This window comes from Kribbella endophytica (genome assembly GCF_054781295.1).
Genome location: NZ_BAAGUR010000003.1, coordinates 512,386 through 733,802 on the forward strand (window position 1 = coordinate 512,386; position 221,417 = coordinate 733,802).

At 69.0% G+C, this 221,417-nt stretch carries 226 protein-coding genes and 2 tRNA genes (1 of these 228 running past the window's edge); 96 read left to right on the plus strand and 132 right to left on the minus strand.

The genetic code is table 11. The annotated features are described in order from the left end of the window. Positions 1 to 205 precede the first annotated feature (205 nt). The 7 genes from ACYVIO_RS28655 (at position 206) to ACYVIO_RS28685 (ending at position 6,197) form a co-directional block, all read left to right on the plus strand. Positions 206 to 988, plus strand: a complete 783-nt coding sequence (locus tag ACYVIO_RS28655; protein WP_460654015.1) for a polysaccharide deacetylase family protein — start codon at positions 206 to 208, stop codon at positions 986 to 988. Between the two features lie 45 nt (positions 989 to 1,033). Next, positions 1,034 to 2,269 (plus strand): DNA recombination protein RmuC, encoded by a 1,236-nt coding sequence (locus ACYVIO_RS28660; RefSeq protein ID WP_460654016.1) that lies wholly within the window; start codon positions 1,034 to 1,036, stop codon positions 2,267 to 2,269. A gap of 266 nt (positions 2,270 to 2,535) precedes the next feature. Beyond that, positions 2,536 to 3,723: a glycoside hydrolase family 64 protein gene (locus ACYVIO_RS28665; protein ID WP_460654017.1), complete on the plus strand. Its 1,188-nt coding sequence runs from the start codon at positions 2,536 to 2,538 to the stop codon at positions 3,721 to 3,723. 274 nt (positions 3,724 to 3,997) lie between these two features. Further along, positions 3,998 to 4,303, plus strand: coding sequence for an ArsR/SmtB family transcription factor (locus ACYVIO_RS28670; protein WP_460654629.1), 306 nt, complete (start codon positions 3,998 to 4,000; stop codon positions 4,301 to 4,303). Next, positions 4,300 to 4,749, plus strand: a complete 450-nt coding sequence (locus ACYVIO_RS28675) for an SRPBCC domain-containing protein (RefSeq protein ID WP_460654018.1) — start codon at positions 4,300 to 4,302, stop codon at positions 4,747 to 4,749. Before ACYVIO_RS28670 ends, ACYVIO_RS28675 begins: the two co-directional genes overlap by 4 nt. An 88-nt stretch (positions 4,750 to 4,837) precedes the next feature. Continuing rightward, positions 4,838 to 5,383: a SigE family RNA polymerase sigma factor gene (locus ACYVIO_RS28680; RefSeq protein WP_460654019.1), complete on the plus strand. Its 546-nt coding sequence runs from the start codon at positions 4,838 to 4,840 to the stop codon at positions 5,381 to 5,383. After that, entirely contained in the window at positions 5,373 to 6,197 is an 825-nt protein-coding gene (locus ACYVIO_RS28685) for a hypothetical protein (protein WP_460654020.1), read from the plus strand. Before ACYVIO_RS28680 ends, ACYVIO_RS28685 begins: the two co-directional genes overlap by 11 nt. Here ACYVIO_RS28685 and ACYVIO_RS28690 read toward each other — a convergent pair whose 3' ends face one another. Together ACYVIO_RS28690 and ACYVIO_RS28695 are read right to left on the minus strand one after the other, a co-directional pair. Beyond that, positions 6,198 to 7,226 carry a 4-hydroxy-3-methylbut-2-enyl diphosphate reductase gene (locus ACYVIO_RS28690; protein ID WP_460654021.1) on the minus strand — a complete coding sequence of 343 codons (1,029 nt, stop codon included), beginning with the start codon at positions 7,224 to 7,226 and terminating at the stop codon, positions 6,198 to 6,200. 158 nt (positions 7,227 to 7,384) lie between these two features. Further along, positions 7,385 to 7,978 (minus strand): dihydrofolate reductase family protein, encoded by a 594-nt coding sequence (locus tag ACYVIO_RS28695; protein ID WP_460654022.1) that lies wholly within the window; start codon positions 7,976 to 7,978, stop codon positions 7,385 to 7,387. A gap of 64 nt (positions 7,979 to 8,042) precedes the next feature. Between ACYVIO_RS28695 and ACYVIO_RS28700 the strand changes: the two genes are divergently transcribed. Further along, a complete protein-coding gene (locus ACYVIO_RS28700; protein WP_460654023.1) occupies positions 8,043 to 8,588 on the plus strand; it encodes a TetR/AcrR family transcriptional regulator in 546 nt (181 codons plus the stop codon). On the opposite strand, the gene ACYVIO_RS28705 is transcribed toward ACYVIO_RS28700, so the two are convergent. Then, positions 8,568 to 9,044 (minus strand): HAD domain-containing protein, encoded by a 477-nt coding sequence (locus ACYVIO_RS28705; RefSeq protein WP_460654024.1) that lies wholly within the window; start codon positions 9,042 to 9,044, stop codon positions 8,568 to 8,570. The genes ACYVIO_RS28700 and ACYVIO_RS28705 overlap by 21 nt on opposite strands. A 77-nt stretch (positions 9,045 to 9,121) precedes the next feature. Between ACYVIO_RS28705 and xseA the strand changes: the two genes are divergently transcribed. The 3 genes from xseA to ACYVIO_RS28720 are packed head-to-tail and all read left to right on the plus strand — an operon-like array spanning position 9,122 to position 11,072. Next, complete coding sequence (gene xseA, locus ACYVIO_RS28710; RefSeq protein WP_460654025.1) at positions 9,122 to 10,345, plus strand: exodeoxyribonuclease VII large subunit; 1,224 nt, start codon at positions 9,122 to 9,124, stop codon at positions 10,343 to 10,345. Further along, the gene (locus ACYVIO_RS28715; RefSeq protein WP_460654026.1) at positions 10,342 to 10,572 is read left to right on the plus strand and encodes an exodeoxyribonuclease VII small subunit; all 231 of its coding nucleotides are present in this window, start codon (positions 10,342 to 10,344) and stop codon (positions 10,570 to 10,572) included. The genes xseA and ACYVIO_RS28715 overlap by 4 nt, the downstream gene beginning before the upstream one ends. Before the next feature lie 2 nt (positions 10,573 to 10,574). Further along, entirely contained in the window at positions 10,575 to 11,072 is a 498-nt protein-coding gene (locus ACYVIO_RS28720; protein WP_460654027.1) for a GNAT family N-acetyltransferase, read from the plus strand. On the opposite strand, the gene ACYVIO_RS28725 is transcribed toward ACYVIO_RS28720, so the two are convergent. Beyond that, positions 11,059 to 11,688 (minus strand): TetR/AcrR family transcriptional regulator, encoded by a 630-nt coding sequence (locus ACYVIO_RS28725; protein ID WP_460654028.1) that lies wholly within the window; start codon positions 11,686 to 11,688, stop codon positions 11,059 to 11,061. The two genes, ACYVIO_RS28720 and ACYVIO_RS28725, sit on opposite strands and share 14 nt — an antisense overlap. A gap of 42 nt (positions 11,689 to 11,730) precedes the next feature. Between ACYVIO_RS28725 and ACYVIO_RS28730 the strand changes: the two genes are divergently transcribed. Continuing rightward, positions 11,731 to 12,405, plus strand: a complete 675-nt coding sequence (locus tag ACYVIO_RS28730; protein WP_460654029.1) for a flavodoxin family protein — start codon at positions 11,731 to 11,733, stop codon at positions 12,403 to 12,405. After that, positions 12,405 to 12,725, plus strand: coding sequence for a DMT family transporter (locus ACYVIO_RS28735; protein ID WP_460654030.1), 321 nt, complete (start codon positions 12,405 to 12,407; stop codon positions 12,723 to 12,725). Before ACYVIO_RS28730 ends, ACYVIO_RS28735 begins: the two co-directional genes overlap by 1 nt. Before the next feature lie 252 nt (positions 12,726 to 12,977). On the opposite strand, the gene ACYVIO_RS28740 is transcribed toward ACYVIO_RS28735, so the two are convergent. From ACYVIO_RS28740 to ACYVIO_RS28750, 3 genes are all read right to left on the minus strand, one after another. Next, a complete protein-coding gene (locus ACYVIO_RS28740) occupies positions 12,978 to 13,187 on the minus strand; it encodes a hypothetical protein (RefSeq protein WP_460654031.1) in 210 nt (69 codons plus the stop codon). Between the two features lie 226 nt (positions 13,188 to 13,413). Then, positions 13,414 to 14,058: a nucleotidyltransferase family protein gene (locus ACYVIO_RS28745; RefSeq protein WP_460654032.1), complete on the minus strand. Its 645-nt coding sequence runs from the start codon at positions 14,056 to 14,058 to the stop codon at positions 13,414 to 13,416. A 153-nt stretch (positions 14,059 to 14,211) separates the two neighbouring features. Next, on the minus strand, positions 14,212 to 14,862 hold the full coding sequence (locus ACYVIO_RS28750; protein WP_460654033.1) for a DUF4245 domain-containing protein: 651 nt from the start codon (positions 14,860 to 14,862) through the stop codon (positions 14,212 to 14,214). Between the two features lie 68 nt (positions 14,863 to 14,930). Between ACYVIO_RS28750 and glpX the strand changes: the two genes are divergently transcribed. The 4 genes from glpX to ACYVIO_RS28770 all read left to right on the plus strand — a co-directional run bounded on the left by glpX (position 14,931) and on the right by ACYVIO_RS28770 (position 18,325). Continuing rightward, positions 14,931 to 15,965, plus strand: a complete 1,035-nt coding sequence (glpX, locus tag ACYVIO_RS28755) for a class II fructose-bisphosphatase (RefSeq protein WP_460654034.1) — start codon at positions 14,931 to 14,933, stop codon at positions 15,963 to 15,965. Then, positions 15,962 to 16,900 (plus strand): carbohydrate kinase family protein, encoded by a 939-nt coding sequence (locus tag ACYVIO_RS28760; protein WP_460654035.1) that lies wholly within the window; start codon positions 15,962 to 15,964, stop codon positions 16,898 to 16,900. The genes glpX and ACYVIO_RS28760 overlap by 4 nt, the downstream gene beginning before the upstream one ends. Positions 16,901 to 16,924: 24 nt before the next feature. Continuing rightward, positions 16,925 to 17,413, plus strand: a complete 489-nt coding sequence (locus ACYVIO_RS28765; protein WP_460654036.1) for a hypothetical protein — start codon at positions 16,925 to 16,927, stop codon at positions 17,411 to 17,413. Positions 17,414 to 17,512: 99 nt separating this feature from the next. Next, positions 17,513 to 18,325 (plus strand): ABC transporter ATP-binding protein, encoded by an 813-nt coding sequence (locus ACYVIO_RS28770; protein ID WP_460654037.1) that lies wholly within the window; start codon positions 17,513 to 17,515, stop codon positions 18,323 to 18,325. Here the strand turns inward: ACYVIO_RS28770 and ACYVIO_RS28775 are convergent. Continuing rightward, entirely contained in the window at positions 18,311 to 19,018 is a 708-nt protein-coding gene (locus ACYVIO_RS28775; protein ID WP_460654038.1) for a DUF1707 SHOCT-like domain-containing protein, read from the minus strand. The genes ACYVIO_RS28770 and ACYVIO_RS28775 overlap by 15 nt on opposite strands. Positions 19,019 to 19,175: 157 nt before the next feature. On the opposite strand from ACYVIO_RS28775, the gene ACYVIO_RS28780 reads away from it, so the two are divergent. From ACYVIO_RS28780 to ACYVIO_RS28790, 3 genes are all read left to right on the plus strand, one after another. After that, positions 19,176 to 20,840: a fumarate hydratase gene (locus tag ACYVIO_RS28780; RefSeq protein WP_460654039.1), complete on the plus strand. Its 1,665-nt coding sequence runs from the start codon at positions 19,176 to 19,178 to the stop codon at positions 20,838 to 20,840. Further along, complete coding sequence (locus ACYVIO_RS28785) at positions 20,837 to 21,373, plus strand: hypothetical protein (protein WP_460654040.1); 537 nt, start codon at positions 20,837 to 20,839, stop codon at positions 21,371 to 21,373. Before ACYVIO_RS28780 ends, ACYVIO_RS28785 begins: the two co-directional genes overlap by 4 nt. Before the next feature lie 177 nt (positions 21,374 to 21,550). Beyond that, positions 21,551 to 22,294, plus strand: a complete 744-nt coding sequence (locus ACYVIO_RS28790) for an alpha/beta hydrolase family protein (protein ID WP_460654041.1) — start codon at positions 21,551 to 21,553, stop codon at positions 22,292 to 22,294. Between the two features lie 54 nt (positions 22,295 to 22,348). Here ACYVIO_RS28790 and ACYVIO_RS28795 read toward each other — a convergent pair whose 3' ends face one another. Both ACYVIO_RS28795 and ACYVIO_RS28800 read right to left on the minus strand, forming a co-directional pair. Then, complete coding sequence (locus ACYVIO_RS28795) at positions 22,349 to 22,969, minus strand: DUF402 domain-containing protein (RefSeq protein WP_460654042.1); 621 nt, start codon at positions 22,967 to 22,969, stop codon at positions 22,349 to 22,351. Between the two features lie 59 nt (positions 22,970 to 23,028). Beyond that, positions 23,029 to 24,432 (minus strand): class II fumarate hydratase, encoded by a 1,404-nt coding sequence (locus ACYVIO_RS28800; protein WP_460654043.1) that lies wholly within the window; start codon positions 24,430 to 24,432, stop codon positions 23,029 to 23,031. Between the two features lie 99 nt (positions 24,433 to 24,531). On the opposite strand from ACYVIO_RS28800, the gene ACYVIO_RS28805 reads away from it, so the two are divergent. Next, positions 24,532 to 24,906 carry a DUF3224 domain-containing protein gene (locus ACYVIO_RS28805; protein ID WP_460654044.1) on the plus strand — a complete coding sequence of 125 codons (375 nt, stop codon included), beginning with the start codon at positions 24,532 to 24,534 and terminating at the stop codon, positions 24,904 to 24,906. On the opposite strand, the gene ACYVIO_RS28810 is transcribed toward ACYVIO_RS28805, so the two are convergent. The 3 genes from ACYVIO_RS28810 to ACYVIO_RS28820 all read right to left on the minus strand — a co-directional run bounded on the left by ACYVIO_RS28810 (position 24,894) and on the right by ACYVIO_RS28820 (position 27,777). Further along, the gene (locus ACYVIO_RS28810; RefSeq protein ID WP_460654045.1) at positions 24,894 to 25,541 is read right to left on the minus strand and encodes a spermidine synthase; all 648 of its coding nucleotides are present in this window, start codon (positions 25,539 to 25,541) and stop codon (positions 24,894 to 24,896) included. The two genes, ACYVIO_RS28805 and ACYVIO_RS28810, sit on opposite strands and share 13 nt — an antisense overlap. Before the next feature lie 7 nt (positions 25,542 to 25,548). Beyond that, entirely contained in the window at positions 25,549 to 26,247 is a 699-nt protein-coding gene (locus ACYVIO_RS28815) for an aggregation-promoting factor C-terminal-like domain-containing protein (RefSeq protein ID WP_460654046.1), read from the minus strand. A 195-nt stretch (positions 26,248 to 26,442) separates the two neighbouring features. Then, the gene (locus tag ACYVIO_RS28820) at positions 26,443 to 27,777 is read right to left on the minus strand and encodes a PhoH family protein (protein ID WP_460654047.1); all 1,335 of its coding nucleotides are present in this window, start codon (positions 27,775 to 27,777) and stop codon (positions 26,443 to 26,445) included. Between the two features lie 409 nt (positions 27,778 to 28,186). Between ACYVIO_RS28820 and ACYVIO_RS28825 the strand changes: the two genes are divergently transcribed. Next, on the plus strand, positions 28,187 to 29,257 hold the full coding sequence (locus ACYVIO_RS28825; RefSeq protein WP_460654048.1) for an NYN domain-containing protein: 1,071 nt from the start codon (positions 28,187 to 28,189) through the stop codon (positions 29,255 to 29,257). 3 nt (positions 29,258 to 29,260) lie between these two features. On the opposite strand, the gene ACYVIO_RS28830 is transcribed toward ACYVIO_RS28825, so the two are convergent. Beyond that, the gene (locus ACYVIO_RS28830; RefSeq protein WP_425834091.1) at positions 29,261 to 30,040 is read right to left on the minus strand and encodes an isoprenyl transferase; all 780 of its coding nucleotides are present in this window, start codon (positions 30,038 to 30,040) and stop codon (positions 29,261 to 29,263) included. Between the two features lie 297 nt (positions 30,041 to 30,337). On the opposite strand from ACYVIO_RS28830, the gene trhA reads away from it, so the two are divergent. After that, complete coding sequence (gene trhA, locus ACYVIO_RS28835; protein ID WP_460654049.1) at positions 30,338 to 31,054, plus strand: PAQR family membrane homeostasis protein TrhA; 717 nt, start codon at positions 30,338 to 30,340, stop codon at positions 31,052 to 31,054. A 6-nt stretch (positions 31,055 to 31,060) separates the two neighbouring features. On the opposite strand, the gene ACYVIO_RS28840 is transcribed toward trhA, so the two are convergent. Next, complete coding sequence (locus ACYVIO_RS28840; protein WP_460654050.1) at positions 31,061 to 31,516, minus strand: MarR family transcriptional regulator; 456 nt, start codon at positions 31,514 to 31,516, stop codon at positions 31,061 to 31,063. Positions 31,517 to 31,571: 55 nt separating this feature from the next. On the opposite strand from ACYVIO_RS28840, the gene ACYVIO_RS28845 reads away from it, so the two are divergent. Beyond that, positions 31,572 to 32,747 carry a phosphotransferase gene (locus tag ACYVIO_RS28845; RefSeq protein ID WP_460654051.1) on the plus strand — a complete coding sequence of 392 codons (1,176 nt, stop codon included), beginning with the start codon at positions 31,572 to 31,574 and terminating at the stop codon, positions 32,745 to 32,747. On the opposite strand, the gene ACYVIO_RS28850 is transcribed toward ACYVIO_RS28845, so the two are convergent. Continuing rightward, the gene (locus ACYVIO_RS28850) at positions 32,740 to 33,138 is read right to left on the minus strand and encodes a nitroreductase/quinone reductase family protein (protein ID WP_460654052.1); all 399 of its coding nucleotides are present in this window, start codon (positions 33,136 to 33,138) and stop codon (positions 32,740 to 32,742) included. The two genes, ACYVIO_RS28845 and ACYVIO_RS28850, sit on opposite strands and share 8 nt — an antisense overlap. Positions 33,139 to 33,254: 116 nt before the next feature. On the opposite strand from ACYVIO_RS28850, the gene ACYVIO_RS28855 reads away from it, so the two are divergent. Then, a complete protein-coding gene (locus ACYVIO_RS28855) occupies positions 33,255 to 33,749 on the plus strand; it encodes a hypothetical protein (RefSeq protein WP_460654053.1) in 495 nt (164 codons plus the stop codon). Here the strand turns inward: ACYVIO_RS28855 and ACYVIO_RS28860 are convergent. The 3 genes from ACYVIO_RS28860 to ACYVIO_RS28870 form a co-directional block, all read right to left on the minus strand. Next, positions 33,746 to 35,170, minus strand: coding sequence for a M20/M25/M40 family metallo-hydrolase (locus ACYVIO_RS28860; RefSeq protein WP_460654054.1), 1,425 nt, complete (start codon positions 35,168 to 35,170; stop codon positions 33,746 to 33,748). The two genes, ACYVIO_RS28855 and ACYVIO_RS28860, sit on opposite strands and share 4 nt — an antisense overlap. 106 nt (positions 35,171 to 35,276) lie before the next feature. Next, entirely contained in the window at positions 35,277 to 37,331 is a 2,055-nt protein-coding gene (locus tag ACYVIO_RS28865; RefSeq protein WP_460654055.1) for a M4 family metallopeptidase, read from the minus strand. 253 nt (positions 37,332 to 37,584) lie between these two features. After that, entirely contained in the window at positions 37,585 to 39,591 is a 2,007-nt protein-coding gene (locus ACYVIO_RS28870; RefSeq protein WP_460654056.1) for a thioredoxin domain-containing protein, read from the minus strand. Between the two features lie 142 nt (positions 39,592 to 39,733). On the opposite strand from ACYVIO_RS28870, the gene ACYVIO_RS28875 reads away from it, so the two are divergent. After that, positions 39,734 to 43,438, plus strand: coding sequence for a S8 family serine peptidase (locus ACYVIO_RS28875; RefSeq protein ID WP_460654057.1), 3,705 nt, complete (start codon positions 39,734 to 39,736; stop codon positions 43,436 to 43,438). 255 nt (positions 43,439 to 43,693) lie between these two features. Here the strand turns inward: ACYVIO_RS28875 and ACYVIO_RS28880 are convergent, their stop codons facing one another. Beyond that, positions 43,694 to 44,542 (minus strand): helix-turn-helix transcriptional regulator, encoded by an 849-nt coding sequence (locus tag ACYVIO_RS28880; RefSeq protein ID WP_460654058.1) that lies wholly within the window; start codon positions 44,540 to 44,542, stop codon positions 43,694 to 43,696. A gap of 178 nt (positions 44,543 to 44,720) precedes the next feature. Between ACYVIO_RS28880 and ACYVIO_RS28885 the strand changes: the two genes are divergently transcribed. Next, positions 44,721 to 45,716: an aldo/keto reductase gene (locus ACYVIO_RS28885; protein WP_460654059.1), complete on the plus strand. Its 996-nt coding sequence runs from the start codon at positions 44,721 to 44,723 to the stop codon at positions 45,714 to 45,716. A 189-nt stretch (positions 45,717 to 45,905) separates the two neighbouring features. Here ACYVIO_RS28885 and ACYVIO_RS28890 read toward each other — a convergent pair whose 3' ends face one another. From ACYVIO_RS28890 to mca, 3 genes are all read right to left on the minus strand, one after another. Continuing rightward, positions 45,906 to 46,934, minus strand: coding sequence for a CopD family protein (locus ACYVIO_RS28890; protein WP_460654060.1), 1,029 nt, complete (start codon positions 46,932 to 46,934; stop codon positions 45,906 to 45,908). A 188-nt stretch (positions 46,935 to 47,122) separates the two neighbouring features. Further along, positions 47,123 to 47,446, minus strand: a complete 324-nt coding sequence (locus ACYVIO_RS28895; protein ID WP_460654061.1) for a hypothetical protein — start codon at positions 47,444 to 47,446, stop codon at positions 47,123 to 47,125. 31 nt (positions 47,447 to 47,477) lie between these two features. Then, entirely contained in the window at positions 47,478 to 48,341 is an 864-nt protein-coding gene (mca, locus tag ACYVIO_RS28900; protein WP_460654062.1) for a mycothiol conjugate amidase Mca, read from the minus strand. Between the two features lie 35 nt (positions 48,342 to 48,376). Here mca and ACYVIO_RS28905 point away from each other — a divergent pair, with 35 nt between their 5' ends. Continuing rightward, the gene (locus tag ACYVIO_RS28905) at positions 48,377 to 48,796 is read left to right on the plus strand and encodes a DUF4307 domain-containing protein (RefSeq protein ID WP_460654063.1); all 420 of its coding nucleotides are present in this window, start codon (positions 48,377 to 48,379) and stop codon (positions 48,794 to 48,796) included. 378 nt (positions 48,797 to 49,174) lie between these two features. Next, positions 49,175 to 49,684 (plus strand): transcription elongation factor GreA, encoded by a 510-nt coding sequence (gene greA / locus ACYVIO_RS28910; RefSeq protein ID WP_460654064.1) that lies wholly within the window; start codon positions 49,175 to 49,177, stop codon positions 49,682 to 49,684. Positions 49,685 to 49,948: 264 nt separating this feature from the next. On the opposite strand, the gene ACYVIO_RS28915 is transcribed toward greA, so the two are convergent. Both ACYVIO_RS28915 and ACYVIO_RS28920 read right to left on the minus strand, forming a co-directional pair. Beyond that, positions 49,949 to 50,806, minus strand: a complete 858-nt coding sequence (locus ACYVIO_RS28915; protein ID WP_460654065.1) for an ABC transporter permease — start codon at positions 50,804 to 50,806, stop codon at positions 49,949 to 49,951. Positions 50,807 to 50,852: 46 nt separating this feature from the next. Further along, positions 50,853 to 51,869, minus strand: coding sequence for an ATP-binding cassette domain-containing protein (locus ACYVIO_RS28920; protein ID WP_460654066.1), 1,017 nt, complete (start codon positions 51,867 to 51,869; stop codon positions 50,853 to 50,855). 204 nt (positions 51,870 to 52,073) lie between these two features. Here ACYVIO_RS28920 and ACYVIO_RS28925 point away from each other — a divergent pair, with 204 nt between their 5' ends. Further along, positions 52,074 to 53,303, plus strand: coding sequence for an MFS transporter (locus ACYVIO_RS28925; RefSeq protein WP_460654067.1), 1,230 nt, complete (start codon positions 52,074 to 52,076; stop codon positions 53,301 to 53,303). Between the two features lie 34 nt (positions 53,304 to 53,337). Here the strand turns inward: ACYVIO_RS28925 and ACYVIO_RS28930 are convergent, their stop codons facing one another. Genes ACYVIO_RS28930 through ACYVIO_RS28940 form a run of 3 tightly spaced genes read right to left on the minus strand, consistent with a single transcriptional unit; the run spans position 53,338 to position 55,507 of the window. Then, positions 53,338 to 54,030: a hypothetical protein gene (locus ACYVIO_RS28930; protein WP_460654068.1), complete on the minus strand. Its 693-nt coding sequence runs from the start codon at positions 54,028 to 54,030 to the stop codon at positions 53,338 to 53,340. Next, complete coding sequence (locus tag ACYVIO_RS28935) at positions 54,027 to 54,797, minus strand: hypothetical protein (RefSeq protein WP_460654069.1); 771 nt, start codon at positions 54,795 to 54,797, stop codon at positions 54,027 to 54,029. The genes ACYVIO_RS28930 and ACYVIO_RS28935 overlap by 4 nt, the downstream gene beginning before the upstream one ends. Next, a complete protein-coding gene (locus ACYVIO_RS28940; protein WP_460654070.1) occupies positions 54,797 to 55,507 on the minus strand; it encodes an ABC transporter ATP-binding protein in 711 nt (236 codons plus the stop codon). Before ACYVIO_RS28940 ends, ACYVIO_RS28935 begins: the two co-directional genes overlap by 1 nt. Before the next feature lie 220 nt (positions 55,508 to 55,727). On the opposite strand from ACYVIO_RS28940, the gene ACYVIO_RS28945 reads away from it, so the two are divergent. Both ACYVIO_RS28945 and ACYVIO_RS28950 read left to right on the plus strand, forming a co-directional pair. After that, positions 55,728 to 56,780, plus strand: coding sequence for a sensor histidine kinase (locus ACYVIO_RS28945; RefSeq protein WP_460654071.1), 1,053 nt, complete (start codon positions 55,728 to 55,730; stop codon positions 56,778 to 56,780). 286 nt (positions 56,781 to 57,066) lie between these two features. Next, a complete protein-coding gene (locus tag ACYVIO_RS28950; protein ID WP_460654072.1) occupies positions 57,067 to 57,732 on the plus strand; it encodes a response regulator in 666 nt (221 codons plus the stop codon). Positions 57,733 to 57,806: 74 nt separating this feature from the next. Here the strand turns inward: ACYVIO_RS28950 and ACYVIO_RS28955 are convergent, their stop codons facing one another. Both ACYVIO_RS28955 and ACYVIO_RS28960 read right to left on the minus strand, forming a co-directional pair. Then, the gene (locus tag ACYVIO_RS28955) at positions 57,807 to 58,973 is read right to left on the minus strand and encodes a hypothetical protein (protein ID WP_460654073.1); all 1,167 of its coding nucleotides are present in this window, start codon (positions 58,971 to 58,973) and stop codon (positions 57,807 to 57,809) included. A gap of 201 nt (positions 58,974 to 59,174) precedes the next feature. Then, positions 59,175 to 60,671, minus strand: coding sequence for an MFS transporter (locus ACYVIO_RS28960; RefSeq protein ID WP_460654074.1), 1,497 nt, complete (start codon positions 60,669 to 60,671; stop codon positions 59,175 to 59,177). An 88-nt stretch (positions 60,672 to 60,759) separates the two neighbouring features. Here ACYVIO_RS28960 and ACYVIO_RS28965 point away from each other — a divergent pair, with 88 nt between their 5' ends. After that, positions 60,760 to 61,200, plus strand: coding sequence for a MarR family winged helix-turn-helix transcriptional regulator (locus tag ACYVIO_RS28965; RefSeq protein WP_460654075.1), 441 nt, complete (start codon positions 60,760 to 60,762; stop codon positions 61,198 to 61,200). Positions 61,201 to 61,365: 165 nt separating this feature from the next. Here the strand turns inward: ACYVIO_RS28965 and ACYVIO_RS28970 are convergent, their stop codons facing one another. The 7 genes from ACYVIO_RS28970 to ACYVIO_RS29000 form a co-directional block, all read right to left on the minus strand. Further along, entirely contained in the window at positions 61,366 to 62,172 is an 807-nt protein-coding gene (locus ACYVIO_RS28970) for a carbohydrate ABC transporter permease (RefSeq protein WP_460654076.1), read from the minus strand. After that, the gene (locus ACYVIO_RS28975) at positions 62,169 to 63,041 is read right to left on the minus strand and encodes a carbohydrate ABC transporter permease (RefSeq protein ID WP_460654077.1); all 873 of its coding nucleotides are present in this window, start codon (positions 63,039 to 63,041) and stop codon (positions 62,169 to 62,171) included. The genes ACYVIO_RS28970 and ACYVIO_RS28975 overlap by 4 nt, the downstream gene beginning before the upstream one ends. Continuing rightward, positions 63,038 to 64,375, minus strand: coding sequence for an extracellular solute-binding protein (locus tag ACYVIO_RS28980; RefSeq protein WP_460654078.1), 1,338 nt, complete (start codon positions 64,373 to 64,375; stop codon positions 63,038 to 63,040). The genes ACYVIO_RS28975 and ACYVIO_RS28980 overlap by 4 nt, the downstream gene beginning before the upstream one ends. Positions 64,376 to 64,385: 10 nt before the next feature. Then, positions 64,386 to 65,591, minus strand: a complete 1,206-nt coding sequence (ilvA, locus tag ACYVIO_RS28985; protein WP_460654079.1) for a threonine ammonia-lyase — start codon at positions 65,589 to 65,591, stop codon at positions 64,386 to 64,388. Between the two features lie 36 nt (positions 65,592 to 65,627). Beyond that, positions 65,628 to 66,272, minus strand: coding sequence for a TetR/AcrR family transcriptional regulator (locus ACYVIO_RS28990; RefSeq protein ID WP_460654080.1), 645 nt, complete (start codon positions 66,270 to 66,272; stop codon positions 65,628 to 65,630). Further along, complete coding sequence (locus ACYVIO_RS28995) at positions 66,272 to 68,482, minus strand: MMPL family transporter (protein ID WP_460654081.1); 2,211 nt, start codon at positions 68,480 to 68,482, stop codon at positions 66,272 to 66,274. Before ACYVIO_RS28995 ends, ACYVIO_RS28990 begins: the two co-directional genes overlap by 1 nt. Positions 68,483 to 68,585: 103 nt before the next feature. After that, positions 68,586 to 69,602 (minus strand): NAD-dependent epimerase/dehydratase family protein, encoded by a 1,017-nt coding sequence (locus tag ACYVIO_RS29000; protein ID WP_460654082.1) that lies wholly within the window; start codon positions 69,600 to 69,602, stop codon positions 68,586 to 68,588. 88 nt (positions 69,603 to 69,690) lie between these two features. On the opposite strand from ACYVIO_RS29000, the gene ACYVIO_RS29005 reads away from it, so the two are divergent. From ACYVIO_RS29005 to ACYVIO_RS29020, 4 genes are read left to right on the plus strand one after another with little or no spacing between them, the layout of a single operon-like run. Beyond that, complete coding sequence (locus ACYVIO_RS29005) at positions 69,691 to 70,245, plus strand: TetR/AcrR family transcriptional regulator (protein ID WP_460654083.1); 555 nt, start codon at positions 69,691 to 69,693, stop codon at positions 70,243 to 70,245. Positions 70,246 to 70,263: 18 nt separating this feature from the next. Further along, positions 70,264 to 70,812: a TetR/AcrR family transcriptional regulator gene (locus ACYVIO_RS29010; RefSeq protein WP_460654084.1), complete on the plus strand. Its 549-nt coding sequence runs from the start codon at positions 70,264 to 70,266 to the stop codon at positions 70,810 to 70,812. A gap of 42 nt (positions 70,813 to 70,854) precedes the next feature. Continuing rightward, positions 70,855 to 72,147 carry an aminoglycoside phosphotransferase family protein gene (locus tag ACYVIO_RS29015; protein ID WP_460654085.1) on the plus strand — a complete coding sequence of 431 codons (1,293 nt, stop codon included), beginning with the start codon at positions 70,855 to 70,857 and terminating at the stop codon, positions 72,145 to 72,147. Positions 72,148 to 72,157: 10 nt separating this feature from the next. Further along, the gene (locus ACYVIO_RS29020) at positions 72,158 to 73,102 is read left to right on the plus strand and encodes an aldo/keto reductase (protein ID WP_460654086.1); all 945 of its coding nucleotides are present in this window, start codon (positions 72,158 to 72,160) and stop codon (positions 73,100 to 73,102) included. 2 nt (positions 73,103 to 73,104) lie between these two features. Here the strand turns inward: ACYVIO_RS29020 and ACYVIO_RS29025 are convergent, their stop codons facing one another. Both ACYVIO_RS29025 and ACYVIO_RS29030 read right to left on the minus strand, forming a co-directional pair. Beyond that, positions 73,105 to 74,754, minus strand: a complete 1,650-nt coding sequence (locus ACYVIO_RS29025; protein ID WP_460654087.1) for a dihydroxyacetone kinase family protein — start codon at positions 74,752 to 74,754, stop codon at positions 73,105 to 73,107. Positions 74,755 to 74,993: 239 nt separating this feature from the next. Then, on the minus strand, positions 74,994 to 75,743 hold the full coding sequence (locus tag ACYVIO_RS29030; protein ID WP_460654088.1) for an IclR family transcriptional regulator: 750 nt from the start codon (positions 75,741 to 75,743) through the stop codon (positions 74,994 to 74,996). Between the two features lie 136 nt (positions 75,744 to 75,879). On the opposite strand from ACYVIO_RS29030, the gene ACYVIO_RS29035 reads away from it, so the two are divergent. From ACYVIO_RS29035 to ACYVIO_RS29045, 3 genes are read left to right on the plus strand one after another with little or no spacing between them, the layout of a single operon-like run. Beyond that, a complete protein-coding gene (locus ACYVIO_RS29035) occupies positions 75,880 to 76,623 on the plus strand; it encodes an MIP/aquaporin family protein (RefSeq protein ID WP_460654089.1) in 744 nt (247 codons plus the stop codon). Continuing rightward, positions 76,623 to 77,240: a dihydroxyacetone kinase subunit DhaL gene (gene dhaL / locus ACYVIO_RS29040; RefSeq protein WP_460654630.1), complete on the plus strand. Its 618-nt coding sequence runs from the start codon at positions 76,623 to 76,625 to the stop codon at positions 77,238 to 77,240. Before ACYVIO_RS29035 ends, dhaL begins: the two co-directional genes overlap by 1 nt. Positions 77,241 to 77,262: 22 nt before the next feature. Beyond that, positions 77,263 to 78,561 carry an aminoglycoside phosphotransferase family protein gene (locus ACYVIO_RS29045; protein WP_460654090.1) on the plus strand — a complete coding sequence of 433 codons (1,299 nt, stop codon included), beginning with the start codon at positions 77,263 to 77,265 and terminating at the stop codon, positions 78,559 to 78,561. Here the strand turns inward: ACYVIO_RS29045 and ACYVIO_RS29050 are convergent. Genes ACYVIO_RS29050 through ACYVIO_RS29060 form a run of 3 tightly spaced genes read right to left on the minus strand, consistent with a single transcriptional unit; the run spans position 78,554 to position 81,086 of the window. Continuing rightward, on the minus strand, positions 78,554 to 79,357 hold the full coding sequence (locus ACYVIO_RS29050; protein ID WP_460654091.1) for an ABC transporter permease: 804 nt from the start codon (positions 79,355 to 79,357) through the stop codon (positions 78,554 to 78,556). The two genes, ACYVIO_RS29045 and ACYVIO_RS29050, sit on opposite strands and share 8 nt — an antisense overlap. Continuing rightward, complete coding sequence (locus ACYVIO_RS29055; RefSeq protein WP_460654092.1) at positions 79,357 to 80,139, minus strand: ABC transporter permease; 783 nt, start codon at positions 80,137 to 80,139, stop codon at positions 79,357 to 79,359. Before ACYVIO_RS29055 ends, ACYVIO_RS29050 begins: the two co-directional genes overlap by 1 nt. Further along, a complete protein-coding gene (locus ACYVIO_RS29060) occupies positions 80,139 to 81,086 on the minus strand; it encodes an ABC transporter ATP-binding protein (RefSeq protein ID WP_460654093.1) in 948 nt (315 codons plus the stop codon). The genes ACYVIO_RS29055 and ACYVIO_RS29060 overlap by 1 nt, the downstream gene beginning before the upstream one ends. Positions 81,087 to 81,221: 135 nt before the next feature. Between ACYVIO_RS29060 and ACYVIO_RS29065 the strand changes: the two genes are divergently transcribed. After that, positions 81,222 to 81,824, plus strand: a complete 603-nt coding sequence (locus ACYVIO_RS29065; RefSeq protein ID WP_460654094.1) for a DUF642 domain-containing protein — start codon at positions 81,222 to 81,224, stop codon at positions 81,822 to 81,824. Positions 81,825 to 81,841: 17 nt separating this feature from the next. On the opposite strand, the gene ACYVIO_RS29070 is transcribed toward ACYVIO_RS29065, so the two are convergent. Continuing rightward, the gene (locus ACYVIO_RS29070; protein WP_460654095.1) at positions 81,842 to 82,600 is read right to left on the minus strand and encodes an SDR family oxidoreductase; all 759 of its coding nucleotides are present in this window, start codon (positions 82,598 to 82,600) and stop codon (positions 81,842 to 81,844) included. 118 nt (positions 82,601 to 82,718) lie between these two features. Here ACYVIO_RS29070 and ACYVIO_RS29075 point away from each other — a divergent pair, with 118 nt between their 5' ends. The 5 genes from ACYVIO_RS29075 (at position 82,719) to ACYVIO_RS29095 (ending at position 86,840) form a co-directional block, all read left to right on the plus strand. Next, the gene (locus ACYVIO_RS29075) at positions 82,719 to 83,249 is read left to right on the plus strand and encodes a MarR family winged helix-turn-helix transcriptional regulator (protein ID WP_460654096.1); all 531 of its coding nucleotides are present in this window, start codon (positions 82,719 to 82,721) and stop codon (positions 83,247 to 83,249) included. Beyond that, positions 83,246 to 84,856: an MDR family MFS transporter gene (locus tag ACYVIO_RS29080; RefSeq protein WP_460654097.1), complete on the plus strand. Its 1,611-nt coding sequence runs from the start codon at positions 83,246 to 83,248 to the stop codon at positions 84,854 to 84,856. The genes ACYVIO_RS29075 and ACYVIO_RS29080 overlap by 4 nt, the downstream gene beginning before the upstream one ends. A 172-nt stretch (positions 84,857 to 85,028) precedes the next feature. After that, positions 85,029 to 85,685, plus strand: a complete 657-nt coding sequence (locus ACYVIO_RS29085) for a nucleotidyl transferase AbiEii/AbiGii toxin family protein (RefSeq protein WP_460654098.1) — start codon at positions 85,029 to 85,031, stop codon at positions 85,683 to 85,685. Between the two features lie 25 nt (positions 85,686 to 85,710). Next, positions 85,711 to 86,067 carry a hypothetical protein gene (locus ACYVIO_RS29090; RefSeq protein ID WP_460654099.1) on the plus strand — a complete coding sequence of 119 codons (357 nt, stop codon included), beginning with the start codon at positions 85,711 to 85,713 and terminating at the stop codon, positions 86,065 to 86,067. Then, complete coding sequence (locus tag ACYVIO_RS29095; protein WP_460654100.1) at positions 86,067 to 86,840, plus strand: nucleotidyl transferase AbiEii/AbiGii toxin family protein; 774 nt, start codon at positions 86,067 to 86,069, stop codon at positions 86,838 to 86,840. Before ACYVIO_RS29090 ends, ACYVIO_RS29095 begins: the two co-directional genes overlap by 1 nt. A gap of 12 nt (positions 86,841 to 86,852) precedes the next feature. Here the strand turns inward: ACYVIO_RS29095 and ACYVIO_RS29100 are convergent, their stop codons facing one another. The 3 genes from ACYVIO_RS29100 to ACYVIO_RS29110 form a co-directional block, all read right to left on the minus strand. Beyond that, a complete protein-coding gene (locus ACYVIO_RS29100) occupies positions 86,853 to 88,130 on the minus strand; it encodes an AI-2E family transporter (RefSeq protein WP_460654101.1) in 1,278 nt (425 codons plus the stop codon). A gap of 27 nt (positions 88,131 to 88,157) precedes the next feature. After that, positions 88,158 to 89,540, minus strand: a complete 1,383-nt coding sequence (locus ACYVIO_RS29105) for a glutamate mutase L (RefSeq protein WP_460654102.1) — start codon at positions 89,538 to 89,540, stop codon at positions 88,158 to 88,160. Between the two features lie 721 nt (positions 89,541 to 90,261). Continuing rightward, on the minus strand, positions 90,262 to 91,416 hold the full coding sequence (locus tag ACYVIO_RS29110; RefSeq protein WP_460654103.1) for a cystathionine gamma-synthase: 1,155 nt from the start codon (positions 91,414 to 91,416) through the stop codon (positions 90,262 to 90,264). Positions 91,417 to 91,599: 183 nt separating this feature from the next. Here ACYVIO_RS29110 and ACYVIO_RS29115 point away from each other — a divergent pair, with 183 nt between their 5' ends. Both ACYVIO_RS29115 and ACYVIO_RS29120 read left to right on the plus strand, forming a co-directional pair. Beyond that, the gene (locus ACYVIO_RS29115) at positions 91,600 to 92,181 is read left to right on the plus strand and encodes a hypothetical protein (protein ID WP_460654104.1); all 582 of its coding nucleotides are present in this window, start codon (positions 91,600 to 91,602) and stop codon (positions 92,179 to 92,181) included. Positions 92,182 to 92,189: 8 nt separating this feature from the next. Further along, entirely contained in the window at positions 92,190 to 93,413 is a 1,224-nt protein-coding gene (locus tag ACYVIO_RS29120) for a hypothetical protein (RefSeq protein WP_460654105.1), read from the plus strand. A 99-nt stretch (positions 93,414 to 93,512) separates the two neighbouring features. Here the strand turns inward: ACYVIO_RS29120 and ACYVIO_RS29125 are convergent, their stop codons facing one another. Further along, positions 93,513 to 94,094 carry a TetR/AcrR family transcriptional regulator gene (locus ACYVIO_RS29125; RefSeq protein ID WP_460654106.1) on the minus strand — a complete coding sequence of 194 codons (582 nt, stop codon included), beginning with the start codon at positions 94,092 to 94,094 and terminating at the stop codon, positions 93,513 to 93,515. 90 nt (positions 94,095 to 94,184) lie between these two features. Here ACYVIO_RS29125 and ACYVIO_RS29130 point away from each other — a divergent pair, with 90 nt between their 5' ends. Together ACYVIO_RS29130 and ACYVIO_RS29135 are read left to right on the plus strand one after the other, a co-directional pair. Beyond that, a complete protein-coding gene (locus tag ACYVIO_RS29130) occupies positions 94,185 to 96,344 on the plus strand; it encodes an MMPL family transporter (RefSeq protein WP_460654107.1) in 2,160 nt (719 codons plus the stop codon). A gap of 126 nt (positions 96,345 to 96,470) precedes the next feature. Next, positions 96,471 to 97,559 carry an NAD(P)/FAD-dependent oxidoreductase gene (locus tag ACYVIO_RS29135; protein ID WP_460654108.1) on the plus strand — a complete coding sequence of 363 codons (1,089 nt, stop codon included), beginning with the start codon at positions 96,471 to 96,473 and terminating at the stop codon, positions 97,557 to 97,559. Between the two features lie 59 nt (positions 97,560 to 97,618). Here the strand turns inward: ACYVIO_RS29135 and yczE are convergent, their stop codons facing one another. Continuing rightward, on the minus strand, positions 97,619 to 98,296 hold the full coding sequence (yczE, locus tag ACYVIO_RS29140; protein WP_460654109.1) for a membrane protein YczE: 678 nt from the start codon (positions 98,294 to 98,296) through the stop codon (positions 97,619 to 97,621). Positions 98,297 to 98,358: 62 nt separating this feature from the next. Here yczE and yczR point away from each other — a divergent pair, with 62 nt between their 5' ends. Next, the gene (gene yczR, locus ACYVIO_RS29145) at positions 98,359 to 99,804 is read left to right on the plus strand and encodes a MocR-like transcription factor YczR (RefSeq protein WP_460654110.1); all 1,446 of its coding nucleotides are present in this window, start codon (positions 98,359 to 98,361) and stop codon (positions 99,802 to 99,804) included. An 87-nt stretch (positions 99,805 to 99,891) separates the two neighbouring features. After that, the gene (gene msrA / locus ACYVIO_RS29150) at positions 99,892 to 100,530 is read left to right on the plus strand and encodes a peptide-methionine (S)-S-oxide reductase MsrA (RefSeq protein WP_460654111.1); all 639 of its coding nucleotides are present in this window, start codon (positions 99,892 to 99,894) and stop codon (positions 100,528 to 100,530) included. Between the two features lie 50 nt (positions 100,531 to 100,580). Here msrA and ACYVIO_RS29155 read toward each other — a convergent pair whose 3' ends face one another. Beyond that, complete coding sequence (locus ACYVIO_RS29155; RefSeq protein WP_460654112.1) at positions 100,581 to 102,119, minus strand: amidase; 1,539 nt, start codon at positions 102,117 to 102,119, stop codon at positions 100,581 to 100,583. Positions 102,120 to 102,317: 198 nt separating this feature from the next. Here ACYVIO_RS29155 and ACYVIO_RS29160 point away from each other — a divergent pair, with 198 nt between their 5' ends. From ACYVIO_RS29160 to ACYVIO_RS29175, 4 genes are read left to right on the plus strand one after another with little or no spacing between them, the layout of a single operon-like run. Further along, positions 102,318 to 102,659 carry a YciI family protein gene (locus ACYVIO_RS29160; protein ID WP_460654113.1) on the plus strand — a complete coding sequence of 114 codons (342 nt, stop codon included), beginning with the start codon at positions 102,318 to 102,320 and terminating at the stop codon, positions 102,657 to 102,659. A 1-nt stretch (position 102,660) separates the two neighbouring features. Beyond that, complete coding sequence (locus ACYVIO_RS29165) at positions 102,661 to 103,017, plus strand: YciI family protein (protein ID WP_460654114.1); 357 nt, start codon at positions 102,661 to 102,663, stop codon at positions 103,015 to 103,017. Positions 103,018 to 103,075: 58 nt separating this feature from the next. Beyond that, positions 103,076 to 103,735, plus strand: coding sequence for an SMI1/KNR4 family protein (locus ACYVIO_RS29170; protein WP_460654115.1), 660 nt, complete (start codon positions 103,076 to 103,078; stop codon positions 103,733 to 103,735). A 36-nt stretch (positions 103,736 to 103,771) separates the two neighbouring features. After that, positions 103,772 to 104,089: a hypothetical protein gene (locus ACYVIO_RS29175; protein WP_460654116.1), complete on the plus strand. Its 318-nt coding sequence runs from the start codon at positions 103,772 to 103,774 to the stop codon at positions 104,087 to 104,089. Between the two features lie 141 nt (positions 104,090 to 104,230). Here the strand turns inward: ACYVIO_RS29175 and ACYVIO_RS29180 are convergent, their stop codons facing one another. Further along, on the minus strand, positions 104,231 to 104,758 hold the full coding sequence (locus ACYVIO_RS29180; RefSeq protein WP_460654117.1) for a DinB family protein: 528 nt from the start codon (positions 104,756 to 104,758) through the stop codon (positions 104,231 to 104,233). A 72-nt stretch (positions 104,759 to 104,830) separates the two neighbouring features. On the opposite strand from ACYVIO_RS29180, the gene ACYVIO_RS29185 reads away from it, so the two are divergent. The 3 genes from ACYVIO_RS29185 (at position 104,831) to ACYVIO_RS29195 (ending at position 107,229) form a co-directional block, all read left to right on the plus strand. After that, positions 104,831 to 105,406 carry a hypothetical protein gene (locus ACYVIO_RS29185; RefSeq protein WP_460654118.1) on the plus strand — a complete coding sequence of 192 codons (576 nt, stop codon included), beginning with the start codon at positions 104,831 to 104,833 and terminating at the stop codon, positions 105,404 to 105,406. Between the two features lie 89 nt (positions 105,407 to 105,495). Continuing rightward, the gene (locus ACYVIO_RS29190; RefSeq protein WP_460654119.1) at positions 105,496 to 106,911 is read left to right on the plus strand and encodes an alpha/beta hydrolase; all 1,416 of its coding nucleotides are present in this window, start codon (positions 105,496 to 105,498) and stop codon (positions 106,909 to 106,911) included. Between the two features lie 9 nt (positions 106,912 to 106,920). Continuing rightward, positions 106,921 to 107,229, plus strand: a complete 309-nt coding sequence (locus ACYVIO_RS29195) for a nucleoside triphosphate pyrophosphohydrolase (RefSeq protein ID WP_460654120.1) — start codon at positions 106,921 to 106,923, stop codon at positions 107,227 to 107,229. A gap of 3 nt (positions 107,230 to 107,232) precedes the next feature. Here ACYVIO_RS29195 and ACYVIO_RS29200 read toward each other — a convergent pair whose 3' ends face one another. Next, positions 107,233 to 107,757 carry a hypothetical protein gene (locus tag ACYVIO_RS29200; RefSeq protein ID WP_460654121.1) on the minus strand — a complete coding sequence of 175 codons (525 nt, stop codon included), beginning with the start codon at positions 107,755 to 107,757 and terminating at the stop codon, positions 107,233 to 107,235. 169 nt (positions 107,758 to 107,926) lie between these two features. Here ACYVIO_RS29200 and ACYVIO_RS29205 point away from each other — a divergent pair, with 169 nt between their 5' ends. From ACYVIO_RS29205 to ACYVIO_RS29215, 3 genes are all read left to right on the plus strand, one after another. After that, on the plus strand, positions 107,927 to 108,412 hold the full coding sequence (locus ACYVIO_RS29205; protein WP_460654122.1) for a DinB family protein: 486 nt from the start codon (positions 107,927 to 107,929) through the stop codon (positions 108,410 to 108,412). A gap of 301 nt (positions 108,413 to 108,713) precedes the next feature. Then, positions 108,714 to 109,136 carry a hypothetical protein gene (locus tag ACYVIO_RS29210; RefSeq protein ID WP_460654123.1) on the plus strand — a complete coding sequence of 141 codons (423 nt, stop codon included), beginning with the start codon at positions 108,714 to 108,716 and terminating at the stop codon, positions 109,134 to 109,136. A 340-nt stretch (positions 109,137 to 109,476) separates the two neighbouring features. After that, the gene (locus ACYVIO_RS29215) at positions 109,477 to 109,878 is read left to right on the plus strand and encodes a VOC family protein (RefSeq protein ID WP_460654124.1); all 402 of its coding nucleotides are present in this window, start codon (positions 109,477 to 109,479) and stop codon (positions 109,876 to 109,878) included. An 11-nt stretch (positions 109,879 to 109,889) separates the two neighbouring features. Here the strand turns inward: ACYVIO_RS29215 and ACYVIO_RS29220 are convergent, their stop codons facing one another. After that, positions 109,890 to 110,909 carry a GNAT family N-acetyltransferase gene (locus tag ACYVIO_RS29220; protein ID WP_460654125.1) on the minus strand — a complete coding sequence of 340 codons (1,020 nt, stop codon included), beginning with the start codon at positions 110,907 to 110,909 and terminating at the stop codon, positions 109,890 to 109,892. 44 nt (positions 110,910 to 110,953) lie between these two features. On the opposite strand from ACYVIO_RS29220, the gene ACYVIO_RS29225 reads away from it, so the two are divergent. Then, on the plus strand, positions 110,954 to 111,418 hold the full coding sequence (locus tag ACYVIO_RS29225; RefSeq protein ID WP_460654126.1) for an HIT family protein: 465 nt from the start codon (positions 110,954 to 110,956) through the stop codon (positions 111,416 to 111,418). Between the two features lie 7 nt (positions 111,419 to 111,425). Further along, complete coding sequence (locus ACYVIO_RS29230; RefSeq protein WP_460654127.1) at positions 111,426 to 111,992, plus strand: chloramphenicol phosphotransferase CPT family protein; 567 nt, start codon at positions 111,426 to 111,428, stop codon at positions 111,990 to 111,992. Here ACYVIO_RS29230 and ACYVIO_RS29235 read toward each other — a convergent pair. Together ACYVIO_RS29235 and ACYVIO_RS29240 are read right to left on the minus strand one after the other, a co-directional pair. After that, positions 111,982 to 112,875, minus strand: a complete 894-nt coding sequence (locus tag ACYVIO_RS29235; protein ID WP_460654128.1) for an aminoglycoside phosphotransferase family protein — start codon at positions 112,873 to 112,875, stop codon at positions 111,982 to 111,984. The genes ACYVIO_RS29230 and ACYVIO_RS29235 overlap by 11 nt on opposite strands. Positions 112,876 to 112,889: 14 nt before the next feature. Further along, positions 112,890 to 114,401: a phospholipase D family protein gene (locus ACYVIO_RS29240; protein WP_460654129.1), complete on the minus strand. Its 1,512-nt coding sequence runs from the start codon at positions 114,399 to 114,401 to the stop codon at positions 112,890 to 112,892. Positions 114,402 to 114,450: 49 nt separating this feature from the next. On the opposite strand from ACYVIO_RS29240, the gene ACYVIO_RS29245 reads away from it, so the two are divergent. Beyond that, positions 114,451 to 115,188: a hypothetical protein gene (locus tag ACYVIO_RS29245; RefSeq protein WP_460654130.1), complete on the plus strand. Its 738-nt coding sequence runs from the start codon at positions 114,451 to 114,453 to the stop codon at positions 115,186 to 115,188. 75 nt (positions 115,189 to 115,263) lie between these two features. Further along, a complete protein-coding gene (locus tag ACYVIO_RS29250; protein WP_460654131.1) occupies positions 115,264 to 116,256 on the plus strand; it encodes a glycoside hydrolase family protein in 993 nt (330 codons plus the stop codon). Here the strand turns inward: ACYVIO_RS29250 and ACYVIO_RS29255 are convergent. Then, positions 116,253 to 117,620: an FAD-binding oxidoreductase gene (locus ACYVIO_RS29255; protein ID WP_460654132.1), complete on the minus strand. Its 1,368-nt coding sequence runs from the start codon at positions 117,618 to 117,620 to the stop codon at positions 116,253 to 116,255. The genes ACYVIO_RS29250 and ACYVIO_RS29255 overlap by 4 nt on opposite strands. Positions 117,621 to 117,778: 158 nt before the next feature. On the opposite strand from ACYVIO_RS29255, the gene ACYVIO_RS29260 reads away from it, so the two are divergent. After that, complete coding sequence (locus ACYVIO_RS29260; protein ID WP_460654133.1) at positions 117,779 to 119,005, plus strand: lactate racemase domain-containing protein; 1,227 nt, start codon at positions 117,779 to 117,781, stop codon at positions 119,003 to 119,005. On the opposite strand, the gene ACYVIO_RS29265 is transcribed toward ACYVIO_RS29260, so the two are convergent. Then, positions 119,002 to 119,913: a GTP-binding protein LepA gene (locus tag ACYVIO_RS29265; RefSeq protein WP_460654134.1), complete on the minus strand. Its 912-nt coding sequence runs from the start codon at positions 119,911 to 119,913 to the stop codon at positions 119,002 to 119,004. The two genes, ACYVIO_RS29260 and ACYVIO_RS29265, sit on opposite strands and share 4 nt — an antisense overlap. Positions 119,914 to 120,165: 252 nt before the next feature. Here ACYVIO_RS29265 and ACYVIO_RS29270 point away from each other — a divergent pair, with 252 nt between their 5' ends. After that, positions 120,166 to 121,620, plus strand: coding sequence for a flavin-containing monooxygenase (locus ACYVIO_RS29270; protein ID WP_460654135.1), 1,455 nt, complete (start codon positions 120,166 to 120,168; stop codon positions 121,618 to 121,620). A 417-nt stretch (positions 121,621 to 122,037) separates the two neighbouring features. Here the strand turns inward: ACYVIO_RS29270 and ACYVIO_RS29275 are convergent, their stop codons facing one another. Beyond that, positions 122,038 to 123,411, minus strand: coding sequence for a cystathionine beta-synthase (locus ACYVIO_RS29275; protein ID WP_460654136.1), 1,374 nt, complete (start codon positions 123,409 to 123,411; stop codon positions 122,038 to 122,040). A gap of 78 nt (positions 123,412 to 123,489) precedes the next feature. On the opposite strand from ACYVIO_RS29275, the gene ACYVIO_RS29280 reads away from it, so the two are divergent. After that, complete coding sequence (locus ACYVIO_RS29280; protein ID WP_460654137.1) at positions 123,490 to 124,539, plus strand: SGNH/GDSL hydrolase family protein; 1,050 nt, start codon at positions 123,490 to 123,492, stop codon at positions 124,537 to 124,539. 225 nt (positions 124,540 to 124,764) lie between these two features. Beyond that, positions 124,765 to 124,995 carry a DUF4287 domain-containing protein gene (locus ACYVIO_RS29285; RefSeq protein ID WP_460654138.1) on the plus strand — a complete coding sequence of 77 codons (231 nt, stop codon included), beginning with the start codon at positions 124,765 to 124,767 and terminating at the stop codon, positions 124,993 to 124,995. Between the two features lie 105 nt (positions 124,996 to 125,100). Here ACYVIO_RS29285 and ACYVIO_RS29290 read toward each other — a convergent pair whose 3' ends face one another. The 8 genes from ACYVIO_RS29290 to ACYVIO_RS29325 all read right to left on the minus strand — a co-directional run bounded on the left by ACYVIO_RS29290 (position 125,101) and on the right by ACYVIO_RS29325 (position 130,221). Then, positions 125,101 to 125,484 carry an ester cyclase gene (locus ACYVIO_RS29290; protein WP_460654139.1) on the minus strand — a complete coding sequence of 128 codons (384 nt, stop codon included), beginning with the start codon at positions 125,482 to 125,484 and terminating at the stop codon, positions 125,101 to 125,103. A gap of 147 nt (positions 125,485 to 125,631) precedes the next feature. Beyond that, positions 125,632 to 126,474: a Bax inhibitor-1/YccA family protein gene (locus ACYVIO_RS29295; protein ID WP_460654140.1), complete on the minus strand. Its 843-nt coding sequence runs from the start codon at positions 126,472 to 126,474 to the stop codon at positions 125,632 to 125,634. 246 nt (positions 126,475 to 126,720) lie between these two features. After that, positions 126,721 to 127,485 carry a DUF4118 domain-containing protein gene (locus tag ACYVIO_RS29300; RefSeq protein WP_460654141.1) on the minus strand — a complete coding sequence of 255 codons (765 nt, stop codon included), beginning with the start codon at positions 127,483 to 127,485 and terminating at the stop codon, positions 126,721 to 126,723. Positions 127,486 to 127,581: 96 nt separating this feature from the next. Then, the gene (locus ACYVIO_RS29305) at positions 127,582 to 127,935 is read right to left on the minus strand and encodes a cupin domain-containing protein (RefSeq protein WP_460654142.1); all 354 of its coding nucleotides are present in this window, start codon (positions 127,933 to 127,935) and stop codon (positions 127,582 to 127,584) included. Positions 127,936 to 128,013: 78 nt separating this feature from the next. Continuing rightward, positions 128,014 to 128,793: an SDR family oxidoreductase gene (locus ACYVIO_RS29310; RefSeq protein WP_460654143.1), complete on the minus strand. Its 780-nt coding sequence runs from the start codon at positions 128,791 to 128,793 to the stop codon at positions 128,014 to 128,016. 73 nt (positions 128,794 to 128,866) lie between these two features. Beyond that, positions 128,867 to 129,427, minus strand: a complete 561-nt coding sequence (locus ACYVIO_RS29315; RefSeq protein WP_460654144.1) for a dienelactone hydrolase family protein — start codon at positions 129,425 to 129,427, stop codon at positions 128,867 to 128,869. A 61-nt stretch (positions 129,428 to 129,488) separates the two neighbouring features. Continuing rightward, entirely contained in the window at positions 129,489 to 129,956 is a 468-nt protein-coding gene (locus ACYVIO_RS29320; protein ID WP_460654145.1) for an AAA family ATPase, read from the minus strand. 4 nt (positions 129,957 to 129,960) lie between these two features. After that, positions 129,961 to 130,221, minus strand: coding sequence for a hypothetical protein (locus ACYVIO_RS29325; protein WP_460654146.1), 261 nt, complete (start codon positions 130,219 to 130,221; stop codon positions 129,961 to 129,963). Between the two features lie 63 nt (positions 130,222 to 130,284). Here ACYVIO_RS29325 and ACYVIO_RS29330 point away from each other — a divergent pair. Continuing rightward, positions 130,285 to 130,365 (plus strand) — tRNA-Leu (locus ACYVIO_RS29330). Positions 130,366 to 131,282: 917 nt separating this feature from the next. Here the strand turns inward: ACYVIO_RS29330 and ACYVIO_RS29335 are convergent. From ACYVIO_RS29335 to ACYVIO_RS29360, 6 genes are all read right to left on the minus strand, one after another. Beyond that, positions 131,283 to 132,476 (minus strand): GTP pyrophosphokinase, encoded by a 1,194-nt coding sequence (locus ACYVIO_RS29335; RefSeq protein WP_460654147.1) that lies wholly within the window; start codon positions 132,474 to 132,476, stop codon positions 131,283 to 131,285. Between the two features lie 1,675 nt (positions 132,477 to 134,151). After that, the gene (locus tag ACYVIO_RS29340; protein WP_460654148.1) at positions 134,152 to 134,622 is read right to left on the minus strand and encodes an SRPBCC family protein; all 471 of its coding nucleotides are present in this window, start codon (positions 134,620 to 134,622) and stop codon (positions 134,152 to 134,154) included. Between the two features lie 43 nt (positions 134,623 to 134,665). Further along, positions 134,666 to 135,427: a DinB family protein gene (locus ACYVIO_RS29345; protein WP_460654149.1), complete on the minus strand. Its 762-nt coding sequence runs from the start codon at positions 135,425 to 135,427 to the stop codon at positions 134,666 to 134,668. A gap of 159 nt (positions 135,428 to 135,586) precedes the next feature. Then, positions 135,587 to 135,868, minus strand: coding sequence for a PH domain-containing protein (locus tag ACYVIO_RS29350; protein WP_460654631.1), 282 nt, complete (start codon positions 135,866 to 135,868; stop codon positions 135,587 to 135,589). 56 nt (positions 135,869 to 135,924) lie between these two features. Continuing rightward, positions 135,925 to 136,488 carry a peptide deformylase gene (locus tag ACYVIO_RS29355; RefSeq protein WP_344180473.1) on the minus strand — a complete coding sequence of 188 codons (564 nt, stop codon included), beginning with the start codon at positions 136,486 to 136,488 and terminating at the stop codon, positions 135,925 to 135,927. After that, positions 136,485 to 136,991 (minus strand): glycine cleavage system transcriptional repressor, encoded by a 507-nt coding sequence (locus tag ACYVIO_RS29360; RefSeq protein WP_460654150.1) that lies wholly within the window; start codon positions 136,989 to 136,991, stop codon positions 136,485 to 136,487. The genes ACYVIO_RS29355 and ACYVIO_RS29360 overlap by 4 nt, the downstream gene beginning before the upstream one ends. A 207-nt stretch (positions 136,992 to 137,198) precedes the next feature. Between ACYVIO_RS29360 and ACYVIO_RS29365 the strand changes: the two genes are divergently transcribed. The 3 genes from ACYVIO_RS29365 to ACYVIO_RS29375 all read left to right on the plus strand — a co-directional run bounded on the left by ACYVIO_RS29365 (position 137,199) and on the right by ACYVIO_RS29375 (position 141,547). Continuing rightward, positions 137,199 to 138,326: a sensor histidine kinase gene (locus tag ACYVIO_RS29365; RefSeq protein WP_460654151.1), complete on the plus strand. Its 1,128-nt coding sequence runs from the start codon at positions 137,199 to 137,201 to the stop codon at positions 138,324 to 138,326. Between the two features lie 52 nt (positions 138,327 to 138,378). Beyond that, positions 138,379 to 139,044, plus strand: coding sequence for a response regulator (locus ACYVIO_RS29370; RefSeq protein WP_460654152.1), 666 nt, complete (start codon positions 138,379 to 138,381; stop codon positions 139,042 to 139,044). A 64-nt stretch (positions 139,045 to 139,108) separates the two neighbouring features. Continuing rightward, positions 139,109 to 141,547 carry a GH92 family glycosyl hydrolase gene (locus ACYVIO_RS29375; RefSeq protein WP_460654153.1) on the plus strand — a complete coding sequence of 813 codons (2,439 nt, stop codon included), beginning with the start codon at positions 139,109 to 139,111 and terminating at the stop codon, positions 141,545 to 141,547. On the opposite strand, the gene ACYVIO_RS29380 is transcribed toward ACYVIO_RS29375, so the two are convergent. From ACYVIO_RS29380 to ACYVIO_RS29395, 4 genes are all read right to left on the minus strand, one after another. Further along, on the minus strand, positions 141,544 to 142,851 hold the full coding sequence (locus ACYVIO_RS29380) for an NAD(P)/FAD-dependent oxidoreductase (protein ID WP_460654154.1): 1,308 nt from the start codon (positions 142,849 to 142,851) through the stop codon (positions 141,544 to 141,546). The two genes, ACYVIO_RS29375 and ACYVIO_RS29380, sit on opposite strands and share 4 nt — an antisense overlap. A gap of 188 nt (positions 142,852 to 143,039) precedes the next feature. Further along, positions 143,040 to 143,870 (minus strand): uracil-DNA glycosylase, encoded by an 831-nt coding sequence (locus tag ACYVIO_RS29385; protein WP_460654155.1) that lies wholly within the window; start codon positions 143,868 to 143,870, stop codon positions 143,040 to 143,042. An 18-nt stretch (positions 143,871 to 143,888) separates the two neighbouring features. Next, positions 143,889 to 144,440: a hypothetical protein gene (locus tag ACYVIO_RS29390; protein WP_460654156.1), complete on the minus strand. Its 552-nt coding sequence runs from the start codon at positions 144,438 to 144,440 to the stop codon at positions 143,889 to 143,891. 4 nt (positions 144,441 to 144,444) lie between these two features. Further along, on the minus strand, positions 144,445 to 145,878 hold the full coding sequence (locus tag ACYVIO_RS29395) for an MFS transporter (RefSeq protein WP_460654157.1): 1,434 nt from the start codon (positions 145,876 to 145,878) through the stop codon (positions 144,445 to 144,447). Positions 145,879 to 145,932: 54 nt separating this feature from the next. On the opposite strand from ACYVIO_RS29395, the gene ACYVIO_RS29400 reads away from it, so the two are divergent. Then, positions 145,933 to 146,502: a TetR/AcrR family transcriptional regulator gene (locus tag ACYVIO_RS29400; protein WP_460654158.1), complete on the plus strand. Its 570-nt coding sequence runs from the start codon at positions 145,933 to 145,935 to the stop codon at positions 146,500 to 146,502. A gap of 2 nt (positions 146,503 to 146,504) precedes the next feature. Here ACYVIO_RS29400 and ACYVIO_RS29405 read toward each other — a convergent pair whose 3' ends face one another. After that, positions 146,505 to 146,780: a DUF167 domain-containing protein gene (locus tag ACYVIO_RS29405; protein ID WP_460654159.1), complete on the minus strand. Its 276-nt coding sequence runs from the start codon at positions 146,778 to 146,780 to the stop codon at positions 146,505 to 146,507. A gap of 65 nt (positions 146,781 to 146,845) precedes the next feature. On the opposite strand from ACYVIO_RS29405, the gene ACYVIO_RS29410 reads away from it, so the two are divergent. Continuing rightward, positions 146,846 to 147,595, plus strand: a complete 750-nt coding sequence (locus ACYVIO_RS29410; RefSeq protein ID WP_460654160.1) for a class I SAM-dependent methyltransferase — start codon at positions 146,846 to 146,848, stop codon at positions 147,593 to 147,595. Here the strand turns inward: ACYVIO_RS29410 and ACYVIO_RS29415 are convergent. From ACYVIO_RS29415 to ACYVIO_RS29440, 6 genes are all read right to left on the minus strand, one after another. After that, positions 147,578 to 148,444, minus strand: coding sequence for an NAD(P)-dependent oxidoreductase (locus ACYVIO_RS29415; RefSeq protein WP_460654161.1), 867 nt, complete (start codon positions 148,442 to 148,444; stop codon positions 147,578 to 147,580). The genes ACYVIO_RS29410 and ACYVIO_RS29415 overlap by 18 nt on opposite strands. Continuing rightward, entirely contained in the window at positions 148,444 to 149,595 is a 1,152-nt protein-coding gene (locus ACYVIO_RS29420) for a Ppx/GppA phosphatase family protein (protein ID WP_460654162.1), read from the minus strand. The genes ACYVIO_RS29415 and ACYVIO_RS29420 overlap by 1 nt, the downstream gene beginning before the upstream one ends. Then, on the minus strand, positions 149,588 to 150,070 hold the full coding sequence (locus tag ACYVIO_RS29425) for a DUF501 domain-containing protein (RefSeq protein WP_460654163.1): 483 nt from the start codon (positions 150,068 to 150,070) through the stop codon (positions 149,588 to 149,590). Before ACYVIO_RS29425 ends, ACYVIO_RS29420 begins: the two co-directional genes overlap by 8 nt. Further along, the gene (locus ACYVIO_RS29430) at positions 150,067 to 150,675 is read right to left on the minus strand and encodes an FtsB family cell division protein (RefSeq protein WP_460654164.1); all 609 of its coding nucleotides are present in this window, start codon (positions 150,673 to 150,675) and stop codon (positions 150,067 to 150,069) included. The genes ACYVIO_RS29425 and ACYVIO_RS29430 overlap by 4 nt, the downstream gene beginning before the upstream one ends. 4 nt (positions 150,676 to 150,679) lie before the next feature. Continuing rightward, positions 150,680 to 151,960, minus strand: coding sequence for a phosphopyruvate hydratase (gene eno / locus ACYVIO_RS29435; RefSeq protein ID WP_425834300.1), 1,281 nt, complete (start codon positions 151,958 to 151,960; stop codon positions 150,680 to 150,682). A 468-nt stretch (positions 151,961 to 152,428) separates the two neighbouring features. Beyond that, positions 152,429 to 153,184, minus strand: coding sequence for a class I SAM-dependent methyltransferase (locus tag ACYVIO_RS29440; protein ID WP_460654165.1), 756 nt, complete (start codon positions 153,182 to 153,184; stop codon positions 152,429 to 152,431). Positions 153,185 to 153,315: 131 nt separating this feature from the next. On the opposite strand from ACYVIO_RS29440, the gene ACYVIO_RS29445 reads away from it, so the two are divergent. Then, positions 153,316 to 153,540 carry a hypothetical protein gene (locus ACYVIO_RS29445; protein ID WP_460654166.1) on the plus strand — a complete coding sequence of 75 codons (225 nt, stop codon included), beginning with the start codon at positions 153,316 to 153,318 and terminating at the stop codon, positions 153,538 to 153,540. A gap of 9 nt (positions 153,541 to 153,549) precedes the next feature. Here the strand turns inward: ACYVIO_RS29445 and ACYVIO_RS29450 are convergent, their stop codons facing one another. After that, positions 153,550 to 153,948 carry a VOC family protein gene (locus tag ACYVIO_RS29450; protein WP_460654167.1) on the minus strand — a complete coding sequence of 133 codons (399 nt, stop codon included), beginning with the start codon at positions 153,946 to 153,948 and terminating at the stop codon, positions 153,550 to 153,552. An 84-nt stretch (positions 153,949 to 154,032) separates the two neighbouring features. Between ACYVIO_RS29450 and ACYVIO_RS29455 the strand changes: the two genes are divergently transcribed. Next, entirely contained in the window at positions 154,033 to 154,467 is a 435-nt protein-coding gene (locus ACYVIO_RS29455) for a MarR family winged helix-turn-helix transcriptional regulator (protein ID WP_460654168.1), read from the plus strand. 42 nt (positions 154,468 to 154,509) lie between these two features. Further along, entirely contained in the window at positions 154,510 to 154,986 is a 477-nt protein-coding gene (locus ACYVIO_RS29460) for an NUDIX domain-containing protein (protein WP_460654169.1), read from the plus strand. Here the strand turns inward: ACYVIO_RS29460 and ACYVIO_RS29465 are convergent. Then, on the minus strand, positions 154,957 to 155,559 hold the full coding sequence (locus ACYVIO_RS29465) for a DUF642 domain-containing protein (RefSeq protein ID WP_460654170.1): 603 nt from the start codon (positions 155,557 to 155,559) through the stop codon (positions 154,957 to 154,959). The genes ACYVIO_RS29460 and ACYVIO_RS29465 overlap by 30 nt on opposite strands. Positions 155,560 to 155,847: 288 nt before the next feature. Between ACYVIO_RS29465 and ACYVIO_RS29470 the strand changes: the two genes are divergently transcribed. The 3 genes from ACYVIO_RS29470 (at position 155,848) to ACYVIO_RS29480 (ending at position 157,845) form a co-directional block, all read left to right on the plus strand. Next, the gene (locus ACYVIO_RS29470) at positions 155,848 to 156,981 is read left to right on the plus strand and encodes a phosphotransferase enzyme family protein (protein WP_460654171.1); all 1,134 of its coding nucleotides are present in this window, start codon (positions 155,848 to 155,850) and stop codon (positions 156,979 to 156,981) included. Positions 156,982 to 157,090: 109 nt separating this feature from the next. Further along, a complete protein-coding gene (locus ACYVIO_RS29475; RefSeq protein ID WP_460654172.1) occupies positions 157,091 to 157,552 on the plus strand; it encodes a hypothetical protein in 462 nt (153 codons plus the stop codon). After that, positions 157,549 to 157,845 carry a transcriptional regulator gene (locus tag ACYVIO_RS29480; RefSeq protein WP_460654173.1) on the plus strand — a complete coding sequence of 99 codons (297 nt, stop codon included), beginning with the start codon at positions 157,549 to 157,551 and terminating at the stop codon, positions 157,843 to 157,845. Before ACYVIO_RS29475 ends, ACYVIO_RS29480 begins: the two co-directional genes overlap by 4 nt. On the opposite strand, the gene ACYVIO_RS29485 is transcribed toward ACYVIO_RS29480, so the two are convergent. The 8 genes from ACYVIO_RS29485 to ACYVIO_RS29520 form a co-directional block, all read right to left on the minus strand. Next, positions 157,831 to 158,019, minus strand: a complete 189-nt coding sequence (locus tag ACYVIO_RS29485) for a hypothetical protein (RefSeq protein WP_460654174.1) — start codon at positions 158,017 to 158,019, stop codon at positions 157,831 to 157,833. The two genes, ACYVIO_RS29480 and ACYVIO_RS29485, sit on opposite strands and share 15 nt — an antisense overlap. Positions 158,020 to 158,031: 12 nt before the next feature. Continuing rightward, entirely contained in the window at positions 158,032 to 158,361 is a 330-nt protein-coding gene (locus ACYVIO_RS29490) for an ArsR/SmtB family transcription factor (protein ID WP_460654175.1), read from the minus strand. After that, positions 158,351 to 158,767, minus strand: coding sequence for an SRPBCC domain-containing protein (locus ACYVIO_RS29495; protein ID WP_460654176.1), 417 nt, complete (start codon positions 158,765 to 158,767; stop codon positions 158,351 to 158,353). Before ACYVIO_RS29495 ends, ACYVIO_RS29490 begins: the two co-directional genes overlap by 11 nt. 61 nt (positions 158,768 to 158,828) lie before the next feature. Beyond that, positions 158,829 to 159,806 (minus strand): nucleoside triphosphate pyrophosphohydrolase, encoded by a 978-nt coding sequence (locus ACYVIO_RS29500; protein WP_460654177.1) that lies wholly within the window; start codon positions 159,804 to 159,806, stop codon positions 158,829 to 158,831. A 2-nt stretch (positions 159,807 to 159,808) separates the two neighbouring features. Beyond that, entirely contained in the window at positions 159,809 to 160,444 is a 636-nt protein-coding gene (locus tag ACYVIO_RS29505; RefSeq protein ID WP_460654178.1) for a SurA N-terminal domain-containing protein, read from the minus strand. Between the two features lie 25 nt (positions 160,445 to 160,469). Then, entirely contained in the window at positions 160,470 to 164,108 is a 3,639-nt protein-coding gene (gene mfd, locus ACYVIO_RS29510) for a transcription-repair coupling factor (RefSeq protein WP_460654179.1), read from the minus strand. Then, the gene (pth, locus tag ACYVIO_RS29515) at positions 164,105 to 164,680 is read right to left on the minus strand and encodes an aminoacyl-tRNA hydrolase (protein WP_460654180.1); all 576 of its coding nucleotides are present in this window, start codon (positions 164,678 to 164,680) and stop codon (positions 164,105 to 164,107) included. Before pth ends, mfd begins: the two co-directional genes overlap by 4 nt. Before the next feature lie 45 nt (positions 164,681 to 164,725). Beyond that, positions 164,726 to 165,373 (minus strand): 50S ribosomal protein L25/general stress protein Ctc, encoded by a 648-nt coding sequence (locus ACYVIO_RS29520; RefSeq protein ID WP_460654181.1) that lies wholly within the window; start codon positions 165,371 to 165,373, stop codon positions 164,726 to 164,728. A gap of 283 nt (positions 165,374 to 165,656) precedes the next feature. On the opposite strand from ACYVIO_RS29520, the gene ACYVIO_RS29525 reads away from it, so the two are divergent. Beyond that, positions 165,657 to 166,523, plus strand: a complete 867-nt coding sequence (locus ACYVIO_RS29525) for a cobalamin-binding protein (RefSeq protein ID WP_460654182.1) — start codon at positions 165,657 to 165,659, stop codon at positions 166,521 to 166,523. Between the two features lie 10 nt (positions 166,524 to 166,533). Continuing rightward, entirely contained in the window at positions 166,534 to 167,163 is a 630-nt protein-coding gene (locus ACYVIO_RS29530) for a hypothetical protein (protein ID WP_460654183.1), read from the plus strand. On the opposite strand, the gene ACYVIO_RS29535 is transcribed toward ACYVIO_RS29530, so the two are convergent. From ACYVIO_RS29535 to ACYVIO_RS29545, 3 genes are all read right to left on the minus strand, one after another. Further along, positions 167,148 to 167,912 (minus strand): DUF1932 domain-containing protein, encoded by a 765-nt coding sequence (locus tag ACYVIO_RS29535; RefSeq protein ID WP_460654184.1) that lies wholly within the window; start codon positions 167,910 to 167,912, stop codon positions 167,148 to 167,150. The two genes, ACYVIO_RS29530 and ACYVIO_RS29535, sit on opposite strands and share 16 nt — an antisense overlap. 25 nt (positions 167,913 to 167,937) lie before the next feature. Further along, on the minus strand, positions 167,938 to 168,579 hold the full coding sequence (locus ACYVIO_RS29540; protein WP_460654185.1) for a response regulator transcription factor: 642 nt from the start codon (positions 168,577 to 168,579) through the stop codon (positions 167,938 to 167,940). 355 nt (positions 168,580 to 168,934) lie between these two features. Then, entirely contained in the window at positions 168,935 to 170,875 is a 1,941-nt protein-coding gene (locus ACYVIO_RS29545) for a histidine kinase (protein ID WP_460654186.1), read from the minus strand. Positions 170,876 to 171,017: 142 nt separating this feature from the next. On the opposite strand from ACYVIO_RS29545, the gene ACYVIO_RS29550 reads away from it, so the two are divergent. Next, positions 171,018 to 171,692 (plus strand): hypothetical protein, encoded by a 675-nt coding sequence (locus ACYVIO_RS29550; protein WP_460654187.1) that lies wholly within the window; start codon positions 171,018 to 171,020, stop codon positions 171,690 to 171,692. Positions 171,693 to 171,749: 57 nt separating this feature from the next. Here the strand turns inward: ACYVIO_RS29550 and ACYVIO_RS29555 are convergent, their stop codons facing one another. From ACYVIO_RS29555 to ACYVIO_RS29585, 7 genes are all read right to left on the minus strand, one after another. Continuing rightward, on the minus strand, positions 171,750 to 172,730 hold the full coding sequence (locus ACYVIO_RS29555; protein ID WP_460654188.1) for a ribose-phosphate diphosphokinase: 981 nt from the start codon (positions 172,728 to 172,730) through the stop codon (positions 171,750 to 171,752). Between the two features lie 16 nt (positions 172,731 to 172,746). Beyond that, entirely contained in the window at positions 172,747 to 174,249 is a 1,503-nt protein-coding gene (glmU, locus tag ACYVIO_RS29560; protein ID WP_460654189.1) for a bifunctional UDP-N-acetylglucosamine diphosphorylase/glucosamine-1-phosphate N-acetyltransferase GlmU, read from the minus strand. Positions 174,250 to 174,335: 86 nt separating this feature from the next. After that, the gene (locus ACYVIO_RS29565) at positions 174,336 to 175,643 is read right to left on the minus strand and encodes a hypothetical protein (RefSeq protein WP_460654190.1); all 1,308 of its coding nucleotides are present in this window, start codon (positions 175,641 to 175,643) and stop codon (positions 174,336 to 174,338) included. A 121-nt stretch (positions 175,644 to 175,764) separates the two neighbouring features. Next, on the minus strand, positions 175,765 to 176,442 hold the full coding sequence (locus ACYVIO_RS29570) for a response regulator (RefSeq protein ID WP_460654191.1): 678 nt from the start codon (positions 176,440 to 176,442) through the stop codon (positions 175,765 to 175,767). Between the two features lie 27 nt (positions 176,443 to 176,469). Then, positions 176,470 to 177,648, minus strand: coding sequence for a sensor histidine kinase (locus tag ACYVIO_RS29575; protein ID WP_460654192.1), 1,179 nt, complete (start codon positions 177,646 to 177,648; stop codon positions 176,470 to 176,472). A gap of 179 nt (positions 177,649 to 177,827) precedes the next feature. Continuing rightward, positions 177,828 to 178,469 (minus strand): TetR/AcrR family transcriptional regulator, encoded by a 642-nt coding sequence (locus tag ACYVIO_RS29580; RefSeq protein ID WP_460654193.1) that lies wholly within the window; start codon positions 178,467 to 178,469, stop codon positions 177,828 to 177,830. A 93-nt stretch (positions 178,470 to 178,562) separates the two neighbouring features. Beyond that, positions 178,563 to 179,606, minus strand: a complete 1,044-nt coding sequence (locus tag ACYVIO_RS29585; RefSeq protein WP_460654194.1) for an acyl-CoA desaturase — start codon at positions 179,604 to 179,606, stop codon at positions 178,563 to 178,565. A gap of 123 nt (positions 179,607 to 179,729) precedes the next feature. Here ACYVIO_RS29585 and ACYVIO_RS29590 point away from each other — a divergent pair. Next, positions 179,730 to 179,801, plus strand: a tRNA-Gln gene (locus ACYVIO_RS29590). A gap of 329 nt (positions 179,802 to 180,130) precedes the next feature. On the opposite strand, the gene ACYVIO_RS29595 is transcribed toward ACYVIO_RS29590, so the two are convergent. The 10 genes from ACYVIO_RS29595 to ACYVIO_RS29640 all read right to left on the minus strand — a co-directional run bounded on the left by ACYVIO_RS29595 (position 180,131) and on the right by ACYVIO_RS29640 (position 185,044). Next, positions 180,131 to 180,424 carry a hypothetical protein gene (locus ACYVIO_RS29595; RefSeq protein WP_460654195.1) on the minus strand — a complete coding sequence of 98 codons (294 nt, stop codon included), beginning with the start codon at positions 180,422 to 180,424 and terminating at the stop codon, positions 180,131 to 180,133. 256 nt (positions 180,425 to 180,680) lie between these two features. Beyond that, positions 180,681 to 181,046, minus strand: a complete 366-nt coding sequence (locus tag ACYVIO_RS29600) for a VOC family protein (protein WP_460654196.1) — start codon at positions 181,044 to 181,046, stop codon at positions 180,681 to 180,683. A 112-nt stretch (positions 181,047 to 181,158) separates the two neighbouring features. Beyond that, entirely contained in the window at positions 181,159 to 181,590 is a 432-nt protein-coding gene (locus tag ACYVIO_RS29605) for a hypothetical protein (RefSeq protein ID WP_460654197.1), read from the minus strand. Next, entirely contained in the window at positions 181,587 to 182,345 is a 759-nt protein-coding gene (locus tag ACYVIO_RS29610; protein ID WP_460654198.1) for an MBL fold metallo-hydrolase, read from the minus strand. The genes ACYVIO_RS29605 and ACYVIO_RS29610 overlap by 4 nt, the downstream gene beginning before the upstream one ends. A 39-nt stretch (positions 182,346 to 182,384) precedes the next feature. Beyond that, positions 182,385 to 182,753, minus strand: a complete 369-nt coding sequence (locus ACYVIO_RS29615) for a hypothetical protein (RefSeq protein WP_460654199.1) — start codon at positions 182,751 to 182,753, stop codon at positions 182,385 to 182,387. A gap of 104 nt (positions 182,754 to 182,857) precedes the next feature. Further along, on the minus strand, positions 182,858 to 183,307 hold the full coding sequence (locus tag ACYVIO_RS29620; RefSeq protein WP_460654200.1) for a DinB family protein: 450 nt from the start codon (positions 183,305 to 183,307) through the stop codon (positions 182,858 to 182,860). An 82-nt stretch (positions 183,308 to 183,389) separates the two neighbouring features. Continuing rightward, positions 183,390 to 183,713, minus strand: coding sequence for a nucleoside triphosphate pyrophosphohydrolase family protein (locus ACYVIO_RS29625; RefSeq protein WP_460654632.1), 324 nt, complete (start codon positions 183,711 to 183,713; stop codon positions 183,390 to 183,392). Between the two features lie 15 nt (positions 183,714 to 183,728). After that, on the minus strand, positions 183,729 to 184,196 hold the full coding sequence (locus ACYVIO_RS29630) for an NUDIX domain-containing protein (RefSeq protein WP_460654201.1): 468 nt from the start codon (positions 184,194 to 184,196) through the stop codon (positions 183,729 to 183,731). Positions 184,197 to 184,265: 69 nt separating this feature from the next. Continuing rightward, positions 184,266 to 184,613 carry a VOC family protein gene (locus tag ACYVIO_RS29635; RefSeq protein WP_460654202.1) on the minus strand — a complete coding sequence of 116 codons (348 nt, stop codon included), beginning with the start codon at positions 184,611 to 184,613 and terminating at the stop codon, positions 184,266 to 184,268. Positions 184,614 to 184,723: 110 nt separating this feature from the next. Continuing rightward, complete coding sequence (locus ACYVIO_RS29640) at positions 184,724 to 185,044, minus strand: hypothetical protein (protein WP_460654203.1); 321 nt, start codon at positions 185,042 to 185,044, stop codon at positions 184,724 to 184,726. Between the two features lie 47 nt (positions 185,045 to 185,091). Here ACYVIO_RS29640 and ACYVIO_RS29645 point away from each other — a divergent pair, with 47 nt between their 5' ends. The 4 genes from ACYVIO_RS29645 to ACYVIO_RS29660 all read left to right on the plus strand — a co-directional run bounded on the left by ACYVIO_RS29645 (position 185,092) and on the right by ACYVIO_RS29660 (position 189,393). Beyond that, a complete protein-coding gene (locus tag ACYVIO_RS29645) occupies positions 185,092 to 185,532 on the plus strand; it encodes a VOC family protein (RefSeq protein WP_460654204.1) in 441 nt (146 codons plus the stop codon). Further along, complete coding sequence (locus tag ACYVIO_RS29650; protein ID WP_460654205.1) at positions 185,533 to 186,009, plus strand: GNAT family N-acetyltransferase; 477 nt, start codon at positions 185,533 to 185,535, stop codon at positions 186,007 to 186,009. It begins immediately after the preceding gene. Positions 186,010 to 186,154: 145 nt separating this feature from the next. Further along, the gene (locus ACYVIO_RS29655; RefSeq protein ID WP_460654206.1) at positions 186,155 to 186,934 is read left to right on the plus strand and encodes an ABC transporter ATP-binding protein; all 780 of its coding nucleotides are present in this window, start codon (positions 186,155 to 186,157) and stop codon (positions 186,932 to 186,934) included. 2 nt (positions 186,935 to 186,936) lie between these two features. Further along, positions 186,937 to 189,393: an ABC transporter permease gene (locus ACYVIO_RS29660; protein ID WP_460654207.1), complete on the plus strand. Its 2,457-nt coding sequence runs from the start codon at positions 186,937 to 186,939 to the stop codon at positions 189,391 to 189,393. Between the two features lie 43 nt (positions 189,394 to 189,436). Here ACYVIO_RS29660 and ACYVIO_RS29665 read toward each other — a convergent pair whose 3' ends face one another. Both ACYVIO_RS29665 and ACYVIO_RS29670 read right to left on the minus strand, forming a co-directional pair. Further along, positions 189,437 to 189,784, minus strand: coding sequence for a VOC family protein (locus tag ACYVIO_RS29665; protein WP_460654208.1), 348 nt, complete (start codon positions 189,782 to 189,784; stop codon positions 189,437 to 189,439). Next, the gene (locus tag ACYVIO_RS29670) at positions 189,785 to 190,585 is read right to left on the minus strand and encodes a methyltransferase domain-containing protein (RefSeq protein WP_460654209.1); all 801 of its coding nucleotides are present in this window, start codon (positions 190,583 to 190,585) and stop codon (positions 189,785 to 189,787) included. Between the two features lie 94 nt (positions 190,586 to 190,679). Here ACYVIO_RS29670 and ACYVIO_RS29675 point away from each other — a divergent pair, with 94 nt between their 5' ends. Next, positions 190,680 to 191,177: a MarR family winged helix-turn-helix transcriptional regulator gene (locus ACYVIO_RS29675; RefSeq protein ID WP_460654210.1), complete on the plus strand. Its 498-nt coding sequence runs from the start codon at positions 190,680 to 190,682 to the stop codon at positions 191,175 to 191,177. Between the two features lie 460 nt (positions 191,178 to 191,637). Here the strand turns inward: ACYVIO_RS29675 and ACYVIO_RS29680 are convergent, their stop codons facing one another. Then, positions 191,638 to 193,467 (minus strand): ABC-F family ATP-binding cassette domain-containing protein, encoded by a 1,830-nt coding sequence (locus ACYVIO_RS29680; protein ID WP_460654211.1) that lies wholly within the window; start codon positions 193,465 to 193,467, stop codon positions 191,638 to 191,640. A 106-nt stretch (positions 193,468 to 193,573) separates the two neighbouring features. Continuing rightward, entirely contained in the window at positions 193,574 to 195,523 is a 1,950-nt protein-coding gene (locus ACYVIO_RS29685) for a GTP-binding protein (RefSeq protein WP_460654212.1), read from the minus strand. A gap of 259 nt (positions 195,524 to 195,782) precedes the next feature. On the opposite strand from ACYVIO_RS29685, the gene ACYVIO_RS29690 reads away from it, so the two are divergent. The 3 genes from ACYVIO_RS29690 to ACYVIO_RS29700 all read left to right on the plus strand — a co-directional run bounded on the left by ACYVIO_RS29690 (position 195,783) and on the right by ACYVIO_RS29700 (position 199,026). Continuing rightward, positions 195,783 to 197,105, plus strand: a complete 1,323-nt coding sequence (locus ACYVIO_RS29690) for a hypothetical protein (RefSeq protein WP_460654213.1) — start codon at positions 195,783 to 195,785, stop codon at positions 197,103 to 197,105. 170 nt (positions 197,106 to 197,275) lie between these two features. Continuing rightward, positions 197,276 to 198,649, plus strand: a complete 1,374-nt coding sequence (locus ACYVIO_RS29695; RefSeq protein WP_460654214.1) for a class I tRNA ligase family protein — start codon at positions 197,276 to 197,278, stop codon at positions 198,647 to 198,649. Further along, positions 198,646 to 199,026 carry a hypothetical protein gene (locus tag ACYVIO_RS29700; RefSeq protein WP_460654215.1) on the plus strand — a complete coding sequence of 127 codons (381 nt, stop codon included), beginning with the start codon at positions 198,646 to 198,648 and terminating at the stop codon, positions 199,024 to 199,026. The genes ACYVIO_RS29695 and ACYVIO_RS29700 overlap by 4 nt, the downstream gene beginning before the upstream one ends. Here ACYVIO_RS29700 and ACYVIO_RS29705 read toward each other — a convergent pair. From ACYVIO_RS29705 to ACYVIO_RS29760, 12 genes are all read right to left on the minus strand, one after another. Next, positions 199,014 to 200,444: an alkaline phosphatase PhoX gene (locus ACYVIO_RS29705; protein WP_460654216.1), complete on the minus strand. Its 1,431-nt coding sequence runs from the start codon at positions 200,442 to 200,444 to the stop codon at positions 199,014 to 199,016. The two genes, ACYVIO_RS29700 and ACYVIO_RS29705, sit on opposite strands and share 13 nt — an antisense overlap. A gap of 163 nt (positions 200,445 to 200,607) precedes the next feature. Beyond that, entirely contained in the window at positions 200,608 to 201,228 is a 621-nt protein-coding gene (locus ACYVIO_RS29710; RefSeq protein WP_460654217.1) for a nucleotidyltransferase family protein, read from the minus strand. Between the two features lie 53 nt (positions 201,229 to 201,281). Then, a complete protein-coding gene (locus tag ACYVIO_RS29715; RefSeq protein WP_460654218.1) occupies positions 201,282 to 202,217 on the minus strand; it encodes a 4-(cytidine 5'-diphospho)-2-C-methyl-D-erythritol kinase in 936 nt (311 codons plus the stop codon). A 50-nt stretch (positions 202,218 to 202,267) separates the two neighbouring features. Then, on the minus strand, positions 202,268 to 203,152 hold the full coding sequence (gene rsmA, locus ACYVIO_RS29720) for a 16S rRNA (adenine(1518)-N(6)/adenine(1519)-N(6))-dimethyltransferase RsmA (protein WP_460654219.1): 885 nt from the start codon (positions 203,150 to 203,152) through the stop codon (positions 202,268 to 202,270). A gap of 34 nt (positions 203,153 to 203,186) precedes the next feature. After that, positions 203,187 to 204,302, minus strand: a complete 1,116-nt coding sequence (locus ACYVIO_RS29725) for a ubiquitin-like domain-containing protein (RefSeq protein ID WP_460654220.1) — start codon at positions 204,300 to 204,302, stop codon at positions 203,187 to 203,189. 218 nt (positions 204,303 to 204,520) lie between these two features. Further along, positions 204,521 to 205,135 carry a nitroreductase family protein gene (locus tag ACYVIO_RS29730; protein ID WP_460654221.1) on the minus strand — a complete coding sequence of 205 codons (615 nt, stop codon included), beginning with the start codon at positions 205,133 to 205,135 and terminating at the stop codon, positions 204,521 to 204,523. Then, positions 205,135 to 206,046 (minus strand): TatD family hydrolase, encoded by a 912-nt coding sequence (locus tag ACYVIO_RS29735; RefSeq protein WP_460654222.1) that lies wholly within the window; start codon positions 206,044 to 206,046, stop codon positions 205,135 to 205,137. The genes ACYVIO_RS29730 and ACYVIO_RS29735 overlap by 1 nt, the downstream gene beginning before the upstream one ends. A gap of 14 nt (positions 206,047 to 206,060) precedes the next feature. Beyond that, the gene (locus ACYVIO_RS29740; RefSeq protein ID WP_460654223.1) at positions 206,061 to 208,301 is read right to left on the minus strand and encodes a hypothetical protein; all 2,241 of its coding nucleotides are present in this window, start codon (positions 208,299 to 208,301) and stop codon (positions 206,061 to 206,063) included. A gap of 85 nt (positions 208,302 to 208,386) precedes the next feature. Then, positions 208,387 to 210,630, minus strand: coding sequence for a hypothetical protein (locus ACYVIO_RS29745; protein ID WP_460654224.1), 2,244 nt, complete (start codon positions 210,628 to 210,630; stop codon positions 208,387 to 208,389). A gap of 80 nt (positions 210,631 to 210,710) precedes the next feature. Further along, positions 210,711 to 211,136: an SRPBCC domain-containing protein gene (locus ACYVIO_RS29750; protein WP_460654225.1), complete on the minus strand. Its 426-nt coding sequence runs from the start codon at positions 211,134 to 211,136 to the stop codon at positions 210,711 to 210,713. 64 nt (positions 211,137 to 211,200) lie between these two features. Then, a complete protein-coding gene (gene metG / locus ACYVIO_RS29755; RefSeq protein WP_460654226.1) occupies positions 211,201 to 212,946 on the minus strand; it encodes a methionine--tRNA ligase in 1,746 nt (581 codons plus the stop codon). A 62-nt stretch (positions 212,947 to 213,008) separates the two neighbouring features. Further along, a complete protein-coding gene (locus ACYVIO_RS29760; protein ID WP_460654227.1) occupies positions 213,009 to 213,914 on the minus strand; it encodes an NADP-dependent oxidoreductase in 906 nt (301 codons plus the stop codon). A gap of 155 nt (positions 213,915 to 214,069) precedes the next feature. Between ACYVIO_RS29760 and ACYVIO_RS29765 the strand changes: the two genes are divergently transcribed. After that, positions 214,070 to 215,383 carry a LuxR C-terminal-related transcriptional regulator gene (locus ACYVIO_RS29765; RefSeq protein ID WP_460654228.1) on the plus strand — a complete coding sequence of 438 codons (1,314 nt, stop codon included), beginning with the start codon at positions 214,070 to 214,072 and terminating at the stop codon, positions 215,381 to 215,383. A gap of 3 nt (positions 215,384 to 215,386) precedes the next feature. Here ACYVIO_RS29765 and metG (ACYVIO_RS29770) read toward each other — a convergent pair whose 3' ends face one another. Beyond that, a complete protein-coding gene (gene metG, locus ACYVIO_RS29770) occupies positions 215,387 to 216,964 on the minus strand; it encodes a methionine--tRNA ligase (RefSeq protein WP_460654229.1) in 1,578 nt (525 codons plus the stop codon). 32 nt (positions 216,965 to 216,996) lie between these two features. Beyond that, the gene (gene rsmI / locus ACYVIO_RS29775) at positions 216,997 to 217,851 is read right to left on the minus strand and encodes a 16S rRNA (cytidine(1402)-2'-O)-methyltransferase (RefSeq protein ID WP_460654230.1); all 855 of its coding nucleotides are present in this window, start codon (positions 217,849 to 217,851) and stop codon (positions 216,997 to 216,999) included. Between the two features lie 174 nt (positions 217,852 to 218,025). On the opposite strand from rsmI, the gene ACYVIO_RS29780 reads away from it, so the two are divergent. After that, positions 218,026 to 219,576, plus strand: a complete 1,551-nt coding sequence (locus ACYVIO_RS29780) for a dolichyl-phosphate-mannose--protein mannosyltransferase (protein ID WP_460654633.1) — start codon at positions 218,026 to 218,028, stop codon at positions 219,574 to 219,576. A gap of 17 nt (positions 219,577 to 219,593) precedes the next feature. Here ACYVIO_RS29780 and ACYVIO_RS29785 read toward each other — a convergent pair whose 3' ends face one another. After that, positions 219,594 to 220,253 (minus strand): DUF1707 SHOCT-like domain-containing protein, encoded by a 660-nt coding sequence (locus ACYVIO_RS29785; RefSeq protein WP_460654231.1) that lies wholly within the window; start codon positions 220,251 to 220,253, stop codon positions 219,594 to 219,596. Between the two features lie 212 nt (positions 220,254 to 220,465). Next, positions 220,466 to 221,417: the 3' portion of an MFS transporter gene (locus ACYVIO_RS29790; protein WP_460654232.1), read on the minus strand. 332 nt of this gene lie beyond the right edge of the window; only the last 952 of its 1,284 coding nucleotides appear in the window; its start codon lies beyond the right edge, outside the window; it ends in the stop codon at positions 220,466 to 220,468.

Genomic DNA, 221,417 nt, shown 5'->3' on the forward strand with positions numbered 1-221,417 from the left:
CCCGTTGATCTACCGGGCGCGGCCCCCGACCAGCAAGGGATTCGGGCAAGCGTGATCACACCGTTGTTGCCTGACGCAGAAGCGACCGAGATCTCCTTGCAACACGGGTTTGCCAACCAGGTCAAGGGCCGCCGCGTCTCCTTGTATGAAGGCTCCTGAGGGGGAGCGAACTGGGGACCATCCGCCTGATTTGCAAGGGAGCATCATGTCCCGAAAACTTGCTGCCGTCATCGGCACCGCCGCTGCCGCCGCACTCGTTCTCGGCGGGCTGTTCGCCGTCGCGCTGGGACGTTCCGCTCAGCCCAAGCCCACTTCCGCAGCGGGCAGTACGGCGGGTTCCGTGCCGCCGCCGTCGACGCCCACCACGACGCCGACGACCACTCCGTCGAAGACGCCGGACCACACGCCTGGCACGCCGGTCGCCGACCCGACCGCGGCGCTCGTCGCCGGTAACAAGAAGGTCATCTTCTTCAGCTTCGACGACGGCCCGGACCCGGTCTGGACGCCGAAGATCCTGCAGGTGCTGAAGAAGTACGGCGCTCACGCGACCTTCTTCCAGCTCGGCAAGAACCAGGCCCTGCACCCGGGACTGCGCGAGCAGATCCTTGCCGACGGCAACACCATCGGCAGCCACTCGATCACCCATCCGCAGCTGACCGCCATCTCGGCGGCGCAGCGGCACCACGAGATCTTCGACGGCCCGCAGTCCAAGTGCTTCCGGCCGCCGTACGGCGCTTCGAACCCGAAGGTGCGGGCCGACATCAAGGCCGCCGGGATGGCGCAGGTGCTCTGGGACGTCGACCCGCGGGACTGGGCCAAGCCGGGGACGAACGCGATCGCGCACAACATCATGACGCACGCGCACCGCCACAACATCGTCCTGATGCACGACGGCGGCGGCGAGCGCGCGCAGACCGTCGCGGCCCTGGACAAGGTCCTCCCGTTGCTCAAGGCCCAGGGCTACAGCTTCCCCGCGATGGACTGCTGACCCGCCTGACAGAAATTGTCGGAGGCCTGTGTCACTGTCTGTGGCATGACCGGTACGACGCTGTTGTTGGTGCTGCTGTTCCTCGTCATCGGGTTGTTGCTCGGGGCAGGTTTCGGCGTGCTCTGGTCGCGCGGGCGTGACGGCGCCGAGCTGGCGCGGATCACCGCCGAGCGCGACGCGGCCGAGGACCGGGTGGTCGAGCTGGTGCAGGAGCGGACGTCGGTCGGGCAGCAGATGTCCGGCCAGGCGGTCGTCAAGGAGGCGCTGGACCGGCTGCACGTCGAGCTCGGCCAACTGGAGAAGGGCCGCGCGGCCTGGCAGGCCCAGCTCCACCAGCAGGTCAACGAGGTCCGCATGAGCGGTGAGTCGCTACGACGGGAGACGGCGTCGCTGTCGACCGCATTGCGCAAGCCGCAGGTCCGCGGGCGCTGGGGCGAGCTGCACCTTCGCCGTACGGTCGAACTGGCCGGCATGGTCGCGCACTGCGACTTCACCGAGCAGACTTCGACCGTCACCGACGACGGGCTGCTGCGGCCGGACCTCGTGGTGAGACTTGCCGAGGGCAAGAATCTCGTCGTCGACTCGAAGGTCCCGCTGGCGGCGTTCCTGGAGGCGGCCGAGAGCGACGACGCCGACTTCCGCGAGGAGCGCCTCCGGGCGCACGCGCGACACCTGCGGACGCACGTCGACCAACTCTCCGCCAAGGCGTACTGGTCGCGCCTGCCGTCCACGCCCGAGTTCGTCATCCTGTTCGTGCCCGGTGAGTCGTTCCTGTCCGCCGCGCTGGACGTCGAGCCCAGCCTGCTGGAGTACGCCGCCGAGCGCCGCGTGATCCTCGCGACGCCGACCACGCTGATCGCGACCTTGCGCGCCGCGGCGTACGCGTGGAACCAGTCGGCGCTGACCGAGTCGGCCCAGCAGGTGTTCGAGCTCGGCCGTGAACTGTACGAGCGCCTCAGCACGATGGGCGATCACCTCAGCCGGGTCGGCCGCTCGCTCACCTCGGCGGTCGACGCGTACAACCGGACGGTCGGCTCGTTCGAGAGCCGGGTCTTCACGACCGCTCGCAAGCTCCGCGACCTGCACGTCACCGAGGCCGAGCTCGAGGCGATGGAGACCATCGAGGCGTCGGTTCGTCCGCTGGCCGCTCCTGAGCTCCTGGCCCTCGACGAGCCGGCGACTGATGACCCGACCCGCCGCTGGGTCCCCACACCGCCCGTCGACCGCACGCGTCGCGACACGCCTCCGCCGCTGCCAGGTTTCGACTCGCAAACCGGCTGAGTTCCGCACACACAGTGACGACCGACCAGCAGTCAGTGGCGATTTAACGAAACCTGTCTGCGGTTCGGCATTGACATCGTTGGAACGCTGTCCAACGATGAGAGCGCTCTCACCCCATCCGGTGGTCTACCGTCCCTCATCGGATGGGCCGGGAGCACCGGTGTTTTCACCGTGGTCGGGCGCGGCGGCGCCCTGGTAACGCAGCTGCCGTTCGGCCTGCCGGTGCTCCACCTTCTCTCGCACTGGGACAGACCTGAGGAGGAGTTGTGCGCATCAAATCGAAGCTGTTCGCAGTGCTCGCCGCCGCGGCCACCGTCGCGGCCGGGCTCACCGCCGTCATCTCGGCACCCGCCCAAGCGGTACCGGCGACCGTACCGCTGAAGATCACCAACAACTCGGGCCGCGGCGACGCGGTCTACATCTACAACCTCGGCACGAACCTCGCGACCGGCCAGCAGGGCTGGGCCGACGCGAACGGCACGTTCCACGCCTGGCCGGCCGGCGGCAACCCGCCGACCCCGGCCCCGGATGCGTCGATCCCCGGGCCGGGCAACGGCCAGTCGATCACGATCCAGATGCCGAAGTTCTCCGGCCGCGTCTACTTCTCGTACGGCCAGAAGCTGGTGTTCAAGCTGACCACCGGCGGCCTGGTCCAGCCCGCGGTGCAGAACCCGAGCGACCCGAACGCGAACATCCTGTTCAACTGGACCGAGTACACGCTGAACGACTCCGGCGTGTGGATCAACAGCACGCAGGTCGACATGTTCTCCGCGCCGTACGCCGTCGGCGTGCAGTCGTCGGCCGGCACGAAGACCACCGGGCATCTGAAGGCCGGCGGGTACAACGCGTTCTTCAACGCGCTGCGCGGCCAGTCCGGCGGATGGTCGAACCTGATCAAGACAGCGCCTGACGGTTCGGTACTGCGGGCACTCGCGCCGTCGTACGGCGTGGAGACCGGTGCGCTGCCGGGCTCGGTGATGGACGACTACGTGAACCGGGTCTGGTCGAAGTACACCAACGAGACGCTGACCGTCACGCCGTTCACCGACCAGCCGAACATCAAGTACTTCGGTCGGGTGTCCGGCAACACGATGAACTTCACCAACACCTCCGGCCAGGTCGTGACGTCGTTCCAGAAGCCGAACTCGACCAGCATCTTCGGCTGCGCCGGCCTGCTCGACGCCCCGAACGACCTCGTCCGCGGCCCGATCTCCCGCACCCTGTGCGCCGGCTTCAACCGCTCGACGCTGCTGATCAACCCGAACCAGCCGGACGCCAACAACGCGAACTTCTACCAGGACGGCGTCACCAACCACTACTCCCGCCTCGTCCACGCCCAAATGGCCGACGGCAAGGCCTACGGCTTCGCCTTCGACGACGTCGGCGCCCACGAGTCCCTCGTCCACGACGGCAACCCCACCCAGACGAGCATCACGCTCGACCCCTTCAACTAACCCCTCAGCAAGCGGCCCAGCCGCCCCCAACCGAAGCGCCGCCCCCGGCGCTTCCCCCTCCCCCCGGGTCCCCCGCAGCTGCCGCGGCGGGACCCGGGGTTCTTCCTGCCGACGCCCGATCAGTCCCCCGGCCGTCCGGCGACTAACAGAGCGCACCCACTCACCACTGGTCGCTTCCAGCGCGCCTGCGCTCGCCTGCCTCTTGACTCCTTGGTTGGTTAGTGGCAGCTTACGGTTCGTGGGGACTTACGGAGTATTGGATGCGGCTTCGCCGGTGTTGGATGCGTTGGGGGATCCGACTCGGCGGGTGATTTTGGAGACCTTGCGGCGGGGTGGGCCTAGTTCAGTGGGGGCGTTGGCGGGGCGGGTGCCGGTGAGTCGGCCGGCGATTTCGCAGCATTTGAAGGTGTTGAGGCGGGTCGGGCTGGTCGAGCACGAGGCTCGGGGGACGCGGAACATCTATCGGGTGGATCCGGCGGGGCTGGAGGCCGTGCGGCGGTGGATGGACCAGTTCTGGGACGAGGCGCTGGGGGCGTTTGCGGAGCATGTACGGCGCACTGAAGGTGAGGGGGAATCATGAGCATCGAGCAGGGGCTGGAACCGCTGGTGAAGACGGTGGTGGTGCCGACTGCGCCGGAGCGGGCGTTCAGGTTGTTCACGGAGGAGTTCGGCAAGTGGTGGCCGCTCGCTACGCACTCGGTGCGAGGGGACGAGGCGACCGACGTACGGCTCGAGGGTGCGGTCGGTGGGCAGATCGTCGAGTACGACGCCGGCGGGCCGGTGGGTTCGTGGGGCACGGTGTCCGACTGGGATCCGCCGCACACGGTCAGCTTCACCTGGCACCCGGGCAGCGACCCGAAGCAGGCCGGCCGCGTCACTGTCCGGTTCAGGGCAAAAGACAACGGAACCCTGGTTGAACTGACGCACACCGGGTGGGAACGGCGTCCGGACGGTGCTCAGGTTCGGGAGAACTACGACACCGGGTGGGACTTCGTGCTTCGCCACTTCCAGCAATTCCGGGGATGACTCAACCTTCTGCCCCACCTCGGCCATCACACTGCTGACAAGGTCGGCCCGACAGCCGGCATCGAGGCTGGGGGCAGGGGACAACGGGATGGATCCAGGGCTTGACGAGGAGTTCGCCGAGTTCGTGAACGGGCGGTTCACCGCGCTGCAGCGGTTCGGCTACCTGCTCACCGGTGAGTGGCACCTGGCCGAGGATCTGGTGCAGACCTCGCTGACCAAGGTGTGGTTCCATCGCAAGTCGCTGCGCAGCGGCAACGCCCTGGAGAGCTACACCCGGACGGTGATGGTGAACACCAGTACGCAGTGGTGGCGCCGCAAGTGGAAGGGCGAGACCCCGACCGAGACGCTGCCCGAACCGGCCGCGCCGTCGGAGTTCGGCACCATCGACGAGCGCGACCGGCTGCTCCGCGCCCTGGCTACGCTCCCCCGCCGGACTCGGGCGGCGCTGGCGCTGCGCTTCTTCGAGGACCTGCCCGACGCCGAGGTCGCGAAGATCATGGGTTGCTCGGTCGGCACGGTGAAGAGCACCGTGTCCCGCGGCCTGGCCAAGCTCCGCGAGCATCATTTGCTCGCCGAGTCCGATCCCCTGACCTCCGCCCCCCGCCCGACTGGAGGGCTGACCTATGACCGATGAACTGAAGGCCAAGTTCCAGGCCCTCGTCGAGGACGCCCCCGAACCGACCGGCCTGCCGAGCGACGTCGTCTTCGCGCGGATCAAGACCGTACGCCGTCGCCGCACGACCGGCCTGGTCGCCGGCCTGGCCACCGCGGCGGTCGCCACGATCGCCCTCGCCGCAGGCAACCTGACCGGCATCGACTCCGCTCCCCCGGTCACCGAAACCCCCAACGGCCCAACCCCGACCGCGATCGTCCCCTCGTCGACCCCGACCAGCACGCCGACGGGACCGAAGTCGTCCATCGCCGTCTCCGCCCAGACCCTCGAGCCGGGCAATCAGGAGACGGACGAGACAGAAGGGACCGACACTCCACCCCCGAACAAGCCGTCGTCCCCGAAGACCGAGGAGCCCGAAGCTCCAGCACCGGTGAAGATCAACCTGTCGCTCACCCCGAAAGTGCAGGGCCTGAAACTCACGGTGACCTACCGCTGGACGGGCTCGCTGTTGACGCCGATCGACAGGTTCTCCGGCAACACGGCGTCGACCGGCAGCAGCAGCCTCCCGGACAACTCATTCAACTGGGACTACGACTTCGGTGACGGTCGCTACGACCCGCCGACCGGCAAGCTCGGCGGTGGGCTGACCTGTGAGGGCGCGAACAAGCGCGTGTCAGGAACGTCGACCGGCCAGACCCAGACGCACACGTACCTCGGGCCTGGGACCTACACGTTCAGCTTCGTGATCACCTACTGCGGGCCGAACGGTGAAGTCCCGATCAAGAAGACCTTGAAGGTCAAGATCGCCGGGCCGACCGGCACGCCCTCGCCGTGATCAGGCGTGGTCGGACGTGCCCGTGGTGGACATGCCGGCGGCTTTGAGGTCGGTGCGGAGTTCTCGGGGGAGCGAGAAGACCAGGGTCTCCTCCGCGGTGCTGATCTCCTGGACCTCGCCGTAGCCTCGGGCGGCGAGCCAGTCGATCACGTCGCGGACGAGGATCTCCGGGACGCTCGCGCCGCTGGTGACGCCGACCGCGTCGACGCCTTCCAGCCAGGCCTCGTCGATCTCGTCGGCGTAGTCGACCAGGTACCCGGCCTTGGCGCCGTGCTCGACGGCGACCTCGACCAGGCGGACCGAGTTCGACGAGTTGCGGGAGCCGACGACGATCATCAGGTCGGCGTCCGGCGCGAGCTTCTTGACCGCGGCCTGGCGGTTCTGCGTCGCGTAGCAGATGTCGTCGCTCGGCGGGTCCTGCAGCTTCGGGAACCGCTCGCGCAGCCGGCGTACGGTCTCCATCGTCTCGTCGACCGACAGGGTGGTCTGGGACAGCCAGACGACCTTCTCCGGGTCGCGGACCTCGACGTTCGGGACGTCGCCCGGCCCGTCCACCAGGTGGATGTGCTCCGGCGCCTCGCCGCTGGTCCCGATGACCTCTTCGTGGCCCTCGTGACCGATCAGGAGGATGTCGTAGTCGGTCGCGGCGAACCGCTTCGCCTCGTGGTGCACCTTGGTGACCAGCGGGCAGGTCGCGTCGATCGTCTTGAGCTGCCGCGCGGCCGCCTCCTGGTGCACCACCGGGGCGACACCGTGCGCGGAGAAGATCACCGTCTCGCCCTCGGGCACCTCGTCGGTCTCGTCGACGAAGATCGCACCGCGCGCCTGCAGGGTCTGCACGACGTGCTTGTTGTGCACGATCTCCTTGCGCACGTAGACCGGCGGACCGTACAGATCGAGCGCCTTCTCGACCGCGACCACCGCCCGGTCCACGCCGGCGCAGTACCCCCGCGGCGCGGCGAGCAGCACCCGCTTGATCTTCACGGCTGTCGAACCACTGGTCTCAGGCTGGGCAGTCACATCCCCCATCGTACGGGGCGCGGCGCGACAGCCCAGACGGCCGTGGCGCAGCTCACCTCTCGCGTGCGAAGCAAGGGAGCCGCCCGCCCTGTCCGGGCGGCTCCCCCTAGGAGGTGCTTCACTCCCCCAAGGATGCGAGCCCGAAAATCGTTTGCGCAAAGGCATTTTCACTCCTTCCGGTAGGTCAGTACGGCCACGCCGCTCTCGTAGACATGGTGCCCGGCCAGGCGCAGCTTCCGGAGGGCGAATTCGTCGCTGTGGAAAAGCTTGATCCCGGCACCGATCACGACCGGGTTCACCTTCACCACCAGGCGGTCGATCTCCGGCCACAGCGTTTCGGCGAGCACACCTCCGCCGCACAACCAGATGCCCAGACCGTCCTGTTGCTTGAGTTCCCGGACCTTCTCCAACGGGTCGCCGGAGACGAAATTCACCGTAGGTACAGGGCTTTCGGCGATCGACCGCGAGAACACGTAGCTCCGCAGCCGCGGGTAAGGATCCGGCGCGCCGGTGTCCCGCCCGAGCTCCCACGTCCGTCGTCCCATCAGCACGGTGTCGAACACCCTGTTCTCCGCGTCGAGCCCGAGGAACTCCCGTACGGCGCCCGGCACGGTCTCCGGGTACGCCGCCAGCAGCGGCTCCGAGTGGTCCCCTTGCGACAGGAAAAACCCGCCCGGACTCACGTCGGTCGGGTCGCCGCCGGACGGATCCGCCACGAATCCGTCCAGCGTCGACGCAATGAAGTAGGTCAGTTCTCGCATCTTCAACTCCTAACCACTCTGTTCGTAGTACTCTAGTCATAGTGGTTCAAAGGAGACAACCGAGATGCGCAGCAACCCCGAACGCCGGACCGCCCTCGTCGACGCCGCGATCGAGGTCCTGGCCGCGGAAGGAGCCCGCGGCCTGACCTTCCGTGCGGTCGACACCGCGGCCGCCGTACCGAACGGCACGGCGTCCAACTACTTCGCCAACCGCGACGACCTGCTCACCCAGGCGGGCCTTCGCATCCACGATCGGCTCGGGCCCAACCCGGCTGACCTGGATCAGCCGCCGTCGGCCGAGTTCCTGACCTCGCTGCTTCAGTTGCTGCGCCATCGGCTGACCGCCGACCGGACCGGCTATCTGGCGCTGCTGGAGCTTCGCCTGGAATCCACGCGGCGGCCGGCTCTTCAGCAAGCCCTCACCGAGCGGGTGCGCGCGAACCTGGAGGAGAACATGGCGCTCCACGATGCGCACGGGCTTCCGGGCGATCCGCTGGTTCTGTACTGCGCGGTCGGTGGGCTGATGCTCGAGCAGTTGACGCTTCCTGGTGTGCTGCCCGAGAGCGCGCTGGAGGACGTCGTGCGGGGGCTACTCCGCCCACGCACGTAGTACGGCGAAGTCGTCGGCGGTCAGCCCGCGACTCGGGTCGACGCGGTGTACGAGCCCCTGTGGTTGCAGGTACGCCTGGTCGAACCTGTTCACCTCGTCATCTACCCAGGCGAACCGCCGATCGCCTACCCAGTCAGCGACGTGCCGGCTCTTCCAGGAGATCTGGTCTGTACGCCGACGCGGACCAGGCGGCCAGATGATCACCGGAAGCTCCGGCAGGCCGAGGCGTGGTGCGATCAGGCGGTTGGCGCCGTGCTCCCAGGAAGTTGCCCAGGCCAGCTCGTACGACGTGGCGAGCGCGTTCAGCTCGATGCCGTGCTGCTGACTGAGCAGCAACGTCCACGTCCTCTCGCCCTCGTGGATGTCGTGCAGCGCGTAGCCCTCCGGGATCGTCTTCGCGCGGTGCGGGTTGAGCGGGCCGTCGACGTCGAGCAGCAGGTAGGGGCGATCGCGCATCGATCAACGGTACGGCGTACAGGCTGCCTGTGGACGGGGTGCGTGGGATTGTCGGCGCTGGGCCGTAGGGTCTGGGGGTGGCATTGGAGACCTCGCCGGACGCGCCGGCTGCTGTGCGGACGATCGCGAACGGGATCGCCGGCTGGATCAACCAGCTCGGCGCCGTTTGGGTCGAAGGGCAGCTGACGGACGTCTCGATCGGGCGCGGGACGACGACCGTGTTCGGCACGTTGCGCGACACCGACGCCGACATCTCGCTGCGATTCACCTGTAATCGCAGGGTTTTCGAGGCCGTCGACCCGCCGGTCACCGATGGTTCGCGGGTGGTCGTCAACGCCAAGCCGAACTTCTTCGCCCGCCGCGGCACGCTCGCGCTGGCGGTCAGCGAGATCCGGCACGTCGGCATCGGTGAACTGCTCGCGCGGATCGAGCGCCTCAAGCAACTACTTGGCGCGGAAGGGTTGTTCGCCGCGCGTCGCAAGAAGCGGTTGCCGTTCCTGCCGCACACCATCGGCCTGATCTGCGGCCGCGACTCGGCCGCCGAACGCGACGTCCTGGAGAACGCGAAGCGCCGTTGGCCGGCGGTCGCGTTCCGGGTCGAGCATGCTTCGGTACAGGGCCCGGCAGCGGCCGGCGAGGTCATGACCGCGCTGCGCAAGCTCGATGCGGACGAGTCGGTCGAGGTGATCGTCATCGCCCGCGGTGGTGGGTCGCTGGAGGATCTGCTGCCGTTCTCCGACGAGGGTCTGATCCGTGCGGTCTCCCAGGCGAAGACGCCGGTGGTCAGCGCGATCGGGCATGAGCCGGATTCGCCGCTGCTCGATCTGGTCGCCGATCTGCGCGCATCGACGCCGACTGATGCGGCGAAGCGCATCGTTCCCGACGTACGGGAAGAGCTTGACGGCGTACGGCTGCTGCGTGATCGCGGGTTGCGTGCGATCACGAGCTGGATCGATCGCGAGGCGCATGCACTCGCGGCGATCCGGAGCCGGCCTGCGTTGGCGGCGCCTGCGACCGATCTGCAGCGGCGGTCGGAGGAGATTGCCGCGCTGGTCGATCGCAACCGGCGTACGCTGCTGCACCGCTTGGACCGGGCGAGTGACGATCTGGCGCATCGCTTGGCGAGCGTCCGTGCGCTGTCCCCGAAAGCGACGCTCGAGCGCGGGTACTCCGTGCTCCAGCTCGCCGACGGGACCGCGGTCCGCCAGCTCGACCAGGTCGTCGCGGGCGACACCCTGCATGCCCGCGTCACGGACGGGCGATTCGACGTCGAAGTAACTTCGAAGGAGACCAGCAAGTGAGCGACACCCGACCGGACATCTCCTACGAGCAGGCCCGCGAGGAACTGGTCGAGGTCGTCCGCAAACTCGAAGCCGGCGGTACGACGCTCGAGGAGTCCCTCGCGCTGTGGGAACGCGGCGAAGAACTCGCCACCACCTGCCACCAGTGGCTGGAAGGCGCCCGAACCCGCCTGGCCGAAGCACAGGCCGCTCACACGACAACGGACGAGAAGAAGAAGTCCGACTGAGAGTGCAGGTTCGTGCTGCAGGCGCAGGCGATCTGCTGGGTGCTGCGGAGGCTCGCGTCGCGAGTTGGCGGGGTGCGTTCACTGGGCTTGTGCCGCAGGGGTTTCTCGACGCGATGGACGCCGAGGCGATTGCCTTGGCATGGCGGGAGAGCCTTGCCGCTGGGCGTTCTCGCTTGTACGTCGCTGAGCTCGACGGCCGGATCGCCGGTTACGCGGGCGTCGGGCCCGAGCGGGATCCGTCGGCGCCTCGCACGACCGGCGAGCTCTACGCGCTCTTCGTGCATCCGGACGCATGGAGTGCCGGGGTCGGGCGGGCGCTGACCGGGGCGGCGGTTGACGATCTGCGGGCCCACGGGTGCGACCGCGTGAACCTGTGGGTACTCGAGGCCAACGTCCGAGCGCGCGCCTTCTACCAGCGGTACGGGTTTGTGGAGACCACGGATCGCACCTACTCATCGCTGGGTGACCTGCCGGAGCTTCGGCTCTTCATGGACGTCTGAAGAGCAGCTCCACCACCGACGTCAGACCAGCGCGCATGCGGTCGAGGTCGAATCCTCCGGTGCGTAGGGCCTGGTGCAGGTCCGCGGCCAGGGGAGCCAGTACGGCGTGGGCGGCGTACGCCGCATCCAGCTCCGGTCGTGCTTCCTCGACCAGCAGGACTACGTGGCGGTGCCACAGCCAGTACGAGCCGATGCGGTAGCGGGCGCCGTCCGAGGCGTTCTCGCTGTCGATGAACAGCTCCACGTGCCGATCGAGCAGCTCCAGATAGGCGTCGACGAAGGCGGTCAGTCGGTCGACCGCTGGCGCACCCGGACCTAGCGGCGGCGGTCCGGAGAGGATTCGCTCCTGCAGCTCGCGCTCTCGCTCGTCGAGGAGTGCGACGGCCAGGCCTGCGCGGTCGCCGAAGCGGCGGAAGACGGTCCCCTTGCCGACGCCGGCCTCGGCGGCGATCGCGTCGAGGGACACGTTCTTGACGCCGTGCTCGGCGAACAGGCGGTCGGCTGCCTCCAGCACCTTGAGCCGGTTGCGGCGAGCGTCGGCGCGTTCCGGGCGTGGTTCACCGAGGAGCGGAAGATCGCGTTGTGAAACGGACCGCGGTCCGCTACTGTCTTTCATAAGACGGACTGTAGTCCGATTAACCGCCTGGAGGTAGCACCCATGCCCGCAACTCCCCCTGCCCACCAGCCCGAGCAGGGCCCCACCGACCAGACCCGCCCCACCCAGCTCCAGCCCGACTGGTCCGGGACCGCACGGATCGCCATCGCGTACCACTCCGGCTACGGCCACACCGCTCGCCAGGCCGAGGCCGTCGCAGCCGGCGCCGACGCCGTCGAAGGTGCGACCGCCGACCTCGTCCCCCTCGACGAGCTGACCGACGACGTCTGGGCCCGCCTCGCAGCCGCGGACGCGATCATCTTCGGCGCACCCACCTACATGGGCAGCCCGAGCGCCGTCTTCAAGGCGTTCGCCGAGGCCAGTGCCGACGTCTGGGGCGACAACCTCGGCTGGCGCGACAAGATCGCCGCGGGGTTCACCAACTCCAAGGCGATGTCCGGCGACAAGCTCAACAGCCTGATCGACTTCGCCGTACTCGCCGCTCAGCACGGCATGATCTGGGTCGGCCTGGACATCTACCCGGGCTGGGCCGAGACGACCGCCAGCATCGAGGACCTCAACCGGCTCGGCAGCTGGCTCGGCGCGATGGCGCAGTCCGACGCGGATCTGTCCGCCGAGAAGGCGCCGCCGGAGACCGACCTGCGGACCGCCGCCGCACTGGGCAGCCGGGTCGCGTCCGTCACCCTTCGCCACCTGCGCGGCTCTCTGGCTGCGTGATGGCGTGGCTCATCCTGCTGGCCGCGGCCGCCTTCGAGATCGCCTTCGCGCTCAGCCTCAAACCCAGCGAAGGGTTCAGCCGTCTCTGGCCGACCCTCGCCGTCCTGGCCTTCGGCATCACGTCGGTGGTCCTGCTGGCCAAGACGCTCGACCGCCTCCCGGTCGGTACGGCGTACGCGGTGTGGACCGGCATCGGCTCGGTCGGCGTGGTGACGCTCGGCATCGTCTTGTTCCACGAGCCCCTCACGCCGACCCGCCTGGCCTGCATCGCGCTGATCGTCGCGGGCGTCCTCGGCCTGCGCCTGTCCGGCAGCCACTGAGCCCTATCGTGGCGGCGTGACGATCGAGGAACTGGAAGCGGAGGTCGGCCCGGACCTGTTTCGCCGAACGTGCGAACGCGCCTGGGCCACCGCCCTGACCACCGGCCGCGGGCGCCAGGACGACTGGCCGGCAGACGAGGCGGACGTCCCGCACACCATCGCCGACTACTTCTCCGGCGATCCGGCCTTCGGCTTCCAGGTCTACCGGAGGATGCCCTGCTACGGCGTCCTGATGTACGTCGGCTTCGAGCCTCACGACGACGCGTTCTGGGGCGAGATCGGCGCGCTGCTCGACGACCCCGACGACCGGCTGGCCGCACCCGTCCAGTACTGGCTCTGGTGCGGGCCGCTCGAGAAGGCGAAGGTCAGCGGGCCGTTGTTCGCGAGGCTGATCGCCAACGCGTCGGATCGGCGCGTACGGCGGCTGCTGGAGGTGTCGGGCCCGGTCTCCTGGTCGGACAAGGGCCCTCTCCTCCAGCGGCTGGCGGGCAACCCGAGCTGGCACCAGGCAGTCCTGGGAGCGCTCGAGGGCGCCGCGCACGACGTCTACGGCCAGGCCGACTCGCAGGAGGCGATGCGTCTGCTCCGCAAGCTCCCGGCCGACCGCACCGCCGGCCTCCAGGGCTCACCTGGAGTCGCTTCCCCCGAAGCAGCAGAAGGAGCCGAAGAAGAAGCAGGGCCGCCGGCGCTAGATGTTCGTCCGGGTGTGGCTCGGGCGGCGGGAACGGGTGGAGATGGGCGTGGGCGGCGCAGGCTCGGCCGGGTAGTGACCGACGAGCGACTGGTAGTCGTCCCAGGTGTCCACCGACAGCGGAACGTTGCCGAGGGCATCTACATCCGTGACCGGGTGCGGGCCGGTCTCGATCAGCGGCCACAGGTCCTGGTCGCTGCGCAGGGAGCGGAGCGAGCCGAAGGTCTCCCGGCCGAACCAGCACGGGTACCCGCGGCCGTCGTCGTACCGGGTGACGCCGATCGGCGTGGCGGCCTCGGCGACCAGGGACCAGACAGCGGCCGACGTCACGCCCGGCTGGTCGCCGCGCAGGACGACCAGGCCGTCGGTACGGCGATCGACCGCATCCAGGGCCGGGACGATGGACGAACTTCCGGTGTCGGCGTGAGGAGTGTCCACAACGCGGACGCCGTCCAGGTCGATGCGGTCGCGGATCTGGTCGGCCGCCGTACCGAGCGTCACCACGAGCTGGTCGAACCCGCAGTCCCGTGCGGTGTCGAGTGCGGCACCGAGCAGGGTCTCACCGCGGTAGGCCAGCAACTGCCGGGGAACCCCTAGTCGTGGCGATCCTTCGGCAGCCAGTACGAGTCCGGTGACGAACATGCGGCATCAACCCCCGACCTGGACCGTGAGGTTCACACCAGGCTCCTTCGCCGAATCCCGATCCCCGATCGAACCGCGAAGGTGAACACCCTGTCAACAGCTGCACAACTTCCAACCCTGCAAGGGTTTTCGTGCTCACCTGAGCACAGCGGGTCAGCGCAGCGTTGCAGCAAACGTTTCAAGCGCAGGGTATCCGGCGTTGCCGGTCACGATCGTGGTGACGCCGGAGCCGATCAGCACCAGGGCGTTCTCCTCCTTGCGGTCGAGCAGCGTCTTGCGCTGCCAGACCACGCCGCCGATCGTCGAGGTGCCGTCGTCCTCGGTCTTGCCGAGCTCGTCGCTCTGGTACCGCGGAGTGGTCTGGTTGGACTGCTCCAGGCCGACGTACTTCTTCTCGGTGGTGACCGTGCCGAGGTGCCAGGTGATCGGTCGCTGCTCCGGCGCGCGGAACTCGACGTTCGTCGCCGTCCAGCCGTCGGGCATCGGCGCGGGGCCACGGACCCAGGAGGCGACCTTGCGGGCGTCCTCCAGCTGCGCGGTGTACTCGACGGCGCGGACCTTCTCCTCCTTCGGCCGCCAGGTCACCGTCATCAGGAACGCGACGACGACGAACGTCGCCAGCAACGCCCAGAACATGTTGGTCAGCGTCCGGGCCTTGGCGCGGTTCTGCCGGTCCTGAGCCTTGAACGCGATCGCCTCGGCCCGTGCCCGGGCACGCTCCCGGTCGGCTGCGGACAGCTCCGGGGAAGCGTTCTCCTCCGCGTTCGTGTCAGGGTGCGTCGGCTCGTGACCTGTCGGGCTCATGGCACCAGTGTCTCGCGCGGCCGATCTCGCTCGATCACCCCCGTCGGGCGTTGGCTACGATCCGTGGCATGAGCGACCCCAGCACACCACCCGCCCATCTCGAGGTCGACGAGCACGCACCCGACCGGAACCTGGCTCTGGAGCTGGTCCGCGTCACCGAGGCCGCCGCGATGGCGGCCGGCCGGTGGGTCGGCCGGGGCGACAAGAACGGCGCCGACGGCGCCGCGGTGAACGCGATGCGCACCCTGATCGGCACCGTCGGGATGAACGGCGTCGTGGTGATCGGCGAGGGCGAGAAGGACAACGCCCCGATGCTCTACAACGGCGAGCAGGTCGGCGACGGGCACGGGCCCGAGTGCGACGTCGCGGTCGACCCGGTCGACGGCACGACGCTGGTCGCGAAGGGGATGGCCAACGGCATCGCCGTGATGGCGGTCTCGCCGCGCAACACCATGTACGACCCGTCCGCGGTCTTCTACATGGAGAAGCTGGTGGTCGGCCCGGAGGCCGCCGACCACGTCGACATCCGGCTCCCGGTCGCGGAGAACATCCGCCGGGTCGCCAAGGCGAAGGGCTCCAGGGTCGACGACGTCACCGTCGTACTGCTCGATCGTCCGCGGCACGAGGAGCTGGCCGCGGAGATCCGCGCCACCGGCGCCCGGATCAAGTTCATCAGCGACGGCGACGTGGCGGGCGCGGTCGAGGCGGCCCGGCCGGACACCGGTCTGGACATGCTGATCGGTATCGGCGGTACGCCGGAAGGCATCATCGCCGCCTGCGCGATGAAGTGCCTCGGCGGTCTGATCCAGGGCCGGCTCTGGCCGCGCGACGACGCCGAGCGGCAGAAGGCGCTCGACGCCGGGCACGATCTCGACCGCGTGCTGAGCACGGACGACCTGGTCGGCGGTGACGACTGCTTCTTCGTCGCCACCGGCATCACCGACGGCGAGCTGCTGCGCGGCGTCCGGTACGGCGGCTCGACCGCCCGCACGCACTCGCTGGTGATGCGCTCGCGCAGCGGCACGATCCGCAGCATCGAGAGCGTGCACCAGCTGGAGAAGCTGCGCGCCTACAGCGCCATCGACTTCGAGCACGCCCGGTGACGGCACCCGTCCTCGTCATCGGCGAGGCTCTTGTGGACATCGTCAGCAACGGGAAGCCCAAGAACGGCAAGAACGGGAGCAAGGCGACGCCGGGCGGTTCGCCCGCCAACGTCGCGGTCGGGCTTGCGCGGCTCGGGGTGTCGACCGAGTTGGTGACGCGGTTCGGGACCGACCCGTACGGCGATCAGCTCGGCGCGCATCTGTTCGGGAACGGCGTGCAGCTGGCGCCCGGGTCGGTCGACCCGGCTTTCCGGACCAGTACGGCGACCGCGACGCTCGACGCGGCGGGCGTCGCGAAGTACCAGTTCGACATCAGCTGGGAGCCGCCGGCGCTGAAGCTCAACCGGGGCTGCCCGGCCGTGCACACCGGCTCGATCGCGACCGTGCTGGAGCCGGGTGCGGACGCGATTCACCAGTTCCTGAGTGGGCTGGCGGACAAGCCCGTCACGGTCACCCTCGACCCGAACGCTCGCCCGACGATCACGCCCGACCCGGAGAGCACCTGGGCCTCCGTACGGGCCCTGGCCGCGCTGTCGGACCTGGTGAAGCTGAGCGACGAGGACTGCGAGTTCCTGCGGGCCGGGTCGACCCCGGACGAGATCGCTGCCGAGCTGCTGTCGGTGGACCGGACCAAGTGCGTGGTGATCACCCGCGGCGGCGACGGCGCGATCGGCGTCACCCGGACCGGGCGGGTCGAGGTGGCCGCGCCGGCGATCGAGGTGGTCGACACGGTCGGTGCCGGTGACTCCTTCATGTCCGCACTGATCGCTGGGCTGCAGGCGCGCGGTCTGCTCGGTGCGGCCCGGCTGGAAGGGCTGGACGAGGAGGCGCTGCACGCAGTCGTCGACTACGCGGTCAAGGCCGCTGCGATCACCTGCACGCGGCACGGCGCCGACCCGCCCACTGCTGCCGAGCACACGTCGTACTGGAGCTGACATGACGGCTGACCTGGGGACAGCATGAGTACGGCGAACGCCTGGTCGGCTGAGCTGGCGGCGTCCGGGCGGGTGATGTTCCCGCCCCGGCGCAACCGGCTGCTGGTCCGGCTGGCCCTGTTCGCCCTGCTGATGCTGAGCTCGCTCTGGTCGAACATCGACCACCTGCGCCACGACGATGTCTCCGGCACCCTCGGCATCCTCCGGGTCACCGCGCTGCTGGCCTTCGTGTACGGCGTGGGCCTGACCACCTGGCAGCTGGCGACCCGGCGGCCGGAGGTCACCGTGGACTCCCGCGGCGTCCAGCTGGGGCGCTCGGACCGAGGGCTGATCCCCTGGCACCAGATCAGCCGGATCGACGACCCGACCGGGATCCCCCTGCTCCGCACGGTCCAGATCCACGCGGCCGGCACCCGCTCCGGCGCCATCGGGATCCCGCAGGACAACGTCGAGGATCTCGCCGAGCTGTCCACCTGGCTCCGCGACGTCCACGCCGACAAGCTGACTCCCTGACGGCGACGGCGCTGTTGTCCCGCCGCCTCGCCGCGCGGTCGTCCCACCAGCTGAACCCCTCAGCTTGTCTGAGGAGTTGGGGTTGGTACGGTCGGAAGCGTGCCGACTGATCGCTTGCCGTTGCCCGTGCTCGATCTGCGTGACGTGACGCTGGTGAGAGACGGGAAAGCGTTGCTGCAGGACGTTTCGCTGACCGTGCGGGAAGGTGAGCGATGGGCGCTGCTCGGTGCGAACGGCGCGGGCAAGAGCACGCTGCTCAAGCTGGCGGGCGCGACGGCTCACCCGACGCGCGGGACCGTCGAGGTGCTCGGCCGGCGGCTCGGGACGGTGGACATCCGGGAGCTGCGCGAGTCGATCGGGCACGTGGACCCGCGGCACCCGTTGCGGTCGCCGCTGACGATCGAGCAGGTCGTGTTCACCGGCATCACCGGGACGATCGAGCTGATGCCTCGCTGGCAGCCGACCGCCGCGCAACAGCAGCGGGTGGCCGAACTCGTCGACCTGCTCGGCATCGCGGATCGCGCCCGCGATCCATGGACCACCTTGTCGCAGGGTGAGCGCGGCCGCGCGTTGATCGCCCGGGCGATGATCGCGGAGCCGCGACTGCTCCTGCTGGACGAGCCGTCGACCGGCCTGGACGTCGCTGCTCGCGAGCAACTGCTGGACACCATCGACGTCGTCCACGGTTCGCAGCCGACGCTGTCGTCGGTCCTGGTGACGCACCACCTGGAGGAGCTGCCGTCCTCGACCACTCACGCGGCCCTGCTCCGCGGCGGCCGCGTGCAGACCGCCGGCCGGGCGTCCGACGTACTGACGTCAGAGCTGGTGTCGGAGTGCTTCGACCACCCGATCCGGATTCACCGTACGGGCGACCGCTGGGCGGCACACTCAGGTCGGTTAGTGCAGGCGTAGCCGCTTGCTCAGGCGCGGGCCGCGCTTGACCTTGATCTCGCCGAGGATCGCGGTGCCGCGGATGTGGAAGGTCTTCGGGGGCGCGGTGCTCGGCTCGACGACGCCGCCGAAGCCGGCCTCCTGCTCGCTGACCGAGCCGAGGATCGGGTTGCTGTCGAGGTGCACGATCGCGTTCTGCGGGACGCGGATCTTCACGTCGGCCAGGATCGACTTCACCTCGATGTACATCACGTCGTGCGCCATCTGCGCCTCGGTGAAGTCGAGCGTGACGTCGCCGAGGACCGCGTTGACCTCCTGACGCTGCGGCGCGATCCAGGCGCCGGTCCGCTTCGAGTCCGACAGGAAGACGTTGATCACCGGCACGGTCTCACCGCTGTACTGCGGGGTGTACGACGGTTGCGCGGCGTACTGCGGTGTCGCGGACCGGGCCTGCGGCGGGACCAGGCCGTTCGGCAGGTCGGTGGTCAGCTGCACGAGCTCGCCGTACGTCTTCGCGCCGTACACGCCCTCGAGCCGGTCCTCCAGCTCCGTGTAGCTCAGGCGACCCTCACCGGCCGACTCGCGGAGCAGCTCGGCGACGTTCTCCCGCTCCAGGTCGGACACCCGGCGGCGCAACGCGAGCTCGTCCCCGGTCGGCTGCGCCGGCGCCGGCGCGTCCTGCGGGCGGTCCTGGGGTCCCTCTTGCTCTGCCACAGGAAAATCCTACGCGTGCGGCGGACCTTCCGCCGATGAGTTACCACCCCCAATCGACCCTGACCCCACCCCTGAGAGGTTGCCCCGCGGTGCGCGGCGCCGACGGCGGCTCTAGGCTTGGTGGGATCTCAGACCACCTGCCAGGAGGTACGCCCGCGTGTCCGCCGATTTCAGCTACTCCGACCTGCTCCCGCTCGGCCAGGACGACACGGAGTACCGGCTTCTCACCACCGACGGAGTCAGCACCTTCACCGCCGGTGACCGCACCTTCCTGCAGGTCGACCCGGCCGTGCTGCAGCAGCTCACCGCCGAGGCGATGCACGACATCTCGCACTACCTGCGCACCGCGCACCTCAGCCAGCTGCGCCGGATCATCGACGACCCTCAAGCGTCCGGCAACGACCGCTTCGTCGCGCTCGACCTGCTGAAGAACGCGAACATCTCGGCCGGCGGTGTGCTGCCGATGTGCCAGGACACCGGTACGGCGATCGTGATGGGCAAGAAGTCCGAGGGCGTGCTGACCGGCGCGGTCGACGAGGAGTGGATCAGCCGGGGCGTGTACGACGCCTACACCAAGCTCAACCTGCGGTACTCGCAGATGGCGCCGCTGACCATGTGGGACGAGAAGAACACCGGCTCGAACCTGCCCGCGCAGATCGAGCTGTACTCGACGCCCGGAACGACGGATCCGGCGTACAAGTTCCTGTTCATGGCCAAGGGCGGCGGCTCGGCGAACAAGTCGTTCCTGTTCCAGGAGACCAAGGCCGTGCTCAACCCGGCCGGGATGATGAAGTTCCTGGACGAGAAGATCCGTTCACTCGGTACGGCGGCCTGCCCGCCGTACCACCTGGCGATCGTCGTCGGCGGGACCTCGGCCGAGTACGCGCTGAAGACCGCGAAGTACGCCTCCGCGCACTACCTGGACGCGCTGCCGACGACCGGATCGCCGCTCGGGCACGGGTTCCGTGACGTCGAACTGGAGGAAGAGGTCTTCAAGCTGACCCAGGAGTTCGGGATCGGCGCGCAGTTCGGCGGCAAGTACTTCTGCCACGACGTCCGGGTGATCCGGCTGCCGCGGCACGGCGCGTCCTGCCCGGTCGCGATCGCGGTCTCCTGCTCGGCCGACCGGCAGGCCCTGGCCAAGATCACGCCGGAGGGCGTGTTCCTGGAGCAGCTCGAGCGGGATCCGGCGCGGTTCCTGCCCGACACCACCGACGAGCACCTGAACGACACCGCGGACGTCGTACGGATCGACCTGAACCGGCCGATGAGCGAGATCCGCGCCGAGCTGTCGAAGCTGCCGGTGAAGACGCGGCTGTCGCTGAACGGGCCGCTGGTGGTCGCGCGGGACATCGCGCACGCCAAGATCAAGGAGCGGCTGGACGCCGGGGAGCCGATGCCGCAGTACCTGCGCGACCACGCGGTCTACTACGCCGGGCCGGCCAAGACGCCGGAGGGCTACGCGTCGGGCTCGTTCGGGCCGACGACGGCGGGGCGGATGGACGCGTATGTCGACCAGTTCCAGGCGGCCGGCGGGTCGTTCGTGATGCTTGCCAAGGGCAACCGGTCGGCGAAGGTGACTGCTGCTTGTAAGGAGCACGGCGGCTTCTACCTCGGCTCGATCGGCGGGCCGGCGGCGCGGCTGGCGCAGGACTGCATCAAGTCCGTCGACGTGATCGAGTACGCCGAGCTCGGGATGGAAGCGGTCTGGAAGATCGAGGTCGAGGACTTCCCGGCCTTCGTCGTGGTCGACGACAAGGGCAACGACTTCTTCACCGAAACCGCCAAGCCGGTCCCGCTGACGGTGCGCCCCCGGAGTTGAGCCCGGGTCCGCAGCTCCAGGGCTCCGGGCCCCGGGCGCTCCTCCTCATCGGCGGGGGTGGCGCCGGCAAGACGTCCGTCGGGCAGGCGATCGGTGCGGCGATGACCGGCCGGTCGCAGCCGACGGCGGTCGTCGACCTCGACGCGCTGGCCCAGTTCGGCGGCGGCGCGCCGGCGCACGAGGAGTTGCGGCGACGCAACCTCGCCGCCGTCTGGGCGAACTACCGCAGCGTCGGCGCCCGGTACGTGGTCGTGTCGGGCATGGTCGAGACCACCGAGCAGCGCACGGCGTACGGCGAATGCCTGGCCGGCTGCGACGTCCAGGTGGTGCGGCTCGCGACTCCCCTGGCGATGGTCGAGCGCCGTACGGCGGGGACAGTGCGCGGCCCGGAGTGGGAGCTCGGCGCAGCCCTCGCCTCGCACGAGCGGATTGAGCGAGCAGGCTTGGAACACTTTGCCGTCGGCAACGATCGCCCCCTGGGCGAGGTGGCTCGGGAGGTCGTCGTACGGGCGGGCTGGATCGGCGAGGACTAAATCGGTGGCCGATGGAACTGAGCGTGGCTAGAGTCGCAGGTGACCGTTCGGATCGAGGAGGTGAGCCCTGTGAACGCTTTGCGCGTGGGTGCTCCCCGCTTCGTCACGGTCGGGCGATTGACGTAGGTCTCGCCGGGAGCGCCTGGAACCTGTAGGCACTCCCGAAAGGCACCACCCGTGAATTTCCAGTTCACCGCACAGACCTCGGCGGACGGCGTACTGACGCGCCCCTTCGCCCTGGGGGAGATCACCGGCGTCCTCTGGTCACCCGTCACCACTTCAGCCCCCACTCCCCTGATCCTGCTCGGCCACGGCGGCGGTCGGGACAGCAAGGCCGCGCCGATGGTCGGCCGCGCCCATCGCCTCGTGGCCGCGGGCTACTCCGTGGCCTGCATCGACGCACCGGGCCACGGCGGCCGGCCGCGGACCGCGACCGACGACCAGGAGATCGCCGCGATGCAGCAGGCGATGGCGACCGGCGAACCGGTCGGGCCGATCGTCGTCCGCTACAACCTCCACCTGGCCGACCGCGCCGTGCCCGAGTGGGTCGCGACGCTCGACGCCCTGCAGGAGCTGCCGGATCTGGCCGGCGTACCGGTCGGGTACTTCGGCCTCAACCTGGGCACCGCGATCGGCGTACCGCTGCTCGCTGCTGAGCCAAGGATCACCGCAGCGGTCCTCGGCATCTTCTGGTACGACGAGGCGCTGGCGAAGTTCGCCAGTCAGATCACCGTGCCGCTGGAGTTCCTGCTGCAGTGGGACGACGAGCACATCCCGCGTGCGTCGAGCCTCGCGTTGTTCGACGCGTTCGCCTCGCCGGAGAAGTCGCTGCATGCCAACGCGGGTGCGCACAAGGCGGTGCCGCGGTTCGAGTTCGAGAGCGCGGTCCGGTTCTTCGCGCGGCACCTACCGGTGGCGTAGGACGGTGGGCCAACTTGCCGAGGAACGTGTCCCCGCGCAAGTTGGCCTCACCAATCAGCCCAGGAGTTCCTCGGTGATGTGGGCGACCTCGTACCCGGTCGGAGCCTCGGGCAGGCGCCAGCTCGGCGGGGCGATCCACTCGTGCCAGTCGTCGGAGAACGGTGCCGTCCACGCCTCGATGTCCTCGACGGCGGCGTGGGCGTCTCTGGTGATGCGGTCGGCCTCGGCCGGCGTGTAGCGGCCGGCCTGGACTGCGCCCTCGAGTTCGTCCTCGTCCTTCCACTCGATCACGCGGTCGGGCGTGATCCACAGGTCGAGCACGTAGTCCGTCGTCGTCGTACGGCGAGCGTCCCGCCGGTGCTCGGCCTCCAGGTTCACGTACCACCCGCGGAACGAGCCGTCCTCGTTCCAGAAGTGCCACAGGGACCACGGCTTGCCGGTCGGCGCGACCTTGAGGATGCCTGTGCCGTGCCAGATGTCGAGCTTCAGCACCCGCGGCTCGGTGAACATCCCGGTCGGCCCCGCGTGCCGCAGCTCGCGCCCGTCGGTGAGCACGGGCTTGATCAACGGCGTCCCCGGCGCCAGCCACGCGACCAGTCCGTCGGCGTCGTCCTGCACCACCGTCATCGGCCGAACGTTCGGCAGCTCGGGATGCAGCCCGGCCCCTTGGTACACCCACTCGATGGTGGTCCCCGGCTCCCAGTACCTCTCAGGCTCCGGTACGGCGGCCGCCGTCACGGCTTGCCTGGTCTGGTCATCGACAGGACGTCCAGGGCGGCGTCGAGCTGGGCCTCGGTGAGGTCGCCGTTCTCGACGTGGCCGTTCTCGATCACGACCTCGCGGATCGTCTTGCCCTGCTTGAGCGCGCTCTTCGCGACCGCGGCGGCGTTCTCGTACCCGATGTAGCGGTTGAGCGGGGTGACGATCGACGGCGACGACTCGGCCAGGGCGCGGGCGTGCTCGACGTTCGCGGTGATGCCGTCGACGCAGCGGTCGGCCAGCAGGCGCGACGAGTTGGTCAGCAGCTCGATCGACTCCAGCAGGTTACGGGCGATCACCGGGAGCATCACGTTCAGCTCGAAGTTGCCGCCGGCACCGGCCACGGTGATCGTGGTGTCGTTGCCGATCACCTGCGCGGCGACCATCAGCGTCGCCTCGCAGATCACCGGGTTCACCTTGCCGGGCATGATGCTCGACCCGGGCTGCAGGTCCGGCAACGCGATCTCGCCGAGGCCGGCCCGCGGCCCGGAACCCATCCAGCGCAGGTCGTTGCAGATCTTGGTGAGGCTGACCGCGATCGTCTTGAGCTGGCCGGACAATTCGACCAGAGCATCCCGCGCACCCTGCGCCTCGAAGTGATCGGCGGCCTCACTCAGCTCCAGCCCAGTACGACGGTTGAGCTCGGTGATCACCTTCGCGGCGAAACCGGGCGGCGTGTTGATCCCCGTCCCGACCGCCGTACCGCCCAGCGGCAGCTCGGTGACGCGCGGAAGCGTCGCCCGCACCCGGTCGGCCCCGCGGCGGATCTGCGCGGCGTACCCGTCGAACTCCTGCCCGAGGGTCACCGGCGTCGCGTCCATCAAGTGCGTCCGCCCGGACTTCACCACCTCGGCGAACTCAACGCCCTTACGCCCAAGCGATGCGGCCAGGTGATCCAGCGCCGGCAGCAGATCCTGCACGACGCCCGCCGTCGCGGCGACGTGGATCGCCGACGGGAAGGTGTCGTTGCTCGACTGGCTCGCGTTCACGTGGTCGTTCGGGTGCACGTCGGCCTCGAGCGCCCGGGTCGCCAGCGTCGCGAGCACCTCGTTGACGTTCATGTTCGTCGACGTACCGGACCCGGTCTGGAAGACGTCGATCGGGAACTCCGCGTCGTACTCCCCCGTGCTGACCCGGTCGGCGGCCGCGACGATCCCCTCGGCCAGCTTCGCGTCCACCACGCCCAGCTCGGCGTTCACCACCGCGGCCGAGGCCTTGATCTGCGCCAGCGCGTGGACGAGCGCCGGCGCCAGCGGCCGGCCGGAGATCGGGAAGTTCTCCACCGCACGCTGGGTCTGCGCCCGCCACAACGCGTCCCGAGGCACCTTGACCTCGCCCATCGTGTCGTGCTCGATCCTGAATTCCGCGTTGTCACCCATACCTTGAGAGTACGTCGATCCGGCCTGTCGGCCGGAGCTGGTAGAACGTCTGTGGACAACGCCACATCCCCAACCCACGACGCGCACCGAGGAGTACCGATGCCGTTCACCCAGTCGTTCGAGATCACCAAGTGGGACCAGTCCACCTACGACGAGGCCGACGGGGTCGAGCTCGGCCGCGCCACGGTCGCGAAGTCCTTCGCCGACGGCGAACTGGTCGGCACCAGCTCGGCCGAGCTGCTGATGGCCGGTACGCCGGCCGGCCCCGCGGCGTACACCGCGGTCGAGCGCTTCACCGGCACGCTCGCCGGCCGCGAGGGCTCGTTCGTGATCGTGCACGGCGCGACCGCCGACGAGAACGCGTCCCGCGGCAAGATCGTCGCCGCGACCGGCGACCTCACCGGCCTGACCGGCACGGTCGTCTTCGAGCACGACGACAAGGGCCCGCGTTTGACCGTCGACTACGAGGGCTGAACCGTTCCCTGGTAGACGTAGTACGTCTCGTCCCGTCCCTGCAGCGCCACCGGGACGGGCGAGACGACGCACGCCCCGAAGACGTTGCCGATAGCCCCTTCCAGCGCGCTCGACGCGGACGAGGACCAGACCGTCAGCACGCCACCGGGCCGCAACTTCGACCGGCACACGCCGAGGAACCCGTCGGTGTAGATCGCCGCGTTCCCGTCGTACACGAGGAAGTCCGGCCCGTTGTCGACGTCCAGCAGGATCGCATCCACAGAATCCCGAAGCCCGGCGACCACGTCACGAACGTCGCCGACGGCAACCACCACCCGCGGATCGTCCAGCACCGAAGGCACCAGGCCCTCGCGCATCCACTCCACCAACGCCGGCTCGATCTCGGCCACGACGATCTCACGCACCGCCGACGAAGCCAGCAACGCCCGCACGGTGTAGCCCAGCCCCAGGCCGCCCACCAGCACCCGCGACGGCGAACCCACCAAGGCAACCTCGGCCAGCAACTCCTCGCTGGAGGTCTCCTGGTCGTCCATCACGAACACGCCGTTCACCCGCAGCTCCAGCGCACCATCAGCCCGCCGCCGCAGCACCAGTTCCCCACGCTCGCTCGCCGCGCGAGCCACCTCTGAAGTCACAGAGGTATCAGTACCAGTTCTTCGCTCTCGAGTGGGCCCAGGCCTCGCAGGGGGAGCCGTAGGCGTCCTCGATGTAGTCGAGGCCCCACTTGATCTGGGTGACCGGGTTGGTGCGCCAGTCGGAGCCGTACTCGGCCATCCGCTTGCCGGGCAGCGCCTGCGGGATGCCGTACGCGCTGGAGGTCGGGTTGTCCGCGGACACCTTCCAGCGGGACTCCTTGGTCCACAGCTTGTCGAGGCAGGAGAACTGGCTCTCCTTCCAGCCGTGGTTGTCGAGCAGGTTGAGCGCGATCTCCTTCGGCGTGCCCTCGAGCTCCTTGCGGGCGGCGTCGCGGCTGGCGCGCTCCTTGCGGGAGTCGTTGTTCGTCTTCTGGAGCGCCTCGTACCGGGCCAGGGCGGCGTTCTTGGCCTTGCGGCGCAGTGCGGCCTGGTCCTGCATGGTCTTGCGGGCGGTCTCGACGGCCTCGATCTGGTTGCGCAGCCGGGTCACCTCCGCGGCCTGCTCCTCGACGCTCTGCGGCTTGGCGGACGGCTTCTTGGCGTCGCGGCTCTTCTCACTGTTCAGCGCGGCGAGCTCGGCCCGCCCGGAGACCGGGTCGGAGGCCGCGCTGGTCTTGGGGGAGCTGAAGAGATCGATACTCGCGACGATCGAGACGACGGCGATCCCAGTGACCGCCAGGACCGCGACGGAGCGCTTCGCTTTCATCTGTCCTTCCGAGATACCCGACCCCCGTCGGCTGCAACAGGAACATACTCTGACCTAAACAGACCGTGATCACAAGCAGGTCACAAGACACGGTGCGGCCACATGGCGTGTGGCCGCACCGGGTATCGCAGAAGTTTTAAATTGGCTTTACAGAACTACCCCAGAACCACCGCCGTACGACGGCGCAAGCGCCCCTCAGAGCTGCACGTCCTCGAGCATCTCGGTCACCAGCGCGGCGATCGGCGAACGCTCCGACCGGGTCAGCGTGACGTGGGCGAACAGCGGGTGCCCCTTCAGCTTCTCGACCACCGCGACGACGCCGTCGTGCCGCCCGACCCGCAGGTTGTCGCGCTGCGCGACGTCGTGGGTGAGCACCACGCGGGAGTTCGCACCGATCCGGGACAGCACCGTGAGCAGCACGTTGCGCTCCAGCGACTGGGCCTCGTCGACGATCACGAACGCGTCGTGCAGCGAGCGCCCGCGGATGTGGGTCAGCGGCATCACCTCGAGCATGCCGCGGTCCATCACCTCGTCGATCACGTCCGGGCTGGTCAGCGCGCCCAGCGTGTCGTAGACGGCCTGCGCCCACGGCTGCATCTTCTCCGACTCCGAACCGGGCAGGTAGCCCAGCTCCTGGCCGCCGACCGCGAACAGCGGGCGGAAGACGACCACCTTCTTGTGCTGCCGCCGTTCCATCACCGCCTCCAGGCCGGCGCACAGTGCCAGCGCCGACTTGCCGGTGCCGGCCCGGCCACCGAGCGAGACGATGCCGACGTCGGGGTCGAGCAGGAGGTCGAGCGCGACTCGCTGCTCGGCGGACCGGCCGCGGAGGCCGAACGCTTCCCGGTCGCCGCGGACCAGCCGGACCCGCTTGTCGGGCATCACCCGGCCGAGCGCACTGCCGCGGTCCGACAGCAGCACCAGACCGGTGTGGGTCGGGAACTCACCGGCCTGCCGCAGTTCCAGTACGCCGTCCTCGTACAGGCTGTCGACGTCGGCCGTCTCGACCTCGAGCTCGCTCATACCGGTCCAGCCGGACTCCAGCGTGAGCTCCGCGCGGTACTCCTCGGCCACCAGGCCGCAGGCCGACGCCTTGACCCGCATCGGCAGGTCCTTCGAGACCAGCGTGACGTCGCGGCCCTCGGCCTTGTAGTTGCAGGCCACCGCGAGGATACGGCTGTCGTTGTCGCCGAGCCGGAAACCGGCCGGCAGGCCCTCAGGATCGGTGTGGTTCAGCTCGACCCTGAGGGTTCCACCCTTCTCCCCCACTGGCAGGGGTGCGTCCAGACGTCCGTGCAGAATCCTGAACTCGTCCAGCATGCGCAGCGCGGTGCGGGCGAAGTAGCCGAGTTCGGGGTGATGCCGTTTGCCCTCCAGTTCGGTGACAACGACGACCGGAATGATCACCTCGTGCTCGTCGAACCGCTCCATCGCGTGCGGGTCGCTGAGCAGGACCGAGGTGTCCAGCACGTAAGTGCGCTGGTCCGGCGTGGATGAGGTGCTTGACGCCTTGGCGTGGGTGGCAGCCATGTCGCACGTCCTCTCGGGCCGCAGCGTGCACCACGCCCGGCCCACCAGTGGTTAGGTAGTGGACCGGGAACAGGCCCGGAGGTCTGGTGCAGACCCCCTCCGGCACGCCGTGGCGTGGCCGGGGATCAGCAAGATCGAGACCGTAGGTCTCGGGCACTCCGTTCTGCCCCTCATGGGGCAACCGGCTGGCGAGCGATTCTCATCTGATCGGGCCTCCCGCGACAGCCGGCTTCCCCTCCGACCGTCACCACCGAGAGTAGGACGGTCCGCGAAACGCCGCAGCCCGACACGCCCGCCCACGGGGTTAACGGCTTGTTACACGTTGCCGCCCGCCCGTTCACCCGTGCGGGGGAAGCCGATCGCCCGCAGGAGGGATCCGCTCACGCAGCGTACGAACCAGGCTGGATCCATGCGGAAGAACTGGTCGATCTGGATCGGGTGCGCGACAGCCCTCTGGTCCTTCGCGTACGGCGTGCTGGGCGTTTTCTGGGCAACGGGCGGCGCGGGATACCCGTTCGCGAGGATCGAGGACGACCGGTCCACGGCGTCGCTGCTGGAAGGCGCTCCGGTGGACGTGGTGGCGCCGGTGATGGCCGTGCTCGGGTTCACCGGCGCGGTGGTCGCGGTGCTGATGACGGTACGACGGCCGCGCGGGTGGTTGCCGCAGGCATTCGGGGCCGTGCTGGCGGTCGGGCTGACGCTCGCGATCCCCGACTACACGCCGCTCGCGGTCCTTGCCCTGTCCCCCGCGTTGCTGGTGTTCGCGTTCACCGGGGTCCCCGGTCAGCAGGGCGGGCTCGAGGACATCCTGTACTGGCACCGCGTGAACGTGCTGCTGATCTTCCTCGGCGGGCTCCTGTGGGCCGCTACGGCGATCGCGTACCACCGCCGAGCCCGGAAGGCCTGCGTGTCCTGCGGACGCCGACACGGGCCGCCGGCGGCCTGGACGACGCCGGAATCGGCGCTGCGGTGGGGACGCCGGGCGGTCTGGGTCGCGGTGCTCTCGAACGTGCCGTACGAGTTCACCCGCGTCGCCTGGTACTTCGGGTGGCCGCTGGGGATCTCCGACGAGTTCCGCCAGATGATGAGCGACACCCCGGGCATGCTCGAGATCGGGCTCGCGATGGCCCTGCTGGGGGTCGGCGGGAGCATCCTGACGCACGGGCTCGTGCAGGGGTGGGGCGAGGTGTACCCGCGCTGGATCTGGTGGCGGGCCGGGCGCCGGGTGCCGCCGTCGCGGGCGATCGTCCCGGCCCTGATCGTGGCGGTGGTGCTGATCCCGGCCGGGCTGATGAACCTGCGACTGATCGATGACAACCCCGGGTCGGCCTGGGGGCTGGTGATGCCCGGGGTGCTGTGGGTCGGCTGGGGTACGGCGCTCGGCGTCGCGGCGTACGCGTACTACCTGCGTCGTCGAGGCACCTGCACCCGCTGTGGCCGCGGAGAACCAGCCAAACCCGTCGTGGGATCGGTCAGTTGACGTTCAGACGCCGAAGCGGCGCTCGCGCTGGGCGTACGAGCGGATCGCGCGCAGGAAGTCGACGTGCCGGAAGTCGGGCCACAGGGCCTCGCAGAAGTAGAACTCCGACAGCGCGCTCTGCCACAGCAGGAAGCCGCCGAGACGCTGCTCGCCGGAGGTGCGGATGACGAGGTCCGGGTCCGGCTGACCCTTCGTGTACAGGTGCTCGGCGATGTGCTCGACGTCGACGCGCTCGGCCAGCTCCTCGATCGAGATGCCCTTGGCGGCCTCCTCCAGCAGCAGCGAGCGGACCGCGTCGGCCAGCTCGCGGCGCCCGCCGTACCCGACGGCGACGTTCACCAGCAGGCCGTCGACGTGCTGCGTCGCGGTCTCCGCGCTCTTCAGCACCTCCGCGGTCGCCGACGGCAGCAGGTCCAGCGCTCCCACCGGGTGGATCCGCCGGCCACCGACCGCGGCCATCTCCTCGACGGTCTGCTCGATGATCCGCAGCAGCGGCTCCAGCTCGTCGGCCGGGCGGGTCAGGTTGTCGGTGGACAGCATCCAGACCGTCACCACCTTGACGCCGACCTCGTCGCACCAGCCCAGGAACTCCGAGATCTTGCTCGCGCCCGCCTCGTGCCCGCGCGACACCGGATCGCCCGAGGCCCGGGCCCAGCGCCGGTTGCCGTCGATGATCACGCCGATGTGGCGCGGCATCCGGTCCGGGGACAGGGAGCGCGCCAGCCGGCGCTCGTACAGTCCGTACACGGCGTTGCGCAGGCGCTGCTTGCCGGGTGTCCGCATGGGCAGGTGTTCTCCTCGAGTCCTCGACCGGGCCGTCTGCGGGATCGGAGGTGGTGCAGGCGTGCCCCAACGAGGCTAGCCCAGATCGGCGGGGTCGCAGAGGCCTTGACGAACATCGAACTTATCGACTCTCGATCGCATCAGACACTTCAGTGAGTGTCGCGGAACACTCCGGCCGACTCTCCCGTACGCCGTGAGGTGGCCTACATTTCATCCTTGAGGACCATTGAACCTACGCAACCGTAGGTTACGGTTGCGTAGGTACGAGTTCCGACGGCGTTCCGAGGAGGATGGCGTATGACGGCCAAGACCGTGACCGACGGCACCACCCCCACCGAACCGCCGGCCGAACGTGAGACCGGGCACCGCCTGGGCCAGGCCCTGAAGCCGAAACTGCGCGGCTGGCTGCACGCCGGCACCTTCCCGTTGGCGACCGCCGCGGGCATCGTGCTGATCTGCCTCGCCCCGACCACGAGCGCCCGCTGGGCCGCGGCCGTCTACACGCTGGGCTCGATGCTGCTGTTCGGCATCTCGGCGCTCTACCACCGGTTCTACTGGGGCCCGACCGGCGAGGCGGTCCTGCGCCGGCTCGACCACAGCAACATCTTCCTGCTGATCGCCGGCACCTACACCCCGCTGGGGGTGGTGCTGCTCCGCGGCAACGATCGGATCCTGCTGCTCAGCCTGGCCTGGGGTGGCGCGCTGATCGGCATCCTGTTCCGGATCTTCTGGGTCGGCGCCCCGCGCTGGCTCTACACCCCGATCTACCTGGCCCTGGGCTGGGTCGCGATCTTCTGGATGGGCGACTTCTACCACCTCGGCGGCGCGGCCGTGGTGACGCTGCTGGCGATCGGCGGCGGGCTCTACTCGATCGGCGCGGTCATCTACGGCACCAAGCGGCCGAACCCGTCACCGCTGTGGTTCGGCTTCCACGAGATCTTCCACGCGTGCACGGTGGCCGCGTTCGTCTGCCACTACGTCGCCGTCAGCATCGCCACCTACCAGGCGGGCTGAGCCGCTCTACGCCTCGATCCGGTTGCCGCCGATCTCGATCAGCGCCTTCCGGAAGTCGGCGTACCGGTCGTTGCCCAGCCGCTCGGCCCACAGTTGCTCCACGCGGTCGATCGCGCCCCGGGCGAACGCCGTCGCCTCGTCGCCCTTGCGCGTACGCCGGACCAGCCGCACCCTTCGATCCGTCTCCAGCCGCGCGGACTCGGCGTACCCGTGTGCCTGCAGGTAGTCGACGTGCTGACCGAGCCCCTGCTTGCTCATCCCCGCGTGCGCGGCCAGATCGGTGATCCGCGCGCCGTCCGGCGGAATCAGGTCGAGCAGCCGGTAGTGCGACACCCGGAGGCCCGGGAACGGCTGTCCCGAACCCTCCAGGATCTCGTCGCGCATCGTCGCCATCACCGCGCCCAGCAGGTTGGCCACGTGCGGCGGATGGTTCAGACCCGAAAGGCCGTTGACGGAAGTCATAAAGCCACTTTACTATCCAAATGGTAAAGCTGCTTTGCTTTTCGGGGGGAATCTGATGACCATCACCGCACTCGAACCACTCGGCCGGGACGCGCTCGACGACGTCCAGCTCACCGAGCTCGTCCGGGCCGTCACCGGCGACCCGTCCGCCGTGCCGCTCAGCAGTCGGGTCGAGACCTTCCCCTACGAGATCGGTACGCCGAGCACCGCAGCCCTGCTGCGGGTCCTCGGCACGGCCCGGCTGGCCAACGGCTCCACCACCGACTGGTGCAGCTTCGTCAAGCAGCTCCAGTCCCCGCGGCACTGGGACCTGATCCACCTCATCCCCGAGCCGTTCCGCGAGGAGTTCGTCCAGAACATGCCCTGGCGGCTGGAGGTCGCCGTGCACCAGAGCGACATCGCCGCCGTGCTGCCGGACGGCCTGCGGCTGCCGACGACGTACCGGATCGTCGAGTACGACGACGACCGCGCGACGCTGTGGATGGAGCACGTCGTCCAGGAGCCGGGGATCTGGGGCCTGGAGCGCTTCGGCCGGGCGGCCTTCCTGCTCGGCCGGCTGTCCGCCCGCCGCCGGCCGCACCTGGTGGCTCCGTTCCTGCCGCGCACGGACGTCGACAAGCCGGGCGTCGGCCTGCGGTACTACGCCGAGGGCCGGGTCCTGATGACGGCACTGCCCGCGCTGGCCGACAAGGAGACCTGGCGCCATCCGTTGCTCGCGTCGGCCGTCTGCAACACCGGCGACCACAGCCTGCGCGACGACCTGCTCGAGCTGGGCGAGCAGTTGCCCGCCGTACTGGATGCCCTCGATGCTCTGCCGCAGTGCTACCAGCACGGGGACGCGAGCCCGCAGAACCTGCTGGTCCCGTTGGGCAGTCCGGACGAGTTCGTGGTCATCGACTGGGGTTTCGACTGCCCGCAGGCCGTCGGTTTCGATCTGGGCCAGCTCCTCGTGGGGCTGGCCCACGCCGGTGAGCTGTCGCCCGCCGCGCTCCCTGCTGTGCACCGCGTGATCCTCGAGGCGTTCACGGAGGGGTTGGCCGCCGAGGGCATGCCGGTGCCGCTGGAGCAGGTCCGCTACGGGTACCTGGGGTCCTTGCTGGCCCGGGCGACGTTCACCGCGCTTCCGCTGGAGAGTCTCGGCAAGCCCGCGTCGGCCGCCGACCACGTGCTGTTCGAGAACCGGGTGATGCTCACCCGGGCCCTGGTCGACCTGACCAGGCAGCTCAACTAGGCGACAGCACGAAGACCCGGATGTCCCGACCACTGCGTACGACGTACGTGTCGTACGCCGGCCACACCTTCGTCACCAGCGGCCAGACGCGGTCGCGCTCGGCCCCTTCGGCGAGCGCGGCCCGGACCGGTACGTCGCGGCCGCCCGGCAACGCCACGACCGCGTCACCGCAGGCGATCAGGTTGCCGGACCAGGCCGGATGGTGCTGCTGGCCCCAGTTGGACGCGGTCACCACGAACGAGTCGCCGTCGTGCGCGTAGATCAGCGGCACGGTCCGCGGCTCGCCCGACTTGCGGCCGGTGGTGGTCAGCAGCAGCGTCGGCAGCGCGCTCTTGCCGAGGATGTTGACCCGCCCACCGGTGCGTCGTTGCAGCCAGCGATCAAGAGGCATGAGAGTGCGACCGACAGTGGCGAACCAGGGCCGGCGCCCTAACAGCCGGATGACATTCGTGTACCAGCCCATGCACGAAGTCTGCCGCCCGCATGGAAGTGGGTATGCATGAGGGTGTGAGGAACCTTCGTCTTGCCGCCGCAACTGCTACTGCCGCCGCCGGTCTGCTGTTGGCCGGCTGCGGAGACGACTCGGGCGCCGGAAGCAGTCCCAGCCCGAGTTCCCCCGCGACCAGCACTCCGACACCGAGCACACCCGAGGCGGGGCCGATCACCGTCACCCGCACCGGTGGTTTCGCGGGCTTCGACGACAAGGTCGTGATCGGCACCGACGGTGTCACCACCGTGAGCCAGCGCGGCAAGCAGACGCACAAGTGCAAGCTCGACGCGGCCTTCCTCACGTCGCTCAACGACGCGGTGAGCCAGGTCGACTGGGCCGGCATCGGTTCGACCAAGCCGACGATCAAGCACCCCGACGACATGATCATCGCGATCTCGGCCGGCGGCGGAATCGCCCGGATGGAAGACCCGCGCCTGAAGCCGCTGGCGACTCCGGTGACCCAACTGCTCACCGAAGCCGCCGCGCCCGGCAAACTCTGCAAACCGGTCTAGCTCGTACCCAGCACCACGTCGTCGATCACGAACGAGGTCTGCAGCGACGAGTCCTCCTGACCGAGGAACTTCACCGTCACCGTCTTGCCCTTGTACGCCGTGACGTCGTACGTCTTCTGCACGTACGCCGTGGCCTTGTTCAGGTTCGACAAGGTCGCCAGCGTGGACGTCGTCGCGCCGTCGACCACCTGGACCTTCACCGTGTCGTACACCGTGGACCCCGTGGTCTCCGCGGTGTCGATCCGGATCCAGAACGACAGGCTCGCCGCCGTCGCCGAGGCCGGGATCGCGACCGACTGGCCGACGTTCTCGGTGCTCGACCGTCCGTTGCCCTGCAGCCAGGCCTTGTAGCTGCCGCCGTGCGCCGGCTTCGAGCTGGAGTTGGTGATCACGCCGGTGGTCCCGGTCCAGTTCGTCGCGCCGGACTCGAAGCCCGGGTTGAGCAGCAGGTTGCCGCCGGTCGGCGGGTTGGTCGTGCCGTAGTCCTTCTGCGCGTAGTTCCAGACCATGTGGCCGATCGCGTCGCTCTGCCGGTCCAGCGAGGTCAGGTTCAGGTTGCTGATCGTGTCGCAGGACCGGTGGTAGCAGGGGTCGTACGCCTGCCCGGCCGTCCCGCCCCACTTCGTCGCCTGGGCCGAGGTCTTGATGCCCTCGGCACCGGAGAACGTCCCCGCCGTGGGGATTCCGAGCGACCGGAAGGCCGCGTGGTCGGACCGGCCCTGCACGTCGATGTACTCGGTCTGGATCGACTTGCTGGTGAAGTACGCCGTCAGGTCGTCGCGCGCACCGTTGCCGGCCGGGTTGTCGTTGTAGACGAAGTAGCCCGGGTTCGGCGAGCCGGTCATGTCGAAGTTCAGGTACAACTCGACCTTGTCGCGTTCGGCCGACGGCAGGTTGTTGACGTAGTACTTCGAGCCGAGCAGACCGAGCTCCTCGGCACCCCAGAAGCCGAAGCGCAGACGGTTCCGCGGGGTCTGGCCGCTCGCGGCGTACGCGAGCGCGGTCTCCAGGACACCGGAGCTGCCGGTGCCGTTGTCGTTGATGCCCGGACCGACGCTGACGCTGTCCAGGTGCGAGCCGGTCATCACGACGTGGTTCGCGTCGCCGTGCGGCCACTCCGCGATCACGTTGTACGACGTACCGGCCGACGTCGAGAAGGACTGCAGCGTGGTGGTGTAGCCGGCCGCGTCGAGCTTGGACTTCACCCAGTCGGCCGAGGCGCGGTAGCCGGGGCGGCCGGTGTAGCGGTTGCCACCGTTGCTGGTGGCAATCGACTGGAGCTGGTCGAGATGGGCCTTGACGTTGGTGACGGAGATGTCGGGTGACTCGGCAACGACCGTCGCGTCGGCGGGGGCGCTCGGCACCAGGGCGGTGGAGACGAGTGCGGCGCCGACGACGCCGTACAGAAGGGACTTGGACATGTGATTGGACTCCCTTGCCTCACAAAGACTGTGTCCAACAAAAGAGTCCGGGGCGCACAGCCTCGGGCGGGAGGTGTGCGCCCCGGACGGGACCAGCAGGCTCAGATCAGGAGCCGGCGACCAGCGAGACGTCGTCGATCACGAAGCTCGTCTGCAGCGACGAGTCTTCCTGGCCGAGGAACTTCACCGTGACCGTCTTGCCCTTGTACTGCGTCACGTTGAAGGTCTTCTGCACGTACGACGTCGACTTGTTCAGGTTCGACAGGGTGCCGAGCGTGGTGGTGGTGCCACCGTCGACGACCTGCACCTTCACCGTGTCGTAGACCGTCGAGCCGGTGGTCTCCGCGGTGTCGATCCGGATCCAGAACGACAGGCTGGCCGCGGTGGCCGCCGCCGGGATGGCGACGGACTGGGTGACGTTCTCCGTCGTCGAGCGACCGTTGCCCTGCAGCCACGCCTTGTAGCTGCCGCCGTGGGCCGGCTTGGAGCTGGAGTTGGTGATCACTCCGGTGGTGCCGCCCCAGTTGGTGGCGCCGGACTCGAAGCCCGGGTTCTTGATCAGGTTGTCACCGGTCGGCGGCTCCGGGTCGGTGCCACCGCCACAGGCGGCGGTGCCGGCCGGGACGGAGATGCCGGTGAACGCGGCCTCGATGCCCTTGCACTGCGCGGAGTCCGCGCCGTACAGCTCCTTGGCCGAGTTGATGGCGCCTTCGCGGGCGTCCTTGTAGGTGCTGCCCGAGGTGAGCTTGGTGCTCAGCGTCCGGTACCAGACCTTGGCGGCGACGTCACGGGTGACGCCGGCGATGGTGGCGCCGTTGCAGGCGGTGCTCGCGTGGGTGACCCCACCGATGACCTTGCTGCCGGTGCCCTCGGAGGCCAGGTAGAACCAGTGGTTCAGCGGGCCGGAGGAGTAGTGCGGGTCGAGCCCGCCGGTGCTGGTGGTCCAGCAGTCCTTGCTGGCACCGTCCTTCGACGGCTTGTCCATGTAGCGCAGCGGCGTGCCGTTGCCGTTGATGTTGATCTTCTCGCCGATCAGGTAGTCACCCGGGTCGGACGAGTTGTTCGCCGAGAACTCCACAGCGGTGCCGAAGATGTCCGAGGTGGACTCGTTCAGGCCGCCCGCGTCGCCGAAGTAGTTCAGGTTCGCGGTCGCCTCGGTGACACCGTGGCTCATCTCGTGGCCGGCCACGTCGATGGCGGTCAGCGGGCGGGCGTTGCCCGATCCGTCGCCGTACGTCATCTGGGTGCCGTCCCAGAAGGCGTTCACGTACGCGTTGCCGTAGTGCACGCGGGACCGCGCACCCTGACCGTTGTTGAAGATGCCGTTGCGGCCGTGGACGTTCTTGTAGTAGTCCCAGGTCAGCTGGGCGCCGAAGTGCGCGTCGACACCGGCGGTCTGGCGGTTCGCGGTGGTGCCGCTGCCCCAGGTGTCGTCGGGGTCCGTGAAGGTGGTGCCGTTGCCGGACGTCGCACCGTTCAGGTCGGTGGTGTAGTTGCCACCACGGCTCGGGTCCGTCATCGAGAAGCTGCCCGACGTACCGATGCTCACCGTGCCGGAGTACATCGAGTTGCCGGTACCGGTCTTGATCTCGTCGTCCTGGGCAAGGACGGCGCCGGACTTGGCGTCGATGTAGCTGTGCAGGACCGACGGGGTCTGGTCGGCCTTGGTGCCGGTGGTGACGACCTCGTAGGCCAGGACCGGCTTGCCGGTGGCCGCGAAGACGATCAGCGAACCCTTGTTGCTGGTTGCCTTGAACTCGGCCGACTTGGCCGCCGTGCCGAGCGCCGAGGCCTGGGACAAGGTCGGCTTGGTCGAGCTGACGGCGACGCTCTTGGCGTTGCGGTTGTACGTCACCCCGCCGATCGCCTCGCCCTTGCGCTTGACGATCAGGTCACCGCCGACGACCTTCAGGCCGTTGTAGGTGCGGTCGTAGTGCACGAACTCGGTGCCGTCCGGGTCCGCCGCGACGCCGCGGGCGACGAGCTGCTCGCCTCCGCCGAGTCCGAGGGCGGCGGCCGTCTGCGCGGTCAGCGCGTTCTCGGCCTTGATGGCGGCCGGCTCGTTGAAGCCGGATGCCGGGAGCGGGGCCGTACGGTTGGCGGCTCCGGCGGGCGTGCCGGTGATGGTCGCAGCCAGACCCGCAGCTGCGACGATGGCCACCGCCCCTGCTGATGTCAGTCGTTTCAAGACAACATCTCCTCACGGTGTGGTCGCTGTTTGGGCGCAGCGACCAATTCAATTGGGGACGCCGGACGCAACTGACCCAGCAGTGCCACTGCCTCATTTGTGACACTGTGTGTCAGGACATGCGCATCCTGTTACATCCGACTGAGGGAGGACTCTGCGCCTCAGTCGGGCAAGAGTCAAGGGAATCTCGCGAAACGACAGGGAAAACCCGCGTTGGCCCGCGTTGTCAGTGGCCTGTCGTCAACTCCGCGCGAAGGTCTTCCGGCAACACGACCGGGAGCTTGCAGGTGAACTTCTGACACACGTACGCCGCGGCACGCCCGTCCACCAGCCCACGCCCGGCCAGAAGTGGTACGTCGGAACCAGGCTCACCCCGCACGACGGCCGTCCCCCAGGGTGCGTTGGCGACGGCGACTCGCACCAGCTCGCCGGCCGAGGCGACGTCGGAGGTTGATTGCGGACCAACAATCGCGATCTCAAGTGGTCCGGCCTGCTGCGCTTCCGCAACCGCGAGCGCCCGGCCGGCAAAACGTGGGGCCCGAGCCGCCAGCACCGCCGACGCAGCAAGCGCCAACTCGGCCGCTTCCTCGTACCGAGCCTCCCCCGTCACCGACGCCAAAGTGGTGAACGCCTCCGCCGCCAGCGACACCCCCGACGGACTCGCATTGTCGGTCGCATCCTGCGGCCGCCACGCTAGCTTCTCTGCATCGCCGGCCGTGTCGAAGAAGGAGCCATCAGCAACGAACTGCTCCAGAACCCTGTCCAGCAAAGCCTTTGCCAGAGTCAACCATTCGGCATCGGTGGTTGCTGCCAGCAACACCAAGCAGGCCTGCGCGTACGCCGCGTAGTCCTCCAGCACCCCGTGCGCCGACCCCACGACACCGTCCCGCGAGGTCCGGTACAACCGCCCCGACGAGTCCAGGTGCACGTCGCGAATCAACGATGCCGCCCGCACCGCGGCGTCGACGTACTCGGGCCTGTCGAGCACGATCCCGGCCCGCGTCAGTGCCGTGATCGCCAACCCGTTCCACGCGGCGACGACCTTGTCGTCGCGTCCCGGATAGGTCCGCGGCCCACGGGCCTCCAGCAACAGTCGCTTGACCCGGGACCACCGCTCGGCGTCGTCCGGACCCCGCCGCAGCTGCAGCACCGACGTACCGTGTTCGAACGTTCCACTCACGTCGCACAGCTCGACCACCCAGGCCGCGTCGTCGTCCCCGAGCACCTCGCGCAACTCGTCAGGCGCCCAGACGTAGTACTTGCCTTCCTCACCCTCGGTGTCCGCGTCGAGCGCCGAGGCGAACCCGCCCTCCGGCGTCCGCAGCTCCGCGAGCAGGAAGTCGGCCGTCTCGGTCGCGACGCGCTGAGCCAGCGGCGACCCGCTGACGGCCCACCAGTGCGTGTAGACGTCGAGCAGCAGCGCGTTGTCGTACAGCATCTTCTCGAAGTGGGGCACGATCCACTGCGCGTCCACGCTGTACCGCGCGAACCCGCCGGCCAGCTGGTCGTACATCCCGCCCCGCGCCATCCGCTCGCAGGTCGCCTCGACCATCGCGAGCGCGTCCTCGGACCCGGTCCGCCGGTGATGCCGCAGCAGGAAGTCGAGCACCATCGACGGCGGGAACTTCGGCGCCTGCCCGAACCCGGCGTCCACCGGATCGAAGTCCACCTTCAGTACGGCGGCCGCCCGCTCCAGCACGGCCGCGTCGATCGCTCCCCCGGCAACCTGCTGCCGCGCCCCGAGCTGCTCGACCACGGACTGCCCGATCCCCGCGATCTGCTCCCGCTTGGTCCGCCACGCATCGGTCAGCGACTCGAGCACCTGCCGGAAGCTCGCCATCCCGTGCCGGGCGTCCGCCGGGAAATACGTCCCGCAGAAGAACGGCTCCCCCGTCGGCGTCAGGAACACCGACATCGGCCAGCCGCCCCGGCCTGTCATCGCGACCGTCGCCTCCATGTAGATCGCGTCGACGTCCGGCCGCTCCTCGCGATCCACCTTCACGTTCACGAAGTGCTCGTTCAGGTACGCCGCCGTCGCCTCGTCCTCGAACGACTCGTGCGCCATCACGTGACACCAGTGACAGGCCGAGTACCCCACCGACAAGAACACCGGCACGTCCCGCTCCCGCGCCTCCGCGAACGCCGCCTCCCCCCACTGCTTCCAGGCCACCGGATTCTCCGCGTGCTGCCGAAGATAGGGCGAGGTCGAGGAGCCGAGCTCGTTGGAGGTCATGGCCCCCACGGTAGGTGGTCCCTGGCGAGGGTCCGTGACCAGTCTGGCCAAAACGGCCCTGGTTGCTGGCCGAAATGGGCATTCCGTTTACACGTTTCACCGCGGCTGATCGGATGCGGTCACCCCTGACCCCGGAGGAAACGTGCGCCGTTCATCTGCCCTTGTGCCGCTTGCGGCCTTAATCCTGATCGCCGGCGTCGCCGCTCCTGCGCCGGCCGGCGCCGAGCCACCGCCGCCTACAGCTACCGCCTCTGCTGCCGGACCGCTCGAGCTCACGCTGATCACCGGCGACAAGGTGACGGTCGCCCGCGGATCCGGCCGAGCGGTCTCTGTCCAGGCCGTCGTCCGTGCACCTCGGGCGACCGGATCGGTCCGGGTGACCGTCGAGGCGGGCGACACCTTCGTGCTTCCCGACGAGGCCATGCCGTACGTCGCGACCGGGCGGCTCGACAAGCAGCTGTTCAATGTCAGCGAACTGGTCGCCCAGGGGTACGACGACGCGCGGACGAAGGAGCTGCCGCTGATCGTCACCAGCACGGCCGGAGCGCCGGATGCTGCCGGTAGAGCCCGTACCGCGCTGAAGGGTGCGAGCGTCGCGCAGGATCTCCCGTCGGTCGGAGGCGCGGCGGTCCGCGCCCAGCGATCGGATGCGTTCTGGTCGTCTGTCACCAGCGCGTCGGCCGCTCGTCGCGTGGCGCCGGCGGCCCCGGCGTTCGCCGCCGGCATCGACAAGATCTGGCTCGACGGCCAGGCGAAGGCGATGCTCGCCGACACGACCGCGCAGATCGGCGCCCCCGCCGTGTGGGAGACGGGTGCCGTCGGCACCGGCGTACGCGTCGCCGTACTGGACTCCGGCGTGGACACCACTCACCCGGACCTCGCCCCGCGCATCGTCGCGACCCGGAGCTTCGTGGCCGGCGAGGACGTCATCGACCGGAACGGCCACGGGACGCACACGGCGTCCACCGTCGCCGGCACCGGCGCCGCCTCGGACGGCAAGGAGCGCGGCGTCGCGCCCGGCGCCGACCTGGTGATCGGCAAGGTCCTCGGCGACAGCGGCTCGGGCCCGATCTCGGGAATCATCGCCGGGATGGAGTGGGCGGCGCGGACCGAGCACGCCAAGGTGATCAACATGAGCCTCGGGACGGCGGCCTGGCACACCCAGGACGACCCGCTGAGCCAGGCGGTCAACCGGCTGAGCGCCGAGACGGGTGCGCTGTTCGTCATCGCTGCGGGCAACTCGGGCAACACGCCGTACGCCGTGAGCGCGCCCGGCACCGCCGACGCCGCTCTGACTGTCGGCGCGGTGGACACGTCGGATCAGCTCGCCGGGTTCTCGAGCGTCGGGCCGCGGATGTTCGACGACGGCCTCAAGCCTGACCTGACCGCGCCGGGCGTCGACGTACTGGCTGCGCGGTCGCAGCAGATGAACGACGGGAGCGAGGGCTACTACCGAACCGACAGCGGCACCTCGATGGCTGCGCCGCACGTCGCCGGTGCGGCCGTGTTGCTGGCTGGGCAGCACCCGGAGTGGACCGGTGCGCAGCTCAAGGACGCGTTGATGAGTACGACGGCGCTGACGCCCGCCTACACGCCGTACGAGGCAGGCAGTGGGCGGCTGGATGTGGCGGCGGCCTCTCTGCACGGTCAGATTGTCGCGACCGGGTCGGTGGATGCCGGGCTCGTTCTGTCGGGATCGACCCCCAAGCCGGTCAAGCGGCAGATCACCTACCGCAACACCACGGATCGTCCGATCGCGCTGGAGCTGTCGACCTCCGGGGTGTTCACCTTGGCGGCGCGTCAGGTCACGGTGCCGGCGCGCGGGACCTCGACCGTCGGTGTCACGGCTGACCCGAAGGGTTTGAAGCCCGGCCAGTACGCCGCTCAGGTCGTCGCGCGCTCTTCTTTCGGCACCGTGCACACGGCGGTCGGTCTGTCTGTCGAGCCGAAGAAGCACAACCTGACCGTCCAGCTGAAGGACAAGACCGGCAAGCCCGTCAGCGGCGAGGTCGAGATCACCGGCGCGGACGGCAAGACCACCGTGCTGTGGTTGCCCGACGGGAAGCTCACCAGTCGTTGGGCTCCTGGTTCGTACACGGTGGTCGCGACGCTCGACGTACAAGGCCTTCATGGTCCTCACTCGCTCGGTCTGGCGGTGCTGACGGCACCCGAGGTGAACCTCACTGGTGACCGGACCGTGGTGCTCGACGGGTCGGGGATCCGCGAGGTCAAGGTCGCGACTCCGCTGCCGACGACCGTCACGACCAGCCGGGTCGATCTCTTCCGGTCGTTCACGTCGGCGCCGGATCCGAGCGACGCGCAGGCGCTGCACGCGATCCTGATGCCGCCGCCGGCGTACGACAGCCTGTGGGCACTGCCGACGAAGACGAAGGTGCAGAAGGGCAGCTTCGTCTTCACCACGCGGTTCCGGGCCGAGCAGACGCCGTTGAAGCTCGCGTACGGCGGGCGGACGCTCGACGACTCTCTTCTCGTGCAGCCGGGGTCTGCTGCTTTCCGGGACGGCAAGTCGCGCGTCAGCGCTGTCTTTGCTGGTACCGGTACCGATTATCGCGGGTTGTCCGTGCGCGGTAAGGCTGTCGTCGTACGGAGCAGTCCTGACGTTGCACCTGTCGAGCAGGCTGCGGCGGCACATGCTGCGGGCGCGGCGATGCTGCTGGTGGTCAATGACATGGATGGCCGCAAGAGCGACTGGTACGGCGATCCGGACGGGCGCAGCCTCGGGCCTGTGCCGACTGCGTCGCTCACGCTGGACGAGGGTGAGGCGTTGATCGCTCAGCTCAAGCGTGGCCGGACCGAACTGGCCGTTGAGGCGCATCCGGTGCCGTCGTACCTGTACGACCTGGCCGACTACCACCAGGGTGGGATTCCGAACGACCCGTCCGCGGCGACGGATCCGGGCAGCCTCGCGCGGATCGAGAACGACTTCGCACCTGCGGGAGGTCAGGCGGTACGCGAGAGCCGCGAGGACAGCCCGGCGTACGAGCACTGGCCTGCTGCGTATCCGTACGCCGGGTACGGGATGACCCGCGTCCCGCCGTTCCCGCGCAAGCCTGCGGTCGGGCATCGGACCGACTGGGTGTCGGCGGGCGCGAAGTGGCAGCAATACGGGGCGATCGACGGGTGGGCGACGTTCACGGATGTGGTGAGCTATCAGCCGCGCAGTGTGCAGAACGAGCGGTGGTTCGGTCCGTTGGTGCGGCCGCGCATGCTCGGGTTCGAGGTCCCGCACCGCGTCGGGAATGCGATGGGCGGAATGATCGCCGGGTTCGGTGACGGCGGGTCGGCGCACAGCGGGGACTCGCTGATGACGCGCAGCTTCGCTTTGTACCAGGGCGATCGGCTGCTGGCGCAGAACGGACCGCGCCCGGACTTCGGCGTCGGTGACCTCGCGCCTGAGAAGCTTCCGTATCGGTTGGTGGCCGACACGGTCGGCAATGCCGACCTCACGCCGTACTCGACCACCACGCACACCGAGTGGACCTTCACCTCCGGCGAAGCCGAGAACCTGGCCCTGCCGTTGGCCCAGCTCGACTACACCGTGGACGTGGATGCTGCTGGGCGCGCGAAACGCAATTCGGCCTTTGGTATCAGACCTGCCGTGCTTGGAAGTGGTGGTCGGGAGGATGCGGTCATATCCGTCGTGCTCGAGGTCTCGTACGACGGCATCACCTGGGAACGCCAGAACCTCAAGGAGCACAAGGGAACTTGGCAGACGACGCTGCACGCGCCCGCGCGGGCTGATCAGGTGTCGGTGCGAGTCACCGCCAAGCAACGCAACGGCGGCGGGATCACCCAAACAATCACCAAGGCCTTCGGCCTGAGGTAGCCGTACGAGAACTCGACCCACCAACCCAATCAAGTACCGGCCCCCGACCGGGGGCCGGTACTTGTGGCGTGGTGACGGGGGCGGAGGGCAACCGGCTGCCCCGCGGCCGCCTCGAGCAGACGCCCGACCCATCAACTCAACCAAGTACCGGCCCCCGATCGGGGGCCGGTACTTGTGGCGTGTGGGGTGGTGACATTGGACGCGTGGGCGTTGGCGTGTGGGTGCGCTCGCCGTGCTGTTGTCCGGCGTACGGCGTCAGCGTTCCTGGTCGGTGCTGAAGGTTTCGGTGCCGACGACTCGGAGGAGGTCCAGGCGTTCTCTCGATTCGGTGTCGGCAGGAGTGAGGACCAACAGCATCTGGCCGAGGTCCGGGGTGACGAGAGTTTCGCAGTCCATCAGGAGGCTGCCGACTCTGGGATGGACGAAGGTCTTCTGGTCGGCTCGCCGGACCTCGACCTCGTGCTCGGACCAGCGGCGGGCGAAGTCCGGGCTTGCGGCCTGCAGGCGAGCGATCAGGCCCTGGACAACGGGATCGCCAGAGCGGCGGCCCGCAGTGGCGCGGAGGTCGGCGACGAGGACGCGTGCGTGGTGCTCGCGCTGCTCGGGCGGGTGCATCGCCCAAGCATCAGGCTCGGTGAACCAGCGGTACGCGTGGTACCTCCGATCGCCGGTGAAGCTCGTGTGATCACCGCCGAGCAGCACGGACATCCTCGACTGGGCGAGGATCTCGCCAAGGTCCGACATCACCATCGCCGGGGTGTCGCCGAGCAGGTCGAGCATGCGGATCAATCCAGCTCTCGCGAGACGTGCAACGCCGTCGGCCGGCGGAGGTTGATGACCGGCCAGGTGGAACAGATGATCCCGCTCGTCGTCGGACAGCCGCAGCGTCCGAGCCAACGCACCAACCAGTTGCGTCGAAGGCTGGCTACTCCTGCCCTGCTCCAGCCGTACGACGTAGTCGACCGAGATGCCCGCAAGCATCGCGACCTCCTCCCGCCGTAGTCCCGCCGTACGACGCCGTGGGCCCGCAGCGATTCCGACGTCCGCCGGGCTGATCGCCTCCCGGCGACGCCGCAGGAAGTCGGCCAGCTCGTCGCGTTGCATGCCTTCATCCTCCCTCGCCGGCTGGACTCGCCCTCGTCTACGGACTCCCTTGCCTTCATCCTCTCTCGCCCGCGAAGCCCGATCCAGGGAGCGCCGCTCCCACGATGAACTCTCTCTCCCGCCCACCGTCGTACCGGAGCAAGCTGATGCCAAGAGCAACCACAAAGGGAGACACACAGTGCAGACAAGAGAACTGGGCAAGTACGGACCGACCGTCGGCCTGCTGGCACTGGGCGCGATGGGCATGTCCGGCGCGTACGGCGAGACCGACCGCGCGGAGAGCATCGCGACAGTCCACGCCGCGCTCGACGCCGGGATGACGCTGGTCGACACCGGCGACTTCTACGCGATGGGCCACAACGAGCTCCTCCTCGCGGAGGCCTTAAAACAAAGGGATCGCGACAGCTACCAGCTGAGCGTGAAGTTCGGCATGCTCGGCCAGCCCGGCGGAGGCATCGGCGGGATCGAAGGCCGCCCGGCGCTGGTGAAGACCTTCCTGGCGCACTCCCTGACCCGCCTGGGCACCGACCACGTAGACATTTACCGCCCGGCCCGGCTCGATCCGCAGGTGCCGATCGAGGAGACCATCGGCGCGATCAAGGAACTGGTCGAGGCCGGCTACGTCCGGCACATCGGCCTGTCGGAGGTGAACGCGGACACCATCCGCCGCGCCCACGCCGTCCACCCGATCTCGGACCTGCAGATCGAGTACTCGCTGATCTCCCGCGCGGTCGAGGCCGAGATCCTGCCGACCCTGCGGGAGTTGGGTATCGGGCTCACGGCGTACGGCGTACTGGGCCGTGGTCTGATCTCCGGCCACTGGTCCGCCGCCCGCTCCAACACACCAGGCGACCTCCGCGGCCGCAGCCCCCGCTTCGCCCCGGAGAACGTCGAGCACAACCTCACCCTCGTCGACTCCCTCCGCAAGATCGCCGCCGCCAAGGGCTGCACGGTCGCCCAGCTCGCCATCGCCTGGGTCGCAGCCCAAGGCCCCGAAATCGTCCCCCTGGTAGGCGCCCGAACCCGAGGCCGCTTGACCGAGGCTCTCCCCGCAACCGACGTCCACCTGACCCCCGACGACCTGGCCGCCCTCGAAAAGGCCGTCCCCCCAAACGCAATCCGCGGCGACCGCTACCCGTCAGCCCACATGCCCGCCCTCGGCGTCGGCAACTAGCCCCGAGCAACAACCACCCCGATGCCGCCGAGCGCGGTCAAGGACCGGCGGCAGCGCCGAGCGCAGCAAAGGCCTGCGGGGCGACGCCGCCTAGCGCAGCGAAGGCCCGCGGGACGGCGCCGCCAAGCGCAGCGAAGGCTCCGGGGCGAGCTGCCCCCTCCCCCACCCACATCCCCCGCGGGATTGGGCTCAGCCCGTTTGGGACAGCGCGACGGACAGGCCGATGGCGATCGACATCACCAGGAGCTCGACCGCCACCAGCTGCCAGAAGCTGGGGCCTGGTTCGATCAGGTTGGTGACGACCTGGCGGCGGTGGATCCAGCCGCCGATGATCAGCAGCACGAACACCGCGGTCTTGGCGATCAGCAGACCGCCGTACGGCGCTGTGGTGGCGGCGTCGAGGACGTTGCCGAAGCCGCCTGCCTGGGCGGCGAGGCGGCCGGCGCCGCTCAGCAAACCGCTGAGGAGAACGATGATCGACGAGATCAGCGCGACCTGGCTGAACCGTTCGAGCACGAACGGCAGACCGTCGCGGCTCGCTCGGCCATAGCGGACGAGGCCGGCCAGGCCGCCGACCCAGCTGGTGGCGGCGACCACGTGCAGGACAAGGGCTGCACCAGCCAGTACGACGTACGCCTCGTTGCGAGGATAGGCGGTCAGCGCCGGCGGGAGCAGCGCGGCGACGGCAACGAGGACTCCGAGGCCGGCGGCGGACGAGGTCTGGACGCGGCGGATGCCGACGGCAAGGGCGACGACCAGGATGCCGGTGATCAGCAGTGCCTTGACCTCGGGTACGCCGAGCGCGTCGTCGATCCGGTAGCGGAGCAGGCGAACCGGGGTGTTGAGGATGATCGCCGCACTGACCACGGCGCCCGCGAACGAGGCGACCGCCCAGATGACGGCGGCGTTGCTGGCGTCGCGGACGGCGCGCCGGCCCTGCGTACCGAGCGGGCCGCCGTCGGTGCGGAGCAAGACGACCGCGGCGAGCAGCGCGCCGGCGCAACCGACGGTCGCCAGGGTCGAGATCAGGCGGAAGAACGGAAGCAGCCAGTTGACCACCTGGCCCGGGCCGCCGATGCCGAGAACGTCCGCGGTCGGTTCGCTACCGGCGGCGAAAACCCCCACCACCAAGGCGATCGAGGCGACGATCAGGGCAGCCAGACCACCCGCGACCAGACGTCCAGGCATCCGGTGCCGGGCGGCGCGGGTCGCGGTCACCGACCGGTCCCGCCGTGGGTGCAGTTGAACACGCGCTCACTATAGGGTGAGCTACCTCACCACGGCCGCCAGCGACACCATCTCGTGACCGTAGGGTGCAAACGGTTGCCGGGGCGTGACTTTCCGCAACCCCAACCCGTTGCCCACGGCACCAGGTTGGGCCTAGTTGCCGGCCCGGGCGGCCGGCGTCAGCGCTTGGTGTCGCCGGGCGCCGGGTCGGCGTCAGGCGTCGTCGGCGCGGCAGCGCCAGCCGGGGCCGGTGAGCTGGGATCCGTCGCCTGGGCGTCGGACGGTGCTGGGCCGTCCGCAGTGGCGTCCTTGGGCGTGTCCGGGCCGTCGGTGGGATCGATGTCGATTCGCTTCAGCTGCTTGCTCATGTTCTTCATCAGCAACGCCACAGCGGCACCGAGCGCCAGGATGATCAGCAGGGCGACCCAGCCGGGGCGCACCGTGTTCGGGTCGATCTCGCCCGCCGGGGGTGCGGTCGTCAGAAGAAGGGTCGTCGCGGTCACCAGGCCAGTGTCTCACCGTCCCCACCCGCCGTCAGCGCAGCCCCGCGAAGAGGTCGTCCTCGGGGAGCTCGGACTCGACCAGACTGCGGGCCAGTTCGTAGTCCTCGGTGGGCCAGGCCGCCTGGTGCACGGCCAGCGGGACACTGAACCAGGAGCCGTCCGGATCGATCTGCGTGGCGTGCGCCAGCAGCGCCCGGTCGCGGACCCCGAAGTACTCGGCGCACTCGACCCGGGTGGTGATCCGGCGCTCGTTCTCCGGGTCCGGCTTCCACTCCTTGAGGCGTTCGGCGTACGGCGACTCCAGGCCGCGCGCGATCATCGCGTCGTGCAGCGCCTTCATCCGCTCGAAGTGGAACGTGTGGTGGTAGTACAGCTTCAGCGGCTGCCACGGCGTGCCCAGCTCCGGGTACGCGTCCGGGTCGCCGGCCGCCTCGAACGCGGCGACGCTGATCTGGTGGCACATCACGTGGTCGGGGTGCGGGTAGCCGCCGTTCTCGTCGTACGTCGTGACGACCTGCGGACGGAACTCCCGGATCAGCTTGACCAGCGGCGCGGCGGCGTCCTCGACCTTCATCAGGCCGAAGCAGCCCTCGGGCAGCGGCGGCAGCGGATCGCCCTCGGGGTAGCCCGAGTCGACCCAGCCGAGCCACTCCTGGCGGATGCCGAGGATCTCCCGGGCCGCGTCCATCTCCTTGCGGCGGATCTCGGTGATGTTGGCCAGGACGTCGGGGCGGTCCATCTTCGGGTTCAGGATCGAGCCGCGTTCACCGCCGGTGCAGGTGGCCACCATCACATCGACGCCTTCGGCCACGTACTTCGCGGTCGAGGCAGCGCCTTTGCTGGACTCGTCGTCGGGGTGGGCATGGACATGCAGCAGGCGAAGATCTTCGGTCACAAGACACAATGGTCCTCCAAGCCCGAGGAGAACCGTTGACCGACCCAGCCGCGACCGACCTGGACGCCCGCTACGGCCGTACGCCGCGCGCCCGCCGACCCCTGCTCCTGATCGGTGTGATCGGCGTCATCGCCATTGCCGCGCTGGTGTGGCTGGTCCGGGTCGCGTTCGTCCAGTCCACGCCGCCGGTGTCGTCACGGCTGCTGGCGTTCACGATCCCGTCGGACACCTCGGCGACCGCGACGATCCAGGTCGAGAAGCGCAAGGACGTCGAGGCGTCGTGCCGACTGCAGGCCAAGGCCGCCGACTTCTCGATCGTCGGCGAACTGACTCTCACGATCCCGGCCGACTCCCCACGGACGCAGACCCTGCCGGCCACGCTGACAACGCAGCGCGCGGCAACCTCGGTCGTCCTGATCGGCTGCACAACAGCCGACACCGCCCGCCCGCACTAGCCACAGCCCCGGCCACACCCGCCGCGGGCCCGGCCATCGGCCTCGACCCACAACGCCTTTCAAGTACCGACCACCGATCGGAGGCTGGTACTTGTGAGGTTGTAGGTGACGAGGACGCAGGTGACAAGGCTGACAGCAGCTGCGGCTGCGTAGGCTTCGGCGTACGGGGTACTTGCTGTCCGTAGTACGGACCGGTATCCCATCGTGAGCGGTGGCAAACGATTGCTGTGACGCTCGTGCAAACGCTCACGCAGTGTTTGAGACGACGAAGAACTGTGGGGTTCCGGGCCCGTTCTTGCTACGCTCGGAGGATTGGTCGCCGTCGACGACGGCGGCCTTGAGTATTTCCGACCCATCCCATCGACAAAGGAGCAGCCCGTGACGCAGAACATCGAGGACAGCGTTGTCTGGCTGACACAGGATGGCTACGACCAGCTGAAGTCGGAGCTCGAGAACCTGAAGGGTCCGGCCCGCGCCGAGATCACCCAGCGGATCAGCGACGCCCGCGACGAGGGCGACCTGAAGGAGAACGGCGGCTACCACGCGGCCAAGGACGAGCAGGGCAAGATCGAGGCCCGGATCCGCCAGCTGGAGGACATGCTGCGCCGCGCCCAGGTCGGTGAGACCCCGAAGCCGGGCGGCAAGGTCGAGCCGGGGATGAAGGTGTCGATCAAGTTCGCCGGTGACGACGAGGTGGAGACCTTCCTGCTCGGCTCCCGCGAGCTGCTCGCGCTGGACGCGTCGGTCGACATCGACGTGTACTCCCCGCAGTCGCCGCTCGGATCGGCCATCCTGGGCAAGAAGAAGGGCCAGAAGGCCACCTACGAGGCGCCGAACGGCAAGGACGTGACGGTCGAGATCGTCGCCGCGGAACCGTTCACCGGCTGACCCACCCAAACGCACAAGAGCGCCCCGGTGGGAAACCACCGGGGCGCTGTTGTTTTGGTGAGAACCTCAACCCACCTGCACCTACCAAGTACCAGCCACCGAGCGGGCGCTGGTACTTGAGATGGGTCGGCGGGCAATGAGATCAGCAGCCGGCGACCGGGCCACACCTCGCCTGATCGCCCACCACCTACCAAGTACCAGCGCCCGAGCGGTGGTTGGTACTTGATAGGTGGCGGGTGATTCGGGCAGTTGCTGTCGGCCTGGTCAGTGGCCTGTCGTACGGCGGTACTTGCGGACGGCGAGCGGCGCGAAGATGCCGATGATCACCGCGCACCAGATCAAACTGAGCCAGACCGGGTGCTGAGCCGGGAACCCATCCGGGCTAGCGAACGGCGACGGATTACCGAACAGGTGCCGGCAAGCGGCGACGATCGAGGAGATCGGGTTCCACTCCGCGACAGGTTGCAAAGCACTCGGCAGGTTCGGCGTAGGCACGAAAGCGTTCGACAGGAACGTCAACGGGAACAGCCAAATCAACCCCGCCGAGGCAGCAACCTCAGGGCTGCCGACCGACAGCCCGATCAGCGCGCCGACCCACAGCATCGCGAACGCGAACAGCAGCAGAATCGCGAACGCACCGAGCGCTTGGCCGAAGCCGTTGTGCCAGCGCCAGCCGACGATGAACCCGCAGATCACCATCACCAGCATCACGAACGCGTTGAACACCACGTCCCCGATCACCCGCCCGGCGATCACCCCGGAGCGCGCCATCGGCAGCGACCGGAACCGGTCGATCAGGCCCTTCGACATGTCGTCGGCCAGCCCGACGCTGGCCGAGGCGACCGCGAACGCCATCGTCTGGGCGAAGATCCCGGACATCAGGAACTCCCGGTACGCCCGCGCGCCCGGGAAGCCCGGGATCGGGATCGCGTTGCCGAACACGTACGCGAACAGCAGCACGAACATGATCGGCTGGATCGTCGCGTAGATCAGCATGTCCGGCGTCCGCGGGATCCGCTTCAGCGTCCGCCAGGCCAGGATCCCCGCGTCGGACACCGCCCGCCCGACAGCGCTCTGCTCCCGCCCGTCGAGCGGCTCGGTCGGCGTCACTTCCGCGCTCATGCCCGGCTCCCCTTCGCACTCACGGCCGGTACGGCGTACGGCGTACTCATGCCCGGCCCTTCTTTCCAGCGTTCTCGGATTCGTCCGCCCCGGTGTCCGGGTTGTCGGTCGCGTGCCCGGTCAGCGTCAGGAACACGTCGTCCAGCGTCGGCCGCCGCAGCCCGATGTCGGCGATCCGGATCCCGTGCGCGTCCAGCGTGCGAATCACCTCGACCAGCGCCGCCGAACCGCCCGGCGCGGGCAGCGTCACCCGCCTGCTGTGCTCGTCGAGCGAGGTCGCCTCGGGATCGGTCACCTCCAGCGCTGTCTTCAGCAGCTCGAGCGCCCGAGCGGTGTCGCCCGGCTCGTGCACGACGACCTCGATCCGCTCGCCGCCGACCTTCGCCTTCAGCTCGTCGGCGGTCCCACGCGCGATCACCGAACCGTGGTCGACGACCGCGATGCTGTCGGCCAGCTCGTCGGCCTCTTCCAGGTACTGCGTGGTCAGCAGGATGGTGACACCCTCGCTGACCCGGTCGCGGATGATCTTCCACAGGTCGAGCCGGCTGCGCGGATCGAGCCCGGTGGTCGGCTCGTCCAGGAACAGCACCTTCGGGTGCGCGATCAGCGACCCGGCCAGGTCGAGGCGCCGCCGCATACCGCCGGAGTACGTCTTGAGGATCCGGTCCGCGGCCTCGGTCAGGTCGAAGATCTCCAGCAGTTCGTCGGCCCGTTGCTTGGCCTGCTGACTGCTCAGCCGGTACAGCCGGCCGAACATCCACAGGTTCTCCCGGCCGGTCAGCAGCTCGTCGACGGCCGCGTACTGCCCCGAGAGCCCGACCAGCCGCCGAACGGTGTCGGCCTCCTTGACCACGTCGTGCCCGAGCACCCGCGCGCTGCCGGCGTCGGGCGCCATCAGCGTGGTCAGCACCCGGACCGTCGTGGTCTTGCCCGCGCCGTTCGGCCCGAGCAGGCCGACCACGCTCCCCTCGGGCACTTCCAGGTCGATCCCGTCGAGCGCCTTGACCGTGTTCTTCCGGGATCTGAACGTCTTCACGAGGCCGGTTGCCTCAATTGCAGCCATCAGAGCCGCCCCTCCTGAGTGTGATGCAGATCATCCTGGCCGAGACCTCCGACAGATTTCGAGCCTTTTCTCCAGCGCTAAATACGTTAGCAGTTATATAAGCCCGCGCCACTATATAGTTGCAGACTCCAACTTGAGTCCCCTCGACTCAAGTTTCTTGACATTGAGTCGACAAGGCTCAACTTCGCGGTCTACGGTCCCGCCATGGGCATCCTGAGTCACCCCGATTTCCGCCGCCTGTGGATCGCCGACCTGCTCAGCCAGCTCGGCGCGCGGCTCGGCATGATGGCGATCCCGCTGCTCGCCGTCCTCACCCTCGACGCGACGACGTTCCAGGTGTCGCTGCTGCGGACCTGCGAGACCGCCGCCTGGCTCGTGCTCGGCCTGTTCGCGGGCGCCTGGGTCGACCGGATCCGCTGCCTGCCGGTCCTGGTCGCGGCCGACCTGGGACGGGCGGTGCTCTTCGGGTCGATCCCGGTCGCGGCAGCGTTCGGCGTACTGGGTCTGCCGCAGCTGTACGTCGTACTGGCACTGTCCGGGCTCCTGACCGTGCTGTTCGACGTCGCGCACAGCTCCTACCCGCCGCGGCTGCTCACACCTGACCAGCTCCTGCCGGGCAACGCGCGGCTAGCGGCCAACCACTCCGTCGCAGCCGTCATCGGCGCTGGAGCGGGCGGCGTACTGGTTCAGTGGCTGTCAGCAGCAGCCACGATCGGCCTGAACGCGCTCGGCTTCCTCTGGTCGGCCCTGTGGCTACGTTCCATCCGTACGCCGGAACAGAAGCCACCCGCACCCGAGCACCGCAACCTGCGCCGCGAGATCGCCGAAGGCCTGCGCTACGTCTTCCGCCACCCGCTGCTGCGGCCGCTCGTCCTCAACACGGCGACCACGATGCTCTTCCAGGCCGCGAACTCGGCCGTGATCATCGTGTTCCTGGTCCGCGAGGTCCACCTCTCCCCCGCCACCATCGGCCTGCTCAGCATGATCGGCCTGCTCGGCGCGATCGCCGCGTCCGCGTTCACCGAGCGCCTGAGCCGCTGGATCGGCGACGCCCGCGCCCAGCTCTACGCGGCGATCGGCCTCGGCATCGCGTTCCTCCTCCAGCCGCTCACCAACCCCGGCTGGGCCCTCAGCTGGTACGTCGGTTCGACGCTGCTCGCCGCGATCTGCATCATCGTCGGCTACATCCTGCAGGTCAGCACCCGCCAACGCGTCTGCCCGCCCGAGCTCCAGGGCCGGGTCAGCGCGACCATGTCCTTCGTCAGCTGGGGCGCCCTCCCCATCGGCAGCCTGCTCGGCGGAATCCTCGGCACCGCGTTCGGCCTCCGCCCCACCCTCTGGATCGCCGGCGCCGCCACGCTCCTGGGCACGAGCTGGCTAATCTTCTCCCCGTTCCGGACGTTACGGACGATTGCTGAGGCCTCCATCAAGTAGGTGGCGACTCTGCTGAGCTGGCCGGGTCGGCCCGTCAGGCATCCCTGGTGCGGTAGGCCAGGCAGGCCGCCGTACCGGTGCAGAGGAGCCAGGCCAGCAGGACCGCCGTACCGGCTGCTGGGCCGAAGGGTGCTGGGTCGGGCGAGTACAGCGCCCGGCCGGCTTGGTCGGGCAGCCAGCGGGCCTGCTCGGTGACGGTCGCCAGCAGCGGCGAGGCGATGACTACTCCGGCCAGCGTCACCGCCAGCGCCGGGACGAGCGACCTGAGCACCACTGTGACCGTACTGGCCAGCAGGCTGACCAGTACGAGGTACGCCGCTGCTCCGGCGAGCCGCCAGAGCGAGCCCTGTATCGGTTCGTGCGTCCAGGCCGTCAACAGCGCCGCCACCAGTGCGGCCATGCTGGTCACGGTCGTGGCGATCAGGTGGGCAACGGCCTTGCCTGCCAAGGAGACAACCCGGTTCGGCACGGCTGTCAGGGTCGTCCGCAGCTCATGGCCGCCGTACTCCGAAGCCACGCCGACCACGCCCAGCACGATCGTCCCCACCTGCAGGAACGCGACGCTGCCAAGCGCGATCGACACGGCGTCCGCAGTGGAGTCGCTGGTCGAGCTCGCATGTGCCGCCGACACGAGAACCGCCACAGCCACTGTGACCAGGCTCGTGATCCATGCCGCAGGCAACGTTCGCAGCTTGATCAGCTCGGCCGCGATCACCTGCCCGATCATGCGTCGCGACGGTTCAGTACGACGCCCGCAAGCAGCAGGAGCGCAACCGCCCACGCCGCCATCACGAGGCCGCCGGTGAGCGGAGGCAGCGCGTCGTCGACGGCAGTGAAGGTCTCGTCGGCGAACAACCGAGTGCCCGCAAGGTCGGGCAGGTAACGGGCAAGCGGCGTGACCTTCCACAGCAGGAACGACACCGAAACCACCGTCCCGTTGGTGATCAGCACGATCAACGGCACGATCCCACTCCGGGCCAGGACGGTGATCGCCAGCGCCATCAGCGCGGCCAGGACCCAGTAGATCCCAGCGCCAATGAACCTTCCCACCTGTGCGCCGGGCTCTCCTGCGTCGCCGACGATCGCGGAAGCCGCGACCAGCGAGATCGACGAGGTCACCAGAGCCGCCAGCACGACGAGCGCCGCAACGACCACAGCCTTCGCCACGAGCACCGTCCACCGGCGAGGTGCCGCTATGAGCGTCGTACTGATCTGCCGCCCACCGCCAGCGTCAGTGCTGTTCGCGGTGTACTCGCTGCTGATCACCACAACACCGAGCACCATCGCACCGGCGGTCCCCAGCGGCACAGCACTCAGCGCCGCCTCAGCCGCACTGGTGTAGGCAACATCGGTCTGCCCCGAGGTGAGCGCATCGCGGACATGGAAGGCGTTGAATACGGCAAGGGCGATCGGCCCGACCACTGCAACCGCGAGGGCCACGGCGGTCGAGGGCAGGGTCAATGTCTTACGCAACTCGGCAACCACGAGGTTCATCACCGTTCTTTCGCTCCTGACCGCGTCAGCGCGAAGAAGGCGTCCTCCAACGACTCGTGGCCGGCGCCGATCTCGGCGCACGAACCAGAGACCACGATCCGCCCTTCGGCCAGCACCACGAGATCATCGGCAAGCTGCGCGACCTCGCTGATCTGGTGGCTGGACAGCAGGACCGTTCCGCCCGCTGCCGCGTGGTCCTTCAGCAGGTCGCGCAGCCAGCGGATCCCGTCCGGGTCCAGACCGTTCGACGGTTCGTCCAGCACCAGCGCTTCCGGCTCGCCCAGCAGCGCAGCCGCCAGCGCGAGCCGACGCCCCATCCCGAGCGACAGCTTGCCGGCCCTCGTCCGCCGACTGTCCGCAAGCCCGACCTGCTCGAGCACCTCCCCGACCCGCCGCTGCGGAATTCCGTTGCTCCGGGCAACCCACGCCAGGTGCTCGCCGGCCTGCCGCGACCGGTGCGCGCCGGAGCCGTCGAGCACCGAGCCGACGGTGCGGAGCGGATCACGCAGTACGCCGTACGGCCGCCCGCCGATCAGCGCCGTCCCAGAAGTGGCCCGATCCAGGCCGAGCAGGATCCGCAGCGTCGAGGACTTGCCCGCGCCGTTCGGCCCGAGAAAGCCGGTGATCCGCCCCGGGGCCGCCGAGAAACTCACCTCGGACAGCACCAGCCGAGAGCCGCGTCGCTTCACGAGTTCGTCGATGGTCAACATGCGATCCATCCCACCGCCCAAGCCCACCACCCGGATCAGCCCCAGGACCGGACTTCGCAGCCCGCCTCGGTCCCAGGTCCGTCAGACCTAGGTCCGACGCCAGTCTCCGTCAGAGGACCGCCGCTCCCCCGCCAGACCGGCGTCGGTCGCCCAACTCCGTCCCAGGTCCGTCAGACCTGGGTCCGATGTCTGCAGAGCCCGCGGAACCTAGACTCGCCCTGTGGAGGCTGGCCGACCGACCCGAACCTCAGGCATCGGCCTCGCGGCCGGAACCGTCGCGGTCCTGCTCGTCTCCCTGCTCTTCGTCGCCGGCGCTCCGGACCCAGCCACGCTCATCGCCCCGGTCGTCATCACCTCGATCGCGATCGCCGTCTCGGTCTGGGCAGTGATCCGCAGCCGCCGGCAGCGACGCGAGTACGAGGAACGCCTGACCGCGTGGGCCGGCGAGCAGGCCGTCCAAGCCGAACGCCTCCGCATCGCCCGCGACCTGCACGACCTGGTCTCCCACGGCCTGGGCCTGATCACCATCCGCGCCGCCGTAGCCCGACGGGCAGGCGCCAACACCCCCGCCGCGCAGCACGCCGCATCCACCGCCACCGCCGCCGCGCTGAACCCAGCGCCGACCAACACCGCCACCGGTCAGAACTCAGCGTCGTCCAACATCACCGCTGGGCCGCACCCCACGTTTGCCAACACGCCCACCGGGCAGGACGCAGCATCGAGCGACGTCACGGCCGGCCAGCACCCCACGCCCGCCGATCTCGCCGCCGCCCTGAACGCGGCGCTGACCGACATCGAGCAGGTCAGTCGCGGCACCACGACGGAACTTCGCCGAATGCTGAACGTCCTCCGCTCAGCCGACGGCGAGCCCGCGCCACTCCGCCCCGCGGAAACACTCGACGACCTCCCGGCGATCGTCGAAGAAGCCCGCGCCGCCGGCCTGCAGGTCGCGCTCGACCTCCCCGAGCTGGACGAGGTATCACCAGGCGCGCAACTCACAATCTGCGCCGTCGCCCGCGAGGCCCTCAACAACACCCTCCGCCACTGCGGCCCCACCCAGGCCCACTTGGCCGTACGACGAGAAGACGGTGTCCTCCTCACGTCGTACCGCGACGAAGGCCCGGTCACCAATTGGACCGCCCACCATGGCGTCGGCCACGGCCTGACCGGCCTGCACGAACGGGTCACTGCCCTGGGAGGGACCCTAAAGACCGGCCCGAACCAAGACGGCTTCCAGCTCATCGCCCGGCTCCCCGACGGGCCGAGCCGATGAGCTCCGCGCCAGCCTGCGGCGGTTGCCCGCTGCCTCGGCGGGGTGGTCGACTGAGCGCTACGGCAGCTCGCGGCGGCCTCGCCCGCGAGGCTCATCGTGGCCAGCTTGTGCGTGGCGGGGAGATGAGTTCAACGTCAGCCCGCGACGGTTGCGCGCTATTCCGACGGGCCGAGCCGATGAGTTCCGCACCAGCCCGCGGCGGATGCCCGCTGCCCCGACGAGGCGGTCGGGTGAGCGCTGCACCAACTCGCGGCGGCTTCGCGTGGTTTGCCGGCGGGTCGGCCTTATGAGCGCCGAGCCGGTTCGGGTGTTGATTGCGGACGATCAGCCTCTCCTGCGGCACACCCTCGCGTTGCTCATCGACGGCACCGACGATCTGACCGTTGTCGGGCAGGCCGGGACTGGGCGTGAGACCGTCCAGCGTGCGCGGGAGTTGCGGCCGGACGTCGTACTGATGGACATCCGCATGCCCGGCGGCGACGGCATCGAAGCCACCAAGCACCTGACCGAGGACCGCGCGCTCGCCGGTACGCGGGTGCTTGTGTTGAGCATGTTCGAGCTGGACGAGTACGTGTACGCCGCGCTTCGGGCGGGGGCCAGCGGGTTTCTGCTCAAGGACGCCGAGCCTGACCAACTGCTCGACGCCGTACGGCGGACGCATCGCGGGGAGTCGCTGTTCGCGCCGCGGATCGTGACGCGGCTCGTCGAGCACTACCTCGACCGGCCGGCGATCCGCCGTACGCGCTCGGTCGACCACCTGACCGAACGCGAGACCGAGGTCCTCGTCCAGGTCGCTCGCGGCCTGTCCAACGACGAGATCGCCGCCACCCTCGGCATCTCGATCAAGACCGTCAAGACCCACATCGGCAACCTGCTCGCCAAACTGGCGGCCCGCGACCGAGCCCAACTGGTCATCACCGCCTACGAAACCGGGCTGATCACCGCAGGGTGAACCGGTACGACGTCGCGGCGTCCACAGCAGTACGGCGGCGCGGGTGATCGCGCCGCCGTACGTCGTACGGGACCTCAGTCCGAGGTGATCTGTGCCGTGCCGACCAGCACCTCTACGTCGAGCGCCGCACGCCCGCGGCCGATCTCCACATCCTTGGACTGGCCGTTGACCGCGCCGGCCCAGGTGACGCGGCCGAGCTGGGACTCGGTGTGGACGCGGACGTCCGAACCTCGGCGCAGGTTGACCGTGGCCGAACCGGATTCGACCCGCACGCGGGAGCGGCCCTTGGTGACCTGGGCGTCGAGGTGCGCGGAGCCGGCCTGGACGAGCATGTCGATCGGGCCGTCGACGTCGTGCACCTTCGCCGTACCGGCCGTCACGCGGACGCGGCTCAGCCCGGGCAGCCGCTCGGCGACGACGCTGCCGCCGGTCACCTCGACCTCGACCTCGAGCGTCGGGTTGACCCGGATCGACAGCTCCTTGGCGAAGCCGTTCACGTGCGCTTTCAGATCGGTCGGGTTGCGCAGCATGCTGAACCCGTCGAGCGACACCCCCATGTCGCCCTCGCTGTTGATCGACAGCGTGTTCCCGTCCCGCTTGATCACGTGCGGGCCGTCGACGGCGACACCGGTGATCGCCGGCTCGCCGATCAACCGCACCCGCCGTCCGACCGCCCGGACGGTCACCCGCTGCACCCCGGACGGCACCGGCACGTTGCTGTGCTGGACCTCCTCCTCGACCTCGTCGGCCTCGGGCACCGTGGTCTGCACCGGCTCGACCGGTCCGTCGTCGACGACGCTGTCCTGTACGCCGCTCGCTGCAGAGGTAGTCGGAGCCGAGCCGGCGGTCGGCGCGGAGCCGGCGGCGGGAGCCGACGTGCCGGTCGGAGCCGAGTCCCCGGCGGCGCCGTTCGGGGCCCCCGCCCCGTTCGCAGCGTGCTTCGGCGCAGGCGCGGGCGCCGAGTCCGCGGCATCCGGCGAATCAACCGCCTCGGCCCACACCGAGGCCGACGGCACATCCGCCTCAGCCGTCGACCCGGCAGCACCGGCGTTCGGCCCGTCGGCAGCAGCCGCCCCCGCAGCGCCCGCAGCACCAGGAGTCTCATCGGCAACCGGCGCGCCGGCCGTGGGCTTGGTGACGGCGGCGATCAGCGTCGCGGCCTCGTCGCTGGACAGGTGGCCTTTCGCGACCCGGTCGAGAATGTCCTTGACCCGGCCGTCGTAGTCGCTCTGGTTGCTCATGTCCTCCAGTCCAGCACCCCGACGGGTCCAAACCAATAAGGGATCACCCCGGACCTTCCCGAACCAGCCCCCCGCACCCCCTCCACCAAGCCCCGCAATCCCTCCACCAAGCCCGAGAACAGCAGTGCGGGTCCCGGCGGAGTAGCCCGAGACCCGCACTGCGGCATATACCTTCAGCAGCCCATCAAGGGCTGGTTGGAGCTAAACAGCAGGCTCCATCTCCTCAGCAGCCAGTTCACGCTGCACCGCCTCGACCTGCGCCGCCTCAGCAGCCTCGGCCGCCCGGCGAGCCCGAAGCCCCCGCAGACCGGTCAGCCCGATCACCAGACCGAGCGCGGCGATCCCCGTCACGACCCCGAGAGCAGGCTTGTACGCCGACAACATGCCCTCCGGCGTCGTCACCCCCGCGGACCGGCCGCTGATCACCGCGGTGACGATCGCGAGCACGATCGCCCCGCCGACCTGGTTCGACGTGTTGAACAGACCCGAGGCAAGCCCCTGCTCGTGGTCCGGCACCCCGGAGGTCGCCTGGATGTTCAGTGCCGGGAACGCGATCGCGAACCCGAGCCCGATCAGCATGATCGTCGGGAACACCGTCGCGAAGTACGCCGACTCCGGGCCGATCCGCAGCGACAGCGCGTACCCGACCACGAACAGCGCCATCCCCGCGACGATCATCCGCTCGGTACCGATCCGGTCCGCCAGCTTGCCCGCGTTCGGCGACAACGTGGCGACCAACAGTCCGGCCGGGAGGAAGCCCAGCGCGGTCTCGAACGACGACCAGCCGAGCAGGTTCTGCAGGTAGAGCGTCCCGATCAGCTGGAACGCGACGTACGCGCCGAAGACGGTCAGGATCGCCAGGTTCGCCCGCCGCAGCGCGGGCGCCTTGAGGATGCCGAGCCGGACCAGCGGGTGCTTGGTCCGCCGTTCGATGACCACGAAAGCGGTCAGCAGTACGGCCGCCAGAACGAACAGGCCGATCGTCTGGAAAGAGACCCAGCCCGCGTGCTCGGCGCCGACCACGGCGTACACGAGCGACAGCATGCCGCCGGTGACGGTGACCGCACCCGGGACGTCGTACCCGCCGGCGGCCTCGTCGCGCGGGCTGTTCGGGATCAGCTTGAGCGCGAACAGGAAGACGATCAGCGCGACCGGGCCGGGCATCAGGAAGGTCCAGCGCCAGCCGACCTCGGTCAGCGCGCCGCCGAGGATCAGGCCCATCGAGAAGCCGCTGGCGGCGCAGGTGGTGAAGATGCTGAGGGCGCGGTTGCGGTCCGGGCCCTCGTGGAAGGTGGTGGTGATGATCGAGAGCGCGGCCGGCGCGGTGAACGCGGCGGCGATGCCCTTCACGAACCGCGCGGCGATGAGCAGTTCGGGGTTGGTGGCCAGCGAGCTCAGCATCGAGACCACGGCGAAGACGGCCAGCGCGATCAGGAAGACCCGCCGGCGGCCGAGCAGGTCGGCGGTGCGGCCGCCGAGCAGCAGCAGTCCGCCGTACCCGAGGACGTAGCCGGTGACGACCCACTGCAGCGACGAGAGCGAGACGCCGAGGTCGGCCCCGATCGAGGGCAGGGACATACCGACCATGGACACGTCCAGGCCGTCGAGGAAGATCACGCCGCAGACGACCAGGAGCGCGCCCCACAGGCGGGCGTCCCAGGTCATCCGAGCCGGAGGTGTGTGCGTTGTCTGTGTCACGAGGAGAGAGTTTTGCATGCGTGTGCATCTAATGTCTAGGCATTAAATGCGTTTGCATTGAATGCACATGCATGATAACGTCCCCTCCATGACCGAGACGAAGGTCAGCGCCGGTCCTGGTGAGACCGGCACCGATCGTGAGAGCACCGCCGACGTGCGGGAGTGGCGCGAGATCCTCGCCCGCCACGCGGACCTGAGCTGCGCGCTCGACCGCGAGCTGCAGGCGGGCCACGCGCTGGGCATGAGCGAGTACGAGGTGCTGGAGCGCCTGGCCGAGCTGCCCGAGCAGTCCGCCAAGGTCCAGACCATCGCCAAGTCGGTGCACCTGAGCCAGAGCGCGCTGTCCCGCGTGATCGGCCGGCTCGAGGTAGCCGGCCTGGTCGAACGGCACATGTGCCCCGAGGACCGCCGCGCGGTCAACGTCCGGCTCACGCCAGAAGGGCTCGGCCGTCAGACGGAGGCGCAGCCCACCCAGCGACGGGTCCTCGCCCAGCGGCTGCACGCTCCCCTGCTCAAGTCCTGCGAGTAGGTCGAGGCTCTCCGTCCCCGCCGTAGCGAGCAGGTGCTCGGTGCGGTAGCTCGCTGCGCGGGAGACGAGCGCTGCGATGCGCAGCATCGTGAGCTTGGCTCCCGTGCAGCGAGCTACCGCACCGAGTGCCGCGCAGTAGGCGGGGACGGAGAGCCTCGACCTACCTCACTCCCGTACGGCGCCTTCCAGCATGCCCGCGATGAAGTGCCGCTGCAGGAACGCATACACCAGTACGACGGGCAGCCCGACAATCACCGCCCCCGCGGCGAGCAGCGTGAACCCCGACGTGTACTGACCCGAGAAGAACGCCAGCCCCAACGGCGCCGTGCGCAACGACTCGCTCGTCACCATCACCAGCGGGATCAGGAACTCGTTCCACGTCCACATGAACACCAGCACGATCAGCGTCACCAGCGCCGGTCGCGCCGGCGGAATAAGCACCTGCCACAGCGTCCGCCAGTGCCCGGCGCCGTCCAGTCGCGCCGCCTCGACCAGCGCGCGGCTCGACGAGCGGAAGTACGCCCGCATCCAGAAGGTGCCGAAGGCAACGGATTGCGCGACCTGCGGCAGCGCGACGGCCCAGTACGTGTCGGTCAGCCCGAGCGTGCGCAGGTCGAAGTACAGCGGAACGACGATCGCCTCGGTCGGCATCATGATGCCCAGCAGGAACAGGTAGAACAGCACGCCCGCGCCCCGGAACCGCATCGTCCCGAACGCGTACCCGCTCAGGATCGACAGCAGCACACTCGCGACGACCACTGACACCGAGACCAGCAGGCTCATCCGCAGGTACGTCCCGAAGTGCCCGATCTCCCACGCCTGGCTGAAGTTCCCGAAGCCGCTCGACCCACTGCCGCCGTCGTCCGGCCCGAGCGCGGCCGCGACGATCGACACGATCGGCGCCAGCGCGAAGCACCCGAACACGATCAGCAGCAGGTAGTTGCCGAACCGCTCGGCTCCCGACGCCCTCATGCGCGGTCCGCGATCCGGTTGACCCCGAGCGTGATCACGAAGATCAGCACGGTCAGGCAGACCCCGATCGCCGCCGCCGAGCCGACCTGCCCGAGCTCGAACGCCCGGTGGTACACCTCGTACGACGGAACGCTCGTCGACGTTCCCGGTCCCCCGCTGGTCGTCACGTAGACCAGGTCGAAGGTCCGCAGCGCGGCGATCACCGTCAGCGTCACCGCGACCGCGATCTCACCCCGTACGGCGGGCAGCACCACCGCGAAGAACTCGGCCACCGATCCGGCACCGTCCAACCGCGCCGCCTCGTACCGCTCGCGTGGAATCCGGGCCATCCCGGCCAGCAGCAGCACCGTCACCAACCCCGTCTCGAACCACGTCCCGATCACCCCGACCGCGGGCAGCGCGAACGCGTAGTCCCCGAGCCAGCCGCGCGCGAGCCCGTCCAGACCGACAGCCCGCAGTACGCCGTTCAGCGGGCCGTCCGGTGCGTAGATGTGGCGCCAGGCAACGGCCACGACGACCATCGCCACCACCTGCGGCAGGAACACCACGGTCCGGAAGAACGCCAGCCCGCGGACTCGCGCCCGCTGCAGCACGGACGCGAGCGCCAGCCCGATCACCACCGGCAGCACCGAGTAGAAGACGATCAGCACCAGCGCGTGCCCGAAGGCGGCCCGCAGTCCCGCGTCGGCGACGACGTCGGCGTAGTTGCTCAGGCCGACGAACTTGCCGAGCGAGATCCCGTCCCACTCGAACAGCGAGAGGTGGACGGCCCGGCCCAGCGGGTAGAGCAGGAACAGTCCGTAGACGACCAGGGCGGGCAGGATGTAGAGGTAACCGATCTTGCGCGGTTCGCCGGGCGGTGAGCTCACTTGCCGGCGAACTTGCTGTAGTCGGCCTCCAGCTTGTCGACGAACTGTTGCGGTGTCGCCTTCTTCGCCATCAGGTCCTGCAGCGCCGCGCCGAGCGTGTCGTACATGGTCGGCGTCGCGTAGTCCAGGTACGGCACCAGGCCTTCCTGGCCGACCGCCGTACCGAACGCGGCGAAGATGTCCTTGGCCAGCCCGGCCGGCGCCTGCTGCTGACCGGTGTCGGCGATCGGCAGGTTGCCGGTCGCGGTGAGCACCTTCATCGCGTCGGGGCTGGTGATGAAGTTGATGTACGCCGCGGCGGCGTCCTTGTTCTTCGCCTTGTTCGTCATCGCGAACGGCAGCCCGGTCCCGCCGGTGATCACCGGCTTGGCGCCGGCCTCCGTGCCGGGCGGCAGCATGAAGCCGACCTTGGTGCCGAGCGCCTTCTGCAGGTCGGCCTGCAGCCAGGTCCCGGCGATCAGGAACACACCGTTGCCCTTGCCGAAGTCCTGCCAGGCCGGGTCGTAGCCCTGGCCGTTGAAGCCGGAGTTGAAGTAGCCCTTGTCCACCCAGGAGACCAGGTTCTCGGCGGCCTTGGTGTTCTCCGGCGACTTCCAGGACGCGCCCGGGCGGCCGAACGCGAGCGTGGTGATCTGGTCGGCCGGCGTGGTCTTGTCCTGCACCGTGCCGAAGACGTGGATGGCCGGCCACTTGTCCAGGTTGCCGAGCTGCATCGGGAGCTCGCCGCCGGCCTTGGCCTTGGCCAGCGCGTCCTCGAACTCCGCCCACGTGGTCGGCGGCTGGATCCCGAGCTTGGTCAGCTTCTCCTTGTTGTAGTAGAGACCGACCACCTCACCGACCTGCGGCAGGCCGTAGAGGTTGCCCTCGCCAAACGTCTTGCCGTCGGCGGAGTAGCGCGAGTACTGCATCACCGAAGCCGGGTACCGGCTGCCCCAGTCGTAGGCCTTGGCCCACTCGTCCAGCGGCACCAGCTGCCCGGCCTTGACGAACTCACCCATGTCCGAACGCCCGTTGTTCGCCTGTACGACGTCCGGGGCATCGTTGCCAGACAGCGCGAGCCGGAGCGTGGTCTTCAGGTCGTCGAAGGACCGCGAGACCCGCTTGATCTTGATGTTCGGGTACTTGGCCTCGAACTGCTTGATCAGCTCGGCCATCTGCGCCGCCTGCCCGCCGCGGACCTCCTGGTCCCACACGGTCAGGCTGACGTCGCCCAGCGACGCCGCGTCGGTCTTCACCGTGCTCGGCGCGCTCGCACCGCCTTCGGGGGTCTCGGACCCCGGCGTACAGGCGGTGGCCAACAACAGTGCTGCAGCCGCTAGGGCAACGACCTTCACAGGGGGCTCCTCAGTTCAACGTGTAGGTGTATCCGCTCGCGCTCAGGCTGTTCAATACCCGCATCCGGTGCTCCTCACCCCGGGTCTCCAGCTGCAGCGCGACCTCGACCTCGTCCAGGTCGAGGGTCTCGGAGATGCGTTCGTGCAGGACCTCGATGATGTTCGCCTCGACCTCCGCGAGCCGGCCGAGCAGCGTGGCCAGACCACCGGGTGTGTCCGGGATCCGCACCCGCAGCGACAGGTACCGCCCGGCGGCGGCCATGCCGTGCCGCAGGACGCGCATCAGCAGGACGGGGTCGATGTTGCCACCGGACAGGACCACGACGACCGGCGGCTTGAACCGCTTCGGATCATCCAGTACGGCGGCGACCGCGGCCGCGCCGGCCGGCTCGACCACCAGCTTCGCGCGCTCGAGCACCAGCAAGAGGGCCTTCGACAACGAGTCCTCGCCGACGGTGAGCACCTCGTCGACGTACGCCTGGATCGCCGCGAACGGCACCTGGCCGGGCAGCCCGACCGCGATCCCGTCGGCCATCGTGCTCATCCGGTCCAGCGCGATCGGCTCGCCGGCCGCCAGCGAGGCCGGGTACGCCGCCGCGCCCTTCGCCTGGACCCCGACGACGCTGATCGGAAACCCGTCGCGCTGCATCGCCGACGCGATCCCGGCGATCAGTCCACCACCACCGGTCGGTACGACGACGGTCCGGACCTGCGGGCACTGCTCGACGATCTCCAGTCCCGCGGTCGCCTGCCCGGCGACGATGTCGCGGTGGTCGAACGGGTGGATCAGGATCGCGCCGGTCTCGGCCTCGAACTCGCGCGCCGCGCGCAGGCAGTCGTCGATCGACGTGCCGACGAACTTGATGTCCGCGCCGTACGCGCGGGTCGCCTTCTCCTTCGGCAGCGGCGCGCCGTACGGCATGAAAACGGTCGACTTGATCCCGAGCAGCTGCGCCGCGAGCGCGACGCCCTGGGCGTGGTTGCCGGCGCTCGCGGCAACGACGCCGCGCGCCTTCTCCTGCTTCGACAGCCGCGCCATCCGCACGTACGCGCCGCGCAGCTTGAACGAGCCTGTGCGCTGCAGGTTCTCGCACTTGAGGAAGACGTCGCCGCCGACCAGGTCGCTCAGCCAGCGCGAGTACTCCAGCGGCGTCGGCGCCACGACGTCGTGCAGCAGATCCGCTGCCCGGGCAATCTCAGCCGCTGTGATGCTCACCCGCCCACACTAAGCCGAGCGGCCATGACGAGGGCGTTATTTCCGGGGCCGTTTGCCCGCGAAGAGGACGGCGTCCAGCTGGTCGAGCGGCGGAGGCGGTACGGGGAAAGGCGCCTGACCGGCCGGGCGCAGGCCGTCCAGCATCAGGGCGAGGTACCGGCGCCACAGGTCCGCAGACGTGCTGCGGCTCATCTCGAACGCCGGGCCGAGCAGCGCGAAGATCGCCGCGATGTCCTGCGGCGCGGCGTCCGGGCGGATCACCCCGGCCGCCTGCGCCCGCTCGAACAGCTCGGTCACCGCCTCGAACACCTGCGGCCAGATCCGCGCCTGCTCCTCGTCGTTGCCCTGCCCGGTGAGCGTCTCGTACAGGCCCCGATCGGCGACCTGCCGGATCGCGTTCCGCTCGAAGAACAGCACCAGCCCGTCCCACGGATCCGCGACCGCGAGCGCGTCCCGCGCGTCCTGGGCGATCGCGCTGGTCGCGTCGGCCAGCACGACCGCCGCGACCGCCTGCTTGTTCGGGAAGTGCCGGTACGCCGTACCGGTGCCGACCCCGGCGTGCCGGGCGATGTCGTCGAGCGTCGCCCCGAACCCGCGTTCCGCGAACACCTCACGCGCGGCCGCGACCAGCTTGGCCCGGTTCCGCACGGAGTCGGCCCGTGCCGGTCGCTGCTCGCTCATCAACCCATTGTTGCAACCAGGCGCTTCGGTAGGTGGTCCTGGGCGTGACCCTCGACGTGCAGTTCCGGCAGGCGGCCCATCCACGCGGGCATCCACCAGTTGGCGCGCCCGAGGATGTGCATCACCGCCGGGACCAGCAGCAGCCGGACGACGGTCGCGTCCAGCAGGATCGCCGTCGCCATCCCGACCCCGATCACCTTGAGGATCACGTCCGGGCTCGGCACGAACGCGGCGAACACCGCGATCATGATCGCCGCCGCCGCGGTGATCACCCGCGCGGTCCCGGCCAGCCCCTCGGTGACCGCCCGGTGGTTGTCACCGGTCCGGATCCACGACTCGCGCATCCGGCTGACCAGGAACACCTCGTAGTCCATCGACAGGCCGAACAGCACCGCGAACATCAGCACCGGTACGAACGGCGGCAACGGTGTCGGCGTGTCGATCCCGACCAGCCCACCGAGCCAGCCGCCTTGCAGCACCAGCGACACCATCCCGTACGCCGCACCGACCGACAACAGGTTCATCACCGCCGCCTTGACCGCCACAGCCACGCTGCGGAAGCCGACGAGCAGCAGCACCATCGACAGCAGCACGACGCCGCCGATCAGGAACGGGATCCGACCGGCCAGGTCCGTCGTACTGTCGATCGAGGTCGCCGCGACTCCGCCGACGCGGACCTCCAGCTCCGTCCCATTAGTTGCCGCAGGCACTGTTTCGTCCCGCAACCGGCGCACGAGATCCGTCGTCGCCGCGTCCTGCGGTCCGGTCTTGGGCACCACGGTCAGTACGGCGGTGTCGCCGCCCGGGTTGAGCTGCGCCGGCGACACCTGCGCGACGCCTTCGGTCCCGACCAAGGCCGTCCGGAGCTTCGCCAGCGCCGGCTGATCTGAAGCGCCCTCAACCGCGAGCAGGAACGAGCCGTTCACCCCAGGCCCGAACCCGTCCGCGATCAGGTCGTACGCCTGTCGCGTCGTCGTCTCCGCGCGGTTGTTGCCCGCGTCCGGGAAGCCGTACTGCACCCCGAAGAACGGGATCGCCAAGGCGACCAGCGCGGCGACTCCGGCCAATGCCGCGACGAACCGGTGCCGCTCGACCAGGCGGCTCCACCGCAGCCAGAAGCGACTCGGATCCACATGCCCGTCGGCGGTCACCGTCGCATTCGTCCTTTTCAGAAGCGGCAACCGCAGCCGCTCGACGTGCTTGCCCAGATAGCCGAGCAGCGCCGGGAACAGCGTGACCGACGCCAGTACGACGACCAGCACCGCCGTGATCGTCACCAACGCGGCCCCGCGCATGTACGCGATCCCCATCGCGAACAACCCGAGCATGCTCACCACCACGGTGCTCCCGGCAACCACCACCGACCGCCCCGCGGTGTCGAGCGTCGCCACCGTCGCAGCCTGCGGATCCAGGCCGGCCGCCCGCCACTCCCGGAACCGGGTCACCATCAGCAGCACGTAGTCGATCCCGATGCCGATCCCCATCATCGTGGCCAGCGACGTCGACCACTCCGGCGCCTGGACGAAGTTGATCACCAGCCCGGTCAGCGACCCGCTGACCGCCAGCCCGATCACCGCCACCCCGATCGGCAGCCCGGCCGCGACCACAGACCCGAAGGTGAGCAGCAGGATGATCGCAGCCGCCGCCAGACCCAGCCCTTCGGAACCGATCTCGCTCTGGTCACCCAGCTGGATCGCCTGGCCGCCGATCGCGGTCTGCAACTGGTCCGAGCCGCGCGCTTCGGTCAGCTCGATCAGGCGTCGGGTGTCCTCGACCGGCATCTCGTCCGGGTTGACGACGTCGAGCCGCAGCCGGGCCACGGCCGTCTGCCCGTCCGCGGAGATCCCGCCGGGCGTCACGAACGGATCCTCGGCCGACGCGATGTGCGGCACGGCCTTGAGCTCGGTCAGCAGCTGCGTGATCGCGGCCCGCTCCCCCGCGATCCCGTCCTCCGCGTGAGCGACGACTGTCACGGTCGCGCCGGACTGCGCCGGGAACCGCTCTTCCAGCAACTGCTGCGCGGCCTGCGAGTCCGAGCCGGGCGTCGAGTAGTCGACCTCGAAGTCACCACCGAACATCGCGGACAGCCCGATCGCGAGCGCCAGCGCCGCGATCCAGCCGAGCACGACCGTGCCGCGGCGGCGGAAGGCGAACCCGGCCAGCCGTCCCAGCGGGCCGACCGGTGGAGAAGTGTTCTCGGGATGTGCCATGACGGGAGCCCCTCGCTCGACAGAACTGGAAGATTCCTCCACAAGATATGGAGGAATCTTCCAGTTAGCAAGATTTCGCTAGCCGAGCGGCTAATGAACTAGATCACAGAACCTTGCGTTCGAGCAAGCTGTTGGCACAGGCCAGGACCGTTTCGGCCGCCGGCCGCGGCGTCCAGCCGAGCACCCGGTGCGCCTTCTCGGTGGTGTGCCGGTTGCGCCGGCCGAGCGAGATCGTGATCGCGCGCAGCGACTTGTCCCGGATCGACGCCAGCCGGACGAGGAGGTCGGGGAGCTGCCGGGTCGAGATCTTGGCGCCCGCTGCGCCGAGACCGTCCTTCAGCACCTGCGCAATGTCCCGCATCCAGATGAACTCACCCGTTCCGAGGAAACGCTCGCCGGCCGCTTCGGGCGCGGCCATCGCGCGGACGTGCAGGTCGGCCAGGTCGCGGACGTCCACGACCTCCAGGCCGATCCGGGGCGCACCCGGCATGTCGCCCCGGACCATCCGGGCGATGATGTTCACCGTCCCCAGGTTGGCGGCGCTCAGGATCGGCCCGAACACCGCACCGGGCAGGATCGTGGTGAGTTGCGTCGGGCCGTCGTACGCCGCGATGAAGTCCCAGGCGGCCTTCTCCGCCAGGGTTTTCGACCGCCGGTACGCCGGCAGCGACGGATCGTCGACGGTCCAGAGCGTCTCGTCGGTGACACCGTCCTCGGCGTACGACGTGGGCGAGGCCGCGTTCGCCGCCGAGGTCATCACGACCCGCTTCACGCCCTCGGCCGTCGCGGCGCGCAGCACCCGCAAGGCACCTTCCCGCGCCGGCCGGATCAGCGCGTCCGGATCTCCGGAGTCCCCGTCACCGAGCGGCGACGCGACATGCAGGACATAGTCGACGCCGCGGACGGCGTCGGCCCAGCCGTCGTCGGACATCAGGTCGGCGACCGCGAACGTGAGCCGCTCGCCCGGATCGACGGCACTGCTCACCGCCTCCCGCACGACGTCGCCCTTGGCCAGGCTCCGCACGGTCGTCCGTACGTCGTACCCACGCTCGAGCAGGGTGACGATGCACCAGCCGGCCACGTACCCCGTCCCGCCCGTCACCAGCACCGTTTCCGCCATCGTTCCATCCTTAATCGGAGATAGTCTCTCCGATTAAGGTAGCAGCTCCACTGGATAACTGGAGGATTCTTCCAGTAAGATCCGGATCATGCGCGCAGACGCGCGGGCCAAACGGCTCGCCATCCTCGAGGCCGCGGCGGCCGTCTTCGCCGAGAAGGGCGTCGGCGTCGCCCTCGACGAGGTGGCCCGGACGGCGAAGGTCGGGATCGCGACCCTCTACCGGCACTTCCCGACCCGCGAGGACCTGATCACCGGCGCGTACGTGCGCGAGATCGGCCTGCTCACCGACGGCACCGGCGACCTGCTCGCCCGGATGCCCGCCGACGAGGCGCTGATCAGCTGGATGGACCGCTTCGTCGGGTACGTCGCCGGCAAGCCCGGGATGGCCCAGGCGGTGAAGTCGGTGGTGACGACGACCGACCCGACCGCGGCCCAGGCCGCCCACGCGAAGGTCTACGCGGCCCTCGGCCAACTGCTCGCCGCCGGCGTCGAGGCGAAGCTCTTCCGGACCGACGTCTCCGTCGACGACCTGGCCGGCGCGCTCAGCGGGATCAGCGGATCCGTCGGCTCCCCCGGTTCCGAGGCCCGCGCGGGCCGGCTGATCCGGCTCTTCACCGACGGCCTGCGCTACGGCGCCGGGTGAGCCACTACGATCCGGCAGGTGGCGACCAAACGAGCCGAGCAAGCTGAGCAGACCCGCCGCCGGATCCTCGAGACGACCCACGAGCTGATCGTCCGGCAGGGCTTCGACGCGACCTCGCTGCAGCAGATCGCCGACACGATGGGCGTCACGAAGGCGAACGTCTACTACTACTTCAAGACCAAGGCCGACATCCTCGTCGCGTTGAACGAGGCCTCGCAGCAGCGGATGGCCACGGTGTTCGACCAGGCCGAACTGATCGAGGACCGGATCGAACGCCGCGAGTTCCTGATCGACAGCTACACGCGGGCGCTGGTCGCCAGCCGGACCATCTCGGCCGTCAACCAGGCCGACCCAGGCATCCGTCGCAACCCGATCATCAGCGCCGCGATGGAAACGCTCGGCCGCCGCGGGCTCGAACTCTTCTTCGGCCCCGAACCCACGCTCGACGAGCAACTGGGCTACTACCTGATCAGCGACGTCGGCGCGCTGCTCCAGCGGTTCCCCGATCTCCCCGACGACGAGCTCCAGGTCGCGCTGAAGGACCTCTGCTTCCGGCTGATCCCGTAAATCCGGTACGTCGCCCGGAGGTTTGCTGCCTACGATGCGGCGGTGACCGTAACTGCTGTGGTGGTACGCCCGGACGACGAGGCGGTGCTCGTCCTGCCGACGGGACTCCCGCGGATCGAGCTGGACGGGGAGCACTGGTTCCCGGACGTCAACGCGGTCGTGCGCGGGTACGCCGAGCAGCTCGGGATCGAGGCGTACGTGCTGGAGTGCCTCGACACCGAGGGTCCGGCGTACCTGATGGTGGCCGTAGGCAACATTCCGGCGGACGCCCAATGGGCCGCCGCCGACGACGACCCGCTGGTCGACGCACTCCTGATCGCGGCGGCTCGCAAGCAGCTCGCGCTGCCGCCCGGCGCCCCTCTCACTCCCGCGTGGACCAGGCCCGACTGGTACGCCGATGCACTCCCCTGGATCGACCAGCACCTCGACCGCACCGGCCCACCGGAACAGGTCCGTTCCTGGGGCCTGTCCAACGTCTTCCGCATCCCCGCCCCCACAGGAACCGTCTACTTCAAGGCGATCACCCACGCCTCGACCGTCGTACCGGCTCACTCGGATGCACTCCCCCTGCTCTTCGCCCACGAACCCGCCTTCCTCCGGCAACTGTCCGCCGAGCGCCCCGGCCTGGTCGTCGAGCCGATCGCGGTCGACGAGCAGCGCGCCTGGATGCTGCTCCCGGACCTCGGCGAACCACTGGCTGAGCAGACCGACGCCGCGCTGTGGACCGAAGCACTGACCTCCCACGCCCGGTTGCAACGCAGTTACGCCGACACCCCCGAGGCCCTGCTCGCGATGAGCTGCTTCGACCGCCGCCTCGACCGCCTCGCCCTCGACCTTCCCCGCGTCCTCGGCCCGAACGCGTTGACCGGCGAGCTCGCTGAAGAGGAGCGCGACCGGTTGCCCGGCCGCGCGAAGGCCTTGCAGGACGCGATCGCCGAGCTGACGTCGATCGGCGTACCGGAGACCTTGCTGCACGGGGATCTACATCCGCGCAACGTTGCCGTACGGGACGACAAGGCGCTCGCGTTCGACTGGACCGACGCCGCGCTGGCGCATCCGTTCCTCGACCTGGTCACGTTCGTCGAGGGCCGGTCGCCGCTGTCGCGGGACCCGCGGGTGATCGACGCGTACCTCGCCGAGTGGGAGGACTACGCGCCACTGTCCGACCTGCGGCGCGCGCTCGACCTGGCCGGAGAGGTCGGCGAGCTGTACCAGGCGGTCACCTATCTCCACCTCGTCGACAACCTCGCCGGACCGAGCCGTACGTCGATGCTCAGCGGTGGAGTCTGGTGGCTACGGAAAATCCTGGCAGACCGGAGTGCGTCGCTCGACTAGGTTTAGCGTTATGACCTTGCAGACGCGTCCCCTGGGTTCTTCCGGTATCGACGTCACCACGATCGGGCTGGGCGCGTGGCAGCTCGGCAAGTCCTCGAGCTGGCCGACCGGTCCGGACCCGGACGAGGCGGTGCGCATCGTGCACGCCGCGCTGGACGCCGGGGTGAACTTCATCGACACCGCTCCGGCGTACGCCGACGGCCAGAGCGAACTGAACGTCGGCACCGCGCTGCAGAGCGTCCCGCGCGACCAGGTCGTGCTCTGCACGAAGGTCGGCCCGACCCACGACGGCCGCGCCGACTGGTCGGTCGACGCGATCGCGACGTCGGTCGAGGGCAGCGCGCGGCGGATGGGCGTCGACCACATCGACGTCGTCGTCCTGCACAGCCCGCCGCCGGAGGTGCTGAACAGCGCCGACCACTACGCCGCCCTGGAAGCCCTGCGCGACAAGGGTTTGATCCGAGCCTTCGGCGCTTCGGTGGACTGGGACCAGGACGTCCGAACCGTCCTGACGAACACCAGCTCACAGGCCCTCGAGGTCCGCATGTCGGCGCTCTTCCAGGAGACCTGGCCCAGCGTCTCCGAAGCTCCCGCTCAGGGCGCGGGCGTCATCGTGAAGGTCCCGCTGGAGTCCGGCTGGCTCTCCGGCCGGTACGACGCCAACAGCACCTTCACCGACGTACGCTCCCGCTGGTCCGCCGAGGACGTCGCACTCCGCGCCGGCCTGGTCGACGAGCTGCGCGCCCTGCTTCCGTCCGGCGTGAGCCTGGTCGACGCCGCTGTCCAGTTCCTGCTGGCGAACGACGGCGTCTCCACCGTCATTCCCGGCACCCGCTCGATCGACCACCTCGAAACCAGCATCGCCTCAGCCGCCGAGCCACTGCCCACGGAAACCGTCGAGGCGATCCGCGCCTGGTACGCCGACCGCCTGGGCGAGCAGCACCTCGACTGGTAGGGCTACGCCAACTGCTCGTCGAGGGCTTCGAGCCAGAGGACGACGGCCTCGGCACCGGGATCGACGGTGCCGAGGGCCCGATCGCCGAGATAGCTGGACCGCCCGCGGCGCGCCAGGATCCCGGCGGTCTCGTCCGTCCCCTTCCGCGCCGCCGCAACAGCCTCAGCCAGTACGCCGGTACGCAGCGCGACCGCCGCCGGCACCAGAGCGTCGAGCATCGTCCGGTCACCAACCTTGGCGCCGCCCAGCTCCGCGATCGCATCCACCCCGGCCGCGAACGCCTCCGGCCAGGACTTCCCAGCGGACCGCGCGCTGGCGGCCCGCAGTACGAGCGCCGCGTACAGCGGACCCGAGGTCCCACCAACCGTTCGGCGTACCGTACCGGCGATGCCGCGCAGGGTGCTGGCGTCATCGGTCCCGTCGTACTGATCCTTCTCAGCAAGAACGGCGCGGGCACCGCGGGCCAGACTGATGCCGAGGTCACCGTCGCCGACCAACTGATCCAGCTCGGTCAGCTGCGTCTCCGCCGCGATCAAGACGTTGCACACGGCAACCACTGAGTCCCACAGGTGGTCGTCGACAGCCTTCGCCGGTGCGGGCAGCTCGACTGACGGCTCGGGCCGCGAGGTAACCGCCGAGACCCGACCGATGTGCGCAGCCGGCCAGGCCATCGTCTCGGTCGGCGCATCCAGCAGGCCGAGAACCTGGTCGTCCACCCGGGCCAGCGAGAGCGAACACCCAGCCATTTCGAGCGCGGTGAGAAACGTCCCCACCCAGATCCGCTCCAACTGGATCTCACGTTCCGCCAGTACGGCGACCGCCCGCCGCGCGACGATCCCCAGCTCCATCACCGGCGTACCACCCAGGTTGTTCACCAGCAGCACCACCCGATCGCCGGCCTTGACCTCGCGATCCGCAATCAGCTGCCCGAGCAGCCGGTCGACCACCTCGTCAGCCGTCGGCAGCTTCCCCCGCTCGATCCCCGGCTCGCCGTGGATCCCCAGCCCCCACTCGATCTCGTCCGCCCCGAGGTCCAGCCCAGGCTTCCCCGCCGCCGGCACCGTGCAGCCCGACAAGGCGACCCCCATCGTCGCGACCGACCCCGCCGCCGCGCGCGCCTGCTCGGCCACCTCGCGCAACGGCCGCCCCGCCTCCGCCGCAGCGCCCGCGATCTTGTGCACGAGCACGGTCCCGGCCAGCCCTCGGCGTCCCGCGTTCTCGTCGCTGTCGGCCAGCGCAGCGTCATCCGCGACGACCACCAGCTCGACCGGAATCCCTTCCCCACGGGCGATCTCAGCAGCCAGTCCGAAGTTCAGCCGATCCCCGGTGTAGTTCTTCACGATCAGCAGTACGCCGGCCGCGCTTCCCACCGCCCGAATCGCCGTCAGTACGGCGTCCGCCGACGGCGAGCTGAACACATCACCCGCCACCGCGGCGGTCAGCATCCCCGGCCCGACGTACCCTGCATGCGCCGGCTCGTGCCCAGCGCCTCCTCCGGACACGAGCGCCACCTGCCCGCGCTCCTTCAGCCGGTCGGCGTCAGCCCGGACCGCCACGCCATCACCCAGTACGACGATCCCCGGGTTGACCAGCGCGAACCCGTCCAGCATCTGCGGCACCACGTCCCCCGCGCTGTTGACAAGCTTCTTCACAGCAGCCGCCCTCTCGTGAACCACGTTCGATAATGTCGAATGGGTTTCACAGAGTAGGCCGCGGTTCATCCGGCTGTAAAGATCACGCCTCCGCCGGACGGTTTGAGCGGAGGGACGGATCGCCTGGCGCGGATGTGGGCGGTGGTGCCGACTTGAAGGACCGGGCGGTGGTGCCGACTTGAAGGACCTGGTGGTGGTGCCGACTCGAAGGACCGGGCGCGGGGCCTCGACGCCGCCGGTCAGGCGGGCCAGCGCGAAGCGCCGAGCTCCCGGCTGATGTTGCGGGCCGCCTCACGGACCGCGGTGAAGGTGGACTCCGTCGGCGGCCAGTCGGCCGCGGGCAGAACGATGCCGATGGCCCCTACCGCCACCCCCGACGCATCGAAGATCGGAGCGGCAACCCCGGCCTCACCGAGCACCGCCTCCTCGCGCTCGGTCGCGAGAGCATCCCGGGCAACGTCGGCCAACTGCGCCCGCAGCAACGCCGGATCCACCAGCGTCTCCGACGTCATGCTCCGCAGCTTCCCGTCAGCCATCAGCTCATCCGCCTGCTCCGGCAGGAACGCGAGCAGCGCCTTCCCCAGAGCACTCGCGTGCGCAGGGATCACGATCCCCACCTCCGGCATCTGCCGGCTCCCGTCGGGCCGCGGCTCGTGGTGGATGATCACCACCTCGTCGAAGGTGAGCACCCCGGTCCGGACCGCGTGACCACTGCGCCGCGCGAGCTCCTCCGACCAGGTCACCGCGCGCGACCGCAGCTCCAGGGTGTCGAGGTACACGTTGCCGAGCTTCAGCACGGCCGGGCCGAGCTGGTACCGGTTGGAGTCCCGGTCCTGCACGACCATGCCGTGCGCCTGCAGCGTCTTGAGGATTCCGTGCACCGTCGACGGCGGCAGCTCCAGCCGGCTCGCGACGTCGGACAGGCTCAGCCGGCGCGCACCCTGCAGCACCCCGAGTATCCGGATCGCCCGGTCGACGGACTGGATCATCCGAGTTCTCCTCAGTGAATCGAACAAGTCTTTACAGCAGTGAACCACAGGCGTATGTTCCGAGAACCATTCGACAATGTCGAACGGCCTTCAGATCCCAGCGACCGCTTCCCGGTCGCTCCCGGAAGGACTCCCCATGGACGACAACTCCCTCGCCCAACGACTCGGCACCGAGTTCCTCGGCACCGCGATCCTGGTCTTCGTCGGCGTCGGCGCGGTGCCCGCGACGCTGATCGTGAACGGCGCGGCACCGTTCACGATGGCCGACCTCGGGATGATCTCGCTCGCCTTCGCGGCCGCGGTGGTCGCCACCGTGTACGCGCTCGGCCCGATCTCCGGCAACCACATCAACCCGGCCGTGACGCTCGGCCTGGCCGCGACCGGCAAGTTCCCGTGGTCGCTGGTCCCGGCGTACGTCGCCGCGCAGGTGGCCGGCGCGGTCCTCGGCGCGGCCGCGATCCTCGGCGTGCTCGGCCCGAAGGCGAGCGACCTCGGGCTCGGCATCGCGACGTACGGCGCGACCGTCAGCGCACCGCAGGCCTTCCTGGCCGAGTTCGTCGGGACCTTCATCCTGGTGCTGGTTGTCTTTGGCGCGACCCACCGCAAGGCGGCGCCAGGATTCGCGGGGCTCGCGATCGGTCTGGTCGTCTTCGCCGCGATCATCCCGGTCGCACCGATCACCGGCGCCTCGATCAATCCTGCGCGTACCGTCGGCCCGATGCTGGTTCAGCAGCTCGCCGGCGGCCAGGTGAACTTCGCGCAGCTCCCCGTCTACCTCGCCGCCGAGCTCAGCGCCGGCGTACTCGCAGGTCTGGTCTACCTCGCACTCTCCCGTACGGCGGCCGACCGGGCTCCGGCCGCCCAAGAGGTCGCGTCGTGATGATCTCGGTGGACTTCCTGGCGCACTGGATCCGCGCGTTCGCCGACTTGGTCGACTCCCAACACGACCGCCTCAACGCCCTCGACGCGGCCATCGGCGATGCCGACCACGGCACCAACCTGACCCGTGGCTTGTCCGTCGTCACGGCCGACCTGTCCACCCCGCGCGATCAGCCGGGCGAACTGCTGACCGCCGTCGGCCAGACCGTGGTGAGCAAGGTCGGCGGCGCCGCGGGCCCACTCTTCGGCAGCTTCTTCCTCTGCCTCGGTGATGCCATCGGCAACGATCCCGACCTGGACGCCCGCCGCTTCACCCTCGGGCTCCGGGCCGGCCTGGCCGGCGTCGTCGCGCGCGGCAGCGCCGAGCCGAGCGACAAGACCATGTACGACGCCCTTGCCCCAGGCATCGACGCGTTCGCCACAGCGGCAGCCGCACGCCACGACCTCCCCGACATCTTCCAGGCCGCGGCAGCAGGCGCTGACTCAGGCCGCGACGCCACGATCGACCTGCTCGCCCGCAAAGGCCGAGCCAGCTACCTCGGCGAACGCAGCGTCGGCCACCTCGACCCAGGGGCCACGTCGTCCGCGCTCCTCTTCACCGCTCTCACTGTCACTTGATCAGTCGCCGTACGCTTCCCAGATGCCCGAGCCGAGTACGACGATCGCCGCGGTCCTGCTCGACAGCGACGGCCTTCACCGACTGCCCGACGTGCAGGTCCCCGGCAACGTGTGGTTCTTCGACGTCGAAGCCGTGCTTCAGACAGTCCGGTCCGAGCTCGGTGTCGACGCGACAGTGCTCACCTGCCTCGGCCGCAGCCCCGGCCAGATCGACTACTTGCTGAGGAGCACGGGCACGAGCGGCGTCGGGCGAGCGACGCCGAGTCCGTCCGGCGACTTCGCGCAGACCCCTACCGATGACCCACTCGTCGCAGCAGCTCGGGCCCACCTCGCACTTCCCCACGACTACCCCCTGACCCCTGCCTGGACGCAACCGAGCTGGTACGCCGAAGCGCTGGCCTGGATCGATCAGCACATCGAACGAACCGGTTCGCCGACCCAGGTCCGCTCCTGGGGGTTGTCCAACGTGCTGCGCGTCCCGACCAGCTCCGGCGACGTGTACTTCAAGGCCCTCCTCCACAGCGGCACCGTCGTACCGGATCGGCCTGATGCTTCCCCGCTGCTGTTCGCCCACGAGCCGCGGCTGCTCGACCAGCTTTCGGCCGCGCGGCCAGGTGAGGTGGTCCGCCCGATCGCGATCGACGAGGACCGGGTGTGGCTGCTGCTGCCCGACCTCGGCGCACCGCTCGCGCAGCAGACCGAGCTGGACCTCTGGGTCGACGCACTGGAATCCCATGCCCGGCTGCAGCGCAGCCTCACGGAATCGCCGGACGACCTGCTCGCCATGAGCTGCGTCGACCGCCGGCTCGGAACTCTCGCGGGCGAGCTCAACCGCCTGTTCGGCCCGAACCCGGTGACCGCCCAGCTCAGCACCGAAGAGCGCGAGCAACTGCCCGCCCTGTCGAAGGACCTGCGGGACTCCACCGACGAACTCGCCGCGATCGGCATCCCGGAGACCCTGCTCCACGGCGACCTCCACGCCGGCAACATCGCCGTACGGGACGGCCTACCGATCGCCTTCGACTGGACCGACGCCGCAGTGTCGCACCCGTTCCTCGACCTGGTCACCTTCGTCGGCGACCGGTCCGAACTGTCGCGGTCGCCTCGAGTCACGGACGCCTACCTCGCTGTCTGGCAGGACTTCGCACCGCTCCCGGCCCTGCGCCGCGCGCTCGACCTGGCCGACCGGCTCGGCGCACTGCACCAGGCGATCACCTCGTTCCACCTCGCCGACAACGTGTCCGGCCCGAGCCGCGACGCCATGTACCGAGGCGGCGCCCAGTGGATCCGCAAGCTGCTGGGCGTTCCCGCTGCTACTTGAGCAGCAGCTTGCCCAGGCGGCGGGAGGCGACGTACATGCCGGCGGTGCCCATCGCGATCAGGTAGAGCGCGTTGATCAGCAGGGTCCAGCTGACGGTGCCGGTGGTGAGCGCGCGTTCGAGCGCGACGCCCTGGTAGAGCGGGGTGATCTCGACCAGCCAGCGGATCGCGCCGGGGTAGGTCTCGATCGGGTAGAACGTCGCCGAGAACAGGAACATCGGCATCGTCGCCAGCTGCACGAACTCGAAGTCCTGCCAGCTGCGCATGAACGTCGTCATCGCCATCCCGGCGCCGGCGAACGCGTACCCGATCAGGACCGCGGCCGGCAGCGCGAGCAGCGCCCACCACGACTCGACCAGGCCCATGATGAGCATCACGACGATGAACGCGGCCGAGTAACAGGCGCCGCGGAGCAGCGCCCAGGTCACCTCGCCGGTCGCGACGTCCCACGGCCGCAGCGGCGTGGCCAGCATCGAGTCGTACAGCCGGGCGTACTTCATCCGGAAGAAGATGTTGTACGTCGAGTCGAAGATCGCGCCGTTCATCGCCGAGCTGGCCAGCATCGCCGGCGCCACGAACGCGGCGTACCCGATCGTGCTGCCGTCGCCGAGCGTGAAGTCGCCGACCAGCTGGGCGACGCCGACGCCGATCGAGAGCAGGTAGAAGACCGGCTCGAAGAAGCCGGACACGAAGACGATCCAGGACCGCCGGTAGACCAGGAAGTTGCGCTCGACCAGGTGCCGGCCGTTGCCGAAGCGGACCGGCAGCGGCACCACGCGCGCGGTGAGAGTGGCCATCAGCTGATCAACCTCCGGGTCAGGCCGCGCACCGCGAACCACGTCCCGACGACGAACCACGCCGCCAGGTAGGCCACGTTGCCGAGCGCCGCGAGCGGGTCGACCGTGCCCAGGCTCAGGTCACGCGACAGCTCGACGCCGTGCCACAGCGGGCTCAGGTAGGCCAGCCACTCGATCCAGTTCGGCAGCTGCGAGACCGGGAAGAACGCGCCCGAGAACAGGAACGCCGGGACGACACCGAACCGGAAGATCATCGCGAAGCCCGAGTCGTTCTCCAGCCGAGTCGCGACCGCGCAGACCGGAGCCGACGCGGCCATCCCGACCAGCAGCGCGACCGGCAGCCCGAACAGTCCCCACGGCGTCGCCAGCCCGTCGAACAGCGCGATCACCACCAGGAACACCGTGCACGTGGTCAGCACCCGGAACGCGACGAACGCGAGCTGCCCGTACATCACGTCGGCCGGCCGCAACGGCGTGGCGATCATCGAGAAGTAGAACTTCTGCCACTTGATCCCGCCCATCACCGGGTACGTCGACTCACCGACCGCGATCTGCAGCGCGGTCGCCGCGAGCAGGCCGGGCGCGATGAACTGCAGGTAGCTGATCCCGCCGAGCGCGCCGCTCCCGTTGTCGTCGACGAACGAGCCGAGGCCGATGCCCATCGCGGCCAGGTAGAGCAGCGGCAGCAGGAAACTGCTGACCAGGCTGCCCTTCCAGGTGCGCTTGTAGACCGTCGCCCAGTAGTCGAACTGGCGGCGGCCGTTCTCCAGCACGACGCTCATCAGTCCACCAGTGTCCGGCCGGTCAGCCGCAGGAACACGTCCTCGAGCGTCGAACGCCGTACCAGTACGGCGGCCGGCTGCAGGCCGCGCTCGTGCACCGCGGCAACCGTGCGCTCACCGTCGTCGGTGTAGAGCAGCAGCCGGTCGGGCAGCACCTCGATCCGCTGCGCCAGATCCGCGACCTTGCCGGCCAGCGCGTCGTGATCGGCCGACATCACCTCGGGCCCGAACCGCAGCTCGGTCACCTCACGCGTCGAGTAGTCCCGGATCAGCTCGTACGGCGAACCTTCGGCCGCGATCAGCCCGGCGTCCATCACCACCAGCCGGTCGCAGAGCTGCTCGGCCTCGTCCATGTAGTGCGTCGTGATGATGAGCGTGACCCCGGCCTGCTTGAGCCGGAACAGCTTGTCCCACAACAGATGCCGCGCCTGCGGGTCGAGCCCGGTCGTCGGCTCGTCGAGCAGCAGCAGGTCCGGCTTGCTGACCAGCGACCGCGCGATCGTCAGCCGCCGCTTCATCCCGCCCGACAGCTCGTCGACCTTCACCTTCGCCTTGTCCGTCAGCGCGACGAACTCGAGCAACTCGTCCGCCCGCTCCCGGCAGTCGGCCCTGCTGAGCCCGAAGTACCGCCCGTAAACAGTCAGGTTCTCGTGCACCGACAGCTCCGTGTCGAGCGTGTCGTCCTGCGGACACACCCCCAGCCGCGCCCGGATCGCCGGCCCGTCGGTCGCCGGATCCATCCCCAGGATCCGCAGCTCCCCACCACTGACCGGCGACACCGCCCCGATCATCCGCATCGTCGAGGACTTCCCCGCCCCGTTGGGCCCCAGGAAGCCGAACGCCTCGCCCTTGACGACGTCCAGGTCGATCCCCCGCACCGCCTCGAACGCGCCGTACGCCTTCGTCAGCCCGCGCGCCCGAACCAGAGACTCCCGCTGCTCACTCACCCCACGACCCTAGACCGCCCCACCGACAACTTCTTGTCGATTTGCCCCACGCCGTCTCCCCGCGCCGATCGCGGAGCGTGACCGCACACTGACTGTTAGGACCCGTCCGTCCTTTCTGCCTGGGGAGGCTCTGCTATGCCCAAGTTCCGCCGTACGACGTTCCTGCTCGCCCTGTCCACCGCGCTCGTCGCCCTGACCGCGTCACCGGCCTCGGCCACTCCCGTCTTCGCCAACGGTTTCGAGGACCCGGTGCTCACCGTCGAGTTCCGCGGCTACGTCGCCGGCCAGAGCTTCGGCGGCTGGAACGTGACCGCCGGAAGCGTCGATCTGACCACCGACTGGCAGAACGCCGAAGGCCGCCAGTCCCTCGACCTCAACGGCTCGGGCCCGGGAGCGGTCGCGCGGTCGTTCCCGACCCAGCTGCTGACGACGTACAAGGTGACGTTCGCGGTGGCGGGCAACTCCGAGGGACCGCCCACCGTGAAGAGCGGCCGGGTCACGGTGAACGACCAGCAGGTCGACGCCTTCACCTTCGACGTCACCGGCAAGTCCAACGGCAACATGGGCTGGACCTACCGCTCCTTCTACTTCACCAACCTCCTGAACAGCTCCGCGACGCTGAAGTTCGCCGGCACCTCACTCCAGGCCTGGGGCGCAGTCGTCGACGATGTCAAGGTGGACAGCTGCCTGCTCGTCCTCTGCCCCGCCTCGGCCTCGCAGGTCAACCGGATCAGCTGAAGCCTGGACGCCGGTCGCTACCCGCGGCCGGCGTACGGCATGCCGGCGGCCATCACCGTGAGGGTCGGTACGGCGACCGAGGTCGGGAGGAGGGCGACGCGGGCGACGAAGTCGGCGACGATCCTGGGGTCAAAGGTGGGCTCGACGGCGATCGTGCCGTCGGGCTGGAGGACGCCTTGTTCCATGCGTTCGGTCATCGCGGTGGCGGCGTTGCCGATGTCGATCTGGCCGGCGGTGATGTTGTGCGGGCGGCCTTCGAGCTCGAGGCCCTTGGTCAGGCCGCTGATCGCGTGCTTGGACGCCGTGTAGGCGATCGCCTGCGGCCGCGGGACGTGGGCCGAGATCGAGCCGTTGTTGATGATCCGCCCGCCCTTCGGATCCTGCCGCAGCATCAGCGCGTACGCCGCCTGCGCGCACAGGAACGAGCCGGTCAGGTTCGTGTCGACGACCGCGCGCCAGGCGTCCTCGTCGACCTCCTCGATCGGCGCGGCCGGCATGCCGGTGCCGGCGTTGTTCACCAGGACGTCGATCCGGGACAGGCTCGCGAAGAAGTCGCGGACCGCGGCGCCGTCGGTCACGTCCAGGACCGCCGTACGGACCTCGCCCACGCCGGCGTTCCCGACGGCGTCGATCTCCTCGGCGGCGGCCGCGGTCTCCCACAGCTTCGCCTCGGTCCGCCCGGTCACCGTCACCTGGAACCCGGCCGCCGCGAGGGCCAGCGCCATCTCCCGCCCGAGCCCGGACCCACCACCGGTGACCACCGCGATCTTCTGCATCCCCGACCCCAATCCACTCCGTGACCGCCAGACTACCCGCGGTTAATCGTTGGCCATCCGTCGCACATCCTAGGAAACTCATTTGCATGTATCACGCACGTATGTATATGCTTGCACCATGCATGTAAATGACGGGTACGCCCCGCAGACCCCGATCGAGGGGGTTCTGCACGCGTTCACCCGGATCGGGCGGCGGCTGAAGGCCAAGCAGCCCGGTGACTCGCTCGACCAGAGCGCCCACCTGGTGCTCTTCGTCCTGCGGTGCAACGGCGCGCTGCGACTGTCCGACCTGGCGAACAAGATGGAGATCGACGCCTCCACCGCCAGCCGGCACGTCCGGTCGCTGGAGCAGGCAGGTCTGGTCCAGCGCTCGGTCGACCCCGACGACGGACGCGCCTTCCGGGTCGAGCTGACCGCGCAGGGCACGGCCGAGTGGGAGGAGAACGCCCGCCGACGGATGGCGTTGCTCACCCAGGCCATGGAGGGCTGGTCCGAGCAGGACATCAAGAGTTTCGAGCAGTTGATGACGCGGTTCGCCGACGGCGTCGCGAACCTCACCGACGCACGCGACGACAAGGCCTGGGCCGACAAGGGCTGGGCCGCCGCCGCGCGACTGACCACCGAAGAGAACGTGGAGAGCACCAGATGAGCACCACCGAGCCCGCCGTCACCGGCGGCGCTGCGCCTGATCCGAACACTCCGAGCTACCTGTCCCACAAGCAGATCCTGGTCGTGCTCGGCGGCCTGATGGCCGGCATGTTCCTGGCGGCGCTCGACCAGAGCATCGTCGGGACCGCGCTGCCGCAGATCGTCAGCGAGTTCAACAGCCTCGACAAGCTGTCCTGGGTGGTCACCGCCTACCTGCTGACCTCGACGGCCTCGACGCCGCTGTGGGGCAAGATCTCCGACCTGTACGGCCGCCGTCCGCTGTTCATCGCGGCGATCGTCACCTTCCTGGCCGGCTCCGTGCTGGCCGCGCTGGCGCAGAACATCGAGATGCTGATCGGCTTCCGGGCCGTCCAGGGCCTCGGCGCCGGTGGTCTGATGTCGCTGGCCTTCGCCACCATCGGCGACGTGATCCCGCCGCGCGAGCGCGGCAAGTACATGGGGTACTTCGGTGCCGTCTTCGGTCTGTCCTCGGTGGCCGGCCCGCTGCTCGGCGGTCTGCTCACCGACGGTCCCGGCTGGCGCTGGATCTTCTGGATCAACCTGCCGATCGGCCTGGTTGCCCTGGGCATCGTCGGCGCCGTGCTGAAGCTGCCGCACGTGAAGCGGTCGCACAAGATCGACTACCTGGGCGCCGCCGTGGTCACCGCCGCGGTCACCACCTTGTTGCTGGCCGTCTCCTGGAGCGGTCCGGACAACGGCTGGGGCTCGGCCACCACGGTCGGCCTGCTGGTCGCGGCCGTCGTACTGGCTGTCGCCTTCGTCTTCGTCGAGCTGCGGGTCTCCGAGCCGATCATCCCGATGGACCTGTTCAAGGGCCGGATCTTCGCCGGGTACGCCGGGTTCGCGTTCCTGCTCGGTTTCGCGATGTTCGGTGCGCTGATCTTCCTGCCGCTGTACCTGCAGGCGGTCAAGGACCTGTCCCCGACGCGCTCCGGGCTGGCGCTGCTGCCGATGATCGTCGGTATCTTCAGCGCCTCGATCCCCAGCGGTCAGCTGATGAGCAAGACCGGTCGCTACAAGATCTACCCGATCATCTCGGCGGTCCTGGTCGGCGGCGCGATGGTGATGCTGTCGACGCTGAGCATGAGCACGCCGTACTGGCAGCTCGCGATCTACATGTTCGTGATGGGTTCCGGACTGGGCCTGTCGATGCAGATCACCGTCACCGCGGCGCAGAACAGCGTGCCCCGCAAGCACATGGGCACCGCGACCTCGACGATGACGTTCTTCCGCTCGATGGGTGGCGCGATCGGCACGGCCGTGTACGGCGCGGTGCTGACCAGCCGGCTCACCGACCACCTGGGCGACATCGTCCCGAACACGGCGCAGAACATGGTCGGCATGCTGGCCAAGGCGGCCAACAGCGTCCAGGCCCTGCACGCGCTGAAGGAGCCGATGAAGGGCTGGGCCCTGCTCGGCCTGGTCGAGGCGATGGGCGACGTGTTCCTGGTCTCCCTGCCGTTCCTCGCGATCGCCCTGGTGATCGCGATCATCACCCCGGAGCAGCGCCTGGCCGGTCGCGACGAGGCACCGAAGGACGGCGAGGAGCCGAACCTCGAGGCCTCCGCAGCCGCCTCCATGCACTGATCCCAGCGCCACTCAGCAGCCGCCCCCGGGACGTCCCGGGGGCGGCTGTTTGGTACCGACCGACAGGACGAGTCCGTCGGCAACGCCGGCCCGCGCGGCATGTCGCGGCGTGTCGTGGCTCGCTGGGCCGAGACGTCCTGTCGCTCGGTACCGCTTGCGGCAGACTGTCCGGGTGGACGAACTGCAGACCCGGATGGCGACCGTCGGCCTGCGGGCGCTGGCCGAGGACGGCTTCGTGCTGGCCGGCGGGTACGCGCTGCGGGCGCACGGATTCGGGACGCGGTCGTCGGACGACATCGATCTGTTCACCGATCAGCTGGACACCGAGCGGTTCGCCGCGGCGGTCGCGCGGCTGGTCGCGGCGTACCGGGCGGACGGGCTGAAGGCCGAAGTCGTCCGGCAGGCGCCGCTGTTCGCCCGCGTCGTGGTGGGCGACGAGGCCAAGGCCGATCTCGGTGCCGATCTGCGGCAGTTCCCGCCGGTGCGGATGGAGGTCGGGCCGGTGCTGGCCGAGCAGGACGCGGTCGGTTCGAAGGTCGGGACCGTCTACACCCGGCTCGAACCTCGCGACTTCATGGACGTCCAGGCCGTTCTCGACAGCGGCCGCTACGACACCGACGCGCTGCTCGCACTCGCCGACCGGCGTGAGGTGACCCCGCTCGATCGCCCGATGTTCGCCGGTCAGCTCCGCGCCGGGAGCCGACTGCCCGAGGCCGGGTTCGCCCGGTACGGCGCCACGCCTGACCTGATCGCGAGAATCCGCAGTACGGCGAACGAGTGGGCCGAGCAGCTCGGCCGCGCCGACGACAGCCGCCGCGCCGTCACCTGATCCGGTCCTCGGTGACAATGGGCGGATGAACGAGCCGCACCGGACCCAGCCCGGAGACCTGCACGCGACGCGGATCCCGTACGTCGTACCGGACTCCCTCGACCAGCTCACCGGGCCCCGGTCCGGGCGGGTCGAGCTGCCGGTTCCGATCGACTGGAGCCCGAAGTCCGGGTACGACCTCGGCGATCCCGACGACCGGATCCTGCTGTACACGACGGTGATCAGCGAGGCGGCGACGGTCGACGACCTGACCCGGTTCCTGAACAAGGACCTGCTGATCGAGCTCTGGCCGCAGCTGCGCCTCCCCCGGTACTGCGTCCGCCGGTGGCACACGGCGTTCCCGCGGCTGGCGGCGATCGGCGCGGGCGGAGTGTGGCAGTGATGGATCCCGATCACGAGCAGGTCGCCCGGATCGGGCTGGCTGCGGTGCGGGACCAGGGCTATGCGCTGGCCGGCGGGCACGCGCTCGCGATGCACGGCATCGGGTCGCGGCCGTCCAAGGACGTCGACCTGTTCACCGACCAGCAGCAGACGGATTTCGGCCAGACCGTCGAGCGGCTGCGGGCGGCGTACGGCGAGCAGGGATACGACGTGAACGTCACCCGCCAGGCCGAGGAGTACGCGCAGGTCCAGCTCACCAAGGACGGCCGGACGACGCAGGTCGAGCTCGGCCGCGACTACCGCAGCCGGCCCGCGGTCGACTCGCCGGTCGGCCCGGTGATCTCGGTCCAGGACGCGGTGGGCTCGAAGGTCGGCACGGTCTACCAGCGCGGCGACGCGAAGGACTACGTCGACCTGCAGGCTGCCGCGCAGTCCGGATACACCCACGACCAGTTGCTCGAACTCGCTGACGAGCGCGAGGCGTCACCCATGGACCGGGGCATGTTCGCCGAGCAGCTCGACTTCGCCTCGAGGATCCCCGACGCGCAGTACGCCCAGCAGGGCCTGAGCCCTGACCAGATCGCCGGCCTGAAACAGGACATGAGCGGCTGGGCCCAGGAGCTCCGCACGCGCGCGGCGAACCCGGACATCGACAACGGCATGCGCCTGATGCAGACCGGCTCCAGCCGACAATCCCCCGGCCGTGGCAGCCAGTCCGGCGCGACGGCGTACCAGCCGCCGGAGCAGTCCCCGGACCGAGGCCGAAACCTCTAGTACGACGTACGGTCAGCCGTCGGTGACCGGGGTTTCGGCTGGTGGTCGGCGTCTGACGGGTCTGCGAGGGATCGGACGTGGCGGTTCGGGATCGACGTCGTTGCCTGCCAGGTGATTGACGATCGTGTTGAGCACCGCGGCCGTCGGCACCGCGATCAGTGCCCCTACGATCCCGGCGACGATCACGCCCGTCGCGATCGACAGGATCACCGCCAGCGGGTGCACGCTCACCGCCCGCCCGAGCAGGAACGGCTGCAGCACGTGCGCTTCCAGCTGCTGTACGCCGATCACGACCGCGAGCATGATCACCGCGACGATCGGGCCCTTGGCAACCAACGCCACCAGTACGGCGACACAGCCGGACACCAGCGCACCGACCACAGGGATGAACGCGCCGACGAACACCAGGATGCCGATCGCGCTGACCAGCGGCAGCCCGAGGATCGCGGCACCGAGCGCGATCCCGATCGCGTCCACCGCGGCGACGATGATCGTCGCGCGGACGAACGCGGTCAGCGAGACCCAGGCCTTGCGCCCGGACGAGTCGGCCTTGTCGCGCGCCTGCCGCGGGAACAGCCGGACCAGCCAGGCCCAGATCTGCTCACCCTGGTACAGGAAGAAGAACAGGCAGAACAGCGCGATGAACAACCCTGCGACGACGTGCGTCGCGGTGGTCCCGACCTCGGCGGCCCGCTGCCCGATCGCGCCGCCGGACATGACGGTTTCGCGCAGCCGGTTCAGCGCGTCGGTGATGTCGGCGTCGGTGACGTTCAGGTTGATCCGGGCCAGGTCGCGCAGCTTCTGCACACCTTCGCCGACCTGCGTCGACAGGTTCTCGAACTGGGTCGCGATCTGCGTCCCGACCAGCGTGAGCAACCCGGCCACCAGCACGATCGTGAACACCACGGTGATCCCGGCCGCCGGTCCGCGCGCGAGCTTCAGCTTCTGCAGCCCGTTGGTCACCGGGATGAGCAGCGCGGTGAGCAGGATGCCGACGGTCACCGGTACGACGACCTCGGACAGGTACCGCATCGCGTACGCGATCACCAGGACGGCGGCCACCACGACCAGGAACCGCCAGGCCCAGGCGCTGGCGATCTGCATGCCCGGCGTCACACCGGTGTCGACCGGCCCGCGGCTCGATGCCACGACCAGGTGGTCAGCCTTGTCGGGGACGACGGTGTCGCTGGTCCCCTCGGCGACCTCGTTGTCGGCGACCGGACTCGGCGCGTCGCGCCCAACCTCCGGTACGTCGGACCGCTCTTGCTCCGGCTTCTCCGGATCGCTCATGGCACCTCCCCAGGCTTGCTCCTGACCCTAGTGCCCGCCGGGGAGCGATCCATGTAGGTCCGCGCCCACGCGGCGCGCTAGTCCTTCGGCTGCCACGGGGTCCACCTCGGCCAGCAGCCCCACACCTGCGAGCACGTAGTCCTTGTCGACGCAGACCTTCGCGGTCGTCGGCACCAGCCAGCCCTCCTCCTGCGCGCCCACGCCCACGGACCCAAGGATCCGCTCGGCCACCTCAGGCCCGTTGTGCCGCAGCACTCCCCCGGACCCGACCAGCAGGTCCACCTCGCGCAGATCCTTCCCCGACCGCTCGATCACGCGCCCGCCCGGACCGAACACGACCCGCTGCCGCCCCGCATGCCGTCTCAGAGCAACGGTCGCCGCCACACTTGCCAGCACTTCGTCGTACGCCGCTTCCGCTGGCGAGTCCGGCAAGTACGCCGGATCGTCATGCCTTCGGCCGGCTGCGTCTCGCAGCTCTTTCCGCTCTTCGATCAGTCCGGCCTCAACCCCCGCAGCCACCACAGGCACCGCACTCCACCGCATCCCCAGATCGCCCTCGACCGTGCGCGTCACCGGGTGCGTCGCGACGACCTCGCGCCCCAGGTTCGCGTCCTCCGGATCGAGCTCGATCACCGAGTGCACGTCCGTCGTAGCACCGCCGATGTCGACCACCGCAACATCCCCGTGCAACCCAGCGAGCACCTCGACACCGCGCAGTACGACATCAGGCGTCGCCGCCCGAACCATCCGCGCGAACGCCGGGTCCTTCGACAGGTTCTTCCCGCCGATCACGTGCGCCAGGAACATCTCCCGGATCGCCGCCCGCGCCGAGTCCGGAGCGAACACCCCGATCTCGGGCACCACGTTGTCCGCCAGCACCGACGGCACTCCCCCACCGGCCAGCAAGCCCGCAACCTCGTCCCGGGCCTCAATGTTGCCCGCAGCAACCACAGGCTTGCGCCACTTGTACTTCGCCAGTACGCCGGCCGCTCCGGTCAGCACCGCGGAGTTCCCGCCGTCGGTCCCACCCAGCAGCAGTACGACGTCCGGCTTCTCCGCCCGCAACGCCTTCACCGAGCCGGCCGTCAACCCACCACTGACCACAGCCACAACCCGCCCACCACTGGACAACGCAACCCGCCGCCCAGCCTCGGCAGTCACCAGCTCTTCATTCCCCACCACGGCAATCCGCAGCCCACCCCCCGCAGAAGAACAAGCCAAAACCTCAGCCCGCTCCACCCCACGGTCCACGCCAACCAGTTGCTCCCGACAAGCAAACCACCCGTCGAGCACATCCGTCCCGACCGTGGTCCGATGCTCGGCCCGAGCCACCAGGTCCCCCGAGCCCGCATCCACCACGATCGCCTTGGTAAACGTCGACCCGAAGTCAACCGCCACCACCAACGCCATCTCTACCGCCCCATCCAGAAACCGGTACGACGAACACCACACGCCAGCCCATCAACACTCACGCCCGCGAACCCACCACCACTCACGCTCGCGCACCCACGCCCAGGCACCCAGCACCACTCACGCCCGGGGACCCAGCACCCGGCACCTCCGGGCACACCGCGCCCATCCATGTATTTCCCGGCCGCCGCAGCCTCAGTCCCCGCACCAACGCGCGGCACCCATCGCCACCCACGCCCGGGGACCCGGCACCCGGCACCTCCGGGCACCCAGCACCACTCACACCGGGGCACCCCAGCACCACTCAACATCTTTCCCGGCCGCCGCAGCCTCAGCCCCCGCGACCTCCCCGGCCGCATCGCCACCGACCTCACAACCCTCTCCGGCGCACCACTGCAGCCGCCTCCCGCACCGCCGGAGGCAGGGGACAGTACGCAGCGCCCCCGCACCAACGCCCGGCACCCAGCACCACCCACACCCGGGCACCCAGCACCACTCACTCCCGGGGACCCGGCACCCGGCACCTCCGGGCACCCAACACCACTCACGCCCGGGCACCCAGCACCGCTCAACATCTTTCCCGGCCGCCGCAGCCTCAGCCCCCGCGACCTCCCCGGCCGCATCACCGCCAACCCCAAGCCCCGCGGACGACCCGGGCCCCACGCACGACCGACGGTGCGACTCGCTGCCGACAGCAACGAGTCGCACCGCGGGGCAAGCATCACGCCATGGCGCGGTCGAGGTCCTGGAGGAGGTCGTCGATGGTTTCGATGCCGACGCTCAGGCGGATCAGATCCGCAGGGACCTCCAGCGGAGTGCCCGCGACCGACGCGTGCGTCATCTTGCCCGGGTGCTCGATCAACGACTCCACACCACCGAGGGACTCGCCCAGCGTGAAGACCTCGGCCTTGTTGCAGATGTCGAGGGCGTGCTGCTCGCCGCCGCTGACCCGGAACGACACGATCCCGCCGTACCGCTTCATCTGCTTGGCGGCGGTCTCGTGACCGGGGTGACCCTCGACGCCCGGGTACAGCACCGACGTCACCGCGGAGTGCCGCTGCAGGAACTCGACGACCTTCTCGGCGTTGTCGCTGTGCCGGTCCATCCGGACGCCGAGCGTCTTGATTCCGCGCAGCACCAGCCACGCGTCGAACGGCCCGGCGACCGCGCCGATCGCGTTCTGGTGGAAAGCGATCTTGTCGGCCAGCTCCGCGTCGCGGACGATCAGCGCACCACCGACCACGTCGGAGTGCCCGCCCATGTACTTGGTGGTCGAGTGCACGACCACGTCCGCGCCGAGCTCCAGCGGCTGCTGCAGGTACGGCGAGGCGAAGGTGTTGTCGACGACCAGCAGCGCGCCGGCGTCGTGGGCGATCTGCGCGACGATCGCGATGTCGGCGACGTTCAGCAGCGGGTTGGTCGGGGTCTCCAGCCAGACGACCTTGGTCTTGCCCGGGCGGATCGCGGCGCGGATCGCCTCCGGGTGGGTGACCGCGGCCGGCGTCATCTCGACGCCCCAGGCGCCGAGCACCTTGGAGAACAGCCGGAACGTGCCGCCGTACGCGTCGTCGGGGAAGACCACGTGGTCACCGGGAACGCACAGCGACCGGATCAGCGTGTCCTCGGCGGCCAGACCGCTGGCGAACGCGAACCCGCGCTTGCCGCCCTCGATCGCGGCCAGACACTCCTCGAGCGCGGTCCGGGTCGGGTTCGCCGACCGGGAGTACTCGTAGCCGCCGCGCAGCCCGCCGACACCGTCCTGCTTGTAGGTGCTCGTCGCATAGATCGGCGGCACCACCGCACCGGTGGTCGGGTCGGGCTCGTTGCCGGCATGAATAGCAAGCGTCTCGAAGCCGTACTGGTCGTTGATCTCCACCGAACCAGCGTACGGCCTGGTCCCATCCGTTCCCGAATCGTGCCCTAGATGCTGTGGACAACTGTCGTCCGGAGTGCCGGGTCCGGTACTGCACGAACCTGCAGGACGGGGCTGTGGACAACGGATTGGCCATGACCCTCGATCGCACCTAAATTTGCTCGGGTTGAGTGAAAGGGATGCGGGATGAAGACGCAGGACAGGCCGCTGGACGAGGACGACCTGGCGATGGCCGACTTCGCCGAGGTCCAGGACTGGACCGCTGTGGCCGGGCCGGACAGCGACGCCACCGGGCCCGCCGTGGTGACCGCGCTGGTCAACCGCGTGATGGCGGCGACCGGCTGGACGCCGTGGGACCTGGAGCCGGGCGAGACGATCGACGAGTCGTCGGCGTCCTGGGGCTTCACGACCGGGCGCGGTACGACGATGGTCGTGTTCGACGGGCTGGTGTTCTCCGACTGCCGCAACTCGGGCTGGTCGGCGTACCAGATCGGCCCGGACGACATCGCCGACGCCGAGGCCGGGCTCGACGAGCACTGGCCCGCGCACCTCGCCCTGGCCCGCAAGCACTGGGGCGAACCGGACTACCTCGGCGACGAGGCCGGTCCGGACTTCCTCGACGAGTGGGCACCGGGCGCCGGCGCGGACCGCCGGCACCTGGCGGTCTGGCTCCGGCCGGGTGCGCAGCTCCACCTGTTCAGCAACAAGCCGACCAAGGATCCGCTGACTCCGGCGGTGGGCGTCAACTACGCGGTCTACATCGACTAGGAGATCTGATGAGCACACCGAACGAGGGTCCTGGGCTGCAGTGGACGCAGGGTGACGTCGCCGGCGCCGCCCGTGCGCTGTCCGAGCTGAACGCCCGCGAGCAGCAGGCGCTGGGCCGCGTGATCCGCGCGGCGGCCGCCGTCGGCCCGATCATCAACGGCGTCGCGCGCGGCATCCGCGTGATCCGGCAGACCATGACGCGGCTGAGCGAGCGTGCCGTGCAGCTGGCGAGCGCGGGTCGTGCGCTGGGCCAGACCGCGGTGGGCAATGTGCGTCAGACCGCCAGCAACGTCAGCGAGCGTACGTCGAACCGCGCCACCGAGCTGGGCCAGCAGGCGAGCGAGGCGGTCGGTCGTGCGCGGGACGGCGCCCTGAACGCCCGCGACTGGACGGTCGACCAGACCGTCGGCATGACCCAGCGCGCTGCCGAGGGCCTGAGCGCCGCCGGCCGCGGCGCCGCCAACGCGGGCCGCGCGGTCGTCGAGGCCGGTCAGAACGCTGGTCGCGCGGTCGCAGACGCGGGTCGGTCGGCCGTCGCCACCGGCCAGGACCTCGCGGGTCGCGCCGCTGACGCGGGCCGTCAGGGTCTCGCTGCTGGTCAGGAACTCGCAGGTCGTGCCGCGGAGGCGGGCCGTCAGGGCCTCGCTGCTGGTCAGGAACTGGCCGGTCGTGCCGCTGACGCGGGCCGTCAGGGGCTCGCCGCCGGTCAAGCCGCTGCCGGTCAGGCCGTGGCGGCCGGTCAGGCTGCCGCTGGGCGCGCGGGTCGTTGGTTCAACCAGCAGGTCAGCCGCGGTGCCGCCAAGGCCAGTGCGTCCCTGGCCGGTCTCGCTGCCCGTCGCTCCGACCCGACGCTGACCTCGCCGGACCAGAAGCTGCAGAAGCGCGACGTCCTCCTGGCCCAGAAGGCCGCCGAGCTCTTCACCTCCCCCGACAACCAGCGCGCCGCCAAGGCCGCCGAGCTCGCCGCGTTCATCCAGAACGAGTACGGCGGCGAGCAGAAGGTCAACCTCGAGAAGTCCGGCGGCCCCGAGCAGTCCGTCGACGCCGGCGCCCGCACCACGGCCGCGTCCCACCAGATGGCCTGGGTCCTCAACGCCAACAAGCCGGCCACCGAGATGCGCGCCCCAGGCGCCACCGGCGAGCAGCCCACCAGCACCCAGGGCGAGCAGGCCACCGGCCGTCACACCAAGAAGGAAGGCCCCAACCAGAACGGCCCCTCCATCGGCGGCTGACCCACCAGCACCAGGGGCGAGCCCGAGCACCCGCTCGAGCTCGCCCTTCTGCTTGCCCCAGCACACAGCACCAGCTCGGGCGACCCGTCGTACAGAAGTTCAAGCAGGAAGGTTGCGGCGCCCGGAGAGTACGGCGGTTGCCGCCTCCAGCAGGGTCTGGCGGAGCTCGGCGTCACCCAACTGGGCGGGCTCGAGGCCTGAGGACATCACCGCGCCGACCACCTCGACGGCAGCGGCGGCGAGGACGCGGTCGCGGGGCTCCGGGTCAGGCCCGGCCAGCCACAGCTGGAAGGCGCGGCTGCGCGCGATCAGATCCTCGAGGTCGTCACCGAAGGCCGCGAGGATCGCCGCGATGTCGCGCAGGACGGTCGGCCCGGTCCCCCGGTGCTTGATCACCACGTCCAGGTAGTCGCTGAGCAGCAGCTGCTCGGACTCCAGCGACCACGGAACCGTCTCGGCCCGCAGCAGCACCTCGTTCATGTCGTCGAAGAACGTCCCGATGATCGCCTTCAGCAGGTCCTGCTTCGACGAGTAGTGGTAGTACAGCGACGCCTTGGTGATGCCGACCTGCTCGGCGATCTCCCGCAGGCTGGTCTTCTCGTACCCCTGCCCGCTGAACAGCTCGAGCGCCGCCTGGTGGATCTCGCCCTTGGTGTCGCGGGTCCTCGTCTCGTGCTGCATGTCACCACTTTCTCACTTTGCCTGCCTACCGTGCGGCAGGTAGTCTACCAACCGACCGGCAGGTAGACAGCGCGGCAGAAGGGGCTCCCCGTGTTCAACCGACTCGGACGATTCGTCGTCCACCACCCGTGGAAGGTGATCGCCGCCTGGGTGATCGCGGCGGTCGCCGTGCTCGCCTTCGCGCCGACGCTCGCCGACGTCACCAGCAAGGACCAGGCCAGCTTCCTGCCCGACTCCTACGAGTCGGTCCAGGCGCAGAAGCTGGCGGCCGACGCGTTCGGCCAGACCAACGACGCGACCGCGAGCATCGTGGTCAAGCGGTCCGGCGGCGGGGAGCTGACCGCGGCCGACCAGGCCGAGGTGACCGGCCTCGCGAAGGCCATCACCGACGCGAAGATCGACCGCGTCACCGCCGCGATCACCGGCCCCCAGGCGCTCTCGCCGAACAAGCAGGTCCAGCTGGTCAGCGTCGGCCTCAAGGGTCTCGCCGACGACCAGGCCGTGCTCGACGCCGTACAGAAGGTCCGTGATGTCACCGGGCCGGCGCTCACCGACAGCGGACTGCAGTACGGCGTGACCGGCGACGCCGCGCTCTACCTGGACAACCAGGACGCCTTTGAGAACGCGTTCGTGGTGGTCGGGATCGCGACCCTCGTCCTGATCGTCGGCCTGCTGCTGTTCATCTACCGCAGCCCGGTCGCTGCCCTGCTGCCGATCCTCACCGTCGGTCTGGTCAGCGCGATCGCGCCCGGACTGATCGCCCTGGCCGCCAAGGCGTTCGACCTGCAGGTCACCCAGGACCTGCAGACGATCCTGACCGTCGTCCTGTATGGCGTCGGCACCGACTACATCCTGTTCCTCCTCTTCCGGTACCGCGAACGCCTGCGCGCCGGCGAGGAGCCGAAGCAGGCCCTGATCACCGCGGCCGGCCGGGTCGCCGAGGTGATCGTCTCCGCGGCCGGCGCGATCGTGGTCTCGTTCAGCGCGCTGCTGCTGGCCGTGTTCGGCGGGTTCAAGAGCCTCGGCCCGGGCCTGGCGATCGCCGTCGCGGTGATGGCGTTCGCGGCGATCACGCTGATCCCGGCGGTCGTCTCGCTGCTCGGCCCGAAGGTGTTCTGGCCGTCGAAGTCGTGGCAGAAGACGCCGAAGGGCGCGATGTTCAAGCGCTTCGGCAAGTTCACCGCCAAGCGCCCGGCCGTGGTCGCGACGATCTCCGGCGGCATCATGGTCGCGCTCGCGCTCGGCACGCTCGGCATGAAGATCGACTACGACGCGTTCGCCCAGCTGCCGGCTGACACCGAGTCGTCCCGCGCGATCAAGGACCTGCAGACCGGCTTCCCCGCCGGCGCGCTCAACCCGACGACCGTCTACGTGAAGAGCACCGACGGCAGCCCGCTCGACCCGACCGAGCTCAAGCAGTACGCCGGAAAGCTCGCGCAGGTCGACGGCGTCGGCGCGGTCCTGCCCGCCTCGGCCGACGGCTCCCCCGCGTTGCTGAACGGCGACAAGACCGTTGCCCAGATCAACGTCGTACTGGACGGCGCGCCGTACGCGGCCGAATCCCTCGACCTGGTCGACGGCGCCCTGAAGGACGCGGCGCACGCCGACGCACCCGCCGGTACGACGACCTTGCTCGGCGGCGTGACCTCGTCGTACACCGACATCCGCGACGCGAACAGCCGCGACCTGTCGGTGATCTTCCCGGTCGCCGGCGGCCTGATCGCGATCATCCTCGCGCTGCTGCTGCGCAGCCTGCTGGCGCCGCTGGTGCTGATGATCGCGGTGGTGCTCAGCTTCTTCAGTACGACGGGCGCCACGGTCCTGGTCTTCCAGGGCGCCGCGGGGCACGCCGGGGTGTCGTTCTCGCTGCCGATCATGCTCTACCTGTTCGTCGTTGCCATCGGCACCGACTACAACATCCTGATGATCGCCCGGCTGCGCGAGGAGGCCGAGGAAGGCACCGATCCACGGACCGCGGCCGACCTCGCGATCGAGCACGGCGGACCGTCGGTCGCGGCGGCCGGTCTGATCCTGGCCGGCACGTTCTCCTCGCTGATGCTGGCCGGGATGGCCTTGCTCACCGAGATGGGCTTCTCGGTCGCCGTCGGGATCGCGATCTCCGCGTTCGTGATGTCGATCTTCCTGGTCCCGAGCGTCACCGCCCTGCTCGGCACGAAGGCGTGGTGGCCGCGCAAGCTGAAGACCAAGCAGCCGCTGGAAGAGGACCGCACCTTGGAGCCGGTCGGCTGACGTTCAGAGCCGCAGGCTGAGGGGTCCTGCGCAGCGAGGCCCGGACCGTTGATGGTCCGGGCCTTGCTGTGTCCTCGGTCGATATTCGGTGTCGTGACGATGTCCTTACCTGTTAGAACACAAGGCATGGCGGAGCGCAGCATTGTCGTGGTCGGCGCCGGGATCGTCGGTGCGTCGCTGGCGTACCACCTGAGCGGGCAGGGGCGACCGGTCACGTTGATCGACGCCGGCCTGCCGGGTTCGGGTGTCACGCGGTCTTCCTTCGCGTGGATCGGTCGACCGGTCAGCAGCGATCGCCCCTCGGCGCCGCTGCGCTACCTCGCGCTGGACGAGTACCGGCGGCTCGAAGCGGAGCTTCCCGGGCTGGCGATCCGCTGGACGGGTTCGCTGGTCTGGGACGGCTTCGACGACAACCCGGGGCCGAGCACGGACGACGTCGGTGGGTTGGAGCCGCACCTCGTCGATCCCCCGGCCGAGGCGGTTCACAACACTGGGGACGCGGCGTTCGATCCGGTCGCTGCTGCTGAGCTCCTGGTTGCCGGCGCGCGTGAGCGAGGCGCGCGGGTGTTGGTCGGTACGACGGTGACCGCCCTCGAACACCAAGCAGGCCAGGTGATCGGCGTACGGACAATTCCTGCGGTGACCGGCGAACCGACCGCTGGGACGACTCCTGCGGTGATCGGCGTACGGACGACCGCTGGGGCGATTCCCGCCTCGACCGTCGTACTGGCTGCTGGTACGGGCAGTGTCGCCCTGTGCGCCGGGGTCGGTGTCACGCTGCCCGTCGAGCCGTCGCCGGCGATCCTCGTCCGGTTGCGGGCGACGCCTGGGCTGGTGCGGGCGATCGTCGCGACGCCGGCGCTGGAGGCCCGGCAGCTGGACGACGGCACGGTTCTGGCTCCGACCGTCTACAGCGGCGAGACCGATCAGGCTGCGTTACTCGCGACCGCCCAGCGCGTCCGCGACCAGTTCGCCGCGCGCTTCCGCGGGGGCGACGACGCCGAGATCATCTCCGTCGAGGTCGGCTGGCGACCGATGCCCGTCGACGACGAGCCGATCATCGGTGCGCCGAGCGGCACTCAGGGCCTGTACGTCGCCGTGATGCACTCGGCGATCACACTGGCCGCCGCCGTCGGCCGACTCGCGTCCGGCGAGATCCTGACGGATCAGCCGGCCCCCGAGCTCGAGGGCTGCCGACCGACCCGCTTCGACTGAAGGAACTGGACGCGTCGCCGCCCGCGCTCCCAGGCGCTGTCCAGCGAGTCCCGCCTGTCCTAGGCCTTCACGCGTTCCGGCAGTCGCACGGTGAAGAGCGGCAGCAGGACGTGGACCAGCGGGCCGATCGCCAGCGCGTAGGCAACAGTCCCCAGCCCGACCACGCCGCCGAGCAGCCAGCCGACGGCGAGGACCGTCACCTCGATGCTCGTGCGGACCAGGCGCACGCTCAGACCGGTACGCCGTACAAGCCCCGTCATCATCCCGTCGCGCGGCCCCGGGCCGAACTGGGCGCCGATGTACATCGCCCCCGCGAGTGCGTTCAGCACGATGCCGCCGACGGTCAGGTAGAGGATCCGCACCCACAGCGCGTCCGGCGTCGGCACCAGCGACAGCGACAGGTCGGTGACCAGGCCGATCACGATGGCGTTGCTGATCGTTCCGAGCCCGGGCCACTGGCGCAGCGGGATCCAGAACAGCAGCACGACGAAGCTCATCGCGATCACCACCGTGCCGAAGGTCAGCGGCAGGTGCTCGGTGATGCCCGAGTGCAGCACGTCCCACGGGTCCAGGCCGAGGTGGCTCTCGATCATCAGGCCCATCGAGGCGCCGTAGAGGACCAGTCCGACGTACAGCTGAACCAGGCGGCGCGGGAGGCGGCCGGCCTTGAGCTGCTCGATCGGGTTCAGGGCGGCGAGCGTGCGCGGTGGCGTGGTGGGTTCAACGGTGGCGGTCACAGGATCCAGTTTGGACGCCAGTGGCCTGGTGATCGATAGCCAATTGAGCAATAGTGGACTGCATGACTGGCCAACAACTCCCCGCGAGCACCCTGAGCGGCCTGCTCGGAGCGTGGTCCGACAGCAACGGACCGGCGTACCGAGCCCTGGCCGAACGGCTCCGCCTGCTGATCGCGGACGGGCGGATCATGCCGGGCTCGCGACTGCCGAGCGAGCGCGAGCTGACCGACGCGCTCGGAGTCAGCCGTACGACGGTCGCTTCGGCGTACCGGGAACTGCGCGACCGCGGGTACCTGACCAGCCGGCGCGGCTCGGGCAGCGTCACCGCGCTGCCGTCGCGGATCGAGCCCGAGCTCGGCCGGCACCACGCGCCGGGGATCGACATGGACGGGCTGTACGACTTCACCTGCGCGGCTTCTCCCGCCGTACCGGGAATCAGTACGGCGGTTGCCGCCGCGATGGAGGACCTGCCGCACCACCTGGCCACGCCCGGGTATCACCCGCAGGGCCTGCCGGAGCTGCGCGAGGAGATCGCGGCGTCGTACGAGGCTCGTGGACTGCCGACGTCGGCAGACCAGATCATCGTCACGGCCGGCGCACTGGCGGCGACGTCGATCGCGATCCGGGCGATGACGCAGATCGGCGACCGGGTGCTGACCGAGAGCCCGACCCACCCGAACTCGGTCGACTCGATCCGGCGCAGCGGCGCGCGCGTCGTCGCGGCGCCGATGAGTCCCGGCGGCTGGGACCTTCCGTTGCTGGAGGCAACGATCAGGCAGACCGCGCCGCGGGCCGCCTGGCTGGTGGTCGACTTCCAGAACCCGACCGGGCGGCTGATGCCCGAGGCGGATCGGCAACGGCTGGCGATCGCGTTCGCCCGCAGCCGGACGACGGCGATCATCGACGAGACCCTGTACGAGCTGCCGCTGGACGGGCAGGAGATGCCGCCGCCGTTCGCGTCGTTCGACCCGGGTGGCGTGATCACGGTCGGGTCGGTGAGCAAGTCGTTCTGGGGCGGGCTGCGGATCGGCTGGCTGCGGGTGCCGGAGACGCTGGTCGCGCGGATCCTGGACGCGCGGGCGTCGATGGATCTCGGGGCGCCGGTGCTCGAGCAGCTGGTCGTCGCGCGGCTGCTGCGCGACAAGGCTTCGATTCTGCCGGAGCGGCGGGCCGGGCTGCGGGAGCGGCGGGACGCGCTGGCTTCGGCGTTGCGGTCGGTGCTGCCGGACTGGAAGTTCACGCTGCCCGGGGGCGGGCTGTCGATGTGGTGCGAGCTGCCGGCGGCGGTCGGGTCGTCGCTGGTCGGGGTCGCGCAGCGTAACGGCGTACTGCTGGTGGCTGGATCGCGGTTCTCGCCTGAGGGCGGGCTGGAGACGTTCATGCGGTTGCCGTACACGCAGGATCCGGACACGCTGCGTCACTCCGTGGAGCTGCTGGCGGCGTCGTACGGGCAACTCACCGAGCGCGGCCCGGCGGCCCGGCGTACGGCGTCCGCACTGATCGCCTGACGTCATCGCCACGTAATCCCCGGCGGGAAGGTTCGCTCCGGGGGCCGCGTTGAGACACTATGAAAGTCATTCTGCGAGAGGCGTGAGATGTCGTTCTTCAAGCGCAACACCGCTCTGGTCGAGCCTTCGGCCGCACTGCCCGGTCGCCAGGAGCCCGGCTACACCGTCCCGGCGGACAACATCGTGCTCGGTACGCCGCAGACGGCGCCGGTGCCCGACGGCTTCGAGGAAGTCTGGTTCGGCACCGGGTGCTTCTGGGGCACCGAGGAGATCTTCTGGCAGCAGCCCGGCGTCTACACCACCGCCGTCGGCTACGCGGGTGGGTACAGCCCCAACCCGACGTACGAGGAGGTCTGCACCGGCGGAACCGGCCACACCGAGGCCGTCCGCGTCGTCTACGACCCGACCAAGACCACCTTCACCGACCTGCTGAAGGTCTTCTGGGAGACGCACGACCCGACGCAGGGCATGCGCCAGGGCAACGACCTGGGCTCCCAGTACCGCTCCGCCGTCTACTACACGACCGACGACCAGCGTCTCGAGGCCGAGCGCACGCGCGACCTCTACGCCCCGGTCATCAAGCCCCGCGGCTACGGCGACATCACCACCGAGATCGCCCCGCTCGACTCGTTCTACTACGCCGAGGGCTACCACCAGCAGTACCTGGCCAAGAACCCCAACGGCTACAGGTGCCACAGCAACACCGGGGTCCCGTTCCCGGCCTGAGCTGAATCCTGGCAAGCGCCCGACCGTCTCGGTCGGGCGCTTGTCGCTGTTTAACTTGGTGCCTGAAAGCCGCCGAGCTGCTGCTCTAGGAGCTCGGCCAGCCGGAGCGGGGTGCGGTCCTCGAACATCGGGCCGATGAGCTGCACTCCTACCGGCAGGCCCTCTGGGGACAGACCCGTTGGTACGGCGGTGGCGGGCAGGCCAGGCATCGTGGCCAGGCCGGCCCAGACGAGCTGGTCGAAGTACGGGTACTCGACGCCGTCGATGTCGAGCCGGCGTTCCAGTACGTCGGGGTTGTGGTCGTGCGGGTACGCGGGGGTCGGCGTGATCGGGCACACCACGGCGTCGTACTCGGCGAAGAACTGCCGCCAGCCGTGGCGGTGGAGCTCGCGACGGTTGGTCGCCTGGATCCAGTCGCGGTGGCTCAGCACCATCCCGCGCAGGCGTGTCGCGTCGAGGCTCTGGTCGTCCGCGCTGAGGCCGGCGGCTTGGAGCTGCAGCTGTTCGTAGGCTTCGACGGGGAACCGGGCGACGGAGCCTGAGAATAGGAACTGCATGTAGAGCGTCCCGGATTCTGTGAGGTCGGGCAGCAGGCGAGCGCCTTGGTCCGCTCCGCTAAGCGGGGCGTGGAGTCCGACGCCACCTTGGCCAACTCCGCGTTCGACGCCTTGGCCCGGAGTGTGCCGGTCGACGCGGGCGCCGCCGGCGACCAGCGCGTCGGCCACTCGATTCACGCCCGCCCGTACGGCGGACCCGGTCGGGATGAGCGGATGATCCTCGATCACCAGGACCCGGAAGTCGCTGAGCCGCTCGTGGCGCGCGGGCGGCAGCTTCACGTCGTACGCGATGCCGTGCGTCAGCGGGTCAGGCCCGGCCATGACGTCGAGCAGGAGCGTGAGATCGCGAGCTGAGCGGGCCATCGGCCCAACGACGGCGAGGTCGAGATCGACCGGCAACGCCGGCCCCGGCGGCGCCACCATGCCGCGGGTCGCCGCCAGCCCGAGCGTCGGCTTGTGCGCGTAGATGCCGCAGAAATGCGCCGGCGTACGCAACGACCCAGCAAGATCCGATCCGATCGACAACGCCCCGAACCCCAACGCCAGCGCCGCCGCGGACCCACCGGACGACCCGCCCGACGTACGAGCGTCATCCCACGGATTGTTGGTCGTCCCATAGACCTCGTTGAAGCTCTGAATGTCCTGCAACCCCAACGGCACATTGGTCTTCCCCAGCACCACCGCCCCCGCGGCCTTCAACCGCGAAACCTGTACGGCGTCCTCAGCCGGTTCGAAGTCCCGCTGGTCCGGCATACCCCACGTCGTCGGCAACCCAACCACGTCGTAAGACTCCTTGACCGTCACCGGAATCCCCAGCAACGGCCGGTCCTCACCCCGAGCCCGCGCCTCGTCGGCCTCCCGCGCAGCAACCAGCGCCCGCTCGAAGTCCCGCACACAAACCGCGTTGACTACCTTGTCGTCCCGCTCGATCCGCCCAATCGCCTCCTCGGTCAACTCCACCGAGCTCACCGCCCCGGCCCGCAACCCAGCCGCCATCTCTCCAGCCGTCTGAAACTCCGTCTCCATCACCATGATCCCGACGCTAAAACCCCTTGAGGCAAGCCACAAAATGCCTTTCCACGCAACGGGATCGCCTTCCTCCGTTGCCCCCTGAAGCCACACATCAGCACGCACCGCAAGTTTCTGCGGATAGCCTGTCGGATCCTGGGGTGGGCGTTCGTAGTACAGGTGAAAGGCGGCCGGGTGGTCGCCGGGTGAAGGAGCGATGGGATGACGCAGTACCTGATCTCGTTCGAGGACGGGACGATGGAGGTCACCGAGGAGGAGCTGCCGGCGGTGGCCGATGATGCGCATGCGGTGGTTCAGGAGGCGAAGGACGCGGGGGTGTTCGTGTTCAGCGGTGGGCTGGACTACCGGCAGCAGCACGCGACCGTCGGGCGGGACGGCGTGGTCACCGACGGTCCGTATCCGGAGAGCAAGGAACTGATCGGCGGCCTGCTGGTCGTCGACGTTCCCACCTTCGAGGATGCGCTGAAGTGGGCCGCCAAGATCGCGGCCGCGTGCCGGTGTGCGCAGGACGTGCGCGAGTTCTTCCCGTTCCGGAGGTTCTGAGATGACCAAGTACCTGATCTCGTTCGACAAGGGCGCGATGGACCACATCCCCGACGAGGACTGGGCGGACGTGGGCAAGGCCGCGCGTGCGTTGTGCGACGAGGCCAAGGACGCCGGGGTGTTCGTGTTCTCCGACGGGCTGAGCTACGACGACGGCGACGTGCAGCACGCCGTGGTCGGCGTCGACGGTGTGATCACCGACGGGCCGTACCCGGAGAGCAAGGAACTGATCGGCGGCGTACTGATCGTCGACGTCCCCACCCGTGACGATGCGCTGACGTGGGCCGCGAAGACCGCGAGAGCCTGCCGGTGCGCGCAGGACGTCCGCAAGTTCATCAACGGGACGATGAGCGCCTGACCCCGGCGAGGGGGCGCCGCCGTACCGGTGCGGCCTTCCGGCACGGCACGATGTCCGCATGAACGAGGATGTTCGGCCGTCCGTAGCGGCGTCGTGGCGCCGGATCGACACCTGGCTGGCGGCGCACTCACCGGCAGATCTGGCGTTGCTCAACCCACCCGTGCAGCCGGATCGGCTGGAGTCGCTCGAGCGGGTGATCGGCCTGCCGATTCCCGGCGACCTGGCCGAGTCCTTGCGCTGCCACGACGGGGCGAGCAGCTGGTCGACCATGCTGCCGGAGCAGTCGCTGCTCAGCGCCGACGTGATCGCCGAGCGCTGGCAGATGCTGATGGAGCTGGCCGCGGACGTCGACGGCTTCGTGACGCGCGAGTGGGACGACGAGCCGTGGTGGCATCCGTTGTGGATCCCCTGGGCGGAGGAGGGCGGCGGGGATCCGCACGTGCTCGACCTGCGCCCCGGGAGCGAGTCGGGACGGCTGGGCTGGGCGGTTCACGACGGCTGCGGCGACTTCTCCGATGCTTGGCCGAGCCTCGCCGAGTACCTGCACGCGGTAGCGGAAGCCCTCACCTCCGGTAGCGGCGTACGGAACCTGTATCCCTACCTGACCTCGGCCGGACAGTTGTGGTGGGACGGCCCGGACTGCCAGACCCTGAACGGCCGGCCGCTCACCACGGCGCCGACACTCGCGGGCGGGCCGCCGTACGGCGTCGGCCGGTAGATTGGCCGGGTTTTCGCCCATCGAGCTGGAGGTTTCATGCGCCCGATCGCCCTTGGTGCCCTGTCCCTGCTGGTCACGGCCGCTGCCGTGGCCCTGCCCGTCACGACCGCCCAAGCCGCGCCGACCACTGTTGCCGCGGTCGACTGCGAGGTGTGGCGCTCGGTCGGCGCGGGCCTGACCGGGTTCGGCCGGTGCGTGGCGGCCGACGGCTACCCGCGCTTTCAGATCCGGGTCCGCTGCTCGAACGGAACCCTCATCAACTCACCGATCGTGCCCCTCGGTCAGACCACCTGGGCGACCTGTACGTCGGCCCAGGGCGGGGTCAGTTCGATTCAGGGGCTCGGCAAGAACTGACCGGCCCGGGAACCCTCGCCGCGCGAGGGTGACCCGTCGCAACCCGGCACTGCCGGCGGACGCGCTCTGCCGGTGGCGCGGGGTCAGCGTCCAGTACGGCGAGGGCGCCGGCCGGGGTCGGTCGATGAAGCCCCGGCAAGCTCAGCCCATCGACTTCTGGCCGTCGATCGTCTCGCGGATGATGTCGGCGTGGCCGGCGTGCTGGGCGGTCTCGGCGGTGATGTGCATGAACACTCGGCGTACCGACCAGAAGACACCCGGCGGCTGCCACGGCGCGGACGGAAGCTCGTAGCTCGCGTCGAGGTCGAGGGTCTTCACCAGCTCGTCGGTCTCGGCCGCGACCTTCTCGTACTCGGCCAGTACGCCGGCCAACGTCTCCCCCTCGACGAGCCGGAACTTGTTCTCCCACGCGGCGACGAACTCCGGCGTGTACTCGATCTCGGTCACGTCCTCGCCGCCACCCTTGCGCGCGAAGTCGGCCCAGTTCTGCTCGACCGCCGTCACGTGCTTCATCAGCCCGCCGACCGTCAGCGCGCTGACCGTGCTCCGCGTGTTCGCCTGCTCGTCGGTGAGCCCCTCCGCGGTGTGCCGCAGGAAGTAGCGGTGCTTGGCGAGGAAGTCGAGAAGGTCGGCCCGCTCACCGGTCAGGGTCTGCTCGTTTGTCGTCATGAGACGACTCTAGAAGGAGTAGCGGCCAGGTTGTGTCCTCTTTTCTGGCCTCTTCGGTTGAGACCATCCGGCATGCCCGATGTGCCCACGAGCTTCCGCCAGGACTGGATCCGCCTCTGGAACCTCGCCGAGCGACTGACCAGGACCCACCCGCGCTCCCGCGTGTTCCGCGAGCCCGAGCACCCGTCGACGGTTCTCGGCTTCGCCGGCCTGTTCCTGGAGTCGCCTGAGGACCCGAGCGACTGGAGCGACTACGTCAACAGCCCCCGCAACGCGATCACGTTCGCGTCGACCGGCGTCGACGGCGTCCACTTCTGCGCCCTGTTCGGCCCCGCCGACTCCCCCACCACGACGATCGTCCTCTGCGTCCCGCTGGCCGACGAGCCCAACCACGTCGTCGGCACGAGCCTGCCCGATTTCCTCGCGCTGGGCTGTCTGACCGGCTACCACCTGGACGAGCTCGCGTACCACGGCCCCATCGCACTCCCTGATGGCCCGGAGACCCCCGAGGAGCCCGAAAGAGCGTTCCTCCTCAAAGCCCTCACCGAGGAGTTCGCGCTCACGCCCTGGTCCGACGTCCCGACCCGCCTCACCCACCTCCAGAACCAGCACGCCGCCGACATCGACTGGTCGCCGTACCCGGGTTGACTGCTGTTCGGAAAGCGACTTTCGGGTGGGGGCCGGGGGCGACTTGTGGGCGATGTGGCCGTACGGCGGCGGCGCCTACGTTCTGGGGCATGCGAATTGTTGGGGTGGTTGTTGCTGTGGGCATGGTTACGGCGGGTCTGGGTGGAGGGACCGCTGCGGCGTCGGGTGGGATCGAGTGGGAGGCGTGTGGGGCGGCGGGAGCTGTCGAGTGTGGGGTGTTGAAGGTGCCGCTGGACTGGGGGAAGCCGGGTGGGGCGGCGACCGAGGTGTTCGTGTCGCGAGTGCCGGCCAAGGGCCGGAAGGTCGGGACGTTGGTGTTCAACCCGGGTGGGCCGGGCTCGCCGGGTGGGTCGTTGTTCGAGAACGGGGTCGCGGATCGGTTGATGCCGGAACTGCGGGAGCGGTACGACCTGGTGAGCTTCGATCCGCGCGGGTCGGGGAAGTCGAGCGATCTGGACTGCGGGCCGGTGCTGCGCAGCGGCGTACCGGTGTTTCCGAAGAACAAGCGCGAGTACGACGCGATGGTGGTCTCTAGCCGCGCTACGGGGAATGCATGCCTCAAGCAACATGGGGAGCTGATGCGGAACCTCGACACCAGAACAGTTGCCCGTGACATGGATGCCCTGCGCAACCAACTCGGTGAAGCGAAGTTGAACTTCCTCGGCCTGTCGTACGGATCGTTCCTCGGTACGACGTACGCGCAACTGTTTCCGCGGCGCGTCGGCCGGATGGTGATCGACGGGATTCTCGATCACAGGCAGGGATCGACGCGGCTGATGCTCGACGAGGCGAAGGTGATGGAGGACGGGTTCAACCGCTTCGCCCGTTGGTGCTCGACCGATCCGGCGTGCGCGCTGCACGGGCAGGATGTCGGCGCGGTGTGGGACCGGCTGGTCGCCAAGGCCGACAAGCAGCCGATCCCGGTCGAAGGGCACGAACCGGTCGACGGCGACACGATCCGGATGGCGTTGCCGGATCTCCTGCCGAAGACCGACTTGGCCGGCGACGCCTGGGCCGAGCTTGCCGACGGGATCGCGCAGGCGGTCGGCGGGGATGCGTCGCTGTTCGCCGAAGTGAGTTACGTCGGCGGCGACGATACGGCGTACGCGGCGGTGTCCTGCATGGAGTTCCCGGGCGAGCTGAGGGGGTACGCCGATGCGAAGGCGCGACTGGCCGCGGCGAAGCGGATCGCCCCACGCATCGGCGCGGCCGTCGAGGGCTGGGCGATCGCGGCGGCGTGCTCCGGTTGGCCGATCCCGCCGAGCAACCCGTGGCAGCCGACGCCGATCAAGGATGCGCCACCGATCCTGCTCACGTCGACCAGCGACGACCCGTCGACGCCTGTGACCGGCGCCCGCGGCCTGGCTCGGCAGATCCGCGGCAGCCGGCTCGTGATCGCGAACACCTTCGGGCACACCGCGTTCTTCAACTCCACCTGTGCGCGAGCGAAGATCACGACGTACCTGCTGGAGGGGAAACTGCCGCCGCGCTACTCGACCTGCTGAAATGGCCCGATGCGCAAACTGGTGCGGGACCGCATGCCGGAGATCATCCGCGCGAAGGGCGAGGTGCCGATCGTGTACCGCGCCGAGCCCGACGAGTACCGGCAGCGGCTGCGCGACAAGCTGGTCGAGGAGGTCGACGAGTTCCTCGCCGAGGACGGGCGCGACGCCGCGCTGGAGGAGCTGGCCGACGTACTGGAGGTCGTTCACGCGTTAGCCGTTGAGCTGGGCTCGAGCGCCGAGGAGCTGGAGCGGATCCGCGCGGCGAAGGCGTTGGAGCGCGGCGCGTTCGCGGAACGGGTCATCTGGTCGGACAGTTGAGCCTCAGTCAGCAGCCGACGAGAGCAGCCGAATCCGTGCCCGAGACCGCCGCGGCGCGACCCAGGCGCCGTACCCGATCGCGACCGGTCCCACCAGGAAGAGCAGGTTCCAGGGGGACTCGGTGATCGCGGAGACGATGATCCCCGCGGTCACCACAACCGACACGACCTGAAGGAAGATCCGGCGGACGCCTGACACTTCGAGCGTCTGCTGGGCCGTCGCGATCTTCAGCGCAGCCGCCCGGATCCGCGGATCGTCAGGTACGGGCCCCCGATCCGCTGCCTGGTGGGCGGCCTTCAGCTCCTCCGCGGAGAGCTCTGACTCCGCCTCCCGCATCGTCCGAGCCCACCGACCACCCCACCGACCCATCGCGAAGCCGAAGAAGGCACCGGCCGCGAGCCCCGTTCCAACCGTCGCGCCCCAGCCCGCGCCGTCGTGCTTGACGAAGGCCCCGAATGCGACGCCGAACAGCAGCCCGCTGAGCACACCCGTCAACCAGTTCGGCGGCTCGGTCATCCCACTACGCATCTGCACATCATCCAGTACGGCGTCAGGCCGGTCGTACGACGAATTCGTCCGTGCTGGACTCGTAAGACAGGAGTTGCCTGGGGCGAAGGTCCTCGGAGGTGACAATCGCGGGCTTACCCACGGCCGGCGCGGCACCTCGATTGTCGGTGGGGGCTGGGAGGGTCTGTACATGGATGCGGTGGATGGGTTGTTGGTGGGGTTCTTGGACGCCCAGCGGGGGCGGGTGTTCGAGGTGCTTGCTGGGTTGAGTGACGGGCAGCTGCGGCAGGTTGTGTTGCCTTCGGGGTGGGCGCCGTTGGGGCTGGTGGAACACCTGGGGCATGCGGAGCGGCACTGGTTTCAGCAGGTGATGCTGGGGGCGGCGGAGCCGTTGCCTTGGGAGTTGGACGGGGACGACGGGCCGTTTTCGACCGGGCGGAGTCCGGAGGAGGTGTTCGGGTTCTACCGGGAGCAGATCGCGCGGGCGAACGACGTACTGGCTTCTACTGCGTTCTCGGCGGCGCCGGCTGGGCTGCACGGGGTGGGGCCGGAGCCGGCGGAGCTGCGGGTGATCGTGCTGCACATGATCGAGGAGACCGCGCGGCATCTCGGGCATCTGGACGCGGCGCGGGAGCTGATCGACGGTGCGGTCGAGCTCGGGCAGGACGAGTGGTGAGGGGAGTCCGGCGTACGGCGGTGGGTTCGACGCGGAGCGATTTCGGCCTGGTCGGGCCTCGGCGCGATCGGGTCAGCGCCGCACGGGCTGAGTCTGCCCGTGCGAACGCCGTACGGGCTGAGATGGCCCGGGTCAGGGCCGTACGGGCTGAGACGTTCCGCGGGGATCGCGTGCGGGCTGAGGTGGGCTGCGTGGATCCTGCGTCGGCCGAGGCGGCTCGGTTGAATCTTGTACGGACTGAGACGCTCGGGGTACGGCCCGTCGGCGAGGTGCGGGAGGGGGCGGCTGGCATCCTCTGCGGATGGTGATCGAACGGCGCAGTCCGTGGTGGCGGGGGACGGTGAGTTCGGACCTCGCGGAGTTCCTGGTGGCGTTCTCGCACGGGCAGGTCAGCGAGATCGTGCCGGCCCGGTGCGACGGGTGCGGGGACTCGGTGTTCGTGGTCGGGATCGACGACGAACGCGGGTACGCCGTACGACGCTGCGCCGGCTGCGACCGCCCCTGGGTGATGCTCGGCGGGACCAACTGGGCCGAGATCGAGCGCGCCGTCTGCCCGTGCGGCGGCGAACTGTTCGAGGTGGCGGCCGGGTTCGCCGAACGCATCGACGGCGAGCTCGGCTGGGTCTACCTCGCCCTGCGCTGCACGACGGACGACGTGCTCGGCCTGTACGGCGACTGGCGGATCACCACGCACCCAACCCGCAAACTCCTCGACCTCGTCTGACCGCGCACGAGCGGCACCGCGTCGTGCGCTCCTGTGTCGCGCGGTCCCCACGTCGCTCGGTCCCAGGCCGCGCGGGTCCCACGTCACAAGGTCCTGCGTCGGGCCCCCCTCAGCACCCGCAGCCGTAACCACCCCCGGAGCTCCCCGGCCTCGGCCGGGGCGTACATGTTGTCGGGGGAAGTGACGGGGAGGAGGGCGGCGCGCCCCGGAGCGGCTGGGCTCCGCCCGCCGCCGGCCCGGGCCTCCGGCCCATCGCCGCATCGCCGCAGCCCGGTCTCACCGAAGCGTTTCTGGGGGTGCCTCGTGGCAGGATCACGCGGACCTAGTGGAGGAGGGCGAGATGGCGTTGCGGTGGTACTCCGTGGTGGTGGACTGTGCGGACGTGAAGGCGCAGGCGGCCTGGTGGGCTGAGGCGTTGGACTGGCGAGTGATCATCGAGAGCGATGACGAGTGCGTGATCATTCCGTCGTGGGTGGACGAGCAGGCGATGCGTGAGACACCGTGGGAGCGGGTTGGGCCGGGGATGGTGTTCGTGCCGGTGCCGGAGGGCAAGGCGGTGAAGAACCGGCTGCACCTGGACTTCGCCCCGCACACCAGCCAGGATCGCGACGCCGAGATCGCGCGGCTTGAAGCACTTGGCGCCCGTCGCGTCGACGTCGGCCAGCCCGACGGCCCGAGTTGGACCGTCCTGGCCGACCCCGAAGGCAACGAGTTCTGCGTCCTCAGCTCCCGGGACCACTGAGGTCAGCCCGATCAGGCGGTGGTGACCTCGATCGGGATCGACGGTGCGAAGCCTTTGCAGGCCTCAACCAACTGATCCACAGACAACTCCTCCGTGAACAGCTCAGGATCCGGCCGGAAGTGCACCGTTGTGCCGGTCGACGCAGCCCCCGGCAGCGACACCAGCGGCCCGCGCGGTACGCCGTACTCGTAGCGCCGTGTCCAGCTGCCCTCGGTCCGGTGGTTCGTGTGGATGGCCCACGAGCTCAGCGCGACGACGACCGACATGCCGTGCCGCGGCAGCCCGTCGGGCAGCGTCTGCGCGGACGGATTGCCGAAGAAGCGCAGGTCGCGCGTCGCCATGATCGGCTTGACCATCGGCAGGCCGTCGTCGTCGAACCGTACGAACGTCCCGCGCCCGTTGTCCGACACCTCGATCGAGCCGTCCCCATGCAGTACGACGCGCGCCCGCGTCGTCGTACCGCCGACCCCCTCGTCGACCGGGTACGCGATCGCCTCCAGCGCCTGGTGCAGCAGATCGCCGTACTGCGCAGGATCGGCGCGGACGGCGTCGATGTGCGACGCGTCGGCGACGGACAGCCAACTGTGCGAGCTCAGCCGCAGATCGATGAACGGGATCGTGTCCCCCGGCAGCACGTACCGGTCGATCTCGATGAACCCGTGCCTCTGCGCGAAGTGCAGCCCCTCGGTGTTGCTCGCGAGCACGACCGTCTCGACGACCGGAGCCCCGAGCTCCTCGGCCTTCGCGAGCCCGCGCCGGTACAGCTGCTCGCCGTACCCGCGCTGCCGGTACGCCGGAAGCACGCGCGCGATCACCGTCGCGGCGGACGAGTCGCTCGGCGGTCGTACCGTCGAGCACCCGACCGCGACGTCGCCGGCGTACAGGACCTCGAGATGGTTGCGCCCGGCCCGTTCCCGGACGTCGTCGGTGGACAACGGCGCGGTGGGGATGATCGCGTTGTGCACCTCCCGCCAGTCCTCGACCAGCCGGTCGTCGCCCGCCTCCACCACAACCATCCGCAGCTCACTCACCCGACCACCCAACCCCGCCCGACCACCCAGGTCAAGGAGCCCCGATGTTCAACCACACCCCGCCCGGATACGCCTGCCCGTTCTGCCGCCTGGCCGCCGGCGGCGAGGACGAACTCACCACCCAGCACGACGTCGTACGGCGCACCCCTGCAGCCCTGGCCTTCGTCGCGTCGCGCTGGTGGCCGAACAACCAAGGCCACGTCCTCGTCGTCCCGACCGAGCACCACGAGAACCTCTACGACCTCTCCCAAGCGGCGGGCCACGGCGTGCAGGACGTCGTCCAGGAGATCGCGATCGCCATCCGCAGCACGTACGACGGCTGCGAGGGCGTCTCCACCCGCCAGCACAACGAGCCCGCCGGCTACCAGGACGCTTGGCACTACCACGTGCACGTCTTCCCGCGGTACGTCGGCGACAACCTCTACAACACCCGTCACCTCACCGAGCCCGCGACGGCCGCCGAGCGTGCGCCGTACGTCGAGAAGCTGCGGACCTTCCTCGGGAAATGATGACCCCATGACCTTCGCGACGCACGAACTGCTGCCCGAGGCAACCGATCCGCCCGTCGGCCGGGTGGTGTTCCTGAACGGCACCTCCAGCTCTGGCAAGTCGACCGTCGCGGAGGAACTCCTGCGCACGCTCGACGGCGCCTGGTACCACCTCGCGGTCGACCACTACCACCGCGCGCGGTCCCGGCACGACTGGACCGACGAGGAGTTCCTGCCGATCTTCCAGCGCACGGTCCTCGGCTTCCACCGGGTCGTCGCGGGCATGGCGTCGGCGGGCAACGACGTCGTCGTCGACCACATCCTCGGCGAGCGCTGGCGCCTGGCCGACTGCCTGCAGGTCTTCGCCGGATTCCCGGTGTACTTCGTCGGCGTCCACTGCGCCCTCCCCGAGCTCGAACGCCGAGAACGGGCCCGAGGCAACCGAACCATCGGCCGCGCCGCACTGCAGTTCCCCCTCGTCCACCAGCAACTCCAGTACGACGTGGAGGTGCACACCGACCAGCAAACGCCCACCGAGTGCGCAACCCAGATCGCCGAACGACTGAAGACCCCGCCGACCGCATTCACCCAGTGAAGTCGGCAAGCACCTCGTCGATGACATGTTGCGCGTTGGCGGCGATGACCGGGTTGGTCTCGCGGTAGTACGGCAGCTGGATGAGCGCCATCGAGAGCGCCCGAGCCCGACCACGGATCCACTGCGAATCGTCAGCCCCGACAGCAGCTCGGAAGGTTTCCCGCGCTGAGGAAGGCAACAGATTCCAAGCAGGGATGAGATCGCAGGCCGGATCGCCCGTGCCGACACACCCGAAGTCCAGTACGGCGGCCAACCGGCCCTCGCGAACCAGCAGGTTCCCGGGCATCAGATCGGCGTGCAACCACAGGTCGGGCTCGGTCTGCGGCACGGCAAGCCCCGCTTCCCAGGCAGCCACAGCAGCCGACGTGTCGATGGCACCCTCAAGCTGCGCGAGTGCGTCGCGAGTTTCGGCGTCCTCCTGAATCAAAGGACCACCCCGGTGCCCCCGCGGCGCGTCGGGCAGGTCGACGGCCCGGAAGGCTGCGACGAGCCTGGCGAGGTCGAGCGCAAGCTGTCCGGCAACTGGAGCGGCAGTCTGCAGGTCGGCGGCCAAAGGCACGTCCCCCGTGATCCACCGATTCACGGACCAAGCCCACGGATATCCAAACCCCGGCTCCCCCAAGCGCACCGGCAGCGGCACTTCCACCGGCAAGTACGGCGCCAACCGCGGCACCCATTCGTACTCGGTGAAGATGTCGCTCACCCCACCCTCGACCAGCGGCAGCCGAACCGTCAGCTCCTCCCCCAGCCGATACATCGCATTGACCGTCCCACTGGACGGAATCGCAGACACCGCCAACCCCGCCCACTCCGGAAACTGCGAAGCCACCAACCGCTCCACCAGCAGCTCGTCGATCTCCGCCTGGTCCGCGTGCATCCTCATCGACCCATCCAAACTCAATACGCCCCACGGCGCCGCATCGACAGCGGCCTCCCATCCGGGTCGTACACATGATCGAAGATCGGCCGAGCCCACACCCGTTGCCAACGGCTCACACCCGCAGGCCGATGGTGACGAATCTGCCCACCAGGCCGATCGCCAACGCGCCCACCCGAGTGCCAAGCATCCAAAGCCGACGCCGTACGACGCCAAGCATCAAACCCGGCAACAGGATCGAGCTCAGCATCCAAGCCGAGATGCTCCGACCACAACTCAGCCCGCAACGACCGAGCAACCTCCGGCGCAACCACCGCACACGTCAGCTCACTGTCATTCGTCCACGACCGCCGATTGAAGTTGTCCGACCCGCAGGCAAACCACTCGTCATCCACGATGCAAACCTTCGCGTGCACATAGATCGGCACTCCAGCGGCATTCTCCAGATCGTAAACAGCAACCCGATCCGACCGCAGCAATTCCAACGCCCGCCGCTGACCATCGAGCGCCGGCGGCCCACTGAACCGCCCGTCCGCATCAGGAAACCGCGGCACAACCACGATCACCCGCAACGAAGGCGACCGATCCAGCGCCTCCTGCAACGCAATAGCCACATCGCGCGACCAGAAGTACTGATCCTCGATGTAAATCAACGACTGCGCCCGCCGCAAAGCCTTCAGATACCCCCGAGCAACGCTGTACTCCCCGTGCGGCGCGAACGGGAACCCAGGATGCTTGTGCGCATAAGTCCGCAGTACCTGCACAGCAGCCCGCCCAGCCACCGGCGGATCCGGAAACGCCTCCGGCAGCGACGAAGGATGCCGCGGCATCCGCGACAGCCGTTGCACCAACAGCCGGTACGGCGTCCGCCGGTCGAGCGGATGCGGATCGTCCCACCGTTCGACGAAGCACCGCAGCAGATCCCCCACCACCGGCCCCCGGATCTCCAGCGCCACGTCGTGCCACGGCGTCCGCGACCCGTACCGCGGATCCATCGGCGCCTGCTGCGGATCCCCCTGATGCGAGGCGTCGTCCCGCCGCTGGTGCGACAGATCGATCCCGCCGACGAACGCGACATCGGCAGCCGGATCGTCCCGGTGCCGGATCACGAAGAGCTTCTGGTGATGCGACGCCAGCCGCCGTACGCGCTGATCCAGCAGCACCTCACCGCCCGCCTCGTTGAGCTCCGTACCGAGCCGCTGGTTCTCCTGCGCGTTGAAGCTGACGTGGTCCGAGTGCGACCGCCAGAGCAGCCCGCGCACCTCGACGCCGGACCGCACGAGATCGCACAGCACTTCGCCGACGGTCGTCCCGTCCTCGGTCAGCGCCTCGTCGTGATCCCCGCGCCAGTCGGTGAAGTAGACCCGGTCCCCCTTCGACAGCGCGCACAGTTCGTCGTACAGGTGTGCGAAGTACGTCGCGCCGTGCACGAGCGGACGGACCAGGTTCCCCTCGGTCCAGGCGCCGTCGCGATCGATCTCGGTCGCCGGGTTGCCACGCTCGGTAGTGGTCAGGAACCAGTCTTGCTTCATACGACTCCAGTGCCCAGACGGCCCGAGACCATGAAATGCTGACCGGCAAATGCGCACCTGGCCTCTGATCCTCGGACTCCCCGCGTCGATGGCCTGGTCGGTCGTCGTGACCGCCCAGCTGCCCGACTGGTTCGAGCCGAGCGAGGACTGTGCGCTGATCGCCGGCCGCCCGTCGAGCGCCGGCGTGACCGTGCACCAGAGCTGGTTCCCGCCCCGCGCGACCTGCGACTTCGGCAACGGCGAGGTCCACGCCCTGATCTCGCCGGCCGAGACCGTGATCCTGACTGCGATGGCCGTCCTGATCGCGCTGGCCGTGATCGTCGGTCTCACCCGATGGATCAAGAACCTGTTCCGCCAAGACCAAGCAACGCGCGCCAAAGAAGGCATCGACCTCCGCCAGCGCCGCTTCGCCCACCTCACCAGCGCCCTGGTCCTCGGCGCGCTCGGCACCGGCGCCCTGCTCTGCCTGGTCGTCGTCGGCTTCGTCTTCGGCGGCCCGCCCGGCATCGTCAGCGCTGTCATCGGCGGAACAGTGGCCCTGGCCACGGCAGCCGGCGCACTGGACCGCTCGGTCGGCCCACTCCCGAGTACGGCGGCCCAGTCGCGCCGCCGCGGCGCGCTCGCCACCACGATCATGCTCGTCTGCACCGTGATCGGCGTCGTCCCGCGCTTCCCCGTCCCGCAGTTCGGGATCCTCGTGGTCGCCGCCGCGTTGTTCGCGATCACCGTCCTGATCCAGTGGTCCCGCGCCGGTAATCAAGCCAATACCTTTGCTAATACGGATTAGCTTCTTGACCGCACGCGAGCCCGCCTCACACACTCGGCACGAGCCAGCACGCCGCCCCCGTGAGAGGACCTCGAGATGCCGAACCTCAGCCGCCGCACCCTGCTCCGCGGCACCGCCGCCCTCGGCCTCGGCGCCGCCGCCACCAACCAGGCACAGGCGCACGCCGCCCCCGGTGGATTCCCGAACTACGCCTTCACCCGCGTCGCCTTCGACAAGAGCACGCTGCAGTACGCCCCGGCCCGGAAGGAGGTGATCTTCCCGTGCGTCCGTGGCACGGTCGGCCGGATCGCCAACCCGCTCGGCCGGTTCTACCTGTACTTCGCCCCGCACGAAGCCCCGGGCGGCCTGTGCCTGGCCTACTCGGACTCGCTCGGCGGGCCGTACACGGAGTACCCGAACAACCCGATCATCGCCCGGACCTGGTCACCGCACTACACCGTCTCGCACGTCTCGTCACCGCACGCGATGTGGAACGAGGACACCAACGAGATGTGGATGTACTTCCACGGCGAGAACACCACCACCCGACTGGCCCGCTCCAAGGACGGGATCCACTTCACCTACGACAAGGGCGTGCTGTCGACGGCGATGCTGCCGGCCGGTACGACGGAAACGTCGTACGCGCGGGTGTTCCGGCACGACCTGCCGTCGAAGAACGCCCGGTACGTGATGGTCTTCATGATCAACACCACCGCGAACCGGCGCTCGATCGGCTGGGGCTGGTCGAGGGACGGCCGGACCTTCACCTTCTCCCAGACGCCGCTGATCACGCCGCAGCAGCTCGGCGTCCGGGACCTCGGCGCCCCGACGCTGGCCGGCCACAACGGGTCGATGTTCGTCATCTACCACACCGACAAGGGATCCGGTGGCTCGATGCGGATCACCGAAGTGGGCAACGACTTCAGCCTCCGCAACCACCTGGGGGTCTTCCACGCGCCGGCGGCCGGGTACCCCGACAACGGCCGGTGCGCGGCCCCGTCCTTCGGCCAGGACAACGGCGTCAAGTACATGATCTACGAAGCCGGCGAACGCCTGGAGGGTTCGATCGCCATCGCAAAGGCCGTCTAGGCCGGCCGGATGTTCTGGTTCAGGTGGAACACGTTGTCCGGGTCGTACTCCCGTTTCACCTGAGCCAGCCGCCGGTAGTTCTCCTCGCCGTACCCGGCGACCACCCGGTCCTGCCCCTCGTCCCCGATGAAGTTCAGGTACACCGCGCCCGTCGACCACTCCCGTACGTCGGCGCAGACGTCCCGCGCCCACTGGATCCCCTGCGCGTCGTCGGCCGCGTCCGCCCACACCCCGAACGGATGCACCACCCAGGCCGCCGACCGGTGCGGCAACGGCCACTTGTCCGCCTCCCGCGCGACCGCGCCACCCCACGGCACGATCAGCTGCTGCGACGGCGAAGGCCGCACCATGTCAGCCGCCCGACTGGCGAGCGCGGCGATCGCCTCGTCCGGCAGTTCGTTCAGGTGCTCGGCCGACCAGTAGTTCCGGAACCCCGGCGGGTCGTCCAGCGCCGACTGCAGCGCGGCGTACGGCATCTCGGCCACCATCACGCCCTCGGGCGCGAGGTCGAACATCGACTGGAACACCTCACGCGTCGCGGCCTCGTCCCCGAGATGAACCGCCGACGCCGCGACCAACGGCTCCCCTTGCAGGTGCAGCGGCACGAATTCCTCAGGCGGCCCGGTCAGGAACAGCACGCCACCCCCGAGCTCCTCCGGCGCACCGCCTTCGATCAGATCCCGGTAAGCCCGTACGACGTCCGGCCCGGCCTCCGCCGGCCAGAACAGCATCGCGAGCGTCACCACCGGCAGCACCTGCAACCGGAACGTCAGCGCGGTCGCTGCCCCGAAGTTCCCGCCACCGCCGTGCAGCGCCCAGAACAGCTCGGTGTTGCGCGTCTCGTCCGCGATCACCAGCTCCCCGTCGGCCGTGATCAGCTCGACCGAGACCAGGCTGTCGCAGGCGAGGCCCCACTTGCGTTCCAGCCAGCCGGACCCGCCGCCGAGCGTGAGCCCGGCGACGCCGGTGGTCGACACCCGGCCGCCCGTCGTACCGAGCCAGTACGGCTGGCACATGCTGTCGAAGTCGCCCCAGGTCGCCCCGCCGCCGACCCGGGCGATCCGCGCGTCGGCGTCGACCTGGACCGTGTTCAGCCGGCGCAGGTCGACGACGAGTCCACCGTCGCTGACCCCCGTTCCCGCCACGCCGTGCCCGCCTCCGCGGACCGCGATCTCGAGTCCCTGCTCGACGCCGTACCGGACCGCGGCCCCGACGTCGGCCGCCGACTCGCACTGCGCGATCATCGCCGGGCGTTTGTCGATCATCGCGTTGAACACCGTGCGCGCCTGCTCGTAGTCCGGGTCCCCCGACCGCAGCAACCGGCCACCGAACCCGAGTGGACGCGTGATCATCGTGTCGGACATGGGAACTCCCCCTAGATCGCCAATCCCCAGCTGACGCCATGATGTTGCTCCCGCGCACGGCCGCGGTCAACGCCTCGATTCCCTTACTACCTTGGGTTCCCGACCGGTCACAGCAGGCAGTCACTCCCAGGCAATCGCTTACCAACTAGGCTGGGCGCATGCTCGACTCTTCTGTGATCGGCGACAGCACCCGGACGCTCACCGAGGACGAGGTCACCGCCTTCGTCCAGGACTCGCTCGCGTCGGCCGGGCTGGACGGGCGCAGCGTCTGCGTGATCGTGCCGGACGCGACCCGCAGCTGCCCGTTGCCGTTGCTGATGAAGGCCGTCCACAGCGCGCTCGCCGGCCGGGTCAGCAAGCTCACCGTGCTGGTTGCCCTCGGCACCCACGCGGAGATGTCGCCGGAGGCGCTGCGCGAGCATCTCGGCGGCGAGTACGACGTACTGAACCACGAGTGGTGGAAGCCCGAGACCTTCGCGGACCTCGGCACGATCGGCGCGGACCGGATCGGCGAGATCTCGGACGGCCGGCTGCACCAGGAGGTCAGCGTCAAGCTCAACCGCGCGGTCGTCGAGCACGACGTCGCGCTGGTCGTCGGCCCGGTCTTCCCGCACGAGGTGGTCGGCTTCTCCGGCGGCAACAAGTACTTCTTCCCCGGCGTCGCGGGTCAGGAGGTGATCGACCTGTCGCACTGGCTCGGCGCCCTGATCACCAGCGCGAGCATCATCGGTACGACGGGGACGACGCCGGTCCGCGCGCTGATCGACGAGGCCGCGGCGCTGATCCCGGCCGAGAAGCTCGCGCTGTCACTGGTCGTCGAGTCGGGTACGCACAACCTGCACGCGGTCGCGTTCGGCGACACCCAGTCCTCGTGGCGCGCCGCCGCCGAGATCTCCGCGCAGACCCACGTCCGCTACCTCGACCACCCCGTACGCCGGATCGTCTCGCTGATGCCTGCGCGCTACCAGGACATCTGGACGGCCGCGAAGGGCTTCTACAAGGTCGAGCCGGTGGTCGCCGACGGCGGCGAGGTGATCCTGTACGCGCCGCACGTCCAGCAACTGGCCGCGATGCACCCGGAGATCGAGCAGATCGGGTACCACTGCCGCGACTACTTCGTCGGCCAGTGGGAGAAGTTCCGCGACCTGCACTGGGGCGTGCTCGCGCACTCCACCCACCTGCGCGGCGCCGGCACCTGGGACCCGGCCACCGGCGAGCACCTCCGCGTCGAGGTCACGCTGTCGACCGGCATCGCGGAGGACGTCGTACGCCGGGCCAACCTCAACCACCTGGCCCCGGCCGACTTCGACCTCGCGGCGTACGAGAACGACCCCGAAACCCTGGTCATCCCCAACGCCGGCGAGATCCTCCACCGCCTCCGTTAGCCTTCGGGGCTCAGCCTCGGCCTCGGGAGCTTCCTCGCCACCGCGTCCGCCTCGGCCTTCGCCGCCTCGACCGCCAGGCGCAGCGCGTCGACGACGTACGTCGGCACCCGCAGCCCCTTGCGGCTCGCCCACAGCAGCTCGTGCTCGACCCGGGCGATCTGCTGCGCGTGATGCACGACGTCCGAGTCCTGCGTGGACATCCCGAGCGCCTCCATCACCCGCCCGAAGTCGGCCCGCTGCCGCCGGTGGTCGACACCGACCGGCGTGAACGTCAACCGCCGCAACGACCGGACGAGCCACTTCTGCCAGCCACCCAGCTGTCCCCACAGCCCGCGGGACGACATCTGGTAGAAGGCGAAGTGCCCGGGCTCCTGCCGACGGATCGGCGCGATCACGGTCTCCGCGATCGCGCGCTCGTCCATCTCGCGCAGCCCGCTGTGCAGCTGCCCGTAGGCGAGCACGGCGGACCGCTCGGTCGCCATGCCGGTCAAGTAGTAGAGCATCCGGCTGACGTCCTGGACCGGCCCGAACCGCCCGAGCGCGCCGAGCAGCCGGAGCCGGATCGACACCTGGGTCAGGTCGGCCTTCAGCGGGTCGAGCCCGATGATGCCCTGCAGCTTGTCGAGGATCTCGCCGTGGCGGGTCTCCTGCGGCATCCAGACGTCGGCGTAGAAGTGCCGGTCGACCTCGGGCGGGTTGGGCAGCAGCGCGGCCAGTTCGAGCACGTTGCGCTCGACCTCGAGCTCGACGCGTGCCATGTAGCTCAGCACCGGACCGAAGCGGCGCGCGATCACGCCCGGCTGGGACATCGCGTAGTCGACGCTGTCCAGGTCGATCGGCGGGTGCTCGTCGCCCAGCCGATCCACGTGTTCGGTCAGGCGGTCGTCCAGCTTGTCGCGTCCGCTCATCCGACCGGCCCGTCGTGGGTCGTCGCGTTCACGTCCGCCTCCTCACGAGACAGTTGGGCAGGGTCACCAGAATAAAGAACGGTTGTTCTTTAACCTAACGAGTTACGGGCCGGAGCGACAGTGAATCCGTTCACACTCCGGGGAGTGAGCACGTCGTCGTACGGCCGGGAGGTAGTTCGGAGCGGAACCAGGACCGGATCGGACCAAGCCAACCCTTACTTCCTAGCCTAACCCGCCGGTAACCTTCCGGTCATGGGTCAGACCGAGGTCGTCGTCGTCGGGTCGGGGTTCGCCGGGTTGTGCATGGCGATCAAACTGCGCGCGGCCGGGATCGAGGACTTCGTCGTCCTCGAGCAGGCCGAGCGCCTCGGCGGCACCTGGCGGGACAACACCTACCCGGGCTGCGCGTGCGACGTCCCGTCGTACCTCTACTCGTTCTCGTTCGAGCAAAACCCGCGCTGGCGGCGGATGTTCGCGCCCTGGGACGAGATCCTCGCCTACCTCGAGCACTGCGCGACCAAGTACGGCGTCGCCGACAAGATCCGGTACGGCGCGGAGGTGACCGAGGCGGTCTTCGACGAGGCGACCAGCCGCTGGACCGTGACGATCAACGGCGACGAGACCCTCGAGACCCGCGCCCTGGTCGCCGGCGTCGGCAACCTGCACCAGCCAAAGCTCCCGGACCTGCCCGGCCTGGACACGTTCGCCGGGCCGGCCTTCCACTCCGCCCAGTGGGACCACAGCCAGGACCTGACCGGTCGCCGCGTCGCCGTGGTCGGGACCGGCGCCAGCGCGATCCAGTTCGTCCCGCGGATCGCGGAGCAGGTCGACCAACTGGATCTCTACCAGCGCACCGCACCGTGGATCACCTCGAAGCCGGACCGCGCGATCGGCCCGCGCGAGCAGGCCCTGCACGAACGGTTCCCGGCCGGGCAACGCGCGATCCGCGACGTTATCTTCTGGGGCCTGGAGGCCCGCGGCCTCGGCTTCGCGGGCAACCCCAAGCTGATGAAGGGCCTGGAACTGCAGGCCCGCCGCCAGCTCCGCAAGCAGGTGAAGGACCCCGTACTCCGGGCCAAGCTGACACCGGACTACCAGATCGGCTGCAAGCGGATCCTGCTCTCCAACGACTACTACCCGGCGCTCACCCGCCCCAACGTCGACGTGGTGACCACGCCGATCAGCCGGGTCACCGAGACCGGCGTGATCGATGCCAACGGCACCGAGCGCCCGGCCGACGTACTGGTGCTCGGCACCGGCTTCGAGGTCTCCGGCAACCTGACCCGGATGCGGATCCTCGGCCGCGACGGCACCGACCTGGCCGACCACTGGAAGCAGCACGGCATCGGCGCCCACCTCGGCATCACCGTGGCCGGCTACCCGAACCTGTTCCTCCTGGTCGGCCCGAACACCGGGCTCGGCCACTCCTCGATGGTCTTCATGATCGAGGCCCAGGTCCGGTACGTCGTCCAAGCGCTCCGGCTGCTCGGCCGGGCCTCGACGGTCGAGGTCCGCGAGGAGGTCCAGGAGCGGTTCGTCGACGAGGTCCAGCAGCAGCTCGACAACACGGTCTGGGAGTCCGGCTGCAACAGCTGGTACCTCGACGATCAGGGCCGCAACTCGACGATCTGGCCGGAGTTCACCGTCGGCTACTGGCGCCGGACCCGGCGGCTGAACCCGTCGGACTTCGTGCTCACCCGGGGATGACCCGGACTCCCTTGGTCGTAGCGCTCAGGGTTCGCCGTACGACCAAGGGATGAGCCGAAGACGGGACCTTGGACCGATGTCCGGACCGGCGCCGGAAGGGACCATCTATGACATGGACCTTATCCAGATCGTGAGCGCAGTCGTCATCGTCGGCGGTGTCGTCATCACCGCCCTGATCGCCATCGTCCCGTCACTCGTCGACCGCTGACCAAAGACGTAGCCGCAGGCAACAACCTGCGACCGCGGGATGAGCACAGAACCACTCCTGGGACCGATGGAAACCGCGCTCCACGAGAGCACTGTTGAAGGTATGGAAATCCTTCAGATCCTCGGTACAGCAGCGATCGTGCTCGGCATCCTGGTCACGGTCCTGATCGCCATCGTCCCCACGGTCGTCGACCGCTAGGACCTAATTCTTCAGTCGACCGCGATGTGGCTCAGCAGGTCCTGCCGGGTCAGTACGCCGACCGGTTTGCCGTCGTCCAGCACCATCAGGGCGTCGCGACCCTCGAGCAGGGCCACCGCCTTCGCGACCGCCTCGCCGGCGCCCAGTGAGGGCAGCGCGGCGTCCATGTGCAACTCGACGATGTCGGCCAGCCGGGCCTTCCCGCTGTAGAGCGCGTCCATCAGGGTGCGCTCCGAGACCGCGCCGGCCACCTCGGCCGCCATCACCGGCGGCTCCGCCCGGACGACGGGCATCTGCGAGACGCCGTACTCGCGCAGGATCTCGATCGCCTCGGCGATCGTCTCGTGCGGGTGGGTGTGCACCAGCGGCGGCATGCTGCCGTCCTTGCCGGCCAGCACCTCGCCGAGCGTCGTGCCCTGCCGGCTGTGCGCGAGGAAGCCGTACTGCGCCAGCCACTCGTCGTTGAACACCTTGGTCAGGTAGCCCCGGCCGCCGTCCGGCAGCAGGACCACGATCACCGCGTCGGGGTCGTCGAGCTCCTGGGCCAGCCGGATCGCCGCGGCCGCCGCCATCCCGGCCGAACCGCCGACCAGCATGGCCTCCTCGCGGGCCAGCCGCCGGGTGACCGCGAACGAGTCCGCGTCCGAGACCTCGATGATCCGGTCGCAGATCGTCTTGTCGTAGGTCTCCGGCCAGAAGTCCTCACCGACGCCCTCGACCAGGTACGGCCGGCCGGAGCCGCCGGAGTAGACCGAGCCCTCCGGGTCCGCGCCGATGATCTGCACCTTGCCGCCGGAGACCTCCTTGAGGTACTTGCCGGTGCCGCTGATCGTGCCGCCGGTGCCGACGCCCGCGACGAAGTGCGTGATCTTGCCCTCGGTCTGCTCCCACAGCTCGGGGCCGGTGGACTCGTAGTGCGAGATCGGGTTGTTCTCGTTGGCGTACTGGTTCGGCTTCCAGGCGCCCTCGATCTCGCGGACCAGCCGGTCGGAGACGTTGTAGTAGGAGTCCGGGTGCTCCGGCGCGACCGCGGTCGGGCAGACCACGACCTCCGCGCCGTACGCCTTCAGCACGTTGCGCTTGTCCTCGCTGACCTTGTCCGGGCAGACGAAGACGCACTTGTAGCCCTTCTGCTGGGCCACCATCGCCAGCCCGACACCGGTGTTGCCGGACGTCGGCTCGACGATCGTGCCGCCGGGCTTGAGCTCGCCGGAGGCCTCCGCGGCCTCGATCATCCGGACCGCGATCCGGTCCTTCACCGAGCCGCCGGGGTTGAAGTACTCGACCTTGGCGAGGACGAGCGGCTTGGCGCCGTCGGTCGTCTTCGTCAGGCGTACCAGCGGGGTGTTGCCGACCAGGTCCAGGAGTGAGTTCGCGTAGCGCACGGATCTCACTGTATGGGACACGGTGTGTTTCCCCCTATTTCACTTGCTTCGGTGTCACAGCGTGTAATCCTTGGGAGTATGAGCACAGCCCGGGCCGCTAAGCGACTGGCCCAGGCCGCAGCCTTCGGTGGTGGGGGACTCGGACTGATCGGCGCCACGCTGTACGGCGTACTGACCGCGGAAGCGCGGTACGCCGCGCGCGTGATCGGCCCGATGAAGGCTCACCCGGCCAAGGGCGACGGCCTGTACGGCCGGTATCCAGGTCGACCGATCACGCTCGCGATGATCGGCGACTCCAGCGCGGCCGGATACGGAACGTCGTCACCCGACGAGACCCCCGGCGTCCTGCTGGCCTGCGGTCTCGCCGAGCTGGCCAAGCGCCCGGTCCGGCTGGTCGACGTGTCGAAGGTCGGGGCGAAGTCCACCGATCTCGCGCCGCAGATCGACACCGCACTGCTGTCCGGCCCGCACGTGGCCGCGATCCTGATCGGCGCCAACGACGTGAAGGCCCAGATGCCGCCGTCGGTCTCGGTCCGCCTGCTCGACCACGCCGTACGACGGCTGCGCGCGGCCAACTGCGAGGTGGTCGTCGGCACCTGCCCGGATCTCGGCGTGGTCCGGCCGATCATGCCGCCGCTGCGGCAGGTCGCCCGGTCCTGGAGCCACCGGCTCGCTGCTGCCCAGACGATCGCGGTCGTCGAAGCCGGCGGGCGGTCGGTGTCGATCGGCTCGCTGCTCAGCGAGGTCTTCCGGACCGACCCGCGGATGTTCGGGCCGGACCGGTTCCACCCGTCCGTCACCGGGTACGCCGCGGCCGCCGCGGCGCTGCTGCCTTCGGTCGCCGCGGCGATGGGTGTGGGGACGGAGTCGTTCGTGCAGCCCGAGGCGTTCCGGGGCGAGGCCGTGCTGCCGATCGCCGAGGCCGCCGTACAGGCTGCTCGCACTGCCGGTACCGAGGTGGCCCCGACCGAGGTCGCCGGCCGCGAGCGGGGGCCGCGTGGTCGCTGGGCGCAGCTCCGGCACCGACGTCGGCACCCGAAGGCCGACATCGAGCGCGTCGAGGAGGACGGCTCGTCCGGCGATGTCGGACCTGAGGCCGGCAAGTCGATGGCCGGCAGCCCTTCCTGACCGGTCTTTCCTCGCCAGGGCAGGCCGTCTCCAGGCAGGCCGTCCTGACCCGGCTTCGGCAGGCCGTTCGTTCGGTGCCGAGGGCCCGGATCGGACCGCCTGGCAGGGCTGTCGCGCATTCGTGCGTCCGCTGAGCGGCGACTTTCATGAAGAGACTCTTGCCTGCACGCGCTTCGTGATGCACAGTCGATAACTACGCACGACCCCGACGAACGGGAGGCGACGATGGGCTGGAACCACTCCGAGGAGACCCACAAGCGTCTGGTGGAGAAGGTGCCGCAGTGCACCGGACGCGAGATGACCGAGTGGTTCGGCCTGATGAACGACGGACCGTCGTTCTCACGCTTCGACGACAGGGTGAGATGGCTTTCCAGCGAGTACGCCCTCGCGCACGGGCACGCCACAGCCATCGTTCACGAGTACGACCTGGTCAAAGCGCACCGGCGAATGGGCTGACGAGCCGAACAGGAGTCGATTTTTCGCCGCGGGCCTGCCCTTTCAGGTGGAGGGGCAGGCCCGCCGCGTTTTTCTCCACGTGTTCCGGGTGGTTTCAAGTAGTCCTTACGCCCGGAGCCGGGCGTTGTCCGCGGTGCCCTCGACCTCGACGATCAGCCCGTCGACGATGCGGTACAGGTCGAACTCGTCGGTCTCGACCCGCGACCCGTCGCCGTCGGCCCCGAGGAACTCCCAGTGCCGCGTCCCGGTGTCGTACAGGTGGACGGCCAGCCACTCCCCTTCGTGGATCGCCCGGCGCAGTTCCCACCGGTAGTCGGGGAAGATCATCGTCGTCCGCCGGACGTCCGCGACGTACTCGGCGCGGGACCGCTCGACCCCGTTGACCAGCACCTGGTCCGCGACGAACGATCCCAGTTCGTCCCAGTCCCGCCGGTTGCACGCGTCCAGGTAGGCCTGGTAGCGGCGGACGATCTCGTCTCGGGTCGGCATCTCTCGATTGTGACCGCTGGACCACCAGAAGTCGCGGACTTCCGGCCCGGCGGTCCGGCGTACGGCGGAACGCCAGAAGGGCCGACCCCCACCTGAGGGTCGGCCCTTCTGTTGTCAGTTGCTCAGCCTGGAAGGCCGAGCTGCGTGCTAGTCGCCACCGCGCAGGATCGCGAGGATGCGGAGCAGGTTCCAGTACAGCCAGACCAGGGTGACGGTCAGGCCGAACGCGGCCCGCCAGGCCTCGTTCTGCGGGGCGCCGTGCTTGATGCCCTGCTCGATCATGTCGAAGTCGAGGATCAGGTTGAACACCGCCAGGCCGGCGCCGAGTGCGGCGAACAGCAGGCCCAGGGGGCCCATACCGGAGATGCCGGTGCCGATCCCGAACAGGCTCAGCACGAAGTTGATCAGCAGCACGCCCGCGAAGCCCATGGTCGCGACCATGACCATCCGGGTGAAGCGCGCGGTGACCTTGATGTTGAAGTACTTGTACGTCGCCAGCGTCAGGCCCGCGGTCACCATCGTGGCCAGAATGGCCTGGACGACGATCGCCGAGTCACCGACCCAGTTGGCGATGAACTTGCTACCGATCCCGAGGAACACGCCCTCGGCGACGGCGTACGCCATCAGCAGTACCGGGTTGACCCGGCGGGCGAACGACAGCACCATCGCCAGCGCGAATCCGACCAGCGCACCGGCCAGGAAGGCCGGCTTGACCAGGTCGGTCGGGATCGCGGCCCACGCCACCGCGGCGGCGGCGACGACAACACCGAGCGTGAGCGCGGTCTTGACGATCACGTCGTCCAGCGTCATCGGCCGGCTGGCGGCATCCTGGTACTGCTGCTGCGGCGGCATACCCGGCCCGCCGTAGCCCTGGCCAGGCTGCTGGCCGTAGGGACCCGGCTGACCGTACGGAGCGGCCCCGGGGTAGGCCTGGCCCTGGCCAGGCGCGAACGCACTCGACCGGTTCAGAACCGGGTTACTGCTCTGCATGTCATCCTCCTGATGAACCCACTGTGGGTCGTACCGGAATAGTACGGTCCCACCCTTAACAACTGCTGAGGAAGAACCCAGTGTTCCCCAACCGAAACCCCTACGCCTGAAGCGGTTGCGAACGCCAACAGATCAGCCACCAATACATCGCCCGACGCGGCGCGGCGTCGTACTCGTATGGGCGAGTACGACGCCGGCTTCCGTGGCCACCCAGGAGAGGTGCTTCCCGCAGGCCAGATCAGGGGGTCAGCCGCTGGGGTGCTCGCGGTCGGCTGAGAGCTCTGCCGGTGAGGTCAGGGCAGCTCCGACCTGCGCGGCCAGCGCTACGGCGACCAGGCGCTGCTCGAGATCGGGGCGGCTGATCCGGGTCGACGCGGTCAGCAGGAACCGGCCGCGCGTGCGTCCGGCGTACTGGATCGGCAGTTCGATCTCCGCGTTCGTGGGCAGGCCGTCGCGCTCGACCTTCAACTCGTGCGCCCCGCGCGTGACGGAGCCGTCGTGGTTCAGCAGCGGGCCACGCGCCGGCGTCGAGCCGGGGACGAAGCGGCAACCGTCGATCCGCAGTACGGCGATCAGTTGCGCGCCGACCTGGTCGATCAGCTCGGCCGTCGACGACCCGGCCGCGACCGCGCCCGACGTGGTCAGGACGCCGTCCAGGTAACCCTTCTGCCGGCTCGCCCGCGCTTGTTGCCGACGGCCCCAGATCGCGATCTGGGTGACCGCGGCACCGATCACGACCAGCAGGACGGTCATTTCCAGGTCGTCGCGCCGGTCGATCGTCAGCCGGTAGTACGGCGGCGCGAGGAACAGGTCGAACCAGACCGCGCTCGACAGCGCGGCAACGATCCCGGCCGACCGGAGCCCGCAGGCGGCGACGGCAACGACCACCAGGACCAGCAGCAGCGCGGCGTTCGCGTTGGCGAACCCGTCCCGGAAGGGGATCAGCGCCGCGCAGACGACCAGCGGACCGGCGACTGCCGCGGTCATCACCCGAGCCCGGTAAGTACCCACAACTCCATTGATGCGCGCCGATCGCCGCCGATCAACGCTTCTCACCGGACTCTGACAAGAATTCGCCTGGCGGCCGCCTGCCCGCCGTACGGCGAACTACTCCAGCCACTCCGTCTCGAACGTCGCGTTCGCGTGGATGTGGACGGCCTCGTAGCCCTCGGGCCCGGTCTTGAACTTGTGCGGGGTGTCGGTCGGCACCACCAGGATCTGCCCGGCCCGCCCGACCACCTCGGTGCCGTCGACCGTGAAGATCGCCGACCCGCGCCGGATGATGAAGGTCTCGGGGTACGGGTGCTTGTGCAGCCGCGGCCCGACGCCTTCCTTCGTGGTCGCCTCGAGGATGATCGAGATGCCGGCGCCGCCGGGCAGCTCCTCGTAGTTCTCGGTCCAGTCCTCGCCGTCGTCCCGCCCGTCCGCGCGGTTGACGACGAGCTCGCTCACGTCGGTCATCGGTTGACCCCCTCCTGGTGGCGTTCTCGGCACGGTACTGCGCATCCGGACCATCCGCCGAGCTTTTCCACCAGGCCTTCAGCGTTCGCCGACCTTCGCGCTCACGAAGTCCTCCCAGGTCCGGCCGGTCCCGTGCCCCGGAGACAGGTTCGCGCCCGCCCGGTACGCCGCGGCCGCCTTGCCCGGCGTGTGCATCGGCAGCATCATCCGGCGCTTGCCGACCGCCTGCAGGTAGACCTTCACCATCTCCTTGAACGTGTACGTCCGCGGCCCGGCGATGTCCTCGACCTGGCCCTGCGGCGCCTTGTCGGCGAGCTCGACCAGCCGCTCGGCCACCGCGGCAGCATCGACGGGCTGGATCTTGAACCCGCTCGGCGCGGGCACGACCGGCAGCTTGGCCAGCTGCTCGGCCACGGTGAACGTCAGCTCGTGGAACTGCGTCGCCCGCAGGTTCGTCCACGGGATCCCGGACTGCTCGATGATCAGCTCCGCGCCGCGCTTGCCCGCGAAGTAGCCGAACATCTTCTTGTCCAGGCCGCTGACGACCGGGAGCGTGTTCGCGCCGACGACGGAGATGTTCACGATGTGCCGTACGCCGGCCGGAACCGCCGCCGCGATCAGGTTCTTCGCCTTCTCGTCGTCACCCTTCGCGGAGCCCGCGCAGTGCACGATCGTCTCGACGCCGTGCACGGCCTTGTCGACGCCCGCACCGGTCTCGAGATCACCGACCACGACCTGCACGCCGTCGTACGGCGCCTTGTCGCTGCGGCTCAGCACCCGCACGTCACGGCCCGCGTCCAGCAGCCCGCGCACGACCTTGCGCCCCAGCGTGCCGGTTCCGCCAGTCACCAGAATCATTTTCGTTCTCCATCGCTCCGTCCCCGCTGCTCGGGGTCTTACAGGTGCGACGGATCTCGCTGGGGAAGTGTGACTAGCGGGCCTCGAGGAATTTCAGCACGCGCTCGATCAGGAGCTTCGCGGCCCTTTCGTCGTACGACGGGAGCGAACTGTCGGCGAACAGATGCTGGTCGCCGTCGTACAGGAAGAGCTCGCCGCCCTCGGCGACCAGCGCCTTGGCCGCGTCGGCGTCGTCGAGGTAGAACTCGTCGTTCTCCATCGCGTGGATCTGGACCGGGAGTCCTTTGGGCCAGGTGCCGAACTCCTCCACCGGCAACGCCGAGTCGAAGAACAACGCGCCCCTGGCTTCTGGCCGTGTCTGCGCCAACTGCTGAGCCGGTACGACGCCCAGCGAGAACCCGGCGTACACCAACTCCGTTGTCAGCGGTTCGGCGGCTTTCACCCCACGCGCGGCGATCTCCCCGAACCCGACGCTCTTGACGTAGGCCATCCCCTCCTGGATCGACCCGAACGTGCGCCCCTCGAACAGGTCCGGCGTGTGCACCACGTGCCCCGCCTTGGTCAGCTCGCCGGCGAACGCTTTGACGCCGTCCGTCAGCCCCTGCGAATGATGAAACAGCAGTACCTCAGCCATGGCTCGTCCTCTTCCGTCGCGTCCGATGATCCGCAACTCTAGAACGATCCATATATCTGGATCAATACCCGGCGAGGTCTTCCAGCCGTTCCACGACGTCTTGCAGCGGCGCCGACGTGTCGATCTCCAGATCAGCCGAGGCCCGCAGCAGCGGCTCCACCACTTGGAGATGCTCCAGCACCAGCGCCCGCTCCTCCGCCGACTTCCCGTACGGGTTGTCGCTGCGCCGATCGATCCGCTCGAGCATCACCTCAGCCGGCGCACTCAGCAGCACGACCTTGTCGAACCGCGAGTAGAACTCCCCCTGATTGCTCCTGCACCCGGCAACGAACAGGTCCTCGTGCTGGTCGAGCAACTTGTCGATCGCCTCAGCCCGCCAGATCCAGTCCCTGTCCCCCTGGGCGTCGATCACCCACTCACACCACTCGTCGGAGTCGGTGTCCACGGTTGCGTGCCCTTTCGCGGCCAACACTTGGAGCACGGTCGACTTCCCCGTCCCCGACATCCCCGTCACCAGGATCCGAGCCACCTGGCTATCGCTCCAGCAGCTTGCTGAGTACGTCGCCCGCCTCGTCGTACCCCGCGTCCGAGATCCGCTGCAGCTCGATCAGATCCTTCCGCGCCGCCGCCCTCTTCGTCAGCAGCTCTCCCGCCCGCTCGGACCCCTCATCCAGCAACTCACTCAACTCGTCGAGATCCCCCCGCTGGTCAGCCAGCTCCGCCAGCCGATCCAGCGCCTTCTCGTTCCCCTCATCAGCCAGCGCCCGCAGCGTCTCCCGATCAGCATCAGTCATACCGCCGATTCAACACCCGTCCCACCCCAGCCCGCCGCAGAAGCTTGTATCGTCATCCCCTGCGCCCGGGTGGCGGAACGGCAGACGCAGCGAGCTTAAACCTCGCAGCCGAAAGGCGTACGGGTTCGAATCCCGTCCCGGGCACCGGGTTCAGCCCACGCGTGCTCCGCACGCGCTTTCTTCGTCGCTTCGCTCCTCAGCGCGCGCACTACGCCCGCTCCCACCCACCCCCGGCTTAGCGCCGTACGTTCTTCGGCCGGCTGGCGCCGGCGGCTGCGGGCTAACGCCCGCGGTGCGCGCTTACGCGCGAGTGACCACCCGGCCTGCCCCGTTCCGGATAGTCGACGCCGAGTCAGTCCTCGCACCCGAAAGACGCACGGCTCCGGACCTCATCCCAGGCGCCGGTCGATCCCACGCCCGGCCTAGCGCCGCGTGCTTCTTGGCCGGCTGGCACCTGCAGTTGCGGGCTACCGCCCGCACTCTCGCGCTATCGCGCGACCTACCGCACTGTCTGGCGCGCTTCGGACAGCTCCCCAGTCGAGTTCACACCTTGCATCCGCAAGGCATACGGCTCGAATCCCATCCGCGCACTTCCGCCTGACCCGCACTCGTCAGAGGACACCGCTACCTGACAAGTTCCTCTACGTCTTCAAGACGGGCCCCTCCAGGGCCCGAAAGCGCGCCGCCACCGGGGGACGGGCCGCCTGCCTCCCGCTCTCGCTTCGCTTCGCTCCCGGCGCGGGCCCTTGGCTTGGCGCGCACGTGCCAACAGGGTGCCGGGTCGAAGACAGCGGCACTCGCCGCCAACGATTCGACACCCTGTTGTGTACCGCTTGCATCCGATTGGCCGGCCATCCGTGCGGGGTGGCTGGGCATGCCTGCCGCCTGACCGTGGACTTACCGGATCGTCCCGACAGCAATCATGGGAGTGACGGCCCTACGCGCCACGCGTCAAGGGCGCCTGGGGCGTCGCTCCGCGATCGAGCAAGCTCGCCCCTGGACCCGCGCCAGTCCGGACCTCAGGCGGCAGCTATCGGGACGATCCGGCGGACTGGCCGCAGCTACTTCTGAGGCGGCAGCTCTCGAAGCGACGCTCCGTCGTGGCCGTGGTCAGGCCACAGAAACGAAAATACGTCAATGTCTGGCTGACCGTGTTCGGTAACGACCTGTAGCCATTTACTACGTGCCTTTTCGATTATCTCATCACGCAGATCATGGAATTCAACTCCCCAACCATCATCGATATACTGCGGAGGCAACTGCGCTAATACAACATAGGTTAAGTAGAAGAGCGAGATGCCATGATTGACCCAATCATCCGAGCTGGGCTCATCGTCGGAGTAGATCTCTGAGTCGATCCATTCGCGAGCGAACCACACGATATGCTGCGCCAAGGCGCGGAGTAACATTCGTACTTCGTAGATTGTGACTACTCCGACGGAAGTCAGCCACTCCGACACTTGCCCATTCGAATTGTCCGACAACTCGTTGCGCACCCTGGCCCGCAGCAATGTCGCCAGCTGGTGGTCGATTTCATTGATTAGCGGTTCGGATTTGATGAACTCTGCGATTGACGTCTGGTCCACCTCGAAGACGCTAGGCGCCGAAGCAGTGGAAGCATCCTCATTTAGTTGTTCGGACACATCTTCAGCATACGTGTCTAGTTCTTTCCGAATAGCATCGAACTCAGCGTCCGCTAGTTCCAGCAGACCGGCTAGGCGTGAGAATCTTCGGCGGATAATCCTAGGTACGCGTTTTGGATTCTTGTAGCCTAGATCGTGTTCGATCTCGGCCCATGCATGTTGCAGAATTGACCTTATTTGCAGTTCGAACCGCATGCCTACGAATGACAGATTCTCCGGCAGCGCTTGACGCTGCTCTGAAAGCTCGGCCACGAGATGCAAAGAGGTGTATCCGAATCTGTCTGGATCCATGAGCGCACGTTTGTCTGGCGAATTGTCTATATCAATCTTAAAAGCGGGCTTAAGAGTGTCAGCGACCTGATCGACCTGCTCAGCGAAGTATGTGATCACGCGAAGCCCTAACATGTCGGTGAGGTCGTTATAACTCGAATATTTGTGAACACCATCAACCAGCTTCTTCTCGGCGCTTTCATATCTTTTGATCCTGTAATCAACACTATGAACCGCAACGTCAACTGGTTGCAATAGCTGCGTGATCAGTGCATGCAAAGAGGCGCCGAAATTGAGTAGCCCAGAGGTTGCTTGTTCGTAATCACTACGACGATCATTCACGATCTCCGGCGCTCCCTTGAAGACAATTGTAGAGAGACACAGTACCGCCCATCACTTGGATTGACACGCAACTGTCAACCCGTGAAGCACCGATGCGCAACTGTCGGTCCAACCCTGACGAGACGGGGCCACGCGGTGAGGTAGGGCGGCGATCGCCCCTCATACTGGAGAGTCGGGATAACGGCTTCGGATGGGTCAGTACAGCCCCCAAGCAGAACTACTTGCGGTTGCACCTGTGGTTGCAGTTCGGCTTGATCCGCTAGCGTTCGCGGCAAACGTCTACCCAAGTGCAGGAGTCGTCGTGAACCCTTCCGAACTATTCTGGACAGTTCTGCTTCGAACTTAAACCTCGCAGCCGAAAGGCGTACGGGTTCGAATCCCGTCCCGGGCACCGGGTTCAGCCCACGCGTGCTGCGCACGCGCTTTCTTCGTCGCTTCGCTCCTCAGCGCGCACACTACGCCCGCTCCCACCCACCCCCGGCTTAGCGCCGTACGCTTCTTGGCCGGCTGGCGCCGGCAGTTGCGGGCTAGCGCCCGCGTCGCGCTGACGCGCGAGTGCGCTACCGCGAGGGAAGCGCGGCTCAGCCCGGCACGCGTCAAGGGCGCCTGTGGCGTCGCTCCGCAATCGAGCAAGCTCGCCCCTGGACACGCACCGCCCCGGACCTTGGGCAGCAGCTATCGGGACGATCCGGCGGACTGGCCGCGGGTTGACACGTAACCGTCAGCGGAGCACCCGGTCAGACCTTATTCGCTCTGTCCGGATAATCATTGAACACCATGCCGAGAATCAGATCCTTCTCAATAGCGTCAACCGCGAAGGAGGGACTCAGCTCCTTACGAATCGCGAGTGCCACCTCCGCGTACCGATCCCAGAGCGCTTGTTTGGCATCCGGTCGGCCGGTGAGAACCCGCCGTACTGGCTCATGATCAAATGGGTCTGCACATGCCAGCCCTTCAATGCTCTAATCGTCTCTGGGCTGCCCCACAACGCCACTTGTGCGCGGATAGGTGTTTCCGGCCGCTTTGGGCTCGTTGGATCAAAAACATCGGTCATATGTTTGATCAATTCCTCATAGACCTCCTCACGGTGCCGATGCTCCGAAACCTCCAACTCGCGCCGACGTAAATGACGCCAGCTGACCGTTGCGTGTACGCCCACGATTGCAGCTAGACTCGCGACGATCATCGCCGTACCAGCGGGCACAAAGGACTCTGGCCAGCTACTTATTCCAGGCAATCCGCCCACAATAAGGGTCGATCCGGCAACAAAGGTCACAACGCAGACGATCCTAATGACCCAATATGGCCAATCACGGTCACTCACGGCATCCACTCCTTCTCCCACCGGTGACCATACGCTCCCGACAGACCTCGAAAGGGCCATTGCGCCGGTTAGGTAGTCATCACTCCTGGCCCGAGCCCTCGGGAGCATCGGGAGGCGAGGTGTCGGCGGGCCACCGGACCGTCTCAGCCTCTGCGGTTGCATTTGCGGTTGCAGTTCAGTGCAGTCCGCGTCAATTCGAAGGAGTCGTTCCCCCGTCCATCGCAGGCGGGATGAACGGTGCTGAACATCACCGGATAGCGGCCGTTCGAACTTTAAACCTCGCAACCGAAAGACGCACGGGTTCGAATCCCGTCCCGGGCACGGCGTGATGGCCCGCGTATCGGTGCTCGCTCAGGCGTCTGGGTTGCGTTCGAACGACGCTTTTAGGGCGTCGATCGTGATGGTGCGTTCCTTGACGGCGAAGTGGCGCAGGACCGGGGTGGCCAGGCGCCACACGCCGTACGGGATCAGTTTGCCGCGGTGGATGACCAGGGTTTCGTCGGTGCTGGCGGACTGCAGGTGGTAGCTCGGCCAGCCTTCGAACTTGAGTTTGCCTGACTTCGATTTCTCCCACCAGTGGAAGACGATCGTGTGCGGTGCATCTAGTTCGGTGATCTCGCCGGGCATCGTGCCCTGGCTTGTTTCGTCCTCGAACGTTGTGCCGACGGCGGGTGGTCCGGGAGAGGTCTGGCGGGTCTGTTTGAGCATGGTTCCGGTGCCGGCCATCCATTTGTTGTGGCCCTCGATGTCGGCGAGGCGCGCGAACACCTGGTCGATCGGTGCGTGGACCGTCCGCCGGAGCTCGAAGTCGATGGGCTTCATCCAGCCAGCATCGTCACCTTGCGGATCCACCACAAGGGGCAGGTCATGCGCCAGCCTCGTCCCCGGCCCTATCCCCCTCGAGGGTGTCGAGGTCGCGTACGGCGTAGCGGTGGTGTTCCCATTCTTCTTCCAGGATTACGTGGAGGCAGGAGAGGGTGGTTTCCGGGTGCTGTGGGGCGTGGGGGTTCTTGCGTGGGGTCTGCAGGGACTCGGGGGTCAGCGTGGCGATGTAGTCCCGGACCATCGCGACGTGGTCCGCCCGGGCTCTTAGGACTTGCTCGTACGGCGGGGTGTCGGTGACGAAGACGCTGAGGTCCAGGCCTTCCTCGGTGGCGCCGGTGTCGGCTAGGCCTAGGGGGTGGAAGGGCTGCTCCTGCTCGAGGATGCCGCGGCCTAGCCAGGTGTTGGTGGCGAGGATCAGGTGGCGGAGGGTTTGGGCGAAGGACCATTCGCCGTCGACGGAGACATCGACCGAGCCGGCAGGCAGCGCGGCGGCTCGGGCCACCGTCACCGACCAGGCGCGTTCAAGGGCGGACCAGGCTTCGCGGAGGCCCTCCGGAGTGGAAGCGCGGCGGAGTTCGCGGCCTGGGAAGCGGTTGTTGAGTTCGGCTTCGACGTACGGGGCGATGTCGACGCCGTTGACTCGGAGGGTGCTCAGCCAGGGGGCGTCGATGTCGCCGTCGCGGATCTCCACGCCTCGCATGACGACGCCGGAGAGGTCTGACTCGACGAAACGCGCTCCCTGCAGGTCTGCGCCGGTGAAGCGGGCGCCGCGCAGGTCGTCGGATCGGTTGAAGGTTGCCATCGGTCCCTCCTGGACTGCTGAGGGCGGCATTCTCGTCAACGAGCCCCGGGGATGTCGAGAGCGGCGCGGTACGCGTTCATTCGATTGACCTGGCGACGCACTCGGCGATTGGAGCCGCGGAAGGAGTAGCCGCTGAGCCAGTTGAAGAGTTCCCCGTCGTCATCGGGAAGAACGCCGGGGGCTAGCTTGACTGCAGGAACGCTGGTTTCGCCGACGCTGTTGGCGCTCTGGAGCACCTCGAAGCCCAGCGACCTGGTCCCACGCGTAGTGGTGATCGACGAAGAAGCCTCGGACGGTCACTCGTTCAGGCGTCAACACGGCGCCCAGCCGCCAGACCCGCCACAGCACCAGTACGCCGTACAAGCCCCAGGAGCCCAGCTGCACGCGGTCGTCAGTGATCCCGGCCTCGGACCAGATCGCGATCAGGACAACCGTGCCCATGCCACCAATGACGAGCAGGATCACGAAGCCCCACGTCCAGGCTCTGAGGACCACGGCTAGAGATAGACCTTCCGCGGGTAGATCGCGTGTGCCCCGGCCACCCGGTCCAGGAACAGCGCCCCGTTGCAGTGGTCGATCTCGTGCTGCAGAGCCCGTGCCTCGAAAGCGTCGGTCGACAAGGTCACGACATCAGAGGTCCCCGGCAGCACCCCCGAAACAGTTAGCCGCGTCGCGCGCTTGACGTCGCCCGTGAGATCCGGGACGGACATGCACCCCTCCCGCGCCTTCTCGCGCCGGCTTGCCTCGACGACGACCGCGTTGCACAGCACGAAAACGCCGTGGCACGTCCGCGTCTTCGCGTGCCCGGTGACATCCAGCGCGAACATCTGCGCCGCCACTCCGACCTGCGGCGCCGCAAGCCCGACGCACCCAGGCGAAACCCGCATCGTCGCCACGAGATCGGCGGCCAGGGCAACCATCACCGGATCGAGCGGATCGACGACAGCACCCTCGAGAGCCAGCACCGGATGCGGCGCCCGGACGACCTCCAGTACGTCGCCCGCCAGGCCGAGCTGCGCCGGGGACCAGGCCGCGAGGGTCTGGTTCAGATGACCGATCACAGATCGTCGCTCTCGGCAGGGTGCAACGTGACTCCGACGCCCAGTTCCTCCGCCGTGATCTCCAGCGCCCGCATCAGCATCGGCAGTTCCGCCGACGGCGGGATCTCGACCTCGGCGGTGAGCACGTACAGCTCCCCGCTCAGCCTCGTCGTCAGATCGGTCACCGTCCCGCCCACCGAGGCGATCATCCGCGTCACCGCGGACACGATCCCGGGCCGATCGGCTCCGTGCACGCTCAGCAGGTACGGCGCGCCGAGCGGCGCGTGCGCGGTCTCCGGCCCCATCTCCCGCACCGTGATCACCAGCTCGCCCCGCAGCGGCTCGAGCGCCTCCTTGACCGGTGCGAACGGCCCGCTGCAGACGATCATCATCGCGAAATGCCCGCGCAGGAGCGTCATCGTGGAGTCCTCGAGGTTCACCCCGACCTGGGCGAGCACCTCGGTGACGTCGGCGATGATGCCCGGGCGATCGGGCCCGATGACGGTGACAGCGAGCTGGGTCATGGGGCCTCCCGGCCTGGACTGAGGAGTGGAGGGAGCGAAGCGACTGGAGTGACGAGGGAAGGCCGGGAGGCCCCCGCGCCGGGGGCGCGGCATTGGTAGAGCATGCCGGAACCGTACCCAACCGAAAGTCTCGACCTTGCCCGACTTCGGTATCCGGACCGCGCGATCACGCCGTACGGCGGCCGCCCGCTCGCTATCGTCGAGGCTGTGGACCAGTCGCTCAGTCGCAAGCGCAGCGCCCGCGACTGGGTCGTGGACTCCGTCGCGTTCCTCCTCGCGATCCTGGTCGGGCTGATCCTGTACGACGAGAACTCCGCCGACCGGATCCCGGAATGGCTGTTCGCGGCGGACTTCGTGAGCGGGATCGCGCTGTGCCTGCTGCTGTGGTTCCGCCGGCGCTGGCCGATCCAGCTGGCGGTGCTGTCCGCGGTCGTGACGATCTACTCCGAGACCGGGGGGATCGCGGCCCTCATCTTCGCGATGACCGTGGCCGTCTACTTCCAGCTCCGGGTGACGCTGCTGATCGGCGCGCTCAACGTCGTCAGCGTGATCGTCTACTCCTTCGTCCGCGAGACCACGGACCCCGCCATCCTGGTGTACGCCACCGCGCTCCCGCTGTACGGCGCGGCAGTCGGCTGGGGCTCCTACATCCGGTCCCGCCGCCAGCTCCTGCAGACCCTGCGGGAGCGCGCCGAGCGGGCCGAGAGCGTCGCCCGGCTCGAGGCCGAGCAGGGCCAGCTCCGGGCCCGTGAGGAGATCGCCCGCGAGATGCACGACGTACTCGGGCACCGCCTGTCGCTGCTCAGCGTGCACGCCGGCGCGCTCGCGTACCGGCCCGATGCGTCGACCGAGGAAATCGCTGGGGCCGCGGAGATCATCCGGTCGAGCGCGCATCAGGCGTTGCAGGACCTGCGCGAAGTGATCGGCGTACTGCGGGCGCCCGTCGGCGAGCTGCCGCAGCCGACGTTCGGCGATCTGCCGGTGCTGGTCGAGGGCGCGCAGCGGGCCGGCGTACCGGTGGAATTGGAGCTGGATGCGCCGGGTTCGCTGCCCGAACACGTCGGCCGTACGGCGTACCGGATCGTTCAGGAAGGGCTGACCAACGCGATGAAGCACGCCCCCGACGAGCCGGTCCGGATCCGCGTGGTCGGGGCCCCGGGCAACGGCCTGACCGTTGACGTGAGCAACCCCGCGCCGAAGGTCCGGCCCGGCGATCAGGGCCAGGGCCTCAAGGGTTTGCGCGAACGTGCTGCACTGGTCGAGGGACGACTTGAGCACGGCAGGACGCCAGAAGGCGACTTCCGGCTCTCTGCCTGGTTACCGTGGCCCTCATGACCGCACTCTCGGCGACGCGCCTGGTGCTCGACAACTCCGGCCGGGAGGCCTCGTGACCATCCGGGTGGTGATCGTCGACGACGATCCGTTGCTGCGTGCCGGCCTCAAGATGATGCTGGGCGGCGCGCCGGACATCCGCGTGGTCGCCGAGGCGGACGACGGCGCCGGCGTCCAGGCGCTGATCGACCGCGAGTCGCCGGACGTCGTCCTGATGGACATCCGGATGCCCGGGATCGACGGCCTGACCGCGACCGAGTCGGTCCGGTCCCGGCCGGGCGCGCCGGAGATCGTCATCCTGACCACGTTCGACGCCGACGAGCACGTACTGCGCGCGCTCCGCGCGGGCGCGGCCGGGTTCATCCTCAAGGACACTCCCCCGGGCGAGATCGTCGAGTCCGTACGCCGGGTCGCGAACGGCCAGCCGGTGCTCTCACCGGCGGTGACCAAGCGGCTGATCAGCCGGGTCGCGTCGTCGGGCCAGGACCTGCGCAAGAACCGCGCGGCGACCCGCCTGGAGGGGCTCAACGACCGCGAACGGGAGATCGCGGTCGCGGTCGGCGAGGGCAAGTCGAACGCCGAGATCAGCGCGACGCTGTACCTGAGCGTCCCGACGGTCAAGACGCACGTGTCCCGGATCCTGACCAAGCTCGACCTGAACAACCGGGTCCAGATCGCGCTGCTCGTGCACGACGCCGGTTTCCTGGACGACAGCCGCTGATCACCCGTACGTCACTGTCGCGGTTTAGCCTGAGGGAGTCCGTCCGCCCCACGGAAGGTTTCCCATGCGCCGCGTCGTCGCCGCCGTCACCGGTCTGGCCCTGCTCCTGCCCGCACTCCCGGCCCAGGCCCGGCCCCCTTTGGAGCCTCAGCCGTCGGCGGCAATCCCGCAGCCGGCGGTCGGGACCACCAGCGCGACCCACGCCGCCGGCGCATTCGGCGCGACCGGCCGCTTCGATCCCGCCGCCTCCGTCGACCCGCTGATCGGCTCGGCCCGCGACGGCAATACCTGGCCGGGCGCGGTCCGCCCGTTCGGGATGATCTCGTGGAGCCCGACCAGCACCCGCGGCGACCAGACCAGCACCGGCGCCGCGAACGGCTACCAGTACGACACCACGCGCGTTCGCGGCTTCAGCCTGACCCACGTCAACGGTGCCGGCTGCAACCCGGGCGCGGCCGGCGACGTACCGATCCTCCCGTACGCCGGTGAGGTCGACTCGTCTCCGACGGCGGACACGAAGGACGCCAAGTACGCGAGCAACTTCAGCCACGCGAACGAGAAGGCCGTCCCCGGCCGCTACACGGTGAAGCTCGACAACGGCGTACAGACCGATCTCGCCGTGACGACCCGCGCCGGCCTCGGCGATTTCACCTTCCCTGAAGGCCAAGCCGCCAACCTGCTCTTCCGTACGTCGAACTCGCTGAACGGCAGCGAGGACGCCGAGATCACCATCGACGCCAAGCACCGCAAGGTCACCGGCTCGGTGCTGACCGGCGCGTTCTGCGGCCGCCGCGCGAACGGCGGTATCAACAACCGGAAGACCTACTACCGCCTGTACTTCACCGCGTCCTTCGACCAGCCGATCGTTGCCAACGGCACCTGGAAGGACAGCACGCTGACGCCGGGCAGCACCCACACCACCGGCGGCGAGGGCTACGCGACCGGCGCGGACCGCGCGGGTCGCGGTTCCGGCGGGTACGTCACCTTCAAGCCCGGTGCCAAGGTCCGGACGCGGATCGGCATCTCGTACGTGAGCCTGGCCGGTGCCGAGCGCAACCTCGCGACCGAGCTCCAGCCGCGCGCGACCGTCGACAAGGTCGCCGCCGACGGCTATCGCGCGTGGAACCAGCAGCTCCAGGACGTCAAGATCACCGGCGGCACCGACGCCCAGCGGACCACCTTCTACACCGCGCTCTACCACGCGTACCTGCAGCCGAACATCTTCAACGACGTCGACGGCCGCTACCTCGGCACCGACCAGCAGATCCACCGGCTCGCGCGCGGCCAGAAGGCGCAGTACGGCACGTTCTCCGGCTGGGACCAGTACCGCGCACACATCCAACTGCTCGCGCTGCTGAAGCCGGACATCGCGGGTGACTTCGCGCAGTCGATGTTTCAGTTTGCCCAGCAGAACAACGGCATCTGGGACCGCTGGCTGCACAACAACGGCGCGACCCACGTGATGACCGGCGACCCGGCCGCGCCGACGCTCGCGACCTTCGCGGCGATGGGCGTGCGCAACTTCGATGCCCGCGGCGCCTATGCATCCCTGTTGCACCAGGCAACCGTGCAGAACGCCGAGGCCGAGAACGATGGCGGTTGCCCCGGGCAATGCACCGGGCAACGACCGGCGCTGGACACGTACCTGGCCAAGCACTACGCGCCGCAGGACGCCTGCCACTGCTGGGGCGGCGCCGCCGAGACGCTCGAGAACTCGCTCGCCGACTTCTCACTGGGCCAGTGGGCTCAGCGGCTGGGCCAACCGGCCGCCGCGCTGAAGGACCGCGGTACGTGGTGGAAGAACACCTTCGACCCGGCCGTCGGCTACCAGCGCGCTCGACTGAGCGACGGCTCCTGGCAGCCCGGCTTCACCCCGTCGACGGACGTCGGCTTCGCGCAGGGCTCCAGCGCGACGTACACGTGGATGGTCCCGCAGGACGTGGCCGGCCTGGCCGCCGCGATGAACGGTGCTGCTCCCGCCCGATTGGATGCCTTCTTCCACGACGAGGCCGGCAACTGGGCGGTCAAGGGCGGCAGCGCGCTGCGCTACGACCCGACGAACGAGCCCGGCCTGCACGCGCCGTGGCTCTACAACGGGCTCGGCGAGGCATGGAAGACGCAGGCGACGACGCGCGAGATCGTCGACACCGTGTACGGCGTCGGCCCGTCGGGGCTGCCTGGTAACGACGACCTGGGCACGCTGTCGGCCTGGTACGTGTTCGCCGCGATCGGGCTCTTCCCGCAGACGCCGGGCCGGGCCGAGCTGCTCGTCGGCAGCCCGCTGTTCCCGAAGGTGGAGATCAAGCGCAGCAACGGCGTACGGCTGACTGTGAACGCGCCGCAGACCTCAGACACCAACCAGTACGTCGAATCGCTGGCCCTCAACGGGCGTCAGCGCTCGGAGTCCTGGCTGCCCGAGTCGTTCATCACGCACGGCGGCCGGATCGACGTACAGCTGGGAGCGGCTCCCACTGCTTGGGGAACCGCTCCCGTCGACCACTAGCTGTTCGTCGCCCGCCGGAACTCCTCGTTCGGCATCTGCAGACTGCCGAGGCTGGTCACCTCGCGCCGGAAGAACAGCGCGAGGGTCCAGTCGAGGATGACGCGGGCCTTGCGGTTGAAGGTGGGGACGCGGGACACGTGGTAGGTCCGGTGCAGGAACCAGGCCGGCCAGCCCTTCACCTTCACGCCGTACAGCTGAGCGACGCCCTTGTGCAGGCCGAGGCTCGCGACCGATCCGACGTACTTGTGCTTGTAGTCCTGCGGCTCCTGGCCGTCGACCACGCGGAGGATGTTGGCCGCGAGGCGGTGCGCCTGCCGTACGGCGTGCTGCGCGTTCGGCGCGCAGTACGCACCGGTCTCCGACGTCAGGTCCGGTACGGCGGCGTTGTCACCGGCTGACCAGGCGTCGTCCAGGCCCTCGATCCGCAGATCGGCGCGGCACTTGACCCGGCCCTTCTCGTCCAGCGGGAAGTCGGTCTTCGCGAGCTGCGGGTTGGCCTTCACACCGGCCGTCCACACGATCGTGTCGGACTCGAACTCCTCGCCGTCGCTCAGGATCACGTGGCCCTTCTCGCAGGACTCCAGCCGCGTCTCGAGCTTGATGTCCATGTTGCGCTTGCGCAGTACGTCGACCGTGTACTGGCCGAGCTCGGGACCGACCTCGGGCAGGATCCGGTTGGTCGCCTCGACGAGCACCCAGCGCATGTCCTCGGGCTGGATGTTGTCGTAGTAGCGGGTGGCGTAGCGGGCCATGTCCTCGAGCTCCGCGAACGCCTCGACCCCGGCGTACCCACCGCCGACGAAGACGAAGGTCAGCGCCGCTTTACGCAGCGCCGGGTCGGGCTGGGACGCGGCCACGTCGAGGCGGTCCAGCACCTTGTTGCGCAGCGCGATCGCCTCTTCGACGTTCTTGAACCCGGTCGCCTCCTCGGCCAGCCCCGGGATCGGCAGCGTCCGCGCGATCGAGCCGAGCGCGACCACGATCTGGTCGTACGCCAACTCGTAGTCCGGGCCCTCCTCGGGCATCACCTTGGCGACCTTGTGCGCGTGGTCGATGGAGGTCACGCGGCCGGTGACCACCCGGCAGCCCTTGAGCGTCTTGCGCAGCGGCACCACGACGTGCCGCGGCTCCACCGAACCGGCCGCCGCCTCGGGCAGGAACGGCTGGTACGTCATCACCGACCGGGGGTCGACCACGGTGACCCGGATCTTGCCCCGCCGGGCGGCCTTGCGCAGGCCGTACGCGGTGTACATCCCGACGTAACCGCCTCCGACGACAAGGATGTGCGGTACCTGGGCTGTCATGTCGCTCACTCTCCCTGAGTGCGAACTCGACTTCATGTCCCCTTCAGGTTACGTGCTCGTGAAAACTTTCACAAACCCCCGGACGGGTGATCTCGCCCACCGGGACTTCACTCCTGAGAGGGACCCATGAGCCTTATTGTGGGCCCAGGAGTGCGCCGCCGGCGGCTCATCTCGCTTACGGCCCGGCATCAGAGCCCTCCGAGCACCTTGGCCCTGGTCAGCACCGCGTCCTGCATCTGCTCGGTCAGCTTCCCGGTGAAGGTGTTCTGCTGACTGGGATGGAAACTCCCCATCACCGTCACCTCGCGGTCGGCGACCGGTACGACGTACTCGACGCCGTGCCCGAACTTCGCCTTCGGCTTGGGGACCGCTGCCCCGAGCCCCTCCAACGCCCCGAGCAGCACGTCGAACCCGAACTTCCCCAGGCAAACGACCACCCGGGTGCTCGGCAACACCAACTCCAACTCCCGCCTGAACCAGGGGTTGCAGGTGTCCCGCTCCTCCGGCGTCGGCTTGTTGGCCGGCGGCGCACACCGCACAGCAGCAATCATCCGAGCCCCTCGAAGCCGCAGCCCGTCCCCCGCATGCTCACTCGTCGACTGATTGGCCAACCCCACCCGGAAGAGCGAAGCAAACAACCAGTCCCCCGACCGATCCCCCGTGAACACCCTGCCCGTCCTGTTGCCCCCGTTGGCCGCCGGCGCCAACCCAGCAATCACAATCCGAGGCTCCTGATCCCCCCACCCCGCAATCGGCCGCCCCCAGTACGGCTGATCAGCAAACGACTTCCGCTTGACCCGAGCCACATCCTCCCGCCACCCCACCAACCGAGGACAAGCACAACAAACGGACACCCGAGCATCCACCTCAGCCAGCCCATCCACCCGAGCCAGCTCCACCACCTCCGCCGGACCGTGCGCCACCGGCGTATCCCCCACGGCGGGATCCTCAGGCCACCCACTCCCAGCCGGCACCGGACTCTCAAACAACTGACCAGTCAAGGGATGCGGAAGCTTCATCTCCTCAGACTAGTGAAGTCACTTCCGTGGGTGGTCGGTCGTGCACCAGACCTCGGCGTCGGCGATGAAGGCTGTGGACATGGGTGCGGAGGTGTCGACCTTCGGTTGGCCAGCGAGTTGAGTGCCGGCGGCTGTGATGGTGCCGGAGAGGCACGGGATCCAGACGGTGGAGAGGATGTTGGGAGTGCCGCCGAGGTCGTACTCGTCGTTGCGGGTTAGGTAGCGCTCGATGGGGGTGGTGATTTCCACCTTGACGTCGTCGGCGACGGCGACGAATCCCTTGGTGAGGTCGAGGGTGAACTCGACCGGAGCGGTCGTGTGCTCCGGGGTGGACCAAGGAATGCCATCGGTGACTGAGGTGAGGTGGCGGTTGAACTCCTCGCCGAGCCAGGCCCCGAGCGAGGCGTCTGGGCCGATGATGCGGGTTCGGTCGGGGGTGCCGAGGACCAGCGCGTGGCCGGGGCCCCGGAGGGACCAATCCACGCGCCAGACCGAGGCGTACGCCGTGGCGCGGCCTGCGTCGTCGTACAGGGTGACGCAGGGGTTCGCGCCCATGAGTCGGAGGGTCATTGCACTACCTAACCAGCTCCTCCAAGAGCGGGTCGGGGGCTGCGGGCTGGGCGCGACGCACGGCAGGGATGGCGAAGGCCAGCAACACGGCTACTGCGGAGAAGGCGGATAGCAGGATGAAGGTGTCGGTGAAGCCTGCTTCTGCTGGCAACCCGGACGGCTGGATGTGGGCGGTGATGATCGAGCTGGCGATCGCGGTGCCGAGGGAGCCGCCGATGGTGCGGATGTTGGCGTTCATGCCGGTGGCGGCGCCGGTTTGTTCTCGGGGGACGTTCTGGACGATGAGGCTGGTCATCGACGCGTAGGCGAGGCCCAGGCCCAGGCCGAAGATGGCGGTGGAGAGGGCTACCTGCCAGGTCGCGTCGTGGAAGGACGCGAAGAGGACCGAGGCGATCAGGCTGAGGAAGGAGCCCCAGATGACTTGGGCTTTGACCGAGAAGCGGGGAGCCATCGGGCCGCTGAGGGAGCCGGCTACGGCCATGGTGACGAGCATGGGGAGCATCAGCAGGCCGGCCTGGGTGACCGTGGAGCCGAAGCCGAAGCCTGCTGCTTTGGGGATCTGAAGGAACTGCGGGACGAAGGCGTAGACCGCGAACATCGCGGCGCCGAAGAGGAGGGCCACCAGGTTGGTGGTCCAGACGGCGGGGATGCGCATCATGCGCATGTCGATCAGCGGGTTCTTGGAGCGCAGCTCGACGGTGATCCAGCCAGCGGCCAGTACGACGGCCGCGGCGAACAGCCCGATGGTCTGGACCGAGGCCCAGCCCCACGAACGGCCCATGCTCAGCGGCAGCAAGAGCGCGATCAGCCAGCTGGACAGGAGCGCGGCGGCCAGCCAGTCGATTCGGCCGGGAACGCGGTTGGGCGACTCCGGCACGTACCGGCGTACAAGAAAGCCCGCGATCGTGACGACGATCAGCGGGATCCAGAACAGCCAGCGCCAGCCGAGCGCCTCGACGATCGGGCCGGCCAGCACGATGCCGAGGCCACCGCCGGCGGCGATGACGGCCGACACGATGCCGACGACTGACGGGACGCGCTCGGCGGGGAACTCGTCGCGGATGATGCCGAACGACAGCGGGAACACCGCGCCGCCGAGACCCTGGATCACGCGAGCGGCGATCAGTACGCCGATGTTGGGCGCGAGCGCGGCGAGCAGACAGCCGACCGCGAGGGCGACCAGCCCGATCAGCAGGGTGCGTTCCTTGCCGACCATGTCGCCGATCCGGCCGAGCAGCGGGGTCGCCACCGAGACCGAGAGGAGCAGGGCCGTGAACACCCAGGTGACGGTGCTCGCCGAGGTGTGCAGGTCGTGTTGCATCACAGGCAGCGCCGGGGTCACCAGCGACTGCAGCATCGAGAACGCGGCCACGACGCTCGCCAGCACCGCCAGCGTCACGCGTGGAGACGTCGTCTTCCGATGGTAAAGTTGAGGCATGCCTCCACTATAACGGAGGTACCCCTCCGTTTCTAGTCGATTAAGGTGATCGAGGTGACTCAGACTCCACGCAGCGGCCTGGCCGCCGCGGTGAAGCGCCCGCAGCGGGCCGACGCGCGCCGCAACTTCGACGCCCTGCTGACCGCCGCCCGCGAAGCCTTCGCCGAGCAGGGCACCGGCGCCTCGCTGGAGGAGATCGCCCGCCGCGCCGGCGTCGGCATCGGCACGCTGTACCGCAACTTCCCCACCCGCCAGGACCTCTTCGAGGCGGTCTACTTCGGCGAGGTCGAAGAGCTGTGCGCCGCCGCCGACGACGTCGCGGAGCTGCCGCCGTGGGAGGCACTGACGACGTGGCTCGCCCGCTTCGTCCAGTACGCCGCGACGAAGCGCGCGATCATCGAGGCGCTCAACCGCGACTCCGAGATGTTCTCGACGGCGCGTGAGGCGATGTACGCCGCCGGGACGCCGCTGTTCGAGCGCGCCCAGGCGGCCGGCGAGGCCCGGACGGACATCGCCTTCGACGACCTGCTCCGCATGGTCAGCGGCCTGACCGCCGCCGGTTTCGTCGACGACGCGCAACGCGAGCGCGTCCTCAAGATCGCGCTGGACGGCGTACACACCTAAAGTCAGCTGAGCAGTTCGTCGAGCCTGGAGCGAAGGTCGGGCTCGGGTCCCTCGATGTCGACCACCTTGTCGCGGCTGGTTGCGCCACGCACAAGAGTCACGGCCGACCGCCGTACGCCGAAAGCCGCGGCAACAGCGAGCAGCACAGCCTTCGTCGCCTGACCCTCCACCGCGCGGGCGGCCACGGCAACGACCAGCGCCGGACCCGCGGGACCGTCGTACAGACCACCGACCAAGGTCCGCGATGCACCCGGCTTGACTCGCAGCAGGACCCTCATGGATAACCAGTCTGACCCAGGAAAGCAGTGGTCTCGCCCGCGGCCCACAGGGGATGATCGGCGGCGTGGACACAGATGTCGCGCGGAACAGAGTTGTGTGGGAACAGGCCTCTCAGAAGCATGTGCGCGAGTACGACGAACTGCTGGCGGAGGCGTCGCGGCACGAGTCGCTGAACGCTGACGAGCTGAGACTGCTCGAGCCGGTACTGCGGGAGCGGCCTGTCGTCGTGCATCTGCAGAGCGGGCACGGCCTGGACGACGTGGACCTGGTTGCCGCAGGAGCGAGTCGGGTTGTGGCGGTCGACTACAGCGTGACCGCGGCGTCGGCGGCTCAGCGGCGGGCGCGGGAGCTCGGCGTACCGGCGTACTACGTGGCGGCCGAAGTGCCTGGGGTTCCGTTGAAACCGGGGGTGGCTGATCTGGTCTACACGGGCAAGGGCGCGCTGATCTGGATGCGGGACATCGATGCTTGGGCGCGGGGCGTGTCGACGCTGCTGAAGCCTGGTGGGCACTTGTTCGTGTACGAGGCGCATCCGGCGGTTCCGCTGTGGGTGTGGGACGAGGAGAAGGCCGGGATTCGGTCTGATCGGAGCTACTTCGCGGCGTCGCATATCAACGACACGTTTCCGGCGAACGGTGCGCAGGAGTGGCAGTGGACGCTCGGGCAGATCATCACGGCTGTTGTCGCGGCGGGGCTGGAGATTCGGGTGCTCGAGGAGTATGCGGAGCCGTTCTGGAAGCCGGTCGGGCAGGAGGCTGCTGTCTGGGAAGGGCAACTGCCGAACTCGTTTTCCCTGCTAGCCCGAAAGGCGTGAGCCGGCCTGTTCTTCGAGCCAGGCGGGGCCGAGTAGTTCGCCGTCGATCGGGCCGAAGTGGTCGAGGGCGGCTCGGTGGAGGTCTGCCACGGCGGTGGTGATGGGGTGCGGGAGGCCTACCGGGGCTGCGTTTTCGACCGCGTTGAGTTCCTCGACGCAGCGGTCGAGGCCGAAGTCGGGGAGGTAGTTCCCGGCCAGGAGCGCGGGCAGGTGGCGCTGGGCGAAGGCGCTGTCGCCGGCGCTGCCTTTCAGGATTTCGGCGAAAGCGGCCGGGGACTGGCCGTGGTTTTGGGCCAGGAGGAGGGCTTCGGTGGTGAGGGTGGCTTGGCCGAACCACAGGAGGTTGATGAGGAGCTTGGTGAGGTAGCCCGTGCCGTGGTCGCCGGTGTGGTGGATGGTGGTCGCGAAGGTGCGGAGGATGGGGGTCGCGGCCTCGAGCACCTCGGGAGCGCCTCCGGCGTACAGGGTGAGGGTGCCTGAGCGCATGCCGTCGATTCCACCGCCCAGCGGGGATTCCAGGTAGGAAACCCCTGCAATTGCAGCGATTTGGGCCGCGGCCTTGCCCAGCTCAGGGGATGCGCTCGTGAGGTCGATCCAGAGTGTGCCAGGGCTCAGCTCGGTGAGAAAGGGGCCCTGGACAAGGGCTTCCAGTTCAGGCGTGCCGGGCAGGACGGTCAGGACGACCTCGGCGTTGGAGAGGTCCGGCGACCAGCGGGCGCCGGCTGCTTCAACGGCTGGGCGGCGATCAGGGCGGAGGTCGGTACCGACGACCTCGTGGCCTGCGGCAACCAATCGCTCGATCAGCGGAGTGCCGATCCGGCCGGCTCCGACGACCGCGACCGAAGTCATCAGCGGCCGAGGGCCAGGGCGACGCCGTCGAGGATGTCGTGCTCGGAGACGACGACCTCGTCGCGGGTCAGCGTGAGCCGGTCGTACAGGCGTTGCAGGATCAGCGCACCGGCGCCGATCACGTCGACGCGGCCCGGGTGGATGGCCGGCTCGACCGTGCGCTGGACGCGGGTCGAGCCCATCAGCCAGGACGTCGTGTCGAGCAGCAGCGGGCCTTCGATCCGAGCGTGGTGGATGACCGTGGGGTCGTACTCGGTGAGCTTCAGCGCCACGGCCGCAACCGTCGTGACGGTCCCGGCGACGCCGATCAGAGTGCGGGCCTGATGCAACGGAACCGTCGTGGAGTCGAGCAGGTCGTCGACGTCCTTGGTCGCGGCGGCCATCTCGGGGATCGTCGACGGGTCGGACGGCAGGTGGCGCTCGGTCATCCGGACCGAGCCCATGTCGAGCGACTGCGCCGCGATCACGCCGGACTCGTCGCCGAGGACGAGCTCGGTGGAGCCGCCGCCGATGTCGGCGACGAGGTACGGGCCCGGTACGTCGAGGTCGGCGAGGCCCGCGGTCGCGCCCTGGAAGCTGAGCGCCGCCTCCTCGTCGCCGGAGATGATGTCCGGGTCGACGCCGAAGCGTTCGCGGATCCCGGCGAAGAACTCGTCGCGGTTGCTCACGTCGCGCGCGGCCGAGGTCGCGACGAAGCGGATCCGCTCGGCGCCTGCCCGGCGTACGAGCGCTGCGTACTCGTCGGACGCCGCGAAGGCTCGCTCAAGAGCCTCGGGAGCGAAGGCGCCGGTGGAGTCGACGCCCTGACCGAGCCGTACGACGGTCATCCGCCGGTCGAGCTCGGTCAGCTTGCCGTCGGCAACATCCGCGATCAGCAGTCGGAGCGAATTGGTGCCGCAGTCAACGGCTGCGACGCGGACAGCGCCGGCCGCGGGGGCCGGGAAGTCGATTTCGGGGCTCCGCCCCATCGCCTCGGCCGAACCGATCACGTCGGGCTGACCGGACAGGTCCTCCGGCTGAACCGGCGAGGTCGGGGCGCCCGACGCGCTCGGCGCAGCAGCCGACGACGTCACGGCAGCTCCCCCGGCCAACTCCGGCGACTCCCCCGACTCCGGCGTACCAGCGTCCTCCGACCCCGGCTGGTCAGACACAAGGACCTCGGCGGCCCCAGTCCTCCAGGGACTTCAGGGCCTCGTCACCCAGCGGGTTCACGCCAGGCCCGGCGGCCAGCGAGTGACCGATCAGCACATGCAAGCACTTGACCCGCGTCGGCATGCCGCCCGCGGTGATGCCGGCGATCTCCTCGACGTGCTCGATCGACTCGCGGTGCGCCAGGTACGACTCGTGGGCGGCCCGGTACGACGCCGCCAGCTCCTCGTCCGTGCCGAGGCGCTCGGTCATCTCCTTCATCATGCCCTCGGCCTCGAGCGTGCCGATCGCGGACGCGAGCCGCGGGCACGTCACGTAGTACGTCGTCGGGAACGGCGTACCGTCCGGCAGCCGCGGCTCGGTCTCGACCACGTCGGGGAGACCGCACGAGCAGCGGTGCGCGATGGAACGGATGCCACGCGCCTCACGCCCCAGCTGGGCGCTGACGGCGGCGGTGTCTTCGGGGGTGACGCTCAACGGTTGGCCTTCGGCGAGGGGGTCAGGATGGGCTTCGGGGTCGGTTTCGTCGCCGGCGGTTTCACCGGTACGGCGGGTTTGCCGGCGCCTTCGACGCTGCCCCAGAGCTTGGTGTACCAGGTCGGCTGCTGCACGTCGGCCTCCGCGTCGGCCGGTCCGACCGGCTCCGGAGGAGCGCCGATCGGTTTCCCGTCGGCTCCGATCACCCGGTACCCGACCTCACCCGGCATCACCCAGCCGAGTCGCTGCCGGGCCTGCGCCCGGACGTACGCGTCGTCGTCCCAGCGGGCGATCTCGTCGTTCAGCTGGTCGACGCGCTTCTCGCGGTCGCGGATCTCCTGCTGCAGCGCGGTGATCTGCTGGTGCTGGTCGAACCACACCCGCAGGCTCTGCGCGTACGACACGATCAGCGCGCCGAGCACGAGCAGGACCACCGCGGCCCGGCCGGTCAGGTTGCGCGAACCGCGCGTCCTGGGCGGCGGGGGCGGCGCTCCCGCCGTACGGCGTTTGGGCTGGGTGCCGTCCCGCCGGACCGGTGGCCGCGACTGGGTCCGGCTCGACGGACGCGAGCCGGGTCGGGCACCGGAATCCCGGCGGGACGACATCAGATCAGCCCTGGAACCGCGGGAAGGCCGAGCGGCCGGCGTACCGGGCCGCGTCGTCCAGCTCCTCCTCGATCCGGAGCAGCTGGTTGTACTTCGCGGTGCGGTCCGAGCGCGCCGGGGCGCCGGACTTGATCTGGCCGCAGTTGGTCGCGACGGCGAGGTCGGCGATCGTGGTGTCCTCGGTCTCGCCGGAGCGGTGCGACATCATGCAGGTGAAGCCGTTGCGGTGCGCCAGGTCGACGGCGTCCAGGGTCTCGCTGAGCGAGCCGATCTGGTTGACCTTGACCAGCAGCGAGTTCGCCGACTTCTCGGTGATGCCGCGCTGCAGCCGCTCGACGTTGGTGACGAACAGGTCGTCGCCGACGATCTGGGTCTTGTCACCGAGCTGGGCGCTGAGGTTCTTCCAGCCCTCCCAGTCCTCCTCGTTCAGCGGGTCCTCGATCGACACGATCGGGTACGCCGCCACCAGTTCGGCGTAGTACGCGATCATCTCGTCGGCCGACTTCTTGCCGCCCTCGAAGGCGTACACGCCGTCGGTGTGGAACTCGCTCGCGGCGACGTCCATCGCCAGCGCGATGTCGGTGCCGAGCTTCAGGCCGGCCTTCTCCACCGCGACGGCGATCAGGTCGAGCGCCTCACGGTTGCTGGCCAGGTTCGGCGCGAAGCCGCCCTCGTCGCCGAGGCCGGTGGACAGACCGCGCTCCTTCAGGACCGCCTTCAGCGCGTGGTAGACGCCGGCGCCCTGCATGAGGGCCTCCGCGTACGTCGCGGCGCCGATCGGCGCGATCATGAACTCCTGCACGTCGACGTTGCTGTCGGCGTGCGCACCGCCGTTCAGGATGTTCATCATCGGCACCGGCAGGACGTGCGCGTTCGGGCCTCCGACGTACCGGAACAGCGGCAGGCCGGCCGAGTCGGCGGCGGCCTTGGCGACCGCCAGGCTGACGCCGAGGATGGCGTTCGCGCCGAGCTTGGCCTTGTTCGGGGTGCCGTCCAGGTCGAGCAGGGCCTGGTCGATCAGCCGCTGCTCGTGGACGTCGTACCCGACGATCTCCTTGTCGATGTCCTCGAGAATGGCGGTGACGGCCTTCAGGACGCCCTTACCGCCGTACCGGGACTTGTCGCCGTCGCGAAGCTCGACGGCCTCGAACTGCCCGGTGGACGCGCCGGACGGCACTGCAGCCCGGGCGACGGTGTCGTCGTCGAGGAGAACCTCGACCTCGACAGTGGGGTTCCCGCGCGAGTCGAGAATCTCGCGGGCGCCGACGGCCTCGATGGTGGCCACATCTACTCCCAAGTCTTCAGATGACGGATCACCGCCGAGCCTAACGGTCAGACCAGCAGACAGGGTGGACCGCGTCACCTCCAACGATCCCATCCACACATCCGCTGCCCCGTCAGCAACACACCTTTACCTGTGTCACGCGGTCTTCTTCCCACGCGTGCTCCGCAGCCGCCTTCCGTCGCTGCGCTCCTCCAGGCAGCAGCTACGCACGACTCCCGCCCACCCTCCGGCTTGGCGCCGGCGGAGGCTGCCTGCTTGGCGCAGGCACTTGCCGGCTGGCGCCGGCGAGTGACGGGCTACCGCCCGCGAGTGCACGCTGGCGCGCGGTGACCACGCTGTGGCTGAGGCTGGCGTCGAAGCACAGGTAGTTTCGGGTCTGCAGCTCCGAAGGTGGACCCAGAAGCGCATTCACCTGCCGATGAAAGGGCGCAAGCCTCCTGCGACGGCCAGGGACTGTGAGCCCGCTGTCTAGACCTTGCTCGCCACCACCATGTAGTTCTCGGCCTCAGGGTTGTACGTGTTCGTTTCCGTCCGGAGTCCGACCTGGTGCAGCTCGGCGACGAGTTCGTCGTACCGGTAGGGCCAGCACGACAGCAGTTCCGAGCGGACATGAACCGGCCCAGCCGCATCAACTTGCGCGATCGCGATCTCGATGTGGTGCTCCTCCTCCCACTGTGACGCGATCTCCCAGCGGTAGATCACGACGGCATCGCGCCCGTTGCGGCGGACAAGACGGTCGCTGATGTCCAGCCGGGAACCTCTGGCCCTCACGAGTTCCCAGGTGCGGGAGGTGAGTACCAAGCGCCCGCCGGGGCGCAGAAGCCGTGACATCGACTGCAGGGCAGCAACCCTGCCGCTCGCGCCCACGGCATGGTGCAGCGAGTTGCCGACACAGAACACCATGTCGAAGGTGTCGTCGTCGAAATGGTCAGGCAACTCTTGCCAGTCCGCCCGCACTGTCCGGACAGGTGCGCTGAATTCCTCAGCCAACTCCGCCGTACGACGAACCATCTCTTCGCTGGCGTCAGTTGCGACCACCTGCAGGCCACGACCGGCGAGGCCGACCGCCAACTGTCCGGTTCCGCACGAACAATCGAGGACGTGAGCGTTCGGAGGCAGGAGACTGAGGACGTCGTCGAACGACGCAGCGAACTCGGCCGGCGCCAGCTTCGCATCCGAGATGAGCCACTCGTACACCTCGGCAAGCGCGTTATAGCTCGTCACAACAACTACCTCCGACACGGGGCAGACTCACGGTCGCCCATCAGTACACCAACGGAGCGAGCCGGTTCACCAATGGTTTTGCAGGCTAGTTCCGGCGAAGCTCCGACCCCCGCTCAAGCTACAACTTGGGTATGCGCGACTACCTGATGACGAAGGCTCCCTGGTGGCTTCTCGTGCTGGTCAACGGTGGCTTGTTCTTCGTCATCACTCTGATCTTCAGAGCCCTGGCTCCCTCGTTCGCGCCGGATTCGATCCTTGGAGCTGTGATCAGCAGCGTCTTCTTCGGCGTTTTCATCGCCACCTTGACCGCCGGGTCACGTCCCCGCCGAGGGTCAGGACCAACTGACCAGGACTGACAACCCTGTTCAGGCCGTCGCGGGTTCGTTGGTGACGAGTACGACGTTGCCGTCCGGGTCTTCGACCAGCGTCGCGTAGGGGCCGAGGAGATGTCCCGGGGCCGTGCGTCCGCTGTAGCCGGCGGAGGTGACCTTGTCCCACACGGCATCGACGGCTGCGTCGTCGTCGACGAAGAACTCCACGACCTGCTGGTATCCGGCGCCCTCGGGGCGGGTCCACGTCGGGTCGAAACGCAGAGCGGTCTCGTCGACGGTGATGATCATGGTGACGCCGTTGTCCATCCTGTAGATCGAGACCGGCCGCTCGGGAAGCGGATCGGGCACGTCGAGCCCGAGGAGGCGGTAGAAGTCGATCGATTTCCGGAGATCGCGCGCGTAGACGACGATCATTCCGAACCGGGTTCCCATAGGTTTGACTCCTTCTGACGAGCTTCAAATTGATGTACCTGGGTAGATAATCTACCACGGTAGATAGATGGGAGAGGAGTCCTTTTGACGAGTGATCTCGGCGCCGTGCTCAGCCGTCTGCTGGAAGTGGTCGTCGAGCGCGAGGCCCCGATCCTGAGCGCTCGCGAACTGACGATGTGGGAGTACGTCGTCCTGGTGTCGATCGCGGACGAGCCGGGGCTGAGCCAGAACGACCTCGCCCGCAAGAGCCGGCGCGATCCGACCCGCTTGATCCGCCACCTCGACGAACTGGCCGAACGCGGCCTGATCGTTCGTGACGTCGACCCCACCGACCGCCGCCGCCGCATCGTGAGCCTCACCGACAGCGGCTCCGCGCTGGTCCGCGCCACCCAGGAGGACATCCGCGCGATGGAGACGACGCTGCTGCGAGCACTCCCCCCGGCGGAGCAGGACAGGCTTCGCCGCTCGCTCACGGAAGCGCTGGGCGGCGCATTGGAATCACCGACAGCCCAGGACTGACGAGAGAGCTGGTATCACCAGATGTTGGAGTTCTGAGAGGCCGTGGCGAGACTCGCAGTGAAGCTGCTCCTGCTCGATGAAAGTGAACGCCTCCTGCTCATCCACGCCCAGGACCCGCAGACGCACGCGAAGTGCTGGTACCCCGTGGGCGGAGGCGTCGAGCCCGGGGAGACTCTGCAGGAGGCCGCAGCTCGTGAGGCCTTCGAAGAGACCGGCCTGGTCACCCTGCCGCCCGGCCGGCTCGTCTGGCAACGCGATCACACCTACGAGTTCAACGGCCGCGTCATGGACGTGCACGAGAAGTGGCTGATGCACGCAGTCGAGCATTTCGACCCCGAACCGGCTGAGCTGTCCGAGTACGAAGCCGAGAGCATCTTGGGGTTCCGGTGGTGGCACGCCGCGGAGTTGGTCGAAACGACCGAGACAGTCTTTCCGCCACAGCTCGGTCGCCTACTCCAGGACCTACTGGCCGAGGGCGTGCCTGCGACCTCAGGTGATTCGGTTGACGGTGGAAGCTGAGGCCGGGCACAGGATCAGCAGACAGCTCTCCACCTTGACGTCGTCGATCACGGCGCCCCAGATGGTCCCGGAGGTTCCGGCGAAGGCGAGGACCGAGGAGCTCGACAGCAGGTTCGTGAAGTAGAAGGTGCGGTAGACCCAGCCCATGTTCTGGTTGCTCCGGCCGGCGGTGTCGACGGCGATCGTGTCCACCTGGTGCCCGTTGACCGTGACCTTGCCGGTCTTGAGGGCCGGCGGGCCTTCGGTGTTGGCCGCCACGGCGTACGTGACCTTGTACGTCGTGAGGAGCTGCGCGGGCACGCTGCGCTCGATCGAGCCGTTGCCGTTGCCGTTGAGGTCGAGGGACTGGCGCCCCTCGGTCTGCTGCCAGTACGTGACGAGATCGACGCTGCCCGACGTGACGGACCAACCGCCGACCTGCGCGCCGGCGGGGAAGGTCTTGAACCCCGGAGAGATCGCCGGTTGCTCGAACCCGCCGGCGTAGATCGGTGCAGCCGCGGCTGGTGACGCGGTCAGGCCGACCAATACGGCGGACAGGGCCAGGAGCAACGTCGTACGACGGAACTTGGGCACAGCGGGCCTCCCCAGGCAGAAGGACGGACGGGTCCTTGCCCATCAGCGTACGGTCACCCTCTGCCACCGGCTGATCGCAACGGCGCGCCCACCTGCTGTTGACATCGCTTCGCGACCGTTAGCAGGATGGGGTCAGGCGTCGGCCGACGCCCAGCCCCTGAGGACCTGCCCCAGCAGGGTTCTTGACGAGGGCGAAGGGGAACCCGCCCTCAAGGCCAACTGCTGGTGTCCAGGCCTGTATCGAGTGTCGCGTCGCTGGGGGACGGAGACATGTCGAGGAGGCTTGTCATGACCAAGCAGGGCAGTTTCAAACGCGCCGTCCGCCAACGGGCCCGCGAGACCGGGCAGCGGTACACCCAGGCACTCGCCGATCTGGAACAGATCAACAGATCGCCGTTCGCGCAGACCCGCCCGTTCGAGCGTTCCGATCTCAAGACCCACCTCGAGACGCGGTACGGGATCCGGATCAGCTCGCTGGCACCGATCGACGACGACCCGGCCACGCGGCCGCGTGGTTCGTGGCCGGCCCACTACCAGTCGACGTTGCTCGTACGGCGAGAAGACGGCCCGCCCTGGATCGCCCGGGTGTTCTCGTCACCCGCGGACCAGGTCGCTCGCGTCGAGGGCGACGCGGAGATCCTGCGATTCCTGGCCGCGAACGACTTCCCCGCCGAACGGATCGCGCACGACGATCCGGTGTCGCGGTTCCACGACAGCGGCGTGATCGTGACCCGGTTCGTCAACGGCGGACGCCCGTCCGACGAGCACGGTCGCAGCGAGTCCGCCGACGTTGCACAGGAACTGGGCGACCTGCTGGGTCGATTGCACGCACTCCCCGCAGCAGGTGGCGCGGTCGCCCGAGACGGGGGCGCAGAGGAGGCCGACGGCGGCTTCTACACCGGCCGGCCGAAACAGGATCTCGCCGCGGCGATGAGCTTTCTGGTCCGTGTCGAGGACAAGGTGACCCCCGAGGGCCGGGAGAAGTTCGACTGGCTGCGCGAGCAGGTCGAGACCGCTGACGACGCCGAAGGGTTGCCCGAAGCGCTTACCCACGGCAACTACCACCTCTGGGCCGCCGTCGGCATCCCCGGCAGCCTCACGATCGTCGGCTGGGCAGGCTCCGGACGCGGGCCGCGACTCCCCGCACTCGCCTGGCTCCTGAGGACCACGGCCGAAGGCAACCCGGACAACATCGACGCCGTACTGCGCGGCTACCGCCAGCATGTCGAACTCACCGACGACGAGCTCCACAGGCTCCCCCGAATCCTGAACATGCGGGCACTCTGGCTGGCCTGCCTCGACTGTCAGATGGCGGTGAACAACGGCGACGCACCGCCCCTCAACGAGGGGTGGCTACACCCAGGAAGCATCGAGTACGCCGAACATCTGGCAGCGCGAGTTGTCGCAGCACTGAGCCGGTGATCTCCGGAGCCCACCGGCCGACCTGATCAGCCACCCCCGACCAGCACCTGGGCGGAGGTCGAAAGCTTTCTGCTTGCGAAAGTGGAAAGTGATCTCTAAGGTTGCCGACATGGAAAGTGATGCGCAGGAGCAGTTGCGGTTGCTCGAGCGGGCCGAGGCGGCGCCGTACGTCGATTATCCGAAGACTCCCTGGTGGTACTCGGTTGTCATCGGGCTGTGGGTGGCGGCAATGATCGGGACGTTCACCTGGTGGCGGGAGAACGCGCCGCTGTTCACGGCGTCGCTGGTCGGGCTGATCCTGCTGGAGCTGGCGTTCATCGTGTGGATGCAGCGGCGGCACGGCGCGATGCCGATGCCGGGGCGCGGCCGGCCGCCGGCGGAGATCGGTGCGATGTGGCGCAGGTACTTCGCGGGGATGGCCGCAACCGCCCTCATCACCGGGCTCATCTGGTGGCTGATCGGCATCCCAACAGCAGCCGCGACAGCATTCGTGCTCGCGACGGTCGGGCTCGTGATCTACGAACGCCAGTACGCCGTGGCGGCGGCGAAGGTCAAGGAGCGGCTGGCGTGATCCGCGGGCTCGACCCGGTCATCCACACGCCGAAGCGGCTGGCCGCGATGGCTGTGCTGGCGAACGCGCCGACGGCGTCGTTCCGGTTCCTGAAGGACTTCCTGGAGATCGCCGACTCGGACCTGTCCAAGCACATGTCCGCCTTGGAGGCGGCCGGCTACGTCAGCTCGACGAAGGACGGGCGGGGGCGCGGCGCGACGACGACGTACAAGCTGACGCGCGCCGGCCAGAAGGCCTACAACGCCCACCGAGACGCACTCCGCGCGCTGCTCGACGGCTCAGGACTCGAGTAGGACCGGACGCACCGCGGGATCGATCCGGACCGCGACGGCAGCCAGGAACCGAGCAGCAGCATGGCGTACGACGGGGCGCCGGCGCGGAGTCTCGAACACGACCGGCGCGTCCGGCAGGGCGGACCGGGACTGGTTGCGGGCGGCATCGATAACGGGTGAGGTGGGCATGAACATCGTGATCACTTCCTAGGTGTCGAGGTACTTGCGGAGGGCATCCAATCGGCCGTCCCAGTCGTTCGCCAGGGCCGCGAGGAACTGCTGGGCGACCTGGATCGGGGCGGAGTCGAGGCGGTAGCGGATCCGGCGGCGTTCGCCCGGTTCGGCGATCAGCAGGCCCGCTTCGGTCAGCAGGGTGAGGTGTTTGGCGATCGCCTGCCGAGTGATCGGTAGCCGGTCGGCCAGCTCGGTGGCCGTCGCGGGTCCGCGAGCGGCCAGCTCGGCAAGGATGCGGCGGCGGCTCGGGTCCGCGAGGGCGACGAAGACCCGTTCGGCGGCCGCCTCGGCGTCAGACGGCATCGAGGTACTCGACCAGTTCGGCGAGCTCACGCCCCCAGCCGTCCGAGTTCCCGCGGTACGCCGTACCGTCCGGCGCCTGGGCGAACCCGGTCTCGCTCACGGTCAGCCGCGTCCCGGCACCGACCGACTCGAGGCTGAACTCGACGTACGTCCGCCGCGGATCCTCGGCCGGCAGCCCGTCGATCGGCCAGGTGAAGGCGAAGACCGACGGCTCGTCGACGCGCTCCACGCGGAGATCGATGCTGTTGTCGGGCCACCACAGCCGGGCCGCTCCGCCCGGCCGCAGGTCGATCGAGGCCTGCTTGCCGAACCAGGTCCCGAGACCCTCGGCCGTGGTGATGGCCGCCCAGACCTTCGACGGCGGGTGGTCGAGCTCGAGGACGCGTTCGATGCGATCAGGAATCATAGATAGCAACCTTTCAGTTGCTATCCACGGTATGGCAACCAATCGGTTGCGTCAAGCGCGATCAGGCGGTCTCCGCGGACCGCACCTCCTCGGCCAGTTCCCGTACGGCGTTGCGCAGCGCCTGCTCGGGGTCGACACCGGCGGCCCGGGCCTGGCGGACGAGGTCGAGCAGCGCGGCGCCGACGGCATCCTCGTCGATGACCGGATTCTCGACAGCGGGAAGAACCTTGGAAGCCCGCGAGAGCACCTTGTCGGCCAGCGCCAGAGCGGGCAGCGCCACCGGAATGCCCTCCAGCACCGATGTCCGCTGCTTCTCGGCCGCCTTGATGGTCTCCCAGTTCGCCTCGACGTCGGCGACGCCGTCGACAGCGACGTCCGCGAACACGTGCGGGTGCCGCCGGATCAGCTTCTCGACGATCCCGGCCGCGACGTCGTCGATCGACCACGGCCCGTCGTCACCGTCCTCATCCGCGAGAGCCTCCTCCGCGATCCGGGAGTGGAAGGCGACCTGGAGCAGCAGATCGCCGAGTTCCTCCCGCAGATGCGTCGAGTCGCCGGTGTCGATCGCCTCGAGCGTCTCGTACGTCTCCTCGAGCAGGTACTTGGCCAGCGACTCGTGCGTCTGCTCCTGGTCCCACGGGCAGTTGCGGCGCAGCCGGTCCATCACCTGGACCAGGTCGATCAGCCGAGCGCCCGGTACGTCGTACGAGCCGTGCAAGATCTCGATCTCGTACGCCGGACGCGGCTCCCGCGCGAGCTGGTCGGCCACGAGCCGCAGCAACGCCGGCTCCCCGTCCTCACCCACCAGCCAGGCCACAGCCCGGCCCGCAGACGCAGCCGCGACCAGCCACGACCACTGCGCGTCCGCACCACCTTCGACCGACGCCACGACGAGCCCCGAGCCGACCACGGCCTGCACCGACGGGCTCTCCACGCCGGCCGCAGCGCCGATCACGTCGGCCTGCTCGAACGCCTGCCAGGCCGCGCGGGTCAGCAGACCCGGCGCGACCCGCGGGCTCGTCAGTACGACCTTGATCAAGGTCAGCCCTGGGGCTGCTGCTGCTGTTGCTGCTGTTGCTGCTGCTCGGCCGCCTCGCGCTTGGCCTTGGCCTGCGCGGACTCCTCCGACAGCGAGCCGGACACCTTGCCGTCGATCGCGCCGTCGGTCCACTTGCCGAACCGCGGCGAGACGTCGACCGTGATGTTCTTCGCGGCGTCCTTCACCACGACCAGGCCGGCCTGCTGGGCCTGCTGCACGTTCGGGTCGGTGATGCCGGTGCCGCCGCCGAGCTTGATCGTGCCGACCGCCGCCTTCGCGACGCCGCGCAGGAACTCCTCGGCCACCGGGTCGGCGACGAACTTGTCGTACGCCGCCTGATCGCCGACGACCGCCTTCATGGCGGGCGCGAGTTCGGCGTCGGTGACCGTGACCGAACGCTGGTTGGCGACCTGCTGGACCAGCGCGCTGTTCACCAGCTCGCTGAGCGCCAGCGACGCGGTGAACGGCTGGCCGAGCGCGGTGGTGACCGAGCGGGAGGTCTCGTCGACGTCGCCGACGGTGATCTCGGTCCCGCCCACCACAGCGGCCGCACCCGGGTGCGTCCCCGCGGCACAACCACCGAGCAGCAGTACCGAAGCCAGCGCGGCACCCGCCACATGTGCGAGTTTTCTGCTCAACGGACTCTCCTCCAGCTGGAACTCATCAGGCCTTCGCCCCCACGGGCTCGGCAATAACATCGTCGATCAGTCTGGCGCACCACTGCAGCAACTCCTGGTCGCGCAGCGGCTCACCGGCGACCGGCCGGGTGGCAGGTCTCGGCACCAGGATCGTACGCAGTTGCGGCTTGACCAGACTCTTCGGGTACAGCCTGTTCAGTCGCATGACCTTGGAATCGGGCAGCTCGACCGGCCCGAACCGGATCAGATTGCCCTGCAGGGTGACGTCGTGCAGCCCCGCGACCCGCGCGTGGTTGCGGAACTTCGCCACCTCGATCAGGTTCAGCACCGGCTGCGGGATGTCGCCGTACCGGTCGTGCAGCTCCTCGACCAGCTCCGCGATCCCGGCCTCGTCCCGTACGGCGGCCAGCCGCTGGTACATCTCCAGCCGCAGCCGCTGCGAGGGCACGTAGTCGTGCGGCAGGTGGGCGTCGATCGGCAGCTCGATCTTGACCTCGGGCTCCTCGGCCTGGGTGTCGCCGCGGTACTCCGCGACGGCCTCGCCGACCAGCCGGACGTACAGGTCGAAGCCGACGTCGGCGATGTGCCCGGACTGCTCGCCGCCGAGCAGGTTGCCGGCGCCGCGGATCTCCAGGTCCTTCATCGCCACCGCCATACCGCCGCCGAGATCGGCGTGCTGCGCGATCGTGGCGAGCCGGTCGTGCGCGGTCTCGGTGAGCGGCTTCTCCGGCGGGAAGAAGAAGTACGCGTACGCCCGCTCGCGTCCTCGGCCGACGCGGCCGCGGAGCTGGTGCAGCTGGGACAGGCCGAGCAGGTCGGCGCGCTCGACGATCATCGTGTTCGCGTTCGAGATGTCGATGCCGGACTCGACGATCGTCGTACAGACGATGACGTCGGACTGCTTCTCCCAGAAGCCCTGGATCACGTTCTCCAGGGTGTGCTCGTTCATCTGGCCGTGCGCGACACTCACCCGAGCCTCGGGCACCAGTTGACGGATCCGGGCGGCGGCCTTCTCGATCGTGTTGACCCGGTTGTGCACGACGAAGACCTGGCCCTCGCGGAGCAGCTCGCGCCGGATCGCGGCGGTGACCTGGCCTTCCTCGTACGCGCCGACGAAGGTCAGCACCGGGTGGCGCTCCTCCGGCGGGGTCGCGATCGTGGACATCTCGCGGATGCCGGTGATCGACATCTCCAGCGTGCGCGGGATCGGTGTCGCCGACATCGTCAGTACGTCGACCGCCGTACGGAGCCGCTTGAGCTGCTCCTTGTGCTCGACCCCGAAGCGCTGCTCCTCGTCGACCACGACCAGGCCGAGATCCTTGAACGCGACCTCGCCGCTGAACAGGCGGTGCGTCCCGATCACCACATCGACCGAGCCGTCGGCCAGCCCGTCGATCGTGGCCTTGGACTCCTTGTCGGTCTGGAACCGCGACAGCGGCGCGACGTTCACCGGGAACGCGGCGTACCGCTCGGCGAAGGTCGCGTAGTGCTGCTGGACCAGCAGCGTGGTCGGCACCAGGATGGCGACCTGCTTGCCGTCCTGGACCGCCTTGAACGCGGCCCGGACGGCGATCTCGGTCTTGCCGTAGCCGACGTCGCCACAGACGATCCGGTCCATCGGCATGACGCGTTCCATGTCGTGCTTGACGTCGTCGATCGTGGCCAGCTGGTCCGGCGTCTCGACGAACGGGAACGCGTCCTCGAGCTCGCGCTGCCAGGGGGTGTCCTTGGCGAACGCGTGCCCCTTGGTCGCCTGGCGCGCGGCGTACAGCTTGATCAGCTCGCCGGCGATCTGGCGGACCGCCTTGCGCGCGCGGCCCTTGCGCTTGGCCCAGTCGCCGCCGCCCATCTTGTCGAGCGTGGGCTGCTCGCCACCGACGTACCGGGTGACCTGGTCGAGCTGGTCGGTCGGCACGAACAGGCGGTCGCCGGGTTGACCGCGCTTGCTCGGCGCGAACTCGATCACGACGTACTCGCGGGTGGTCCGCTGGGTCCCCGTGCCGACCGTGCGCTGCATCATCTCGACGTACCGGCCGACGCCGTGCTGCTCGTGCACGACGAAGTCGCCCGGAGCGAGCTCCAGCGGGTCGACGGTCTTCTTCCGGCGGCTCGGCATCCGTTGCTGGGAACGGCGTCCGGCCGCCGAGCGCTGCCCGGCCAGGTCGTTCTCGGTGAGCACCGCGAACTTGATGCCTTCGGCAATGAACCCGTGCTCGAGCGCGCCCTGGGAGATCAGTACGACGCCCGGCTCGGGGATGCCGTCGATCGAGTCGACGGTCCGGGCCGGCAGCTCCGCCTCGGAGAACACCTCGGCCAGCCGCTGGGCCGGGCCGTGGCCCTCGGTGACGCAGACGACCCGCCAGCCGTCCCGCAGCCAGCCGCGCACGTCCTCGACGGCGGCCGCGGTCTCACCGCGGTACGGATCGACCTCGTGGGCCGCGATCTGCCGGCTGCGAACGGCACCCGAGTCGGTGTCGATGTCGAACGAGACCCGCGTGCCCATCGAGTCGCGCAGCTCGGGCTCGTCGGTCGGCGCGGCCGCGAACGGCGACAGGCTCCACCAGGCCAGCCCGCGATCGAGCGCCTGGGTCCGTACGTCGGCCAGCGACATGTACGCCGCGGCGCCCAGGTCGATCGGCGCCTCGCCTCCCCCGGCAGCCGCTGCCCAGGACGCCTCCAGGAACTCCTGGCTGGTCGCGACCAGGTCGTGCGCGCGGGCGCGAACCCGCTCGGGGTCGCTGACGACGACGTGGGTGCCTTCCGGCATCAGGTCGACCAGCAGCTCCATGTGGTCGACGAGGACGGGCGCGAGCGACTCCATCCCCTCGACCGCGTGACCCTCGGCGAGCTTCTCGAACAGCTCGGCCAGCTCCGGGTGCTCCTTGGCCAGTACGCCGGCGCGGGCGCGCACCTCGTCGGTCAGCAGCAGCTCGCGGCAGGGAGGAGCCCACAGGCCGTGCTCGGCGATCTCGAGCGAGCGCTGGTCGGCGACCGCGAAGTACCGGATCTCCTCGACGTCGTCGCCGAAGAAGTCGACCCGCAGCGGGTGCTCCTCGGTCGGCGGGAAGACGTCGATGATGCCGCCGCGGACCGCGAACTCACCACGCCGCTCGACCAGGTCGACCCGGCTGTACGCCGCACCGGCGAGCCGGGCGATCACGTCCTCCAGCTCCATGGAGTCGCCGACGTGCAGCTGGACCGGGCGCAGGTCGGCCAGACCGGCGACCTGCGGCTGCAGCACGGACCGGACCGGCGCGACCAGGATCTTGATCGGCCCGGTCGTCTCGTCGGACGGGTCCGGGTGCACCAGACGTCGCAGTACGGCGAGCCGCCGGCCGACGGTGTCGGACCGGGGCGACAGCCGCTCGTGCGGCAGCGTCTCCCAGGCCGGGTAGTAGGCGACCGAGCCGGGCTCGACCAGGCACTGCAGCGCCTCGGTCAGCTCCTCGGCCTCGCGGAACGTCGCGGTGACCGCGAGCACCGGGCGGTCGGCGCCGAGCCGCTGGGACGCGAGCGCGGCCAGCAGGACAGGACGGATCGAGCCGGGCGCGCTCAGGTCGAGCGTCGCGACGCCGGCGGTGCGGATGTCCTTGCGGGCGTCACCGATCGCGTCGGCGACCACCGGATCGGTGACGAGGGTGTCGACCAGACCGGCCAGTTTCACGAGTTGTACTTCCCTTGGGTCACTTCGAGGCCGTCAGCGAGCAATGACTCGATGGCGTCGGCGGTGCGGTCGAGCTCGAACGGGAGGTCCTTGCGCTCGGTGCTGGAGAACTCGTTCAGCACGAAGTCCGCCGGGCTCTGCCGGCCGGGCGGACGCCCGACCCCGAACCGCACTCGATGGTAGTCACCGGTGCCAACCGACTTGCGGATCGACTTCAGGCCGTTGTGCCCGTTGTCGCCGCCACCGAACTTGAGCCGCAGCGCGGCGAAGTCGATGTCCAGCTCGTCGTGCACGGCGACCAGGTTGACCGGCTCGACCTTGAAGAACTTGAGCAGCCCGGAGACCGGTCCGCCCGACTCGTTCATGAACGAGCGCGGCTTGGCCAGGATCGTCCGGTACCCGCTGAGCCGGGTCTCGATCACCTCGGCCTTGGCCTGCTTGTGCTGTTTCCAGCCGCCACCGACGCGGCCGGCCAGCTCGTCGACCACCATCTGGCCGACGTTGTGCCGCGTCTTGGCATAGGAAGGGCCGGGATTCCCCAGCCCGACGACCAACCACACGTCGTCCGCCACGGATCTCCCGGCCCTCTCCTGTTCGTTGCCTGTACGGCGTACTACTTACTCCGCAGCGGCGGCGACCGGCTCCTCGGCGGGAGCATCCGCCTCGTCCTTCTCGATGCCGGCTTCGGCCTCGGCCTCGGACAGCTCGGCGTCCAGCTGCTCGGCGGTCGCGGCGGCGGTGATGTTGACGATCAGCGTGTCCGGCTCGACGGCCAGCGTGGTGCCCGCGGGCAGCTTCAGGTCGGACGCGTGGATCTGGGCGCCGGCGTCCAGGCCCTCGATCGACACGGTGACGCCGTCGGGGATGTGGGTCGCCTCGGCCTCGACCAGGATGCTGGCGTTCTCCAGCACGACCAGGGTCTCGCTGACGGCCTCGCCCTCGAGGTGCACGGCGATGTCGACCTGGACCTTCTCACCGCGCTTGACGATGACCAGGTCGACGTGCTCGATGAAGCCCTTGATCGCGTCGCGCTGAACCTGCTTCGGCAGGGCCAGCAGGCTCTCGCTGCCCTCGACCTCGATCAGCAGCAGGGCGTTGGCGGTCTTCAGGGCCAGCATGGTGTCGTGACCGGGCAGCGTGATGTGCACCGGGTCCGTGCCATGGCCGTACAGAACGGCGGGGACCTTGCTTTCCCGGCGGATTCGGCGGGCAGCACCCTTGCCGAACTCCGTGCGCGACTCGGCTTGGATCTTGACCTCGGCCACGAGATGAACTCCCTCAAGCTTGTTGCGGTGATCTGTTGACTGGTGGTGGAACCGGTTGCAGAGCCTCAGCGGGCACGTCTTGACTCCGGAAAAGGCGTCAGGCAACGAACCACCGCGTCGATCACGGAGCCGCGCCCGCCTAGCACTTCTCACCGAGTCGAGCACTTCGACATCAAGCGCAGTCGGGGGGCGTCCCTCGCCGAGGCAACCAAAACAGTCTACCCACCACCCCGCCCAGACCGGAAATCCGGGTCCACCGTGCACCACGTATACCCTCGGCCCGGTGAACATCGTCTCGCTGCTGCCGTCGGCGACCGAGATCTGCTTCGCGCTGGGCGCCGGGGACGAGGTCCAGGGCGTGACGTTCGAGTGCGACTACCCCGCGGCGGCCCGCGAGCGGCGGATCGTCTCGACCACCAACCTCCCCGCCGGCCTCACGCCGGCGCAGATCGACGCCGCCGTCCGTGAGCGGACCGCCGCCGGCGAGGACCTCTACAAGCTCGACCGCGACGCCCTTCGCGCGATCGACCCGGACCTCGTCATCACCCAGGACCTGTGCGCCGTCTGCGCCATCGACGTCGACGACGTGGAAGAGGCGCTGTCCTACCTCGGCTGTCAGGCGAAGGTCGTCACGACCGACCCCCACGACCTCACCGAGGTCCTGGAGTCCATCGACCAGATCGCCCAGGCAATCGGTCGCCCGTCTACTCAGTTGGTAGAAGATCTCCGTCACAGGCTGTCGGAAGTACAAAAGCAACCTCACACAGGACAGAAGATGTTGGTTCTGGAGTGGACCGATCCGCCTTTCGCTCCCGGCCACTGGATTCCGGAGATGGTGGAAGTTGCCGGTGGAGTGAGCGTGCTGGGGTCCGCTGGGCTGCGCTCCGGGCGGACGACCTGGCCGGCTGTTGCTGCCGCTCGGCCTGAGGTTGTCGTGGTGGCGCCCTGCGGCTTCGGGCTGGACGACTCAGTGCGCCTGGGGAAGGACCTGATCGACCAAGGCCTGCTGCCCGACGTACCGGTGTGGGCTGTCGACGCGAACGGCTACTTCGCGCGTCCCGGCCCCCGTCTGGTGGACGGCGTGGAGGCCCTCGCCGGGATCCTTCGCGGTACGACGGTCGACCCCGAGGTGGCCCGGCAGATCCGTTAGTTTCGTCCGCGTGCTGATCACCCTGCTGGTTCTTGCCGCCGCCCTGGCCGCGCTCGCCGTCTGGGCGAAGGCCAAGCGCGAACGCTTCTTCACAGCGCGGACCCAGGCAGCCCTTGAGATCGGCTGGACCTCAGCACCGATGGACCCCGCGCTCGAGGGCGTCGCGAACCGCGTCCTCACCCCCGGCACCAACACCCGCCTGATCGCCGGCCAGTACGCCGGTTACGACTTCCGCGCCTTCGACCACTCCCACGCGACCAGCAGAACCAGTACGGCGACCAAGCTCCACCTCGTCGCCGTACTGCTCCCCGTGGTCCTCCCGTCGATCGCCGTCACCACCGACAACCCGATCGCCCGCACGCTCCGCGTCCCCGACCAGCAACTCGAGTCCGGCCACTTCAACGACACCTTCGCCGTCGAGTCGCCCAACCAGCGCTACGCCTCCGCCGTCGTCCACCCGCAGCTCATGGAGTGGATGCTCCAGCACCCCCACCTGCAGTGGTGGATCGACGGCCCGTACCTCGTCACCTGGGGCCTCCACTGGTGGACCGTCGACAGCGTGAGCGCCGCACTCGACGACCTCACCGCTGTCGCCCAGCAGATCCCGCCGTTCGTCCTGGCCGACTACCGGCTCAGCTGAGTCCACACCTCGCGCAACGCCCGCGCCGCGTCGCCTTCGAGCCCGGCCGCATCCAGTGTCTCAGCGAGCTCGTCGAACTCTGGACCCCATCGCCAAGCCACCGCCCGCAACTGCTCCGGTAGCTCCGGATCCTTCAACGACCCGCCGTCAGCCCGCGTGTGCTGCGCTGTCAACGCCTCGGTCACGCCGTGCTGGGCCGCCAGCTGAAACGCCAGCACGGCCAACGCCGCTTTCCCCTTGTTGTACAGCGCGTACGACGACTTCGCCGCACTCGCTGCGCCCGGCTCGGCGCCGACCACCATCGGCGTCACCAGAGTCCCCGCCCACAGCTCCGCCGCCTGCTCGGCGGCCTCGCCGGAGAGCATCAGGTGCGTGGGGCTCGGACCGCCGGTCGGCGGCGGACCGACCACACCTGCGTCCACAAACGTTGCCTTGGGCAACGCTTCCCGGACTCGCTGCAGGGACTTGGGCGACAGCGGGTTCGCCTCGACGTAGATCCCCGCGAACCCCGACCGACCCACCTCCTCGGCGATCGCGACCGCGCCCTGCGGCGCGCACGAACACAGCACCACCTCGGCGCCGCCCACCGCTTCGTCGTACGACGAACCGATCAGTCCCGCTGCCTCGGCGCGCGCGACCGACGCCGTACTGCGTCCTTCCGGCACCCAGTGCACCTCGTGCCCTGCCGCGACCAACTGCGCGGCGAGCTGCGACCCCATGGCTCCCGGATGGAAAACAGCGACCCGCATGTCAGCGGTGTCCTTTCTCGAGCGGTCAGTGCTCTCCAAGATAGGCGAGTACGGCGAGCACGCGGCGGTGCTGCTCGTCGTTCACCAGCAGCCCGAGCTTGCCGAGGATGCTGCCGATGTGGGTCTCCACGGTCCGCTCGGTCAGCCACAACCGTCGACTGATCCCCACGTTCGTGCACCCCTCGGCCATCAGCGCGAGCACCTCCCGCTCCCGCGCCGTCAACGCCGCCAGCCGATCCTCGGCCCGCGACCGCCCGATCAGACTCTCCACCACCTCCGGATCCAACGCCGACCCACCGGCGGCAACCCGCTCGAGCGCGTCGAGAAACTCGTCGACCGCCAGCACCCGATCCTTCAGCAAATACCCGAACCGCCCACCCGTCACCAGCTCGGTCGAGTGCCGCGTCTCCACATGCTGCGACAACAACACGATCGCCAGCTCCGGGTACAACCCCCGCAACCGCTTCGCGGCCCGCGCACCGTCGTCGGTCAAATCCGGCGGCATCCGCACATCGATGATCACCAACTCCGGAGACGTCTCGGCCACCGTCGTCACCAACAAGTCCGCATCCCCCGCCAACCCAACAATCTCGTGCCCCCCATCAACCAACAACCGAGCCAACCCCGCCCGAAACAAAGCAGAATCCTCCCCAATCACGATCCGCACGACGACCTCCTCGCCCGCGGCTGCGCCGCGAGCATCGGTGGGGAAAGAAGAGGAGGAGAGGAGGCCGCCCACCCCGGCTGGCTTCGCCGCCGGCCCACAGGCAAGCGCACCGCGGCGGCTCCGCGCTCGCCCGCCGTAGGCGCACCACCCCCCACCACCCGCACGACAACCCCGCGCTCCCCCAACACACGCGCAGCACCCCTCACCACCCGCACGACACCCCCGCGCTCCCCCAACACACGCGCAGCACCCCTCACCACCCGCACGACAACCCCGCGCTCGCCCGACGCGCGCTCAGGAGCTCTCACCACCCGCACGGCAACCTCGCGCTTGCTCGCCGTGCGGGCAGCACCCCTCACGATCCGCACGGCAGCACCACCTCTATCGCCGTTCCGGCGCCGACGGGGCTGTGCATCGTCAAGGAACCGCCCAGCGCCACCACTCGGTCGGTCAGACCACTCAACCCCGAGCCCGGTCTCGCTCGCGCTCCCCCACATCCGTCGTCCTCGACGCGGATGCGCACATCCTCCGGCGACCGAGTGACCTGTACGCCGATCCGCGTCGCCTGGGCGTACTTCGCCGCGTTGACCACCGCCTCGGCCGCCACGAAGTACGCCGTGGTGATCAACTGCTCGGGCAACTCATCCCCGACGACCTGCAACCGCACCGGGATCGGCAGGTTCCGCGTGATCGCCGCCAGCGCGGCCGGCAGCCCGTCGTCCAAGCTCGTCGGCCTCAACCCATGCGCGATCTGCCGCAACTCAGCCACCGCCGTAGCCAGCTCAGCAACCCCCTGGTCGAGCACCCCATCCACATCGACCGTCCCGTCAGCCAAATGCCGCTGCGCCAACCGCAGACTCATCCCCAGCGCGACCAACCGTTGCTGCGCCCCGTCATGCAGATCCCGCTCAAGCCGCCGCCGCTCAGCATCCCCGGCCTGCACGAGCCGAGCCCGGCTGGCCTCGACCTCCCGCAATGCCCCCGCCAACTCGGCCCGCAGCCGCGTGACCTCCACCAAACTCGCCGCCGCACTAGCAACCACCCGCAGTACGGCGGAACTCGCCCCCGCAAGAATCCCGATCTGCAACCCACCCAGCATCACCGGCACAACCTCACCACCCACCGGCTCCCCCGCCGCATCGACGAACCCAGCAGCCCCCGGCACCAGATACCCCACCCGCAGCGAGGGATCCCGCAACGCCTGCCGCAGCACGGATTCCAGCTCCTCCGGACTCCCCTCACCAGCGTGAATCCGATGCTGCAACTCGTCGATCGCCACCAACGCAGCCCGCCGCGGCGGATACAACCGTCGATCAACAACCCGCCGCAACCACGACCGCAACGGCGCCAGCACCAACGCACACACAGCCGTCGCCGACGCCGCGGCGACCGCCGATCCCCGCCCAACCACCAGCCCCAACGCGAGCGCCGACATCGCGTACGTCGCCAGCAACGCCACCAGCACGATCGCGTACGTGACCGCATCGGCGACCGCGCGATCCACGTCGTACAGGTCATGCCGCAGCACAGCTACCGCAACAGCCGCCGGCAAACTCACCAACGCCAGTACGCCGGTCACGGTCGCAACCGTCCCCGACTCCCCCGCCACCGCGATCTCCGCCAGACACACGAACGGGTAGCAGACCGCGACCACCCCGGCGATCGCCAACCACTTCACCTGCGCCCGCGGCCGCCCGCTCGACCGTCGGAACCTCACCACCACAGAAGCCGCCGCAACCAGCACCAACCCCAGGAAGACGCCGAACACAACCTCACTGAGCACCCGAAGCCCTAAAGGCAACGGTGCATACGGCCGCGCCCACCCCTCCAAAGGCGCCAAGAACGGCGCGGTCGCGAACGCCCCGAACACCTGCTGCCCAACACCGAGCACCACCAACCCGACCGGCACGACCCGCCACCGCGGACTGATCAGCCGCCCGTCCGGGAAGTAGAGCAACAGCAACGCCACCGCGACGAACAGCCACCACCCACTCTCGTCCAGCCAAGCAACCACCCGGCTGTCCAGCGGGAGTCGCCCCGGCTCAGCCACCACCATCTCGTAGTACGCCGACCGCACGGCCAGAAACGCAACCAGCGCGCCAATCACACACAGCAGAACCCCAACCACAGGCTCCCGCCGAGCGACCAGCAGACCGAGTACGGCGAGACCGGCCGCAAGCAGTCCGAGCGGCACCTGAGTCTCAGGCGAGGAGGCGAGCAGCAGCCAGCCACCGCCCACCAGCATCGTCGCCACGAGCAGGGAGGTGCCGACTGCGAGCCCCCACGGCCACCGCATGACGTCACTGTAAGTCGCGGCAGCGGAAAGCGGCTCCGAGTCAGCACGGAGATCTCTTCCCGTACCAGCGCGGATCCGTCGCCCCAGGCCTGGCGGCTTCCCTGGAGAGGTCAGATTTCCCCGTGGCTTTGGGAGGCCAACGATGTCCACCTCGACCATCAGGACAGAGCTCGGCAGCGACCCGGTCACCCGTCGTCGCGTCGGCATCGTCTCGCTCGTCCTAACCGTGACGGCGTTGGCCGCCGTACCGGGCGGCCTGCTGTGGCCCGAGCCCGCCGGCGGCGGCGAGACCTACACGTACGCCGACATCCAGCCGCTGCGGGACCGCTGGTGGGGACTGCTGGTGTTCCTCAGCGCGGCGCTGGTCCTCAACGTGCCGGCGCAGGCATTCGCGACCAGTCTGCTCGTACGGCGACGCGGAACCGCCTGGGCCACGACCGGCGGCGTACTGATGTGGATCGGCACAGCCCTGTACGCCGTGGGCGGCGCCGGTTGGGCCGCGTCGTACTACTTCGCGACGGCGCCCGGAGTCGATCCAGCGGCCGGTGCTTCGGTCATCGACCAGATGGCCGAGGACCCGCTGCACCTGTTCGCGCCGATGATCACCGGCGCACTGCTGGTCGCGATCGGCACGCTCGTCCAGACGGTCGGGCTGTGGCGCTCGCACGCCGTACCGCGCTGGATCCCGCTGGGTGCCGCGACGATCGCGTTCACGTTCATGGTCCCCGGGAACGGCGCGATCGGCCTGGTCACCGCGCTACCGATGACCGCCGCGGCCATCGGCATCGCGTACTACGCCTGGCGAGCCGTCCGATGATGTGGTCCCCGTGGCCCGTCCTGTTCTGGCCGGCGCACTGGGACCACAGCAACTCGGTCAGGCCCTGCCCTCGAAGAGGCTGGTCACCGATCCGTCCTCGAAGACCTCGCGGATCGCGCGGCTGATCAGCGGAGCGATCGACAGCTCGGTGAGCTTGTCGAACTTGCGGTCCTCCGAGATCGGCAGCGTGTTGGTGACGATCACCTCGCTGGCCTGGCAGTTCTTCAGCCGGTCGACCGCCGGGCCGGACAGGATCGCGTGGGTGGCCGCGATCACCACCCCGGCGGCGCCGTCGGCGTACAGAGCGTCGGCGGCCTTGGTGATCGTGCCGGCGGTGTCGATCATGTCGTCGACCAGGATGCAGACCCGGCCGGCCACCTCACCGACGACGCGGTTGGCGACGGTCTCGTTCGGCCGGTCGATGTCGCGGGTCTTGTGGATGAAGGCCAGCGGCGCGTTGTTCAGCCGGGCCGACCACTGCTCGGCGACCTTGATCCGGCCGGCGTCCGGCGAGACCACGGCGAGCTGCTGGTCGCCGTACTTCTCCCGCACGTAGTCGGACAGGATCGGCAGCGCCATCAGGTGGTCGACCGGTCCGTCGAAGAAGCCCTGGATCTGCGAGGTGTGCAGATCGACGCAGATCAGCCGGTTCGCGCCGGCGGTCTTGAACAGGTCGGCCATCAGCCGGGCCGAGATCGGCTCCCGGCCGCGGTGCTTCTTGTCCTGCCGGGCGTAGCCGTAGAACGGCAGGACCACGGTGATCCGCTTGGCCGACGCCCGCTTCAGCGCGTCGACCATGATCAGCTGCTCCATGATCCACTCGTTGATCGGCGAGGTGTGGCTCTGGATCACGAACGCGTCGCTGCCCCGGACCGACTCCTCGAACCGGACGTAGATCTCGCCGTTGGCGAAGTCGTACGCCGAGGTGGGCACCAGGCCGGAGCCGAGCTGCTCGGACACCTCCTCGGCCAGACCGGGATGGGCCCGGCCGGAGAAGACCATCAGGTTCTTCTCGGTGGTTCGCTTCATCCCGCTCATCGCCACTTGCCTCCCGTTACGCCTTGTCGCCGGTGGTGCCCGGCTTCGGCTTCGCCTCGGCGACCGGTTCGTCCGGTGCGTCCGTTGCCGCGTCGGCCAGCGCGTCTTCCGCTGCCTTCGCCGTCTTCGTCCCGGCCCGCTTGCGCGCGACCCAGCCCTTGATGTTGCGCTGCCGCCCGCGCGCGACCGCGATCTCGCCGGCGCCCACCGGCTGGTCGATCGCCGACCCGGCCGCGATGTACGCGCCGTCGGCGATGCTGACCGGCGCCACCAGCACCGAGTTGCTGCCGACGAAGGCGTAGCGCCCGACGGTGGTGTGGTGCTTCTTCACGCCGTCGTAGTTGGCGAAGATCGTGCCGGCGCCGATGTTCGCGCCCTCGCCGATCGTCGCGTCGCCGGCGTACGACAGGTGCGGGACCTTCGCGCCGTCGGCGATCGCCGCGTTCTTGGTCTCGACGAAGGTGCCGATCTTGCCCTTCACGCCGAGCGACGTCCCTGGCCGCAGGTACGCGAACGGGCCGACCGAGGCGCCCGCGCCGATCAGCGCGCTGGACCCGTGCGTCCGGATGATCGAGGCGCCTTCACCGACCTGTACGTCGGTCAGCGTGGTGTCCGGGCCGATCACGGCGCCGGTCGCGACTGTGGTCGCGCCGTGGAGCTGCGTGTTCGGCAGGAGGGTGACGTCCTGGTCCAGCTCGACGGTCTGGTCGACCCACGTCGTACTGGGGTCGACGATCGTGACGCCGGAGCGCATCAGGGTGTCGAGGGTGCGCCGGTTCAGCTCGGCGCGCAGCGTGGCCAGCTGGACACGGTCGTTCACGCCCTCGGTCTGCATCGCGTCCTCGATCACCCACGCACCGACCCGCTTGCCGTCGCCACGCGCGATCGCCAGGACGTCGGTCAGGTACAGCTCACCCTGCGCGTTGTCCGTGGTCAGCTGGCTCAGCCCGTCGCGCAGCGTGGCCGCGTCGAAGGCGTAGATCCCGGCGTTGATCTCGTCGATCTGGCGTTGCTCGGGGGTCGCGTCCTTGTGCTCGACGATGCCCGCGACCGTGCCGTTGGGACCCGGCAGGATCCGGCCGTACCCGGTCGGGTCGGGGACGCGCGCGGTGAGCACCGTCACAGCGTTGCCCTGCTTGTCGTGCTCGCCGATCAGCTCCAGGAGCGTCTCGGCGGCCAGCAGCGGGACGTCGCCGGAGGTGACCACGACGGTCCCGTCGAAGTCGGCCGGTACGGCGGTCAGCCCGGCCCGGACGGCGTCGCCGGTCCCGAGCTGCTGCTCCTGGACGGCGGTCCGGACGTCGGCGTCGACCTCGGCCAGGTGCGCCTCGACCTGCTCACGGCCGGTGCCGACCACGACGACGAGGTGCTCCGGCGCGAGAGCACGCGCGGTGACGACCGCGTGCCCGACGAGGCTGCGCCCGCCGATCTCGTGCAGGACCTTGGGGGTCGCGGATTTCATCCGGGTCCCCTGACCGGCGGCCATCACGATGACCGCCGCAGGACGGTGGGAAGTCACGCGGTCTTCTCCTCGGGTTCCCTACGAGTTCTGGGCGAGTTCGTGCGTGAGCGCCCTGAACCGAGCGCCCGCGCAAGCGTACTTCCTCACTGTGCGAGGGTTCGCAGCGCATCCACAAGCTTCTGCTCGCTGAAGCCGGTGTACTCGAGCATCAGCCGGGCCCGCGCCGGCTCGTTGTACCCCCGGCGGGCGACCTGGAGGTAGAAGTCGGTGACCGCCCGGAGGCCGACCTGCTTGATCAGCTGCTCGACCGCCAGCCAGCTGATGTCGTCACTGTCCGTAGCCTCGTACTCGTCGTCGGCCGGGAGCCGAACCAGGTCGCCGAGGGCTCGCCGGCGGATGTCGTCGCGGGCGGCGGAGACCTGCTTGGCCCGGCCGGTCGCGATCAGTTGCAGGCTCTCGGCGTACTGGGCCAGTCCCTCGGCGAGCCAGCGCGGAGCCTCCTCGCCGAGCCTGACCGGGAGCAGGTGCATCAGCGCGTGGTTCAGCTGGGCCGAGTCGAAACGGGCCTGGGCTTCCGGCCGTACGACGATCCAGCCGCCGACCGGGCGACCGTCCTTGGCCGGACTCGGGATCGGCTGCACTCTGGCCGGCTCGTTGCCCTTGAGAGTCGGGGGCAGGTCCGTCAGTACGCCGGGCTCGCGCATCGCGACGATCATCGGGACGATCTGCAGGTAGCCCTTCCACAGGGCGCGGATCTTGCGGGCCATCGCGACCGTCTCGTCGGCCTGCCGGTCGGCGTACGCCAGTCGTCCCTGGTCGACCACGACCAGCACGTTGCGCCGCTTCACCACGTCGATCGGCCCGTAGTCCCACGGCTGCCGCCCGGACCCGATCGCGCGGTCCAGGTCGTTGTCGTCCACCAGGAACAGCCGGCCGTCGCGGACCGTGTAGGTGTATCCCACGTCGGTCGCCGCCTGAGCCAGCCGGCTTCCCGAGATCTGGTAGCGCATGCTCACGCGGAAGGTCCCGGTCGCCAGGCCGTACCGGCGTACGGCCTCGTAGTTGGTCCAGACCTCGGCCCGGCGGTAGGTCACCGCCATGCCGAGCTTGCGCATGTTCTCGAACACCTGCCGCTGCTCGGTCCGGAGCTCCGGCGCGACGTCCCGCAGGAACAGTTGCACGTCGTTCTGCTTCACCGCGATCCCCCGCCGAGCCAGGATCGCATCCACCGCGGCCCCCAGGCGCGGGTCGACGTCACCGCTCGCACTGGGCCGCACCTGCTGCAGCGTCGCCCCACCCATCGCCTCAGCGGTCAGCGAAATCCCCCGCCCCGCCGAAGGCACGCCCACCCACAGCCCGCCCCCGACCACGACCATCGCCACCACCACCGGCCACACCGCAGGCCCCTCGGCCACGACCCACCGCCGCACCGCCGCCCACAACCCCGGCATCCCAACCCTCTCCCAACCAGCGACCCCGCGCGTCCCCCATGGTCGCCCACCCCAAGGCCAGCCACCAACTTTCACCGAGGGTGATAAGGCTTCGGGCTACTACTCCTCCCCGCCGTACAAGTCAGCCGTGCGCCTTGACCAACCCGGTCTCATACCCGAGCACCACAAGCGCCACCCGGTCCCGCAGGCCCGTCTTCGCCAGGATCCGGCCGATGTGCGTCTTCACCGTCGCCTCCGACAACGTGAACAGCCGCGCGATCTCCGTGTTCGACAACCCCCGCGCGACCTCCACCAGCACCTCACGCTCACGCGCGGTCAACTCAGCAAGGTCCGGCACCTCGCGCTCCTCATCAGGCAGCGCCCCCGCAAAATGCTCCAGCAACCGCCGAGTAGTACTCGGCGACACCACCGCATCCCCCGAGTGCACCTGACGAACAGCCGACAACAGATCCGCCGGCGGCGTGTTCTTCAGCAAGAACCCAGCCGCCCCCGCCTTGATCGCCGCAAACGCGTACTCGTCAAGATCAAAGGTCGTCAGCACGATCACCCTCGGGGCCGAAGGCAACAACTGCACCTGCCGCGTCGCCTCCACGCCATCCAGCCGAGGCATCCGAACATCCATCAGTACGACGTCAGCAGCGGTGACGCGCAACTTCTCCAGCGCCTCACCACCGTCCCCCGCCTGTCCCACCACGCGCATGTCCGGCTGCGAGTCCACCAGCATGGTGAACCCGGCCCGGACCAGCTCCTGATCGTCCACCAGGAAGACCCGGATCACGCCGTCGTCGGTCTCGCTCACGCTGCTGTTCCTCCAGCTAGGAATCGCTTACTGGTCAGGCGGTCCGGCGTACGGGAGCTTCGCGACCACCTCGTACCCGCCGCCCGCCTTGGGTCCGGCGTTCACCGTACCGCCGGAGATCGAGGCGCGTTGCCGCATCCCGACCAGTCCGTGCCCCGGGTCGCTGCTCGGCGCGACCCCGCCGCCGCGGCCGTCGTCGGTGACCACCACGGTCAGCATCTCGCGCCCGAAGTCCAGAGTGACGGACGTCCGCGCCCCCGGCCCGGCGTGTTTCAGCGTGTTGGTCAGGCCTTCCTGCACGATCCGGTACGCCGTGAGGCCGAGCAGCGCCGGCAGGTCCCGTGGCGTCCCCGTCACCTCGTAGTCCACCGTCAGCCCCGCCTCGCGGACGTTCTCGACCAGCTCAGGCAACGACGAGACCCCCGGCTGCGGCCGCGGCTGATTGGGATCGAGTTCGTTCTGCTCGTCCTGTTTGAGCAACCCGAGCATCTTGCGCATCTCGGTCAGCGACGCCCGCCCGGTGTCGCCGATCGTGGCCAGCGCCTTCTTCGCCTGCTCCGGCGAGGCGTCCGCGGCGTACAGGCCTCCGTCGGCCTGGACGATCATGATCGACAACCCGTGCGCGACCACGTCGTGGATCTCGCGGGCGATCCGGGTCCGCTCGTTCGTGACGGCCAGCGTCGCCTCGCGATCGCGATCACGCTCGGCCTGGACGGCGCGTTCTTCCAGTTGGGCGACGTACAGACCTCGCGTACGACGGCGCTCGCCGAAGGCCCAGACCCCGAACACGAGCGCGCCGAGGGCAACCATCATCGTGATCTGCTGGCGCCAGTCGGAGTTGGCCCAGTAGCGAGCCGTCGCCATCAGGACACCGAGGCCACCGATGCCGAGCGCGATCCTGCTGAACCGCACTTCGCCGTACACGGAGATCGTGTACAGCGCGACCAGGAGCCCAACGTTGCCGGGTTGCAGTTCGATCCCGGCCAGCCACTGCAGGACGGCGATCGCCGAGACACCGAAGAAGACCAGCTCGGGATAGCTGCGCCGCCAGATCATCGGCACCAGCAACGCCAGGCTGACCACGCCGGCGAACTGGGCCTGCGCCAGCGACAGAAACCCCAAGAACAGCGTCAGCGCACCTGCCAGCAGCAGGTCGAACGCCTTGGACTGCGGCGAGACCCGCCGAGCCGTGAGAAACCCCGTCATGCCGGCCAGCGTACGGCGGCACCACCGCCAAAACGTCGTGCCACGGGCGGATCTGCGCGTCCTACCTGCGTAGCACCGACGGCCACCACTGACCAACCTCGCCGCCGCTGCGACCTCCACGCTCAGCCAAGCGCCGGAACGCTGCGGGAGCGGAGGTTTGGACAGTGGTGGGCGTCGGCCTACTTGTGCGGCCGGGTCGAAAGCGTCGGCTTGGCTTCCAGCCCTGCCAGGCCGTTCCACGCGAGGTTGACCAGGTGCGCGGCGACGTCCTGCTTCTTCGGGCGGCGCGCGTCGAGCCACCACTGGCCGGTCAGCGCGACCATGCCGACCAGCATCTGCGCGTACATCGGCGCGTTCTTCGGATCGAGCCCGCGCCGCTTGAACTCCTCGGCCAGGATGTGCTCGACCCGCGTCCCGACGTCGCTCAGGATCGAGATGAACGATCCGCTCGACGACCCGACCGGCGAGTCCCGGACCAGGATCCGGAAGCCGTCCGACGAGCTCTCGATGTAGTCCAGCAGCGCCAGCGCCGCCTGCTCCACCAACTCGTGCGCGCGGCCCGCGGTCAGCGACGCGGTGACGGTGTCGAGCAGGCTGCGGACCTCGCGGTCCACCACCACGGCGTACAGGCCTTCCTTGCCGCCGAAGTGTTCGTACACGACCGGCTTCGAGACCTCGGCCCGCGCCGCGATCTCCTCGACCGACGAGCCTTCGTAACCCTTCTGGGCGAACAGCGCGCGGGCGATCACGATGAGTTGTTCGCGACGATCCGCACTCGTCATCCGGACCCGGGTGGATCGTCGCGGCTTGGGTTCCGTCACGTCGAGATCACGTCTGCATCATGCCGTACGCCGGTGCCGCGCGCCGGGAGATTTCCGGCCGCGCACCGGATTGTGACCGCGCCGGAGTCCCCCTCAGGCCGCGACCTTGGTGCGGCGACTGCGCGCCGCCTTGTCGGCAGCCTTCTCGGCCGCCTGCTCCTCCGCGCTCACCCGGCGCGCCTCGAGCCGCTCCGGCACCGGCCAGCGCACGTCGCTGACCCAGCCGCGCTTCTCGAAGAACCAGATGCACCGCGCCGAGGTGTCGAGCTGACCCTTCAGTACGCCGTGCCGCGCGCAGGTCGGGTCGGAGTGGTGCAGGTTGTGCCACGACTCGCCCTGGCTCAGGATCGCCAGCCACCAGACGTTGCCCGACTTGTCCCGGCTCTTGAACGGCCGGTCGCCGATCGTGTGGCAGATCGAGTTGATCGACCAGGTCACGTGGTGCAGCAGCGCGATCCGGACCAGGCTGCCCCAGAAGAACGCGGTCAGCGCGCCCTCGATCGACCACGACCACAGCCCGCCGATGAGAGCCGGCAACAGCAGCGAGACGAGTACGAGGAACGGGAACATCCGCGAAACCTTGACGATGTCCTTGTCCTTCAGCAGATCCGGCGCGTACTGCCGCTGCGGGGTCTGCTCGGTGTCGAACAGCCAGCCGATGTGCGCGTGCACGAATCCCTTGGTCAGCGCGCCGAGAGTGTTGCCGTACTTCCACGGGCTGTGCGGGTCACCGTCGCGGTCGGAGAACTTGTGGTGCTTGCGGTGGTCGGCCACCCAGCGCACCACGGGCCCCTCGATCGCCAGCGAGCCGGCGATGGCCAGGGCGTACTTCATCGGCCGGTTCGGCTTGAACGACTTGTGCGTGAACAGCCGGTGGAACCCGATCGAGATGCCGTGCCCCGCGACCGTGTAGAACACCACCGCGATGACGATGTCACGCCACCCCAGGAAGCCGCCCCACGCGATCGGTACGGCGGCGAGCACCGCCAGGAACGGAATCCCGATGAACAGCGCGAGCGCGACCTGTTCCCAGACCTGCTTCTGCTCACCCCCGAGAGTTCCGGTGTCGACGTCGAGCTCGTCGGCCTGCGCGGCGCCGGTGGGCGCCTCCGGTGCTGCCACGGCGGGTGGAGTCATGTCGTGTTCCCTCAGGTGGAGGACGGCTTACCTACGCAACCGTAACCTACGGAGCCGTAGGTAAGGAACCCCTACGCGTGTCGTGCGCCCCACCCATGGCAAACTGTCCGCACGCACCAGCGGTCCCCCGTGGGGTAATCGGCAGCCCGCGAGACTTTGAATCTCGAAGACCAGGATCGAAACCTGGCGGGGGAGCAAGTCCATGTTGGTCGTGGGAGATCTTTCTCCCACGCGGTGACTACGCCCGCTCCTTCGTCGCGTGCTACGCACCGCTCCCGCCCACCCTGGGTGTGGGTGCGCGTGCTTGCGCCCGCTTCGAGTGCGGCGCTGGCGCGCCTCAGTACGCGCTGGCCCGCTGATGTGCGCGCTTATCGCGCGAGTACCGCGCTACCGCGCGGAGTACGCGCTTATCGCGCGAATGCGCGCTGACGCGCGGGATTCCCGCTCTCTCGCAGATCGCCGTATCGGCCAGCGTGGCCAGGAGGTGTAGTGCCGGGGGTGGACACCCTGAACTCGACGACGGATCAGATGGGATCGAACGCGGATGCGAGCGCGACGGAAAGACAGCGGTAGTGCTGCATGAGTGGGCCAACGAGTGTCGGGTCGGACTCCATCGCGGAGCACAGGCCCTTCGCCGCGTCTTCGATCCGGTCGTCACGGTCGGGGTGCTTCCGCTTGGTCCTGCGGTCGAACGTTCGCCACCGCCGCCAGCCGACATCGAGCACCGTCGCGTGACTGCCTGGTTCAGCCAGTGGGCATCCCTCGCTCCACAATTTCCCGAGCGCTGCCATCGCCGTAGTGCGCGTCGCGTCGTCCACGAGTGGAGCATTACAGGTCCGGCAAGCCTTGTCGCCTGACCGAATTTGCTAACGGATCTGCTAACAAACGGCGTGGATCGGGATGGACGACCAGGCGCAAGGTGAGCCCGGTTCAAGCTCAGAGCGGGGCGGTCGGACGCCTTGTCTGGACCGTGGTGGACGGGTCGGCGGCAACGTTGAATCTCGAAGACCAGGATCGAAACCTGGCGGGGAGCAAGTCCATGTTGGTCGTGGGAGAGCTTTCTCCCACGCGGTCCTACTCCTTCGCGGAACCCGAGAACACCCGGAGGACGTGTCCGTCCGGGTCGGCGAGGCGGAACTCGCCTTCGTCCCCCGTGTAGGGCATCAGGACCTTGGCTCCATTGGCGACGAGTCGGTCGTACAGCGCGGCGGGCTGACTGACGAACAGCGCGAGCCACGTGCCGGGCTGGCCCTGGCCGTTCACGCACAGGTAGATCTCATGCTCGTCCCAGCGGATGATGCCGAAGTCAGCCGGCTCTCCGAACGTGCCGAGGAGCTCGAAGTCGAGGACCTCTGTGTAGAACTCGATGCTGGACTGCAGATCGGAGACGTTCAGGATCGGGTTGATGTGAACAAGAGCCCCGCCCGTCGAACCCGGCATGGTCTGCTCCTCCAGAGTCCGTCCTGCTGAACGTCGAATCGATGTGCACGAGTATGGACGAGGCCAGCTCAAGGCTCGTGAAAGTCAGACGGACCCTGCGCTGACGGGCGGGTCACGTCGGATACGGCGGATCAGCGAGGGCCGGTTTTGGTGGAGCCGGCTGGGCGGCATACAGCCTGAGGATCGCGAGCGCAGCGGGAAGCAGTTCGATCCCGATGAGCGTGAGGTGCGACGAGCCCGGCAGCAGCCCCTCCCCCAGGTACGCCACGCCCGCGCAGCATGCTGCGGCGCCGAGGCTGGTGCCCATTCCGGCCTTCTTGCGTTGGAGCAGGAGAGCGAAGGCGAGGCCCGCGATTGTCAGTACGCCGAGGGCGAGCGCGCTGCTGAAGATCAGGACGTCGCCGTGGGGATCGTCGTCGGGACCGACAGGTACTGACTCGATGAGGATCGGCTGCGCGATCGCCACCGCGGCTGTGATGAGGGTGGTGATCAGGTTCGCCGGCCAGAGCCATCGGGTCATGGACAACCCAAGGCGGACGTTCATCCGGCTGACGGTCCGGCCTGCTTCAGGTTTGCCTGGTGAGGGCCGGCGAGCCAGTCCTGCGCGAGGCGGGCGTCGGACGGATCCTCGCCTCGGCTGAGGGCTTCGACGTACGCGCGGTCGGCGGCCAGGCGGGCTGCTATCTCGGGGCCTTGGGCAACTGATCCGTGGCCGGGGATCACGACGTCGGCGTACCGAGCAGCCTCGGCTAGCCGGTCGAGGGCGGTTTCGTACGCGCTCACCTGACCGGGGCGGCGTGGGTCGAGGAGTGGGATCAGTACGTCGGACAGCATGTCGCCGGCGATCAGGACGCGGCGGTCGGCGAGGAGGATCGCGGCGTGGCCGGGGGCGTGGGCGTCGTGCTCGATGAGCTCGCCGGGGATGGGTCCGCCGTCGGCGGGCAGTGGGGTGAGGAGCGCGACCAGCTCGAGCGGGATGTCCGGTGCGCTCTCCGCCGCCATCGCCTGCGCCCGCTCTCGGGCGTCCGACGCGACCTGGGCGCATCCAGGCGTGGCGTAGCGCGGCACCTCGCCGTACCGGGAATGCCACAGCAGGTGGTCCCAGTGCGGATGTGTGGAGAACCCGGCGACCACCGGGACGCCGAGCTGGTCGATGTCGTCGGCGAGCTCGTTCAGGTCGGCGCCGGAGATGCCGGGATCGACCAGGATCAGCCCAGCGTCCCCGCGGACGACGACGGCGTTGCTCCACACCCACTCGCTCTGACGGACCCAGACGCCGTCGGCCACCTCGTTCAGCATTCGATCACTCTGGCAGGTGTCCGTACGACGGACGACAGGTCAGCTGGATTCAGGCGCCGTGTCCCACTCGAAGTAGTCCGGTTCCGGGTCGACGGGGAACCGGACGGCGTCGATGGTCGTCTTGCCGTCGAGCCAAGCCCTGGAGATTCGGTGGCCGCCGTCCATCAGGCGGCCGTCCGCCGAGAGGATCACCGGGTACCGGAGGTCGGCCTTCTCGATCAGGCCGGCGTGGCGGGCGACCATGCGGCAGGTGACCGGGCCGTCGCCGAACCAGCAGTTCTCGTCGAACTCCCGGATGCTGTCGATCGGCACCGACTCGACCGGCAGACCTTCCGACAGCTTCCACAGTCGTTCGGTCCAGAAGAAGGCGCGACCGCCGGGGACGGGGCGCGAGTGTTTTTCAGGCATCGCACCATCATCGACTCAGCCGCGGTCCGGGCGCTCGTGATTTTGCTGGGCCCGGAGGACGACGCGGGTGGTCGACGTACGGGCACCTTTCGTCGACAGGGAACTCAGTAGCCGGTAGTACCGTCGATCAACTCGCGCATGGCGTCGAGATGGCCGAGGTGCCGGGCCGTCTCTTCAATGAGGTGGACGATGATCCAGCGCAGCGACACAAGGTCGATGCCCTCAGGAGCCCAAGCCTCCAGGTCATCGAACTGGTGGGCGGCAACGATCTCGCGGGACCGCTCACACTGCTGGTCGTACTCGTCCAGCAGACGATCGAGCGACGCATCAGGCGGCTGCGAAAGCTTGAAAGGGTCCTTGGTGCCTACAGCTTGGACACCAAGGAAGCTGGTCTCGAACCACCCCAGTTCGACATGCCTGAGGTGCCCCACCAGGGTTTTCACGGTCATCCGAGGAGAGGCCGGCAGTACGGCGAGTTCGGCCTGCTCTTCGGACAGGCCCGTGCACTTCAGCCTGACCGTCGCGCGCTGACGATCCAACCAGCCAGTGAGCATCTCGCGTTCGTCAGCCGTAGCAGGCGGAAACTGCCGGGTCACGCGACCAATACTAGGGGCCTGCGTGTTCTCACAAAGTCAGCTAGCGATTGTCGCCGCTGCCGCCTAGCACTGCTCGCTGCTGGCGGTCTGCGAGCTTGGTGATGTTGAGTTGGGCGACGTCGTCCAGTGGGATGTCGAAGTAGTCCGCGATCACCGCGACGTACCAGAGGGTGTCGCCGAGTTCCTTCGTCAGGTCCTCGACGTCCCACTGGGAGAAATCGCTGCCTTTGTCCCGCACGATCTTCTTCGCCTTCTCGGCGATCTCACCGGTCTCACCCACCAGCCCGAGCAGCAGGTGAAACACCTCGTTCAGCTTGTCCTTGGGCGCAGCAGTCCGCAGCGCGGCCTGCTGGTACTCGTTCATCTCCACGGCGCCACCCTAGGCCGGTGACGACAGCAGCTCGGTCAGTGGCGGTCTGACGTCGGCGGGGTACAGGCCCAGCTGGTCGAACTCGGCGGGCTCGGCCCAGATGAGTTCGAAGCTGTCGTCTGGCTGGTGGGCCTCGGCTTCCGGGCCGGACAGGAGTGGTGTGCCGGTGACGTCGGTCATCAGGAAGTACGACGCGGGGCGGCCGTTGTGCTTGCCGGTCCACAGCAAGCGGTCGATGCGGGCGGTCAGCGTGGTTTCCTCGGTCAGCTCCCGGAGCGCCGTTGTCTCGGCGGTCTCGCCGTCCTCGACGTGACCGCCGGGCAGTACGGCGTACTGGTGCCCGGGGCACTCGGGACCGTCCCAGCTGGCGGCCTCGCACATGACGCACGCGCGACCTGGTTTGTGCCGCAGGTAGCGCTTGATCAGCAACGCTCGATGACCGTCAACGACGACTGCCGCTGCCCTTGGAATCACCATGCGGAGAAGGCTGCCAGAGGCCTCCGACAGTTTGTCAGGGCGGCGCGACCGCCGAGGCCCCGAAGCAGCTCAGCCGTTGCGGACGAAGCCGAGTTCGTTGCCGTCGGGGTCGGCGATGGTGAACTTGCGGGTGCCGTACGCCGTGTCGAAGAGCGGCTCGATCACCACGGCCGTGTCCTTGAGCTCGGCCCACAACGCGTCCGGGTCGTCGACGGTCAAGTTGAAGCGGGCGCCGCGACCTTCTGCCTCCATGAGCGCGAAGGTTGCGCCGGAGGTGGTGACGAAGTGGGCGTAGTTCGGGGCCTCGGGCGGCCAGTACGACGCGACCTCGAAGCCGAGCACCGCCGTGTACCACTCGACGGCCGCCGCGAGGTCGGCCACGTTCGCGCGGGCGTGCTCGAGTCTTGTCCCAACCATCTCCACAGCCTGTCAGAGGCCTCCGACAAAACGGCAGATCGTGCCGGACTGCGGTGATGCCCCGAGCCCGGCAGTGCGTCGTACGAGATCTCCCGCTGGGCAGAGGACAACTAGCGGCGGTGGGTGAGCGCCGTCAAGAGAACTGCCAGCGCGACTCCCCCGGCGACGAACGACCGCGGCTTGCGCAGGACCGCGCGGTCTCCCTCGCTGCTCAGGACCGACCAGCGCGAGCGGGCCGAGAGCGCCGAGCCGACGGAGAGCACCGACCCCGCGGAGAACGCGGACAGCGTCGAGCCGACCGAGCCGATCGACAGCGCGGAGCCGACGGAGCCGATGCTGAGCACCGAGCCTGCCGAGCCGATCGACAGCACCGAGTCGCGGCTCGCGATCGACAGGAACGAGTTGTCCGACCACAGCGAGAGGGCCTTCACCCCGCGAGTGTGGCACAGGCGGCGGGGTGGAACCTAGGCTCGGGCGCATGACGGTGAAGCGGATGGACAACGTCGGAATCGTGTTGCGCGACCTCAAGGCCGGGATCGCGTTCTACCGCGAGCTCGGGCTGGAGCTCGACGGCGAGATGACGATCGACGAGGACTGGGCGGCGCGGATCGTCGGGCTGCCCGGGCAGGTGGTCGACGTCGCGATGATGCGTACGCCGGACGGCAGCAACCGGCTCGAGCTGATGAGCTACCAGCGGCCGGACATGCTGTCTCCCAGCCCCGAGAACCCACCGATGAACACGCTCGGCACCCACCGCCTGATGTTCGCCGTCGACGACCTCGAGGACACCGTCGAGCGCCTCCGCCCGCACGGCGCCGAGCTCGTCGGCGAGATCGTCAACTACAACGACGCCTACCTCATGTGCTACCTCCGAGGCCCTGAAGGCATCATCACCGCCCTGGCCCAGGAGCTCAGCTGAGTGACCGACGTCGTCCTCACCCTCCACGCCCGGGACCTCACGATCGAGGATCTGCCGTACTGCTCGTTCGCGGGTACGCCGCATCATCTGACCGACGTACGGCGCCAACTGCTGCGAGCAGCAAAGAATGAGGTCGACTACCTCGCGGTCTGCACCAAGGCCGACCTCCCGGTCGCGATCGGTGGGGTCGACTACGCCCCCATCCCTGAGGCCGGCACGATCTGGCAGCTCGCCGTCGATCCCGCGCTGCAGGGCGTCGGGATCGGCACCTACCTGATCGGCGCGGCCGAGGAGCGGATCCGCCAGAGGGGACTCGCGACGGCCGAGCTGGCGGTCGAGGTCGACAACCCGCGCGCACGTGCCCTGTACGAGCGGCTCGGCTACTCGGCGTACGGGCAGCAGACGGAGTCCTGGGCGCTGGCGGACGGGACGCTCAACTCGGCCCTCTGCGACCTCCTGCGCAAGCCGCTGGGCTGACGAAAAGACTGTTGTGGAAGGCAATCACTACGACCCTGGTCGTACGTCGATTGCATGCCGTGGTCCGACGAGAACCCGGCCGGGGATCACTAACTTCTGGAGGGTGGCGGGAACACCCCCGCCGTCAAGCCCCCGGAGGACACCGATGACCATCCAGACCGGCGAGCTCCCGCTCGGCCGTTTGCCGCAGGACGCCGCTGCCAAGACGGCGATCCGCGCCCACGAGCTGCGGAAGATCTACGGCCACGGCGACACCGCGGTGGCGGCGCTCGACGGGGTCTCCGTCGACTTCGGCGTCGGGCGGTTCACCGCGATCATGGGTCCGTCGGGCTCCGGCAAGTCGACGCTGATGCACTGCCTCGCGGGCCTCGACACCCCGACGTCCGGGCAGGTCCTGCTCGGCGAGACCGAGCTGACCACGCTGCCGGACGCCGAGCTGACCCGGATCCGCCGGGACCGGATCGGGTTCGTGTTCCAGTCGTTCAACCTGCTCCCGATGCTCTCGGCCAAGGACAACATCCTGCTGCCGCTCGAGCTCGGCAACCGCAAGCCCGACCAGCAGTGGCTCGGCACGCTGGTCGACGTACTCGGCCTGCAGGACCGCCTCACGCACCGCCCGTCGGAGCTGTCCGGCGGTCAGCAGCAGCGCGTCGCCGTCGCCCGTGCCCTGGTCGGCCGCCCGGAGGTCGTCTTCGCCGACGAGCCGACCGGAAACCTGGACTCCCGCTCCGGCGCCGAGGTCCTCGGCTTCCTGCGCCGAAGCGTCCGCGAGTTCGGCCAGACCGTCGTGATGGTCACCCACGACCCGCTCGCGGCGTCGTACGCCGACCGCGTGGTCCTGCTCGCCGACGGCAAGCTCGCGGGCGAACTGCTCGAGCCGACGCCGGAGTCCGTGCTCGGCGCCCTGCGGCAGCTGGGGGCCTGACCGTGCGACGCTCCATCCTCTCCTCGCTGCGCGCCCACCTGGGCCGCCTGGTCGCCGCCTGCCTGGCGATCGTGCTGGGCGTCGGGTTCGGCACCCTGGCCCTGAGCGTGCACGCCTCGGCGTCGCACGGGATCGACGAGACCATCGGCAAGGCGAACGCCGGCGCCGACACGGTCGTCGAGAGCGACCAGCGCTCGATCGAGGCCAAGGACGTGGCCGCGATCCAGAAGCTGCCGCAGGCCGCGTCGGTCATCGTCGACACCGGCGCGTACCTGCAGGTCCAGTGGGCCGGCCAGGTCCGCCCGACGTACCTCAGCGTCAAGGCGCTGTACGACACCTCGAAGATCGCCGGCCCCAAGGCCAGCCAGGGCCGGCTGCCCGACAGCACCCTCGAGATCGCACTACCGGCCCGGACGGCCGAGAAGAACAAGGTCGCCGTCGGCAGCAAGCTCGAACTCAGCTCGTACGACGAGAAGCACTGGACCGTGACCGTCGTCGGCATCCTCGACGACTCGACCAGCTTCGGCACCGGGTCCGCGGTGGCGACCGCGCAGTCGGTGAAGATCTTCGAGCCGCAGGGCTACGTGAACCAGATCAAGGTCAACGCGCAGTCCGGTACTGACCAGGAAGCCCTGGCCGCGGCGGTCTCCAAGGTCGTCCCCGGCCTGCAGGTCTACACCGGCGCCGCCTGGATCGACCACGAGGTGAAGAGCTTCACCAACGGCATCGACGTGCTCGGCGGGGTGTTCGGCATGTTCGCCGTGATCGCCCTGTTCGTCGCCTGCCTGGTGATCGCGAACACCTTCACGATCGTGATCGCCCAGCGGACCCGCGAGATGGCACTGCTGCGTTGCGTCGGCGCGTCCCGCCGGCAGGTGTTCTCCTCGGTTCTCGCCGAGGCGTCGGTGGTCGGCCTGGTCGCCTCCGCGATCGGCGTGGTCGTCGGGGTCGCGCTGTCCGCACTCGGCCTGGCGCTGTCGCGGGAGTTCGACCTGGAACTGCCGCCGATCAGCCTGCACCTCGACCTGGTGTCGATCTTCGCGCCGCTGCTGCTCGGTACCGTCGCGACCGTCCTGGCCGCGATCGTCCCGGCCCGCCGGGCCACGAAGGTCGCGCCGCTGGCCGCCCTGCGTCCGGCCGACGCGCCGGCCGCGGCGTCGAAGCGTGGCGTCGTACGGATCATCTTCGGCTTCCTGCTCCTGGCCGGTGGCGGATTGTTGCTGGCGGCAAGCGCTGCCACGGCGCAGGTCATCATCGGCGTCGCCGGTGGCGTGATCTCCTTCGTCGGCGTCCTGGCGCTCGGTTCGCTCCTGGTTCCGGCACTGGTCCGGCTGCTCGGTGCGCTCCCGGCCCGCAAGGGCGGCGTACCGGCCCGGATCGCGGTCGCGAACGCGGTCCGCAACCCACGCCGTACGGCGGCAACGACGTCCGCGCTGCTGATCGGCGTCACCCTGATCAGCCTGACCTGCGTCGGGATCGCGTCGGTGCGCAAGACGTTCGACGTGACGATGGACGGCGAGTACCCGGTCGACCTGACCGTCCGGACGTACGAGGAGAAGCTGCCGGCCAGCGCCGAGCAGCAGCTGCGCGACATCAAGGGCATCACGCAGGTCGTCCCGATCCGGACCGTCGACGTGAAGACCGGCGAGCAGACGCTGACCATCACCGGTATCGACCAGGCGCGGGCCGGCTCAGTCATCCACAACCCGCAGCTGGTCGGCCAGTTGCAGCCGGGGGTCGCACTGCTCGACCGGCAGACGATGAGCATGCTCGAGCTCACCGAAGGCGCGGACATCACGCTCGTTGCCTCCGGCCACAAGGTCACGCTCAAGGCGCAGCAGGCGGCCGGTTTGGACCCGATCACGATCACCCAGGCCGACCTGCAGAAGCTCGCGCCGACTGCGGCGGTCTCCGGGTTCTGGCTCGCTTCGGACCCGAAGGCGGACGGTCCCGAGGTCATCGACGCGGTGCAGCAGTCGCTGCCGACGATCAAGGTCCTGAGCGTCGAGGGCGGTCTGGCCGAGCGCAGCAGCTACACGCAGATCTTCGACGTACTGCTGATCGTTGCCGTCGGCCTGCTCGGGGTGTCGGTGCTCATCGCACTGGTTGGCGTGGGCAACACACTCAGCCTGTCGGTGCTGGAACGCACCCGGGAGAACGCGTTGCTCAGGGCAATGGGTCTGACCCGGCGCCAGCTGCGCGGGATGCTCGCCGTCGAATCGTTGCTAATGGCACTGGTCGCGGCCGGCCTGGGGATCTTCCTCGGCCTGGTCTACGGCTGGACCGGTACGGCGGCGCTGATGAGCTCGCAGACCGACGGCAAGGTCCAGTACGCCGTACCGGTGACGTTGCTGGTGACGATCGCGCTGGTCGCGACGATCGCCGGATTGCTCGCCTCGGTCCTGCCCGCGCGGCGCGCGGCGAAGGTCGCTCCGGCGGGAGCGCTCGCGACCGAGTGAACACGTGGCGGCCGGCGTTCAGCAGCGAGCGCCGGCCGCCGCTTCAGACAATCTCGACCCGATTCCCGTGGCCGTCGCTGGTGTGAAACCGCCGACGGCCCGGGATCGTCTCGTTGTCCCAGGTCACCGGATAGCCGAGGCCCTCGAGCTTCGCCGCCAACGCGTCCAGGTCGTCGACCGCGAACGCTGGGTGCGCCTTCCGGGCCGGGCGGAAGTCCTGCTCGACGCCGACGTGGATCTCGGCCGACCCTTCCTTGAACCAGCACCCACCCCTTGCCGCGAGCAACGGTGGCTTGGCGATCTCGGTCAGACCGAGCGCGTCGCGGTAGAACGCGCGGGCGACGTCCTCGCCGCCGGGCGGGCAGGAGACCTGTACATGGTCGAGGCGCATTCAGCTCTCCTTCTGGGCGACGGCGAAGATGCGGCGGAACGGGAGGAGCGTGCCGTAGTCGCGGGGCGGGTAGGCCTCGGCCAGGCGGGCGCCGTACTCGGTCTCGAACTCCTTGCGGAGGTTGTCCGGAAGTGATTGGAGGACCGGTCGCGCGCCGGTTCCCTTGACCCACTCAAGGACGGCGTTGTCGCCGGGGAGAAGGTGGTTGTACGTCGTCTCCCACGCGTCGACTGTGCACCCGAGCGCACTGAGTGCTTCGACGTACTCGGCCGGACCGGGGACGTCGGGGCGCAGGGACTTGTTGGCGGCGTACTCGGCGTACGGCGGTCTCGCGGCCAGTTCGCGCAGGATCGCGTGGGACGGCGCGTCGCCGTTGCCGGGGATCTGGATCGCGATCCAGCCGCCGGGCTTGAGCGCGCGGACGAACCCCGGCAGGAGGTCGAGCTGCTCGGGGATCCACTGCAGGGTCGCGTTGGTGACGATCACGTCGACGGACTCGGCGGGCGCGGACCAGTCGAGCAGGTCACCGACCTCGAAGGTGAGCCGGGCACCGATGACTGGGTCTTCGCGGAGCTTCTCGGCCTCGGCGATCATCTCCGCCGAGCTGTCGACGCCGTGAACTGTTGCCGAGGGCCACCGGTCGAGCAGGCTGATGGTGAGGTTGCCGGGGCCGCACCCGAGGTCGAGGACGACGGCTGGTTTGTCCGCACCAACCCGTCCGACCAGGTCGGCGAAGGGGCGGCCGCGCTCCCCGGCGTACTTGCCGTACTGCTGGGGGTTCCACACCGGTGAGGTGCGCATCCTGCCTCCTTCGATTCATGATCTCTTGACGTCGAGATACTTTACGCGCACGAGTTGTCTTGATGTCAAGAGTCTTGACGGATACTCTCGAACCATGAAAGACGAGGTCGACCGGCTGATCGAGGCCTGGCGCCGGGAACGGCCCGATCTCGACGTCGCGCCGATGGAGGTGCTGTCCCGGGTCACCCGCCTGGCGCGGCACCTGGACCGCGCGCGCAGTCACGCGTTCGCGACCCACGGGCTGGAGTCCTGGGAGTTCGACGTACTGGCCGCGCTGCGCCGCGCCGGTTCGCCGTACCAACTCTCCCCCGGCCGACTGCTCAAGGAAACCCTTGTCACGTCAGGCACGATGACGAATCGCGTCGACCGGCTGGCCGCACGCGGTCTGGTCGAACGCCTCCCCGACCCCGCGGACCGCCGCGGCGTCCTGGTCCAGCTCACGACAGCCGGCCGCGACGCCGTCGACGCCGCGCTCGCCGACCTGCTCGCCCACGAGCGCGCCCTGCTGGCCGCAGTCACCGACAAGGACCAGGCCAAACTCGCCCGCCTCCTGCGCGAACTGGTCGGCCCGTTCGACCAGGAAACACACTGACCGCACGCTCCCGGAAACCGCGCCGAATTGTGCCGGAATAATCCGAAAAGACAGCGCGTCACTTAATACCCGTACCGATCGTTGCTAGTTGCAACCGGATCGTGAAGGTGCTGTAGCAGACGACTGTCGACACTGAGTCACCATGCGCACTAAGGTCCTCACTGTCGGTACGTTTTCGGCTACGCATCGTTGCGAACAAGGTGTCTTTCGGCGGCAAGAGGTGGTTCGCCGAAAGAGGTCGATGGTGTCCGGGGCTCGGGGCCCGGACAACGTTGACCACAACGGGACCCGCTCTCCCAGTGATCGCGGCGTACCTCCCAATCACAGGGGATGGGAGATACGCCGCGATTCGCACGCGCACCACAATTTGATCATGTATACATTATTAGAACGTTAAACCGCCGATCGTTGCTCTTAGCCCGCATCGCGGAGGCAACGGAGCAGTGCGTGGGAAGAAGGTCTAGCTCTCCGCGCGTTCGGCGGCTTCCAGCCAGGCGAGTTCGAGCTCTTCGCGTTCGTCCTTGAGTTTGCGGAGGTCGGTGTCGAGCTCGGCGAGGCGGCCGTAGTCGCTGGCGTGGGTGGCGAGCTGGTCGTGGAGCTTCTTCTCCGTGTCGGCGAGTTTGGAGAGTTGGCGTTCGATGCGGTTGAGGTCCTTCTTCGCCGCGCGGGCGGCGGCTGCGTCGACCGGGGCGGTGACGGGGGCAGCAGCTGCGGTCGGCGTACTGGCTTCTGCCGGTGCGGTCGGGGAAGGAGCAGTGGGGGCTACGCGACGACCGGGGCCGCCGGACTCGAGTTCGTCGAGGTACTGCTCGACGCCGCGGGGCAAGTGACGCACCTTGCCGTCGCCCATGATCGTGTAGACCATGTCGCTGACGCGCTCGAGGAAGTACCGGTCGTGGGTGACGACCACGACGACGCCCGGCCAGCTGTCGAGGAAGTCCTCCAGGACCGTGAGGGTCTCGACGTCCAGGTCGTTGGTCGGTTCGTCGAGGATCAGCACGTTCGGCTCGTCGAGCAGGATGCGCAGGAGCTGAAGCCGGCGTCGCTCCCCACCGGAGAGGTCGTTGATCCGCGTGGTCAGCTTGTCGCCGGTGAAGCCGAAGCGCTCCAGCAGCTGCGACGACGTCATCTCACCGCTGTGACCGGCGAGCGCCGCCGTACGGCGGATGTCCGTGATGTGCTTGAGCACGGTCGACTGCCCGTCGACCTCGTCCAGCGTCTGCGAGAGGTTCGCGATCCGGACCGTCTTGCCCTGCTTCACCAGACCGGCGTCCGGCGCGAGCTGCCCGGTGAGCACCTTCAGGAACGTCGTCTTGCCCGCGCCGTTCGGCCCGAGCAGCCCGATCCGATCCGCCGGCCCGAGCCGGAACGTCACGTGGTCGAGCATCACCCGATCGCCGAACGCCAGGCTCACGTTCTCCGCGTCGAAAACGTCCTTGCCCAGCCGCGACGTCGCCAGCAGCGACAGCGCGAGCTTGTCGCGCGGCGCCGGCTCGTCCTCGATCAGCGCGTTCGCCGCGTCGATCCGGAACTTCGGCTTCGAGGTCCGCGCCGGTGCGCCGCGACGCAACCAGGCCAGCTCCTTCTTCAGCAGGTTCTGCCGCTTGCCTTCCATCACCTGCTCGGCGCGAGACCGCTCGGCCTTGGCCAGCACGTACGCCGCGTAGCCACCCTCGTACGACGAAACGCGGCCGTTCTGCACCTCCCACGTCTCCGTGCAGACCGCGTCGAGGAACCACCGGTCGTGGGTGACCACGATCAGCGCGCCCGCCCGGTCCACCACGTGCGCGGCGAGCCAGTTGACCGCCTCGATGTCCAGGTGGTTGGTCGGCTCGTCCAGGACCAGCAGGTCGACGTCGGTCAGCAGCAGCCGCGCCAGCGAGGTCCGGCGACGCTCGCCACCGCTCAGTGTGCCGATCAGCGCCTCGTGGTCGATCTCGCCGAGCAGGTGCTCCATCACGGAACGCGCCCGCGGATCGGCCGCCCAGGTGTAGGTCTCGACGTCGCCGAGCACGGCCTTGCTGACCGTGAGCGTGGGGTCGAGGTCGTCGCTCTGGCCGAGGTACCCCAGCCGGAGGTCGCGGTTCTGGGTGACGCGGCCGTCGTCGGGCTCCTGCTCGCGGGCGAGGAGCTGCAGCAGCGTCGACTTGCCGTCCCCGTTCCGCCCGACCACGCCGACCCGGTCACCACGGCCGACGCCGAGGCTCACCTTGTCGAGCAGGATGCGGGTTCCGAAGCCTTTGGAGACGCCTTCGAGATTGACCAAATTCGGTGCAGGGGTAGCAGCCATAACCGGACCAGCCTACGGGATCCCGCACAACGCCCCCGCCGCCGCGTACGGGGTGGGCACCGTCGCCCGGTCCCCCGCTTGTAGCGAGGAACCGGGCGGCGTACGGCTACTGCTGGTTCAGGTGGAGGAGGTACTCCTTCAGGTTGAGGGGGTTGCCGTCTGTTCGGGGGCGGGTGGGTGGGGTGCCTGGGATTGGGCGGAAGGAGTCGAAGGTGCTGAGGAGGATGCCTTCGCCGTGGGTGAGGCCGGGGAGTTGGGACTCGAAGGGGTGGACTCGGCCGGCTGGGATGAGGCCGGTGAGTTGGGCGTGGGTGGCGTCGATCTGGCTGGTTTCGACGGTTGCGTGGGACTCGGCCAGGCGGCCGAGGATTGGGGACACGGCATCCGGTGGGAGGTCGAGCTCGAAGTGGTTCACCGGTTCGAGGACCGTGGTGCCGGCCTCGTGGAGAGCTTCCATCAGTACGACGGGGACCAGGCGGCGGAAGTCCGAGGCGGTCGACGTCACGGAGGAGTAGCCGGTGTGGGTCAGGTCGATCCGTACGTCGTCCACCTCCCAACCGTGGAGGCCCTGCAGCAGGGTCTGTTGGACGGTCTCCTCGATGGCGGTGTGGTACGCCCGGGGAAGTCCGCCGAGCTCGACGCCCAGGCGGTAGTCGATCCCGGTCCCTGGCGAGACACGGAAGCCGACGGTGCCGATCCACGGGTTGTCGGGCGCGCTCATCTCCCGTACGGCGGAACCGACGCCGATCGGGCGTTCCTTGTGGATCGGGCGGGTCTGGTCGAACGTCACCTCCAGCCCGTACTCCTCCGCGAGCAGGCTGGCGATCACCTCCTTCTGCACCTCGCCGTACAGGCTGACCGAGATCTCCTCGTCCTTCCGGACACGGATCAAGGGGTCCTGCTCGGCGAGCTGCTGGAGGGCCTGGAAGAGCTTGATGCGGTCGCCTGCCCGGACGACGGTCTCCAGAGTCGGCGGAGCGAACAGCTGTCCGCCCCGCCCACTAGGTGAGCCGAGCTGGTCGCCGATCCGGATCTCCTTCAATCCACGGAGAGCAACAATCCGCCCGGCTTCGACAGCATCAACCCGCTCGGTCTCCCCCTGGGTGAACAGAAGAAGGGAAGAGGGTTTGGAGGAGTAGGTCGCCCCCGAGAGCGAGCCGCCTCCGGCGGCCGCCGCAGGCGCTTGGCCGCCGCGGTGGACCGTGATCTGCTCGCGGGCCCGCAGGGTCCCCGCGAACACCCGTGCCGAGGCGATCTTCTCCCCCGCTGGACCTCGCTCGACCTTGAAAACCGAGGCCTGCAACGGATCCACAGCCGATCCAGTTGCGCGAGGCAACAGTGTGACGATGCCTTCGATCAACGAAGGTACGCCGTCTCCGGTGATTGCCGAGCCGAAGTAGACAGGGTGAGCAACAGCAGACCGCACCTGCTCGGCCAGCTCCACCAGCTGATCCTCAGCAGTCAGCTCATCGGCCAGATACCGCGCCAAATACTTGTCGTTGCGTTCGGCAAGCAGTTCGTCGACACCAGGAGAGCCCGGCGGAAACGGCTGGAAAGCAGCCGCCCGACTGCCCAGATCAGCAACCACCCCCAGAGGAACAACAGCAGGCGTCAGCAACCGCCGGATATCCGCCAGCAGCGAGTCGTACCGAGCCCCCATCCGGTCGATCTTGTTCACGAACAGCAGCGTCGGGATCCGCAGTCGCTGCAACGTTCGCATCAGCAATCGCGTCTGCACCTGGACGCCCTCGACAGCGGACAGCACCAGAACGGCGCCATCGAGCACGGACAGCGCCCGTTCGACCTCGGCGATGAAGTCGGAGTGTCCAGGAGTGTCGATCAGGTTGACCGTCACCCCGGCAAGCTCGAACGACACGACCGCGGAGCGGATGGTGATGCCGCGGCGGCGTTCGAGGTCCATCGTGTCGGTGCGGGTGCTGCCCGCGTCGACGCTGCCGACGTGGTCGATCACGCCGGCGGTGTGCAGGAGCCGTTCGGTCAGGCTGGTCTTGCCGGCGTCAACATGCGCCAGGATTCCCATCGTGAGTGTGTTCAAAGGTCCTCATGCGAGTCTCGATCCGTTGGGTGGAGACGGGGCGGATCGAAAGTCGGCGCATCAGGAGGCTCCTTCGCAGGGCAAGACAAACGTTTGACGAGCGTAACGCCGGGACAACGTCGGCCGCAGGTGGTTTTCCGACCCCTTTCAAAGTGCCTGTCGCGACAAGTACCCTGCCGCCCACACGGCCGCCCAGGTCTTGTTTGAAACACTTCGCGGAACAAGGGTTCTCGGGCGTCGTGGACACAAGGAGTTCCCGATGTCTCTGACGGACGACTACCTCCGAGCGGCCACCGATCGTGGCCCCAAGGCCAGCGCCGTTCTCGCCGCTGCCGCCCCCGAGCTCGACGCCACCACCTACCTGGGCCGGTGCCTGAGCCGGCCCACCTTCCTGGAAGCGGCGCCGTACCGGCAACTGGTCGCGGACCTCGACCTGCTGCACTCGGCCCTGACCAGGCTGCCCGAGCGCGTCTTCGGCGGCGATCTCGCCGAGTTCGCACGGACGGTCGGCATGGCCGAGACCCAGATCCAGGCGATCACCCGCGGCCGCGGTCCGGCGCCGAGCCGGATGGGCCGCGCGGACCTGTACCGCGACGCCGACGGTTTCCACCTGCTCGAGATCAACATGGGCAGCACCGTCGGTGGCGTCGACAACCCGGTCCTGAACGCGGCGATGCTGGAGCATCCGTTCATCGCCGAGTTCGTCGCCGCCAACGACCTCTCGTACGCCGAGACGATGACCGAGGTCGTCCGCACGATCGTCACCGAGGCGAAGGTCCCGACCGGCGTCCGCCCGGTGATGGCGATCGCCGACTTCCCCGACAGCTACCCCGACCTGGAACGCCAGCTGCACAAGAGCGCGGAGATGCTCGCGCCGCTGGGCATCGACGCGATCCCCTGCCCTGTCGACGCGCTGGAGTACCGTGACGACCGGATCTGGCTGGGCGACCGCGCGATCGACGTGGTGTTCCGGCTGTTCATGATCGAGGACGTGCTGAAGCCCGGCGCGGTCGAGCTGCTCGAGCCCGTACTGCAGGCCGCCGAGCGCGGGCACGTCTCGATCTTCACCCCGCTCGACGCCGAGCTGTACGGCAGCAAGGGCGCGCTCGCGCTGCTGTCCGACGAGGCCTACCGCGACCGGTACCCCGCCGACGAGCTGGCCGCGCTGGACCGGATCCTGCCGTGGACCCGGATGGTCCGCAGCGGCCCGGTCACGGTCGACGGCTCGTCCATCGACCTCGAGGAGTACGCGCTCACGAACCGCGAGGAACTCGTCCTCAAGCCGACCGCGCTGCACGGCGGCGACGGCGTACTGCTCGGCTGGCAGACCGACGAGGAGACCTGGGCGACCAAGATTCGCGAGGCGATGGACAACCCGTGGGTGCTGCAGCGCAGGATCCGGCCGGTCCCGGAGGTGTTCCCGACCGACGACGGCAGCGAGGAGTGGCTGCTGACCTGGGGAGCCTTCCTGGTCGCCGACGGCCTCGGCGGATTCCTGATCCGCGGCTCGCAGGAACTGGACGGCGGCGTTGTCAACATGGCCACCGGCGCCACCGCGACCTGCTGCTTCCACCAGCACTGAGGCTCAAACAAACGACCGTTTCAGAATTGGACCCCGGAAACCCTTGTTTTCAAGGGTTTTCCGTCTCGCCGTGGGCGCGAGCACGGGAGTAACGTCGCGGACTGCGACCGGCCCGGTGGCAACAGTCACCGGGCCGGCACAGCCCACCGGCCTCCCCTGGATGGAGTCGCATGAGCACCACGACGAGAACCGGCGCCACCGTTGTCATCGTCCCGCCGGCGACCGCGAACGGCCCGCTGCACGTCGGGCACCTGTCCGGTCCGTACCTGGCCGCCGACATCGCCGCCCGCGCGGCCCGCGCCCGCGGCGAACGCGTCGTCACGACCGCGGGCTTCGACGTGCACCAGAACTGGGTGCTGACCCGCGCCGAGAACGAGGGCGTCGACGTCGAGAAGCTCGCGGCGTCGTACCGGAACGAGATCGTGGCCGCGCTGGACGCGGCCCGGATCCAGTACGACGTGTTCCTGAATCCGCAGAGCCCGTCGTACCAGCACGGCGTCACGACGCTCGCCGCCGACCTGACCGAGGCCGGGCGGTTTCCCCTGCGGGAGTTGACGTTGCTGGCCTGCGCGGACTGCGACCGCACGCTGCATCAGTCGTACGTCGTCGGCGAGTGCGCGTGGTGCGGCGCGGAGGCCGCGGGCGGTGGGTGCGAGGGCTGCGGCGGCTACACGTCCGCCGAGAACCTGGTCGACCCCAAGTGCAACCGGTGCGGTGGCGAGCCCCGCCCGTTCCTCGCCACCGTGCCGGTGCTGCCGATGGAGGACTACCGCGACGAACTGGTCGAGATCTGGCTGCGCGGCGAGTTGCCCGAGCGCGCGCGCCGGATCGTCTCGCACTACCTGGAGCACCCGCTGCCCGACGTACCGATCGCGTACCCGACCAACTGGGGTCTGCGCGGTACCGGGCCGCACGAGGGCCTGCGGCTCGAGGTGTACGCCGAGGTCGGGCTCAGCACTGTGTACGGCGTCGCGCAGTCGCTGCGGCCGGGTGCGCTCGGGCTGGAGGCGACGGCGGAGGCCTGGTCCGAGGTCGCGTCGCTGTGGCACTTCAACGGGATCGACAACGGGTTCTACTTCGCGCTGTTCTGGCCTGCTGTGTACCTGGCCGCCGGAGTGCCCGCCGACGCGATCGGCGGGGCGCAGGTCAACGAGTTCTACACCCTCGACGGGGAGAAGTTCTCGACCAGCCGCAACCACGCGATCTGGGCGAACGACTTCCTCACCGACGAGGACGTGGACATCGTGCGGCTCTACCTGGCGTGGGACCGGCCGGACCGGTTCGCGAGCGACTTCACGCTGTCGGCGTACCGGGAGTTCGAGGCGTACGTGCGGCCGCTGCTGGACAAGGCGCGGGACTCGGGGCCGGACGCCTCTGACGCGACGCTGCCGGCGACCTTGGCTGCCGCGGATGTCACGCGCGGGATGGCGGCGCTCGGGCCGCGGCGGTTCGACCCGGCGCTCGCCGTACGGGCTGTGCTGACCGGCATGGCCGCGAGTGCGCCGGGCGTCGAGGCGCTGCTCTCGATCCTGACCGGCCGATGAGCGTCGAGTACGACGGGCGCGTGTTCCGCCCGCTGAACAACCCGCCGGGCTCGCCGACCGGGCTCTACCGGCAGCGCGGCAACCTGATCTGGGCCGAGTTCGGCGGCGGCCGGCTGCACTTCGGCCGGCTGGTCGGGACCTGCGACGAGAGCGGGACCATCACCGCGACGTACTGCCAGCTGGCGACCGACGGCTCGGTGACCGCGGGCAGCCTGACCAGCGTGCCCGGCCGGACCGACGAGGGGGTGCTGACGCTCACCGAGCACTGGCACCGGCTCGACGGGTCGAAGGGGATCTCGGTAATCGAGGAGGTCGACGCTTCGTTGGCGCCGCCCTCCCCGCTCACCATCGAGGTTGCTCAGCCTCAGCCGAGGTAGTCGCGCCAGGGGCCGGTGATCGCGAGCGTGATGCCCGGCGTCTGGATGTTGACGAACAGCACCTTGCCGTCGTCGGAGAACGTCGGGCCGGTGAACTCCGAGTCGTTCAGCATGTTGCGAGCGATCGCGTACGTCGGACCGCCCGGCGTCGAGCTCAGCACGTGGCTGCTGGCCAGGCCGTCCTCGGCGAGGACGAGCGATCCCCACGGCGTGACGGTGACGTTGTCCGGAGCGTCGAAGTTGAAGTCGTCGTACTTCGCGGCGGCGCCCTGCTCGATGGCGGGGTTGGCCGGGAAGTAGGTGACCAGCTGGATGGTCCCGGACCTGTAGTTGTAGAACCAGATCATGCCCTCGTGCGGGATGCCGTCGGCCGGGATGTCCGTCGTACCGATCTTGGCGAACGAGTTGACGACGTACACGCCGTCGTCGGTGCCGTAGACCCCCTCGAACTTCTTGCCGCGGGTGACCTGGCCGTCGGTGAACTGCTTGCGGGTGGAGACCGAGACGGCGTCACGGTCGGGCACCTTCACCCAGGCGACGCGGAACGGACGCAGCAGCTGCGCCGAGGTCAGGTAGGCGACGTCCGGGATCGGCTTGCCGTCGTCCCCGAGGATCGCCATCGCCTCGAGCGTGCCGAAGTTGACGTCGGCGAGGTCCTTCCAGCTCCTGGAGCTGAGCCGGTAGCCGCGCGGGGCGCTCCACCGGTAGAACAGCCCGTTCGGGCCGGACGCGTCCTCGGACAGGTAGATGTGCTGCCGGTCCTGGTCGATCGCGAGCGCCTCGTGCGCGTACCGGCCGAGCGCCTTGAGCGGGACCGGGTGCGCGGTCTCGCCGTCGCCCCAGACCTCGAAGACGTACCCGTGGTCCTTCAGGCGGGTCGTCCCGTTCGCCTTGTTCTCGGTCTCCTCGCACGTCATCCAGGTGCCCCACGGGGTGGGCCCGCCCGCGCAGTTGGTGAGGGTGCCGGAGATGCCGACCCACTCACCACGGTTCTTGCCGTTGCGGTCCACGGAGATGACCGTGCAGCCGCCGGCCGAGCCGACCCCCGCGTCGTACACGGTGCCCTTGATCGGCGGTACGCCGAGCGGGTCGTTCGCGCCGACCTCGTGGTTCTGGATCAGCAGGTAGTCGCGCCCGTCGTCGAACACCGCGGTCCCGTCGTGCAGCCCCGGCGTCGGCTGACCCGACTTGAGCTTGGTCTCTCCCGCCCGCGTCACCACCGTGTACTTGAACCCCGGCGGCAGCGCGAGCACCCCCTTCGGGTCATCCATCAACGGCGGGAACGGCTTGTGCTGAGGAAATCCCCCACGCCGCTCCCCCGGCGAAGCCTCAGCCAGCGAAGGCACAGCCCCCACCGCCGCAAACCCGACCCCACCCACAGCAGCCCCACGCAAAACAGCCCGACGATCCAAGGACATGGCGACCCTCCATAGCGCATGACGGCGCCCCCCAGACGCCTTTGAGCCTCGATCCTGTCCACGCCGATCGGCCACCGGGCAAACACCAGTTGAACAACTCCACGCTCACAACCGGTCGCCCACCAGAACTCTTAGATCAACCACCAATACATCGACCGGCTCCCTACTCCGCGAGGAGACGCTGAACCGACTCGGGAACCGTCAGGTCGGGAACTTCCGACCGCCTGTCCGAGAGCGCGCGACGCAGCAGCGTCACGTCGACCGATGCGGTGTCGATCGCGGCGATCGTCGCGTGAATCCGGGCATCCTGCTGCCGGGCGACCATGGTGGCCAGCTGCACCTCGACCGGAACGGTCGGCACGGGCTGCCCGTGGCTGTTCAGAGTCTCCCGCTCGTGCCAGACCAGTAGCGCGCGGGTCTCCATCATCCGGGCGGCCACGGCGGGCGCGTCGATGTGCGCCAGCTCGACCTTGACGCCGTCGATCATCCACTTACCAAAGGTCCACCGTTCGCCGGCATGCTCGAATCGAAGCGCCGGCTCTGCCGCGGTGCTGACCCAGTCAGCGGGGTCCTGAGACTCGACCAGCGGCCCGTCCGGCGTCGGCAGAACCGCCGCAGCCCGAGCCACATCACCGGCCTCGAGCACGGCGATGTCAATGTCCCCCGGAACGATCTCCACTCCGTGCAGCGCTGTCGCCGCACTGCCCACGAGCATCCACTCGATGCGAATGCCGTTCAACTGCTCGGCAACGTTCGTCAGTACGGCGGTCCACGGAGCGCTCATACCCGCAGAGGTTAGCCACAGCCACCGACATCCTGCGTTCTCTCTGTTCTTCTCTACCTGTTGACCGCGGCCGGGAGGATTCGAGCGCCGGGGACTGGGCCTTCGGCTTGGCGGACCATGCGGCAGAGGCCGGATTCGGCCAGTTCTACGGCGAGGTCCACCGCTCGGCGGCTGTCGGCGGCCAGGAAGAGGCAGGTGGGGCCGGAGCCGGAGATCATGGCGGCCAGGGCGCCTTGGTCGAGGCCGAACTGGAGAGTGGCGGCCAGCTCGGGGCGTAGGGAGAGGGCGGCCGCCTGGAGGTCGTTGCTTACGGCAACTGCCAGGGCGGCGGGGCGGCCGGAGAGCAGCGCTGAGAGGAGCTCGGGGCGGACCTCGGGGGGCTCGACGCGGCGGAGGGGGCGGAGGCGGTCCAGCTCGCCGTACACCTCTGGAGTCGACAGGCCGCCGTCGGCGATGGCGAAGACCCAGTGGAAGGTGCCTCGGGACATCACCTCGGTGACTTGCTCGCCGCGGCCTTGGCCCAGGGCGGTGTGGCCGACGAGGCAGAAGGGGACGTCGCTGCCGAGGTCCGCGGCCAAGTGCTGGAGCTCCGACTGGGCCAACTGGAGGCCCCACAGGCGGTTGCAGGCGACGAGGGTCGCGGCGGCGTCCGTGGATCCCCCGGCCATTCCACCCGCGACCGGGATCGTCTTGCGGATGCTCAGGTCGACGCCGACCTCGACGTCGTACTCCGCCTGCAGGAGCCGAGCAGCCCGTACGGCGAGGTTCGAGTCGTCGGTCGGTACGTCGACGGCGAAGTCGCCGACCACCTCGACGGTGATGTCGGCGTCGTCGCGCAGGGTCGCGGTCACGTCGTCGTACAGCGCGACGGCCTGGTAGACCGTCGCCAGCGGGTGGAACCCGTCCGGGCGCGGCGGACCGACGGAAAGACCGAGGTTGATCTTCGCCGGCGACCGCACCGTGACCTGGGCTGATGGTGGCACGGCCACACCCTAAGACATGTGTTGCCTGCTCGCAGTCGCAAACAACACGTGGAGCGTTAGGAGAGTCGCTGCTTCGCGTCAGCCAGTGCGGCGAACTCCGTGATCCCCAGCATCTCCCCGCGCAGCCCCGAGTCGATCCCTGCCGCGGCAAAGACCTCGTCCAGCAGTTCGCGCTCCGGCGTCCAGCGCGCGAGCGCCGACCGGATCGTCTTCCGGCGCTGCGAGAAGGCCGCCTCGATCACCGCGAACACCTCTTCACGGGAGGCGGTAGTTGCCGGTGGCTCCCGTCGCGTGAAGGCAACCAGTCCGGAGTCGACGTTCGGCGCCGGCCAGAACACGTTGCGCCCGATCGGACCGGCTCGGCGTACGTCGGCGTACCAGGCGGCCTTCGCGGACGGTACGCCGTACGTGCGCGACCCCGGCGGCGCGGCCAGGCGGTCGGCGACCTCGGACTGGACCATCACCAACCCGTGCCGCAGCGACGGCGCGATCGCGAGCAGGTGCAGCAGGACCGGTACGGCGACGTTGTACGGCAGGTTCGCCACGCACGCCGTCGGCGTTCCAAGAACATCAGCCTGAACCTGCATCGCGTCCGCCTCGACCACCGAGAACGACGAGGCCTGCCCCGGCGCGTACGTCGCGATCGTCGACGGCAGCGCCCCGGCGAGTACCGGGTCGATCTCGACCGCGATCACGCCGTGCCCGGCGGCCAGCAGCGCCAGGGTCAGCGATCCCAGCCCGGGCCCGACCTCGAGCACGGTCTCGCCGGCCTCGTCCAGGTCGGCGGCGCGCACGATCCGGCGCACGGTGTTCGGGTCGATGACGAAGTTCTGGCCGCGCTGCTTGGTCGGGCGGATCCCGAGCGACGCGGCCAGCGAACGCACGTCCGCCGGACCGAGAAGCCTCGGTCCGGCGGAAGTGGACGAATCAGCGCTGGTCACACCGGTCAGTGTGTCAGGCCCTTGCTCGAGAACGTCACGCGCGCTTGCCGCAGACCGGCCAGTCGCCGTAACCGCCGCGCGCCGCGCGGACCTTCTCGGCGATCGCGATCTGCTGCGCCTTGCTCGCCTGGTAGGCCTCGGGGGCGTACTTGTCGCCGCCGTAGGCGACCCAGGTCTGCCGGCTGAACTGGAGACCGCCGGAGTACCCGTTCCCGGTGTTGGTCTTCCAGTTGCCGCCGGACTCACACTCGGCGATCCGGTCCCAGGCACCGGTGTTACCGGTGGCCGGCTCGTCTTCGGACGTCTCGTCGTCGGCCTTCGGCTTGGTCCCGACGGTGACGAGCTCGTCGACCGCCTCGGAGACGGTCTTGCTGGTCAACGTCTTGGTGGTGACGAGCTTGCCGTCGACGTAGGTGAGCAGGTAGTCGACCGTCTTGCTGCCGGCCTTGCCGGGCTTGGTCGTCTTCTTCTCACCCTCGGTCAGCTCGGCCGACTTGGTCTCCTTCTTGCCGAAGGCGATCGCCTCGGTCTTGGTGACCTTCTTGACGTCGACCTTGACCACGGTGATCCGGTTGACGCCCGGCTTCAGCACGGTCGCGACCGCCGGGGTGATCCGGTCGTCCTTGTCGTAGCCGACCTTCGCACCGGTCAGCGCCTCGCCGACGGTCATCGCCATCGACTTCACCGAGACGACCTTGCCCTGACGGACGAACTGCACGGTCTTGGGGGTCCGGACCTCCAGCGACAGCCCTTCGCGCCCGATCGGGGCGCTGCGGCTGGTGGACAGGAACGCGCCGTCGTAGCGCAGTCCCAGGTCGGTCAGCGCCTCGTTCACGCTGTCGGCCGTGGTCCAGAAGTTCTTCTTGGAGCCGTCTTGGTTGACCGTCAGCTGGCGGCCGTACTGCACCGCGATCTCCTGACCGTCCTGCAGCTTGGCGTCCAGCGCCGGCGCGACCAGATCGCGGTCTCCGACCTGGATGTCCTTGGCCTTCAGGGCGTCGGCAACGGTCGATCCGAAGGTGTGCACCTTCTGGACCTGGCCGTCGATCGACAGACTCACCGTCTTGCTCTTGCTCGCATAGGCCACGCTGCCGCCCACGACGGCGATCGCAGCCGTCGCACCGACGACCGCAATGATGGACTTACGCACTCATGCTCCCAGGTAGGGCTACCCGGGCACGGGGTCCGACAGCACTGGCAGACACCGTGAACGCCGGGCCTTGTGGGCCCGGAGAGCTGGGTCTCCGCCGAGGGGCGTGCTGTCCGGAACCTTCCCCGATCCCGGCCAACATCACGAGACAGTAACGAAGAAGTCCCGAGAGCGCCAATCCTCTCCCCCGGCGTGGCGGAAATGGTGTAACGGGCCGACTACCCGGCGTGTCGACCCCACTGGCCACGATGCACCACTTCCGCCGTACTCCGACGCCCTCGACGCAGCGACGGCGACCTTCTGTCGGGCGCCGGGTAGCCGATCGAGATCACCCCGACGAACTCCAGTTCCTCCGGTACGCCGAACTCGGCCTTCACCGCCGGCAGCAGAGCGCTCGGTACGCCGAAAAAGCACGCTCCCAGGCCTTCGTCGACCACCGTCTGCAGCATCAGCAACGACGCCATCCCGGTGTCCACGAACCAGTACGGCGCCGCCCAGCGCGACTCGTCCCGATCGGTCCGGCCCTTGTCTGCTTCGGCGTACCGGTCGAGGTACGCGGCCTTGTCGGCGAAGGCCAGGATCAGCAGCGGCGCCCGGCGCAGTCCTGTGACCCATCGCACATACTTCTCGTCCACGTCGGCGGCCGTGATCGCCCAGTAGCGGTCCCGATCGGCGCCTTCCAGGGTCAGGAACGCCCACCCCTGGCTGAACCCGGCCGACGGCCCGCGCAGCCCGTTCGCCAGGATCCGCTCGCGGACGTCGTCGGGAATCGGGCGCGAGTCGTCGTAGTCGCGCACCATCCGGCGCCGCCGGACGACCTCCGAGAACTCCACTACCAGCGGCCGCCGAACGCGCGGAAGGCGTTGTCGGTCAGCGCGCCGCACAGCTCGGCCACCGAGATGTTCAGGACGCCGGCCATCTTCCGGACGGTGTGCGGGATCAGGTACGACGCGTTCGGCTGCCCGCGGTGCGGCGACGGCGTCAGGTACGGCGCGTCGGTCTCCACCAGCACCCGGTCCAGCGGCGTGACCGCGAGCGCGTCCCGCAGCGACTGCGCGTTCTTGAACGTCACCACGCCGGCGAAGCTCAGGAACGCGCCACGCTCGACGCACTTGCGCGCGAACTCGGTGTCGCCGGAGAAGCAGTGCATCACCAGCCGGTCCGGAACGCCTTCCCTGTCGAGGATCGCGAGGATGTCGTCGTGCGCGTCGCGGTCGTGGATCATCAGCGTCTTGTCGAGCCGCTTGGCCAGTTCGATGTGCGCCGCGAACGACTCGTGCTGCGCCGCCCGCCCGTCCTCACCGGTCCGGAAGTAGTCGAGCCCGGTCTCGCCGATCACGCGAACCTTGGGGGAGCTCGACGCCAGCCGCTCGATCTCCGCCAGCGCACTGTCGAGTTCGCCGGCCTGCTTCAGCTTCGGTGCCTCGTTCGGGTGCAGAGCAACGCCCGCGATCAGGTTCGGGTGCTTCTCAGCGGCCTCGACCGCCCACACCGCACCCGGCAGATCGCAACCCACCTGGACGATCCGCGTCACACCGACCGACGCGGCCAGCTTGATCGCCTCGGCCGCACTCAGCCAGTTCCCGTCCTCGCCGTCGGCGATGTCCAGGTGGCAGTGCGCGTCCACCACAGCCATCGGCAACTGATCGGGCACCGCCGGCCGGGTCCGGTCCCGCGACCGCCCGTCCTCCCCGATCGCCGCACGCTCCCTGGTCGGCCGCTCGACCTCCACACCGTCAGACATGCCACCCAGCCTACTTAGTCCAGGCGGTAGATCTTCACGTCCTGGTTCTCGTACGCCGGTACGCCGAGCTTCGGCGAAACCGGACCGGCCCGCCGGTCGGCGATGATCCAGTCCACACTCGCGTGGTCACGCAGTCTGGTCAGCAGCTCAGGCGTAGGACTCTGTACGGCGGCCAGGCTGTCGGCCAGCCGGTCCGGCCAGGGTGGCGGCAGCGACAGGTAGCTCCTGGTGTGGTGGGTCGCCGCCAGGTTCTGCGGCGCATAGGCCCAGCCACCGAGGTACTGCTGGACTCCACTCAGTCCGGACACCCAGTACGCGTCGTTCGGACAACCAGGGCGGTAGCGCGTCGGCATGCAGAAGACGTTGCTCACGGCCACGTCATCCGGTCCGGCGTGCTCGCGCAGCCAGAGCATCGCCTCCTGCTCCGCGCGGGTCAGGTAGATCCGAGTGCCCTGGCCGGTGGTGAACGGCCGGTCGATCACAGCGCCGTACGACGCCACTGCCAGGTACGTCGACTGCGCCGGCAGACTGGACGCCGCGATGAAGCAGGTCGCGTAGACCACCAGTGCGCGAGGCCAGTGCCGCGGTGCGACGACCCGCCGGATCAGGAGCGCGCTGACACCAGCAGCGACGACCAGCACCCCGGCCGGCCCGAGCAGGTCGAGCGCTGCCTCCTTCTGGTTGGTCACCACCACAGTCGGCCAGACCTGCTTGAGCACCACCGCCGCACCGATGCCACCGGCCAAGCTGACGGCCAGCGGGACCCACACCTTGCGGTGCCGGACCTCCTCCCCGAGCACCCGGGCGACGAGGGCGACCACCACGACCGGTCCGAGGTGGATGACGGTCCGGAGGAAGTGGTACTCCGAGTAGCCCGTGTGCGAGAACACCAGGGTGATCGCGGCACCGGTGACCACGCAGGCCGCCGCCCACCAGTACGCCGGGTCGCGCCTGGTCGGGTGGAGCATGATCCCGACGACCGCGAGCAGCCGCGGCAGGCTGAGCACGCAGTACCAGGCGACCAGCACAGCCGCGAAGTACCAGAGCCCGCCGTCCGCAATCCCCGGCACCACCACTCCGCCGTACGTCGGGAAGGAGCTGTCGCCGGTCACCACTCCGTAGTACGGGAGCACCCGCAGCGCAGCGAGGAACTGGACCCGGCTGCCACCAGTGCTGCCGGTCAGCGTGGAGGTAGCGGCCAGGAACAGCCCACCGCACAGGAGGCCCAGAACGACCACCCGCAAGGGGAAACGGCGATCCACCAGCCAGCAGGCCACCCCTCCGACTGCACAGCCCACCGCCATGATCGGCAGCAGCGTCGGCTTCGTCCCAGAGGCCAGGACGAGCAACATCACCAGTGCGATCCAGGTGCCCTTCCCGGCCTGCCTGCGGAGGATCAGCACCGTCGGACCGACCAGCCCGAGCATGATGACGGCCGCCAGCGTCCCGGTCGGCCCCTGGATGCTCAGCGCACCGGCCATGTCGACTCCGGGCTCGTCGGTCAGCCGCAGCCCTCCCGCAAAGACACCGGACACCAGACCGGCGACCGGTCCGGCCCACCGGGCACCGCTGAGCAGTTCCCCCGCGGCCCAGCCGGCCAGGACGAAGGTCAGCGCCATCGTCATCGGCCACTGGTGCAGCAGGACCTCCGGTGCGCCGACACCAGACACCTGCCCGTGCGCGGCCATCAGCGCGTTGGTGAACCAGTGGTAGATCAGCGGCTCACCAGCAGCCGACAGGTCAGGCGGTACGACGTGCTTCTCGAGCGCCTCGACCAGCCCGAGCTGGAACCACACGTCCTGGTGCCTGCCGAACTGAGCCGGCGGCAGCGGCACCAGCCGCAGCAACTCGACGAACACCCGCACGGCGGCCAGGACGAGGCCCAGCACCATCACCGGCAGCCAGGTGATCCGCTCCGGCGACCTCCGGCGTACCAGCGGGAGTAGGGCGAGCACCAGGCCGACCGTGGCCATCCACTGCTGGCGTGGGTAGCCGACTCCAGTGAAGATCGCCCAGACACCCAGCGCCCAGGCCAGGCCGAGCGCTGAGCCGAAGCCGAGGTCCTGCGCCCACGAGCGGCCGCCGGTGAGCGTCCGCCAGAGCAGCGTGCCGGGGAGCAGCACCAGTACGCACCAGGTGGCCAGGTATCGGGCCGTGGCAGCCGCCGGATGACCTATGCCGTTCAGCAGCAGGATGACGACCAGCGGCACCGCAGCCCACAGCACCAGCTGCCGCAGTGCTCGAAAGGCCGTCATACTGAATAGATGCCTGAGCAGCGTAAAAGCTTGCTTGTGTTGCCAACCCGTGATCAAAGGCCGCCGGTGGTTGCAGCTTTTGACATCAGCGCAGGCGGTAGATCCGGATGTCCGCGTTCGCGTAGACCCGCTCGGCCAGGTGGTCGAGGGCTGGTGAGACCGGCCCGGCGCGCAGGTCGGCGATGACCCAGTCGACGCCGATCTCCTTGTGCAGCTTGGTCAGCAGGGCCGGCGTCGGACGGCGTACGGCGTCCAGGCTCTGCTGGAGGCGGTCCGGCCAGGGCGACGGCTGGGTCAGGAAGCTGGTCTTGTTCTGCGTCGCCTCGAGGTTCTTCGGGGCGTAGGCCCAGGCGCCCAGGTACTGCTGGACGCCGCTCAGCCCGGAGGTCCAGAACGCGTCGTCCGGGCAGCCCGGGCGGAAGCGCGACGGCATGCAGAAGACGTTGCTGACCGCGACCTCACCGGGCTTGGCGTGCTCGTCGAGCCAGATCATCGCCTGCTGCTCGTTCTCGGTCAGGTAGGTGCGGTCCTTCTCGTCGGCGACCACCGGACGGCCGGAGACCGAGCGGTACAGGTTGCTGGAGAGCTCGATGACCTGATTCGGCAGACCGGCCGCGAGGACCAGTGCGATCACCTGCAGGAGGACCAGCGGCTTGGAGCGCCGTTTGGTCAGGAAGACCACGACCAGGCCGACCACGGCAAGCACCTGGAACGGTACGACGAGCGCGACGATCGCCCGGCCGACCGTCGTCGGCACCTCGGGTACGTGGAACCACAGCAGCCGGATCAGCAGCGCCGTCGCGAAGCCTGCGACCCCAGCGACCAGGATCGGCCGCCAGCGGGTCGTCGCGTCGACCAGAGTGGAGGCGACAGCGACCGTGCCGACCACTCCGAGCGCTGTGACGGTCCGGAGGAAGTGGTACTCCGAGTAGCCCGTGTGGGAGAACACCAGCGTGACGCCTGTCCCCGCAACGACACAGCCGGACAGCCACCAGTACGCCGGGTCGCGGCGCGACGGACTGGTCGTCGTACTGAGCAGGGAGAGCAGGCGGGCCGAGTTGATCAGCAGGTAGTAGGCCAGCAGGCTTGCGGCGAACAGCAGCAGCCGCGGCTCACCAGTGGCGATCGACGGCAGCACCCAGCCGCCGGTCGCCGGGTAGGAGTGGTCACCGGAGACCGAGGCGTAGAAGGGCTGCACGCGGAGCGCTGCCAGGATCTGGATCCGGCTGCCGCCCGTGCTGCCGGTCAGGGCGACTGTGGCCGCCAGGAAGAACGTACCGGCCAGGGCACCGAGTGCGACGATCCGCCAGGGCAGTTTGCGCTCGGTGACCCAGGCGAAGAGGCCGACCACGACCGAGCCGGCCAGCATGATCGGGAGCACGGTCGGCTTGGTGCCTGTCGCCAGAGCGATCATCAGGGCCATCGCCAGCCAGGTGCCACGCGTGGCCTGCTTGCGCAGGATCAGCACGGTCGGGCCGACCAGTCCGAGCATCACGAGGACAGCCAGCGCGCCGGTGGGGCCCTGCACGACCTGGGCGGGCGACACCTCGACCATGGGCTTGGCAGCGAGCTGGAGCGTCCCGGGGAGTGCACCGGTCAGCAGGCCGGCCACAGCTCCGACCCAGGTCTTGCCGGTCAGCGCCTCTCCCGCAGCCCAGCCCGCCAGGACCAGACTGATCACGAAGGTGATCTGCCACTGGTGCATGAGCACGTGGGACGGCTCGACGTTCGCCATCACCGACTGACCGGCCATCGAGGCGTTGGCGAACCAGTGGTAGATCAGCGGCTCGCCCAGCACCGACGGATCAGGCGGGGTGATGTCGTGCTTGAGCACCTGGATCAGGCCGAGCTGGTACCAGTAGTCCTGGTGCCGGTCGAACGCGATCGGCGGCAGCGGCCAGACCCGGAGCAGGCCGACCACGGTCCGCACCACGGCGAGCAGCAGCAGCGCAGCCATCGCCGGCTGCCACCAGCCCGGCCCCGGCTGCCACGTCACTCGCCGCCGCAGCGCCGGTACGGCGAAGAAGACGACGTAGAACCCGAGCGCCGGGAGCCACTGCAGACTGGGCACGCCCAGCCCCGTACAGGCCACCCAGACGAGCAGCTGCCAGCAGATGCCGATCACGGCGCCGAACCCGAGGTCCTGCGGCACCGACCGCCCGCCGGCCAGCACCCGCCAGATCAGGACGCCGGGCACGAGGACCGTCAGCAGCCAGGTGATCAGGTACCTGATGGTCTCCGTGATCGGGTCTCCGACTCCGGCCATCATCAGGACCGTCACCACAGGCAGGGCGATCCACAGGGCGGGCCGAAGCACACGCACGGACATCAGAGGTTTCTGCTACTCCCACCAGACAACAAGTCGTCGCAGCTTAACGAACCCCTGAACGGGCCTTCACACGGCAGTCCTCAGCCTGACTCGGCAACCTTTTTCACGCCCTGGACGAGCATCTCCCACATCCCGCGCGAGTGCTCGGCCTCCTCCTCGGAAGCGTTGTTGTCCTGGCTCAGCGACAACGACGTCGGGCCGTCACCACTCAGCTCGTACGTGAGCGTGTGGTAGTTCTCCGGTACGTCGGGCTGCCCGCCGAGCGGGCTGTAGTGCGTCACCTTCAACAGCCGGCCCGGCTCGACCTCCAGCACCTCGCCCTTGTCCTGGTACGCCTTGCCCTCGTACTCGCCGCTCCAGGTGATCGGGCTCCCGACCTTCCAGTCGGTCTCCAGATCGGCCCCGAACATGAACTCCTTGGTCGCGACCGGGTCCAGCAGCACCTCCCAGACCCGCTCCGGCGACGCCTCGATCTCGACTCGCGCAGTGGCCACGTAGCCAGTCATATGTCCTCAACTCCTTCTCCCCCGACGGTAGGCCGGTACCCATCGGGGGTCTTGGAGAAAAGCGTCACGCCAGCCGGGCGAGTTCCTCGTCCACCACCGACGGCGCCAGCTTCGCGAACACCGGCCGCGGCGCAGCCACCGCAGTTCCCGGTACGACGGCCTGCGGCGCCCACGGCGTCGTACTGGAGTAGTCGCCGGTGATCACCGGATAGCCGGGTCCTCCGTCCAGGTCGGCGACCTCCCGGATCTCCGGGCGGTCGGTGATCGCGCCGGTCCCGCCGAGCGTCTCGTGCACCTGCTGCGCCGCGTGCGGCAGGAACGGCGCCAGCAGCCGGTTGGTGTCGCTGACCACCTGCGCGGCGACGTGCAGAATCGTGCCCTTGCGCTCCGGGTCGGACTCCTTCCAGGGCGCCTGCTGGGACAGGTACTGGTTCGCGTCCGCGGCGACGCGCATCGCGGCCCCGATGCCCTGCCGGAGCCGCTGGTGTTCCAGGTGCTCGCCGACCACGCCGTACGCCGCCCGGCTGCGCGCGAGCAGGTCGTGGTCGGCCGTGGTCAGCTCACCGGCCGCCGGGATCGCGCCGAAGTTCTTGGCGATCATCGAGGCGGTCCGGTTCACCAGGTTGCCCCAGGTGCCGACGAGCTCGTCGTTGTTGCGGCGGACGAACTCGGCCCAGGTGAAGTCGGTGTCCTGCGTCTCCGGCCCGGCGGCCGCGATGAAGTAGCGCAGCGCGTCGGCGCCGTACCGCTCGAGCACGTCGCGGACGTAGATCACGACCGACCGGGACGAGGAGAACTTGCGGCCCTCCATGGTGAGGAACTCGCTGCTGACGACCTCGGTCGGCAGGTTCAGTACGCCGTACGGGCCGGGGTTGCTGTTGTTCGCGAGCAGCTCGGCGGGCCAGATCTGGGCGTGGAAGGTGATGTTGTCCTTGCCCATGAAGTAGTACGAGCGCGCGTCCGGGTCGCACCACCAGGCGCGCCACGCGTCGTCGTCGCCGGAGCGACGGGCCCACTCGATGCTCGCCGAGAGGTAGCCGATCACCGCGTCGAACCAGACGTACAGGCGCTTGTTCTCCCAGCCGGGCAGCGGGACCGGGATGCCCCAGTCGATGTCGCGCGTCATCGCGCGGGGACGGACGTCGGCGAGCAGGTTCGTGGCGAACTTGAGGACGTTCGGGCGCCACTCGGTCCGGGTCTGCAGCCAGGAGCCGAGCTGGTCGGCGAGCGCCGGCAGGTCGAGGAAGAAGTGCTCGGTCTCGACGAACTTCGGGGTCTCGCCGTTGATCCGGCTATGCGGGTCGCGGAGGTCGATCGCGTCGAGCTGGTTGCCGCAGTTGTCGCACTGGTCGCCGCGGGCGCCGTCGTACCCGCAGATCGGGCAGGTGCCCTCGATGTAGCGGTCCGGCAGCGTGCGGCCGGTCGACGGCGAGATCGCGCCCATCGCCGTCCGGGGGATCAGAAAGCCGTTACGGTGAACGGTTCTGAAGAGTTCCTGGGCGACGGCGTAGTGGTTGCGCGTGGTGGTCCGGGTGAACAGGTCGTACGACAGGCCGAGGCCCTGCAGGTCCTCGACGATCACCCGGTTGTACCGGTCGGCGAGCTCGCGCGGACTGACGCCTTCGCGCTCGGCCTGCACCAGGATCGGCGTCCCGTGCTCGTCGGTCCCCGACACCATCAGCACGTCGTGACCCATCATCCGCTGGTACCGGCCGAACACGTCCGCAGGAACCCCGAACCCGGAAACATGCCCGATGTGCCGAGGCCCGTTCGCATAGGGCCAAGCCACCGCGGCAAGGATGTGAGTCATGGCCCGACTGTAGAACCGCACCGCGGGCCGGGCGACCGGTTAAAGTCGCCCGACCCAGGCTGTCAGGGAAGAAGAACCAGCTTGCCCTTCGCGTGACCGGCCTCGGAGATCTCCTGCGCCTTGGCAGCTTCAGCAAGAGCGAACGTCTCAGCAATGCGCACCTTCAGCTGACCGTCGGCAGCGAGCTGCAGTTGCTGGGTCAGCCAGCCGCGCGCGATCTCCGGATCCGTCCCACCGGCCGACACCTCGATCCCCAGATCCCCAGCACTCATGTCCGCGATCGTGACGATCCGCTCGGTCCCGCCGCGCAGGTCGATCGACTCCTTCAGCCCACCCTGCCCCGCAGCATCGAAGACAGCGTCGACCACCGGCGCCACCGCACGCACCCGATCGACCAGCCCATCGCCGTACGCAACCGGAGTCGCCCCCAGCGACCGCAGGTACTCGTGGTTCGCCTCAGACGCCGTACCGACAACCGTCACCCCAGCAGCAACCGCCAACTGCACAGCCACAGCCCCGACAGCACCCGCCGCACCGTGCAGCAGCAGCGTCTCCCCCGCCTTCACCTGCAGCAGGTCGAGCACCCGCTGCGCCGTCTCACCAGCAACCGGTACTGCGACCGCCTGCTCGAACGACACCCCAGCCGGCTTCCGTACGGCGTTCCCGAGCAGCGCGTGCTGCGCGTACCCACCCGTCGCCGACCACCCGACCACCTCGTCACCCACGGCGAACTCGGCACCCTCGCCGGCCTCGTCCACGACCCCCGCGATCTCGGACCCCGGAACCGCCGGGAACGTGGTCGGCATCATCGCCTCGAACCACCCGCGGCGGACCTTGTAGTCCATCGGGTTCACGCCGGCCGCCAGGACCTTGATCCGGACCTGCCCCGGTCCGGCGTGCGGCGCGTCGATCTCGCGGCTGCGCAGCACCTCGGGACCACCGAACTCCTCGAACACGACCGCTTCCATCAGATACCCGTCCTTAGGTAGTTGAGCTCTCAATCAAGCCTCTTCGAGTTCAAGCGTGGACCCGTCACCGGTATTCCCGACTGGCCTTTCGGCCAGCTGTCCGCAGTCCGAAAGAACGGCCAGGTGGATAGGTCAACCGCCGTACGCTGGCCACCATGGAGAACTCCGAGGCCGTGACCGTCCTGACCGCCGCCGCGCGCCTGGTCCAGGTCGAGCCGCCGCAGATGATCGCGGCGCTCTCGGAGACCCTGGCGACCGCCGTCCCGCACCGCGCGGTCGCGCACCTCACGCCGCAGTGCGCCGGTTCTCCGCTCAGCGCCACCGGCGACCCGCAGATCACCACCGTGATCACCGGCGCCGAGCTCGCGCCGTTCATCGGCTCGGTCACCGCCGGCCAGCCCTGGCAGGGCGAGGCGCGGATCGGCGGCAGCGAGGAGACCGTGCTCGCCGTCGCCAGCGACCACGCTCCGCGCGGCTCGGTCCTGGCCTTCGTCCTCGAGCCCGGCCACCGGGTCGCCGACGAGACGCTGCCGCTGATCCAGTCCCTCTGGGACGTGGTCACCGCGCACTTCAACCGGCTCACCCTCGAGATCGAGCCGAGCGTGCTGGCCCAGTCCCGCGCGGTCGCGATGGCCCGCGAGGTGGTCGCCGCCGAGCTGTCCGACGCCCATACGGCGACGCTCGCGGCATTGCTCGGCGTACTGCGGAACCGTCAGATTGACGACGCCGCAGCCCGTACGACGGCCGTCGACCTCGCACTCAACGCGCTCGCCGACCTCCGCACCGACTCCCAGCGCGACCGCGCCGACGCCGGCGAGGAACCGGCCGGCCGCGCCTTCCAGCGCCTGGCCGACTCACTGCACACCCTGCTCCGGCACCTCCCGGTCGAGCTGGAACTGGATGCCCCCAGCAACGACCGCCTGCTCCCGTCGGACCTCGCCCACGCCGCCCGGGTCGCCGTGCGCGCCGCCGTACTGGCAATGCTCGGTCAGGACGGCGTACGCCGGATCCGCGTCGGCTGGCGCATCAACCCGACCGGCCTGCAGGCAACGGTCCGCGACGACGGCCCCGGCGTACTGGACGACCGCCTGGACCTCGGCCGCATCGCCGAACGCCTCCGCGCCCAAGGCGGCCGCCTCGACGTCGAAGCAGTCCCCGGCTGGGGCCTGACCCTCCGCATCATGCTCCCGGTCGCGCTCTCCGACGTAGCCAAAACCGCCCGAGCTCTCACCACCACGCTCTCGGCGGCAGGCAAGATCCTCACCGCCGAACCGCTGGCGGCCCTGGGCCAACGCGAGCTCGAGGTCCTCGAACGCCTCGCCCTGGGCCACCGCAACCGAGTGATCGCCGACAACCTCCACATCAGCGAGTCCACGGTGAAGTACCACGTAGCCAACATCCTCACCAAGCTGGCCGTCACCAGCCGAACCGAAGCCGCCGCCCTGTACCTGGCAACGGCTTCGGCCTGACTACTAGGCCTCTTCGGTCAGCCGCGGGAAGAGGGCGTCGCCCTTGGTGAGCGTGGAGCCGGCGGGGAGCTGGCCCCAGGTGCCGGCGTCCTGGACGCGCTGGTCGGCCAACGCCCCGAGCTTGGCCTCGGCGCCGAGCAGGGTCCACAGCTTGGCGGCGGTCTTCGGCATCGTCGGGTGGTGCAGTACGGCGACCGCCCGCAGGACCTCGGCCGACGTGTAGAGGATCGTGGCCAGGCGCTCGCGCTGGGCCTCGTCCTTCGCGACCTTCCACGGCTCCTGCTCGGAGACGTAACCGTTGACCGCGCCGACGAGGTCGTTGATCGCAGCCAGGGCGTCGTGGAACGCGAGCGTGTCCATCGCCTTGTCGGCCGTCGCGACCGTCTCGGCGAGCTTGTCCGCGAGGACCTGCTCGGCCGGGCCGTGGTCGGTCGGCTCGGGCAGGACGCCGTCGAAGTACTTGCCGACCATCGCCGCGATCCGGGACGCCAGGTTGCCCAGGCCGTTGGCCAGCTCCGAGGTGTAGACCGCGTTCAGGTGCTCCCAGGAGAACGAGCCGTCCGACCCGAACTGGATCGTGCGCAGGAAGTAGTACCGGAAGGCGTCGGAGCCGAAGTGGTCGGTGATCTCCTTCGGCGCGATCGCGGTCAGCTTCGACTTGCTCATCTTCTCGCCGCCGACCAGCAGCCATCCGTGCGCGAAGACCTGCTTCGGGACCGCGACCTCGGCGGCCATCAGCATGGCCGGCCAGATCACCGCGTGGAAGCGGAGGATGTCCTTGCCGACCAGGTGCACGTCAGCCGGCCACAGCTCCTCGAACCGCTCCGGGTCGGTGCCGTAGCCCGCGGCGGTGACGTAGTTCAGCAAGGCGTCGATCCACACGTACAGGACGTGCTTCTCGTCCCACGGGACCGGGATGCCCCAGTCGAACGTCGACCGGGTGATCGACAGGTCCTGCAGGCCCTGCTTGACGAACGAGACGACCTCGTTGCGCGCCGAAGCCGGCGCGACGAAGTCGGGCTGCGACTCGTACAGCGCGAGCAGCTTGTCGGCGTACGCCGAGAGCCGGAAGAAGTAGTTGGTCTCCGAGACCGTCTCCAGCTCGGTGCCGTGGATCATGCACCGCTGGGTGCCGTCCTCGTCGGTCCGGATGTCCGCCGGGAGCTTGAACTCCTCGCAGCCGACGCAGTACAGGCCCTCGTACTCGCCCTTGTAGACGTCGCCCTTGTCGTACAGCTTCTGCCAGAACTCGCGGACCCGCTCGGTGTGCCGCGGCTCGGTGGTCCGGATGAAGTCGTCGTAGTCCACGTCGACGTCGACCCAGGCCGGCTTCCAGGCCTCCTCGACCAGCTTGTCGGTCCACTCCTGGGGCGACATGCCCTGGGCCTGGGCGCTGCGCAGCACCTTCTCGCCGTGCTCGTCGGTACCGGTCAGGTACCACTTGCGCTCGCCGCGCTGGGCGTGCCAGCGGGTCAGGACGTCTCCGGCGACCGTCGTGTAGGCGCTGCCGATGTGCGGCGCGGCCGTGACGTAGTAGATCGGCGTGGTGACGTAGTAGGGCTTCGCTGACAATTCCGGCATGCCTCAAGCGTAGTGCGCCGGGCCAGCGTGTTTTACCGGGGTTGGCGGGCAGCCAGTACGGCGTCGTACACGGTCCTCTTCGGTACGCCGTACCGCTTGGCCACGTCGGAGATCGCCTGCTTGCGCGGCGTACCGGCCTCTTCGTCGACGGCCACCTCCGCGGCCAGCTCCTCCGGCCCCAACTTGCGCGCCGACGGATCGACCCCGGCGACCACCACGGTGATCTCCCCGCGCACCCCGTCCGCCGCCCAGGTCGCCAGCTCCCCGACCGGGCCCCGCTTCACCTCTTCATACGTCTTCGTCAGCTCCCGGCACACCGCCGTACGCCGGTCCGCCCCGAACGCCTCGGCCATCGCCTCCAGCGATGCCGCCAGCCGGTGCGGCGCCTCGAAGAACACCATCGTCCGCCGCTCCTGCGCCAGGTCGGCGAGAACCTTCCCCCGCTCCCCCGCCTTCCGCGGCAGGAACCCCTCGAAGCTGAACCGATCCACCGGCAACCCGCTCAACGCCAACGCCGTCAGCACCGCCGACGGCCCCGGCACGGCGGTCACCTGAATCTCCGCCTCGATCGCCGCCGCAACCAGCCGATACCCCGGGTCCGACACGCTGGGCATCCCCGCGTCGGTCACCACGACAACGGTCTGTCCCTCGACCAGCGCAGCCACCAGCTCAGGCGTCCGCTCCCGCTCGTTCCCCTCGAAAAAACTCGTCACCCGGCCGCCGACCACGATCCCCAACTCGCTGGTCAACCGCCGCAGCCGCCGCGTGTCCTCCGCGGCCACGATGTCCGCCGACGACAGCACCCGGGCCAGCCGAGGCGTCGCGTCCCTCAGATCCCCGATCGGAGTCCCCGCCAAGATCAGTCGCCCAGTCACGCGAGCCATCATCGCAGCCCGCCCCGGCGGTGTGGGGAGACGGTTGACCGGGGGCTCCGTACGATGGCGGGCGTGACTGCCGTGATCGATGACCAGGGTGCGGCTGCCGCACCGGCGCGGGAGACGCTCGGACGGGACGCGTTCGGGCGGGAGCTGCCACCGGTGAAGCAGCGGCTGTACCCGCCGATGCCGCGGGACTTCGAGGGCGGCTGGATCGCGACGCTGGCGATCACCGCGCTCGCGGCGATCCTGCGGTTCTGGAACCTGGGCAACCCGGTCAAGTTCGTCTTCGACGAGACGTACTACGCCAAGGACGCGTACTCGCTGCTCAAGTTCGGGTACGCCCGGCAGTTCATCGACAAGCCCGAAGGGATCGCCGACAAGCAGATCCTGGCCGGCAACCTGGACGTCTTCAAGGACACCCCGAGCCTGACCGTGCACCCCGAGGTCGGCAAGTGGATGATCGCCGCCGGTGAGCACCTGTTCGGGATGAACACGTTCGGCTGGCGGTTCATGCCGGCCCTGTTCGGCACGCTGACCGTGCTGCTGGTGATTCGGACCGTACGCCGGATGACGCGCTCGACGCTGATCGGCGCGATCGCCGGTCTGCTGCTCGCCGTCGACGGCCTGCACTTCGTGATGTCGCGGGTCGCCCTGCTCGACATCTTCCTGGCGTTCTGGCTGGTCGCGGCGATCTCCTGCCTGGTCGCCGACCGCGACTGGACCCGCCGCCGGCACGCCGATTCCCTCGACGACGGCACCGGTCCCGGCGCACGGCGTGCGGTCGGCCGGCTGCTGCTGCTCCGCCCCTGGCGGATCGCGGCCGGCGTCTGCTTCGGCCTCGCGCTCGGCACCAAGTGGTCGGCGGTCTGGGTGATCGCGGGCTTCGGGATCCTGGTCTTCGCCTGGGACCTCGGCGCGCGGCGCGCGATCGGCGTACGGCACGCGTTCTGGCGGTCCGCCGTCGTCGACGGCATCCCGGCGTTCCTCAGCATCGTCCTGGTCGCGCTGGTCACCTACACCGCGACCTGGACCGGCTGGCTGCTGCACGACAACGCCTACGACCACGACTACGCCTCGAAGAACCCGGCGCACGGCGTGATGAAGGTCGTGCCCGACGACTTCCGGTCGCTGATCCACTACCACCAGGAAGTGCTCGCCTTCCACACCGGCGACTACATCAAGAACGCGACCCACCCGTACTCGTCGCACCCGGCCGGCTGGATGATCATCGCCCGCCCGATCGGGTTCGACGCGGTCAACGACATCAAGCCCGGCACCAACGGCTGCGAGGCCAAGCAGGGCACGAACTGCCTGTCGGTGATCTCCGCCGTCGGTACGCCGCTGCTCTGGTGGGGTGGCGCCCTGGCGCTGCTCGCGGCGCTGGTCCTGTGGGTCGCCCAGCGCGACTGGCGCTTCGGCGTACCGATCGTCGGCTACCTGACCTGCTGGGTGCCCTGGTTCTTCTTCGACGACAGACCGATCTTCTTCTTCTACGCCGTGACGATGATCCCGTTCACGGTGATGGCGGTCGCCCTCGTCCTCGGCAAGATCCTCGGGCCCGCCAAGACCGCCTTCCAGGCCGCCACGCCACGACGCCTGATCGGCAGCGCGGTCGTCGGCGCCTTCGTGGTCCTGGTCGTCCTCAACTTCGCCTACATCTGGCCGATCCTCACCGACCAGGTCCTCCCCCACCCGGACTGGCTGAACCGCATGTGGTTCAAGTCCTGGATCTAGCCGGTCCGTCGTACGGGCTACTCCTCGACCTGGTTCTTCTTGCTCTTCTTCGGCTTGAAGACCTTCGCGCCGACGCCACCGAACAGCGCCAGGCCCTTGAGGACGACGACCGGCGCGGTCGGGTCGATCTCGTCCTGGCCGCCGGACACCCCGTAGCCGCCCATGATCCCGAAGCCCTGGTTCCGGATCTCGACGCCCTGCGGTACGACGATGTCGATCCCGCCGAAGATCGCGAACGCGTAGACCGTCACCTCGCGGCCCTCGAACACCGCGTTGGTCATGTCGAGGTCGCACCCGCCGAACATCGCCAGCACATTGGTCCGCCGCTTCACGCGCCAGCGGCCCTTGCGCTCGCTGCCGCCGAAGATGCCGACCACCAGCTCGAAGCTGTCCTGCGAACCGGTCGGCTCCTCGATCGGCACCCGCCCGGTCGCCGGAACCGCCATCGCCGCGGCCGGCCGGAACGGCTGCCCCGGGATCGCCAGGTCGACGGTGATCGGCTCGAGCTCGCCCAGCGTGCGCGCACTCAGCGTCTGCTCCAGCCGCTCGGAGTGCTCCTCCTGCGACAGCCGCCCACTCATCAGCGCGTCCCGCAGCACCTCGACGACCTGGTCACGATCGGTGTCGGACGCCCGCAGATGCGCATGCGGGTTCTGGCGCTCGGGCAGATTCTCCATAATCCCGAACGATATCCCCCACTCCGTCCACCCGGGAACGCATAATCCACCGATCCCAGGGTCCCTGCGCGAGACCCCAGGGTCGCCCTCCGGGATCCCCCCGACCGCTCGCTCACCTCTCGTCCCCACCACCCCACTTTGAGCACCCACCAGCCGCCCCCGCACCGGACTGCCGGCTGACCGGTGCTCAAGGTCGAAGAGACGGGCGCAGGTCAGCTGTCGGTGGTGCGGACTCGGAGGGCGAAGACCAGTGCGAGCGCGGTGATGGCTGCGAAGGCGGCGGCTGTGCCGGGGTAGCCGGCTACGCCGAGGCCGAGGCCGCCGATGGCGGCGCCGAGGAAGACGCCGAGGGACATGCCGGCGGCGTTGACGCTGAGAGCCGAGCCGCGCAGATCGCCGCTTCGGCGTACGAGAAGAGTGGTGACACAGGCGGCGACGGTCGCGTGGCTGGCGCCCATCAGTGCGGTGAGGACGAGCGTCGTCGGCAGCGTCGGCGAGAAGTAGAACCCCGTGACGCTGACGAGCGCGACGACGACACCGGCGAGCAGCAGCTTGTCCGGGCCGAGCCACGTCCGGTCGAGCGCGAGGAACCGGCCGGCGAACAGGTTGCCGAGGAAGAACGACGCACCCGACAGCGACCAGACCAGCGCGAACCAGCCGGGCTCCAGCGAGAACTTCTCGTCGTAGAAGGCCGCAAGGTACGCCAGGTACCCCATGAAGGCAGCCGTCCGCAGCATCGCGACGGCGAGCAGCGGGACCGCGCCGGGGATGCGTGCGAGCGCCCGGTACATCGCCAAGTAGCTCATCCGCGCACCACCATCGGCGCGCAGCGGAGCCTTGCGCCCCCACCCGCGCCAGAAGAACGCCGCGGACAGCGCGAGCGAGACCACGGCGGCGGCGATCAGGTTGCCACGCCAGCCCCAGACGATCGCCGGTACGGCGAGCACCGGCGCCGCGAGCATCGCCATCATCGACGTGGTCGCCGACACCAACGTCGCCGCGCGTCCAGCCGCGGCAGGCGACCGGAACCGGTCCGCCGCGGCGGCACCGATCGACGGGCCGAGGATCGAGGTCGATGCCCCGATCAGCAAACAGAACGCGGCCAGCGCGAACACGTTGCCCACGGCACCCAACAGCGCCGACAGGCCGAGCAACGCCAACCCA

Excerpts from the sequence above, each read along its gene's own strand:
- ACYVIO_RS28955 (WP_460654073.1), bottom strand. The coding sequence starts at position 58,973 with ATGAGCAACCAGAGCGACTACGACGGCCGGGTCAAGGACATTCTCGAC.
- ACYVIO_RS28675 (WP_460654018.1), top strand. The coding sequence starts at position 4,300 with ATGAGCATCGAGCAGGGGCTGGAACCGCTGGTGAAGACGGTGGTGGTG.
- ACYVIO_RS28965 (WP_460654075.1), top strand. The coding sequence starts at position 60,760 with ATGACCGAGACGAAGGTCAGCGCCGGTCCTGGTGAGACCGGCACCGAT.
- ACYVIO_RS29390 (WP_460654156.1), bottom strand. The coding sequence starts at position 144,440 with ATGACCCTCCGACTCATGGGCGCGAACCCCTGCGTCACCCTGTACGAC.
- ACYVIO_RS28880 (WP_460654058.1), bottom strand. The coding sequence starts at position 44,542 with ATGCAACGCGACGAGCTGGCCGACTTCCTGCGGCGTCGCCGGGAGGCG.
- ACYVIO_RS29210 (WP_460654123.1), top strand. The coding sequence starts at position 108,714 with ATGGTGATCGAACGGCGCAGTCCGTGGTGGCGGGGGACGGTGAGTTCG.
- ACYVIO_RS29785 (WP_460654231.1), bottom strand. The coding sequence starts at position 220,253 with ATGGAGAATCTGCCCGAGCGCCAGAACCCGCATGCGCATCTGCGGGCG.
- yczR (WP_460654110.1), top strand. The coding sequence starts at position 98,359 with ATGACTGGCCAACAACTCCCCGCGAGCACCCTGAGCGGCCTGCTCGGA.
- ACYVIO_RS28655 (WP_460654015.1), top strand. The coding sequence starts at position 206 with ATGTCCCGAAAACTTGCTGCCGTCATCGGCACCGCCGCTGCCGCCGCA.
- ACYVIO_RS29200 (WP_460654121.1), bottom strand. The coding sequence starts at position 107,757 with ATGCGTAGTGGGATGACCGAGCCGCCGAACTGGTTGACGGGTGTGCTC.
- ACYVIO_RS29610 (WP_460654198.1), bottom strand. The coding sequence starts at position 182,345 with ATGCTGAACGAGGTGGCCGACGGCGTCTGGGTCCGTCAGAGCGAGTGG.
- metG (WP_460654226.1), bottom strand. The coding sequence starts at position 212,946 with ATGACTCACATCCTTGCCGCGGTGGCTTGGCCCTATGCGAACGGGCCT.
- ACYVIO_RS29080 (WP_460654097.1), top strand. The coding sequence starts at position 83,246 with ATGAGCACCACCGAGCCCGCCGTCACCGGCGGCGCTGCGCCTGATCCG.
- ACYVIO_RS28660 (WP_460654016.1), top strand. The coding sequence starts at position 1,034 with ATGACCGGTACGACGCTGTTGTTGGTGCTGCTGTTCCTCGTCATCGGG.
- ACYVIO_RS28800 (WP_460654043.1), bottom strand. The coding sequence starts at position 24,432 with ATGGGTGACAACGCGGAATTCAGGATCGAGCACGACACGATGGGCGAG.
- ACYVIO_RS29695 (WP_460654214.1), top strand. The coding sequence starts at position 197,276 with ATGAGCACCACGACGAGAACCGGCGCCACCGTTGTCATCGTCCCGCCG.
- ACYVIO_RS29625 (WP_460654632.1), bottom strand. The coding sequence starts at position 183,713 with ATGAACGAGTACCAGCAGGCCGCGCTGCGGACTGCTGCGCCCAAGGAC.
- ACYVIO_RS28685 (WP_460654020.1), top strand. The coding sequence starts at position 5,373 with ATGACCGATGAACTGAAGGCCAAGTTCCAGGCCCTCGTCGAGGACGCC.
- ACYVIO_RS29125 (WP_460654106.1), bottom strand. The coding sequence starts at position 94,094 with ATGCAGCACGAGACGAGGACCCGCGACACCAAGGGCGAGATCCACCAG.
- ACYVIO_RS28990 (WP_460654080.1), bottom strand. The coding sequence starts at position 66,272 with ATGAGCGAGCAGCGACCGGCACGGGCCGACTCCGTGCGGAACCGGGCC.
- ACYVIO_RS29780 (WP_460654633.1), top strand. The coding sequence starts at position 218,026 with ATGCCGCGGGACTTCGAGGGCGGCTGGATCGCGACGCTGGCGATCACC.
- ACYVIO_RS29350 (WP_460654631.1), bottom strand. The coding sequence starts at position 135,868 with ATGGGCACGGTTGTCCTGATCGCGATCTGGTCCGAGGCCGGGATCACT.
- ACYVIO_RS29405 (WP_460654159.1), bottom strand. The coding sequence starts at position 146,780 with ATGAGGGTCCTGCTGCGAGTCAAGCCGGGTGCATCGCGGACCTTGGTC.
- ACYVIO_RS28735 (WP_460654030.1), top strand. The coding sequence starts at position 12,405 with ATGGCGTGGCTCATCCTGCTGGCCGCGGCCGCCTTCGAGATCGCCTTC.
- ACYVIO_RS28815 (WP_460654046.1), bottom strand. The coding sequence starts at position 26,247 with ATGAAAGCGAAGCGCTCCGTCGCGGTCCTGGCGGTCACTGGGATCGCC.
- ACYVIO_RS29205 (WP_460654122.1), top strand. The coding sequence starts at position 107,927 with ATGGATGCGGTGGATGGGTTGTTGGTGGGGTTCTTGGACGCCCAGCGG.
- ACYVIO_RS29000 (WP_460654082.1), bottom strand. The coding sequence starts at position 69,602 with ATGGCGGAAACGGTGCTGGTGACGGGCGGGACGGGGTACGTGGCCGGC.
- ACYVIO_RS29600 (WP_460654196.1), bottom strand. The coding sequence starts at position 181,046 with ATGCCGGGTTCGACGGGCGGGGCTCTTGTTCACATCAACCCGATCCTG.
- ACYVIO_RS29690 (WP_460654213.1), top strand. The coding sequence starts at position 195,783 with ATGTCTCTGACGGACGACTACCTCCGAGCGGCCACCGATCGTGGCCCC.
- ACYVIO_RS28950 (WP_460654072.1), top strand. The coding sequence starts at position 57,067 with ATGAGCGCCGAGCCGGTTCGGGTGTTGATTGCGGACGATCAGCCTCTC.
- ACYVIO_RS29325 (WP_460654146.1), bottom strand. The coding sequence starts at position 130,221 with ATGACTGATGCTGATCGGGAGACGCTGCGGGCGCTGGCTGATGAGGGG.
- ACYVIO_RS28920 (WP_460654066.1), bottom strand. The coding sequence starts at position 51,869 with ATGGCTGCAATTGAGGCAACCGGCCTCGTGAAGACGTTCAGATCCCGG.
- ACYVIO_RS29240 (WP_460654129.1), bottom strand. The coding sequence starts at position 114,401 with ATGAAGCAAGACTGGTTCCTGACCACTACCGAGCGTGGCAACCCGGCG.
- ACYVIO_RS29245 (WP_460654130.1), top strand. The coding sequence starts at position 114,451 with ATGCGCACCTGGCCTCTGATCCTCGGACTCCCCGCGTCGATGGCCTGG.
- ACYVIO_RS29305 (WP_460654142.1), bottom strand. The coding sequence starts at position 127,935 with ATGACCGACGTGAGCGAGCTCGTCGTCAACCGCGCGGACGGGCGGGAC.
- ACYVIO_RS28765 (WP_460654036.1), top strand. The coding sequence starts at position 16,925 with ATGAGTACGGCGAACGCCTGGTCGGCTGAGCTGGCGGCGTCCGGGCGG.
- ACYVIO_RS29380 (WP_460654154.1), bottom strand. The coding sequence starts at position 142,851 with ATGACAGCCCAGGTACCGCACATCCTTGTCGTCGGAGGCGGTTACGTC.
- ACYVIO_RS29450 (WP_460654167.1), bottom strand. The coding sequence starts at position 153,948 with ATGGGAACCCGGTTCGGAATGATCGTCGTCTACGCGCGCGATCTCCGG.
- ACYVIO_RS29535 (WP_460654184.1), bottom strand. The coding sequence starts at position 167,912 with ATGCGGGTCGCTGTTTTCCATCCGGGAGCCATGGGGTCGCAGCTCGCC.
- ACYVIO_RS28845 (WP_460654051.1), top strand. The coding sequence starts at position 31,572 with ATGACCATCACCGCACTCGAACCACTCGGCCGGGACGCGCTCGACGAC.
- ACYVIO_RS28805 (WP_460654044.1), top strand. The coding sequence starts at position 24,532 with ATGCCGTTCACCCAGTCGTTCGAGATCACCAAGTGGGACCAGTCCACC.
- ACYVIO_RS29750 (WP_460654225.1), bottom strand. The coding sequence starts at position 211,136 with ATGACTGGCTACGTGGCCACTGCGCGAGTCGAGATCGAGGCGTCGCCG.
- ACYVIO_RS29175 (WP_460654116.1), top strand. The coding sequence starts at position 103,772 with ATGCGCCCGATCGCCCTTGGTGCCCTGTCCCTGCTGGTCACGGCCGCT.
- ACYVIO_RS29680 (WP_460654211.1), bottom strand. The coding sequence starts at position 193,467 with ATGGCTGCTACCCCTGCACCGAATTTGGTCAATCTCGAAGGCGTCTCC.
- ACYVIO_RS28730 (WP_460654029.1), top strand. The coding sequence starts at position 11,731 with ATGCCCGCAACTCCCCCTGCCCACCAGCCCGAGCAGGGCCCCACCGAC.
- ACYVIO_RS29260 (WP_460654133.1), top strand. The coding sequence starts at position 117,779 with ATGCTCGACTCTTCTGTGATCGGCGACAGCACCCGGACGCTCACCGAG.
- ACYVIO_RS29605 (WP_460654197.1), bottom strand. The coding sequence starts at position 181,590 with ATGAACGTCCGCCTTGGGTTGTCCATGACCCGATGGCTCTGGCCGGCG.
- ACYVIO_RS28850 (WP_460654052.1), bottom strand. The coding sequence starts at position 33,138 with ATGCCTCTTGATCGCTGGCTGCAACGACGCACCGGTGGGCGGGTCAAC.
- ACYVIO_RS29115 (WP_460654104.1), top strand. The coding sequence starts at position 91,600 with ATGAAGACGCAGGACAGGCCGCTGGACGAGGACGACCTGGCGATGGCC.
- ACYVIO_RS29615 (WP_460654199.1), bottom strand. The coding sequence starts at position 182,753 with ATGCCTGAAAAACACTCGCGCCCCGTCCCCGGCGGTCGCGCCTTCTTC.
- ACYVIO_RS29705 (WP_460654216.1), bottom strand. The coding sequence starts at position 200,444 with ATGTCCTTGGATCGTCGGGCTGTTTTGCGTGGGGCTGCTGTGGGTGGG.
- ACYVIO_RS29265 (WP_460654134.1), bottom strand. The coding sequence starts at position 119,913 with ATGAGCGGACGCGACAAGCTGGACGACCGCCTGACCGAACACGTGGAT.
- glpX (WP_460654034.1), top strand. The coding sequence starts at position 14,931 with ATGAGCGACCCCAGCACACCACCCGCCCATCTCGAGGTCGACGAGCAC.
- ACYVIO_RS29055 (WP_460654092.1), bottom strand. The coding sequence starts at position 80,139 with ATGAGCGTCGTGCTGGAGAACGGCCGCCGCCAGTTCGACTACTGGGCG.
- ACYVIO_RS29280 (WP_460654137.1), top strand. The coding sequence starts at position 123,490 with ATGAGCACAGCCCGGGCCGCTAAGCGACTGGCCCAGGCCGCAGCCTTC.
- ACYVIO_RS29555 (WP_460654188.1), bottom strand. The coding sequence starts at position 172,730 with ATGAGCGGGATGAAGCGAACCACCGAGAAGAACCTGATGGTCTTCTCC.
- ACYVIO_RS29255 (WP_460654132.1), bottom strand. The coding sequence starts at position 117,620 with ATGTCCGACACGATGATCACGCGTCCACTCGGGTTCGGTGGCCGGTTG.
- ACYVIO_RS29665 (WP_460654208.1), bottom strand. The coding sequence starts at position 189,784 with ATGCGCCTCGACCATGTACAGGTCTCCTGCCCGCCCGGCGGCGAGGAC.
- ACYVIO_RS29105 (WP_460654102.1), bottom strand. The coding sequence starts at position 89,540 with ATGGCGTTGGTGGTGGCGGTTGACTTCGGGTCGACGTTTACCAAGGCG.
- ACYVIO_RS29235 (WP_460654128.1), bottom strand. The coding sequence starts at position 112,875 with ATGAGGATGCACGCGGACCAGGCGGAGATCGACGAGCTGCTGGTGGAG.
- ACYVIO_RS29575 (WP_460654192.1), bottom strand. The coding sequence starts at position 177,648 with ATGACGGGGTTTCTCACGGCTCGGCGGGTCTCGCCGCAGTCCAAGGCG.
- ACYVIO_RS28840 (WP_460654050.1), bottom strand. The coding sequence starts at position 31,516 with ATGACTTCCGTCAACGGCCTTTCGGGTCTGAACCATCCGCCGCACGTG.
- ACYVIO_RS29190 (WP_460654119.1), top strand. The coding sequence starts at position 105,496 with ATGCGAATTGTTGGGGTGGTTGTTGCTGTGGGCATGGTTACGGCGGGT.
- ACYVIO_RS29180 (WP_460654117.1), bottom strand. The coding sequence starts at position 104,758 with ATGACGACAAACGAGCAGACCCTGACCGGTGAGCGGGCCGACCTTCTC.
- ACYVIO_RS29345 (WP_460654149.1), bottom strand. The coding sequence starts at position 135,427 with ATGGCAACCTTCAACCGATCCGACGACCTGCGCGGCGCCCGCTTCACC.
- ACYVIO_RS29395 (WP_460654157.1), bottom strand. The coding sequence starts at position 145,878 with ATGCCTCAACTTTACCATCGGAAGACGACGTCTCCACGCGTGACGCTG.
- ACYVIO_RS29120 (WP_460654105.1), top strand. The coding sequence starts at position 92,190 with ATGAGCACACCGAACGAGGGTCCTGGGCTGCAGTGGACGCAGGGTGAC.
- ACYVIO_RS29030 (WP_460654088.1), bottom strand. The coding sequence starts at position 75,743 with ATGATCCAGTCCGTCGACCGGGCGATCCGGATACTCGGGGTGCTGCAG.
- ACYVIO_RS29270 (WP_460654135.1), top strand. The coding sequence starts at position 120,166 with ATGGGTCAGACCGAGGTCGTCGTCGTCGGGTCGGGGTTCGCCGGGTTG.
- ACYVIO_RS29340 (WP_460654148.1), bottom strand. The coding sequence starts at position 134,622 with ATGAAGCCCATCGACTTCGAGCTCCGGCGGACGGTCCACGCACCGATC.
- ACYVIO_RS28680 (WP_460654019.1), top strand. The coding sequence starts at position 4,838 with ATGGATCCAGGGCTTGACGAGGAGTTCGCCGAGTTCGTGAACGGGCGG.
- ACYVIO_RS29165 (WP_460654114.1), top strand. The coding sequence starts at position 102,661 with ATGACCAAGTACCTGATCTCGTTCGACAAGGGCGCGATGGACCACATC.
- ACYVIO_RS29315 (WP_460654144.1), bottom strand. The coding sequence starts at position 129,427 with ATGGCTGAGGTACTGCTGTTTCATCATTCGCAGGGGCTGACGGACGGC.
- ACYVIO_RS29170 (WP_460654115.1), top strand. The coding sequence starts at position 103,076 with ATGAACGAGGATGTTCGGCCGTCCGTAGCGGCGTCGTGGCGCCGGATC.
- ACYVIO_RS29250 (WP_460654131.1), top strand. The coding sequence starts at position 115,264 with ATGCCGAACCTCAGCCGCCGCACCCTGCTCCGCGGCACCGCCGCCCTC.
- ACYVIO_RS28935 (WP_460654069.1), bottom strand. The coding sequence starts at position 54,797 with ATGAACCTCGTGGTTGCCGAGTTGCGTAAGACATTGACCCTGCCCTCG.
- ACYVIO_RS29645 (WP_460654204.1), top strand. The coding sequence starts at position 185,092 with ATGACGGTGAAGCGGATGGACAACGTCGGAATCGTGTTGCGCGACCTC.
- ACYVIO_RS28870 (WP_460654056.1), bottom strand. The coding sequence starts at position 39,591 with ATGACCTCCAACGAGCTCGGCTCCTCGACCTCGCCCTATCTTCGGCAG.
- ACYVIO_RS28995 (WP_460654081.1), bottom strand. The coding sequence starts at position 68,482 with ATGGCACATCCCGAGAACACTTCTCCACCGGTCGGCCCGCTGGGACGG.
- ACYVIO_RS28830 (WP_425834091.1), bottom strand. The coding sequence starts at position 30,040 with ATGCGGACACCCGGCAAGCAGCGCCTGCGCAACGCCGTGTACGGACTG.
- ACYVIO_RS29620 (WP_460654200.1), bottom strand. The coding sequence starts at position 183,307 with ATGCTCACTGGCTGGTTGGATCGTCAGCGCGCGACGGTCAGGCTGAAG.
- ACYVIO_RS29470 (WP_460654171.1), top strand. The coding sequence starts at position 155,848 with ATGACCAAGCAGGGCAGTTTCAAACGCGCCGTCCGCCAACGGGCCCGC.
- ACYVIO_RS28925 (WP_460654067.1), top strand. The coding sequence starts at position 52,074 with ATGGGCATCCTGAGTCACCCCGATTTCCGCCGCCTGTGGATCGCCGAC.
- ACYVIO_RS29760 (WP_460654227.1), bottom strand. The coding sequence starts at position 213,914 with ATGGAAGCGGTCGTGTTCGAGGAGTTCGGTGGTCCCGAGGTGCTGCGC.
- ACYVIO_RS29565 (WP_460654190.1), bottom strand. The coding sequence starts at position 175,643 with ATGCCGGGGTTGTGGGCGGCGGTGCGGCGGTGGGTCGTGGCCGAGGGG.
- ACYVIO_RS29670 (WP_460654209.1), bottom strand. The coding sequence starts at position 190,585 with ATGCGCACCTCACCGGTGTGGAACCCCCAGCAGTACGGCAAGTACGCC.
- ACYVIO_RS29385 (WP_460654155.1), bottom strand. The coding sequence starts at position 143,870 with ATGAAGCTTCCGCATCCCTTGACTGGTCAGTTGTTTGAGAGTCCGGTG.
- ACYVIO_RS28825 (WP_460654048.1), top strand. The coding sequence starts at position 28,187 with ATGCGGAAGAACTGGTCGATCTGGATCGGGTGCGCGACAGCCCTCTGG.
- ACYVIO_RS29490 (WP_460654175.1), bottom strand. The coding sequence starts at position 158,361 with ATGCCGTCTGACGCCGAGGCGGCCGCCGAACGGGTCTTCGTCGCCCTC.
- ACYVIO_RS29655 (WP_460654206.1), top strand. The coding sequence starts at position 186,155 with ATGACCATCCAGACCGGCGAGCTCCCGCTCGGCCGTTTGCCGCAGGAC.
- ACYVIO_RS29075 (WP_460654096.1), top strand. The coding sequence starts at position 82,719 with ATGCATGTAAATGACGGGTACGCCCCGCAGACCCCGATCGAGGGGGTT.
- ACYVIO_RS28940 (WP_460654070.1), bottom strand. The coding sequence starts at position 55,507 with ATGTTGACCATCGACGAACTCGTGAAGCGACGCGGCTCTCGGCTGGTG.
- ACYVIO_RS29415 (WP_460654161.1), bottom strand. The coding sequence starts at position 148,444 with ATGACTTCGGTCGCGGTCGTCGGAGCCGGCCGGATCGGCACTCCGCTG.
- ACYVIO_RS29035 (WP_460654089.1), top strand. The coding sequence starts at position 75,880 with ATGGACGACAACTCCCTCGCCCAACGACTCGGCACCGAGTTCCTCGGC.
- ACYVIO_RS28700 (WP_460654023.1), top strand. The coding sequence starts at position 8,043 with ATGCGCAGCAACCCCGAACGCCGGACCGCCCTCGTCGACGCCGCGATC.
- ACYVIO_RS29745 (WP_460654224.1), bottom strand. The coding sequence starts at position 210,630 with ATGTCCGTGCGTGTGCTTCGGCCCGCCCTGTGGATCGCCCTGCCTGTG.
- ACYVIO_RS29160 (WP_460654113.1), top strand. The coding sequence starts at position 102,318 with ATGACGCAGTACCTGATCTCGTTCGAGGACGGGACGATGGAGGTCACC.
- ACYVIO_RS29675 (WP_460654210.1), top strand. The coding sequence starts at position 190,680 with ATGAAAGACGAGGTCGACCGGCTGATCGAGGCCTGGCGCCGGGAACGG.
- ACYVIO_RS29020 (WP_460654086.1), top strand. The coding sequence starts at position 72,158 with ATGACCTTGCAGACGCGTCCCCTGGGTTCTTCCGGTATCGACGTCACC.
- trhA (WP_460654049.1), top strand. The coding sequence starts at position 30,338 with ATGACGGCCAAGACCGTGACCGACGGCACCACCCCCACCGAACCGCCG.
- ACYVIO_RS29445 (WP_460654166.1), top strand. The coding sequence starts at position 153,316 with ATGCGCGACTACCTGATGACGAAGGCTCCCTGGTGGCTTCTCGTGCTG.
- ACYVIO_RS29630 (WP_460654201.1), bottom strand. The coding sequence starts at position 184,196 with ATGGTGATTCCAAGGGCAGCGGCAGTCGTCGTTGACGGTCATCGAGCG.
- ACYVIO_RS29050 (WP_460654091.1), bottom strand. The coding sequence starts at position 79,357 with ATGGCCACTCTCACCGCGCGCGTGGTGCCGCTGCCGGTCCGCTTCGGC.
- ACYVIO_RS29090 (WP_460654099.1), top strand. The coding sequence starts at position 85,711 with ATGAACGAGCCGCACCGGACCCAGCCCGGAGACCTGCACGCGACGCGG.
- ACYVIO_RS28725 (WP_460654028.1), bottom strand. The coding sequence starts at position 11,688 with ATGAAAGACAGTAGCGGACCGCGGTCCGTTTCACAACGCGATCTTCCG.
- ACYVIO_RS28820 (WP_460654047.1), bottom strand. The coding sequence starts at position 27,777 with ATGGCTGCCACCCACGCCAAGGCGTCAAGCACCTCATCCACGCCGGAC.
- ACYVIO_RS28695 (WP_460654022.1), bottom strand. The coding sequence starts at position 7,978 with ATGCGAGAACTGACCTACTTCATTGCGTCGACGCTGGACGGATTCGTG.
- ACYVIO_RS29195 (WP_460654120.1), top strand. The coding sequence starts at position 106,921 with ATGCGCAAACTGGTGCGGGACCGCATGCCGGAGATCATCCGCGCGAAG.
- ACYVIO_RS29585 (WP_460654194.1), bottom strand. The coding sequence starts at position 179,606 with ATGACTCCACCCGCCGTGGCAGCACCGGAGGCGCCCACCGGCGCCGCG.
- ACYVIO_RS28750 (WP_460654033.1), bottom strand. The coding sequence starts at position 14,862 with ATGAGCCCGACAGGTCACGAGCCGACGCACCCTGACACGAACGCGGAG.
- metG (WP_460654229.1), bottom strand. The coding sequence starts at position 216,964 with ATGCCGGAATTGTCAGCGAAGCCCTACTACGTCACCACGCCGATCTAC.
- ACYVIO_RS29545 (WP_460654186.1), bottom strand. The coding sequence starts at position 170,875 with ATGCGGTGGCCGTGGGGGCTCGCAGTCGGCACCTCCCTGCTCGTGGCG.
- ACYVIO_RS28860 (WP_460654054.1), bottom strand. The coding sequence starts at position 35,170 with ATGTCCAAGTCCCTTCTGTACGGCGTCGTCGGCGCCGCACTCGTCTCC.
- ACYVIO_RS29710 (WP_460654217.1), bottom strand. The coding sequence starts at position 201,228 with ATGAGCGCTCCGTGGACCGCCGTACTGACGAACGTTGCCGAGCAGTTG.
- ACYVIO_RS29215 (WP_460654124.1), top strand. The coding sequence starts at position 109,477 with ATGGCGTTGCGGTGGTACTCCGTGGTGGTGGACTGTGCGGACGTGAAG.
- ACYVIO_RS29310 (WP_460654143.1), bottom strand. The coding sequence starts at position 128,793 with ATGATTCTGGTGACTGGCGGAACCGGCACGCTGGGGCGCAAGGTCGTG.
- ACYVIO_RS29185 (WP_460654118.1), top strand. The coding sequence starts at position 104,831 with ATGCCCGATGTGCCCACGAGCTTCCGCCAGGACTGGATCCGCCTCTGG.
- ACYVIO_RS29100 (WP_460654101.1), bottom strand. The coding sequence starts at position 88,130 with ATGAGCGATCCGGAGAAGCCGGAGCAAGAGCGGTCCGACGTACCGGAG.
- ACYVIO_RS29225 (WP_460654126.1), top strand. The coding sequence starts at position 110,954 with ATGTTCAACCACACCCCGCCCGGATACGCCTGCCCGTTCTGCCGCCTG.
- rsmI (WP_460654230.1), bottom strand. The coding sequence starts at position 217,851 with ATGATGGCTCGCGTGACTGGGCGACTGATCTTGGCGGGGACTCCGATC.
- ACYVIO_RS29285 (WP_460654138.1), top strand. The coding sequence starts at position 124,765 with ATGGGCTGGAACCACTCCGAGGAGACCCACAAGCGTCTGGTGGAGAAG.
- ACYVIO_RS28915 (WP_460654065.1), bottom strand. The coding sequence starts at position 50,806 with ATGAGCGCGGAAGTGACGCCGACCGAGCCGCTCGACGGGCGGGAGCAG.
- ACYVIO_RS29070 (WP_460654095.1), bottom strand. The coding sequence starts at position 82,600 with ATGCAGAAGATCGCGGTGGTCACCGGTGGTGGGTCCGGGCTCGGGCGG.
- ACYVIO_RS29485 (WP_460654174.1), bottom strand. The coding sequence starts at position 158,019 with ATGTTCATGCCCACCTCACCCGTTATCGATGCCGCCCGCAACCAGTCC.
- ACYVIO_RS29005 (WP_460654083.1), top strand. The coding sequence starts at position 69,691 with ATGCGCGCAGACGCGCGGGCCAAACGGCTCGCCATCCTCGAGGCCGCG.
- ACYVIO_RS29740 (WP_460654223.1), bottom strand. The coding sequence starts at position 208,301 with ATGACGGCCTTTCGAGCACTGCGGCAGCTGGTGCTGTGGGCTGCGGTG.
- ACYVIO_RS29375 (WP_460654153.1), top strand. The coding sequence starts at position 139,109 with ATGCGCCGCGTCGTCGCCGCCGTCACCGGTCTGGCCCTGCTCCTGCCC.
- ACYVIO_RS29135 (WP_460654108.1), top strand. The coding sequence starts at position 96,471 with ATGGCGGAGCGCAGCATTGTCGTGGTCGGCGCCGGGATCGTCGGTGCG.
- ACYVIO_RS28930 (WP_460654068.1), bottom strand. The coding sequence starts at position 54,030 with ATGATCGGGCAGGTGATCGCGGCCGAGCTGATCAAGCTGCGAACGTTG.
- ACYVIO_RS29360 (WP_460654150.1), bottom strand. The coding sequence starts at position 136,991 with ATGACCCAGCTCGCTGTCACCGTCATCGGGCCCGATCGCCCGGGCATC.
- msrA (WP_460654111.1), top strand. The coding sequence starts at position 99,892 with ATGTCGTTCTTCAAGCGCAACACCGCTCTGGTCGAGCCTTCGGCCGCA.
- ACYVIO_RS29735 (WP_460654222.1), bottom strand. The coding sequence starts at position 206,046 with ATGTCTGACGGTGTGGAGGTCGAGCGGCCGACCAGGGAGCGTGCGGCG.
- ACYVIO_RS29045 (WP_460654090.1), top strand. The coding sequence starts at position 77,263 with ATGCCCGAGCCGAGTACGACGATCGCCGCGGTCCTGCTCGACAGCGAC.
- ACYVIO_RS29700 (WP_460654215.1), top strand. The coding sequence starts at position 198,646 with ATGAGCGTCGAGTACGACGGGCGCGTGTTCCGCCCGCTGAACAACCCG.
- ACYVIO_RS29495 (WP_460654176.1), bottom strand. The coding sequence starts at position 158,767 with ATGATTCCTGATCGCATCGAACGCGTCCTCGAGCTCGACCACCCGCCG.
- ACYVIO_RS29635 (WP_460654202.1), bottom strand. The coding sequence starts at position 184,613 with ATGGTTGGGACAAGACTCGAGCACGCCCGCGCGAACGTGGCCGACCTC.
- ACYVIO_RS29290 (WP_460654139.1), bottom strand. The coding sequence starts at position 125,484 with ATGCCGACCCGAGACGAGATCGTCCGCCGCTACCAGGCCTACCTGGAC.
- ACYVIO_RS29765 (WP_460654228.1), top strand. The coding sequence starts at position 214,070 with ATGGAGAACTCCGAGGCCGTGACCGTCCTGACCGCCGCCGCGCGCCTG.
- ACYVIO_RS29295 (WP_460654140.1), bottom strand. The coding sequence starts at position 126,474 with ATGCAGAGCAGTAACCCGGTTCTGAACCGGTCGAGTGCGTTCGCGCCT.
- dhaL (WP_460654630.1), top strand. The coding sequence starts at position 76,623 with ATGATCTCGGTGGACTTCCTGGCGCACTGGATCCGCGCGTTCGCCGAC.
- ACYVIO_RS29430 (WP_460654164.1), bottom strand. The coding sequence starts at position 150,675 with ATGTCGTCCCGCCGGGATTCCGGTGCCCGACCCGGCTCGCGTCCGTCG.
- ACYVIO_RS29230 (WP_460654127.1), top strand. The coding sequence starts at position 111,426 with ATGACCTTCGCGACGCACGAACTGCTGCCCGAGGCAACCGATCCGCCC.
- ACYVIO_RS29155 (WP_460654112.1), bottom strand. The coding sequence starts at position 102,119 with ATGGTGATGGAGACGGAGTTTCAGACGGCTGGAGAGATGGCGGCTGGG.
- ACYVIO_RS28705 (WP_460654024.1), bottom strand. The coding sequence starts at position 9,044 with ATGCGCGATCGCCCCTACCTGCTGCTCGACGTCGACGGCCCGCTCAAC.
- ACYVIO_RS28745 (WP_460654032.1), bottom strand. The coding sequence starts at position 14,058 with ATGTTCGTCACCGGACTCGTACTGGCTGCCGAAGGATCGCCACGACTA.
- ACYVIO_RS28970 (WP_460654076.1), bottom strand. The coding sequence starts at position 62,172 with ATGAGGGCGTCGGGAGCCGAGCGGTTCGGCAACTACCTGCTGCTGATC.
- ACYVIO_RS29095 (WP_460654100.1), top strand. The coding sequence starts at position 86,067 with ATGGATCCCGATCACGAGCAGGTCGCCCGGATCGGGCTGGCTGCGGTG.
- ACYVIO_RS28690 (WP_460654021.1), bottom strand. The coding sequence starts at position 7,226 with ATGGGGGATGTGACTGCCCAGCCTGAGACCAGTGGTTCGACAGCCGTG.
- ACYVIO_RS29065 (WP_460654094.1), top strand. The coding sequence starts at position 81,222 with ATGCCCAAGTTCCGCCGTACGACGTTCCTGCTCGCCCTGTCCACCGCG.
- ACYVIO_RS29550 (WP_460654187.1), top strand. The coding sequence starts at position 171,018 with ATGTCCACCTCGACCATCAGGACAGAGCTCGGCAGCGACCCGGTCACC.
- ACYVIO_RS29475 (WP_460654172.1), top strand. The coding sequence starts at position 157,091 with ATGGAAAGTGATGCGCAGGAGCAGTTGCGGTTGCTCGAGCGGGCCGAG.